We start from the raw sequence: 230,686 nt of genomic DNA on the forward strand, positions 1-230,686 counted from the left end.
TGCTGACGAAGTTGAAGACCTTGATGAGACTTACAACTTCGTCGTCGGTTACAGCTGGTAATTCCGTTGCCTGAGGCGTGTGTCTCAGGCGATCACCTGCGCCTCTCTCCAGGCTGAGATCTGCTCCTCGGAGTAGCCAGCCTGTTGTAGGATTTCCGCAGTATGTTGTCCGTAGCGCGGAGGATGTCGGCGCAATGTCGCTGGCGTATTCTCATAGACGCTGGGGTGGCTGATATAGCGGGTAGTGCCCCCGAGAGGGTCCTCAGCATCAAATACCGTGCGGTTGTGTTGCACCTGAGGATCATTCATAAACTGCTCAACGTCGTAAACCGGCGCCAGAGGGACCTCGTGCTCGCGGCATTTAGCCAAGAGATCTGCAACCGGCCAGTGCAAAAATTCCTCAGCTAGAATTTCGTTGAGCGCGTGATTGTTCTCCATGCGCCCGGCCATGCCTGCAAAGCGTTCGTCGTTGGCGAGATCGTCTCGGGCCAGCGCCTTGCACAATCCCTGGTATTGTTTGTCCAGAATCATCATGCCTACCATGTGGCCGTCGGCGCACTGCCATACGCGGTACATATCCGGGATCGTGCCCTCTACTTCAGGCTTGGGTCGAAAGCTCTCCACAGTCATGTTGTCAGGCATCGCCAGCTGCGCATAGGCATTGATCATGGGTACCTGAACATGCTGACCCTGGCCACCATTGCGCTCGCGAGCCAGCAGTGCTGCCAGCGCCGCGGAGGCTGCGGTAATGGCAGCATTCTTGTCGGCGATTACACTCTTGAGCATTTGCGGTTCGCCGTCGCCACCCTGAATAGGCATCAACCCGGACATACCCTGAATCATAAGATCGTAAACTGGTTGGTCGGCATAGGGGCCGTCCGGTCCGAAACCGGAAACCGAGACGTACACCAGGCCGGGGTTAGCGGCGCTGAGTTGCTGGTAGCCGATACCCAGGCGATCGGCGACACCGGGGCGAAAGTTTTCCAGTACCACGTCTGCGCTCGCGGCTAGTTGGCGGGCAATCTCCTGTCCGGCGGGTTGCTTCAGATCAATCGATATTGCGCGCTTGTTGCGGTTGAGCTGTGTAAAGAAACCATTGAGGCCAGCGCGTTCGGGTGGGCCTAGCCAGCGCGCGGTATCGCCCATCAGCGTTTCTACCTTGATAACGTCGGCACCCAGGTCGCCCAGGTTCTGGCCGGCCAAAGGACCGGACACCATGGTGGAGAAGTCGATTACGGTAAAGCCGGCACAGGGGCCGATTTGGGCATCGGGGTTGGCGATTTGCATAGTGCTCTCTAAGTTTCAAAGGACCAGGGTTCAGAAATATAGCATGCACATACAGGTGCGTCCTCCCTCCTGAGGAGGCGTGCTCCGGTCTGGCTGTGTTTACCCTTGGGCACTGGCAGAATTGCTGGCACCTTGCGTCAGGTTTCGACTATGCTTGCCGCTTCAGTTTTTGCCGTGGAAGTGTCAACTTGAGTATAGAAGCCGTTATTTTTGACCTTGGGGGTGTGGTGATCGCCTCGCCCATGCAGACCTTTGCCGACCACGAGAGCCGCCACGGGCTGCCCTCTAACTTTATCAATCGCATGATAGTTGATAACGGTTCCGCTAGCGCCTGGGGCAGGCTGGAGCGCGGTGAAGTACCGATGGGTGCGGCATTTTTTGCGGATTTTGACACTGAATTGCGAGCCGCAGGAGCTCCTGAGACGCTTAGCTCAGCGGCAATATTTGCCGATGTCGCAGGAGCGGCAGGTATTCATCAGAATATGGTGGCGGCCATCGGGAAACTGCGAGAGGCAGGTTATAAGTTGGCCGCACTGACTAACAACTGGCATAACGAAGATCGGCCAGACGCTAATACTCAGGTCAAGGGTCTGTTTGATGTCTTCGTAGAGTCGGCGGTAGAAGGTGTGCGTAAACCCGATCCACGGATTTACCAGATTGCGCTGCAGCGTCTGGGTATTGAGCCTGGCGCCGCTTTGTTTCTGGACGATATCGGACAAAACCTGAAGTCAGCGCGGGCACTGGGGCTGACGACAATCAAAGTGACGGACCCTGCATTGGCCATCAGTGAGATGGAAACGCTGTTAGGACTCGACCTGCACTAAAGCCCCCGGGCTGGTGAGCCCGGGTTTCACCCCTGAACTACTCAGGGGTGACAATCATCGCCACCACCTCGGCAAATGCTCGCTCGGCAATCAGGGCCATTTCGGCGTCGGTACGGTCCTGTATCGGATGTTCCACGAATACTTTGTTGGCGCTAAAGCCTAGTGCTCTGGCCTGGGCCAGGTCAGCCTCGCGAAATTCTTCGGTCAGTATATAGCCACCGGGTATGCCGCGGCTTTCGAGATCCATAATGTCATGCAGACTGCACGACGTACAGGAACCTCAGTCGGCAAGGGCTTCAATAACCGCGTCGCATTCACTGGCAATGGCCTGCTTGACCTCCAGCGGTGCAACCCGGGTCATGGTCGGCTTGTTATAACGCCGTACCTGCGCGCCCTCGTTATTCAGCAGGGTTTCCAGCCGATCCAGTAGTTTGTCGCCGCGAGGCTTGTTGATGTCTAGCAGGCCAATGGTCTTGCCACCTAGCTGGTTGAGTCGCGGCAGTACCGCTCGATTTGCGGGGTTGAGCTCCGCAGTGGGGTCAAGAACTACTTGATTCATTAAACTATCTCCTTGGTGACAGGTGAACTTCCCATGTCGCCACTGGCCAGCCAGCCAGGGACGATTGCGGAAAACAGGCCGGCGGTACCGCCCGCGCATACAATATTAAGGCCGTTTGGTTTGAATTTCGCCAGTTGCATGTCTTTGACAAACTCCGGCATGCCCTCGGCAATGCCATCGACGCCGTTGATCAGCTCCGCACCAGAGCGGGTAGTCAGCTCAAAGAGGCGGTCCAGTACCTGCTGTTTGCTCCATCCGGCGTTGGTAAAAACGCGCAGGTGCTCAGGGCAGAGTACGATAAACGCATCGCTCAGCATAGCGAACTTGCGATGGCCGACGCCAAGCAGGCTGGCCGCCAGGCTGCGACACAGGGATTCCGGCTCGCGTGATTTCTGGTCAGCAATTCCCTGCACACCGTCGGCGGCAAATAGGGTTACAGTGGACTGCTGCGACTCGAAACCGCGTTGCTGTGCAACCGATTGCCAGCGCTGTTCGGACTCATCTTCCGCGAAGCAGAACGTATACTTGCCAGGATTTCCCAGCGTGGCGCGATCGACACCGCCGGGCTTACCACCACCAACATTGCGAATGACCAGCTGCAGTGCGCGGCCAATGGTGGCGTTGGCGCGGTTACCCTGCCCCAGGGCATTGCCGCCACTGTTCATGCCGATGGCCTTGGTAATAGGGCCATTCACAATGATCATGGGACTGGAAAACCAGGTGGTCGCCAGTAGGCCATGCATGCAAAATTCATCGATCAGGGCGGCTTCCACGGCAGCAATGACCACTGGCAGGTATTCCGGTTTACAGCCTGCCATGACCGCGTTGATGGCTATTTTTTCGATGCTACAGGGCTGCAGGTCGGGCGGTATCAGACCCACGATTTCCGCGGGCTCACGATGAGTGCCGGCGAGCATGCGGATAACGCGCAATTCCGTGGGTGGTACGACGGGCAGACCATCGCTCCAACCGCGCGCGTAGCAGGCCTCCAGCGGGTCCTCAAGCTCCGCAATCTCAATCCGCCGAGCTTGCAGCGAACTTGTGCCGTACCGCAGTGCCAGTTCCTCTGCTACCCCGGGCTGCACGCTTAGCGAACCGCAGCCGGGGCGAAAGCCAGGTAGATCTTCAGCTAATTGTTGCGTGCCAAAGAGATTGAGCCAAGCGGCGCGATCCCAACCTTCAGTGCGCTCGACCTCTTTGTCGCCGCGCAGACGAATTACCGTTGGCACGGTCTCGACCTGCCAGTGATAGGACTGTTCCAGCTCGCGGTCATCGCCGACTGCAGTCAGACTGCCGGGGAACTCGGGATCGTCCTGACTCCACACTTGTAAAATTTTGCCAGCGCTTTCGAGTTCACGCAGGGCGGGTTCCACCAATACGCAGGTTGGACAATCACGTTTAAGAAAAACCAGATAGCTGTCGTGCTGCTCAGTCATTTTGAGTGCTCATCATTTCAAGCCTTGAGTCTAGGCAAGGCTGTATTGTTTGGCAATGTCACAGTGAAACAGTAGCGCTATGAATTGATCAAGCACAATTTCGATGTTACCGCTAACATAGTGGCACGTTAATCAAGATGGGAGTAGCGGTAGTGAAACGTACAGCTGTGATTGCAGGGGTAGGTCCTCTGCAAGGTTTAGGTGGTGCTCTTTGTTTGGGCGCCGGGCAGGAAGGCTTGCACGTTGTGGTGGCCGGACGCACTTTGGAGAAGTTAAATAAAGTGGTTGCTGCCATTACGGCTGCAGGTGGTGAGGCCACCGCGATGGTCTGTGATGTTACTGAGGAAACTCAGGTAGTTGAGTTAATTGCCACGGCGGAGTCGATTGCCCCAGTGCATCTGGCGATTTTCAATGCCGGTAATAATATGCCCGGGAGTTTCCTCGAGGTTGAGGCCCGGCATTTTGAAAAGTGCTGGAAAATTGCCTGCTACGGTGGCTTTTTGTTCGCCCGCGAAGCATTGCGGGCGATGGCTGCGCGGCAATCAGGCTGCCTGTTGTTTACTGGAGCCAGCGCCTCCATGCGCGGGCGCCCAGGCTATGCCGCATTTACCGCAGCAAAAGGTGGCTTGCGTAACCTGGCGCAAAGTCTTGCGCGTGAATTTCAACCACAGGGCGTACATGTCGGCCACGTCGTTATTGATGGCGGTATCTATGGCGAAAAGATAGAGAAGTTGGTCCCCGACTGGTACGCCGAACAGGGCGAAGAGGGACTGATTGGTTTACAGGGTATTGTTGATGCCTATATGCATCTATATCGGCAGCCCCGCAATGCCTGGACTCACGAACTGGATTTACGAACCCACCAGGAAAGCTTTTAGTGGCCGCTCTGGAATTGATAAACGTGTGGATGCTAGAGTGAGCGAAGGATTCGAATAGGTGGTGGACTGCGTTGAAAATGATGTCGATAGATAACTTGCGTGCTACCGGGCTGGGATTAGCCCTATTACTGGTGAGCGCCTGTACCTCGGTGCCATTTGACGCGCCACGTATGGAGTCATTCCAGCACCTGCCAACAACCTCTGGAGGGTTGGCCGAACTCAGTGCGCATTACATTGCCGATGCGAGTGAGGATACGGGCGTTTATGAAATTGAAGATGGCGCGGAGGCGCTGGACATACGTCTTGAACTGGCGGAGCGAGCGCAATCTACCATTGATGCCCAATACTTTCTGATTAAACCCGATGCTGCCGGTATTGCTTTTACTGCGTCCCTGCTTCGCGCGGCGGATCGGGGCGTGCGCGTGCGCTTACTGCTGGATGACGTGTTTACCACCGCCCGAGACGAGGGCTTGGCCATGCTTAATGCGCATCCGAATGTCCATATTAGACTTTTTAACCCGGTGGCCCGCGGCGGTATTTCGTCACTCAACTTCCTGCTGGACTTCAGTCGCGCCAATCGGCGTATGCATAACAAGTCTTTCACTGTTGATGGGCATGCCACGATTATTGGTGGACGCAATATCGCCGCTGAGTATTTTGATATGAACGAAGACGTTGTTTTTTGGGACTTCGAATTGCTCTGTTTTGGCGGACTGATAGCCGAGGTCGGCGACAGTTTTGATGACTTCTGGAATCATCAGTTGAGCGTGCCCATGGAAGCGCTTGATGACCGTACCAGTGCGGAAGAGCTGGAAGCCTTTCGGTCTGAGGTTCAGGAATACCAGCGCGCTCACCCCGGCAGTGAATATACCGACTCCGACGGTCTGATCACGCGTCTGATGGATGGCCGTGAGACAGCTTACTTGGCAGAGGCGCACGTGATCTCCGATGATCCCGATAAGCTGCTTAATCCAGTTTCGCCTGAATTCAGGAAGCTGGCATCGTCGCTTGGCGATATGCTGCGCGCGGCCGAAACAGAAGTGATGGTATTTTCACCGTACTTTATTCCCCATGACGGGCTGGCCGAGAGCCTTGCTGCACTGCAGCAGTCCGGCATCAGTGTGAACATTCTGACGAACTCGCTGGCCGCCACCAATCATGTAGCAGTGCATTCTGGCTATCGCCGCTATCGTAAGCAACTGGTCGCTGCAGGTGTCAATGTGATGGAGGTCAGTGCCAGTGGTGGCGGACGCGTAACCGATAGGAAAACCACCTTACATACCAAAGCGATTATGGTAGATCGACGCTGGTTGTTTGTAGGTTCACTCAATGTCGACCCGCGCTCCATCGATATTAATACAGAAATGGGCATCATCATTGATTCCGCGGAATTGTCCGAAGAATTGGCCACAGAAATTCAAGACTCACTGAAAGTGAATGCCTATAAGGTCGTTATCAATGAGCAGGGGAATCTACGCTGGGGTGCGCTGCGTGATGGGGAGGAGGTCTATTTTAGCAAGGAGCCGGAGAGCAGTTGGTGGCGACGTTTCCAGGTGGGTTTGTATAGTTTGCTGCCGTTGGAAAGACAGCTCTAGTCACCATCTCTGATTTTTGCCAGTCGAATTCCGATAAGACTGGCGACCAAAATCGCAATATAAAATTGACCGGTGAGCGCCTCCATGTAAGCCAGGAAGCGCGCTAGCGGCTGCACCGGGGTGATTTCGCCATAGCCCAGTGTGGTGAGCGTGACAAAGCTATAATAAACGGCATCTTGTAGATTGGCATGCCAGTCGGCTTCGGTAAAACCGAGCATGGAACCAGGGAATATTTCTTCTACCAGCAAGTAACTAAAGGCCCAAGTCAGTCCCATCATAATATAAATACAGATGGCGCCAATAATTTTGTTCAGGTCAACCGAACCCTGGAACAAGATCTGCCGACAGGCGAGTAACGTGGTAAAACTGAAAAAGCTGAAAATAAAAATCAGCTGTAGCAGGCTCAGGCCAGCGCTATTCAGAAAGTAGTCTCCGATGCCGATTGCAGCAATAAATACTGTCAGGCCAATGCGAGACTGGTACCAGGCTTTGCGGCGCTCCATCGACCATACCGCCACCAGCAGCGTGAAGCTGATACTTATATTGATAAGGCTGGCGCCATCTTCGAGTTCCAGTTGTTGCATAAGGGCGCCACTAAATAGCAGCGTCACCAGAGCAATCAATAGCCAAATGAAATTATCGCGTTCTGTGGGGCTGGTAGCAGACATGTTCTATCCTTGTTTCGGTGCGGCTTCGATGGCTTCGATGGCCTCATCTGTCTCGCCCGCCGTCAGCCAGATCATAAACAGGTCATAGCCCATCACCATCACCACGGCACCCACAAACAGTCCGACAAAGCCGGTGGTAATGAAGCCTCCGATTGCGCCGAGGAATATGACAGCCATGGGCACCGGCACTCCCCGGCCCAGTAAAATAGGCTTGAGTATATTGTCTACCAGACCGACAGCGATGCCCCAGATCAGGTAAGCGATGGCGACCGGGGTAGAAGCCGTGGTGAAGACGTAGATGACGGTGGGAATAATGATCAAACCGGGTGACAGCTGCACGATGCCCAGAATTAGCACCAACAATGTCCACAGCCCGGCGCCGGGAATGTCCATGACGACGAAACCTATGCCCGCCAGCAATGCCTGTATGAAGGCGACGCCTAACACCCCCTGAGCAACACTGGTCACGGTAGTGCTGGCCAGTGCGGCATATTTTTCTCCGGTTTCGCCCGCTAAGCGTCGCCCGAGTCGGCGCGCGAAGTCGGCACTATTCTTTGAGTAAGCCAGGAAAAACCCGGCAACGATAATCGAAATAGCGAACTGTAGCAGGCCAAGGCCAGCGCCTGCCGCCGTGCTCAGCGTCCAGCTTGCTGCCTTGCGCAGCTGCGGCGAGTACTGTTGCAACGCGGCCTGCAGATTGTTGCTGGCAAGGCTCCACCCCGTGTGTACCTGATCGCCAATGAAGGGCCATTCACGCACACTGTCGGGTGCGGGCGGGACCTCGTAGCTGCCGTCGCGAATGCTCTCGGTAAGGTTGCTCGCAGACTGCACCATGGCGGTAGAGAGTTCGATGGCAGGAGTGAGCAAAGCTGCCATCGCAATAACCGTCAAGATGGCGGCGGTCAGCCCATAGCGGTAACCCATGCGTGCCAGCAGCCAGTTGAAAGGTGGTTGTAGGGCTATAGCAATAATCATGCCCCATACAATAGTCGTGATAAAAGGCTGAAGAATCTGAAAGCACCAGATAACCAAGGCAATAATAAGCCCCAGGCGGATAAATATTTCTATCGAGCGGGTAACGTGGTCTTCGGTGGACTGCTTCACGGTGGGTTCCTGTACAGATCTGCCTTGATCATAGACAATTGCGCGGCACTGGGACACTGTTAAAGCGGTTGGTGTGCGGGGTAGGGTCAGGCACCTGACTGCAGATGCGAGCTGTAGCGGCACAGAGTAGATTGCGATGACAAGACAATTATGGGCACCCTCGGAGCAGAGCGTTGCGGCAGCGCGGGTTACCCACTTCCGTGAGTGGGTGAATGAGCATCAGCACTTAGCGCTTGGCGACTTTAACGCATTGTATCAGTGGTCTATTGCGGACTCGTCGAATTTTTGGCGTGAGGTCTGGGATTATTGCGCAGTGATCAGCTCCGCGCGCGGTGAACAGGTGCTGGCTAATGCCGACCAGTTTCCCGGTGCGAAATGGTTTCCACAGGCACGGCTGAATTTCGCTGAGAATCTGTTGCGTTATCGCGACGACAGGCCTGCGCTCATATCGTTGCTCGAATCCGGTGCCAGACGTGAGCTAAGCTATGCCGAGCTGTACGCGCAGGTAGAGCAGTTGGCCTCCAGTCTGCGAGCCAGCGGCGTGCGCCAGGGCGATCGTGTGGCGGGGTTCATGCCCAATATTGTGGAGACCGTGGTCGCCATGCTGGCAGCTACCAGTATTGGTGCCATCTGGTCATCCTGTTCCCCTGATTTTGGCCTTAGCGGGGTACTTGACCGATTCGGCCAGATCGCGCCTCGGGTACTGCTCGGTGGCGACGGCTATTTCTATAACGGTAAAGCCTGCGATTCACTGGAGCGGCTGGCCAACATCGCGCAACAGATTGACAGTATCGAATGTGTTGTCGTAGTGCCCGTGCTGTCCGCCGCCCCCGATCTGGGAACTATTCGTGACGCTATTTGCTATGCGGATTATTTGGACCCCGCGCCTGCGCCGCTGGTTTTCGAACAGTTGCCCTTTGACCACCCGCTCTATGTTATGTATTCATCCGGCACCACCGGGGTGCCCAAGTGCATTGTCCACGGTGCTGGCGGAACCCTTCTACAGCATCTGAAGGAGCACCAACTGCTGGTTGATCTGCGTCGTGAGGACGTATTTTTCTACTTCAGTACCTGTGGTTGGATGATGTGGAATTGGCTGGTATCGGGACTGGCTAGCGGTGCCACAGTGCTACTTTATGATGGTTCACCGTTTGCCGCTGAAGGTCAGTTTTTGCTGGATGCAATCGACAGCGAGAAAATCAGCATCTTTGGCACCAGTGCCAAGTATCTGGCGGCGCTGGAAAAGGCCGAGCTTAAACCTGCGCAGTCACATGATCTCTCCAGCTTACGGACGATATTGTCTACTGGCTCGCCGCTGTCTCACGAGAGCTTTGAGTTTGTTTATCGTGACTTCAAGTCGGACGTGTGCCTGTCCTCTATATCGGGTGGTACGGATATAGTGTCTTGTTTTGTTGGCGGTTGTCCGGTGCTGCCCGTGCATCTTGGCGAAATTCAGGCGCCGGGTCTGGGCATGGCGGTAGAAATTTGGGACGAGCAGGGTCGTTCAGTCCGCGAGCAGAAGGGTGAGTTAGTGTGCACCGCCCCCTTTCCCTGCGCACCGGTTATGTTTTGGAATGACCCGGAAGGTGATAAATATCGCAGTGCTTACTTTGAGCGCTTTCCCGGAATCTGGGCTCAAGGAGATTACGGAGAGATAACGGTCAGCGGTGGTCTAGTGATTCATGGGCGCTCTGATGCTGTACTAAATCCCGGCGGCGTGCGCATTGGTACTGCAGAAATATACCGTCAGGTGGAGCGACTCAGGGAAATCCAGGAGAGTATCGTTATCGGTCAGCAGTGGCGCGATGATGTCAGAGTCGTACTGTTTGTCGTGATGGCTGTCGGACAGGCCCTGGATGAGGCCCTTGAGGCGCGCATCAGGCAGTCTGTCCGCGAGCATACGACGCCCCGCCATGTACCGGCAAAAATTATTGCAGTGACGGATATCCCGCGCACGATCAGTGGCAAAATTGTGGAGCTGGCGGTCCGTAACGTTGTGCACGGGCTGCCAGTGAACAACACGGATGCTCTGGCTAATCCAGAGGCGCTTGCGCTGTACCGTGATTTACCCGGTCTACAGCAGGACTAATCGACCCATCCCAGCACGTCTCTGATGACCGACCAGCGCGGCTGACGCGGCGCGGCGGCACCGCCTTTCATCCAGTATTGATAGAGATCGTCAACGGTGCCGTCCTTGCGCTTCAGGTCGACCCAGTTATCCACAAACCGAGTCCATTCGCTATTATTGCGCGGCAGGGCATAGGCGGCGGGAATACCTACCGGAGTAGTTGGCAGTATTGTGGTGTACCCCGGGTAGCGGAAGCTATAAGCAGAGCCTTCTTCGGCCGTGAGCAGCAGCGCATCGGCGGGAGGCTGTTCACTGCTGAAAAATTCCTCTGCGCTCTCCAGCTGAATCACCTCAACCCTTGGCAAAATTTTCTTTAGCCTTGGCAAGAAATACTGACTGCTGACCAGAGCGACACGAATTTCCTTCTCGGCCAGCTCCTCGGAACTGAGCTTGAAGAGGCCGCGCTCGTGGTCGGGAATCACGAAAGCGAGTTTGAGGTCCAGGTAGGAGGCTGAGTAGGTGGCATCCAGATAGCGGTCCGGCAGGCTTGCAATACAGGACATTGCGATATCTATCTGACTGGTATCGAGCTGCCATCCCAGCTGATCAAAGCGGAACGGCACGAACTCGATGTCCACACCCAGGTCGATGGCCATGGCGCGCGCCATATCCGCATCAAAACCCACCACTTCGCGATTGGCGTTGAGGTAGGTGCAGGGCAGGTTTGCTTCGCGATAACCTACCCGCAATACGGCCCGATCAATGATGTCGTTGAGACGCTGATTCTCGCTTTCTGACACCCGCAGCGGGCTGGTTGCATATTCATAGACGGTAGCTTCAACGTCGGTCTCCGGTATGGTCAACTCTGCCAGAACCGCGCCATGCGCAGGCGGTGCCGGTACAAACAATTCAAAATAGCCGCGCAGGCCCAGCACCATGGCAAACACTGCTGCAGCGCTGATGCCCAAATAGCGCAGCATGGCGCTCCAACTCAGCTGCAGCCTGCCACAAATGGCGAGCGTGCCGATAACGCTGAGCACGATAATATGCAGTGCAGCCAGCATCGCACCAAAGCGACCTACCACAACCCCGGTCACCATAAATAGCTGAAACATGTCGATGGGAACGTGCAGCATATCCAGCATGTAGGGAACCGCCACATTGATACTCCCAAACAGGCTGAACAGCCCGTTGAAAGCCAGGGTCAGGCGCTGCTGGGCGTCTATGTCGGTATCGGTAAACCATGCTGCAAACAGAACGAACAGTAAGACCAGCATTTTTCCCAGAGAAGGGAAATTGAAGGATACCGGTACAATCACATCGATAGCTGCTGCCGATTCTTCTTCTGGCACCTGGTGGCGTGCCAGCAGTTGCTTACAGTTTTGGGCTATGAGGGGTAACACGACAAACTGATTGCCGGTTGCAAAGGCGGTGACCAGTGCGTCCTTGAAGGTATCTAATACCTCGCGGTAAGGAATTCCGGATACCGCGCTCACCAGGCCGGGAAATATCCAAAAGGTCACCAGCATTGATAACGCAATATAGGTTATTAGGTAAACCTGCACCCGGCCGAGCTCTTCTACGGTCATTGTGCCCGCAGCTGCGGCTGCGATAGCGAAGATGCCGATCGGAGTAAGCTGCACGATCATCCCATTGATGCGTCCGATGGCTTCGCTAAGGCCGTCGAAAATGCCTATGACCAGGTCCTTGTCTTTCACGGAAATCAGGGACACGCCCAGCAATATGCTGAACAGAACCACAGCGGGTATCAGGTTGTTGGTCAGTGAGTAAAAGATATTGGCCGGTACGTAGCGACTGAGCAAATCGTTGGTTGCCGCTTCTGGGTAATTAGGGCTGCTGAAAAAACTGGCGGATTTTAGCTCTGGGAATGCCAGCGCGGCGACGAAGATGAGTATCAGGGCCAGTACCCAGATCAGCGCTAGCACGGCGGAGCCGCGAATAACCAGAGTGCGGGTCTGGGCCATATCCATACGTCCAAAGCCCGCTATCAGAGACACCACAATATAGGGCAGCACGGTCATTTGTAGCAGTTGTATAAAAACGTCGCCCACAATCTTCAGTTTTGCGACGGATTCGCCAAAGAACAGACCGGTCAAAATGCCGGCGCCCAAGCCAATGAAAATGCGAGTAGAGAGACCCATAGCGATACTGTGATCAGGAAAAGCCACATGATAGAACGGGCTGGGTAAATAAACCAACGCGCGCTAGGGGACATTGTTTACTCTGTGCTCTCACCTATGGAGTTATAATCTGCGATCAGGGGGAACTACTATGCATAATAAGACGGCTCGAAGCCTATTTCTGTTGCTGCTGCTGACAACCAAGGGGTGGGCGGCACCACCCAATGTCATCGTTATCGTGGCAGACGACCTGGGTTGGTCGGACGTGGGTTATCACGGCAACGAGGTGATTCAGACACCATCGCTGGATCGGCTGGCGGCAGAAGGGGTGCAGCTGGACCGTTTCTATACCACCCCCATCTGCTCGCCGACGCGAGCGGGTTTGATGACCGGCCGCGACCCGATGCGGCTGGGTATTGTCTATGGCGTGATCATGGCGTGGCATACCACGGGCGTGCATCCGCAGGAGACTTTCCTGCCCGAGCTATTCCTGGATGCGGGTTATCAGACAGCGATGGTAGGCAAATGGCATCTAGGCCATGCGCAGCAGACCTATCATCCCAATGAGCGTGGTTTCCAGCACTTTTATGGTCATCTGCATACCGAGGTTGGGTTTTTTCCGCCCTTCGCCAATCAGGGCGGCAAGGACTTTCAGCGCAATGGTGTTTCTATCGATGCGGAGGGTTATGAAACTTTCCTGCTCGGCGATGAAGTTAGCCGCTATATACGTGAGCGTGATCAAGGTAAGCCATTCTTTGTCTATATGCCGTTTATTGCCCCGCATACACCGCTGGATGCGCCACAGGATCTGAAGGACAAGTACGCCGATATGGCGGATGACCGTGAGCCCGCCCGCAGCCTCAATACGGATCAAAGCCGCATGATCAGTCGACTCTCGGGGCGGCCTAGTGCGCGGCCCATGTATGCCGCTGTGGTTGATGGTATGGATCAGGCGATAGGACAGGTATTGGATACCCTGGATGCAGAAGGTATTGCCGACAATACTATTGTGCTGTTCTTCTCGGACAATGGCGGTGCTGCTTACGCAACCGGTGGTGCTGACAACGTGCCGCTGCGGGGCGGTAAAGGGGACACGTTTGAGGGAGGCATTCGTGTTGTGTCTGTGATGCGTTGGCCGGAGCAGCTCAAGGCCGGGCAAAAAATGACCTCAATTATGTCAATGATGGACGTGTTGCCGACCTTGGCAAGTGCGGCGGGTATCGACGCCAAGACTGAATTCCCGCTCGATGGTCGCGATATGTTACCGGCGATCCGTGATGGTGTAGCCATGCCGCGTCAGGATTATCTGTTTTTTGGCTCCGAGACGCCGATAAAGGGCCGCTTCAATCTGACCGCATTTAACGACGAGTGGAAATTGGTGCAGGAAATGGTGCACGGCCTTTCCAGCGTGCAGATCACTAATCATCTGTTTCGGATCAAGGATGATCCCTTTGAGTACAATAATCTGGCGACTCAGTATCCTGAAGTGGTTGCCGAGCTGGCGCGGGAGATTCATCACTGGCGCAGTTTATATCCGGTAGCGGGTACGCGGGCAGAGTTAGTGCCGCCGCCTGGCTGGCGCGGGCCGCTGGACTGGGCGACCTATCCCATTGGGCTGGATAAATTGCAGGCGCAGCCTGCTCCGGGTATGCCTCCGCCTTACGCTCTGGTGCCTCTGGATTGGCAGCACGGCGAAGCAGGTCGGCTCATTTATAATTGTGAGCCGTACCGAGTGCTTGGCGGAGGAATCTGTAAGTAGCAGCTGGGGTTTGTGGCCACCGGGGGTGGCCACAGGGAGCCGCACTAGCCAGGTCGCTTGCCGGTAATCAGGCCGCGAAACTTGTCGAGCAAGGTTTCGTATTTGTAGTCGGTAAATTCTCCGGCATCAAAAAACATGCCGTGCTTGTTGCAGACCTCATACCAGATGTGAATTTGGTTGGGATCGGAGGCTTTTTCCATGCAGTCACCGCAGCGTGGGCACTCTACGTCTTCAATCTCATTCCACTTCTTGCCGACTTCACGATCGCCAGTATCCAGCGCCTCGCCCATCCAGCGATCTTTAAGAGCTTCAGCTTCTCCACTATCAAACCACAGCCCCTGACATTCTGTGCAGCGGTCGACGGTGAGGTTGCCATAGGTTACTTCATGCATGCCATGGCGGCACTTGGGGCACTGCAGCGCATGAGTATCAGGATTGTATTCCATTGTTATTCCTATTAGTCGTTTACCGGAGCCTTGTATTTTAGGCGAGTCAGGGGAAAAGTATAGCCGAAAAATGCCATACTCGCTCGACCTTGGATGGCACCGGTGGCTGGCGGTGCTGTGACCTCATGCTAGAATCGACAAACGCCCTGAACTGAAGAAAAACAATGCTCAAACAGTTAGCTGATATCCATCCCCTGTTGCCTGATGCCGGGCTGTTATTGCTATTGATAGCAGTGGCTCTGATTGCTTACTGGGTGGCGGCCAATATATTTGTAGCGGCCTTGCATGTGGTTGCCAAAAAGACGGCACATACCTGGGATGATTCGTTCATTGTGTTCGGCGTCGGACGGCGTCTGGCGCAGATGGTGCCTGCGTTCATCATTTATATTGGCGTTAATTGGATGCCTATACTGGAGCCGGGCGTTACGGAGGTGCTGCTGAACGTCACTTCCGCGTATATGATTCTTGTGGTTTGTTTCACGTTGACGGCGATACTCAGCGCCTTGAATCATATTTATGAGTCAAGTCCGGTTTCGCGGCAGCGTCCCATGAAGGGCTTCGTTCAGCTGTTACAGATCGTTATCATCATCGTTTCCATGCTGTTGTTTATCTCTGCGTTGATGGATCGCTCGCCGGTTATCCTTTTGAGTGGCTTTGGCGCCATGACGGCGGTGTTACTGTTGGTGTTCAAGGACACCATTTTGTCGTTGGTCGCGAGCGTACAGCTATCCGCCCAGGATATGGTGCGTGTGGGTGACTGGATTGAGGTTCCGCAGTTTGGTGCTGACGGCGATGTTGTGGATGTTGAGTTGCATACGGTTAAAGTTCAAAACTTTGACAAAACCATCACCACCGTACCAACACATCGCCTGATTTCCGACTCTTTCAAAAATTGGCGCGGTATGTCGGAGTCTGGCGGACGGCGTATCAAACGCAGCTTGAGCCTGGATGCGACCAGCGTGCATTTTCTCAGCGCAGATGAGGCCGCCAGCTGCCGCCGTTTCGAGTTGCTGACAGATTATCTCGACGGTAAAACCAACGAGTTGGACCGTTACAATGACGCTCGCAATCAGACGGTCGACCAGCGCCGCTTAACTAATATCGGTACCTTTCGCGCTTACATCTATTGCTATCTGAAGAGCCACGAGCAGGTGCGCAAGGATATGACGCTGCTGGTGCGGCAGCTTCCCTCCGGACCCGAAGGTATCCCTATTGAGCTCTATTGCTTCACTAGCACCACGGCCTGGTCCGAGTATGAGGGTATTCAGGCCGACATCTTTGATCACTTGCTGGCGATCATCCCTGAGTTTGGGCTGCGTATTTATCAGCACCCTGCCGGCTCAGACCTGGCGCGGTTATACCCCGGGTAGTGCGGCCAGAATACGATTAGCTGCCTGGTCGTAGGTTGCCTGCTCCTGAGAAGCATTGTCCTTCAGTTTGCTCTCGATGACGCTGCGCCAGACCGATTGCTGCAGCTCGGGATCGATCAGGTCTACAATAAAGGTGCCCTGTGTGTACTGGCGTACGGTAGTTTCCGTGCCGCCGCAGCTCCAGCATGAGTACATGGAATGACGGTTGTAAGCACCATAGCGTCCGTAGGAAGCACCGTAACTACTGCCAGTATTAGTCGTGCGGACATCGGTCTTGTCCTGACCCACCAAATGCCAGGTTAGCAGTACATCAGCCTGTTGCGCGTCATCGACAAATTGGTAGCCCTTGGCTTCTGCAACCTGCCGAATAGCCAGGTCGATGCGATCACGCGTGATGTCGCTGATGTAACGACCGGAGAGATCACCGGAAACCTGTCCGGAGTTGGGCATAAAACTAATGGTCTTGTTAGGCGAAAAATCGTAGTCAGATTTAAAGTCGACGGTGGGCTCGGGTGGCGCACTGGCGCACGCTGTGATGAATGTTCCAAGCAGCGCTAGCAAGGCGAGGCGCAACGGATATTTAGCTATGTTCATGTAGATTTCTCCAAAATAGGTGCGAATTTTGTATTGGCGAGGCGGCAGTGAAAGAGACTGTCGGGCTCTGGGTACGATTAATTCAACCACGCCCCTGCATGGCGGTCAGAATATCATGGATACAACGCTGACGTGCTATCTTTGGGACTTGCGGCAGTTGCAGCTGTGGTCCCGAAATAGCGGCGGAGCTGGAGTGTTATCAATTAGCCGACGGCGTCGGCGGAGGTAGTAGTGAAGACGTATCAAGCACAATTCCCCCTGGCGCTGCGCGCTTTGAACCGGCTGGGAGCTTTGGCTAGTGGAATGGGAGTGGAGCTGATCGGGCTCGACCGCGACACCCTGCTGAAAAGAGCAACTACGGCTGCCGGTAGCAGCGATTTCGGTACAGAAGAGTTTATTGCGAATCTGGACAGACTGCTTGCAAGCCTTAGTAGCGAGGGTAAGTTGACGACATTCGGTCGTTTGATAGCGCGCACTGACCTGCAGCGAACCTTGCAAAACCGTCTGCAGATCACGGCCCTGTGTGCGGAGCATCCGGAAATTGAGGCAGCGCCAGTAATCCAGCCGATATTTGTGGTCGGTCCGCCGCGTACCGGCACCACCATATTTCACGATCTGTTGGCGCTGGACCCCGCTAATCGTGTACCGATGGCTTGGGAAACGGCGTACCCGATGCCGCCGCCAGAGACTGCAACCTATAACAGCGATCCTCGTATCGCTCGCGTCGATGCTGACTTGGCGCGTGTTGATCAGTTCATTCCCGAATTCAAGAAAATGCATCCGATGGGGGCGCAGCGAGCGCAGGAGTGCGTGAGCATTACTTCGCACGAGTTTGCCTCGATGATATTCAATACGCAGTTTCGTGTTCCCAGTTATGAGGACTGGGTTATGGAGGCTGATATGAGTGCGGCGTTGCGTCAGCACCGGCGTTTTCTGCAGGTGCTGCAGTGGAAAGCTCCGGGTCAGCGCTGGGCCCTGAAATCGCCGCAGCATATTTGGCATATGGACCAGCTGCTGAAGGAGTATCCGGACGCGCGAATTGTGCAGACACATCGTGATCCGGCGCGGATTCTGGTTTCTATTTCCAGTCTGGTGGCCACGCTGCGCGGTCTTGCCAGTGATGCGGTGGACGTCGCGGAAATAGCGCGGGGGTACAGTGCCGGGCTGGAACTTGGGTATCGTAAGATGATTGAGGTGCGAGAGCAGGGTTTGTTGCAGGATGCGCAAGTGATCGATCTGCACTTTCGCGATTTTGTTAGCGATCAGGTGGGCACGGTGCGCAGAGCCTACCAACATTTTGGTTTGCAGCTTGATGCCGTGGCGGAACAGCGAATGCGGCAATTTCTTGATGATAATCCGGCTGACAAGCATGGCAAACACAGTTACAACCTTGAGGATATCGGTATGAATGAAAACGATATTCGTCAGCAGTTCGCGTTTTACACCGATTATTTTAAGGTGGCCCAGGAGCCCTTAAAACAGTAGTACTGTTTCTTTTTTGTTAGATCTGACACTTCTTCCTGCGCACGCAGTAGCTCTGGGTTTACCGCCTATGTTTTAATGGCAGCTGCCGTGACCAGCTTTTAAAAGACTACTCTGGGTGAAAGATTGATCCTTCAAGCGCTGATTTTTTCTTTGCTGCTGACCTACTGCAGTATCACTGTCTGTCGTCGATTGGGTCTGATGGATGTGCCTGGTGGCCGTAAGGATCACGCCGGTGACATTCCGCTGGCCGGTGGCATCGCCATTTTCCTGACCGTGGTGCTAATCAGCGTTACGCAGCAGGTCACCGTTTTCTCCGAACAGCTGCTCTGGGTGGCAGCTTTGCTATTCCTTATAGGTGTGATCGATGATGCGCTGCATATTAATCCATGGCTGCGGTTGGGGGTGCATTACTTCTGCGGAATACTGATGGCCACCGCTGCGGGCATCGCGATTATCCAGGTGGGCGATCTACTGACTTTCGGTACTATTGAGTTATTGCTGCTCTGTGTGCCCCTGACCGCGCTAGCGGCGGCGGGTTTGTGCAATGCTTTTAATATGATTGATGGTCTCGACGGACTGGCGGCGGGACTGGTATTGATCCCATTGCTGTTACTGGCGTTTCTGGCCTGGCAGGCGGGTCACCCCATGTTGCCTGCGCTGCTTATTATCGCGGTGCCGGTGATGGTATTTCTGCTATTTAACCTAGGCCCTAACAGGGTCTGGCTACCGCAGATATTTCTGGGTGATGCCGGCAGCGTCACATTGGGCTTTTTGCTCACTGCAGCATTGGTCACCCTGTCTCAGGGGCAGGCGGCGTTGATTGCCCCGGTGACGGCGTTATGGTTGGTGACCGTGCCGCTGATGGATATGCTGGCAACCATGCTGCGCCGCATGCGTCAGGGGCGGAGTCCGTTGCACCCTGATCGCCTGCACCTACACTATGCGCTGCTGGACGCAGGGTTTTCACCGCGTCAGGTTCTGCTGCTATTGCTAGCTTACGCGCTCTGCTGCGCCGGATTGGGACTGGTCTTAGAGGCATTGCCGGCCAGTGTCAGCCTGCTGCTTTATCATCTGATGTTTCTGTTGCACTGCCTGTTTGTTACCCGTGGCCTGGAGCGCATTTGTGCCACGCATGAGCCTGCCTGATGCTATTCCTGTCAGATTGCCTGGTTGTCTTCAGCCAGTGCCGCGGTGATGGCCGCGAGGTATTCTGTCACCACTAACTGTTGACTGTAGTTTTCCGCTACATGCTGCCTGGCAGCTATTCCCATTTGTTGGCGTTGGTTAGCGTCGGTGGTGCTCATTTCGAGTAATGCCTGGTGCAGACTGTCGCTGTCTGCAGGAGCACACAGTAGCCCGGTGCGGCCGTGTTCTACTACCTGACGGGAGCCGGGTACGTTACAGGCGATGACCGGAATCTGCATAGCGCCAGCCTCTAGCAGTGAGCGCGGTAAGCCTTCGCGATAGGATGGCAGCACCAAACAGTCGGATTGCGCCAGGAATTCCTCGGGCTGGTCTGTAGCGTCAAACCAGGTGATGCCAGGCAGACTGTCCCATTGCTTCAGTTGCTGCGCACCGATAGCGCTGTTGTTGGCTGCGTCACTGAAGCCAACCAGCCAGAGTTCGGCGGGCTGACTTTGCTGTAGACGCGTAAAGGCTTCGATCAACTCATAGACACCCTTATCCTTTAGCATGCGGCCCAAAAATAGAAAGCGAAACGGTCGTGCTTCTGGTTTGCTAATCGGACGTGGGCTGAAGCGCTCTATGTCGACCCCTGAACCGGGTATGCGGCGCAGTTTTTGAGCCGGTACCAGATCTTCGCGAATGAGAAAATCATGGTCCTCACTGTTCTGGCAGAAAACCGCGAAGGCGCGTGGTTGGCTGACTCTGTATAGCAGACGCACTATTTGCTGGGTTATACCCGCGTGCATAAAGGCGGTCCCTAGCCCCGACACATTATTGACTGCAGGAATACCCAGTAGCGATGCGGCAAGCGTGCCATACAGATTGTTTTTGATAGTGAAATGGAGCACCACCGAAGGGCGTAGCTTGCGATAGAGCCGCCAGAGACGCAGCATCAGCAACGCATCGCTGAGCGGATGGCTGCCCTGGTTGTCCATTTTGAGCTCATGGTAATCAGCGCCAGTGGCCTCCTGCAGGCGCTGGCTGTAGGCATCACTGGGAGCTACGCAGATGACTTGGTAGCCCTGTTGTTGAAGTGCGGCGATAGTCGCCTGGCGATAGTTGTACAGATACCAGGAGGTGTTGGCGCATAGAACGATGCAGGGTTTCATCAGCCAGGGCTAACGGCTGGCTGCTGCACCGCCTCGCCACATTCCTGCATATTGGCGCTGTGCCAGCCATAGTGCTCTGATAGTGAACGCTGATGCTGCAACAGCTGTTCCAGATTGTGCAGCTGGCGTTGGCGGTGGAGTCCAAAATTGTGTGGGTGCCACCACAGATGATAGTCACTATTCTGTCGCGCTGCCGCCGTCATTTCGCGTCTGATGCGGCGCAGGTGCAGCGGGTAGATAGCAGCCCAGCTGGGGCTCCAGGGACGCAGAAAACGGCTGCCGGGCAGGTTGAGTGGTGTAGCAGCAGGTTCATCATTGGCGTCCGCCGGACCGGTCAGAGGCAGTAGCGAGTCGGCCAGTCGCAGCGCTCGAATGCCGCGGTTGAGTGTTCCGCTGGGTCGCTCTCGATAAAGCGGGTGAGAAGGGTTGCCGCGAAAGTTATAGATTCCCAGCGCCGGCAGCGCTGCGAGATGTTCTTCGGCGAGCTGGTTGCGTGCAAACACCAGGCTGCGCGCATTCAGGTTTCGTTGGGCGAACAAAGTGATGGCCGCGGTCATGTCGCCGACAAAGCCTGCGGCACTGGCGCCTGGTTCAAGACAGCAGTAATGGCTAAGGGTATGGCTGGCCAGCTCCTGGCGTTCAACGCTAATGATCTGTTGGACGAGGTCACCCCCAAAATGCAGAGGATCGTTGCGCGCATCGTCGCCGACCTGACGTGCCACGTAGCTGACTAGCGCGTGATGATGCGGATCCTGCCCCTCGGTGGCCTCGCTGGCGCTGGCTATGGCTGCCTGCATCTCGGTTTTGTTCTGGGCCAAGAGTAAACCGACTGTGGCCCAGGTGGCGGCAATTTTGTACCGCTCAAATAGTTGCAGCAAGCACGGTATTGCCTGATGCGCGCCGACAATATTGGGGCGGTAGTCACCGCTGCGCTGGCTGTCACGCATGCCCCACATCAGTTCGAAGTCCAGAGAGATGATAAAGCGTCCTGACATGGCTAGCGTACCTTGATCCGGCCCAGTGAACGCTCCACAGCCTTGCGAGAGTAGTTCACCATTTCACCGAGCAAGGGTCCTGGATCGTTAGCGTCCCAGAGGGGGCCTGCCCGACGCGCGCGCGCAGAGTGTTGCAACTCTGCCGGTCTGGGTGACGGTAAAATCCAGCGATCGCCATGCCAGGCATAAAAGCAGCGTGACCAGGTGTGCTTGATTAAGAAGCGCGAGAGCCCGAGGACGATGGTTAGTGCTTTGCTCATAGGTCACGGCCCGTTAATTGACAAGCTATGCGATAGACGAAACCGCGTCGCAACCAGAAAATACCGATGACAATGGCGATAATCAGCAGGGGCATGACCTGCATGCGCCAGCGAAACAGGGCACCGATGTTAGTGGTGGCTGACACCAGCATTAGCATCACGCCTAATGCAAATACCAGTAACGGAAAGGCATTGTGGCGGTCTAGCCATAACCAGTGTAAACCCTTGGCCAGATGCGGGAGCAGGAGGATACCGACGATGGCCTCCGGCAACGCCATCAGCTGTCGCACACTGCCAATGTCGGTCGGGTTCATGGTGATGAAAAAGAACATGACTCCCTTTAAAAAACCGAAGATATCGGCGAACAGGTCGGCCCCACCCCAAGTGGCAATGGCCTCGGGCTCGAACAGCGCGCCAGAGCCATGGTCGCCCATGCTGACTCGTATATGATTGATATACTCGAGGTCGGTGTAAATAGAGTTAGAAAAATAGTCCACACCAAACCAGCCGAACCCGTATAGCATCGGCACCACCGCCAGTGTCGCCAGACCTATCCAGCTGCCAGCACGTGGCACTCTATAGGGGGTGAAAAATATGAAGCTGATGGCGATAAACCCGATTCCCACAAAGAACATATATTCCCGAATACCCAGAAAAACCGTAAGTGCCAATATTACTAATGCCAACCATAACGGCGTGAAATGTTGGCGCAGACGAATGGTTCCCAATACCAGCGTCGACATCATCAGAATGGCCACTGGATCCTTCAGCATCAGGCATGACCAATAGATAAAGGAAGGGAATAGCGCGACCATTAATGCTGACAATCGCGCGACGCGGGAACTGTTTGATACGGTAAGTGCCAGCTTGAAAACGACGATGACTGTGAGGCAGCTGAAACCGACATTAAGCAGTTGAATCAGTATCGGATGTGGCCCAAATAGGTAGTAAACCAAACCGGTAAATTGAAACCAGCCGTTGTCTACCCAATTGGCTCCGTTGAAATAGCCGGCTTCCATTTCCTGCATAATGACCAGACCGAACCGATGGTAACGCTCTGAATCGGGTGACAAGCGCAGCAGTCGAATGGCATCTGTTGCCCACATCAGGCCTACCGCGCCTAACCGCACTAGCAATGCGGCGACCACCAGACGTTGCAGGTATAGCAGATCTGCACGCTTTTTTTGGTAGTCGGCGGGAGGCAAGCTCAAACTCTAGGCCTCAGCAGTTTGCCCGGGTCCCGCAATAGATTCCGCATTTGCTGATGCCGGTAGCCGACGCGGTCGATCAGCGCGGCTAAGCTTGGTCGTCTGTGTTTAAGATCCATCATGTACAGGAAGCGTCGCGTTGCGCTATCGGGTTGCGATAATTGCGCCTCCGGTGCCATCAGTTGGTCCAGCAACTGCTGGAAAAGGCGATAATGACTGCCGCAAAGAGATTCTATTAGTGTCACGTCAAGTGCGGCGCCGCCGGCATTCAGCTGGGCTCGGCAGTCCAGTGCCTGAGGTAGCGGAAAGTGGTAGCGGCTGCGGCCACCATCACTGGCGAACTTGCCGAGTATCGCGATAACGATAGCCAGCTCCGGTGTGGGTACTGTGAAACGGGCACCGTGACTATCGTGTTGCTCCAGCAGACTTGCAATCAGTTGCCTGGTCAGCCGGTGCTGCCAGCGTCGCGGCAGCGGGTGGCGATGTAATTCCAGACTGAAGCCCTGACCAGTGCAGGTCAGGGGCGGGTAGTGGTGATGGTGCCGAAATTGATGCAGTAAAGCCCGCTGAAGGTCCGGGTTGCTGGTCCCGCGTAGCTCTATGCCGTTGTCAGTGTTAACCGACTCACAGAATTGGTAGCCCTGTGCTTGCAGCACCCCCAGCGCCTCGAACTCTTGGTCCGGGGCTACCATAAGATCTATATCCAGCTGTCTGCGAAAACCCGTCGAGGGGTGTAGTTGGGTCAGAAGGCCGGCTGTCCCCTTAAAGAAAACAGGTGTAATAGCGGCGTCATTCAAGGCGCGGCTGATTTTGATGGCGGCGGCTTTGATACTGAGATTTCTGACCACATTGTCGCGCAATGCCGCTTCCAATGTCTGCAGGGTAGAGCCGGGCACTGCATGGCGGAGCGGGCCTTGCTCGAGCATGTGTCCTAGAGCGGGGTCGACGTTATATTTCTGGCTCAATGCGGCGATAGCACCCCAATCGAGTCTTCTGGTTCCTTCGATTGTCGCGGGCCGCCTGAGGTCGGGAGACAGTAAATGGCACAGATCGCGAAAGGCCGTTGCAGAGGGAAACAGGTTTTGCGAGGCAGCAATCACAGCGAACGATCCAACATCTGCAGTTGTTGTCTTGATCGTTGCCAGCGGGCGTCATAATCGCTCAGTCTGGCTTTCTCTCTCAAGTAACGACTCCAGTCTCGGCGATGGCCAGGGCGCGCCGTGAGTGCTCGCCACTGCAGCTCGAAACTGCGCTGTAAATAGTCGCTGCTTAGCTGCGGGTCGGTCGCCCACAGTGCCTGCCAGCGTAATAGTTCAGCGGCGGCCTGCAGATAGTCTGGATGGCTCGCATCGAGTCGTCTGGCCAGTGTTAGCTGCTGCCTCACTCGGTTTACTCTGACCGGCTGTGGCTGGTAGGACTGGCGCCGCCAGAAACTCAATTCAGTGCTGATGGCGCTGTACTGAAGCTCTGCCCAGCCCATGCGCACTGTCTGCGAGAGCGCGAACAGCAGGAGCAGTGTGAGCGGCAGGAGTACTAGCAGGCGCAGCTTTAGACTAATCATGCGGCGTTGGTTGCGGCAATAGATGCTGCAGGGCTTGCGGTCCTCCGGCAACCCGGGGAGGAAGTTCGCAGCGGCGCCCCTTAGCTTTGCTTTTCAGACTGACTCGAGTAGTAATCATCATACAGATAGTTGTTACCGCCCTGCGCCTGCTGTGCTTTGCGGGGATCATACTGGTTGAGTATGGCACCCACCAGCGGCAGGTTGGAAGCCCGCATGCGCGCCACGTGCCGTTTTGCGTTGCTGGCCGGCGTAGAATTCGCCTTGATGATGAAGATTGCGGCATCGGCAAGTGATGACAAGATCAGTGCATCGCTGACAGCCCCCAATGGTGCTGAGTCAATAATAATTCGGTCGAACTTGTCGCGCAGTGTCGCCAGGGCCTGGGCAAAGCGATCAGAGCTTACCATTTCCAGCGGATTGGCCGGTATTAGTCCCGCAGGCATAACATGTAGGGAGCTGGCGTCGAGAAACTCGATACACTCCTCAAGTTCAGCTGCGCCGGAAACAAAGTGCGACAATCCCTTATGGTTGGGCCGCAATCCGCAGCGTGTGGCGAGACTGGGTCGGCGCAGGTCAGCACCGATAATCAGCGTTTTTTCCATCTGCGCCAGTGCCGCACCAAGGTTCAAGGCGATGGCCGACTTGCCCTCCCCCTCGACTGAAGACGTCAGCACAATAATCTTGGCAGGGCGATCCAGACTACTTAACACCAGCGCGGTGCGAATAGACCGCAGTGCCTCTGCATAAGCGTTCTGCGTATTTTCCCAGTACTGCTCGAAACTGCCTTTGGCATCGGCCGGCATTATGGGCACTACCCCAAGGCTTGGAATACCAATTTTTTGCAGCAGGTCATCCGGATTTTTGACGGTGTCGTCGAGGTGTCCCAACAGCAGAGCAGCTCCAGTACCCAGCATGAGTCCCAACATAAAGGCGAGAACAACAGTGCGCTGTTTGTCGGGCGTGATAGCCGCGGTTGGTACCAGCGCTGGATCGAGAATGCGCGCATTGGGTCGCTCGAAACTGCTGGTTTCGCCGGTTTCCTTGAGCCGCGTAAAGAAGACGTCGTATAGCTGTCGGTTGGTATCTACTTCACGTTGTAGTTCAAGCAGCTCAAACTCCTTCCGATTAAAGTCCTGCACCGCGGTGCGTTGCTCCTCCCATCGCGACGTCAGTAGCTGTTCATTGCGCCTGGCCAGCTCAAACTCTCTGGAAATACCGGAAACGACTCTGGCGACGCCGCTTTTGAGCGTGCGATTGGCAGCATCAAGTTCGGATTGGGCGGCGATCATGGTCGGGTGCTTTCTGCCATAGCGCTTGCCCAGCTCCTCGGTCCGACTTTCCGCCGCCGCCTGTTTCTGTTTGAGCCCGCGAATCAGCTCGTGTTGGAGAATAGACGGAATAGTAAGCATCTCTTCTACAGAAAGCTTACCGGCATTGTTGACCTCCTGCTTTACGTTCTGGGCCTCGATCCGCGCTTTGCGCGCTTCCTCCAGACGCGTCGATAAGTACGTGAGCTCATTGCCGCCCAGGCTGGTAATACCGTCGACAGCCACCAATTGCTCACGATCCCGGAAGTCTTGCAGCGCCTGCTCGGATACTCTCAGCTTGTCGCGAATCTGCAATAATCGTTCATTTAGCCAACTGGTGGCTTTGACGGTGCCCGAGGTTCGGGTTTCAAGTTCGCTTTCTATATACTCACTGGCCAGCGTGTTAACAATGTCTGCTGCAATTTGTGGATTTCCAGATTCGTACTGCAGATAGACCATGTAACTGTAGTCTACCGGGCGCACCGTAAGCCCGCCGACAATGCTACCAGTCACCCCGGCGATGGCTCTGGCTTCCGCTTCGGCAGCACTAACCAGCTCTGGCGGCTGTTGCTGTTCTGCGGGTTTTAGTGAGTTAAGGTCATAGTCCGCCGCTTCCGGCTCGGCTGAGGCGTAGCCGAAGTAGGGGTGCTTGTGGAGTTGCAGTCGACGCACCACCCGTTCTGCCAGGTTCCGCGACTTGAGGATTTCATACTGCGTCTGGTAATAATCGTATTGAGATGAGTTGGAGCTATAGACATCCTCAATCCCCACCAGTTTGGCCTGAGCTGTCTCCAGTAGCAAAGAGGCCTGCGCCCGATAGGCCGGCGGCTGAGAAAACACCCAGAACCCCGCCACTATTGCCATAGCACAGGCTAACGCCAGTATGCCCCACTTATATTGCAGTACCGTAGCCAACAGGGCGCGCAAGTCCAAGGGTTGTTCCGGAGCAAGTGGTGCTACCTGCACGGAATCATTCAGTGGTGGGGCGGCCATGGGTCAGTAAGAGCTCCGGGCTGTCAAAAAAAGCGTTGGTTAACGGTGATGATATCGCCGGGCTGGACGCGGTAATCGAGGCCCACTTCAACTTCTTCGCGCTGCGGATCAGCATCCGCTATCAGCATTATCTGCTTTTTGTTGGCGCGTTCGGTAAAGCCGCCGGCCAGTGCTATGGCCTTGCGGAGAGTTAGTCCGGGCTGAAAATCTACACCGCCTGGTCGATTGACTTGACCGTTCACAAAAAAGGGTCGGTACTTGACGATGCTCACTGAAATACGGGGGTCTATCAGAAAATCTGGTTTGAGCCCCGCTATGAGAGTGTCTCTCAGGGCACTTACCGTGGTTCCTACAAGGTTGATCTCGCCCAAAAATGGGTAGGCGATTATCCCGTCCTGGCCGATGAGAATTTCAGAAAAGCTGAGGTCGGCTTCTCCGTAGACGTGGATGCGGATGCTATCGCCCGCGTTCAACGGATAACCGCTGTCGGCCAGCGTTGGTAAACACGTGCAGCACAGCATCAACAGTAGGGTCCAGACTCTGGCAGGGATTCGGAAAGCTCGATTAGTCGTTATTGAGAGCGTCATAAGCTCAGGTTCAGGTCAATAAAGAAAACATTGCGCGTATAACCAAAGGTGCTGGTGTTTGAGGAGCGTTTCTCGTAGCGGTAACCGGTGCCAAACTCCAGCCAGCGCCTCATGTTGTAGTCAATGCTGGCGGAGAAATGAGTTCGGTTGTCGTTACGACTACTGCCCTTGTAATCGTCTTTGGCCTTGAGAAAATTAATCTTGGTTTGATACTGGCTGGACCAGGCATGGGTCCACCATAGGGTGGCCTCCCCCGTGTCGATGTATTCGCCGACACCATTTGTCTCACGCGCCAGTCGGCGGGTCGTGAAGCCAAGATTGGAATAAGTACGAGGTTGCCATCTGGCAGCAACCTGCCAGTGAATGCCATCGGTATCCTGAGCGGTGCCGCTTTTATACTGGCGATCAAAAGTGCCGACTTTGATTTCGCCGCTGGTCTTGGCGCTGGCTTCCCAAGCCAAACCCAGTAAATAAAGCGATTCGACATTATCGAGATTGGTCACGCTACCGTCGCTCTCTATGAACTTGCCCTGGTAGTCCTGCTCTGCCCGTCGCCACTCCGCTAATAGCTGGGTGCGTGGCCCGGTCCGATAGAAGAAGGTGCTACGCAGGGTATCCGCTTCGCGATCGCGATACTGGGTAGCCTCGCGAAAATTGGTGTATTCCAGAGACTCTACCTTGGCTTCTAATTGCAGCATGCCAGTGGAGGTGGCATGCCCCACGGTGTATTCGCCACCGAACATTTCGTAATCGAATTCCACCGGCTTGTCGATTAATTCTGCAGCATCGCCCTCGGTGAGTCCGGTGCCCCGCATCTCATGCGCGTCGAAGTATTTGGCATACAGGTTCAGAGTATTGCTTTGATTAAACACCTGGTGAACATCGAGCGACAAGCGCTGATCTGTCGCGTTGTCATCGCTGCTGCTTTGGTAACGAAAATCCTGTACTTCGTAGGTAAGCGAGTATGTGCTCAAGTCGTTCTGCAGCCAAGCCTGCAGCCGGGGAGTAATCACGGTGCCCCAGGTAGATTTGCTGCTATTTTGGGTGCGGAACAAGTTGTCGGTGTAATTTAGCTCAGTGTCCAGCGTAGGCGTCAGGTTCAGCCAACCCCACTGGGCATGAGCGGGTTCAGCGGCCTGAGCGACAGGCAGAGCCCATCCGCAGGCAATTGCACCCATCCAGCCGGCTAGCTTCATTAAGCTGCCGCCAATTTTCACGTATTACTTTGCAACGCAGTAATCTCGGTAGTGGCCTTGTTATTCTGACTCGAGCCGATGACGTTTCGAATTCTCGGCGCGTAGTGTAACTCATTGTTGTAAAAGGAAAAAGACCCGATACCCCTGCATAGATTAGTGATTGAGTACTATTTTTTTGAGGTGGTGGCTCCCAGTACTGCCGGTATTACACCTAGCAGGCTGATCAAGGTCAGACTGATGGCGGGTATCTGCAGGTTAAAATCCACCAGCGCATGTAGGCCGCCCCAGAGGCATGCCATCGTAATGCCAAAGCCGACTCCGCGCTGCAGTCGGTCGCTCGTGTGTGACTGCATGCGTAAGGCCTGCCGCATGGCCCATCCGACGAAGAGCAACAGCAGGCCCAGAGCGGGTAGCCCTAGCTCGATGCCAAATTCCAGATAATCGTTATGCGCATGGCGATGAAAACTGTCGACCTCCGGGCCCTGATAATTAGGGAAAAGCCCATAGAAGCTGCCTCCACCTGATCCAGTCCAGCGAAAGTCTAGTAGCATCTGATAGGCATACTGAAACGACCAGTAGCGGGCCTCCGTCGCCACGTCGGGCATTTGCAGCGGTAGCAAGTGGCCGCGGGCGAACCAGAGAGCCAGCGCCAGGCCAACAGCGCTAAGCGCGCCTGCTACCAATACTCGCCGTGGCTGCAGCTTGCCCCAGACACAGGTTGCGACCAACGCCGCAGCGCAAAGAGCAGCAAGAAAAGCGGCGTTACCCATGCGTGAACGTGACAGCAGTAAGCCGATAAACATGGCTAGCAGGCAAACCCTCAGCAACAACTCCGGGCCGAGTATTTGCTGCAGCAGCTGGCGGGTGCGTTCGCGCCAGGAGCGGATGCCGGTATTTTGTTGCAGGCTAATCAGCAGCGCGCCACCTGCGCTAAGACACAGTGCCATGTAGCCGGCGAAATGGTTGCGGTTGATAAAAGTTCCGGTGGCCTGCCCTTCGTTAACATACTTCTCCACGAAGAACCCCCATTCGATGCCGCTGAGCACCATAAATGAGCCATAAATCGCTTGCAGAGTGCCGCTGAATACAAGGGTCGCCAACAGTAATCGGACTCGCCGTCTGCTGTGTACCAGCGCTACTGTGAGCGTGAAGCCAAGTACCACGATAGTCGATTCAATTAGGAACCAGCGGGTCGCAGCAGGGTCCAGACTGAGGGTTTGGTAAGCCGCGGGTAGGTGCCACAGCGCTGCTTGAGGTGACAGCCATTGCAACCATTCGCTGGGTAACGGTATCAGTTGGATGCAGGCCCAAATTTGTACCGGCAGCAGTAGCAGCAGCGGTATGCGGCAGCGTCGCCACCTGGAGCGTGCGACTGGCAACATCGCGCTCATAGTGGCTAACAGATACGCTAGCGCAATCAACACCAGTAGTGCCGCCAGTAGTGCTGTTGCCCATGGACGGTTGGAGGCGAACGGCAGTGGTGCCCAAACCAGAGTCAGCATGAAGGCGGCAAACAGAGCCGTTTCCAGCCGCTTGCCTGGAGCTTGCTTCACGCTAGCGCGATGGGCTGGTGTCTAGGGCGGGCCGAGATTCGCCGCCCGACTGAGTCAGAGGTGGCCGCTCCAGAATAGAGTCTTCATTACAGGTACTGCGGCTGAATTTAACCTGCTCATTAACGAACAAGGCCACTGTCTGTTCATCGCTGCCTGGCATAGCTGCCACTGCGCGAGTTATCTGCTCTGCCTCAGCGAGATCCCGTGACATGCACAGGACGCTGCGCGCCAGCGTCTGCTGTTGATCGGCGTCGGTTAGCCGCTGCGCCGTCAGGGCTGTCGCTTCTGCCAGACTGAAGCGGTACTCCAGCAGGTTGACTATAACTTCAGGCAGCGTTAATTCTGCGGCCAGCATATTATCAATCTCTTGCTGGGCTTCTGCATTGGACATTGCTATCGCGTTGCTGGCTGCGAGCAAGCCAATGATGAAGGCGAATGCTGGTGTCAGAAGTGCAGTTGTAACGGTTGTTTTCATGATTAAGGTGCCGGGCTCTATCGCCTGTGGTTGTTGGCACGGTAGTTTTTTTCCATAGACCTGTCAATTATGCTGGCTTGGGTACAGCATACCGCTAAGATTGAAGGTTGAGCGCAGGCAGGTGAAATTTACCAGCGGCGGGTTACCAGAGTGTCGATTCGCATCGTTCGATGCTGTTTGATGAAGTGCGCAATTGCGCCTATCTAGAATCTGCTGGTGCAGGTCGCTTTGCTCAGCCTTGCATTGGGCCAGTTCGGGCAGCGGCCGGTCAGATTGGATAACGAGGTCAAATAAGCGGTATTGTATGACGGGTTGCGTGCTCGAGTCGTTGTCGCTCAGGGCGCTGTTAAAGTGGCCAAGCCTGCCTGCTGGAGTTCACGCAGCAGCTTCTCGAGATCCTCGGACAGCGTGGTGGCGGTTACATCGTATTCTTGCTGAAGTGTATCGAAAACCGACTGCAGGCTGTGCTCAGTCTGCAGTAATTCCCAGATGCGCGTGCCTACCGGGTCCAGTCCGAAATAAGTCTCGCTGGCCAGATCCATGATCACGGTTTCACCCGAGACTTGCTGGGATAGCGCCTCGCTGGAGAGGGTAACTTTCTGATTTAAATTCATGTGCCTATAATGCACGGCAATACTGGCGCATGGTAGTCCTTTGCGTTTCGCCAGTCCGTGTCTGCGGGCAATTCCCCGGCGGTGGGTTGAGCAGACTGAACGCACAACATTGAGCCTACAAGAATGAGTCTGCAACAATGAACTTTTGGCAGCTGCAACAGCTGCAGTGGCAGGTTATTGGGTTGACCCCATTGGTTGCCTTGCTGGTTCGCTGTTTGGGCTGGCGGCGCTGCCAGCGATTTTTATTGGCGCGGCCGCAGCGCAGCCGCTGTCTGGCAGTTGCGCCGCTGTCTGCCGTTATGCCTAAACTTGAGCCCACTCGTTGGTATCGTGGTCCCCTGCGGCCGCGGTGTCTGACCCGGTCGCTGACTTTACAGGCCATTCTGGCCCGCCATGGGGTGCTGGCAGAGATGCGAGTGGGTGTGGCGCGTAAGGGTAGTCAGTTGTTTGCGCATGCCTGGCTAGAGCGCGAAGGCACAGTTCTCAATGAGTCGCAGCTGCACACCGGTGGGTTTACCGTGATGGCTGGGCTTGACGTTGATGGCGCGGGTAGCTGAGCGGTGTGTTCGAGTCTATAGTCTTGCCCGGCTGAGCAGTATGTTGCGCGACTGTGGATTAGCCCGGTTAGCTCTGGCTGAGTGGACCAGATGCCTTCCGGGTGCTGCTCGTCAGCCGCCAGCCTAGTATCGGTGCCACCAGGGCCAGGCTATAGCAGATGGCAGCCAACTGCGGCTCAGCGTGGTAGCCGAGCCAGACCAGACTGCCGCTAAGCGCACCGCGCCGGAACAGGCTATACCAGCGTTTTGAATTGTTCTCCAGCGCCGCGCCGGCCTCCATGAGAGTAGTCAGAATCAATGCAAACCCGGCCAGTCTGGCGGCATAGTTCTGATCCGCGAAGCCGACCAGGTAGTAACTGCCCCAGACGAACATGGCCAATATCAGCAGCAGTGCATAGGTGCGTGCAGCGGGACCGCAATCGGGATCATACTTGGGCAACGGACCAGTCTGGATTGGCGCCGCCTGACCTGGCACCTGCCAGGCCGGTGGTGCCACCCATAAATACAGTTTGTCGCGCCAGCGCGGTGTATTCCAGCTGCTTGCCAGCATATCGCGGTAAAGGTGTAGATTGGCCCACAGCGGATTCCAACTGTGTAATGGCTTGGATATTCCAAATTCTACGGGCTCTTCGTCCAACTCTTCCTGAAAACTGCCGAACAGTCGGTCCCAGAGGATAAACACCCCGCCGTAGTTGCGGTCCAGATAGCGTGGGTTGCGGGCGTGGTGCACGCGATGATTGGAGGGGCTCACGAACACCCATTCAAACCAGCCCAGCTTGGGGACGAACCGGGTATGTACCCAGTACTGGTAAAGCAGGTTGACCGAGGCGACGGTAATAAACATTTCTGGCGGCACCCCCAGCAAAAAACTGGGTACGTAAAATATCCAGCCGAGCAGGAAACCGGTGCTGGTTTGACGCAGCGCTGTGGTCAGGTTGTATTCCTCGCTCTGGTGATGGGCGACGTGGGATGCCCACAGTACCTGCCGTTCGTGGCTGACGCGGTGAAACCAGTAGTACAGAAAGTCATAGCCGATAAAGGCCAATACCCAGGCCAGCGCACTATCTGTTGAAATATCAAACAGACGGTATTGTTCGCCCAATTGCAGCAGTAGCACTGTACCAAAGCCAAAGATCACCAGCGCGGAGCTGGTTCTGAGGATCCCCATGCTAAGGCTGTTAATAGCGTCATTGAGGCGATAGTAGCCGCTTCCCTTACGCTTGTCCCAAGCCATCTCAAGCAGTATTGATAAGGCGAAAAAAGGTATAGCGTAAGGTACCAGATCCACGTGTGCAGCCTCAGGTAGTTAGCTTTCGTCGGATGTGAACAAAGCGTCCAGATCAGCATCTTCGGTGCTCAGAATGCGGTCTAGCCAGCGGTGGAAATTCTGGCCGCCGCCTTCGTTACGTCCGAACATAACGGTCTTCCTGGCCCCGGTCATCAGTGCCTGCTGTTGTAACAGGCCTGTCGCGTAGTCCTCGGTTTCCACCACGTACTTGAGTAGCTCGAATTGCTCGGTGGCGGCCGCCTCCTGTTCTTCAGAGGGAGGCTTTTCCATCATATAATTCTGGATCGTATAGGATTCCTGTGGCGTCTCGCCGGGGAACAGCTGCGAAAGCATAACGCCGCGTCCACCGCCGTCGAAGGAAGCGATAGACACATGCGGGAATATGGTCCAGACGCCGGTCAGGAGTGAGCTGTCTGGCCATTCCTCTTCAGACTTTTGCATCAACGGCACCAGTGATGGGTCCGGTGATGAGGCGCGCTGATGAGGTCCCCAGCTGTGGTACATAGCGCGGTGAGGAAAATCGCTGCCAAAAGTATCCTTGTGGAGAATGGGCAGGTGGTACAAATCGAGATAGCCGTCATAGGCTATTTTCCAGTTGGGCCCGTCGACCCGGCGCTGCGAGAACATGTGCCAACCGGCGAAATTGAATTGATCCAGCACGGCGTCGTAGCCACTGAGGAAATTGGCAATATCCAGCTCGGCGTCGGGATTGGGAATAACCCAGATCAGGCCACTGCGCTCCAGCACCGGTAGCGGACGCAGGCCGAGCTTGCTCTTATCGAGATCACCAAAATCTTTGGCGGAAAATACGCCGGTCAACTCTCCTTCAGGATTATAGGACCACGCATGATAGGGGCATGTGAAGCGGTGAGTGTTACCGCAACCTTCAGGCATAACAACGGCGCCACGATGAGCACAGATATTGGCAAAGGCGCGCACGCTACCATCTTCCGTTCTGGAGATGATGATGGGGAGGCCAACCGCAGTGGTGGATTTGTAGTCGCCGGGGTTGGGTAATTCACAGGTGGCGGCAAGCATCAATGGAATACGGCGAAACACACGATCCATCTCCAGTTTCCAGCGCTGCTCGTCGTAGTAGTGCTCGGAGGCGATCTCCACAATACTGTCTGCCAGTGGCAGTGTTCCCGCCTCGGCGTGGGCCGCGCTCTCTCGTGCCATGCTGCGCAGCTGCGCGATGCCTGATTCGGTGTTACTCATGATCTGTCCCCAATCAAAAAAACCGGATGAATTGTTTTAATTCTGAGTGGCAGCGGCGCATTAGGCAAGCTCTTTATCGGTGGCTTTCAGCACCTGCTGATAAAGATCAAGGTAGCGGGCACTGCCGCGGGCAAGCTGCATAAACACATCATCCAGCAGGTGTAGGAATTTTTCGGTGCTGGGGGAGCCGAACCAGCCAATGACCACGGGCGCTCTCGCCGGCTGGGAATAGGGCTTGGGACGCAACACCTCCAGATCCTCTGGCAGGGCCAGATATTCTGCTCGCCGCGTCTAGTCTGCGGCGTAGTCACGCAGTCCACCTGTCGAAAAACGCTGAGAATATAGTGTGGGAGTTTCAGTAGTCGCAACAGCGGGTTATGGATGTTGTCCTTGCGGATAAACAGGGCGTCGTCACAAATGGATACCAAAGGCGTGTCCAGTTTCCACCGCTTGAAAATCCCTAGCCCGCTGCATCTGAAGGTGCTTTGGTTGTAACCACTTCGGTAGCCGTTTATCCTGCGGGTCTAGAGCATCTGTTTGCAACAGTTGCACGATTAAATTATCAGTTGGTCCCATAGTTACGATGAATCCCCGAGTCTGGGCGCAAGCCCTTATTACCATGCCACAGCTGTCTTTGCAGGAATGGCAGCGGCTGGACATTGTGGCGCGCTGGCTCGTTGCCACTCGCGCCTCCGTTCTGTTTATGACGTTGATGTCGGCTGCGCTGGGCGGTCTGTTGGCGGGCTTTGATGGTCACTTCAACTTTGCGGTGTGGTGTCTGTGCGCGCTCGGTTTGGTGATGGCCCATGCCACCAATAACTTGCTCAACGACTATACCGATTCCCGACGCGGCATTGATAAAGACAACTACTACCGCAACCAGTACGGTGTGCATGTGCTCGAAGATGAGCTGCTGACGCCACGCCAATTCTGGGGTTATGTGGCAGTCACTGCGATGCTGGCTCTGGTTCCGGGTCTATATCTGGTCTGGCAGTCTGGAGGAGTGACCCTGAGTCTGCTGCTTGCAGGCGCGTTCTTTGTGCTGTTTTATACTTGGCCGCTCAAGTACTTTGGCCTCGGTGAGCCCGCGGTATTGTTGGTTTGGGGCCCGTTGATGGTGGGCGGCACTTATTACGTGTTGGCGGGTGAGTGGAGCTGGCCAGTGACCTGGTTGAGTCTACTGTACGCCTTAGGTCCGACCTCGGTACTGTTCGGCAAGCATATCGACAAGCTGGAGCTTGATGCCGCCAAGCGTGTGCATACGTTGCCGGTTATTTTGGGTGAGGTAAGTGCCCGTTATTGGGTCTGCGCCATGTTGATGCTGCAATACCTGGGTACGGTAGCGCTGGTGCTATTGGGCGTGTGGCACTGGGGCTTACTGTTGGTGCTGCTGAATTTGGCGGACTTTAAAAAGCTGCTGCAGGTGTTCAGCGAACCCAAGCCTGCAGAGGCGCCAGCGGAGTTGCCAGCGGGGGTTTGGCCGCTGTGGTTCTCTGCTTTTGCCTTCTCACACACCCGTCGCTTCACCGGGCTGTTCCTGGTGGGTCTACTGCTGCAGGGTGTGTTCTGAGCCAGGCTCTACTCAGGCCGCTTTGGTATTCCTCTCAGCCGGACTGCTGAATACAAGTGCACCGTCTTCCAGTGGTCCAGTACGAAACATTTTTTTGTCTTTGCCGTAGTCTTGCGGGTTCACCCAGGGTTCGTGATCGCCCTGGCGTGGAAACCGATGCATTTCCCGCTGCATGTAGCCGGCGCTGAAGTCATCAATCCAGGGTCTCGCAGACATGGACTCTTCTCCATCACGCAAAGTGGGCACTACCTGCTGAGCCCCAATGCTACTCATGTGATTGAGTAGGCGACAGCACCATTCGGCGGTGAGGTCGGCGCGCAGGGTCCAGGAGGCGTTAATATAGCCGAAGGTTGAAACCAGGTTGGGGACTGCCGTTGTCATCAGGCCCTTGTAGCTCCAGGTCTTGGCTAAATCGACGGGTTCACCATCGACGCTCAGCTCCAGTTCCCCCATTACCACCATGTTGAGGCCGGTGGCGCAGACAATAATGTCCGCGGGTAGAAACTCCCCCGAACGCAGCTGGATGCCCTGAGCGGTAATCTGCTCAATATGATCGGTGACCACGTCGGCCTTGCCGGATTTGACCGTAGTAAACAGGTCGTTGTCCGGTACCAGGCACAGGCGCTGGTCCCAGGGGTTATAGTCGGGGGTAAAGTGGGTGTCGATGTCGTAATCCGGGCCCATTTGTTCACGCACGCGATCCAGTATTAGCTTCTTGACCTGCTCCGGCTTGGTGCGGGTACGGTGATACAGAATCTGTTGCATACTGGTATTTTTGAAGCGGGTGAGGGCATAAGCCCACTTTTCCGGCAGGATTTTGCGCAGCAGGTTGGCGAGTTTGTCTACCGCGGGTTTAGAGGCCATGTAGGTCGGTGTACGCTGGAGCATGGTGACGTGACTGGCCTGCTCCGCCATAGCCGGTAGCAAGGTTACCGCAGTGGCTCCGGAACCGATAATCACCACTTTTTTGCCGCTGTAATCGAGTGCTTCGGGCCATTCCTGCGGGTAAATCCAGTCACCCGCAAAGGTATCACGACCTGGTATGTCGGGCTTGTAGCCGCCTTCATAGCTGTAATAGCCGGCGCACATCATTAGAAAATTACAGCTGTATTCTTCCTCGCTGTTGCCGTCACTGTGTTGTGTTTGCAAAAGCCAGCGGGCGCTGGGGCTATCCCAGTGGGCACCGCTGACTTTGCGGTTATAGTGGATACGCTGCTCGATCCGGTTCTCCGCGGCGGTCTCGCGAATATAGTCTCGAATGGAGGGGCCGTCCGCGATGGCTTTGGCATTCAGCCAGGGTTTGAAATTATAGCCTAGCGTATGCATATCGCTGTCAGAGCGAATGCCCGGGTAGCGAAACAGATCCCAGGTGCCGCCCATGGTAGCTCTGCCTTCGAGGATGGCATAGCTTTTGTCAGGACACTGGTTCTGCAGATGCCAGGCGGCGCCAATGCCCGAGAGGCCGGCGCCAACAATGATGACGTCGTAGTGTTGAGTTGTCACGGCTGTCTCCTTTGGTTTCACCCGGTGGTTGCCGTGTCAGTTTACTAATTTTTCAGGCTTTTGTTTGGTCCTATGTGGCCAAATCCGCCGCCCGGTCGGGCATTTCTGCATCCGGTTCCTGCACGATATAGCCGAGTACATAGTCAATGCCGATGGAGCACAGCACGGCCAGTTCACGGCCATTTTCGACTTGGCTGGCGATCACAGGAATACCATGCTCGTGGGCATTGCCGACGATGATTTCAAGTTGTTTGAGGCGTTCCTCGTCATTGAGGTTACCGAGGAACAAGCCATCGATAATGACATAGCTTAGTGGTATCAGCTCCAGTATCTGCATGCAGTTAGGCGCAACTCCAAAGTGGGAAATGGCAATCCCCATGCCTAGCGCTTGGCATAGATCGGATAGCGAGCGCAGGCGCCCGACATTGCGGGCAGCATCATCTTCATTGACCTGCAAAATGATGGCGTTATCCACGAGTCTGCAGTCACCGTAGTGGTGGGCCAGCCAGGCTTCAAACTGGTCATCCAGCAGAGTAGCTTCGGAAAGGCGCAGAAATAATTGGGCGGGTTTGCTTTCGTTTTCACGCTGCGCTGATTTGGCAAAAGCTGCGCTGATTACCCAGCGATCAATCTCTGGCATCAGGCCGCCACGTTCGGCCGCGGGCAAAAACTCGCCCGGGGCTATGGCTTCATCACTGTCGCCTTGTAGGCGCAGGAGCACGTCCTGACAGTTATTGGCATCCTCGCCAAGACAGGCTATGGGTTGGTATACCAATTGGAACTGGTCATGCTGGATGGCGCGACGTATTCGCTTTAGCCAGACTCCATCCTGATCATTGGCGGCCGCGGCATCGTCCGCTTCCGCCTGATCGATGCAAACCTGATTGCCGCCATTGGCGCGAGCCTTTTGATTAGCGGCCTGAGCCAGCAAGAAAGCGCGATTGCTATTGTCGATGCCCGAGCGCAGCTCTACTACGCCCAGACTGAGTGTGACCAGAGTTGCCTGCCCACCCGGGCTAAAAACTTTCTTGCCGATGTTGTCGATGAGTTGCTGGCAGCGAGTGATCACATCGTCCATGGTGCTGCTGAGTACCAGCAGGGTAAACACATTGCCTCCGAAGCGTGCCGCCACGGAGTTGCGGTCGCAGGATTTTTCGATCTCTTCCGCCAGTCGCTTCAGCAGGGCATCACTGTCTTCTGGTCCGTAACGCGCATCAATCGAGCTAAATTGGTCGGGTCGTATGTAAATGAGGGCTTTGACCAGCGCGGGGCGCTCGGTTTCCAGTTCGGCCTTGAGCAGCCGCATGAAGTGTTGGCGGTTGTAGAGGCCAGTCAGTGGATCGCGGGCTCGCAAATGCGCCATTTGGGTCTTTAGGGCGCGATTTTCTTGTTCACAGCATGCTTTCACGAAGTTTCCTGAACGTGAGTTTCGAAGTACTAACTTTATGCAGGTGCTCAAGTCGCCGCAAAGTACTATCTATGAAACTGTGGACTCTGTCGCAAAAATCTGTGAGCTTCTGTGCGAGACTACTAGAGCGGAGCTTATATGGCGGTTTTTACGCTGAGTAGTAGCGTTGGCTCAGGTGCCACAAAAAGTCTGCTGAACTGCCTGCTCCGGACGCGCCGGGGTGGCAAAATGGACCAGCTCCGGGCTGTAGCTGAAAGGTCTTGCGAGGGCGGCTAGTAATTGCTGAAAGGGCTTCAAGTCAGCGTTGTGCTGGGCAGCGTGGATAACCTCGGCAATCAAGTGGTTGCGCGGGATAAACACTGGGTTCGCTGCCAGCATCATTTGTTCGCTTTGCTGTTCACTGGCGCTATCTTCACGCTGGCGCTGCTGCCAGCGCTGCAGCCAGGGCTCGCACTCATCGCCCAGTTGCAGTAGTTCGGTAACGGCAAGCGTGGAATCTGCTGGTGCCGCCAATTCGGTGAGCCGGCGAAAGCACAGCGTAAAATCCAGTTCCTGTTTGGTCATCATCGCCAGCAGGTCGGCAAACAGTTCGTCATCGCCGTCACGGCTATCCTGTAGTCCCAGCTTCTGGCGCATGCCACTGTTGTAGGCGTCCTGAAACACAACCGGAAACCGATCCAGAGCAGCTTGCGCAAGCTGTACCGCGGTCTCCGCCTGCGGATCGAGCAGCGGTAACAGAGTTTGTACCAGGCAGCTGAGGTTCCAGTGGGCGATACCCGGTTGCGCGCCATAAGCGTAGCGGCCCTGCCTATCGATAGAGCTGAATACCGTGTTGATATCAAACTGTTCCATGAAAGCGCAGGGGCCATAGTCTATGGTTTCTCCGCAGAGCAACATGTTATCGGTATTCATCACGCCGTGAATGAAGCCGAACAGTTGCCATTTGGCCACTAATTTGGCGACCCGCTCCAGCACTGCTTCAAACATAGCCAGAGCCAGGTTCTCGTTGCCGGCGATCTCTGGAAAGTGGCGAGCACTGACATGTTTTACCAATAATTCCAGCGCCGCCGTATCGCCGCGCCCGGCGAAGTACTGAAAGGTGCCAAAACGAATATGGCTGGAGGCGACTCTGGCGAGGATGGCACCGGGCTCTGATTGCTCGCGCCATACCTGCTCGCCAGTGCTCACGGCAGCCAGTGCACGGGTGGTAGGTACGCCCAGAGTGGCCATCGCTTCGCTGACAAGATACTCCCGCAGTACGGGGCCCAGCGGCGAGCGTCCATCGCCACCGCGTGACCAGGGGGTTGGTCCTGAGCCTTTGAGTTGCAAATCAAAGCGGGCGCCATCGCTGGCAAGCAATTCGCCGATAAGCAGAGCGCGTCCGTCACCCAACTGCGGGTTCCAGCCGCCAAATTGGTGTCCGGCATAAGCTGTGGCGATAGGCTCTGCGCCCTGCGGGAAGTGATTGCCGGCAATGGTCGCAATGCCATCCGCAGATTCCAGCCAGTGTGGGTCAATACCCAGGTATTCGGCCAGTGGGCGGTTGCTGGCTATAAGTTCTGGGGCGGAGACCGGTTGCGGTTGCAGGCGCGCGTAAAAATGCTCTGGCAAACGCGCGTAGCTATTATCAAAAGGTAGCGCCACTGCGCTGTCTGAAGCGATAGTCATGAAAAACTCCTAGGGCCCGGCTCACTGCGGGTTTGATACCACCAGACCGGGGCGATTGTACAGTCCACTGGCGACCCAACATAGCGCCAGACCCAGGGTCAGGCTGCCAAGCCAGCTAGTGGCTAACCAGAGCAGCGGCACGCTATCACCGCGCACCGTGCTATTGAGCAGCACGACTTGTGATAGCAGTGGTACAGCCGTCATCCAGAATTGCTCCTTGACCGGGCTCAGGCTGAGCCACAATGAAGGTGCCATGGGCACGAAAGTCAGAATCGAGGCATACGCCTGGGCTTCCCGGAAGCCGCGCGCGAAGGCAGCGAGAATGCACTGTCCACAGCTGGCTATAAGGGTGAGCGGCCAGGCGATTAAAAAGCACTGCGCGATGACAGCCCAGCCCAGGTTGATCTGAAACCCCATGGCCGCCGCGGGGATCGTTTGCATGGCGAAGTGAAAAGCCACCAGTCCGATGGCCAGACTGGTGCTGCTAAACAACGCGGCTGCCAGAACCTTGCCCAGCATGATTTGCCAGCGTGGTACGGGATTAATGAGCAGCGGCTCCAGAGATTGCCGCTCCTTTTCCCCGGAAGTGGCGTCAATAGCCAGATAGAGCCCGCCGGTGAAAACGGTCATGAGCAGAAAGAAAGGCAGTGTCCCCACCAGCACCGCGCCGCGGCTCTGGGGTGTTGAAACATCAACCTGACGGGTCGCTACGGCTTGTGCCAACAGCGGATCGATACCGCGTAGCTGCAGGCGCTGAGCGCCCACTGTTTGACTGTAGCGTGCCAGTAGTGCGCGCACCCGTTGCAGGTTGGTGGCGGCCTGCCGCCGGGTGGTATCGGCAATCAGCTCCACCACCGCTGGATCTCCGGCGCGCCAGTTGGTGCCGTAGTCCGGGCCGATGCGCAGAGCAAAGTCGATCTCGCGTGCTGCTACCAGTTCCTCCGCGGCGGCAGGAGCCTCGGTTATCTCCACGCCCGCTCGGCGCAGGTAGGCGATCAGGTTGGGCGCGTGCTCAGCACCCGCAATGGGCAGTACCAATTGGGCTTCCGCCTGGCTCACCTGTTGTTCGATCATCAGATTAAAAATAACGGCGAATATCAGCGGTCCCAGCAGGGCGCCGAATAGCAGGGTGCTAAGCACCGTGCGCCGATCCCTTAGGTTGTCGCGCACCTCTTTGGCGAACACCACGCCGACGATATTCATGCCATCAGTCCTTCTGCGGCAGCCCCGACCAGAGTGACAAAGGCATCCTCCAGCGTGCTCTCGCCGCTTTGCGCCAGAATTTCTTCCGGCGCGCCGCTGGTGATTACACGGCCTGCAGCGATCACTACAATACGATCACAGAGCGCGGCGACCTCTTGCATGATGTGCGTCGACAGTACGATGCAGTCCCCGGCAGCGCGTCTATCGAGAATGAATTGGCGTAGAGCACGATTGCTCATGACATCAAGGCCATTGCTGGGCTCGTCGAGCAGAATGTTGCGTGGCTGGTGAATCAGTGCACGGGCAATGGCAACTTTGACCCGCTGCCCTTGCGAGAAGCCATCGCAGCGTCGTTCGAGTAAATCCTCCATGCCCAGCACGCTGCTGAGTTGCTCAATGCGTTGCGCTATAAAATCTTTCTCCAGCCCCTGCATGCGACCAAAATAGGTAATATTCTCGCGCGCGGTCAGACGCGGGTAGAGCCCTTTGGCATCGGGCACCACACCCAGTCGTGAGCGCAACGCGTGGTTGTCCGCGTCCAATTCTTCACCGTCAACCAGAATCTGTCCGCTGTCTGCCGGCAGCAAGCTATACAGCATGCGCAGCGTGGTGGTCTTGCCTGCACCATTGGGGCCCAGCAGCCCGGTAACTTCGCCATCGGCGGCGCTGAAGGTGACGCCATCAACTGCTTGTACCGTGCCGAAGCGTTTACATAAGTTGTGTACGCTGATCATGGCTCCGCCCCCGTCAGCGTAGTGAAAAATGGCGTTGCGCCCATGTTTTCAAGGCAGGAGGTATCGAGTTCGCCAGCCACTGCTGTGCTGATAAAGTCAGCGATCAGTTCGGGTACGCAGCCGCGTCCGCTGACGTTGTGACCTTCTCCGGGCACGACCAGGTGGAGACCGGAAGCATATTGTTGGACAGCCAGTTCGCCATAGCGCGGCGGTGTCACCGGGTCGTATTGGCCGGATAACAGGAGCACAGGTGTTGTGCTGGTGAAACGGCTGTGAAAATCTTCAGCGACGGTTCCATGTGGCCACAATGCACATTGTTGACGTGCCAGAGTGATTAACGAGTCTCCCATCAGCGTATCTCTGGGCGCAATCTCCGTCGGATAAAAAGGGACTTCTTCCGCACACATCACGGAGGTCTCCAAACCAGCGTAAATGCTCTGATTCAGCTCCTGTAATATCATTAGGGCCAGTGCGCCCAGCCGCTCATAATCTTTACTATGCGCCGCCTCGTGCACCAATAATGGCAGCAGCGCGCGGTTTTCCGAGGAATAGGCGAGGATGCGCAGTGCCAGTGTCAGCAGCTGGCGATTGAAAATCAGCTCTTGGCTGGTCCCACTGGCTGGCAGCGGCACGGTAATCGTTACAGGGTGCTCTGCCACCTGCTGGCGTAAGTTTTGATAGCTGGCGCTCAGATCGGGAAAGCGTTGCGTGCAGTCCGAATCCTGGTGGCAGGCGGAAAACGTTTCATTGAGGGCCTGTTCCAGGTTGGTATCGTGCTCTAGTCCCAAAATTAGTTCGCTGGGGACTACCCCGTCAAGAATCACACTGCGAACGTGCTGCGGATACTGGCGCAGGTATTGTTGGGCAACGCGCGTGCCGTAGGAAACTCCTAGCAGATTGATCTGCTGGTAACCCAGGCTGGCGCGCACCTGGTCAAAGTCAGATACGGCAATGGCGGTCGTGTAAAAGCGGGGGTCGGCGTCCAGTTGTGCCAGGCACTCTGCGGTGAAGCGTTCGAGCTCGCCGGGCGCGGGTGTTTGCAGCATGGCGTTAATGTCTTCAGGTGGCGGGCAGCGCAATGGGTTAGAGCCGCCAGTGCCGCGCTGGTCGATCAGTATTACATCGCGATCCGCTGCTGCCTGCTGCAGCGCCTGCATGGCGGCGGGGAACGCGGTGATCGCCGCCTGGCCAGGACCCCCGGCGAAAAAGAACACCGGATCGGCCGCGGGTTCGTTGCTACGTGATCGGATAATAGCCACGTTAAGAGGTATCTGGCGGCCTTCAGGCAGTGCGGGATTCTCAGCGACCAGCAGCGTGCCGCACTGTGCACGCTGTGCGATCAGTCCTTTGGCGGCGCTGAGTTGACAGGCTTCCAGTGGCAGTGTGGCTGCAGTGGAGAGCGTGGCGGTACCGGTGAGCAGTAATGCCACAATGGCAGCAACGCTTTGCACATAGCGCGCCCCGTTAACGCGCGTTAGCAGCTTGGACAAGGCAGTAGTAGAGGAGCGGAGCAGGGTGCTCTTGAAGGATTTCAGACGGTTAGTAGTCTGCGCAGCAGACCGTCCTCGCGCTTATGGCGTTCGCGATAACGTAGCAGATCGCCCAGCATTTCTTCGATATCATCAGCAACCTGCTGGCGCAGGGTGTGCAGCTGCTTCTTGCCGAGTTTTTTACCGCGGTAGGCGCTTAGATCAACCGCTTCGCCAAACTGGATGTAACAGCGCTGCGGTTTGGGGAAGAGCGAGCCGAGGGCACCCAATGGCACGGGGGGCAGCATGTCTGGACGGGTGTTTTCATTGAAGACACCGAGCTGCGTTAAGAGTTTCCCGAGCGCTGTATCGGGCAGGTCCTCGCCCTCTACCAGATGGCTGTAAAATTCGTCAGGTCCCACCATGGCAAACGGCATAATGCGGTAGCCGTGGTAGGCCGCCATTCTGACGAAGCCCAGACGTTGCTTCCAGAGCAGGGTGTAGCGCTCGGCTTCAGTTTTGGTGGCCTCATGTGCTCCGCCCGGGAATACCAGTAGGTCTTCGCCAGCATCCATTAACGCCGCGCAGACATCGGGGTGCCCAATCACGGCACCGCGGCGCAGAAGAAACTCTTCACTGGCAGAGTTCCAGAGGAATTTGTCACCCAGCGGACGCAGAAAGCGGCCCATTTGACGCAGCATAGTCGGTGCCAGAATGGCGCCATCAAACGCAAACAGCGCATGGTTACCGATAAACAGACAGGGCTGCTCAGGCACATTCTCTGTGTTTACCAGAGTGGGTTTGAACAGGCGTTGCACAATCCGGTAGATAACCGCGTCCAGCCTGTCATCGGGGGCGGCAATGGCCAGCGCCCTCTCGATATGCAGTGCGAGATTGGCATCATCGAAGGGCTGATTGTCCTGATCAAATATACTCATGCGGATCCCGTCAGTAGAGGGGCATGATTATAGCGTTTATTGGGCGCCTGCGTAGCGGCAATCGCCCAGTTCAGCGGTTACAGGACTTTTTCGATCGCTGCCTGAAGCGACTCGCTTTCGGGTTTGGTATTGCTGCCAAAATGCTCGACGACCTGACCCTGGGCATTAATCAGATATTTGTTAAAATTCCAGCTCGGTGCACGAGTTTGGCGGGCCAGTTCCTGAAACACCGGGTTGGCGTTCTCTCCGCGCACGTGACTGGGTGCCAGCATGGTAAAGGTCACGCCAAAATTGACGAAGCAGATATCAGCAGCCTTGGCTTCATCATCGTCTTCCTGCTTGAAATCGTCGCTGGCGAAGCCAACCACTACCAGTCCTTGCTCTTTATACTTTTGGTAGACGGCTTCCAGCCCCTTGAACTGAGGCGTGTAGCCACAGTGGCTGGCGGTATTGATCACCAGCATGGGCTTACCCTCAAAGGCGCTGCACAAATTAACTTCGGCTTTGGAATGCAGTTGGCGCATAGAGTGATCGAGGTAGTCAGGACAGGCAGCCTGGACAGACAGGCTACCGATAAAAAGGACAAGGGCTAGGGGAATTCTCATGACTGTGGGCTCCGCGGTTGAATCGACAAATTATTTGATCGCTATTTGCTAGTATACGCGGCTGATACAGTTTGGATTGCCCTCCCTTCAGGCATGTGAACTCGTTGCAAATCTTGATTGGTGTTTTTGGCTGCTCCAATTTGCTCTGGTTTGCGTACAAAGGGGCTTAGCCGCAGCAGGAATGATCATGAAAGATAACAGCTCCACTACCGTCGAGCAGGCCGGTTCTTTGCAGCCCGGCCAAAATGGCGTAGCCCACGACGTGGCAATACCGGCCGGTTTGCCCTGCAGAGGCTGTACCTCGGACTGTGCCTTGCGCGCTGTCTGTCAGGGCAAACCCTGGCGTACCTGCTGATGAGTGACGCACAAGCGCCGCTCATCGTATGGTTTCGCGATGACTTGAGGCTGATGGATCTGCCCGCTTTGGCCGCTGCCGCCGCCAGCGATCAGCCGCTGATATGTTGTTACATTTATGACACTGAGAGTGCTGGTTTACGAGCGCCCGGGGGTGCCAGTTGCTGGTGGCTGCATCACAGTCTGCTAGCGTTGCGCGCGCAGTTGCAGGGTCTTGGCGGTGAGTTGATATTGCGGCAGGGCAAGAGCGTCGACGTGTTGATGGAAATCGCGGCGCAGACTGGCGCTAATGGAATCGTGTGCACGCGGGCCTACGAGCCGGCGCAAATAGGTTTGGAGGTTGAGCTAGCGCGTCGTGCGGATGATGAGGGTTTGACGTGTCGGCGTTATCCCGGTCAGTTGTTGTTTGAGCCGGAGGCTGTGGCCACCGGCCAGGGCACGCCATTCCGCGTATTTACCCCGTTTTGGAAAGCTTGTCGGCGTCTGGTGGAGCCAGCATTTCCGGTGCCGGCACCGACGACTTTGAGATTCTACGCGGGAGACTGCACCACTGAGCCTTTGTCCAGTTTGCAGTTGGCGCCCCAGGCGCCCGATTGGGCGCAGGGCTGGGAAAGTCTGTGGCAGCCAGGTACCGCTGGCGCACAGCAGCGTCTGGGAGAGTTTTTACGTGAGACGGTCGAGGACTATGCCGCCGGCAGGGATTTTCCAGGTCTGGGGGCGACATCACGACTGTCTGCGCATTTGCACTTCGGTGAAATCTCAGCGCGCAGTGTTTGGCATGCGGCACAGCAACAGGCACGGGAGAGGCCGGAATTAGGTCCCCAGATAGACAAATTTCTGGCCGAGCTGGGTTGGCGTGAGTTTAATCGCCACCTGTTGTTCCACTACCCGCAAATTGTCTCGCAGCCATTCAGTCCGCGTTTTTCTGCGTTTCCCTGGCAGTCACATCCGCAGGCGTTGCTGGCCTGGCAGCGTGGTCAAACCGGTTATCCGATAGTCGATGCGGGTATGCGCGAGTTGTGGCAGACCGGGGTCATGCACAACCGGGTCAGAATGATCGTGGCATCCTTTCTCAGTAAACACTTGCTGATCGATTGGCGCGACGGCGAAGCGTGGTTCTGGGATACGCTGGTTGACGCTGATCTTGCCAACAACGTTGGCGGCTGGCAGTGGGTGGCGGGCAGTGGTGCAGATGCCTCACCTTACTTCAGGGTCTTTAACCCGACTCTGCAGAGCGCCAAATTTGATAAGGCCGGGGACTACGTACGGCGCTGGGTCCCCGAGTTGGCAGAATTACCCGCCAAGTACCTGCATGAGCCTGCGGAGGCGCCTCCTGAGGTGCTGGAGGCAGCCGGCGTAGAACTGGGGGCGACCTATCCGAAGCCGCTGGTAGAGCACCGCTTTGCGCGGCAGCGGGCGCTGGATGCCTATGCCGCGCTGACCTGATTGCCAATGACAGTTAGATCCACTGCATCAGCGTCACCGCCAAGATCAGGCCAATGGTCGGCACCACCACAGTCAGAGCGGCGATCGGCCAGTAGGCGCTTTGATGGGTTTCGCCACAAATAGCCCGCACGGTGGTGACGACATAGCCATTGTGGGGCAGTGAATCGAGCGCGCCGGAAGCAATGGATGAAATGCGATGCAACTGGTCAGGGTTGACGCCGACGTCAGTGTAATAGGGCGCCAGTACCGGTAGTGCTATAGACAGTCCGCCGGATGCTGAACCGGTCAAGCCCGCGATTACGGTGACGGCTATGGCGGCGCCGATCAGCTCGTTGCCGGGAATGCCTGTCATCGCCTCAACAGCGACCGCAAATGCGGGCGAGGCCTTGGCGACGGTGCCAAAGCCAACCACGGCGGCGGTGTTACCAATGGCAATTAATGCGCCACTGGTGCCCTCATTGACGGCGCCAGACAGGTCGTGGAAATGACGCCAGTTGATCACCATGATACTGATGCAGCCGCCACCCAGTGCGAGAATTAGCGCGTACTGGGCATAGGCCTCATGAAAGAAAAATGAAACCAGCAGCACCACCAACAGCGGCAGTAATCCGCTGGCGGGATGCGGGTAGTCGCGCTCGGGTATTTCGGGATCACTCAGGCGGTGCTCAAAATGCTCCCCATTGGCCACTGCCCGTCCAATCATGCGGCGCAGCCACCAAAAGCCGAATGCCGCCATAAAGGCGGCAACAATAAAGCTGACTTCCCAGGCGGCATAGGGTGAAGTCCCGAGATATTTGATGGGAATCCAGTTCTGGATCTCTGGCGATCCTGCGGTCGTCATCGTAAATGTCACCGAGCCGAATGCCAGCGCCGCAGGAATGAAGCGACGTGGGAGATTGGCATCCTTGAACAGACTCAAAGCCATGGGAAAAACCGAGAAGGCGACGATAAAAACGCTGACGCCGCCATAAGTAAGAATCGCGCACGCCATGACCACCGCCGCGACCGCGTGTTGCATTCCCAGTTTATTGACGATCCAGCGCGCCAGACTATCGGCTGAGCCGGTGTCTTCCATGAACTTGCCGAACAGGCTGCCGAGCAGAAACATCAAGAACCAGGCGCCGACGAAACCGGCAAAGCCGTCCATGTAGGTGGTTACAAAGGCGATGCCGTCGCCGCTGGGCAGGACTGGAATGTTGCCACTAAAAGCAATCAGTAGCGCACACAGTGGTGCCGCTATAAACAGGTTCCAGCCACGCAGGGCCAGTACCGTTAGCAGCGCGAGGCTGCCAACCAGTCCAATCATGCTGATCATTATGTTCTCCGCAGTGTTTGATGACGGTGTCCAATGTCTGTGTCAGCTGTGTCGCTATTGATGACTTAAGGTCTAGCTACGGTCTAGTTATTGTGTATTCAGCTGGCAGACTGTTGCCGGCTGTGAATATAACAACGAAGAACGCGGTATAGCCACTGTTTATGTTGTGTCACGTATTCTTGATCTAAGCGATTGCTTGAATTGATACTAACGCTTTATTCTAGCGATTTAAGATAGCGAAATCGGTGGCAGATGGGCGACGCGATATACAAGGATTCTTTCAGCCCCAGCGAGCGAGCAGAGTTTGCGCGGCGCTTGCAGGTGCAGTTGACGTCCCTGCGAGAGCTGCTAAAGAGCCCGCCGCTTAACGTCAGGGCTCCGAGCTTTGGTGCTGAGCTGGAGCTGTATCTGGTCGATAGTGATTATGCCCCAGCGGCGATCAGTGAAACTTTGCTAAAGCAGATGGCCAATCCGCAGCTGACGCCAGAGCTGAACCGTTACAATCTCGAATTCAATATGACGCCGGTGTCGGCGCAGGGTCACCCATTCGCAGCCATGGAACGGGAGTTGCGCCAGCTCATGCAGCGATTGCAGGAAGAGGCGCGCGCGCTGGACTGTAATATTTTGCCGATTGGTATATTGCCGACACTGCAGCAGGCGCACTTGAGTCAGGATTATATGTCTGACCGACCGCGTTATCACGCTCTTAATCGTGGCATCAATGCGCTACGTGGCGCCGACTACGACATTCATATAGACGGAGAAGACCCACTCTCGTTGCGCGGCGAGGGCGTCACAGTAGAGGGCGCCAATACCTCTTTTCAGGTGCATCTACGGGTGCCGGCTGCGGACTTTGCCAAATGGTTCAACGCGGCGCAGCTGACCGCACCACTGGTGCTGGCGTTGGGGGCCAACTCTCCGCTGATTGCCGGGCACCGGCTCTGGCAGGAGTCGCGTATTGCCCTGTTCAAGCAGAGTGTCGATTACCGTCAGCACGATAACCCCGGCTGGCGTGAGCCGGCGCGGGTGTCTTTTGGTCATGGCTGGGTTCGCGAGGGCGCTTGGGAACTGTTCGCCGAGAACGTCGCCTTGTATCCGCCGTTGATCCCGGCCTTGTTTCCGGAGCAGCAGCAACAGCAATCCGGCCCCATGTTCTCTGAGTTGCGCTTACACCACGGCACAATTTGGCCCTGGAACCGTCCGGTATATGATCACCATGATGGCGGCCATTTACGCATCGAATTTCGATCCTTGCCGGCGGGGCCGACTATTACCGATATGTTGGCCAATGCGGCGTTATCAATTGGTTGGGCAGTGGGCCTGCAAGATCGTATTGACAGTTATATGGCCGGCCTGCCGTTTCGCTTTGCTGAATACAATTTCTACCGTGCGGCTCAGTTTGGACTAGACGCGGAGTTGATTTGGCCGCGAGCGGGTGGTGTGGGCCTGGAGCTGCGTCCGATCACCGAATTGATTCGGGAATTACTGCCGCTGGCCGCTGTTGGTACCGCCGAGCTGGGTGTTACTAGTGGCGATACGGAACATCTCTGGGAGGTTCTGCAGCAACGTTTGGCGATGAAGAGTAACGGTGCAAGTTGGCAGTTGCGGCGTTTTGCCGCGCATCGGCAGACGCTACCGGTCGCAGAATCCTGTGCCGCCATGCTGGCTGAATACGTTGAAAACGTGATGGTGGGTGCACCGGTGGCAACCTGGTGCTGACGGTATGGGAACAGCCTTCAGCGGCAGCGGTAGCACCACGGGTCAGCGATTTCTTGTGCGACCTGCCGGGCCCTGTCGCTATTCATCTGCACGGTCATGACCGAAGCCGCTGCAGGGTTCTGGTTACACTGTTGCATGGTAATGAGCCCTCTGGATTGGAGGCGGTGCACCAGTGGTTGCGCAGCGGTAAGCAGCCCGCTGTCGATACAGTCTTCATCATTGCTTCCGTTGCCGCTGCGCGCACCGAACCTTTATTTTATTTCCGCCAGTTGCCAGGCAAGCGTGATCTGAATCGCTGCTTCTCCCCGCCCTATACCGACAACGAAGGCTTGTTGGCGCAAGCCATCTTGCAGCATATCGATCAGTGTCAGCCGGAGGCAGTGATTGATATACATAATACCTCTGGCTCCAGTCATGGCTTTGCCGTGGCAACCAGTGATACTCCCGCAGCGCGCTGTTTGGTGGGGTTGTTCGTGGATTACCTGATTATCACTGACTTGCAGTTGGGCTCGTTGATGGAGCAGCCGTTGGCATGCCCGGTAGTGACCATCGAAGCGGGCGGGGCGCTTGATGATGCGGCAGATTTTGTTGCCAGTGCCGGGCTGGGTCGGTACTTGATGGCGCCACATGTGTTTGCAGAGGAGCGTCCGCTGACCTTGTTCCAGCATCCCTACCGGCTGGAATTGTTGCAACATTCGCGTATTGATTATGCCGATCATGGCTTGCGCGATCGTGATGTGACGATACGCAAAGACATAGAGCGCTATAACTTTGCCGCCCTCGAAGCTGGCGCGGCCCTGGGCTGGCTGGGCGAAGAGGGTCTGACGCATCTGCAAGTGGTGGCAGGGGATTGCAGCCACCCGGTAGAGGAGTTCTTCCAGGTGCGCGATGGTATACTCTCTGCACGCAGTCGCCTGCACCTGTTTATGGCGACCACGCGCGCCGATATCGCCGCATCAGATTGTCTGTTTTATTTTGTCACGGAGCCCGTTCCCGTCAGTGAAAGTTAATGCCGTCTAAATCTAAACGCTGGAAATTGCCGGCCCTGCAGCGCAGTGTTACGGCTTCTCTGGCGGGTCTGCGCGCTGGTTCTGCTTTAGCAGCAGACGGGGTTGTGCAGAGTATTCGGCAACGTGGCGCCGGATCTGAGCAGACGGCGTCGAGTTCAGACTTTGCGCGTCGCGAAGCGCGGCGGTTTGTCGACGAATTAGGGCGCCTGAAAGGCACTTACATCAAAATCGGGCAGATGCTGGCGATGTTCGGCGAGCATTTTCTACCGCCAGCCCTGACGGAGGCGCTGCATGAGTTGGAGTCTCAAACTGAGCCGCTAGCTTGGGAACAGATGCAGAAGGTACTACAGGCTGATCTGGGCGCGTCTGTGGCTGCGCTGGACATCGAACCCATCGCGCTCGCGGCGGCTTCTATCGGGCAGGTGCATCGTGCCACCATAACAGCCACGGGTGAGCAGATTTGTCTGAAAGTGCAGTACCCGGGTCTGGCGGAGGTGATCGATCAGGACTTTGATGCGGTGGTGCGGATGTTGCGTCTCGCCCGCTGGATTAAAGGTGGGCGTGAGCTGGATGCCTGGCTGGAGTCCATGCGTGAGCATTTGCACACCGAGATCGATTATCTTCGCGAAGCCAGCTTTTGTCGTCAGATGGGGCAGTGGGTAGCGGCGCTCAACAGCGATGTTGCCTATCATGTGCCGCGGGTAATCGATGAGTACTCCGGTCCACAGGTTCTGGCCATGGAGTATATCGAGGGTAGTCTGGTTAATGGGGAGGCAGTATTAGGCCTGTCGCAAAGGCGACGTACGCGTCTCGGCAAGGCGATGTTGGAATTATTTTTTCTGGAGTTGTTTGAGTGGGGGGTGCTGCAGAGCGATCCTAACTTCGGCAACTACCTGATAGAGATTGATCCACGCAAACGCGGTGCTGCCGATAAACTCGCTTTGCTTGATTTTGGCTCGATGCTCGAATGTCCCGAGTATTTTCTGGTGCATCTGCGCAATACCATCGCCTTTGGTTTCACCGGCGATCGTGCAGGCATTGCGGGGGCGCTGACCGGGCTGGGTTGTTTGCCTGCAGATGCCAGTGACGAGGCACGGGAATTGTTTGTAGATTTTTGCCTACACCTGCTAGAACCACTGCAGGACCCAAAACATTTGCCTGCTGAGCGCCTTAATGCAGCCGGTGAATATTGCTGGGGCAAGTCAGCGCTGCTGCGCCGGGCTGGCAAGCAGGCTGCAAAAAATGCCGCCAGTTCGCATTTTACCGTACCGTCGCGGGAGTTCGCCCTGATCGCACGCAAACTCAGTGGCGTGTTTACTTTTATTTCTGTGCTGGGTGCCGAGTTTAATGGCTATGCGGTGGCACTCCCTTACATACAACCGTGGCTGGAACAGCGCTCTGGAGAATCTATTGGCAGATAAAAAATCTCGTGCAGTACCCGCGTCCCGCGTGGGTCGGCTGGGCCGAATGGCCAAGTTGGCCGGCGGCCTGGCCGGCGGTTTTATTGCCGAGGGCTCAAGGCGTTTGGCACAAGGTGAGCGTCCGCGCGCCCGGGATATGTTGCTAACGCCTGGCAATGCGCGCCGGCTCACCGATGAGCTGGCCCATATGCGCGGTGCCGCCATGAAGATGGGGCAGATGCTGTCCATGGAAACCGGCGAGTTTTTGCCGCCTGAACTGACTGATATTTTGGCGCGATTGCGCTCTGATGGGTTTTCCATGCCGCCCAAACAGTTGCAGCAAACCATGACCGAGGCGTATGGCGAAGACTGGGAAGAGCTGTTTTACGGTTTTGATGCCAAGCCCATCGCCGCCGCTTCTATCGGCCAGGTACATCGTGCCTATGCGCCGGATGGTCGTGAGATAGTACTTAAAATCCAGTATCCCGGTGTCGCCCGCAGCATTGATAGCGATGTAGATAATATCAGTGGCTTGTTGCGGGTCTCTGGCCTGCTTCCGGAGGGTATAGATATCAAACCGCTGCTCGCAGATGCCAAGGAGCAATTGCGTGACGAAGCCGATTACCTGCTAGAAGCGGAGCACTTGAAAACTTACGGCGAAGCGCTCGCCGATGATGATCGCTTTTTGGTTCCCGAGGTCATCGAGGACTTGGTGCGTGAACAGGTATTGCCGATGACCTATTTGGCCAGTGAGCCTATAGAAACCATTGCTGATCTGCCGCAGGAAGATCGAGACCGCTTGTGCAGTGCTTTGATGGAATTGATGTTGCTGGAGTTCTTCGGCTGGCGCATGGTGCAAACCGACCCCAACTTTGCCAATTACCGCTATAAATCTGAGACGGGGCAATTGGTGTTGTTAGACTTTGGTGCCACGCGCTATTTCAAGGCAGGGTTTGTAAACGGCTACAAGGCGCTGGTGCGCGCTGCTATCAAACAGGATGGCAAGAAGCTGATCAAGGCTACAGAAAAATTGGGCTATGTGGTTGCTGGTGCGAATGACGAATACACGCAGCTGGTGGAGCAAGTACTGTTGATGGCGCTAGAGTCGCTGGCTTATGACGGTGCCTACGATTTTGGCGCAACTGATCTGCCTGCGCGGCTGGCCGCATACACAGAGTCTATTCAGGACTTTAAAGAATTCTGGCAGGCGCCGCCCACGGATGCGGTGTTCTTTCATCGCAAAATTGGCGGCATCTTTATGTTGGCCAGTCGTATGAAAGCGCGCGTTAATATTCGTGAGCTGGCCCAGCGCTGGGTCTAGCTGCAGGGGGAACATCTGATGCTGAGCGTTTTTTTGGTTAACGCCGTGGTAGTCGGAATTGTGGTGGTCATTCATTACGAATTTCTCTATCGGCTGACCCTGGTCATACCACGCATCCAAGTTGCCCATCGTTACCGCATTGTGTTGGGTGTGGTCGGTGCACTGATTGCTCACGCGATAGAGGTGTGGATTTTCGCGATCGTGTATTACTGGATGCACAGGGCCGAGGGCTGGGGTGAACTGACCGGTAACTTCAGTGGCACGCTGATGGACTGCGCCTATTTTTCCTTTACGACGTTCACCACACTGGGATTCGGGGATATTGTTCCGCTTGGCGACGTGCGCTATTTGACGGGTCTGGAAGCCCTGACCGGGCTGGTTTTGATTACCTGGTCCGCCTCGTTTCTATATCTTGAAATGCAGAAAGATTGGGTGCCTGAGCAACGCTAGTTTTTGCGTAATCCGTCCTGCTCGAGGCGCCAGCGCAAAGAGTCGAGACGGTCCTGTCCGAAGAAGGGCTCGTCAGCGTATACGAAGGTAGGTACGCCCCAGTGACCGGAATTTTCCAGCGCGTGCTGATTCTCAGCCACCTCTGCAAGATGGTCTGCAGGATCTTCGATAGCAGCTTCCATAGCGTCCAGGTCCAGTCCTGCCGCTGCCGCTGCAGCAGTGAGATGATCGCCCTGATCCCAGTCGCGGGTGCCGCCAAAGATCATGCGCGAAACGCTGGCGGCAAACTCAATGCCGCGACCGCGCCGCTGTGCTTCCACGCCCAAATACGTGAGCCTGTGGATGTAAGGTTGGTCCTCTGCAATTTTAAAAGTTTGCATGTCTTGCACGATAGGATCTGGCGACGGCCAGCGCTGAGGTAGCCCCAGCATGGCCGCGCGGCGGGGGTAATCGATGCGAATGTAGCGGGCTCTTTTCTGGTTTTCGGGACTGAAAAAATCAGGTTGCCTGAGTGCCAGTGGCAGTACCGGGCGAAACTGTATTTCAGCATCAAAGTCTTTCACCAACTGCAGTGCACCCGGGGTTGCCAAGTACGAGTAGGGGCTGCGGAAAGACCAATAGAGGTTGATTTGGGCCGGCATAGTAAACTCTCCGTTAGTATTCCCAGCCCACGCCAGTGGAAAGGCCATAGTCGATACTACTGTCGCCTTCGTTCTGGTTGTCGTAGGTAGCCCATGCGGTAAAGTCCAGATAGAGGTCCGCTACAATTTCCCAGCGCAGGCGGGCATTGGTATCGCCACGCATCCGGCCACTCTCGGTGAGACTGGGGTAGAGGCTGCCTTCTAGCGCCAGGTCAAGCTCGGGGGTGCTGAATCGCCACAGGTTATAGCTGGCGGTTAAAAATCCTTCCACACTCTGCTGTTCAGCACCTGAAGTTGAGCGTTCCGTCAGGACCTGCAATCCGGCCTCGGACGATAGTCGGTGACGGTTGGTATCTTTAAAGTAGCGACCCCAGCCGATACCGGTGGTAACCCGGTAGTCCAGTTGCAATTCGTCGGAGCTTTCATAGTTGGCGTGCAGTGTTCGATAGAGCTGGGATCGATCTGTCCAAACCCGCCGCGAGAGGTCTACTTTGGCACTCTGCTTGAGATCGCCCCCGGTATTGGTGTTAGTCGAGCGGCCCGTCAGCTGGTTGCGACTTTTCTCGTCCTCGTAACCAATAGTGGTGTTGAACTCCCAGGTAGTGATATCACTGGCCTTGTTGTAGGCCGCAGTAGTGGAGAGGTAGATATCAATCCGGTCCTTGAACTCTTTGGCTACCGGACGCAGCTCGACAATGTCCAGCGGCGCCAGTTCGCGGGTGCCGCCGTAGTGGCGCACGGTGAGAATACTGGCCATATCTGATTCCATCGCTACCGTGCCATAAAAGCGCGAGCCATCGCTGGACCTCACCTCATAGCGATAGGCGCTTTCCACAGCAACCACGTCTTCCCATTCAATAGACAGCGTGCCCATCGAATCGGTGCCGAGCTTGAGAATGCCGCTGAACAGCTCTTTGATCTCGCCAGTGATGTGATCCCCGTTTATTAGGGTGATGACATCGGTTTTTGGATGCGCTTGCGCGGGGTTGGCAATTAACGCGGCGACGAGCGTCAAAACGAATATTGAGGCAAACCTTATCACTGGCAATCTCCTGCTTCTTGGAGGTTAAGCGGTAGAGCGGGCATGATAGCTGAGGATGCCGGCGGCGGCGAGTCTAGGCAGGCATATTCATGGGGATGACTGTTTTCCAGCGCCCGCGCTTGAAGCGCCAACTGAGCATGGCGGCCTTGACCAGATAGTCTCCGGTTAGTGCGGCGTAGACCCACTCCACAGAAAGCCCCAGCCATGTCGCCAAAACTGCCAGTCCCAGCCGTACCCCAATCAGGCTAAAGATGGTGGCGACCAACGGAAAGCGGGTATCTCCGGCGCCGCGTAGGCTGCCACCGAGAGCGAAATCAATGGCCATAAAAGGCATCATGACACCCAGCAAGTAGACGAAGTTGATGGCCAGGCCGACCGTTACTGGTTCTGTAATAAAGAACAAAACCAGAGGCTCTGCAAAGGTCATTACCAGTACCCCGATGCCGCCCATTGCCACAATCGCCAGCGCCATACAGCGCCAACCACTGCGCGCTGCGCCAGCATGATCATTGGCACCCAGATGTTGCCCCACCAGCGTGGAAGCCGCGACCGAAAAGCCAAAACCTATAGTGATAGCGGCCAGCAGAACGTTGACGCCAACGCTGTAGGCGGCAAATGCCTCTGTGCCATAGAAATTGCCGATCAGCATTAGAAAGCCAATGAAGCCAGCCTGAATGATAAGTTGCTCTACCGCTGCCGGATAGCCGATATCAACCAGCCGGCGCAGCCTGTCCCGGCGCATCCAGCCCTTGATAGAGCCTTGAAGTTGTACCTTCTGACTGAGCCACAGCCACATCAACACTGCCGCACCCGCCGTGAAAGCCAGACCTGAGGCTATTGCCACGCCGACCACTCCCAGCTTCGGTAGGCCCATGTTGCCAAATACCAGCAGATACAGCAGTGGGACATTGATGATATTGATACCGGCAGAGACCCACAGTGGCGTCCAGGCGTCGCCCGAGGCGCGCAGGGCGGCAGAAAGAATGGCGGTAATAGCATAGGCAAAGTTGAACAAACTGAGCCAGCGTATATTAGCGGCTGCCAGCGCATGCGCCTGTTCATCCAGTCCGAAGGCTCCAGCGAGTACGGAGGCCAGAAAAAAACCGGTGCAGGTTATCGGTATTGCCAACCCTAACGCGAGTGCTAGCGAGGCCACAGTAATCCGGTTTGCTTCGACACGATCATTAGCGCCCCAGGCGCGAGCAACCAGAGCTGTGGTGCCGATGCTGACAGCCATCATGATGGCTTGCATGAGGAAGAAAATCCGTTGTCCGGCGCCGACCGCTGCCAGCGCCTCAGCGCCCAGCGAGCCGACCATTTTGGTCTGCGTCAGCCCCACTATTGTGAACGAAAGATTGCCTAATATAGAAGGTATGGCCAGCTGCCATATGCCTGGTCTTTGGTTGGTTTGCAGGTCATCCGTGGCCTTGTTCAAGCTCATTGACCGGCGGTATCAGGAGCGCAAGGCAAAGCGTGCGGGAATATTGCCGGGTATCCGGAACAGAGAGGGCGCCCAGCGAAAGTTGTCCTCGTCCAATTCAATATCGCGAATACGGCGGGCGATGCTGGCAAATGCGACCTCAGCGTTCATGCGTGCCAGATGCGAACCAAGGCAGAAGTGAATGCCGCCGCCGAATGAACAATGCCGGGCCTCGTTGCGGGTAATATCGAATCTATCAGGGTCGCTGAATACGGCCGGGTCGCGGTTGGCGGCAATCAGGTGGGCGCTGATGACACTGTCAGCGGGTATGGTGACACCACCGAAGTCAGTATCCTCCCAAAGCACGCGCACGGTCATTGGCACCGAAGGTTCAAAGCGCAGACATTCCTGCGCGGCTGAGCCAGCCAGTTCCGGGTTTGCGGCCAGCAGCTCAAACTGATCCGGATAGTGGGCGAAACAGCGCATGCCATTGCCGATAAGACCAATAGTGGTTTCCAGTCCGGCGATCAGCAGCCCTATACCCTGCTGCAATAACTCTTCGGTCGAGAGTTTGTCTCCAGTTTCTTCAGCCATGACCATAGCGCTAAGAATATCCGTACCGGGATTGGCGCGACGTTCCTCTATCAGGTCCAGCATATAACCGGCCAGTTCTTCCAGAGCAGCGTGGGCTTTGCCCTGTAGTTCAGGGAATGCTTTAACAGCCAGAATATAGGTGGCGTGTGACACCAGCCGCGATAGCCGCTGTCTGTCGCTGAAATTAATACCCAGCATGGCGCACATGGAGGCGGCTGGAACCAATAGTGCAAAGTCCTCCGCCAGATCCATTTCACCCGCCCTGACGCTCTGGTCCAGTTCGCCATCAACTACCGCCTGTACCTGCGGTCGCAGTGCCGCCAGTGCAGCTGGAGTGAAGGCTTTGCTGACCAGCTTGCGCAAGCGATCGTGGTCAGGAGGGTCCATGCGCAGCATGAATTTGGAATTTTCACTGTCCTCGCGCGAGTGGTCAGGTATCAGCCCATTGCGATGACGCATACCTACACTGCTGTGCTTGAGAAGTTGCTGGATGTCAGCGTAACGCGATAAACGCCAGCGTCCTTCAGGAGTGAGATTAATCGGTGCCGTCTCGCGCAAATGTGCAAAACGAGCGTGTGGATCTGTCTTCAGGTCATCGGTAGCAGGGTTGATGCCGTACCAGCCCGGCGTAACCGTGTCGGAAGTGTCGGAGCTTTGCCGCGCGGTCATATCAGATCCTCAACTGGTAGAGCTGTAGCATAACAGAATCTTGCTACTTCTGATTTCGTTGGCGTAGCGCCTCGCCAACGCCGCGCTCTACATCGCCCAGGGTTTTATCTACCGTATAGTGCTCAGCTGCCTGGTGTTGCTCGAACAGATTAATGATTTCGTCAGAGCGCTGACCCAGTTGCATAAGGCGCAAATAGTAACTCTTTTCCGCCGCCGGTCGGATGACCAGGTCCAGCAGGAAAGCGATAATGCTGATTGGGCTAAGAGCAAAATCCCGCGCCGCGTCCAGTGCTAATTTGACCTGAAAAAACAGCAGGTTACGCAACGCCGGTCGAGCGTTGGTGAGTGGATCTGCAGGTGCTTCCTGTTTACTTGCCATGTTGCTTGCCTCCAGCGCGATACTCCACAATGTTACGCCGATACTGCTACTGCCGTCACCAGAGGTTAAGCAAGCGCTGCCGCTTATTCAGGCGCCGGCAGCACTAACATCTGACCACTAGAGGCTGGGGTTTATGAGGTACTTATGTCCGGTGCTCTGTGTGCCGTACTCCGCGATGGCATCCAGGGTCAAGACTTGCTCCAGTGATACCTCGGCGCTGTAATGGCTGGCAAAGGTACTGTTGATCTCTGCGGCCACCCGCGCCTGCATTTCAAGCATCTTCTCGATACCGATTTTTTGCAGAAACGGCGTCAGTAGCCAGCCGCCCAGCCCCCATGTCAGGCCGAAATTGCGCTTTAGTACGGTGGGAGAGATATCCAGCCCACCATAAATGTAAACCTGCTTATAGGTGTCGGAGCCATAGCGGCTGTATTCTGCGGCATTGGCGCTGGCTGCAGCTTCCATTGCCCCCAATATTTGCCCGGCTAGTTCGCCGCCGCCAATGGCGTCAAAAGCCAGCGTGGCGCCAGTGTCTGTCAGTGCCTTAACCAGATCAGCACGAAAAGTGTCGCTGCTGCTGTTGCAGATATACTGTGCACCAATATCCTGCAATATCTTTTCCTGCTCCGGTTTACGCACGATGTTCACCAGCTGTACGCCGTCGGCGATGCAGATTCGATTAAGCATCTGGCCCAGGTTGGAGGCGGCAGCGGTGTGCACCAGCGCTGTATGGTTCTCCATGCGCATGGTCTCGACCATACCCAAAGCGGTTAGTGGATTAACGAAACAGGAAGCGCCCTGACGCGGTGTGGTGCCAGTTTCCAGTGCCATACACATCATTGCCGGCATGAGTCGGTATTGCGTGTACATATCGCCGCCGACAACGCCGACGGTTTTGCCCATCAGGGCCTGTGCTTCTGGTGCAGAACCGGCCGCTACAACAACACCGGCGCCTTCGTTACCAACTGCCATTGATTGTCCCAGTCGTGCCTTTTGCATGGCGAGGGCGGCTTTGCCCACCGGCGCCGTGATCACTGGTGCCTCAGCCGTGCCAGAGGACTCAGCTTTGCTCATATCTGCCAGACCGAATAACAGCCCGAGGTCAGACGGGTTGATGGGGCTTGCCTCAATACGCACAAGAACGTCGTTGGGGCCACATTCAGGGACATCCACTTCTGTCAGCGATAATTCAAGGATGCCGTCGCTGGTGACCATGGAACGCAGCTGTCGGGACTGGGCAGGTATAGACATTATGATTACTCGATTGGTGAGGGGGTTAGCACTATAAGGCAATTTGTCAGGTGCCGACAGCTTGAGTCATTCTCCGCGGGTAAATCCTCTACCCGGTCGCCGCTTGAGGTGTCGCAAGCGTTATTGGCAGTCTCCCGCAACGGTCAAATTACAAATTGCGCTGTCCCCGGCCGCTACAGTAATTTCATAAAGCTGCGCAGCTGGAGCCGGCAGCGCAAAACCATCGTAGTTGATGGGGTCGTCATCCTCTGCCGCACAGCTGAGCGCTAACGTATAGTCTCCGGCTGGGAGGTAGGCAATGATGTAATCCCAACGTGCGAAGGAATCGTTGAACCGGGGCTGCGTCAGCGCCAGCGGCGCTATGGCAGCCGTTGGCACGGTAGTAGAGCTGTCTGTGGTGTGTACGTCAGCCAGATCCTCTGCCACCAGATTGTGTCCGTTATAAAGGTAGACACGATTGCCGACCAGCGGATCAAGCTTCGCTGAGCAGACCTCACCCTCGCTGAACAGGTCCGTACTGATGCTACCGCCGACGCTCGCGCTGACAGTGGTATCGATGACACGTACACCCTGGGCGCTCAGTTGGTAGCTACTTCCATCCGCGTTTGAGCTTAGTGATTGGCCCAGCTCAAACTCCAAGGTGTAACTGTGTTCGGTGCCGCTGCCGATGCTGATGCCTGGCAGTAGGAGTCTCGATGAATCCGCCTCTAGAGGCTTTTGCCCTTCAATATCAACAACATAGGAGAAGTTCACGTCGCCGTCGAGGATGACCAGTTCGACTGCGGTATAGGTTCCTGCGACTAATTCAAGAGCGTCAATAATGATCAGCTGGCTGAGACCCGGATACTGCATAAGATCGACACTAATGGTGTCTGTTTCGGCGGCATTCTGGGTGAAAACGTCAATGATAACGTCGTTTATCCCACTGCCGCGCAGAACCACCTGATCGATCACCACTACCACCTCGCTCACCTCATCCAGTGGGGCATCGGAAATGCCCAGCGTCAGTGCCCCAGTGGGCGTGCTACCAGAGTCTTCACTGCTGCAGTCAAACCCGCAGCCGCAGCCTGCCAGTTGAACCATGGACAGAGCAGCCGTCAGAGCGATAGCGGCGATATAGGGCCGCTTATTGGTGGTCGATGAAAGCGCTTTCATAGAAGGCCTGATGCAGGTTTCCTTAATGGGCTAGTTTAACTGCATTGGGCCCCATTGTTATGTTAAGTTTTGTGATGATTTCAAGGCAACAATCTGGTGCAGAGCGTTAGCCAAAATAATCAAACTAGCACCCCACCGGAAGCCACATTGATGCAGCTTTTAAAAGCAAGAGTAAGTGCACACTACCGCATTTTGGTCAGTATATGATTGCGCTAAGAGTTGCGCGATTGAGTATTCGTGGCGTTATTATGCTGCTGCTGGGAGCGGTTTCCGGACCGGCTACTGCGGATCATTTCATTGGGCTCGCGGGAGATCCCGGGTTGCGTTCTGCCTCGGTTTTGGTCATTGATGGCGGCGGCAGGCAAATTTATGCCAGGGACGCCGATAGCGTGCGCCCGATAGCGTCGATTACCAAGTTGATGACTGCCATGGTTGTTATCGATTCAAAACCGGATTTCTCTGAGCCGATCTCGATTACCCGAGACGATCGGGACCTTGTGCAACTTACCGGGTCGAGGCTGCACTATGGTGCCACTCTCACGCGCGGCCAATTATTGAGGCTGGCTCTCATGGCTTCTGAAAATCGCGCCGCTATGGCGCTGGGGAGAACCTGGCCTGGAGGCATCGCTGCTTTTGTTGCTGCGATGAATAGGAAAGCGCAGGCTTTAGGAATGCGAGCTACGCATTTTGTAGATCCGGCCGGGTTAAGGGTAGAAAACGTATCTACTGCGCGTGATCTGGCGCTGATGTTGGTTGCTGCCAGTCGTTATCCCATGATTACGGAGGCCAGTACTACGCTGCGTAGCGAGGTGAGTCCCTGGTCCGACCGTGGACCCCTCGTATATGGCAATACCAATCGATTGCTGCGGAACCAAAATTGGGATATTTCGATGGGTAAAACCGGCTACATCAATGAAGCCGGACGGTGTCTGGTAATGCGCGTAACCATCGAGGGTGAGCCGGTTTCGATTGTCCTGCTGAACTCCTTCGGCAAGCTGACGCCCTTCGGTGATTCCAACCGTTTGCGGCACTGGATGCTTGGCAATAGTTAGCCAAGCGTCGCATTTTTGTTAACTCGGTCACACCCAGCGCAGTTAAGTTGCGCCGCAGGCTGATTTTTGTGACACGCGTTCATTCACTTTTGGTCGCGATGGCGTTGAAATAGCGGTCACGGTTTCAGAAAGACAGTCCTGATGGGGGAAGCGCTAAAGTGAACATGTCCCGAGCTAATAACGATAATGTAGAAAAGCTGAAAAAATACGCGATTATTGCCGGCGAACGTATTGCCTTGCCGGTAGACGCAAAATTCTATTTTCAGGATAAACGCGGACTTTGGTTCTGGTCTGCGCGCAAACCTAGAGTGATGGAAGAAGATTGGACTCCCAACAAGTCACCGGTTCAGATTGAGACTAAAGAGGGGTTTCGTCGCTGTTTGATCACTAATCCGGATAACACGGCGAAAGGCGCCTGGAAGCGCACTGTAGCGGCTGCTGTGAATCTGGATAACCGTCCCCGGGCTATGGCGAATAATGTCATGCCGCTTGCTGCTGGTGCAGGTCGCTAGCTAGCTCAGATATTCCCTATCTTTTTTCGGGCTGCCGCTACGCGGGAGCCACTGCGTCTGCTTCCTGGGCGCGCAACCATTCAGCTACAGCCTTACGTTCTTTGATAAGCGTCTTGGTCACCCGCAGATAAAATGTACGGTACAGCGTATCCCATTCGCCTCGCTCCAGATAAAGAGCGACCGCGCGTTTGGCATCAATATTTTCTGGTAGACCGGCCGGGTCACAGATTTTGCCTTTGAGCCCGCAGGCCAGCAACTCCTGAATCATGGTATTGCTGGAGTTTTCCTTGATATTTTGTTCCATCGTCTCCAAAGCACCTGCCAGCTTCTTGCGCAGCGGGAAGTCCTGTGCCCGCAGCAAGTTATGCAGCAATACCGGGAAAAGAAATAAAATCACCCGCTGAGCCTGTTCGGTAGACGCCGCTTCGAGATCCATCTTCAATGGAGGAAGTATGGGGCCTGCGCTGCTCAGTGCATTGACGTCCCTGAACTCTTTGAACATGTCCATGCGAGTGCAGACCAAGGCGCGGTGTGTCAGTGGATAAGTTGATGTTGCCATTTGCTAAAACCTGCTCCGAAAGTCGATGGTAAGTTATTGAAGTCTGAACGTTACTGGAATCATTACCACGTAATTGCTGCCATCCTCAGTGAGGAACTCCTCGCGAGCAACATCCGTCAGCTCCGGGAAGGGGGCTGCATTCTCAATGGCTTTGGCCGCCGCTTTATCGAGAATATCAAAACCTGAAGTGTTCTCTAGCGCCAGGCCGGCCAGTTCGCCCTCGGCTGTCAGAGTTGCCAGCAGCTCAACCTTGCCTTCACGCTGTCTCTTCACGGCGCGGCGCGGGTACTTGACGTTGGCGAATACGGAAGTCATTACTTCAGAAATATAGGTCGCCAGTTGACGTTGGTAGTCACGATCATCAATAACCAGAACCGACGCGTCACTGGCGAGTGCAAGCTGCACTGGCTCGCTTTGATCGTTGCTCAGTGTTGTCGGTTCAAATTCTGTGCTTTCAGCTATAGCGGGTGCGCTCGCTGTGGTGTTTGTTATCGTTTCTGTTGCTGTGGCAGCGACGATTGCTGGTGTATTCACCTCTTGATCGGCGGCGTCACTGGCTGCTGGAGCGAGTGTGGATGCCGGCTCGGTCAACGGGCTGGTGACAGCGGGAATTGCGACAGCTGCCTCCGTGGCGGCCACTGTTTTAGTTGCCGCAGCTACTGTTACCGTAGCCACTGCAGCGATTGGCACTGCGGCCACCTCTGCGATTTCCACTGTGGGTGCCGGTTGCGTCCATTGAGCCGTTGTTGCGACGCGCTTTTCAGCGGGGACCAAGGCGCGATAGCGCGCCATAGTGCCCGTATCTATGCTGCCAGACAGCAGGCTGTCGCGCAGCAGTGAAGAGCTTGTCGCTCCCACCCAGCCGGCGAAAAAGAAGTCAAAGACTGAACCATCGTCGACGCTTAGCAGTTCCGTGCCATTTAAGTAAAAGCTGGTCGCATCATCAGCAGACAGCGAAATAACAAATTGGTCACCCTGCATCAGGGCGCCCTTCATATGGCTTTTCAAGTTATTGATAACGCCGATGACATGTTCGGGAGCGCGTTGTCCGGACCCCATTTCAGCCTGCAGTAGCAGCGTACCAGAAAACCCGCGACTGCTGATGCGACGCGTTGCAATCCGATATTCCATTTCCTTGGGGCCTGGTGCCAAGTAAATATTGTCCAGTCCTGTTCCAGGCGCCAATAGTAGGCCGGCCACATAAATGTCTCTAGCGGTCTCCGTGTAGGCCGCTAATCCAGCGGGCTCCAGGGCGGGTCGGGCTTCCAGTGTGGCACTGAAAAGCAGTGCCACCAAGGCGAATTTTCGTAATCTTAGCGAGCTATTAAGCAACATTTTGCTTTCCCGTATTTTGCTTTTGTCTAGTTGTCGAGGGCTAAAAGGTGCAACAGAGGCAAGCCCTAAACAAGAAAAAACAGTGGGAAAACACAGAAAAACCGTTTTTTTGTCGATCACCGCAGCTTAGTTGCGCTGGCAATATGCGCACTGCAAATTACTTGCGCTGAGGGCGTTGTTTCTCACGAAAAGTAGAGTTTTTTGTATTCAAGGGGGTTGTTAGTAGTGAATATTTGTGTCGTGGTCACATACGTAATGGTTATATCTGTTGCGGAAGTTGAAAGCCTGCTTGCACAGGAGAATTGGAAAAAATGCCTCAGGAACATAACAGTATGAAAGGTCGAGTATTACTTGTAGACGATGACAAGATCATCCGAATTAAGGCTACCAGAATGCTTGAGGAATGCGGTTGCGATGTAGCGACCGCCGAGAATGGTTGGGATGCTGTCACGCAGTTAGATGACGTGAAGCCTAACCTCATCCTCTTGGATATCACGATGGAGCCGTTGGACGGATTCAAAACGCTGACGCTGATACGCGCCAGTAGGGGAGAGTTCAAAGACGTCCCTGTGGTGATGCTTAGCTCCCACGATGACGTCTTTACGATGGGCAAGTCGAAAGACAGAGGCTGCTCTGCGTATCTGGAAAAGCCGCTCGAGATGGAAGCTCTGCGGCAAATTCTGGGTGAGTTTCTGGCGGTGAGAGAGGCTTCCTGATGGATCAGGTGAACTTCGACCGACTACGCGCCATGGCGCAACACATCGGGCAGAACGCTGCACCGGTGCCGTTGGCGAATCGCTATGTCGAATACTGGTACGGCGCTGCTTTTGAGGTGCTCGGTGTCCGGTGCGCTGTCAGTCTTGAGGAAATTCGCAAGATCGTTGATGTGACCCCCACAGTACCCATTCCAGGCGTGAAGCGCTGGGTGCGTGGATTAGCGAATATCGGCGGTCGCTTATTGTCTATCGCAGACTTCAGCAGTTTTCTTTCCGGCGGCGAGCAGACTTCCAATGGCAAGCAGGCGTTTATTGTTAGCGGACGTGGCATTCACACGGGACTGCTTATCGACGCGAATTTTGGCGGCGTACGGTTTCCCAAAAACGAATTACGGACTGATGTAGCGGTGGCACAGCAATTGCAGCCTTACGTCAGTGGAGTATATACAGCGGAAGATGGCGATTACGCCGTATTCAGCATTGAACGATTATTGAACGATACCGACTTCTCACAGGCTGGTATAGCAGTTAATAACTAAGGGTAGGAGAAAGGCAATGAGTCCTTCGATTTTGAAACAACGTGGGCGCGTAGATTCCATCATGCTGCTGTCAGCAGTGGGGCTCGCGGGTGCATTGACAGCGTTTGCTTACAATATTTGGCAAATGTCTATCAGCAGCGGCTGGGATGAACAGTATCGGGGTGTTGCCTCGGAAATGCGCGTAACTACCCAAGATATAAACGTCAGTTCCAGAGAGGCTTTTGCTGGACAAGTGGACGCGTTTGCCGAGCTAGACGCCTCGCGCGCCCAGTTCCCGCGCAATCTGAATGTTCTGCAGAACGGCGCTCAAGGCGTACCTCGACCCGGATTATCAATGACTGCGCCCGTTAATCGGATTGTCACTGATTGGGATAAGGTTAGCGAAAGCGTTGAGGCTATATTAGCTGCGCAGGACCGCATTCTGTTTATTCGTGAAGTATCTGAAAACTTGAACACCAACATTAAGACTATTCAGGCCTATTACGCCGATCTGGTAGATATCCTGGGTGATACCAACGTCTCCAATCCAACCCTGCTCGCGGCACAGCAACAGCTATGGCTGATTGAGCGTATTGGTAGAAACATTGATCGTATTCTTGAAGGTAGTGCCAATGCACAGGCTGCCGCAGAGGAATTCAAGCAGGATGCTTTGATGTTTCAGCGCAACATGGAAGGCCTCAGGGCTGGAGATGATCTGCGTGATATCGATAAGATTACGGATGTAGATGGCATTGAAACGCTGAACCAGGCCGTCGAACTTTATGCGCTGGTTAGCTCTTCAGTAAACGACATTTACGATGCACACCCGGAGCTTATTCGATCTGCTCAGGCTGCGGCACTGATCGCTAACACCACGCCTTCATTGAGTGAAAGCGTAGGTGATGCGCTGGCTAATGTCGACCAGCTGGCAGACGATCGTGCTTGGTCTGGCACCACTGCTACCTACCTTGCTGGGTTAAGTATGCTGCTGTTTGCTCTTATAGCGCTGCGGCTTAATGGTGCGCGTAATCAGGAACGTCAGTCACAGGCCCAGGCCCAAACCACTCAGGCCGAGGTGCAGCAAAAAGTATATGAAATACAGCCCCTCGCTGAGGGAAATCTGACTCGAGATCTTACCGAGACCGACGGTATTACCCAGCCGATTGCTGTTGCTATAAACCAGCTGATTGCCTGGATCCGGGAAGTTGTCACCTCGGTGAATAACTCCAGCTTGCAGGTCACCGAAGCGGTAGAGGCATCCGCAGAGGCCTCGGCTGAAGTTAAGAGCAGCTTGGAAGAAGTCGGTAGTATTGTTGCCGACACAGCGTCCACCAGTAGTGAGTTGGCGTTGATCAATAACCACATGACTGAGCTGGCGGAGACGACTGATCAGGCTTCGGATGAGGCCGTGGAGGCTGCCCGGCAGGGTGATGACGGTATTCAACACCTGATGGTTTCGGTTGAAGATATTCGCGAATCACAGCAAACAGTAGCCAAGACTAGTAAACGTCTGGGCGACGACATAGAAATTGTTGCTGACCTGTTGTTCAAGATTCGTGAGGTTGCGAACTCGATTTCTACGCTGGCGATGAACACTAGAATTGAGGCTGCCTCATACTCTGGTGAGGGTGGTCAACGCTTCGCAGGTATTGCCGATGAGACGGGTAAGCTGGCGAACCAGACTAACGACATTGTTCAGGAAGCTGACCGCGCGATTCGATCAGTGAGTAACCGCATGGCGGAATCTAACCGCAACATGGAAGGTGCTACGCAATCGCTGGTCAAGCTGACCGGTATTGCCTCTGATGTACGTGAACGCTTTGGTCATATTCTCTCTCTGAGCGAGAACACCCGCAACTATATGGGTGACATGCGCCAACAGATTCAGCAGTCCGGTCAGTCGTCTGGTCACGTTACGGAATCTGTCAGTGACATTCTGGAAAAGATTCTGGGAACGCAGCAAGCGGCCAACCGAATGGATGCCGCTACCAATGACATGCGCTCGCTGTTTGTGCGTTTGAGAGAGGATACGCAGCGGTTCAAGCTGGAGGAAGAGGACGGCGTTGCTGAGGTGCCGCGTGATGCAGAGCTAGCTGCTGCTGGGGTTGCTGATGAACCTCTTGCCGAGCTTGAAAGCGCGCAGGACCAACTCAATGACCTGGAGATGGAGATCGACATGGAGTTGGCCGAAGAAGGTGATTACGACGCCTTCGCGAATTCAGAGTTGGAGCAGAAGGCTAGCTAATGAACGCCACGTTCGAATATCCGCGAATATCTAAGGAAGAGCTCCCCCGTTGGGAAAGCTGGATCGAAGGTGTTACGGGAATTACCCTGCGAGGCCACAAGCGAGTGCTAGAACGTTGTATCTATCCTCGTCTGTTGGCCTGCGGAGTTCCCACACTGGAGGAGTATCAGCGCCTGGTTGAGAGTGGCGAGCAGGGCAGTTTGGAAAAGGCCGCGCTGATTGATGAACTGACGGTCAAGGATTCTCGATTTTTTCGCAACATTGCAGCGATGAACGCAGTGGGTGACTTTCTTCGGGAAGAAAATCGACAGTCCTATGCAGCCGCTCGTCGTTTCAAAATTTGGTCAGTCGGCTGTTCGCTGGGTCAGGAAACATGGTCACTGGCAATGATCGCTTCTGAGCAGTTGGGCGGTAGTCGTGCTCATTGGGAGGTACTGGGAACGGATATCAGTCCCAGTGCAGTCACCTTTGCAGCGCGCGGAAGCTATAGCGAGAAACAGGTGGCAGCGGTATCAGATACGCGCCTGAGTCGCTTTATGAAGCTAGAAGAGGCTGATTGGAAAATAAGAAGCCAGTTACGCGAAAGAGTGGCCTTCGGTAGTTCGAATTTGATTAACCTGGAAAGCTGCCCTTATACGGATATGGACGTGATCTATTGCCAAAACGTTCTGATCTACTTCCGGGAAGACACGGCAAATCGCATCCTTGAACAGTTGGTTCGCAGGTTGCAACCAGGTGGCCTGTTAGTTCTGGGCGCCGGAGAGGCACCAAATTGGGGCTCGTCAGATGTTACGCGCTGGCGCCCTGAAACTGTAAACGCATATCGCAAATGCACACGGAAATGAAAGCTATGACTCAATACTTTGACTTTGTTGCACTCGGTTGGATTGAAAAGTATCTGCGCGATGAGATGGACGCTGCTCAGAAATGCCTGAAATCCTACGAGCGTGAGCCCGCAGAGAATCAACATTTGCAAGACGCATTGCGCAGTGTTCACTCGGCTACCGGCGTCTTGCGCTTATGTGCACTGGAACCCGCGGCGCTGCTCACCGGCGAGATTGAGCGTGTGCTGGGACAGTTGATAAAAGGTCATATCAGCGGCGACGCCAGAAAGCTGGCAATGACAGAGCTGGTGGCTGCAATCGAGGCGTTGCCAGCTTACCTGGCCAATGTGCGAGCCATGCGAGAAGTATCGGCGGGGGTGATAGCGAATGTCATTAATGATTTGCGTCATTTTGGTAATCGTCCACCGTTGCCAGACTCCTTGTTTTTCAACCCAGCGCTGGACGTAACAGCGGGTATAACCGCAGGCCAGGCTGAAGTAGATGAGGTTAAACTTAAGCAATTTTCGGCGCGAGCTTTACGCGTCTGTTATGAGTTTTCTAAACCAGCCCTGAAGAAAGATCATGAAGCTCTAAAACGGCTCTACGCTGTTGGAAAGCATGCTACTTCGATGTTGGCTGGTACGGTTATGGAACCGTACTTTCGCTGTTATATGGGTTTGATCGAAGCGATCTCTCAAACCAGCACTACCGTAGATGAAGTTATTACCGACATATTTAAAACCACATTCTTGATGCTTAAAGCAATGGCAGCAAGCGGGCTTGGAGCGGTGGAGGAGAACAACCCTGCAGCTGACATCAAGAAGATGATGTACTACGTGGCTAAGGCGCCGTCTCCCACAGCTCTGCAGCAGACTTTGAAAGACAGTTTTGGCCTTCAAAACGTCGATGACGTTCGTATCGAAAGTGCCGGGCGTTTGATTCAGGAAGATGATTTGTTGGAGGCGCTGCGTGACACGCTAAAGTATCTGCTTGAGGTGATGGAGTTTATTACCGCTGAGCATCGCAACATTTGTTCGTCTAACGCGAAGCTGGTTAATACCATGGTCCCGCGGATGCGGCAGATCGCTTTGCAGCTGAAAGCGATTGGTCTGGATACACATTCTGATACTGTTATGGGTCAACACCATACCCTTGCAGGAATGGCAAAGAGTGACAAGCCAGCTCCCCACGCGGAGCTGGTAGATTTTGGCGGCGCGCTGGTTGCTGTTAAGGAGAACCTGGAGCATAAGCTGAAGCATGGCCTTAGCGCTGAAGGCGATAGCATGGGACACGATCTTGACGTGGCCATTATGGATCAGACCATTCGCTGTCTCGCAGATATGAAAAACAGTATTAATCGAGAGTTCGCGCGTAAAGATTTGCTTTCGTTCAAGCACAACCTTGATGCTGAAATAGCGCCTTCGCGCGATTTGGTAAGGCCCTTCTTCAGAGCGGCAGCGCTGGTTAACGATCGGGAACTGCAACGCTCCATTGCCGGTTGGGAAGATCAGGATTTACCGCCCGCCGAGGAGTTGGCAGAGCTGGCAGACAAACTGTTGGCAGAAATTCCCGAGCACGCCTACGCTGAAAGTGCAGCGTCTGATATGGAGCAGGTGGTATCGGTATTAGGGCTGATGGAAGACAAGCAACGTGAGTCAGAGGTTCTTACCAGCTGCGTCAGCTATATTCGTGAGTCCGTTAATCAAGGTGGTCTTGAAAACGATGCAGGCATGGTTTGTTTTGCCGAATCTGTTGCGGCGCTGGAGCAGTATATGGAACGCTGCACAGAGGATCCTCTCGGGAACTCTGATGAGCACCTGCAACGGGCCGAAGCCAGAGCGGCCATGCTGTCTTCATTCATTGTGAAGCGCGATAATGCGGCGTCCGACGGTGACAATATATTTGAATTCGAATCCGCTCAAATGTCTGCAGCAGTGCCAGATTCGCTGGACCTTGGCGACGCGGATGCGCTGGTGGATGAACTTGTAGACACCGCGGGTACTGCTGAAACTGAGGAGCCAGCCACAGACGAGATTACAGATGCCGCAGAGCATGTCGCTGCATTTGTAGAAGCCGAGGCCGAAGCCGAAGCTGGGTCAGAAATTGAACAGAAAGTTGCCGTCGAAGAGGAAGCGCTACGCCAGGTATTCTGGCGCCACGCCCTGGAATGGTGGCAGCGGGCTGAGGTGAGCCGCGAGCCTGGTGCTCCGCAGCAAGATCCAGATGTAGAGCTGGATGAAGAACTCATTGAGTGCTTTGTCGAAGAGTCCCGTAAATATATGCGCCGTTTGGATGAGGCGACGCCTTTGTTTGCCGCTGATCTTGGCAACGAAAAGGTAGTCCTGGAAATTCGCGCCATCTTCCATACGATGAAAGGCAGTGCCCGCACTATTGAACTCAATGCGGTAGGTGAGTTCATGTACTCTATAGAGAAAATATTCAACGCAATACGCGATGGCTACATTCCGGGTACGCCAGAAGTAGCCGAACTGGTTGCGGCTGTCTCCGCTCGCTTTCCCTCTATTGTGGAAAACATTAATCGCAACATTCCGCTCTATGATGTTGATTTCAATATCCCGGTGCGAATCGCAGGAGCAATAGCTGACAAGCGCTTTAACCCGATTTCGGAAATGATCGCTTGTAATGCTGTAGATGAAATCGAGGAGATGATTGCTAATGCCGCCGTTGAAGAAGAGGTGGCAGAAGAGGTAGCAGAAGAGGAGGTAAGCGAGGCAGTCGGCGTAGAAGGTAATACTGATCTTGACTTGGTCGCCAGCGCCGAAGAACTGCTCGATATTGAGCTGCTGGAAGATACCTCAAGTGATTTTGATGCGGCCACGGCTGCAGTCCTGGAAGAGGCTGATGAGGCCCCAGCAGATTATCAGCTGGAAGATGTCGTTCTGGAAGATGTCAGTGCTGTAGTGATGGTCAGCGATGACGCGATACCGCAGTCAATATCGGATGTCGCTGAAATCCAGACTAAGTCGGACAGCGATGTTGCCAGCCTGTGGCAAGCCGGAGACGCTGATTCGATACTGGATCACGTTGCTCATCTGATGGATGTGAATACACCGGATCATGCGAGCTCGCAGACGGCGTCAAGAGCAATCATGTTGCTAGGTTCACTGGTGCCGGCAGTGGTTGAGTTGCGCGAGGGCGGATTTGTACAGCTTGATCAGCCCAGCCTCGGATACTTCCTGCACCTGCCGGTCATTGAGCAGTTAGCCAGTAATGCGGTCTTTGGATTGGTTGATAACGGTCGCGGTGAATTCTTTAAGTTTCCGCTTTCTAAATCAATTACCGTCGGTTTGCAGGAGTATCTGGCGACCTTGCTTGATGAGGAGAGTGATTCAGATGAAACTGATAAGGTTCACGAATCTGTTGTCGGCTTTGTGCGCGCTGCACTGGCGTTACCGGAGGTAGATTTGGAGTCTAACGCGGTTATCGACGATCGCGCGATGCAGCAGTTTGAGGTTGAAATACCCATGGGCAGTGAAGATCTGTCGGTGGAAGATGGCTATGAGCTCAGAGATATTGAGCTGGGCTCTGACGTAGTTGTGCCTCTTGGCGAGGTCATGGCCCAGCGTGAAAGTCAGCAGCGTCCGCAACGTGACCTGGAAGCTGGAGCAACGGCTCAGGTTTTCAGCATGGACAGTCAAACTGCAGAGACACAAGCAGAAGGGCTCAAGGAGGAAACCGCCTATCGTCCCAAGTTTGGTCTTGGCCAAGGCGAGCCTACAATCGAGCCGGCAACCCCGGCTGCAGATATTGAAGAAGATATTGATGAAGAACTTCTGGACCTATTTATTGAGACTCTCAGTGAGTACCTCGATTCGATAGATAGCGCGCTTTCACTGCTCGGCGAAGGTGATGCCAAAGGGGCGCAGCGGCTGAAGAATACGCTACATACAATTAAGGGTGGAGCAAACTCTGTAGGCGTGAAGAAGTTTGGCAGTCTGGTGCATGAATTCGAAAGCCGGATTGTAGATATTGAACACGACGGTGATATTACCTCTGCCGACTCGCTCGCTCAGATCTATCCGCAGGCTCAGCTGCTGCAGGAGGCCTCGGCCTTCATTCGCAAGCGTCGGGTGGACTGGGATGCGGAACTTGCAAGCCTTGATGTCGTCGCAGAGGAATCAGCCGAGGTAGTTGATGACTTCACCAATGCTGAGGTACGTCAGGAAGCGCCTGAACTCGCGACACGCAAGGCCGATACCCTTCGGGTTACCACGGCGAAGGTAGATGCCTTGCTGGATGTTGGTGCTGAGATCAGCATGAGTAATGTGCGAACTCGACGTGCGCTTGATGTGGCGATGCAGAATCACCTGGAAGTTGAGGGTCTTGCGCGACGAGTAGAAGGGCTGGTCGACAAGCTCTCACTGCAACTGGATACTGAAATTCAGGCCAAGACCGAGACGGCTAGTGGTGGACAATTTGATCCTCTGGAAATGGACAGAATTACCGAGAAGCAGAACCTGGCGGCGATCCTCCGGGAAGCAGCCTTCGACTTGCATGAGGAAGCGCAGGAGATAGGCGTACAGATCAGCACCGCTGTGCGAGAGTCCACGGCAATTGGTCGCCTCATCCAGAACAGCCAGGCCGACCTGCGCTTGCTGCGTCTGGTTAGCTTCTCCAAACTTGGGCCTGGCTTCCGCCGCCTGGTGCATCAGGTCAGCCATCAGTTGCACAAGCAAGTCGAGTTTGAAATTATGTTCGACGAGGGTGGGCTCGATGTTGGGGTGTTTGATCACATTCGCGCCGCATTAGAGCACATGCTTCGTAACGCGATAGATCATGGTATTGATACCCCGGAGATGAGAGCCAAGCGCGGTAAGAGCGAGACTGGCAAGGTTGACCTTACAATCAAGCGTCAGGGTTCTGAATTTCTTATCCAGTTACTCGATGACGGTAATGGTCTGGACCCGGACAAGCTGCGCGATAAAGCGCGGGCTCAGGGAATTCTGGGTAGCAATCAGTCGCTGTCTGATGAGAGCGCCTTGCGCCTGATCTTTGAAAGTGGCTTGAGTACTGCCGATTCAGTGTCAGATATATCTGGGCGCGGAGTTGGAATGGATGCTGTTCATCAATCTATAACCCAGGTTGGTGGGCGCATAGATGTGCAGTCAAAAGTCGGTTTCTTTACCCAGTTTGATATTAGAGTGCCCGCCAGCATCATGGTTAACGGTGCGCTGCTGGTTAACATCGGCGAAGAGCAGGTTGCGGTACCGCTGAACTCTCTGGATGGTTCGGATTTCTGCCATCGTGATGAAGCGCTGCGTCAATTGAAACAGAAACATCCGACACTGAAGTTCCGTGATGCAGATTATGAATTGCGATATCTCGGTACTGTTCGCGGTGGACTACCCGTACCCAAACTTGAGGATATGCCGGAATTTTTGCCGGTGCTCTTTGCTCATTATGAAAGGCGTCGTGTGGCATACATTGTAGACTCCATGACTCCGGCCGAAGAATTGGTTATTCGTAGTCTCGGGGCTCAGTATTCAGGAGTTCATGGTGTCGCGGGCGGATCAGTCAAATCAGATGGGCAACCGGTGTTGGCACTAGACCTGAATGAGCTTATCCGTCAGTCGGAACTGATAGATGCGGACAGCGAAAACACTAAAGAGGAAGCGGACACTGATACGGTTGTGCTCTGCGTAGATGACTCGGTAATGATGCGGCGTACTTACGAGAAGCGATTGCAGAGTCTGGGCTATGTTGTAGTTACGGCGGTCGATGGCGAAGACGCACTCGATTACTTGTCCGAGGCCACGCGTCTTCCGGACTTCATTTTCAGTGATCTGGAAATGCCGAATATGAATGGCTTTGACTTCATTGCGAACTTGCGCCGGGCTCCAGTGCTGGAAGCCATTCCGGTGGTGGTGGTGTCTAGTCGCGATGGCGAGAAACACCGTACCGAAGCGCAGCGGGTTGGTGCCACCGACTTTATGGCCAAGGGTTCTAACAGTGCTGAAGGGATGCGCGCCATGATACAGCGCTACGTAGCCCCAGCGGCTTTGGCCAGCTAGGGTCAGATTGAATCAGGAGAATAGGATGACGGCTCAAGAAATGAATGAGAGTACCCTGGAAGTTGCCCTACTGCCGCTGGGCGATGGTCGCTGCATTGTAGTACCACTGGACGCTATCTCTGAGGTCAAACAGATGGCACCGGAGGCCAAATCAGGTCGCGATTTGGGTGAACTCGACTGGCGTGAAATGATGCTACCGATAGCATCTCTTGACGCTGTCTGTGGGCTGGATACGCCGCAAAAGGAGCAGCTGGAGAGCGTGGCAGTGTTCAAGGCTAGTGCCGCATCTAAGCAGCCCTTCCGAGCGCTGGCGTTTGCCGGTACCGCAGCTCATCGCAGGGTGTCTGCGAGCTTGATGGAAGAGGCTGAAATTCCTGCTAGTGGCCAATTCTTGGGCGCAACGAAAATCGGGGACCAGGTATTTCTGATCCCCGATCTACAGGGCTTGCTATTTGCCGCCTGAAGAATCAGTTGGTAGCGTTTTTCTCAGCCCTTGTTTTACGGGCAATGTCTTTGATATACGCCAAGCGCTCCGGATAGCGGTCTTGCATTAGTTCGGCAACGCGAGGTAGATCCAGAACACCGGATTTGAGCACTTCATAGCGCCCGGCGCTGCGGTCATACTTTAGTACCACACCATCTTCTTCACTGAGTCGCTTTTTCACATAGTGGAAGGTGCGTTCGCTGCAGTCAGCGGCGTCGCTTAGCAGCAAAGAGTTATCGGTTTCCATTAAGTGCATGGCTAATAGCACCAGATATTTTCGGTGCGTGCTCTTCGCGGGAATAGATTCCAACCCAGAGCGATTGAGCTGGTTGTAGGTCAGTGTATTTTGCGTATTTATGCAGGTTGCCGAACTTGCCACGGTCATTTTGCTCCTTACTGCTTTGATGCGGGAAGCTAAGGCTTTACCGTATCGCAGTGGGTTATCTTGAAAATACATTAACCCACGCACCAGTCGTGCAGAAGTACATTGGAGCAGCAGTTGCAGCTTTAGTGACACGTGTCGCAAAAAGCGTGGGGTTCACCCACAACTTGAAGCGGAAAGTACTACCGCAAAGGTTTACAGGGCTCAGGATAGAGCGACATAAAATCTGCAGCGAGCTCTTCCGGGGTGCCCTGATGTTGGACTATATTTGCTGCGATGGCCGACTCTGGCATTGACGGTGCGACCGCGCTGGCTGGCGATTGCACCCAAACACGGCTGCCTACGGCGTGCAGGGAATGTAGTCCGCGGCAGCCATCCTTGCCGGTTCCGCTGAGTAGTAAAGCGCCTGCTGGAGCAGGGCGCAGCCCTGACATCGTTAGCAGCAGTTCATCAATATTGGGGGTCTCTGCCGTGCCCCATTCATCACGTACGCTGAACACTTCGCCATGACTGGAAAATCTTAGTTTGCAGGCGGCAGGAGCAATCAGTATATGACCGGGGTTAAACCAGTTTCTGCCGCGCGCCATGCTGCAGCGCAGGTCCTGATTGGCATGTGCTACGGCGGTCAGGTAGCGCTCTTGATCGGCGTGAATATGTTGAGCATAGATGAAGGCTACTGGCGGTACATGCGTGAAACTGGCAAAAAATCTAGCGGCTGCCGGAACCCCTCCGGTTGAGCCCGCAATGACCCATACAGCCTCTACTTCAGGAAAGCGGCCGGGGTCGGTAGTGACGCTGTCGTTGCTAGCGTGCCAAAAATCAGCGGTCCAACGCTCCAGTGTGTTGGCGATACGTCGGCACCAGTGCAGGTAATCCGCGCTGGGTCCAGGCTTGGGGCGGTTGCTTAACGCGAGTACCTGCGGCTCTATCCATTGCATAGCGTCGGAGACTTGGTTGGACTCTCCGCAATCGATTACCCAGGCTGCGACAGTAGGGAGCTTCCCAGCTACCAGCTGTCTCGGGAGTATCTCAGTCACCCCATAACCGGCTTTGCACAGCAGCTCGCTAAGCTGGTTGGTGCTGTGATCGCGAATGATCCCGATCTGCGGTTGTGGAGATCGGGTTGGTAGGGTTTGATCCATCCTGCCAGCAAATCACTACAGGCCGCGCAGGGCAACGGGGAAAGAGGAAATCTGTTAACTGAATCCCACAATGAGTACCCGCAGCCATGGCGTTGCGTGGCTTTAGGAAATATGAGTACAGTAGCTGATTAAGCCGCTGTGGTTATTGTCCGTAGGTACACAGGTAAGCAGTTTCAACCTCTACCTTGAGGTCAAAAACTTTGCCCGCATCCACCTCAAAACTCTCACCTGCGGAATAGGTAGCCCAGCTGTCGCTGCCGGGCAGTTTGACTGTTAATGCACCGCTGACTACGGTCATGGTTTCGTACTGGCTAGTATCAAAGCTGTATTCGCCTATTGCCATGACACCTACCGTGGCAGGCAGGGTAGCCGATTGAAAAGCAATAGAGGCAACCTGCCCGTCAAAGTACTGGTTAATGCTGAACATGTTCTGACTCCGTAAAAAAGCGCGTTAGTCTAGCAGGCTTTTGCGCTACTGTCGGTGGCGCTTTATGCCGAGCGTCTTTGTCACTGCTCTAGTATGCGGACCTCGCGCTGCGGGAACGGAATGCTGACGCTCATATCCTGCAGCAGCTTGTAGATCATCGCATTGGCACGGTATTTATGGCTGAAGTAGCCCTTGGAGGGCACCCAGTAGCGGACTCCGATGTTAATGGAGCTATCGCCGAAGTTGTCAATGCCTACCTGTAATTCTGGACTCTCGGCAATGCAGTCCAGCGCCGCCAAACCTTCTTGCAGCGCTTGAATGATCGCATCAGTATCACTGCCATAGGCAATGCCAACGGTATCTTCAATAATCTTGCTCTCAAATGAGTTGTACAGCACCTCACCGATCAAGTGCCTGTTGGGAACGACGATAACTTCGTCGTCTTCAGTGCGCATCAGAGTCATACCTAGCCTGACCTCCTCGACGACCCCGGAAATTCCGCTGACAGAAATGGTATTGCCGACCACGAAAGGGCGCGTGAGTATGATGATAAAGCCGGCACCGTAGTTTGATACAGGGCCTTGCAGAGCGAGTCCTGCGCCTAGAGTCAGGGCACCCAGTGCGGCGACAAAGGGTGCTACTGAGATGCCAAACTTGCCCAACGCAATAATGACAAAGCATGCCAATACCAGCAGATAGATGATCGAACCAATGAACTTGGCGAGGGTGACGTCGACATTTTTACTGTCGCAAAAGCGCACCACAAAGGCGCTAAACCAGCGCGCTACCAGCCAGCCAATAATGAGAATAATAATGGCGCCAAGCACTTGAAAGCTGTATCTGACCAGGAATTCGGCCACCATACCGTAGATGTTTTCCAGCATTTCAATATCAACGTCCAGTGCTTCTTCCATAGTGCCCTCGAAAATTTCGGTGGTGGTGATTCAGCGTAAAGCGGCCGCCTAAAGGTGTTTACCGCTGTAGATTGTTATACGCGTATAATCGGTTTTTTTACAGCGTTTGTGTAGTGCCGAATATGCGTCTCATCCTGGCCCCAATGGAGGGCGTTATCGACCACACCATGCGTCATCTGCTAACGCAGTTGGGAGGCTATGATCGTTGTGTAACCGAATTTGTTCGGGTTACGGGTTTGTTGTTGCCGCCGCGAGTTTTCTACCGCTATTGCCCGGAACTTCGCAGCGGTGGTAAAACCCCTTTTGGAACGCCAGTATACCTCCAATTGCTGGGTGGGCGCCCGGAAGTGCTGGCTGAAAATGCGGCGCGAGCGGCGGAGCTGGGTGCTCCTGGTATCGACCTGAATTTTGGCTGCCCGGCGCGATTAGTGAACAAAAATGACGGTGGTTCTATACTGTTGCGCGAGCCTGATCGCATTTATCGTATCGTTGACGCTGTGCGAGCGGCTGTGCCGCCGCAGATACCGGTGACGGTCAAAATGCGTCTGGGCTATGAAAACCGCGAGCTACTGCAGGACAATTGTCAGGCGGTTGCAGCGGGCGGTGCGGATGAGCTTGCGGTACACGCCCGTACCAAGGTCGATGGCTATCGCGCGCCGGCCTGGTGGGATGAGATAGCGCGTGTGCGTGAATGGATTGATATCCCGGTGGTTGCGAACGGCGAAATTTGGAGCCCGCAGGACGCCCGGGGCTGTCGTGAAAGCAGTGGCTGCACTGACCTGATGTTGGGTCGGGGAGCTTTGGCGCGTCCCGATTTGGCGCGCTTGCTGCAAGCAGACTGGAACGGCAATGTGGATGCCCACCCGGCACTGGACTGGGGTCAGGTTTTGCGACTGTTGCAAGATTATTTCGAGCTCCTGCAGGTGCACTATGCACCGCGCTATCAGGGCAACCCCATCAAACAATGGCTGGTCTATCTGCGCCAGTATTTTCCGCAGGCCGCCGCGCTGTTTGAGCAGGTTAAGCGGCTGCGCGATCCGCAATTGATACGCGCGGCATTGATATAGTTAAGAGACGCTTAAAAATTGTTCAGCAACAACTAACTGAGGTAATACAGCATGGCCGCCATCGAAGACTTGAGCCAGCAACCGCTGCCCACCGACCAGGTCGGTTTGCTGGAGGGTTTGTGCAATACACGCGCGATCAGGCGTTATCGGGACGAACCCGTGCCGGATGCGGTGCTCCGGGATATTCTGTTTGCCGCTAGCCGCGCTCCCAGTGGCAGTAACCGCCAACCTTTTCGTTTTCTGGTGTTACGTGACGGCGAGAAGGCGGCGCGCGCCAAGGCACTGATCGCCGGCGGCGCACAGGACATCTGGGGCCACAAGAGCCAGCAGGACTCCTACGAAAAAGGGTCCGGTAGTGACCCCAATTCACCCAAGTCACGCATGGCGAGGACCATGAGTGAATACGTTGACAATTTTGCCAGTGTCCCCTGCCTGATACTGCCCTGTTTGATCCGTTACCGTGAGCCCAATCCGGCGGAAGGCGGTTCGGTTTACCCGGCCGTTCAGAACCTGTTGCTGGCTGCACGTGGACTTGGCTATGGCGGGGTGATTACCGGCTTTCATTGGCCGGTGGAGGCCGAGCTGAGGGAACTGCTGGGAATACCCGAAGAAGTATTCATCAGCTGCACGGTGACGATTGGTAAACCGCAGGGCAGCCATGGTCCGGTGCGTCGTCGCCCGCTCTCGGAGCTGGTTTACAACGAACAATGGGAACAGCCCGCAGATTGGGCGCAGGATCCGCCGGGAACTCGTCACACACGGGCTGGCCCGCCGCCACGGCGTTAGCTATGTGCGTTTAAACGACGTTTTCCAGCAACATCTCGATAAGCGCGGCACCGGCCCAAGTCAGCGGCACGATGATAATATAAAGCACCAGTCGAGTGATGGCGCCGGCGTCAAATGGCCATACCGGGGCCAGCAGCACTTCGCGCCTGAGCATCAGTAATTGATTAATCTGTGTCATTACCGCAACGCTTTCATCACCGAGAGTAGCGCCGTCGCGGCACTGCTCTATACGCTGATTGAGTTGTGCGAGAGCATGGGTCTTGGTAGCGCTGAGACGTTTGTGCACCGGCCAAATGGGCACCGCAAATAACGCCAGCAGCGGTATTCCCATGCCGATCAACCCTGGCAGTGCCGATTTCATGGAAATTGAGCTGTCGATAGACATCAATGAAAACAAAGCCTGTGCGCCGATGATCGCCAGACTGGAAATAATTGCGACGCGCGCGAATCCTATGAGAGGCTGTGTATTGAGTAAATCTACGCGACAAGTCTCCGCACCCAGGCGCGCGAATCGAATCGCAGTATCAATCAGCGACGCCATCACGGTGGTAATCGTCAGCCATACCAGTAGGGTTCCGATCCAGCCGATCAATGCGCCGGGGCTTTGCTGCAGGTAGGGCAGAATGCCGTCAGTCGCAGATTGCAGCAGTAGGATCAGATGGGCAGTGCCTCCCGCCAGACCCAGTAAAGCAAAAAACGCAGTGTGCTTGAGGCTGGATCCGCCAATCTCATCGTGCAACTGCTCGAAATCAGCGTCGCTTATATCAAGCTGCGGGCGCAGTTCAGTTAATGCCTGTCGGCAATGTTCAGTGATAAGACTGAATACCGGGATGATATAGGCCAGGACGGCACTGAAAAATAGTGAAGGTGTGGTGAATCCGCTGGCTGTGGTTGGTGCTCGGCTAAAGAACGCATATGCCACAACAAAGATAACTAGGGCGGTAACGAGTCTGCCGTACTTGAACGGAAGTACCAAGTATAGCGGCCATATGGGTCGTGTCATTGGTGTCTGCCGTTAATCGCCTTAGTCTGCAAATTAGCAGCTTTGCAGCGTTGTTGCTACTGATGACGTTTGGGGTGAGCTGTTGGGTCGAATTTATTCGGCCCCACAGAACTCAGTCAACGAAGTACCCCGGCACCCCGGCACCCCGGCATTATTAAGGACGATGCGGTTGCTAGCGGCACCCGTTAGGTGTGAGTATGGCAAGTGTTAGCCGACATAATAATAAGGATAGAGTCATGCGCTTTTTATGGGTTCTGGGTACTGTGATTGCCGTCAGTCTGTCTGCCTGTGGCACTGAGCCGGACCTCGCGGCCTATGCTCATCTGGATCAGCACTACTCCGTCTATATTGAAAGAGATGTGCGAGGTGTTCCGCATGTGTTAGGCGAGCGCGATACCGACGTCGCTTTTGGTTTTGCCTATGCGCAGGCGGAGGATAACTGGGAGCTGATTGAAGATTCCGTTCTGCTGTATCGGGGACAGCGCGCTGCTCATGTTGGCAGCGACGCGGCGGTAGTTGATTATCTGGTAGCCTGGCTCGGAATATGGGATGACATAGACCGTGGTTATGACAGCCAGCTAACCGCTGAAACACGCGCGTACCTGGAGGCGTTCGCAGACGGCATTAACTTTTATGCCGCCAAAAATCCACAGCAGGTCAACGCTGACATCTATCCGGTGACTGGTAAGGACATTGTGGCAGGCAATGTCTTGCGACATTTACTGTTCTATGGCTTTGACGCAGTTGTGCGTGAATTAAATGGGCCAGAACGAGTGCGCGGGGTTAGTAGCTTTGCGGCGCCAGTAGCTGGGGTGTTCCGAGACGGCTTACCTGTTGGCTCAAACGCCTTTGCGATCTCGCCTCTGCGCAGTAGCGATGGCGCTACCCGTTTGGCGATTAACTCGCATCAGCCCACCACGGGGCCGGTGGCCTGGTATGAGGCGCATTTGAAAAGTGAGGAAGGCACTAACGTAATGGGAGGTCTGTTTCCTGGCAGTCCCAGCATCAGTGTCGGTTTTACCGCGACTACAGGTTGGGCGGCTACTGTGAATAAACCCGACTTAACCGATGTGTTTGTGTTGGACATTGATCCCGAGGACTCCATGCGCTATCGGCTTGATGGTAAGTGGCATCAACTCGAAGTCACCGATGTGGCGATTCGGGTCAAGCTTTGGGGACCCCTTTTCTGGACCGTACACCGGCCCGCGCTGCGTTCTGTGCATGGGCCGGTATTGCAGACTGAGCATGGTAGCTATGGCTTACGCTACGCCGGCCGCGGAGAAATTCGCCAAGCGGAGCAGTGGTTGCAAATGAACAAGGCGCGCAACCTGGCCGAGTGGCGCGACGCGATGCGCTGGCATCGTTTTGCCAGCTTCAATTTTGTATTTGCTGATAGTGGCGGCAACATTATGTTTGTACACAATTCCATGACTCCGCGTCGAGTGGCAGGCTATGACTGGCGGCAATATTTGCCCGGTGATGACAGCAGTCTGTTATGGGATAAATACCTGGCGTTTGATGACCTGCCGCAGGTGATCAACCCGGCCTCCGGATTTGTGCTGAGCGCCAACCAGAGCCCGTTTCAGGTTAGTGCTCCTGCAGACAATCCGCGGGCAGAAAACTATCAGCCCGAGGACGGGTTTCCGACCCGCATGACCAATCGCGCGGTGCGGGGGCTGGAGCTTTTTGCTGCGCTGCCAAAGCTTTCAGCAGAAGATTTTTCGGCCATCAAGCATGACAAGGTTTACTCGCGTAACTCACGCGCGGGTAAGTTCATCGGCGCCGTGCTGGAGCTGGCGCCGGGTCTGGAGCCTCCCTACGAGCAGGCGCGGCAATTGCTGGCAGAGTGGGACTACAGCGCGGATGAGGACAATCGAGGCGCGGCGCTCGGCACTTGTATTATCGGTGCAGAATGGCTTGCCGAGCAGGGCGGCGAGCCGGCCCCGGAACCTCGGGCTGAACTGATACGCTGTACTGACGCGTTGTTGGTGGCGACCGGACGCATCGACCCGCGCTGGGGCGATATCAATCGCCACGTGCGTGGCGCGCAAAGCTGGCCTCTGGGTGGTGGTCCGGATACTTTGCGTGCGGTCTATGGTCGTGGTTTGGAGCAGGATGGCTATCACACCAATGTGGCTGGCGATGGGCTTTACTACCTGGTTTCCTGGGACAGTAAGGGTCGGCAGCAGGTGCGCGGTGTGCATCAATACGGGTCGGCCACGCTGGATGAGAACTCGCCACATTACGCCGATCAGGCCGCGGACTACGCCAATGAAGTGCTACACGATCCGCTGTTTGATGATGAGTTGCGGGAATCTCAAGGCGTGCGACGCTATCGTCCTGGCGATTAAAGCGGGAGCGTCACCGGTGCGGGCTAACCGCCATCAAACTTCGGGTCACGCTTGTTGAGAAAGGCATCCACGGCTTCTGGGAAGTCGCTACTGGATGAAGACAACATAAACTGGTCGCGATCCATGAAGGTGGTGGCCTGGTTCAGGGCGTTGGCCGCCATGTTGATAGACTCCTTGGACATGCGTACCGAAATAGGCGGCAGCGCCGCGACCTTGACCGCCAGCTCAATGGCTTTGTCCAGGCTGCCGCCATCGGCGGTCATAAAATCGATCATGCCCCAGTCCAGAGCCTGCGGTGCAGTGAGTTTTTCGCCCAGCACTGTGTAAAGCTTGGCCCGCGATGGGCCTACCGCCCTGACCAGGCGCGGTATCGAATGCCAACTCATATTCATCGCCAGCGGTATCTCCGGTAAGCGCATATAAGCTGACGCGCCGGCAACCCGCCAGTCGCAGGCCAGTGACAGCGCTGATCCGCCGCCGATACAAAAGCCTTCGATAGCGCATATGGTAATTTGCTCCATGCGTTCCCAGGTATCGCAGAGGTCGGGGCCTATCTTCAGCGCATGGCGGCGTTCTATGAGCTTGCCCTTGCTACTGGTGTTGCCCTCGGGGTCACGCAGGTCTGCCCCGGCGGAAAACACGCGGTCGGTACCGCGCAAAATAACGGCTGTGGTATCCAGGTCATCCGCAAAACTTTCGGCAGCGGCAATCAGCTCGCGCATTAGCTGGCGCGACAGCGCGTTAATGCCGTCGCCGCGATCAATGCTGACTATCGCATAGCCATCGAATTTGTCGATGGTCAGGTATTGGTAGCTCATCGGTCAGGGCTCCGAGCGTGAAAGGTGCATGTTTGCACAGGGTCGCGGCACCGACAAGTGCGTGCCATCGGCAGCCTGTGAGCAGGCTCGGCCAGCGCGCTAAAGGTTAAAGCGTTCGCGCAGAAAGCGCGCCACGCCATCGTCATCATGGTCTCCGATAACAGCAGTGGCTGCCGCCTTCACTTCGACCTTGCCGTTCTCGGGGGCATAACATTCGTCGGCTTCGTCGAACATGCTCAGGTCGTTGTCACTATCGCCAAAACAGATCAGGGTTTGCATCCCCAGATCCTTCTTTAACCGTGCCACAGCGGCGCCCTTGCTGCCATCGCTGTGATGCACATCGAGCCAAAACATGCTGCGGTCTTCTATGCCTGGGCCCATGTAGGCTACCAGGTGGTCTTCTGCTTCTACCATGACACCAATGGCCTTGGCAGCGGCCTGCTCGCCGAGCGCACTGACATTGGTAATGCCGGCATCGCCAGGTAGTTCATCTGCGGGCAGTACCGGAAGATGCCTGTGTTCGCGTATGTCCTGCGCCAGCCGATGATCGAGTTCGGTCACCAGCGGCGTGTGATACACGGCGTGCTCGCCATGCTGGTCCAAAGTGAAAATAAAGGGGGTCAGCCCCTGGGCCAGGAAGGCGTGCAAAATGCGATCAGTTTCGCCGCTACTGAGCAAAAATTGATGGCTGTAATTCTCGGTAACCGGGTCCCAGGTAACCACCCCGTTCTTGTATATCTGCGGCAACAGAAAATGATCAGCGGTGACCAGGTCGCGGGCAGCGTGCAGGGTGCGACCGGTGGCCACCGTATAGGCGATATCGCGCTCGCGCAACAGACGCAGGGTATCGCGGGTAAAGTCAGAGAGCTGGGATTGCTTGTTCAGCAGGGTCCCATCCAGGTCGAAAACGATCAGTGTCATGGGCTCGATTATACACCGGTTATAGCCCAGTGCCGGTAAAGCGCGTGCTCGACCGGCAAAAATTTATGCGCCGTCGCCCGGGCTTACCATAACGCCGGGGAAGGCGCCGGTAGGCGCGCCCTCGGCAAAGGTGCTAACCCCATTTACCAGGGTCAGGCGCATGGGCGCCGCATCGCGGGTCCAGCGCCAGGTATAGCCACCCTGGCCGTCGGGCACATCATAGACCTTGTACTTCTCCCGGCGCTCAATTTCATCGAGAGCAAATACGGTGATATCTGCGCGTTTGCCGACCTTGATTTCACCGCGGTCGCCAAAGCCGAAGTGGTCAGCCAGCTTGCCGGTTTGTGAATGTACCGCCTCTTCCATGCTCAGCAGGCCGCTGCGAACATAGTCGGTATACAGCAGCAGGTTGTCACCGGCGCCGCAGAACAACTGCCCGTGGGCACCGCTGTCGTTGATATTGCCAACCGCGTAGGGGTCACGGGTTAGATTGACCACGGTGTCATTGTCTTTTTCCCAGGGCGGCATGGTAATAGTGGAGGAGAGTCCGTTGAGGATAAACCATTCGGCCAGCGCATCCGACGGGTGCACGCCGAGTTGGTCGGCGTATTCACCGAGGGTGATGCCCATTGGACCGACCTCGTTTTCTGAGTTGTCCAGCATCATCGGCCGCGGGTTGCGGAAAAACGCAGTTTCCAGTGACTCGTGGTCCCAGGAATGGCGAGCGCGTTCGCGCCAGTCGGGGTCCGCCAGCAGCGCCAGCTTGGCTGCATCTGTTTCGGCACTGACCACCTCGTGCCACACATAGTCGTTGGACTGGGCGAATAATAGTGACTGCCGAATGCTGGCCGTGACCGTGATCGGTACGTGCGCATAGCCGGTCCAGAAATCGCGACCCTCCGCGGCAAAGCGCTCATGCAGATCCAGTAATGGCTGCTGCAGGCCATAGTCCTTCTGCCACTTAAGGGTGGGCACGCCAGCCCATTGCAGGCGCACCGCCTTGCCCTCGGTCAGTTGTGCCAGGCGCTCCATGGCCTGGGGGGCGGTCATCCGCATCAGGCTGTCAATGACCACCTGCACGCTGGTGCCGGGGTACTTTTCCATCACATCAAAGATGGCGCTGAACTCAGCGTCGTCAGCTTGTAGTGAGGGCACTGGCCGATCGTCGCCGTCGTGATCCATCAGGTTGGTAGACATACCCAGGGCACCGGCTTCCAGTGCGTCTACCAGCAGCTCGCAAATTTCCGCAATTTCATCCGCCGTGGCCGCCCGCTCCCAGGCCTCCATGCCCATAACCGCCAGACGCAGGGCAATATGGCCGACGAAGGTTCCGTAGTTGGTGGGCACCCTGACATTCTTGACCATGGAGTCCTTGTACTCCGACCAGCGTCGCCAGTCCCACGGCAGGTTGGTCATAAAAGGCTCTTCTGGAATATCTTCGAAGAAAGAAAAAATCTTGACCACCTGCTCACGTACTGCCGCGTCATCGTGCAACGGCGCCAGTGCAAAACCACAGTTACCCATGACCACTGTGGTTACGCCACAGCCGGGCAGCGGATCAAGCCCGGGTTGCCACCACATGGTGCCATCAAAATGGGTGTGGCTTTCTATAAGTCCCGGGGTAACGTAACAGCCGGCGGCGTCAACCACGGTTTCGTTTTCTGCAGGCTGTAGTCCAGGTGCGACTTCGGTAATCAAACCATTTCGCACCCTGACATCGGCGGCAAAGGCGGCGGCGCCGCTGCCGTCGACGACGGTACCGCCGCAGATCAGGTAATTGTGCTGTGGGGTCATTGTGAGCCTCCTCTCATAACTTTTGCTAACGCTAGAATCGCAGCGCCAGAGTGGCGCCAATGGTGCGCGGTGCCAACAGGTTCTCCAGCCGGGTATAGCCAGTGTTGATAGTGGCAGTAGCGGAATCAGCTGGCTGCCCGGCGAGCGCATAGTCGGGTACCGGGATGGTTGGCGACAGATTCAGGCGCGCCTCCTCGTCCAGCAGGTTCTTGGCCCACAGGCTGACATCCCAGGCACCGTCGTTGCTGCGCAGGCCGGTGAAAACATCAACAAAGGCGTAGCCACTGATAGTGCGGTCTACGTCGACATCCTCGCGTTCCCCCTCGGCCTTGAACAGTCCGCGCAGGTACCACTCCATGTCGCGGTCGCCGACATCCGTATAATATTCGCTAGTGATAACGCCGGACCACTCGGGCTGCGTACCCGCCGGTTCACCCTTGAGATCGCAGGTTGCGTAGTCGCCGGGAGTCGTCAGGTCCTGGCTGGGGTCATTGCAGGGAGCGTCATCGAACTGCTCGAATTTGGTTTTGTTGTAGCTCATGGACGCTGAGAAAGACCAGTTTTGCATGATCAGGTAGGAAACCTCGGCCTCCACTCCGGTGGAGCTGACCTCGTCGGCGTTGACCACCGGGCTGCCCTGGGCAAAGCTGTCATCGATCAGTACGTAAAGTACATTATTGGCACCGTAGTGGAAGTCTTCATAGGTCTGGTAGTAACCAGTCAGGTTGAACAGTCCGCGACCCTCCATGAAACTCCACTTCATGCCCAGCTCAAAGTTGTCACTGGATTCTTCTTCGAAAGCTGCCCAGTCAGCAGGCAGTGGCTGGCCGCCGATATTGGCGCTACCGCTGCGCCAGCCGCGGTCATAGGAGCCATAGACCATGAGTCCGTCAGCAAATGAGTGCTGATACTTCAGGGTGCCGGTAAAAGCATCGTAGTCCAGATTCTGCACATCCTCCGGAACCCCCTCGACAATAGTGGTATCCAGCGGGCCAACCCGTTCATCTCCTGCCAGTAGAAAAGCAAGCTGTTCAAAAGTTTGCTGATTGTAACGCTCCAGGTTGTTGTAGCGGAGACCCAACGTCAAAGTGCCGTTCTCAGTGATGTGAAAAGCATTATGCAAAAACAGTGCGTACTCCTCTGAGTCATTAAATGCCGGGCCAGTAACCTCGGCTACAAAGGGCAAATAAACCCCCAGGCCAACCAACACAAAATTGTCTACATACACCGGTGTTTCTGCTTCAGAGTCCTGGTAGAAAATGCCAGCGGTCCAGTCCCAGAAGTCATTGCCAACCGACTGTAGGCGCAGTTCCTGATTAACGGCGCCCTTGATATCAGAAGTCACTGACTGATTCTGGCCTTTGACATCAGTCTGGTCACTGTCAAACTCGCGCTGCATCAGTGAGCGCTGGTGACTGGTAACAGAGGTTAGCAGCCATTCATTGGGCAGTTCCCAGTTCACTTCCAACACCGCCTGGCTGTGGCGTTCATAGGATGTGGCTGCAAACTCATTCACCGCCTTGCGGTCGGTGTATTGGAGGCCGTTGCCTTCGACAATACTATTGATGTCTTTGTCGGCTTTGACATAGTTGTAGCTAAAACGCACATCAATGTTGTCACTGGCCTGCCAGAGAGCGACTACGCGGCCGCCTTTGGTCTCAGCCTGATTGTTAATGCCCAGGGTAATGTTTTCGATATCCTGGTTACGATTCTGGTCGTAAACGCCGGCCAGGCGAATACCAAAAGTGTCTTTGACGATGGGCAGTGACACGGCTAGTTGGCTGTTGATGCCATCACGCTCGCTGAATGCCTGTTGGAAGAAACCGTCCACGTTTTCGAGGTTGGGACTTCGGGTTTGCATGGTCAGTGCCCCGGCCGGCGATGATTTGCCATATAGAGTGCCCTGCGGTCCGCGCAGCAGTTCAAAACGCTCCAGATCAAACTGGCTGACGAAGTTGGCGATCTGGCGCACGGAATAGGCGTTATCCCAATAGAATGTGACACGTGGGTCCAGGGCCGCATCCAGATTGCTGCCCAAACCGCGGACCGCCATATCGACGTCAAAATCCAGCCCGGTGACAGCTATGCCCGCAGTAAACCGGTCCAGGTCGCGGATGTCGAAGCCTGCGTACTCAGAGAAGGTCTCGCCGGTAATAACGTTAACCGTCATGGGTGTTTCAGACAGGTTCTCAGCTTTTTTCTGTGCCGTTACCACGATTTCTTCAAGCACCAGGTTTGAGCCTTGAGCCATGCTCATCGGGGCTGAAAAAGCAGCGATCGCTGCAACCAGAGCCGGTGTTAGTGAGTGCTTCAACTGCATGAGAACCTCTTTATTACTTTTATATTGATACCTGTTATACCGCTATAAGCGATGCGGGTGAAGCGTGTTCCGCCATTTTTTGACCGTCCAGGCTAATCACTGCGCCTGGCTTAGATAATCGAACTTATAAAGCCATACGCAGCGTAGGGTTTTTAGGGGCGGCAGAGTGGTCAGTGGTCTGGTTTTTCGTCTAAACTAGGCGCCAACATTTGGAGGACATCGTATGAAAAATCTATTTGCAATCGCAAGCGCTCTATTTTTGCTTACCACAGGTGGTCAAGTGGTCGCCCAAGACTATGGCAAATTGCTTGAATCTGTCGATAAAGAAAAGGCCGCTGATTCCGTAGACACTGAGAAACTTCAGGGTTCCTATAAAGAGGGTGAAGTTGATTACAAAGAGGCGTATGACGCGGTCGATAAGGACAAAGCCAAAGAATCTGTGGATGTGGAAAAAGCCAAAGAAGCCCTTTGGAAAAAATAGTTGGTGCTTTTACTCAACTTTGGGTAACCCGAATATGAGCGGCAGGGTGATTCTATATCCGTAAAATATCACCCGGGTAGTGTAGTTCAATGCCCCGCAACTGCGCAGGCGAATAGTGAAGGGCACGGCTGGCTTTGTTGATGGTTCCAAGTGGTAATTGGCTGATGCAGATCATGGCTGTCGTTAATAGCTCGGCTATGCTGAACTACTCTAGCAACCTAAGCCCTCCAGGAGCCGACTATGTCCGTAGAGCACCATGATCTCGTCAATGAATTTCCGACTATGCGCGACAAGATTCACGAACTTAAACTCAGTGATACCCACTTTCGTAAGTTGTTTGATCAGTACCACGAATTGACTCGCGCCGTTGAAAATATGGAAAATGAAGTCACACCGGTGGCTAGTGTGACGGAGGAAGAGGCTAAGCTGAAGCGGCTGCATCTGAAGGATGAACTGTATCGGATGTTAACCAGCACCGCATAGCTACCCTGTTTTAGCCTGGGTGCTCCCGCCTCGAAATTAGCGCGCTGCTGTTATGGTTTGAGGAACGGAGCGTGGCGACCAAATATCCGGTAAGCTCTAGCTCGGTTTCCAAAGTATAAGCGTCGCTATGTTTGATTTTTACATTCGCCATGAATACTGGTTTGCGGCCGTACAGTTGAGTCTGGCGATGTTAGGCATGGGCGCTACGCTGCGTATTCGTGACTTTGCCGCGGTATTTCTAAAACCCCGGCCGCTACTTGTCGGGCTACTGGTACAAATGATACTCGTGCCGCTGTCAATCTGGGCACTGATCAGTTGGGCTGTGCCAGAGCCCGGTTTGGCCATTGGACTGGCACTTTGTGCCGCGATCCCCGGCGGTACCATGTCTAATGTATTTACTTTTTTGGCCCGCGGGCATGTGCCACTCTCGATAGCCATGACCGCGGTCACCACGCTGGCATGTCTGGTGACTACGCCCATCGTTCTCGGTCTGCTAATTGCTCAACACATGCCTGCTGATTTTGATATGCCAGCAGCGCAGATGGCATTGGAAATTGCGTTGATTTTGTTACTACCACTGTTGTTAGGCATGCTTGTTCTGCACTTTGTTGCTGAGATAGCTCCGCGTTTTTCACGTTACTGTATTCGCGGATCCATATTTTGCATTGCGCTGATTATTATCGGCGCAACCGGTGCTGATCGCATTGATATGGTGGCATTTGGTACCGACAATCTGCAGCTGGTGTTTGTCATGCTGGTTATCTTGATAGTCATTTCATGGTTGGTACCGCTGTTCCTGAAGCTGAAGTCAGAAGAATGCACGGCAATTAATATTGAGGTCACCGTGCGTAATGGCAACCTGGGTCTGTTGATCAAGGCATCGCTGTTCCCTGCGGTCGTCGGCATGGCCGATCCTGTTGGTGATATGGTGCTCACCACCGTGTTGGCCTACGGAGGCATGGCCATAATGGCGGGCCTGGGACAGATATTCCTGCATGGGCTGATCAACAAGCGCCGAGCTGCTGCGTGATCCGCAGAGCTGGCAATTTACAGTCACAGTATCGGCTCAATTTTTTGTCGAAAGTGGCAAAAAAGTTGCTCAAATCACCGCTATAGTGTGATGATTTTTAGTTTTTCTGCTCCTCCCGCGCACGTAATTGCGCCTGTATGTGGGCCAGTTTCTGAGGGCTCATTGAAATAGCGTAGGTGAAGCGCCAGGCGAGTAACAGCAGTGGTATGACTCCGACCAGTAGTGACAGGGCCAGGCCGTCCAGAGTCTGCTGGGCTATAGCGCCCGGCAGCATACCCTCCTGCAGATTAATGACGTCCAGTACTATACCGGCGTAAAGCGGGCCCGCTGCGCCCGCCAGTTTAGTGGTAAACCCCATGGCCGCAAAAAAACCACCCTCCTGGCGGGTGCCGTGCTCAAGTTCGTGCTCATCGGTGACATCGGCAATGATAGAAAAGGCGCATATCACCCGAATGACGAACAGAAACATCCATGCCAGCATCTGCAGCAATAACGCCACGAAAACCAACGGGTGGTCATTGGCGGGAAGCCAGTCCAGCCAGCGTAACAAGTAGACTGACATAGCAACCGCGATCATCAAGCCAATGGTGAGTTGCAGTATCCGGTGCTTGCTCCAGCGTTTACCCAGCGGTCCCATTGCCCAGACTGCAAGTGGTACACCGATAATGGAGGGCAGGGCCAGCACGACGGAAAGCTGAGTGGTGGAGAGCTCCCAGTAGTAGGTCCAGGCCAGCACATTGAGACTGATCAGAATGCCATAAGATGCCGATGCGGCGGCATCGTAGAACAGAATATTGCGAAAGTTCAGGTTCCGTAATATCAGAGCAAAATCTTTGAATAGTGCGGTAACAGTGGTTGGGGAGGCGTTTTTTTTGGCGGCCACCTTACGCTCTCCTGGGTGGCGGGGGGTGCCGCCTATGGCCAGTCCGGCCACTAGCCACACCAGCAGACACGACCACAGCCCGTACATAGGATAGTTGCCGGCAACAAAGCGGCCATCGATCTCATTGATGGTGGGAAACAGCACTAGCAAGGCCAGCGCCGGCAGGGCGACTGCACAGATGAAACCGAAGAAGGTGCGCGCTCCCAGGAGTCTGCTACGCTCGTAATAGTCAGTGGTGAGTTCAGCAGCCATGGCCAGATGGGGTATCGAAAAGAAGCTCAGGAAAGTGCGTATCCACAGTGACCAGAACAGCAGCCAGGCGGCCAGCAACCAGGTGTCTTCAGTGATTGCTGCTGGAGGGTAGAACAGGCCGATGAAGCCAATACCCATGGGGATCGCACCGGCCAGCATAAACGGGTGCCGGCGTCCCCAACGAGACTGAAAGCGGTCTGACCAGCCGCCGATTAGCGGATCATTAACGGCGTCCCAGAGTATTGCCAGTAGCATGACCAGGCCGGCTATGCTGCCCGCCAGCCCCAGCACCTGAGTATAGAAAATAAGTACAAAGATAGAGTAGGCCGCTTCTTTGACAGAAAAAACGGCGCCACCGACTCCATAAAGTGCGCGCTGGCGGAGAGTTAACAACGGTGTGTATGTCTCAGTTTGATTGTAATCCCCGCAGTAGGGCTTCGCACTCGCTGTTTTCAATAAAGCGAGGTACCGGGTAACCATTGCCTTCTTTCATGGCGGCGGCAACGATCACTGGTATATCTTTATCCTGGATCAGCTCAGTCTGGCGCGGAATACCCAGCTTGTCGTTAAGCTCCCAGATGCGGCCAATAAAGCGATCGGCGAGTTGCTCAGGCGCCTCGTCACCGTTGCCCAGGCCAACATGCACGGCCAATTCAGCTAACTCGGTGGTGGCAGCTCCTTTGAGCATTTCCATAACGGGTGGCAGCGCCATGGCATTGCCTACGCCGTGGGCAATCCCATAGTGAGCGCCCAGCTGATGCGAAATAGCATGTACGTAGCCGACCATTGCCTGGGTGAACGCCAGCCCGGCGTAATAGGAGGCCAGCGCCATTGCTTCGCGAGCCGCAATATTCTGGCCATCACTGTAAGCGGTTTCAATATTCTCGAAGATCAGTTTGGTGGCGGCCAAACAGTAGTGGTCGGTCTCTGGTGTGCTCCATACCCCAGTGTAGGACTCTACCGCGTGGGTGAGTGCATCCATGCCGGTGGCGGCGGTAATATGCGGTGGTAGGCCCAGCATCAGTGATGGGTCCAACGCGGCAGCTGATGGCACGAGTTTGAAATCGGCTACGGCATTTTTGGCATGGGTCTCGTCATCGGAGACGATCGCGGCCATGGTGGCCTCAGAGCCGGTGCCCGCCGTAGTGGGAATGGCAAACAGGGGCAGGGTTGGCAGCTTGGCTTTGCCAAAGCCCATGCATTCCGGCACTGTTAAATTATTGCCCGCTGCCATGGCAATGACTTTGGCGCTGTCCATGGAGGAGCCGCCACCAAAAGCCAGTACCGCGTCACATTGATTCTCTTTCAGGCATTTAATGCCCGCCTCAATCACGCTGACCGTCGGGTCAGGTTTGACCTCATCATAAATGCAGACCTCTACGCCCAGGCTATTGAGCTTGGCGACGGCCGCCACATGCAAGCCAAGTTCAATGATCGGTCGATCAGTAACCAGCAGGATTTTTTTGACACCGAAATGAGCGATGGTGCCGCACAACTGCAGGCTCGAGTCGGGCCCAACAAACATGGCGGGTTTGGGTTGTGGCTTATTGATGACTTTCTTCATCAGACTGCGCAGCAGCTTATAACGTATTACTTTATGGAAAGCCGGCATTAAAAGGAGTCCTTGTTATTTTTAGCGATCACGCAGTCTCGCAGCCTGTGGGCGGCCTGTAAACAGGTTGCAGCGGCTTGCGACAATTCAATTCGTCACCGGGCGTGATAATATGCGCGCCGCTTACACACTAAATGAAACCAGAAAAGGAGCATTAGCATGTCTGAGGAATACACAACAGTAGAGCAGCGGGTCAGTTATGGTATTGGCCGTCAGATGGGGGACCAGCTGAGCCAGAACAGTTTTGAAGGAGTCGACGTCGATGCGGTAGCCGCTGGGGTTAAGGCAGCTCTGTTGGGTCAGCCAAGCACGGTTGAAGAGCCTCTGATGCGTGCGGCTTTTGAGGAGATACAGAAGCGTATGGAGTTGCAGCAGGCCGCGCAGGCCGCTCAGGGAGCTGCCGAAGGTGAGGCTTTTCTGGAAGACAATGCCGAGCGTGCCGAGGTGACTGTAACCGCCTCTGGCTTGCAGTACGAAGTGCTGGCTACCGGTGCAGGCGACAAGCCAACGGCCAGCTCCACGGTACGTACCCACTATCACGGCACCTTGATTGACGGCACGGTCTTTGACAGCTCTGTTGAACGCGGTGAGCCAGCTGAATTTCCGGTTAATGGCGTGATCGCTGGCTGGACCGAGGCACTGCAGGAAATGTCTATCGGTTCAAAGTGGAGACTTTATGTTCCCTACCAACTGGCCTACGGTGAGCGCGGCGCAGGTGGTGCAATAGGGCCTTACACAGCGTTAATCTTTGAAGTTGAACTGCTGGAAATTGTTGGCTAAGCAAGTTTGGCGGCGACATCTAGTCGCCGCCAAAGCGTTTAGGGGTTGTACCAGATAGGTGAGCTGTAGACCCGTTCCTGAGTCTGCATGGGAATCTCTTCATTGTCCGGTTGACCAAAGTAGCTGGCATCATAGGCGGTCCAGCGCGGTGTCGGTATCTCGATTACCCGCACGTAATAGAAGGCACGCTGGTCAGGGTCAAACTCAGGATCTTGCCAGAAGCTCGCCAGACTGACAGCGCCGCTAGCGTTGGTATACGAATTACCAGCAGCGGTTATCGTATTCTCAACGGGTGGCGCTTTGCCTGTTCTCCGGTTTTGCTTGCGCCCGTCCGACAGCGCCACATCGTAAACTTTTTCCAGGGTCTTGCCGCGCTTATCGAGCCAGCCCTTAACTACCTGAACTCGGTCCAGGTTCGCGCCATCCGGATCTTTCAGGGCCTGAATCAGAAAGCCCGGTGTGTTCCCTTTTGCCGCGGAGGTCAATTCGCCACCCATGGGTACGCCGTCGCTATATCCCCGTTGCGCCAGGTCTGCGTTATGAATGTCCTCTTCATTGAAATCCCAGCCACCGAATACCCGCAGTGCGATGCGGGGGCCGGTAGTGGCATAGACTTCCTTGCGTTCGAGGGCATCAAACAAGGCGGCGCGTGTGTTTTCCTGTGCCCACACACCGACATAGCCAGAGGCGGCCAGCTTCCAGTTGAACCACAGAGAGCCACCCATTTTGTTGTGGGCGCGTTCAGGTCCCGGTTCTGAGTCGAGGAATTTACCCCAGAAATTATTGTCGTCGGCGGTGGCCAGCGAGGTATGGGCATCGGTGCTGCCAATCAATCCAAACTGATAGGGGTTCACGCCCAGTTTGGAGTGCATCTCCAAACCCAGCTTCAGGGCGGAGCGGGCATATTCATGAGGCAGCATAGAGTTTTGCTTGGCCACCGTGCGGCCAATGTTGTCATCATCCCAGGTCTCAAAATCGGCGAACTCATCATCGGGAGATAAGAACGGATGAGTTTCGCTGTCGCCCTTTACTTGTGTCACCTCATAGAGCGGCTCAAAGCGTGCGCGAGTGGTGGCGTAGTCGCGGTCAAAAGGCTTTCCGGCCAGAGTTTCCTCGGCGAACATGAGGCCGTTGCTGACGTTACCGTTGTGGGGGATTGCCATAACACGCCCCTGCGTCAGTTCTTCGTAGTGCGCCAGCGCCGCCCAGAGATCTTCGGGGTTCTGACTGTCGAGGGCCGAGAAGGGCAATTTGCGTGTAGCGGTAGCGGCATCGTCCCGGTAAACCACTACTCGGTGCAGGTTATTGCCAGCGACCATAGCCGTCCATTCGTAGCCGACAAAGGCGGTGAAGACGCCGGGTTGGTTATTGCGTTCTGCGGCTGCCGCTACTTCCTGCCAGATCTGGCTGCGATAGTCCTCGGACAGCTCCTGCTCGTAGTTGGGGTCTTGAATGCGCTTCAGCCACTCGCCAATGACCGCGCCAATATTGCCGGTCTTGTCGAATAAGCTGCGCCATTCGGCGCCGAGTTCGGTCGCCAGTAAGTCAGGGTCGTTGTCGACGAGTTTGGGGAATACGCCAATAAACTCAGCATGATCCGCGACCAGCAGGAAATCCAGCGGCCGGCGCAGTTGCACCGGCATGCCATTGTTGGCCGTTACCTGATCCCCTCGCGCGAACCTCAGCGCGGCATCCGGTGACAGTTTTGAATTGCCGAACGCGAAGGCGTCCGGTGAATAATTGCTATGAACATGTAAGTCGCCCCAGTAAAGATTGTCGGCTCCGGCTGTGTTCAGGGCGGGGGAATATTCCTGCCCTAAGGCTGGCATGGCGACCAGTAACAAACCCGCTATTATTTTTTTCATTATTATGGCTCTCTGCTGTGACTGATTGTTAGCGATAAAAAAACCCCGCCTCCTGTTCAGGGGGCGGGGTTGTCTTAAGTTGGGGCCACCAGGGCCCCACATTGGCTTGCGCCTTTTGGTTTAGAACGAGGCTGCAAACTCTACACCGTAGTTGGCGCCCTGGTTCCAGCTTGCCCAGCTGGTAAGTCCAGGAATACGGCTTACAACGCGCTCCCTTTCATCCGTTACGTTGCGGCCATAGCCGGTCACACGGTAGCGCCCGTCAGCCCAGATGTAGTTAATAGTGAGATCCAGGTTTTGAATAGAGCCAAGGTGACCTAAAGGATCGTTGCCTACTGCCCCGGGTGATGGGTCTCTGAAGGAAAGAACTTCAATCTCATCGCGCCAGCGATAGGAAGCGGCTCCAACCAGCTCACCAGGTCCGATATCCATAGTATACGTGGTGTTAAGACCAATCGTATTCTCAGGCGTGTTACGGGGCGTAATGTCACTGTTGTCCGTCTCTATGCCATCACCATTGATGTCTGCAACATAGTCGTCATAACTGGCATCCAGATAACCGTAGGAAGCACGGATATTCCATGCCTCGGTCACCTGAAATTGAAGCTCCAGCTCAGCGCCCCAGATTTCCAGCGTTGATGCGTTACGGATAACGGTTGCAACGTTGGTGGGATCGATGAATATCAGGACATCTTCCTGTTTGTCTTCATAGTCATTGAAGAAGATCGTTGGGTTGAAAATCATGCGTCCATCCATCCAGGTGCTCTTCATGCCGAGTTCCCAGTTGGTTACGTACTCAGGCTCATACGTAGGATTGATATCAAAGTTTGCCTGACGCCCGAAGAAGCCACCACTCTTGAAACCCTCGGACCAGGATCCAAAGACCATGAGATCATCAGTGTGCTGGTAAGTGAAGCCCAACTTGCCGGTAAACTCTTCCCAGTCGTCATCGAAGTCTCGTGTAGGGACATCGGGACGCGGTGCAGGCAAGAAGTAAACCGAGCCATCACCACCGGTGAAATCTTTCTCTTCGTAGGTATAACGACCGCCAACGGTTATTGTCCATTGGTCAGTGATGTGCCAGTCAGCCTGACCGAAGGCAGCATAAGAAGTGGCGTCCTGGCTCTGTCCATTGGCACTAACAGCGCTCGGGGGTAATGCGGCGACCGCACTGAGAAGCTCATAGACATTCCAATCCTGCGCGTACTCGACCTCCCAGTAGAACAGGCCGGCAACAATATCTATGGAGTCAGAAAAATCAGAGGTCACGCGCAGCTCTTGGCTGAACTGATCCCACTCGTTGGTATAGTCAAACGACAGAAATTCCTGCGAACCGCCATCAAACTCAAATCGGTAGGCTTCATCCATAGTTCGATAGCCAGTGATCGAGGTCAGGAGGAACTTGTCGAAATCCCAGTTGATAGTGCCAATATAGGTGTCGTATTCACTATCGTTGTGATTTCTATCGTTAGCGGTGGTGCGGTCTTCGTCACCCAAGTCCTGAGCATCACAAGAGACCGGATAGAGAGCACCCTGGAGATTACAGTCTGTATCCTGACCTACACCCGGTATACTGGCGTTAACATTGGCGCCCGTGTCGGTTTTATCTATATTGCGCTCGTAATGGAATTTGATGTCCAAATTTTCTGTGGCTTGCCATAGAGCTGCAAAGCCATAAGTATTTTTGTCATCACCAAATACGTCTTCGCCGATGGTAACGTTCCTGACCCAACCATCACTCTTAATCTGATTGGCGAACACCTTGACGCCAAGCTTGTCTTCGATGATTGGGATATTGAGCACGCCCTTTATATCTTCACGTCCATCATCGCCTAAAGTAACGCTAACATCGCCACCCCATTCCATAGTGATATCGCCGCGAACAACGTTGACGACACCACCGGTGGTGTTCTTACCGTGCAGGGTGCCCTGAGGGCCACGCAGTACTTCTATGCGCTTGGTGTCAAAGTTGTTCAGTAGAGAACCACTTGACGTGCCGAGATACAGGCCGTCCATAATGACGCCGATTGAAGGGTCAAGGGTCTTGTCAGTCTCCTGATAGGAGACACCACGAATACTAATGGCCGCGCCACCCGGAATACCGGCAGTAGTTCGGATATAGACGTTTGGCGTGAATGATTGGATGTCGTCTAGCCGACGCAAGCTGGCTTCTTGCAGCTCCTTACCCAATGAGGTTACTGAAACAGGTACTTTCTGTATGGACTCCTCACGCTTTCGGGCGGTAACGATAACCTCCTCCAACGCTACTCTATTTTCTTGCGCCAGTACCTGCGGTACTGAAGTGGCGGCAACGGCCAGTGCTATTGCGGAAAGCGGGAACGCCTTCCTTGTGCCTGTGAATCTTGCTGCAGCGGTGCTTTTTGTCATGTGATCAGAGCCCTAAGGTGTATTACAAAAAATGAGCTTAACGAAGCTAGTTCATGCCTTTGATGAGCCACCCAGTGCTGATGACTTCAGAAGGGAAGCCCAAATAAAGGAGCGGCATTATCGTCCCTTACAAAAAAACAGTCAAGAATGATTGTATTTACACCTAGAAACCGCTTGTTGAGCAAGGTGTGGTGTTTCTGGATTAGACCAAAATGACCCGAGACACACCTGTGCCAATTCCATTTGTCCCGGAAACCGAACGGACCTGGTCTGGAAAAGCGCGCCGAGCTAGCCTGTGTGCTCGACACACGGCCTTTGTGACGCCTATACTCCTGCGCCTAAACGTCAGCAGGGCGGCTTACCGAGACACTATTGATATAGAGGGGCTGGAAAACCTCCAGCGTTTCCTGGCCGAAATCCGTCAGTGGGGGCCATTTGCTGAGACCGCTCCTGACTTGTGAGTGATGCCATTTGAGCTTACTTCAGTCTTAGTAGTCGCTAATGTTACTACGCGCAACTGTGCACTGCAGCGTCTTCCGTCGAGCCAATGCCAGCATCAGGCTGGCAGCGGTTCTGGGGGGCTGACCAGGGAGCCCTCGGAGAGGTAGCCAGGTTCACCAGCCTATTTGACGAGTACGGCTCCGAATTCAAATAGAATACCGTCGGGTCCCTCAGCAAACATAATAGTGGCCATATCTCCGAGCACATAGGGCTCAGTATGTATTTTGCCTCCGCGCTCTACGATAATATCGCGAGCAGCGTGCACATCTGAGACGACAAATTGGACCATCGCGATGCCCAGCATTTCATGGGGTCTTCCCACCCAGGCTGGCTTGGAGTCGGGCACTTGCCAGAGCTTGATCTGGGTCTTACCCATCTCATAGCGATGCATAGCACCCTCAGTTTCGACCGGTTCGAATGCAAGCACCTGCTGCAAAAATTCACCCATCGCCGCCATATCTGATACGCCCAGGCCAATCTGTACCTGATCAAAGGCAAGCTTGGGCACATTAGCGCTCAAAAACACAATCTCTACCTGATTGCCGTCATAGTCTTGAGTGATGCCGCTGCTGAAGCTAACGGCGCCCATGGTACCGTCAGTGAATTCCGGGACGGTTATTCCGGCTGCCTGCATCCGCTCGACAATGCCGGCGCGCTCTTCAGCCGGCAACAACAGCGCCAACAACCTGATTCCGCGGGCATTGCGCATCCCGCCATCCATGCGAGGTCGCTCTTGCCCTCCCGCGATAAACTTTAGTTCTGACTCCCCGCCAAGATAGCGAAGCATATAGAGGTCACCGGGAAGATCGACATCCTGTATTCGCTCCAGACCGAGGATTTCCCCATAAAACCGCTCTGTCGCCCCGATGTCAGATACTGAATATACCAGGTTGAGATGATCTTCCAATGAGCCAAATGGCAGCGGACGATCTGAGCTAAAACCACTGCTCGCGCCAGCTAAAAAACCTAGCACTAGTAACGTACGACTAACTTCTTTCACTACATCTACCTCATGATATTTTTGGATAAACTCGACCAATGCAGGGGCTCTGAGCTTCTTAAGCAGTAAGACTTTGAAATGAATCGTCTGGATAGGTCTTTTTTAAATCAAAAAAAGGGGGCTTGCGCCCCCTGTATCAAGTTATTGCTTAAGCTTTAGAACGATGCGGCAAACTCTACGCCATAAGTTCTAGGCTCATTCCAATATCCGCGCGTTGAAATCGGTGTAATCAGCTGTACGCGCTTTTCCCGCTCGTCAGTCAGATTCTTACCATAGGCCGTTATGCGGAAGCGGTCTTCAGAAAAGCTATAGCTGAGTTGTGCACTGACATCGTCGATTGCGTCCATAGTGCCTAGAGGGTTGTTACTGGCCTCTGCCTCAATCTCATCCCGATAGCGATAAGCCAAAACTCCCGACAAATTACCCGGACCCACTTCCATGGTGTAACTGGTGCTCAAGCCGAAGGTGTTTTCGGGCGTGTTACGAGGTGTTAAGTCTGAGTTATCAGTGATCATCTGATCACCATTAATGTCAGCCAGATACTCGTCATAAGACGCGTCGAGGTAGCCATAGTTGGCGCGCATGAACCAGTTTGCTGTGATCTGATAATTAAGATCAAATTCCAGGCCGAAGATCTCTTCAGTTGAAGCGTTCCGGACGACGGTAGCAACATTGGTTGAATCAACAGGGATCAAAATAGACTCTTGCTTGTCTTGATAATCGCTGAAGAAAATAGTCGAGTTGAAGGTCATCGCGCCGTCCATGAATGTGCTCTTTAGGCCCAGCTCATAGTTGTCCACGTACTCTGGCTCAAAGCTGGCATCAAGATCGAAGTTTGCCTGCCGACCGAAGAATCCGCCACTCTTGAAACCCTCAGCGTAAGAAGCCCACACCATGTGATCGTCATTGATCTGGTAGCGGCCAGAAACACTTGGGGTGAATTCTTCCCATTTGTCGTCATAATTTACAGGTTCGAACAACGCGGGAATTGGATCACCGGCTGCTGGATCGTAGAACACGCCACCATTACCACCGACGAAATCTTTCTCCTCTTCGGTATAGCGACCACCAACTGTCAAGGTAAACTTCTCAGTGATATCCCAGTCTGCGGAGATAAATGCTGCGATAGATTCTGTCTGCTGACTTTGACCGTTGCTGCTAAGCGTGGTTGGGGTGAGCCCCGGCACCAGCGTATAGTGCAGGTGGGCAACATCCCAGCGTTGCTCATAGTCGACATCAAACATATAGAGTCCAGCCACAAACTGGAACGGGCCGTCCAGTTGACTGGTCAATCGCAGTTCGTGACTTTCCTGTTCCCAGATGTTGAAGAAGTTCATCTCCAGCATGTCCGCTGGGCCTGCATCAAAATGCTGCATATTCTGCTCATCCATATCCCGCTTTGACCCAATATAGGTCAGCAGCATACTATCGAAGTCATAGTTTGCCGTCAGGATGTAGGTGTCGTACTCGTTGTCGCTGAAGTTAGTACCGTTAGCAGAGTTCTGGTCTTTGTTGTCAGTCGTGGTTGAGGCGCAGTCACCGTAAATGCTGCAGGAAAAGTCGCCAGGCTGGTTCTCATTGACATAAGCCCCCTGATCGCTCTCGTCCATGGTTTTTTCATAATGGAATTTGATGTCAAAGGCATCGGTTGCCTGCCATTCTGCTGCAAACCCGTAGTTCTTAACATCGTCGCCGCCTACGTCCCTATTGAGCGTGGTGTTTTTGACATAGCCATCGTGCTTGATTTGAGCGCCAAACAGTTTAACGCCCAGCTTCTCTTCGATAATGGGTACGTTGACAACACCCTTGATATCTTCGCGGCCGAACTCATCCAGTGCCACGCTGAAATCGCCGCCCCACTCTTTGGTGACGTCGCCACGGATGATATTGATCAAGCCACCTGTGGTATTTTTACCAAATAATGTGCCCTGTGGCCCGCGCAATACTTCGACACGCTTAATGTCGAAGTTCTGCATGAGTACGCCACTGGCCGTGCCCAAAAATACACCGTCCATCATGACGCCAATTGCTGGGTCGAGGCTCTTGTCTGTGTCGAGGGTGCCGACACCACGGATAGAAATAGTCGCGGCGCTGCCGCCGCCTGCCTCACGTCGAATGTAGAGATTGGGAGAATAGGTTTGAATATCTTCCAGTCTGCGCACGGTGGCCTGATTCAGCTCCGCACCAATTGCAGAAACAGATACGGCTACGTCCTGCAGTGATTCATCACGCTTGCGGGCTGTTACGATAACTTCCTCCAATGTGACGGCGCCTTCCTGTGTCAGGGCCGGCAAGCTGATAAAGGTGGATGCGATTGCTGCAGAGCAAGCCAGCGCCAAAGCCTTTCTGGGAGAGTGCACGATACCGTGCGTGTTGCGGTTTTTCATGAGATCAGATTCCTTTATATATTTTTAGAATTTGCTGATTGACGCCCGCTCATTGTGGTCAATCGGCTCGTGCATGACACGTGGCGGTTAACAATCCTACATTGAGATTAGGCGGCGGTATTATCAACCGTTAAAAAAAAACAGTCAACAGTGATTGTAATAGCCCAAACTACTGTTTAACCGTGATGCAGCCCTACCATGCTACGCTTGGGCGCATCGACAAGCCTCACAAGAGTGTGAATGTGATGATTAAGTGGGTGGTATTAGTATTGTTGCTTGTATTGACTCCTTACTGGTGGGCCGGTGCTGGATTGCGTGATTTGGATGAGGCAGCGCGGGTTTCACTGGGTGGTCAGTATCTCGCGACACCATCGGGAGCAATAGCCTACTCGCAAAAGGGGCCTGAAGATGCGCCTGTGGTTATTCTTGTGCACGGCTTCAGTACGCCCAAGTTTGTTTGGGACCAGGTGGCTCCGGAGCTCGTCGGCGCTGGGTATCGCGTGGTTAGCTATGACCATCTGGGGCGGGGGTACTCTGAGCGTCCTTCAGGACCTTATGATTCGAGCCTGTATCAGGCGGAACTTACGACCATTATTGATGAGCTAGAGCTGGAGACACCCTTGGCGCTGGTAGGCTACTCGATGGGAGGGGCTAATGTAGTTGATTTTGCCGCATCTCACCCGGCCCTGGTCAAACAGCTAATACTAATAGCCCCGGCAGGTTATATGGGTGAGTCCTCGTTTGCTGCATTACTGAAGCTGCCGCTGCTAGGAGAGTGGCTTACCCGAGTGTTTGGCAAAGCCTACGCCTTGGCCAGCATTCGTGATGAGGTAGCCGCAGGCAAGGCGCCGCAGCAGATGCTGGGTCAATTCCAGCAACAACTCCAATTCAAGGGGTATACAGATTCCCTGTTGTCGACCCTGCGTCATTTCCCGATGGGAAATTTACAGCATCGGTATCGCCTGGTGGGTGAGAGTAATATTCCGGTGACCGCGATCTGGGGTACCAAGGATAAAGTTGTGCCCTACGCTGGTGCGAATGCCATGGGCTCGGATGTCCCGCAGTTGCAGTTGGTGACGCTGGATGGGGGCAGCCACAGTATTACCTACTCCCAGCCCGCAGAGGTCGCCGCGGAGCTGATTATGGCGCTGGAACGAGAGCGTTAGCTGACCGGATGCCTAAAGTAGTTGACGGGCGCCAGCATAAGCAATAGTTTTGCTTTCTAAGAGTAGGATTTCTGAACCGTTAGACGTCGCAGAGCGTACAAAACGAAAATTCTTTCTAAAAAGGGGTAGGTTCAACATGAACAAGAAACTGGTAACCAAAGACTCTATGTCACTGACACCGCTAGCTGCGGTCATCGCCGTGCTTGCCGCGGGGGCGCCTGTTTCTTCTGCCGTGGCCGCAGATGGCTATGCCGGTTTGGAAGAGGTCATGGTGACGGCTCGCCGAATGGAGGAAAGCCTGCAAGATGTCCCAGCCAGTATCTCGGTGTTGACCGAGGATGACTTGCGACGCTCCGGTGTCGATTCTGTCGAGCGCGTGATTGGTCTGACTCCTGGCGTCTCTATTGTGACCAATACCGCCGAGGTAGGTGATACCCAGATTAATATTCGCGGCATTAACGGTGCCCGCGACGCAGAAAACAGCGTGGCATTGGTAGTAGACGGTATTCTCAAGACCAATACCGCTCAGGTCGCGCAAATGCACGGCCAGTTGACCCAGACCGAAATTCTGAAAGGTCCACAGGGCGCCTATTACGGACGAAACGCTGCAGCCGGCGCCATTGTAATGACCACCAAGAAGCCGGGCGACGAGTTTACCGGTGACGTTAAGGTGCAGGCGGGTGAAGAGAGTACCTTCGGCGCTACCGCGGTATTTGATGGCCCACTTGGTGATAAGGCGGGTTTCGTGCTGTTCGGCGATTATTTTGAAACCGATGGCCATTTCAGGAATAAGGGACCGACGCCGGGATCCCAGGGTGCCACTGTTGATGCCGTGGAAAATACCACCGTTGGGGGGCGTCTTTTGTTTACCCCGAGTGACACATCCGAGATCGACATCAAGGCGCGCTACGCCAAATTTGAGGGCTCCGCTCTCAAGTTTAACCCCGTCTTTCATTTGCCGACCTTCGCCTTGCCGCCAGGTAGCCCGCTGTTTGACGAAGACGTTAATGATCACAACTACGATTTCATCGGCAATATCAAGCCAGAGAATACTCAGGACAGCGCCGAGGTCTCGATCAAGGGCACCTGGGAGCTCAGCGACTACACTCTGACCGCCTGGGGCCTTTATTCTGATGTCGATCAGGAATGGCTGGCAGACAGCACCGCGGCGACCTTTTACCGCTTCGAGCTGCAGGACTCCTGTACTGAAACCCGCGAAGCTCTGGCGGGTGAAGGCTATCAGTTGCCCGCACCACAGTTTCTGGCAGCAGACCCATTCGTTTCCGTATTTGGCCCGTTTGGACCCAGCACTTGTGACGGCACCCAGTACCAAGCACGTTCGCAGACAGACTTTAGCGCAGAAATACGGTTGGCTTCTAACCTGGACGGCGCATTCAACTGGTCTGCGGGCGCCTACTTCCTGGAAATGGAGCGGGATACTTCAGTATCGATTGCCGAAGACCAGGGCCAGGGCGGCATTATGAACGCCTACAATGCGCCGGACACTACTAACCCGACCTCGCTGATGTTCGCGGACTCCTTTGATACCAGCGTTTATGCGGTGTTTGGCTCCATTGATTACGACATCACCGACGCCCTGCTGTTATCGGTGGCCTTGCGATATGACCGTGAAGAGCGGGAAGTGAGCAGTAATGTGCCCAATGTGAACGATCCTGCTACAGGCAACCCGATAAACCCGGGCTTGCCGGCGGTTGGCATGATCCCGGATGCCGACAACACCTATGAAGAGTGGCAGCCCAAGATCAGCGTGGCCTATGCGCTGAGCGATGACTGGAACCTCTACGGAAACTGGGGAGTGGGTTTTAAGGCTGGTGGGTTCAATAACCAGGGCAGCGAAGCGTTGCTAGATGCGAACTTCAATGCGCTGCTGGGTTCGGGTCTGAACATTGGCGATGAGTATGATAAGGAGACCTCCAGCGCGTTTGAAGTGGGTGCCAAGGGCACGTTGGCTGACGGAGCGGTCAGCTTTGAAATAGCCGCTTACTATACCGAAGTCACCGACATGCAATTCTTTGAATTCTTTACCGGTCAGTTCGGCCTTCTGCGTGTGGTCTCCAACATTGACGAGGTTGAGATTCTCGGTGCCGAGACATCCTTGGCCTGGAGTGTCAGCGATGCCTGGACCCTGTTTGGCAGTGCCGCTTTCAATGATAGTGAAATCATAGATAACAGCTCCCGACCGGGCACTGAGGGCAATAAGTCGCCCTATACCGCGGAGTACACTGTGAACCTGGGCGTGCAGTACGTGGCACCTCTGGCCAATGACCTGGAGTTATCCTTCCGCGCTGACCTGCGCACCACCGGACCGACCTGGTTCCATACCGTGCAGGAGAACCAAGTCCGTACCACCTTTGACCTGTTCTTTCCCGGAGCAGGTACGGCGGATTATTCCCAGACTCGTCGCGATACCTACAGCACCCTGGATATGCGTTTGGAGCTGGCAACCTATGACTCCTGGCGCGTAGCGCTTTACGGTTTGAACGTGACCGATGAAGATATCCTGTCTGAGGTGATTCCCTCGGCCGAATTTGGTGGCTCGTTTGTGGCTCCCGGTTCGGGTCGCGTACTGGGTGTGGAACTCGGTTACCGATTCTAGGGTACCCAGTGGGTCAGTGCACTGCGGGAGAGCGGGATGGCTGATTCACCAGACGGCGACCTGAAGTATGTGGGGCGCTCGATACGTACCAAGGAAGGTCGTGCACCACTGATCGGCAAGGCGAAGTACACCAGTGATTACGCCTTTGCCGGGCAATTGCATGCCTGCATTGTCCGTAGCCCCCATGCGGCAGCGAGAATCAATCGGGTGGACCTGTCGGCAGCAACGCGAGTGGCGGGGGTGCGCCTGGCAATGCACGGTGCTGATGTCGCCGCGCTCACCGATCCTATTCCAGATTATCTTGAGCCCGCGCTGTTCGGCGGTAAGGCGGCGGCGCATCGCTGTCTGGCTATCGATGAAGTGTGGTGCTACGGACAGCCCGTTGCGGTAGTCGTGGCAGAGGACATGCGCACCGCGCGCTACGCAGCCGCGCGAGTGCAGGTGGACTATACGCCGCTGGAAGCGGTGGTAGATGCCGAGGCAGCGTTGGCGGTGGGTGCCAGAACTATTGTGCCTGGCTGGGATGATAATCTGTTGATGCACGTGCCGTTTATGCACGGCGATACTGTCGCGGCTTTCGAGTCTGCCGATCAGGTAGTCAGTACTGAAGTCAAAATCCATCGCTTTTCAACCCAACCGATGGAAACCCGCTGCTATAACGCCGTGTGGGAGCACAATACCGAGAGTATTACCCTTTACGGAACATCACAAAACCCGCACCCGCTGCGGCTGGTATTGGCGCAAACCCTGCGCATGCCTGAGAACAAAATTCGCATTATTGCATCCACCATTGGTGGGGCTTTCGGGCTGAAGATGCACGGTCATCCGGAAGAAGGGCTGATATGCCTGCTGGCGAAATTGACGGGGCAACCGGTGAAGTGGTTGGAAAGTCGTGAAGAGTGTCTGTTGATTGGCGCGCGCGAGCAGAAACACTACATCGAGATGGCAGTGAACAACGACGGCACTGTGCTGGGCTTACGTGATCGCTTCTACGCTAACACGGGTGCTCCGTCTGCCTGTCCTGGCTGGGGCATGGCGTTCCTGACCGGTTTAACAATGCCCGGGCCCTATAAAGTGCGTGATATCGACGTACAGATGCATGCGGTCAGCACCAACAAGCCGTCCTGGAATGCGGCGCGAGGTTACGGCAAAGAGTCGACCGCGATTGCGCTGGAGCTGGCTATGGACAATGTCGCCCGCCAGTTGGGCGTGTCGCCAGTAACGGTGCGTCTGAAGAATTTTATTGGCAAAGATGAGTTCCCTTACGATAGCCCTACTGGCCTGTTGTACGACTCTGGCGACTACGCTGGCGCAGTGGAAAAAACGCTGCAGGCGATCGACTATGATGACTGTCTGGAGGAGCAGGCCAGCGCGCGCGAGTCTGGCCGTTATATTGGCATCGGAGTGGCCTTTGAGTTGACCCCAGAAGGCGGCGCGATACCGGGTTCTATGGTGGTTGGCTACGACACCAGCAGCGTGCGAGTAGGCCCCGACGGCACGGTGCGCCTGTTAACCGGCGTGACCAGTCCTGGTACCGGCAATGCCACGGGTATTGCACAGATTGTTGCCGATGAACTGGGTGTCGATATTGATGCCATTGAAGTGTTGCAGGGCGACACCAATGCCTCGCCCTATGGCTTTGGCAACTACTCAGGACGCAGCACGATTGTAGGTGGTGGTTCTGCCGCGCTGGCTGCGCAAGATGTGCGGCTCATGATCGATAAAGTTGCGGCGGCTCTGCTGGAAGTTGAACGCAGCAGTCTGGTTTTACAGCGGGGTGTGTATACCAGCACGGCAGACAGCAGCGCCTCGGTGACATTTGCGGAGGTGTGTTACGCGGCGTATACGCGTGCTTATGACGTTGCCCTGTGTATTGATCCACCTCTGGAAGCCACGCGCACCTTTCGGCCACCTTCGATTCGGCATACTCCAGATGCCAATGGCAATATCAATCCCTATCCCAGCTACTCGAACGCTGCCTATGCCACTGTTTGCGAGGTCGATGTGCAAACCGGGCAGGTCAAATTGCTGAAGTTTGCTGTCACCCACGATTGCGGCAAAGTCATCAACCCGATACTGGTCGAAGGTCAGGCTTGCGGGGCGATTGGTTTTGGTATTGGTGGTGCCCTGACAGAAGATGTGCGCTATGACGCGAGTGGGCGGCAGCTGACCCGTTCGTTTATGGATTACGTGATGCCGCGCATGAGCGATATGCCACCGATTGCCGTAGAGCATCATGACATGCCCAACCCGGGTAATTATTTGGGCCTCAAAGGTGCGGGTGAGGCCGGCGTAGGCGGGTCGGCAGCAGCTGTGGTCAATGCCGTTAATAACGCGCTGCAACCACTGGGTGTGGTGATGAATGAGTTGCCGCTGACCGCGCCCAGAGTTTGGGCGGCGATCCAGCAAGCGAGCGTAGCGCCGACGCCAGGTGGTGATCAATGAGTCTGTACCCCAGCTACGCCAGACCGCGCAGCTTGCAGCAGGCCGTCGACCTGTTGAGCGGGTTGCAGGGCGGCGTAGTGGTGATCGCGGGCGGGCAGGAGATTTTACCGTCGGTGAATTACGGGGTACTGATGCCAGATGTATACGTAGACATTGGCGGTATTGAAGAACTGATTGGTATCAGCAGCGTCGGTGACGAGCTGGTGATGGGTGCTCTGACCGTGCATCGAGACATTCAAGGACATGCTGATGTGCAGCGCCTGGCACCGTTGCTAGCGCAATCGGTAAGCGCAATGGGTGGTGGTTGGCAGGTACACAACCGCGGCACCATCGGTGGCAATATCGTTGCCATGCACCCACTTTACGATATTGCACCCTCTCTGTTGGCGTTGCAGGCAGATATTGAATTGATAGATGCCGCGGGCACTCGGCGTCTGAGTTTTGCCGACTTGCTGGCAGATAGTAGTCATGGTCTTGGCACCAAGGCGATATTGACCCGCGTGTTTGTTACAGCGTCGCCGCAGTCGAGCTGGGGCTATTACAAGTTAAAGAACACCAGCGGTGCCTACGGTTCTGCCAACGCTGCTGCGGTGCTGGAAACAGAGGGCGAAATACTGACCGCCATTCGGGTCGTTATTGGTGCTGCTGCCGATCAATTGACGCTGGTCAGTGACGCCTTGGCGGGATTGACCGGAGCTGCTTATGACGCGGCGGCGGGTGCTGAAATTGAACGCATCTGCGCACAGGCTATCGGTACACCGTTGTCAGATCATCAGGGTGATGGCACCTGGCGTCGCGCCATGGCCGGTGTGGTCGCTCGCAGAGCCGTTGAGGCAGCGCTGTTGCCTGCAACTGGGCCGGATTCATAGGGAGTTCGTGATGGAAGACTTACTGGAACAGAGCGCGCTGGTGCAATGGCGTATTGACGGAGAGCTGCATGAGCTTGAGGTGGTGCCAGGCGCATCACTGTTAGATGTGCTGCGCGAGCAGGTCGGTAAAACGGGTACCCATATGGGCTGTCGCACCGGCCACTGCGGTGCCTGTACGGTGATGATTGATGGCGCAGTGGCGAAATCTTGCATAGCGATGGCCGCGACACTGCCGCGTGCAACTATCACCACTATTGAAGGTTTAACGGCGGCAGACGGGACGATGCATCCGATTCAGCAGGCATTTTGGGATGCTGCAGGCTTACAGTGTGGCTTTTGTGCGCCGGGTATTCTGTTATCTACCGCCGAACTGCTGCAGACTAATCCGGCGCCGAACGATGCCGAAATCGACGCGGCACTGGCAGGAACACTGTGCCGCTGCACAGGTTACCAGAGTATTAGACGGGCAGTCGGCGAGGCATGCGTGCGCATGTATCCGGACGCCGCCGGTGAGTAGCATTAGGAGAGCATGATGACAGAGGTACAGATCAGAACGCTGAAAGTTGAAACCGCGACAGCGGCAGCGTTGGCGCCGTTCGGCGTGGTACTGGGTCGCGATGAGAATGTAGAGCCGCTGCCGATTGATCTCTATGGCGGCGCGGTAAAGGTGCGTCGTATTGGCGAGTTTATCTCCGATGAAAAAACTGAAATGCCGGTGTGTACCTTGCAGCGGAGGCCCTTTGAGGTGGAGTACATGGAGCGTCACACGGAACACACGCAGACGTTTATTTCATTGGGTGCCAAGCCCTTCATCGCCATGTTTGCTCCGCCCAGTGACAGTGAATTACCGGACCTTGATCAGGCGCGGGCATTCCTGTTCGATGGCTCCGCCGGGTTTATGATGCATTTGGGTACCTGGCACGAGTTCCCCTTTGCCTTGGTAGACGATACGGATCTGCTGGTGATACTGCGCAGCGTGGCTACCGAGGGACTCAAGAGTGACAATGTCATTGGCAATGAGGCGGTAGGTCCAGATCTTGAGAAGCGGGATATGGCGGCTCGTTTCGGCGTCAAAATTCAGCTCGAGCTCTAGCTAGCCGTGACCCATAGCGCCAACGATACCTTCCGTACAATCGAGCAAGAGTGAGAGAGAATGATTACCCTGCACGGCTTTGCCGCCAGCAACTATTACAATGTCGTCAAACATGTACTGCTATACAAGCAGATACCTTTTGAAGAGCATCTTATCTTCAGTGGCGGTGATGAGTGGCTGGAAATCAGCCCGGTCGGCAAAGTGCCGGCGCTAACCACTTCCGATGGCCGCCATCTGTCGGAGACCACGGTGATCTGCGACTATCTTGAAGAGACTTACCCCGAGCGCCCGCTTTACCCTACTGATGCCGGAGAGCGAGCCGCGGTCCGGCAGATCATGAAGATTTCCGAGCTCTATCTTGAATTGCCTGCACGCCGCTTTCTGGCCTATGCGTTTTCCGGCAAGGGAGCTCCAGAGCCGGTCAAAGCCGAAGTCAGGCACGTGGTTAATCGGGGTGTTGGTGCGCTGTCGCGGCTATGCCAGTTCTCGCCGTGGATTGCCGGTGAAGAAATGACGATGGCAGATATCTATGTGCATTACGTTAACAAGATTGTCGGCTCAGTGGGTTCCGAACAGCTCGACTGGGATATCCTGGCACAGATACCGGGTATGAAAGAGTGGAATCGAACCCTGCGTGATGCAGCGATCACGCGCGAGGTAGAAGCGGGTCGAGTTGCCAATGAGCCTGCTTTTCAGGCCTATATTCAAGCTTTTATCGCGTCTGGAAAGTCAGCCGTCAAATAGCTGATTTTTGCTGGCGGGTGTTTGTCTGGCGGGCTTAAAACAGCGCCAGATTTTCGCCTTCAGGTCGTACCTCGACCACGTCGCCAACGGCTATTTCGCCACTGGTGAGGATGCGTGCACAGAGCCCGCCGTGACCAATCATTGCGGCTACGCCGCCTTTTCCGAGCGCTGTTTCCATGCGCGAACAGGGGTGGCAGAGAGCTGTGGCCTCAAACAATGCATCGCCAATCTGAAAGCGCTGATGCCGCAGTGCATTCAGATTAATGCCGCGCACGACGAGGTTGCGCCGCAGAAGCGCCGGGTCGATAGCTTCATGCCCGGTAAAGTGCTCGATCTGGTCGATAAATTCTTCCGATATCAGCGTCACCTGACGGGCTGAACCGGGTGTCTTCTCCATGCGGTGGTCGCCACGCAAGCCGTGGCTGGCGATGGCGCGCACTTGCTTTACCGAAATGACTTCGCCACGGCGTTCGCTGCGCACCCCTATCCAACTCAGTGTGCCCGGAGCGAGGTCGCGCGCAAAACGATCAAGAGGGCTGGCGCGTTTAGTCATGGCTTTACTGTCCTGAAGCTTGAAAGCGCATGGTGTCAAGCTGGCACAGAACTGTCTATAGTTGTTGCCAATCTTAGAGCACTGCTGGACATGAATATAATTTTTGACCTCGACGGTACGCTGATAGACAGCGCGCCTGACATTCAGTTTGTGGCACAGGAAGTGCTTGCGGGCTGGCATAAACAGGCGTTGACGTTGGCCGAGACGCGTAGCTTTATTGGCGAAGGTGCTGGCGTTTTTGTGACTCGCATGATGGCGGCGCGCGATATTGAAGCCAGCACTGACAATTATGCGGCTGTGCATGCTGAGTTTCTGCGCCGCTATGAGTTTGCGGTCGACAAAGCGGTTTTTTATCCCGGTGTTGAGCGCGTGTTGGCGGCGCTCAAGGCGGATGGGCACAGGCTGGGCCTGTGCACCAATAAACCTGAGCTTCCTGCGCGTGCGGTGATTGAGAAGATGGGCCTGAACGGCATCTTCGACGCGTTTATAGCCGGCGGAATGCTGCCTAGCCGTAAGCCAGAACCCGCCATGTTGCTGGCGGTGCTGCAGGATCTTGGCGATGGTGCGCCGCTGTATGTTGGCGATAGCGAAGTTGATTCGCTGACGGCTGTGCAGGGGCGAGTTCCGTTTGCGTTGTTTACTGCGGGTTATCGCAAAACCGCAATCAGCGAAATCCCCCATGACTGGAGCTTTGAAAATTTTGTAGCGTTGCCAGATATTGTGCGTGCTGCCGCCAGTGGTCGCAGGCGGCCCGCCGTATGACAAATTTACTTCTGCCCACCGGGTTTAGCATGGACAAAACGCGATGACCGAGCATGACGATTTCTTAAGCAATTTTCCGCCTGAACCCTCAGGCTACCGCCTGCCACCGGCAGGCTTTACGCCACACCTGAGTGCTGGGGGATTTTCCCGTCATAACGGGCCTTTCTACCAGAAACTGGTGGGGCAGGAGAACTACAGAGGCTTCTACGTGCTGGAGCGACACTGTAACAGTATGGGTATCGCCCACGGAGGGCTGCTGGTTTCATTCGTTGATGCCTTGCTGGGCTTGGCGGTATACCGGGTTACGCGCCAGGCGCCGATTACGGTGCGCTTGACCACTGACTTTACGGCCAGCGCAAAACTGGGTGAGTGGGTGGAGGGCAAGGCTCACGTGATAGAAGTGGCGGATGACGTGATCTTTGTCAGTGCGCTGGTCTATTCAGGGGACACTAGCGTGCTCGCGGCGCAGGGCGTATTCAAGGCACAGTCAAGAAATATGCAGGGTTGAGATAGGGCGTTATATGCCTAACGGCCGTGCCTAAGGGGCAGCGGCCGTTAGCCGAGGATTAATCGCCGCTGTTGATCTGGGAAACCTGTTCATTAAGCGTCAAAAAATCCCATAGCCAGCCCACCAGAAACAGGCCGCCGGTGAATAACCAGAGAATGCCGGTCAGCCATTTACCCATGTACATACGATGAACGCCAAATATGCCGAGGAAGGTTTGCAGTATCCAGGCGATGTTGTAATCGACTGGACCTTCAACAAAGCGACGCTCTGCCTCGCGCTCCATCGAGGGGATCAGGAACAAGTCAATAATCCAGCCGATAAAAAACAAACCCAAAGTGAAGAACCAGATGACGCCGCTGATTTGTTTACCGTAATAGAATCGGTGGGCGCCCATAAAGCCCAAAATCCAAAGCAGGTAGCCCATCAGTACGGAATGTGTATTGGAACGGTCTTCCATGTTACTGCCTCCAGCATTTGCGAGTCCCTATCTTCATCCTCCTTTTTCAGCAGGTCAAGCCAAAGTCCAGATGTTCGCTCCTGCGATTTTTTATCCTGACCTCGAGTGTGCCGCGCGTCGGCACATAGCGGAATAAAGTGCTGGCAGTTCGGCAGAGCTTCGGTATAAATTGTGGGGATGCTAACAAGCGCTTCAGCGAGGAATCATGAGCAGAGTACGGATTAAGCCCGACGCGGAATTGGCGCCGGAAGTTTTAGCACAGGTCAAAGCGATCGAGGGCATGGGCGGCGACAGCTCAACTATGCGTGGTCTGGCTCATCGACAGTCATTGTTTGATGGATTTTTTCAGTGGTATGGCAGCGCGCGCAAGGGCGAAGCAGTAGAGGAGGAGTTGATTGAATTGGTGCGTCTGAAAATCGCCCGTCTCAATGACTGCTTTACCTGACTAAACACCAGATTTCTGTCGGGTACAGAAAAAGAAGCCAATTTAACAGAAGAAAAAATAGCTGAGCTGGACGCAGAAGTGAACAGCTTTAGTTCTCGTGAACAGCTAGCCGTAGACTATGCAGAGCTGATGGCCGTGAATCATCATGCAATCGATGATGCCTTTTTTGAGCGATTACATAGCGAGTTCAGCGATCCTGAGATCGTTGAGCTGGGAATGATGATCGGTCAGTTTATCGGCGTCGGTCGTTTGCTGATGGCGCTGGACCTGGAGCCCAAGACCTGCGCACTTTAGCGCCGCGTGACGCTAAAGTATCGATTACCGTCTGGCGCGCTTTTCTCGATACGCTTCCAGTATCGGAGCAAACTCTGATGGCGTGGAGCCATGAATGACGATACCGTCGGCGCCATTTTCCAGCTGATTTAACCAGGCGTCGGCACATTCTTCCGCTGACCCGGTCGCGGCTGGTAACCATTCCTGCGGAATCAACTCGCTGATTTCCTCCAGTTGTTCCAGAGTCGCGACGCTGTCGATACCGCCTGGCATTGAACTGACAACTTCACTGGCCTTGAAAGCTTCGTGTACCGCAGGATCCCACTCGTTCAATGCGATTAGCATTTCGGCATAGCCGGGCGCCTGCATATAGGTCGCCATGCGAGCTACCAGCTTCTTCAGGGTATCCTCGCGGCTGGGATTCAGCGCAGTGGCATAGACTGACCACACCTTAACATCGTCAGGGTTTCTGCCAGCTTTGTTGGCACCCTGCTGAATTAGCGACTTGGCGCGACGTAAGCCGGCATCTGTAATGAAGGTATGTAGATGAACGCCGTCGAAATGCTCGCCGCCAAACCCCAGACTCTTCTTGCCGAAGCCGACGAAGTGCAGAGGAATCTCGGCGTCCATCCAGTCACCCATGCTGAGGTAAGGTAGATTGCCCATGGCGCCCTCATGGCCCATGACTTTTTCGCCGCGCCACAGTGCGCGCAGCAACTCGATGCCTTCTGCGAGCTGGGCATTGGTGACCGACTTGAGTCCCATCAGCTGATCGCGGATGGCGACACCGCGTGCCAGGCCCAGCTCAAAGCGGCCACCGGACAGGTGGTGCAGGCTGCTGGCCATAGTTGCCAATACCAGTGGATGACGGGTGTGAATGTTGGTGGCAGCAGTGGCAACACGAAGAGTGCTGGTGGCGGTCAGCGCTGCCGCGCAAATGACACCTGCATCCTTGACGTCAAAGCGCTCCGAAAGCCAGACTTTGCCCAGCCCCATGGCTTCTGCTTGTCTGGCCTCCTCAATCGCGTCTGCCGGGGTGGTGGTGTGCCCGGGGAGTAGATAGCAACTGAGTTCTGGAAATTCTGCGATTTGTGTCATAGCGATACCGATGTGTTATTCGTTCTGTATGGGACTATCGAGTGTAGGTGAGCCCTGAGTCGATGAGCTCGCAGCGTGAATGCTAGCAAGAAACAGTTGTCGGTTGCGAATGTTGCGAGGCTAAAAGGTGAATTGCAGCCCGACAAATAATTCGTAATCCAGTTTTTCAGCCGGGTCTGTCTCGCGCAAACCGGTGGCGACGGCAACCAACAGGTGAAAATCCGGTGCTAATGCGTAGTCGAAACCGGCGCGGACATCTAGCGCATCTTTACCAGTGTCATCGTTACGAGCACCCGCCAGCTCTGCCAGCAGCTCCCAGCGTTCATTAAAAGTATGGGCGAGAGCAGCGTTGTAGCTCCAGAGGTCGTCGGCAGACTCAACCCGCTCATAGCCAACGGAAGTATTGACGCGCCAGCTTGCGTTGATTTGATATTCGGCGACCAGTGGCAGAGTCGCGATATCACCGACGCTGCCGATACCCTGATCTGCTGTCCTGCGAGTAACGCCAAAAGCGTAAATTGGAGCCAGCGCCAACTGCCATCTCTCGTTTTGCCAAAAGCGCCAGGTAGCGCCCAGCTCCAGATTATCAAATTCCCAGTTAGCATCGTTGTCTTTGGTATCCGCGTACACATGCGGGTACGTGACGGCAATTTGCAGGCGCTCACTAATCAGTCCCAGGGATACATCGAGCAGCGGCACCGTGTAAAACTGATCTTCGCCAATAGCTGCGCTAGAAACAGCAGTAATGACTTCCCACTGGCCTGGCTCCAACACGCCGGGGTCTAGAATAATCAGTGGCGGACCGGCGTAAGTTTTGCTGGTATAGGCTGCGACTGACAAAATGAGTAGCGCTGCCAGGCTTGGCGCGGTGGGCAATCTCGCCCCATTGAAAGTCACAGTGGTAGTGCCTCAAATGTTATTATCAATACCGCGTAGCGTGCACCTTTGCCGATGGCAACCAGCACCAGAAACAACGCAAACCGAACGCGCATTATACCGCTGAAAAAAGTCAGCGCATCTCCCACCACAGGCAGCCAACTTAACAACAGCGACCAAACGCCATAGCGATTGAACCAGTGACTGGCGCGCTCGACGCTGGCGCTGGACACCGGTACCCAGCGAGAGTCAGCATGGTCAGAAATTTTGGTGCCGATAAACCAGTTGATAACGGCTCCCAGCGTATTGCCCAAGGTGGCAGTTAACCACAGTGACATTGGATTAAGACCCGTACCTAGCAAGGCCAGTAGCAGGATTTCAGAGGAAACCGGTATTACGCTCGCGGCTGCCAGCGCTGTCAAGAACAGCAGCAGGTACTCAGTCATGTAAGAATACCGATACCTGATGCTGAAACTTTGCTACCTTTGCAATCCTAACGTTTGAATCAGGGTGTCCTCGATGCACAAGTTTTTTCAATTGCGATCGCTCTCTTTGCTGTTCCGGTTGCCGCTGCTTTGTTTGCTGGTACTGCTGCCGTTGGGCTGTAGTGACAACAATGACGATCCATCGTCGCCCGTTTCCGCGCGGGTCGCGGTCGAGGGTGACCTGTTGTCGGGGCCGCTGGCACGCGGGGTGCCGGGCGATTTTGTGTTGGAGAATGAACATCTACGCGTGATTATCCAGCAGTCCGGGCGCCAGTGGCTGAGTATTGGCACTTTTGGGGGCAATATTATCGATGTCAGTGCCCGTGATGATAGCGGAGAATTTTTCCCCGATCATCTGGAGGAGTTTGTCACGGGTTTGAATATCGAGAATACGCCCAATTACACCGAGGTGCGAATCGACAATGATGGCAGCAATGGTCAACCGGCAATCATCTGTGCCACCGGTCCGGATGATTTACTGGAATTAGCTAACGCCAGTTCTGCGATTCGAGAATTCGGCGTCGAGTTGCCCGCCAGTGCCGATGATCGCGATCTGCCGGTTGATATTGAAACCTGTTATAGCCTCGCCTCGGGTGACCGCTATATTGAGATGCTGACGACCATTTCCAATCAAACCAGCGAAGAGCTCCCCACTTACCTAACCGAGTATCTGAATGGGTCGGGGCAGGTTGAGTTCTTTCAACCCTATGCAGGTTTTGGTGAGCCGGCTTATACACCATCGTGTCCGGTTGAAACTTACGTACCCTGTGATGAGGGAGAAGAAGGTCTATGCGACCAGTGTAATTTTGTTGCCTACACCGGTATTGATGGCGCGCGCGGAGTTTCCTACGGTTTGATCCACAGCGAGCAGCGTTCTTCGAGCTTTTCCACAGCGGGTATCAATATTCTGGTTTATGGGGAGGCGGTACTAAACCTGATTCTGGGAATTGTACCCGCCAATTACACTATACCCGCTGATGGCGAGCTGACGCTGCTGCGCTATTTTGCAGTGGGTGACGGCACTGTGAGCAGTATTGCAGCTATCCGTAATGAGCTGTTTGGTTTCACCACGGGAGAGGTCAGTGGCATGGTTTCCAGTGCTGAACAGCCGCTTGTGGACGCTCAGGTGGTGGCGTATCAGGTGCTGAATGCGAATACCAATCCACCTTCCTTGTTTTTGGTTGACCACAGTCGAACCGATGCTGACGGTAATTACAGTTTTGAACTGCCACCTGGAGACTATGAGATACGTGCCAACAAAGAGGGTTATCTGTACCCGCTAGCGGGACCGGCCGCTCTGGTCGTTGAAGCTGAGGCGATGACAACTCAGGATTTTCAGTTGCCGGAGCCGGGTTCTCTAGAGGTCACCGTGATAGACCAAGTGGGCCCCGGGCCGGCCAAAGTGCAGCTGGTTGGGTTTGACCCCAGTCCACCCCTGGTCAATGTGGTTGGCGGGCAAGGCGCCGGCGTGTTTGGTGATTTTGCTGCAGATGCATTACCTTTTGGCATCGCTCAGGCATTTTTCATTGACCGCAATGGTGCCAGTGAACGGATATTGGTTGAACCCGGCGATTATCAGGTCGTTGTCTCCAGAGGGCCGCGCTACTCCGCCTATAAGCAGACTATTACTGTGGCTGCCGGACAGCTGACGTCGGTGGCGGCGTCGCTGGTGAAGGTTATCGATGACAGCGGCTTTGTGCATGGTGACTTCCATGTGCACTCGATTGATAGCCCGGATGCCGAGGTGACGCGCGAGGAGCGGGTAGCAGTGATGCTGGCTGAAGGTATGGATTTCTTTACCCCTTCTGATCACGGTGTACGTTCTGACTTTGCACCGACACTGGCAGCTATGGGCGTTGAGGATTTAATCGCGGTAGCACCGAGTAGCGAAACCACCACGTTTGACTATGGACACTTCAACAGCTGGCCGGTGACGATTGACCCGAACAGTATCAGCGGGGGGTCGTTTGATTGGGCCGGGGCAGCACCCGATGGCATGGACTTTCCAGCCTATGGTAACTATAACCTGAGCCCTGCGGAGATTATTGCAGGTCTGAAGGATGACCCAAAAGATAATCTGGTGCAGGTCAATCATATTGCCTCCTATTTTGGCGCCGGCGGCTTGGCCGTCGATACCGGGCAGACACCACCGGTCTCCTCCACCGATCCGGCCACGCGCCGATTGGATCCCGAGCTCGACAACGCCTTTGATACCGGGTTTGACGCGCTTGAAGTCTGGATTGGCACTAACGGGCGCAGTGGCATTCTCTCGGGCTTTTTGGGACAGAATGCCGGTGACTGGTTCAACCTGATTAATCAGGATCTGGTGCGCATTGGTATTGCCAACTCGGATACTCACGATCGCCGCTTTACGCGTACGTCTGCGCGTACTTTGATCGCCAGTAACTTGAGTGCGCCTGAGGATTTTAGCGTGCAGGCCGAATTGCTGGCTGAGACGGTATTGGCGGGCAAAGCCATCGGCACCAACGCACCATTCTTGTTGTTGCAGGCAGAGGGCGACTTCAATGGTCAGACGCAAGAGGCGGGTTTGCGCATTGATCAGGACGTGCTGATACCGATTACCGCGGGCAGCGACGTAGTGCTGACGGCGACAGTTAGCACGCCGCAGTGGGCGCAGGTAGACATGTTGGAGTTCTATATCAATAACCAGCCGGTGCGCGTGCCAGGCTCGGCGGCCCGCTACAGCGTAACCCCGGATCAGGTTATTGCTGATGGTGATATTGGCTGGATCAGCGCTGAAGTTGTGGTAGATGCAACGCTACCGGGAGCTTCGCGAACGGATATTACTGTTACCCTGACGTTAGATGCGGTTACTGAAGATACCTGGATTGTCGCCGTAGCACGCGGTAATGATGGTATCTCTGAGCCAGTGTTTCCGGTGTTGCCAGCGAGCCTCCGCAGAAGTAGCAATGCAACCTTAGAGGATTTGATCGATGGCAATCTGGGTGAAGACGGCACGCCGGCATTCGCATTTACCAATCCGCTGTTTCTGGATGTGGGTGGAGACGGCTGGGTGGCGCCGGGTGTACTGCAACTATAGAGGGGCCGATGAGCGCTGGCATGTGCCGCAAGCTATTGTCAGGCTTGCCGCTGCCGCGCCACCCAGCTGAAGTGGCGGATTAAAGAGGGCTCTGAGAGTAATTTTGCAGGGTCACTGTAGGATTTTGCCAGCGTGGTTTCATCAAATTGGTCGTGAATGCCATCGTGGCACATTCGGCAAAGGTATATGCCGAGGCTCAGCTGGGCGCGGCTAAAGTGTTTTCGAAAAAACGTTCGCCGGTGTACCTTGCGCGGAATCAGGTGATGAAAGCTGAGCCGTGTATGTCGGTTGCAAGCGGGACAGCTACCTTCGCTGACGGTGCGCGATGCTGGTCGCGGTGTTGGTCCGGCTGACATCATTACGGTTCGGGTTGGCAGTTATGGCAGAGGTAGAGGCGGCGTGTACCGAACTCAATACGATCAATAACGCCGCTGCAGCGATAGCAGTCAAGGTCAGCGCGACCAAAAGCCGCAAAGCGCATTTGCTCGCCGCGTAAACCCTTGCCCTGCAACTTGCGAACGCGGCTGCTTGGGTTGGTGATGCCGCGCGTGTGGTAGCTGCGCCAGCACAATTCAAGGGTGATGCGTGACAACTGGCCAATTTGACCACGGCTGAGTGCAGCCGGCTTCAGGTTAGGATGCAGCCCAGCCTGAAACAGAATTTCACTGCGCAGATAGTTACCCAGGCCAGCCAGAAAAGTCTGGTCCAGATATAAGGCCCCAAGCTGGCGATTGGCAAAGCGTGGTTCGCGCAGGCGCGTAGCGATGTCCTGCCAGCGCAGATCGCGGTTGAGGATATCAGGTCCTATTCTAGCCAGGAACGGATGCTGTCCAAGGTCTGCAGTGGGCCAGACGCTGATATCGGATGCACTGTAGAGAAGAGCTTCGTGGGTCGCGGTGGTTATGCGCAGGCGCAAACTGCGCCCGGTTGGCGGTATCTGGCCGCGTTCTGCCACAGTCCAGACCCCGTAGAGCTGGTTGTGAGAGTAAATTGTCCAGCCATGTGCGAAATGAGTCAGCATGGCTTTACCGCGGGTTTCAATCTCCAGTACCTCGATGCCAGTGAGGCGTTTGCCGAAGTGGCGCATTGGTGCTTGGCTGAAACTGACTCGCTCGGCTATCTTTTGCTCTAACACTTGCGCTATGGCATCAGCGGCAAGCCGGATCTCTGGGCCCTCTGGCACTTCGCATTCTCCTTGGTTTCTGAGTGAATACGCTGAGCAGAGATAGTCAGACCACGTTGTTTAATGATCCGACGCGCTGCCAGCCGCGTAAGGTAATAAGGTCAGTCTAACTGGTGACACAGATTAGATGCAGTGGGGCTTGAAAACACAGAATTGGAGAGAGTTACTATGACAGCGATTGAAACCGTAGATAAGAAAACAGGAATCGCCCAGGACATGTACCAGCAAGTTGTCGGATTACAGAATCAGTTTCGTGACTTGGCGGGACAGGCGCGACAGGAGAGGCGGGTGCCTCAAGCGAATATAGACGCTTTGCAGGATGCTGGATTTTTCCTCGCGCTGCAGCCAGAGCAGTACGGTGGCTACGAACTCGACCCGCAGGAATTTTTCCGTATGCAGAGCGCGATTGCCGAGGGATGTATGTCTACAGCCTGGGCTAGTGGCATTATTGCGGTGCATGCATTCCAGCTCGCGTTAATGGACCCTCGCGCGCAGGAAGACGTTTGGGGCGAAGACATTCATACCCGGGTATCGTCTTCCTATGCACCACTGGGCAAGGTTGAGGTGGTTGAGGGCGGCTTTAAGCTGAGCGGGCGCTGGGGTTGGAGTTCGGGATGTAATCACTGCAGCTGGGTGTTGCTGGGAGCCATTGTGCCGGGAGAAGGGTTTCGGACCTTCCTACTGCCCAATACTGATTATGACATTATCGATACCTGGCACTCTATGGGGCTGCAGGGTACCGGGTCGAACGATATCCTGGTGGACGGTGTGTTTGTGCCGGACTATCGCACCCACAAGCAGTCGGATGGTTTCAGTGGCAACAATCCTGGCGTGTCGGTAAATGATGCTCCGCTATATCGGCTGCCCTGGGCCCAGACCTTTATTCGTGTGGTATCGACGCCCGCCATCGGCGCGGCAAAAGAGGGCCTGCGTCTATATTGTGAAACGGTAGTTGGCAAGGCCAGCGGTGATGTCACTAAACTGGCCGGTGATGTGAGTACGGTAGAGCGAGTTGCTGCCGCCAAAAACGCCATTGATGAAATGGAAGCGCTACTCTATCGCAACTTCGACAGTATGATGGCATTGGCGAGAAGCGGTGTCAGCTCTGCCATCGAGGATAGAGCGCTGTATCGGTATCAGGCATCACTGGTGATTGAAAAGTCCATGGGGATTATCGACTCGTTATTTTCGTCGGCGGGAGGCTCCTCAGTATTCACCGATAGTCAGATACAGCAACGGTTTCTGGATATACACACGGCACGGGCTCACGTGGCCAACAATCCGACGACATTCTCACGCAATTTGGGCGGTATCAGTCTGGGCGCTGAAAATGGTGACTTCTTTATCTGATAGTCCCTCTGTCGGCCCTGGCAGGCGGTTGATGGTAGGACTCGGCTTTGCGGGTCTGGCGCCATTTTATGGTTTCGCGGCGCTCGCCTGTTTGCAGGATCTGAGCATGCAGCAGCTGGCGCGTCAGGGCTTTACCCTCTACGCGCTGGCCATACTGAGTTTCCTTGCTGGTTCTTTGTGGGGCAGCGCTAATGTACGTGTCGGACCGGAGAAAACTAGCCGTTTGCTGATCAGCAATGCTGTCACCGTCATCGGGGTGGCGGTGTTGATCGTCCTTAGTCCAATGTTGGCAGCGGCACTTTTGGCGCTGCTTCACCTGTTCCTGCTCTACTACGAAATCGCGCACTCAACCGCCGGCTGGTACCTGCGTCTGCGCCGCCAGCTGACATGGTGTTCCATGCCTGCGTATGGGGTTTTTCTGGCGAGCCAACTGCTTATGTGACGCTTGCCATCTATCGCGCTTGCATCAGGTTGCCGGTATCAAAATTCACCTTGAGGCTGAACTGGATGCGATAGTCGGTGCCGCGGGCGCCGCTAACATCCTCGCGTTCTCCCCACAGGAACTCTGTACCCAGCATGACGTTATCAGTCGGGTGGTGCAGCACATTTACCTGGGCTATCTGGCCGCGCTTGAACTCACCAGGAGCTTGCCCGGCAGTGGTATCCAGGTCGGTCATGGACCAACCGATGGAGGTAGACCATTGTTGGTTCCAATAATGGTCGTAGTACGCGCTAATACCCAGTAGGGGAATGGTTTCAGCGGACGCCGTGCTGATGTCGGCTGAATCCGGTGCGATATCGAGGCCGCCGTCGTTCATATAGTTGCCGATTCCTTCGCCGTAGGCCACTTGTAGCTTGAGCCGGTCCTGGCCGAAGGTTTTCAGCGAGGCGCTGGTATTAATGCCCCAGCCAATTTCATCCCCCTTGGCGCCGGTGTCAAGCCGTTCATAACCCAGGTGACGGACAATGCCGGCGACCTGAAAATGCCCAAAGTCACCGTTCTTGCGGTAGCGGCCGGTCAGGTCGGGTAGTTCATTGTAAGATTGAAATAAGTCCTCAGCGGTGGAGCCTGACGACTCGCAATCTTCCGGTGGGTTGGGCAGATTACATACGGTGGTGTCGCGGAAACGCCCGACACTGAGCGCCGTAGAAGGGTCTTCGATGCTGATCGCGAACTCGTCTGCACCCGTTGCAAAGGTATACCGAGCCTGCTGGTTGCGGTAGAACACCATCCCGGTAGGGCCCCAGTAGTCGATAGTATTAGGGAAGATGTCGATGTCCATGAAATTGGACCAGGTCTGGCCCATGCCCAGATTGCGGTAAGTGGCCCAGGCATGGCGTACGCGCAGCGTGGTTTGACCTTCATCGGCACCCACGCCAAAAAGCTCTCCCTCCAATAGAAAAGTTACATCGTCGCCATAGTCACCTTTGATCCCCAGGCGCGACTGCCGTACGCTGAAAACAAAGTCACCATCATTGCCGTAGGTGCCACTTTGGGTTGGAATGGTTGAAACGCGCAGCGTATCAGTCCAATTGGGGTCGACTTGCTTAAAATCATAGATGGCATCGGCCTGAGCGAAGCCGTAGACCTGCGCCGATAATCGCGGAGTTTTGCTGGCTTCAGGTTTGGTCGCGGCAGCCACGCTCATAGCCGGCTCTGCCGTGCCGGGCACGGGGGTGTTAGACAGCACGTGGCCGGACTCGGACTGGCCAGCCTCCACCTTGGTGGGCGGTGACGCTGCAGTTCGATTAGCCTTAAGCAATTCCAGTTCCGCACTCATTTTTTCCAACATGCGTTGCTGCTGTTCCATTAACGCGCGTTGCGCCTGCAGTTGGGCTTCCATCTCGTCGATACGCTGGGCATCACTGGCAGCGCTGACGCCTAGGGAGTAGCCGAACGTGGCCAGGAAGAGAATGGCTATCTGCCACTTGGAGTTGGTCACTGGGAAATCCTCAGTATTTTAGTATCTCGGCTTATTGTGCTGGTGCGACGGCATAAGGGTTGCCGCCAAGAGCGTTAGAGATGTCGGTGATCGCGCGCTGGGCGCGAATGCTGTTGCCGGCAGCATCCAGAGGCGGCGAGATTACTGCAATACCAAAGCGGCCGGGCGATACGGCGATGATGCCGCCGCCGACGCCACTCTTACCGGGCAGTCCGGTGCGGTACAGCCATTTACCAGTGTCGTCATATAACCCTGCTGTTGCCATAACAGCCAGCACGCGTGGTACATGCTCGTTGCCTAATACCTGCTTGCGGGTCACCGGGTTTTTGCCACCGTTGGCGAGTGTTGCGGCCATAGTTGCCAGATCTCGAGTATTCACATTGACCGAACACTGCTCCGTGTAGATATCGGTGGCGCGGTCGGGATTGTCTTTGATGCGGCCGTAGGCATACATCAGTTTGGCGATGGCCTGGTTACGTTGATTGGTGGCCGCTTCTGACTCAAACACCTCCTGGTTTACGGACAGCTTGCGGCCCGCGAAGTCACCGTAATAAGACAGAATTTTGCCCCAGATTTCATCTCTGGATTTTCCTGAGATCATGCTGGTTGCGGTAATGGCGCCAGCGTTGACCATGGCATTCATCTCTGCGCCCTGATATTGCTCAACCGCGACAATGGAATTGAAAACCTGGCCGGTTGCATCCACGCCCATGTTGCCAAAAATGGCATCCTCGCCTTTTTCTTCAATCACCTTAGCCATGGTAAAGACTTTTGAAATGGATTGAATAGAGACCTCGGAGCTGACGTCCCCAGCGCTATAGACCTTACCGTCAACGGTCACCAGGACGATGCCAAACAGATTCGAATCTACTTTTGCCAGCGCGGGAATGTAGTCCGCGTTGGCACCTTCCTGCAGGTCTTTGTATTTGGCGTAGGCGCTGTTGAGCGCGGCTTTGACCTCGGCTGCTGCCAGCGGCTGTGCAGCGTGCAATGTGGAAGACAGCAGGAAGACCCCGCTAACAATGGCGAGGCATTTGCTTATCAAGAGTTTCATGGTGTTTCCTTTGCCGGTGAAATTTTTAGAATTGTTTTTGTCGCTCGGCCTGTCGGGGCTTGGCGTCGGTTGGTGGATATCCTTAAAGCTCATTATCGCTGCGAATACCTGCTTCTGCCAGCAACGGTTTCATCTCCCGGTAGGCCGCGGGATGACGATTAAGCGGAATCGAGGGGAACAGGTGATGCATAAAGTGATATTCCATGCCCGAAGACAGCAGCGTACCCACCGGTGATTTCCAGATTCGCGTGTCGCGATAGCGACCCTGCTCCAGCATCGGGTGGTGGGGCGCCCATGACAGTGTGATTTGGGTATAGATCATGGCTATTTGCATAGGCAGCCACCACAGCAACAGTGCTTCCAGCGCAAAGCCGGTCCAGCACAGCAGCGCTAACAGCAGCCACCAGAGACGGGTGACCAGAAAACCTTGCCACACTAATTGGTCTTTCTCGCTGCTGTCTTCCAGAACATCTGGCGTTAGGCCACCCAGGCTATCGGGTTGCCGGATGCGCCATGATTGGTAAGCAGCGCTCCAGATTGAGGTCGCGCGCATACCGATGTCAGGGTCCTTCTCATCATTGTTGGTATAGGCATGATGCTTGAGGTGAATCGCGCGATGCAGCTGAAAGGGAATGCGCAGCGGGAACATGGAGGTGTGGCCAATGAATTCGTTGAGCCAGCGCCAGCGGGTGTTAGGTCGACCTATATTGCCGTGTTCGGCCTCGTGGCTGGGCAGGTAGCAATATGACAGGATGACTAGCGATATCGCAAAGCCAGCCCACAGTGGCAGATACTGCAGGTGCACCAGAGGGAACAGTGCCACCCAGAGGCTGAAGCCGGCCACACCCCAAACGGCCATGAACAGTGGGAAACGACCGATGTACTTCTTGGCGATAGCGCGCTCCTGCTCAATGCTCATAGCCAGCGACCCCGCTTCATCGCGATGAAGCCCCAAACCAGGCCAATGGCCATAGTCAGTGGCAAACTGATCCCCAGCGCAGCAGACCACATCTGCGAAAATATCAGCAATCCAAAAAACACCGGGCCCCAGGTGAGCAGCTTTCCAATCATGTCTTGCACAGGCTTCTCCATCCGCTTAAGCAGGCCTGCTATTGTAGTAGAAAACGCGGGTTCTAGGCGATTTTTGGAATATATTCGGCGTAGCGATCCATCAAGGCCTGAATTTCGGCCTGCTTGCCCCACAGTTGCATATCGACGCCTACGATCACTCGTTCAACACCCATGTCGCGATAGCGCTTCAAGCCATCCAGATCAGGAGTATGTAGCGCCTGCACACTGACTGGCGCGGCGCTGGGATCGCGCCCGTGTTCGCTAACCTGCCGACGGAAGCTGGCTAGCTGCTCTGAAAAATTAGCCATACCTATATCTGCTGGCATCCAGCCATCGGACCAGGCAGCAGCCTGTTGCACGCCCAGCGGGCCCATCACGCCCAGCATAACCGGTGGGCCCTCTGGTCGCTCCTGCCACGGCTTGGCGCCGCTCCATACCGCATCAAAATTAACCATAGTGCCGTGGTATTCGGCCTCTTCGTCTTGCCACAGTCGTCGCGTGGCGGCCACGGTCTCTTGCAGTAAGGTATAGCGCTTCTTCCAGGGGTGCCGAGATGAATTCTCGAACTCTTCGCGATTCCAGCCGATGCCGGCGCCGACAATTACCCGACCTTTGGAGACGCGGTCCAGAGTGCTAATAGTCTTAGCCTGGGAGAAGATGTCACGCTGGTTTAGCAGCGCAATGCCGGTGCCGATTTTCAAGTTTGTAGTGACTGCCGCTGCTGCCATTAACGATATATAGGGGTCGGATAGCTGCTTATAGGGTTCTGGCAGCTCTTCGCCGGCGGGCCATGGGGTTTCCCTGGATACGGGTATATGGCTGTGTTCGCCGGTCCACAGTGATTCGTAGCCGCGCTCTTCCAGGGCGACGGCAAGCTCCATCGGACAGGGGTCCTGCGGGGTGTTCATAAAGCTAAAGCCAATTTTCATCGCACAACCCTCGTATTGTTTTACTTTATCCTAATACGGGCCCGGTCACGGGTACAATCGCTGCTCTGACTGCCGTCGGTGGTAGCGGGCTAGCTTTGCGCCGCACGTAGGTCGTCGACAACAGTGCCACCGGCTAGATGAAAGTGCACTGCAGCCCAGAGGTAGGCACCGGAGGCAATAAGGATGGCATAGCGTAATGAGCCTTCAGAGAACGGGCCGCTCAGCAGGTCACTCATAACGCCGATCATAAAAGGCCCATTCGCGCGCTCAGTCGTGCCAAAGGAATCCGCAGTACCGAATAAAACAAGGCAAGGGGAGCCCGGTCATCTGCTGTTGCTAGCCGCAGCCCAATCGCTGCTGCATACTGGGCTGAAAGGTTTCAAAGCCTTTCGCAACATCACAAATAAGGAGGGGATTATGTCAGTACCCAGAGACCTGACCGGTAAGGTCGCATTGGTGACAGGCGCTGCGCGCTATCGTGGCATTGGGCGCGCGATTGCATTGCGGCTGGCGGACGACGGCGCTGATGTTGTGGTCAGTGGGCGGCCGCGTACTGGGCCTTCGCTACTACAACATGAGCAGGATATGAACTGGCTTGGGGCGGAGTCGCTGGCTGAGGAGATCAGGGGTAAAGGCCGTAGAGCGCTGGCGGTGGACTGTGACGTGACCAAGAAGGACCAGGTTGTTGCTATGACGGCGGCTATCGAGGCAGAGTTTGGGCGTCTGGATGTTATCGTCAACAATGCTGGAGTGCCCAGTAATGCAGGGGCCTCTCCGATTCTCGATACGGAAGAAGATGTCTGGTACGAAACCATGGATGTAAACGTCAATGGGGTGTTTTTGGTGACCAAGTACGGTGGTCGACTGATGCGCGACAGTGGCAACGGTGGCTCAATCGTTATGATTGCATCGCTTGCCGGGCGCGTTGGTCTGGTCGACTACGGCGCCTATTGTGCCTCTAAATTTGGCGTGGTCGGTTTTACCCAACAGCTGGCGCTGGAACTGGCGACCACCGGTATCCGGGTTAACTGTGTCAGTCCAGGGTCACACAGCACCGATATGATGGACGGAACGATTGCTCGTGCCTCTGAGAAATACTCGTTGCCCGATGGCGCTTTCAAGGAGCAATTGGAAAACTTCATTCCGATGGGGCGGCAGGGTAAGGTGTCGGAGCTGGCGGCGGTGGTTTCGTTTGTGTGCTCGTCAGATGCGAGCTATGTGACCGGGCAAACCATCAATGTGGACGGCGGCGCACGCCTTGACTAACAATGTGTGATCACTGTGGCGCTGGTAGTGATGGTCTTACTCCGCCGTCACTGGCTCTCCAGGAGCCGCCTCAACGACAACAATGCTGCCAATTTCACTGAGTAAATAGAGCGCTCCGTCCGGACCGGTTTCAACACCACGCGTGCGCATCTTCAGGTTTTCAAACAACAGCTCTTCAGCGACCATCTGCTGGCCTGCCAGCGCCAGACGACTGACGTGGGCTCGGAGGCCTGTCACAAACAAGTTATTTTGCCACTGGGGGATCTGGTTGCCGGTATAAAAGCCGATACCCGCGGTGGCGATAGAGGGCACGTAATAGTGTACGGGCTGCTCCATCCCCGCTTTAACTCCACCTTCACCGATGGCACCGCCACCATATTCCTCGCCATAGGTAATCACAGGCCAGCCGTAGTTGGCGCCGCCACGAATCAGGTTGATTTCGTCCCCGCCCTGGGGGCCGTGCTCGGCGGCCCATAGCTCACGGCTTTGCGGATGGATCGCCAGTCCCTGTGGATTGCGGTGTCCCCAGCTAAATATTGTCTGACGCGCTTTGTTCTGGCCGATCAGGGGATTGTCGGACGGTATGCCGCCGGTGTCTGTGAGCCGATGTATCTTGCCCAGATCGGTGCTCAGGTCCTGCGCGTTCTCGCGGCGGCCGCGATCACCCACGCTGAGGTAAAGGTGTCCGTTATCATCAAAGACCATCGCGCCGCCAAAATGCCGGGTGGTCTTTAGCGCTGGCGCTGCGGTAAACACTACTTGGGAATCGTGTAATTGATTGTCAGCCAGTCTGGCGCGTAGCAGGCGGGTGCTGTAGGTGTCATCGGGTAAGGCTATCGAGTAGCTCAGGTAGAGTAACCCGTTGTCAGGGAACCGTGGATGCAGGGTCACACCTAACAGCCCGCCTTGACCCTCAAACGCTACTTCAGGAATATTGCCGATGACGGTGCTGGAGCCGCTAGTCAGGTTGATGCGGGTTAGGCGCCCGACTTTCTCAGTGACCAGAAATTCAACATCACTGATAAACACCATGTCCCATGGAAACTCCAGATCCTGCGCGACTGTGCGAAGACTGACCGTTACGTCACGAGCCTGGTAGGGAGTTTTGGTATCGCTCGCCATGGATGGCACCGAAGAGTGCCCCTGCATTGCGTCGCAGCCGATCAGCAACAAGAAACAGGTCAAACCCAATATTTTCATCATCATTGAAAAAGTCTCCGCGGTTTTGTGAGCAAGTCTCGTAGGTATTTCAGTTACGCGCTGGAGCGATCTTCAGAGCATATCGTTGGGCGTATCTAGTCTCCTGTCTCGGTAAGCAACCCGTGGCACTGCTCACATGGGCTGTAGAAAATAGACCCCGAAGTTTTTCTGTTCATCCTGCCAACTGGTTTGAATCTTGAGGTCAGCGGCAGCAGCCAGAGCGGCGAAGTCTTCGTAGCTGTACTTATAAGAATTTTCAGTATGAATTGTCTCGCCGCGTGCAAACTCCAGCGTCTGACCACTACACTCGACATTCTGCTGCATCTGGCTGACCAGATGCATCTCGATACGGCGAGCGTCGGTATTATAAAAAGCGTGATGCTGGAACTGTGACTCATCGAAGTCGGTATCAAGCAGCTGGTTCATGCGACGCAGAACGTTCAGGTTAAAGGCTGCGGTGATACCCTCGACATCGTTGTATGCGGCGTTCAGCTGCGCTGTGGCTTTGTGTGTATCAACACCCAGTAGTGCGCCGCCAGATTCCCCGATCAGGTCTCTCACGCGCGCCAGAAATCGAATGGCAGCCTCAGGCTCAAGATTGCCCAAGGTCGAGCCTGGGTAGAAGACGACGCGTCTGGCATCAGGTAGATCATTCACAAAAGACCAGCCTTGATTGAAATCGGCACACACCGCATGGATGTCCAGCCATGGATACTCATCGCCAAGCTGTAAAGCTGCTGACTGCAGGAAATCGGCTGATATATCCATGGGCACGTAGGCGGCTGGGCGGAGATGCTGCAGCAGAGTCCTGACTTTTTCGCTGGAGCCACTGCCGGGCTCAATTAGCAGACAGCCGTCGCCGCAGTGCTCGCTGATCTCCGCGCAATTTTCCTGCAGGATAGCCAGCTCGGTCCGCGTGGGGTAATACTCCGGTAGGCGGGTTATTTGATCGAATAGCTGTGAGCCGCGCTCGTCATAAAACCATTTGGGATTGACGGTTTTCTGGCGCGCGGTTAAGCCCTGCATGATTTCATGCTGACTGACACCCAGTTCCGGATGCTCGTCACGGAAGGTCACATTATTGGCTTTTTTCAGAGCTTGCTTCATCTATGTCTGGCCTTGTTTGCCCGCTAGCGTGCGAGGCGGATACCGCTGAACTGCCAGCGGTCCTGAGGATAAAAGAAATTACGGTAAGACGAGCGAGCCTGGCTGTCCTTGGTAACGCAGCTACTGCCGCGTAACACCCACTGGTTGCTCATAAACTTACCGTTGTATTCGCCTATGGCACCGGCAGATGCCTGATAGCCAGGGTAGGGTGTGTAAGCGCTGCGGGTCCATTGCCAGCAGTCACCGTAGAGTTGGTTAATACCTGCGTCGGCTGGGGCTGGCCGTGGGTGATAGTGTGCATCATCCAGACCGCGGGTGGCGGGTTGTCCTTGCGCAGCCGTTTCCCATTCCTGTTCGGTGGGCAAACGCGCGCCAATCCAGCGCGCGTAGGCTTCAGCTTCATAGCCGCTAACATGGCACACCGGGTTCTCCGGAAGCCGTTGTTTGAGCCCGTACAGGCTGTATTCCAAGGCCTGTCCGTCGCGCTCTAGCCAATACAGGGGGGCGCGCCACTTCTCGGTCTGCAGCGTACTCCAGCCATCAGCCAACCACAGCTCGGCGTTTTGATAACCCCCGGCATCGACAAATTCCTGATATTCGGCATTGGTGACCAAGCGACTGCACAATTCATAGGGCTGAAGGTAAGACTGGTGACGCGGCAGTTCATTGTCAAAATTGAAGCCTTGGCCTTGATGCCCGATTTCGACCAGGCCGCCCGGGTATTTCAGCCAGGAAGCGGGCGCGCCCTGTGCTGCCGGCTCAGGGTGCACTGAGCTATAGGCGGGATACAGAGGGTTGGCATTCAGAGAGTACTTGATGTCGGTAAAAAACAACTCTTGGTGCTGTCGTTCGTGTTCAACGCCCAAGACCAGTCGCTCTTCTATAGTTTCTTGAGATGTCGCGTCAGCGTCCTTGATAAGTTGGAGCAGGGCTTGGTCAACTCGCTCGCGGTAGGCGAGTACTTCATCCAGTGTTGGTCGCGACAGTAGGCCGCGTTGGTCGCGCGGATGCTGAGCGCCAATGCCGTTGTAATAGGAATTGAACAGCACTGAGAAAGCCGGATTCTGGGGCGTATAGTGACTCGCGAATGGGATCAAAATAAACGTTTCGAAAAACCAGGTGGTATGGGCCAAATGCCATTTTGGGGGGCTGGCGAAGGCCGCTCCCTGCAGGCAATAGTCCTCCACCAGTAGGGGTTCACACAGGGCTATGGATTGCTGGCGTGTTTCGATGAAAGCGGCGATGTGCTCAGGATTCTTCATCTGCGCCCTCGCCGTTCTCACACAACATGTGGCCACCCACCCAGGTGATTTCAGGTTCTCTGCGGCTTAACAGTTCGCCACCCTGGGGTGAGCACTGCCAGGCACGCAGCGAATCGCCTCGCTGCGGTTGCCAATAATCGGCCAGCACTCGCATAGCCGAACCGGTGGCGGCATCCTCGACAGAGCTGTATTGCGGCGCGAAATAGCGAAAGTGAATATCAAAGCCAGAGGGGGTGGTGTCCAGGCAGGTGGCGATGACCGCTCTTTGAGTATGCCGTCCCAGATGGGTAGGGAAGGCAAGTTCCTGCAGGGGGAAGTCAGCTGGCCAGGCCAGGATTAAATAGTCATCACTTTGTCCTGCTGTGGCGGCACTTGCAGGCTGTTGCTGAAATAGCTCCTGTACCCAGTCAGGTACACCGCAATGGAAGATTTCCAGTGGCGGTAGCCCGACCCAGCTGATGCTGTTGCTGTGTTCAAACTGCGCAGTAGTGTCGTTCATGTTGAGGGTCTGTACCGGCACTCCCGATCTTGAAAGCACTGTGCCGCAGCTCATTAGCCCGTGTCCACATAGCTTGATAGGCAAACCGTTTGGCCCCCAACAACTGACACTTGCAGCTCCAGCTGCCGTAGGCCAGGTATAACACTGGGTAACTTCACCAGCTTCTGGAACGGCGTCAGTGGCTTCTGCCCACGCGGTAACGCAGCAGGGGTTACCCAGCAGCGAAAATTCCGCGCCGTTGTTAGCAGTGCCCGCGAATGCTCTAACGGTCATAGCTGCAATATGATGTGAAATGCTGTTACCCACCGACGAATCTGGTTGAAATTGAAACTGGCGATAGCCTACCAGTTTTTTGCAGCGGGTTCACAGTGTGTTAGCTGACCCGCAAGTGCGCTGGTATGACGAAACGTTCTATGGCTTCAAATATCAGTTCAACGGTTATGGCCAGCAAGGCAGCCGGAATCGCACCTTCAAGAATCAGGCTGTGGTCATTGAGTGTAAGGCCGGTAATGATCGGCTCACCCAAGCCACCGGCGCCTACGAAGGCCGCCAGCGTAGCGGTGCCGATACTGATAATTGCTGCGGTTTTTACGCCTGCCAGAATGGTCGGTGCAGCCAAAGGTAGTTCTATTTTAAGCAGTTGTTGGGTAGGGCTAAGCCCCAGCCCCGCCGCAACTTGTTTTAGCAACGGGTCAATATTGAACAAGGCAGTGAGCGTATTGCGTACGATAGGCAATAGCGAATACAGAAATAACGCGATGATTGCAGGCAGCTCACCCAGACCCACCAAAGGAATTAACAGCGCCAGTAGTGCCAGAGCAGGAATGGTTTGAAGAAGACCGGTGACGTAGAGCAATGCGCTGGCAGCGCGCTGCCGCCGAGCCAGCGTCAGAGTCAGTGGAATCGCAACCAAACAGCCAAGCGCCAGTGCTAAAGAGGTTAGCTTTAGATGCACCAGCGTATTGTTCAGTATGCGACTGGCTTGGGTTGGTGCGGTTGAAGTGGCGTTAGCGATTAAACCCTGCGTATGGAGAAAGTCAGCTGCGACGCTGGTAATAGCTTCGCCGTCATTCGCCACCCGCTGGTTCAGCGCGCGCATATTGGTTTCGTCAAAGGCATTTGCTAATTCCTCCAGCACTTGATTTAGGGCTGGGCTGCTATCCTGACGAGTGAGTAAGCCGGCGTCGTAGGTAGGGAAAAAATTGCGATCGTCGCTCAATAACCTGAGTTGGTAGCGGCTTAGTTCACCATCCGTGGTATAGGCGTCAGTCACATCTAGCTGGCCGTTGTCCAGTGCCGGATATGCCAGAGCGTGTTCTATGCCGGTGGGCTGTTGCGGCAATCCATATCGCGACTGCAGGGCGGGCCAGCCGTCACCGCGGTTCAGAAATTCGTGCGAGAACGCGAGTAACAAATCTGGTTGCCGCGATAAGTCACTAATGGCCTTCAGTCCGCGCGCCCGGGCCGTAGCCTCCGTGACCGCGATGGCATAACTATTGTTGAAGCCCAGCTCGACCCGAAATACCAGGCCGCGCTCAGCTAGTGCCGCGTTCAAGTCGGCTCTGGATAGCTCTGGTTGTTTGAGAATAGCTTCGGTCAACGTCCCGGTGTACTCCGGGTAGACATCAAGCTCACCCTGGCGCAGGCCCTCGAAGGCAATCATTGAGCCACCAAGACCCAGCTTGCGTTCTACTTCAAAGCCCCGTGCCTCAAGCAACTGCGCCGTTATCTCGGCGAGTATGTGGCTTTCAGTGAAAGCTTTAGATGCGACTACCGCTTTCTCTTTTGCCGCCATTTGGCTCGCGCCTAGCGCCAGCCAAATGCTCAGGCTCATTACGATCAGCGCCTTCATCTCTGAGTCTCTGACATGATCGACTTTAATAGCGCTTCAGGTTCCAGGCCCGGTTTTGTATTGATCAGATTTTGTGTCGATTCATTCAGCGCAATCCGCCCTGCCTCCATTACGACGATGTGATCAGCCAACAGCATTGCCTCACGCATATCGTGGGTGACTAGCACCACTGTGGTGGGTTCGTTGCGTAGCAGGTCTTGCAACTGCTGGTGGATATCGAAGCGGGTGATGGGGTCGATGGCAGCGAATGGTTCGTCCAATAACAGCACCTCTGGCCGCAGCAGCATGGCGCGGCATAGGCCGGCACGCTGCTGCTGACCCCCGCTAAGTTGGTGGGGATAGGCGTTGAGCAAATCGGTGGACAGTTGCGTTAGTGATAATAACTCGTCGATACGCGGGGAGATGGAATCTGGTGACCAGCCCGCAGCTACAGCAGGTAGGGCGATATTGTCCCGAGTGTTCAAGTGAGGGAATAAACCGGTCCCCTGAACCGCGTAGCCCATGCGGCGGCGCAGTGTCGGCAGAGCGAGGTAGTTCAAGCTTTCGCCGAACACTTCAATGCTGCCAGAATCTGGTTGAGTCAGCCCATTACAGAGCTTAAGTAGCGTTGACTTGCCGCAACCGCTGCGGCCGATAATAGCAGTCAGCTTTCCGGTTTCGAAGGCCAGGTTGATGTCCTGTAATACCGGGCGCGAATCATAGGACTTGGTCACGGCGGAGAATGTTATTGCGTGCATGGGACTATACTTGCATAGACTGGTCACGTGCTGCCAGCTGGGCTCGAATTTCCGCGTGTTTTTGTTCGGTAATTGGGTACTTCCAGACGATGAGTGCCCCGCAGATGAAAAATAGTGAGGGCAGCGTCGAGAAAAGGAAGCGCAGGCCAAACAGCTCTTCGTCGCCGTTGACCGCATCGGGAGCCGCATCAAAGCCCCATAGCGCCAGACCAAACATGGCGATGGCGCCACCGATCGAAGCCGTAGCCTTGGTCGCAAACGACCACGCTGCAAAAAATAGCGCCGCTCTATTTTCCCCGCTTTGCAGATTATCCAGGTCGATGACATCGGCTTTCATTGAGTTGGGTAATGCCTGGCTAAAGCCCCCGGCCGCGAAGCCGGTGATGACAGTTATAGGTAGCATCCACCAGAAATCTCCCTCTCCCAGAAACATATACAGGGGGTGTATCACCGCAATGGAGCAGTAGGCAAAAATGTAAGCGCGATGTTTGCCGATTTTTGAGCCCAGTCTTACCCAAAATGGGATGGCGATGATGTTGCTGAGATAGAAACAGCTGAGCATGTAGATCGATTCGTTCTCTGCGCCCAACACATCGGCAACAAAGAAAATGTATAAAGGAGTGGAAATGTTAAGGCCTATGTAGCCAATCATGAAGGCCATGATCAGGCGCAGAAAGGGACCGTTGCTGAACATCAACTTGATGCCCGGAAGCAGAGGTTTAGTCGAGCGGATTTCGGTTTGTGTTTCCGGCGTAAGCGTTACGGTCAGAATCACTGCAATTGGAAATATAATCAGCATGGTTGTGCCAACCATCTCCAGCACTGCGCTGGTTCCGCCAATGGCAAAGAAAAATAGCGCAGCGGCGGGAACTGCCTGTGCGGTAAGTTGACCGAGAGAGCCCAGTGCCGCGCGCCAGCCAGTAATCCGTGAGCGTTCATGATAATCGGTGGAGAGTTCTGCTCCCCAGGCATAATAAGGAATTAACATCATGGTTGTGCCGATTGAAAGTACTGCCATCCAGCCGAACATATACCAGCCATCTATTTCTTCTGGTGGCATGAACAGACGGGCAATGGCCAGCATGATAATCGGCGTGGACAAAACCACCCAGGGGCGTCGCCGGCCAAAGCGGGTAACCGTGCGGTCGCTGATATAGCCCATCAGCGGGTCCGTGATGACGTCGAGCATGCGCACCGCAAAGATGATGGTGCCAACCAGTGCCAGTGATAGACCCATGTCGCTGGTGTAAAAACGGGGAATAAATACCACGACGGGGAAGATCGACATCATCACTGGCATGTCGGTCAAACCATAGAAAAACAACCGCGAGTTGGTCAACTTTTGTTGCACGCATGTTCCTTATTATTATCGCGGCATCAAAAAACTGGCCTTGATGATCCCGTATTCGATGATCACACTCTGCGCAATAAGCCAGGGGAAAGCCAGTGTTTTTGATTTTTGTGGAGTCGTCTGACCTATTGATGGGTGAAATAGGCGATGTTTGCCTATAGTCTGTCAGGGACTTTGGAAAGAGATAATAGTTGTGATTACAGATGCGATTCAGATACAGACCGACCCGGATCCGTATGCGGCCTTTAACATTGCGCAGGCCTATCGGGTGGGAGATTTGGTTTTTCTTTCCGGCCAGGCGGCGCTCGATCTTGAGGGTAATCTGGTGGGGGTCGGCGATTTTGATGCGCAGGCCGAGCAGGCTTTCGAGAACCTCAGAGCAGTGCTGGATGCCGCCGGCTCATCGATGGATAAATTGGTCAAGGTCACCATTTACCTGACCGATATGTCGAATTTCGGAAAAATTGTGGCCTTGCGCGAACGTTATTTTTCGCCGCCCTGGCCGGCAGATACGCTAGTGGAAGTCTCGGCTTTGGCACTGCCGGAATTGATGATTGAAATTGAAGGCATTGCGCTGATAGAAGGGCAGGTAACAGCCGGCTGAGCGCTACCTGTATATATCTCAGCCGCGGTTACGCTTGGGTATGCAGGGCTCTACTTTTTCCATTTCTGCAGGGTTTCCTGCACTAGTTTCTGGCCTTCCGGGTCAACCGGGATTCCATCATGCACAACCCGGGCATGGGTGTGGCCCAGCTGCTGTAAGGCGAAGGCGGCTTCTTGCGCGTTGCGAAACCCCATTGCATCTTGCGCCTGATTAACCGACTGTTTTGCCAGTTTAAGCCCGATCATCGGTCGCTTGGCAATGCGCTGGGCCATATCCAGAGTAAACGCATCCAGCTCGGCGTTGGCAACAACGTGATTGACCATGCCCAGCTGTTTGGCTTCCTCGGCAGTCATGACCTCACCCGTGAACAACATCTCTTTGGCTTTGCGCACGCCCATTTCCCAGGGGTGGCCAAAGTATTCAACTCCATTGACGCCAAAGGCGACCACTGGATCAGTGAACAGAGTGTCCTCGGCGGCGATAATGATGTCACAGGGCCAGCATAGCATTAGCCCGCCGGCGATTACCCAGCCCTTGACGGCGGCAATGGTCGGCTTGGGAATGTCACGCCAACGCATACAAAAACCTTTAAAAAACTCTTGCTCAAAACCCCACTGACCTTCGGCACCGGGCGCACCGAAGTCGGCCCAGGTGCCTACCGGCTGATAGGATTTAAAATCAAGGTCGCCGGGACCGGCATGACCGCTGGAGAAGTCGCGACCCTCGGCATCCAGAATAATGACTTTGACAGCTTTGTCATGGGCGGCAAGATCAAAGGCGGTATTGAGTTCAGACAACATTTCAAAAGTCTGCGCGTTGCGCTTCTCGGGGCGCGCGAGTGTAATGCGTGCTACCGCATCGTCGGTCGCGCAGTATTTGATGGTTTTGAATTCTGCAGTCATGAATGCAAGCTCCTGATTGGCCTGTCGGTTTTCGCGGTCGGATAGGTTAGGGGTGTCTAAGTAGGGGGTGGAGACTTTTCGTCAGGGGTGTCGCTATCTGATTCGGTTTCGCTTCGCGCCAGGGTGGCTGCGGGCACAGTGTAAGTTTCTTCGACCAGCCCCTGCGCCTTGGCGCGCCGCTCCCAGTCCCGGCGTGCTTGTACCCGCAAATCGGTTTCACAATCTGACTCGTCGACGATCTCACGGCCTAACAGTGTTTCAATGGCATCTTCCATGGTAACGATACCTGCCATGCCACCAAACTTGTCGACAACCAGGGCTATGTGCTCCTTTTTTGCCATCAGGCGATTGAACAGCTCTGGCAACGGAAAATTCTCTTGCACGATCATAATGTCACGGCGCAGGTCTGCTATCTTTTGCTCGCCGTGGCCCTCAATCATTGAATGCAGCAGGTCGTCCTTGAGCACGTAACCGGTGACATCGTCTTTGGAACCGTTCTGGTAGATGGGTATACGCGATACCTGCAGCGGCTGATGTGCGTTCAGTGACTCCGCAATGGTGCAGTCTTCGGCCAACGCCTTGACCACCGTACGTGGGGTCATAATATCGACCACGCAAACGGACTCAAATTGAAGCAGATTGGAAATCATGGCTGACTCACTGGCTTCAAACACACCGTCTCTGGCGCCGATTTCAGCCATTGCCATAAAATCTGACCGGGAAAAAATGCTGCCTTCAGAGTTGTGGGTTAGCAGTCGGGTAACCAACTGACATGCCCAAATGATCGGTGTCAGCAGGGTCATGATGAATAACAGTGAAGTGACGGTAAAACCGGCCAGTTGTTTCCAATACAGTGCACCTAGAGTCTTGGGGATAATCTCAGACAACATCAAGATGGCCAGAGTCATTACCGCCGGCACCAGGAGACCGGTTACCAGAGGGTTTGCATCCGCCCAGATAATTGAAGCCTGCGCACCGACACCAATAGCGCCCACCGTATGGGCGATAGTGTTCAGGGTGAGTATGGCCGCCAGCGGTCGGTCGATGTTGGCCTTGAATTCGGTGAGATGGCGTCCGACCGAGGAGCCTTCCTGCAGTTGTATCTGGGCGAAGGCCGGGGTGATACTGAGCAGCGCAGCCTCCCATAGCGAACACAAAAATGAGAACACAATCGAGACCAGGAAAAACGCAATGAGTAATGACACCATGATGTCAGCATATCCGAAAATGGGTGGAAAGTCGGCTTGTCTTGCGTTGTTTGGAGCAGGAATTTTGCCAGCAGTTCATGCCGGCAGGACATTTGAGCTCTGGTTTTGTTAGTTGCTAGCGGCCAACCAGGAGAGCAGCTGCAATGCGTTGCCGCGCAGGATGTCATGGCGCAGCGTGGCACGCTTAGCAGTGTCTGTGACGATGAGCACTTTGGCCAGTGATGCCGCGATGTGGTAAAACGGCCAGTCGGTCCCAAATAGCACACGTTGTCCGCCGGTGCGTTGAATAATGGTTTCAAGAAACGTCAGACTTTGTCCATGGATTCCCAGCCAGGCGTTGTCGTAGCGTATAGCCAGTTCCAGCATGGCAGCACTGTCGCGTGCACCAGCATGACCCAGTATAAATTGCAGCCGCGGGAACTCCGCCAAGGGCGCTTCGTAATGGCGCGGCATGGCAAAGGGGTGGGATGATTCTGGCTCTATACCGGCGCGACCGCCGTGATAGAAAATCACTAGCCCTAATGTTTCTGCTTCGGCGTAAATGTCCATGACGGCGGGGTCATCAGGATAAAAGCGCTGGACCGTGGGGTGCAATTTCATAATTCTACCACCGGCTGCCGCATGGGCGCGCATCTCCTGCACGGCGGTGGCTGAGCCGGGTTCGACCGAGAGTCCAACGTGCAGGCGGTTGCCGACACCGGCGCGGCTTACAGCGGTGCGCCAGTCTTCGGTGAGGCTGTCGCCAAAAGGCAGTCCAAGTTTGATCGGTAACAGCATCGCATGCTGTACTCGCATCGCTTCCATTTCGCGCAGCAAATTGGGTATGGTTTGGGTCGCTGCAAAGCGACTCCCCCATATTCCCTGAGCGATGGTGTGATTACGCAAGCCGCTGAGGGCGTCTGGCGTAAAATTGCCGTTGACGTAAATATCCAGATCGAGCTCGCAGCCAGGATTCGTGGAATCGCAGTCGAGAAGGTGCATAACGCGCTCTGTGCTGGCCTGCAGATCCAGCGCGGGACGCATTAATACGGACATCCCCAAATGACTGTGTACATCGATCGCCAGCGGCACGCTTACATCGGTGCAGATTAGGCTGCCGCCGGGGTCAAGCTCAAACCAGGGTAGCTCAGCCAGGCCGCGATAACCGGCATAGACCTGACGGCCATAGAGGCCTTGACCGGCGTTCGCCTCTTCTTCTAGCCGCTGCGTCGCAAGGTTGTCAATATCCGCCTGGTTGTAACGCTCCGATGGCGGAGAATCACAGGAGGTGACAGCAATGGCGCCAGCAGAGACCCCCGCGGCGGTCAGGAATTTGCGTCGATTCAGCTTCACGATGTGCCTCTTCTTATGTCTCAGCTATTGTCCATACGACCCATGATCCAGGGTAGGTCGAGTAAGGTCTTGATGCCCGCTCCAGCCGCCAATACATAGGGTACAGCGTTCAGAGCATGCATGCCGGTAGCTAACAAGCCGTCGTCAATCCAGACCGGGTCAAAGGTGATATGCATGCGCGGTTTGCCTTCGATAGTGACGGAGTGGTCACCGTCGGGCCAGTCTGGAGCTACCGAGCGATGCATGCGCCAAACGGTTTCATGGACTATCACTTTTTTACCGTTGCTTATGCCTGCCCACTCCCAGTGTTGACCGGCAATGGTGCCCTCACGAACAGTGCCCGCTGCCGGTTGCAGATCGTTATCGGCGTAGGCGAGCTCGCGGCTGTCGGTGATCGTATCCAGCTCGACCCCGAGGCCGTCTGCAATCATCTGGATATTTTCGCGAAATAAGTTGGTCAGCCAGTGCTCATAACGTTCTATGGTCTGGGCGAATTCAGCATCTGTTTTACCAAACCCCATCATGCCGAACATAACTTCAGGGGAGGGATAGAACTCGAAATTAGTGATTTCGCGCACGTACACTTGATCGATGCGGCTGGACAGGCTGCTCATGGTCAGCGGCATTACGTCACCAAGCCAGCCTGGATTGAGGCCTGTTGAATGGAAGCTGCTGTTACCTGCGTTACAAGCGTCCTCAAATCTGGCAACCAGTTCTGCGCCGTAGACTTTGGGGTACATATATCCCACGGTCGTTATGACATCTTTGCCGGAGGCAAGCAGTTGGCAAATCGTGGCGACGTCAGCGTCGGGGTCATCGCCATAGACCAGTGAGGGAAGCGGCGTGTGTATTACAATGTCAGCGTCTATGGCTAGTAGGTCCTCGACCGAGTCGGTTGCCAGGATTCCCAATGGCGCAATGCCCGCGATCTCTCCTGCATCGGTACCTGATTTTTCCTGGGAGTAGACGTAAAGCCCTACCAATTCGATTTCTTGGCGGCGTGCAATACTGCGAATGATGGCTTTGCCAACGTTACCGCTGGACCACTGAATCACGCGTGTTGTCATCGGTGATTAACCTCTGTTTATTATGTGCTGCCCGCTTTCGTGGTCTATTGGGGCAATATTTATTGGCAGCAGTATGGCACAAAAACCATCTTTCGCAGGTGAGGACAGATGAGGTGGTTGCTTTAAGCGAGGTTGCGATTGAGTTCCAGGCGGGCTGATCGGAGGTTCACTGTAGGTGAACCTCCGGGGTCTCAAACAGCGAATCTTCAGACTTTGCTTTGGCGTTTGCCGCGTGCTGCTCCCGCTAAACCGAGCAGTGCAGAACCAAACAACCAGACGGCTGCGGGCAGTGGCACAACCTGCACATTCGTCAGGGATAATTCAAGCTCGGCAACGCCGCCAAGTTCTCCCAGCAAGAACCTGAAGTCACTGACCAGGTCGAAGGTGATTGGGTCGGCCAGGCCTTCTGCAGCAGTAAGTATGAGGGGCTGGCTGAAATCGATCACGCCAGGTACGGCATCACAAATTTGAGCGCCTAGCAGCCCGAGCGGAGTACAGGGATTATTCTCGCTGAAAGTGACGGTAGCGATGTTGCCGGATAGTTGTTGAGTCAGCGGATCGTAAACCCCGTTCACCTCACCGATAACCGCCAGGTCAAGAGTGGCGCCGCCGAGTAGTGGGTCTGCATTCAGGTTGAGCAACAAATTATCCAGACCTACGACCGAGAAGCTGCCATCACTGTCGAGTGTCGCGGTGCCTCCGCTGTCGCTGCCGCTAATAGTGGCAGGTACCGGGTCGGTTATGGTGCCAAAGATACTTGCAGAGACGTCCCAGGTGGCCAGTACAGCAGCTTGTGCTGGTACTGCTGTAGCAGCCAATGTCAGTGCCGCGATCATCGATAATTTCTTAATCATTGTGTCAATCCCTTAAAGTGAAACTACTGACTGCTCTAGTAGTGCTCGAGAGCTGGTCAGGGCTAATTCCTTTACCTGTGAGAGTTTTGCATTACAGATGTTGGAATGTACTAGGCAATATTCGGGCCAGACATGAAAACTCCATATAAAACAATGGCTTGATGATTGTCAGCGATTTTCGGCTCAGGCGATGTAAAGTTTTCTGACAGCAGATAGAGCCGCTATGTCAGGCAGCGGCTGGGGGAGAGGGGGATAGGTTCAACGTTTGCTGTCAGTCGGTGACAGGGTGAAATCCTTCATATCCGAGTAAGCCTGCAGAAACGCCGGGCGCTGTGCCAGCCGCTTGATATAGTCAGTGAAAACGGGGTCTTGGCACAGCTCATACGCTTTTGCCCATTGCACGTTCTGGCCCATAACGCAGTCGACCGCGCAAAAGCTGTCGCCGCAAATATAGCTGTGTTGTTGTAGACGGGTGATCAACTGAGGCTCGACCTCCGCAACGAATTTAGTGCGGTAGCGCTCTATAGTGCGGGCATCGCTTTCGTCTCCCAACAGGTGAGTGTGAATACGAATCTGCCACAACATCATGTCCATCCAAGAGGTACCGAAGTGCAGCATTTGCAGATAATCCGCCCGTTCGGTCGAGAATACATCCGCTCTGGGTGCCAGTGCCTGTTGCGGGAATATGTCTGCGAGTAAAGAAATCATCGCGCCGCTCTCGAGCATCACTTGCTGCTCGCCATTCTCAAGAGTGATCTCCAGTGCAGGCACATTGTGGTTGGGGTTTTTCTTCAGAAACTCTGCGCTGTACTGAGCCCCGTCATAAAGCGCGACGACCTCCAGGTCAAAGTCTTGATCGAGCAACTCATGAAGTAACCAGCGCACCCGCGCACTGCGAGTCGCTGGAAAGTGGTATAACTTTAGTCGTTTGAACTGCATGAGATTTCCCCGTTTTTGGTCTGGTGTGAGAATGCGCTTAGCGGCTGGCCTCGTAGGCCAAATTAAAGAATCTCCAGATTTCCTGAGCGCCGACAATATCGTTGTTGGTGCCGCCCAGTAGTCGCGGTAGCTTTAGCTGCGGATGCGGTACATTGTGGCCGCCACCAATAATGGTATACAGCTGCACCGGTTTGCGGCCCGGAGCCTCCCAGCTGGATACTTCGACGGTGCTGTTATCGTCGCTTACTGTATTGGCTAGTGTGCGTCGTTCTGGCGGCGTTGTATGACCGGCGAGCTGAGCCCAGTACTTGATAGTGTCCTGCGATGATAATACCTCACCGCGATCACCCACTAATCCGTACAGAGCTACGATGCCGCCGGCATAAGGGTTCATAGGGTCGTCGGTGCCATTCATCAGTAACACCGCTGCAGGTTCGCCGCTGGCAACGCAATCCATATTCGCGGGAGCGGGCAGGCTGGCTGCAACCGATGCTACAGCGGTTACCAGGTCAGGCGCCTCCAGCGCCAGTCGCATGGCCATCTGACCGCCATTGGAAATACCGGTGGCGAAGATGGCAGCGGGATTGGCGTTGTTCTGTTCCACCAGGCGCGCAACCAGCGCGCGCAGAAAACCCACATCATCGATTTGTTGTTGCTTGGCGCTGTAAGGTCCCTGCAAGCGGCAGCCATTAAAATGATCTTCAAAACCATGTGGGTAAACAACCAGGAACCCGTGCTCGTCAGCCAACTGGTCAAACGCGTAAGCGTAGGCTGAGCGGGCTTGTTCAGGGTTGCCCATAGAGCCGTGCATTACGATTACCAGAGCTGGTTTGGCAGCAAGCTTCGCTGGTTCATACACAGCGTAGTCTCGGGTGATACCGTCCCAGTTCAGGCTTTGCTGTCGCAGACTGCCGGCCAACTCCGGTTGCGGCGGAATACTCATTCCGAGCCCGTAAAACCCGGCGCTTACTAGCGCAAGTAATAGCAGGACCACGACAATAAACTTTTTCATTGGCTGAGGGTTCTTTTACTAAAACCTGAGTTTAGCATGAGCTTGTTGGTGGCACGGGCTTAGCACGTTGGTCTGACCTATACTGGGGCCTAGCTAATATTTTTGTGGTCTCATTTACGTCAAGGCGCAGTGATGAATTCAACGGCAAGTACAGGGCTAGCTCCCTCAGGACGAGCGACAACGCTCGAATCTTTTGGCCGGCTGATGCAGGCGATGGCTCCCGGTGGCCCTGCACCGGGTGAGTTGGCGGTCGAGTTGCAGGCCACCGATGTGGTTATCACCCCATTTGGAAAAAGCGGTACCACCTGGTTGCAGCAGATGGCGCATGCATTGCGGACCCGTGGTGATATGGATTTTGACGATATCAGTCGGGTTGTACCTTGGCTGGAGACGGCCGCTGGCCTGGGCCTTGATCTTAATGCTGCGCAAAAAGCCCGGCCCAGATTGTTCAAGAGTCATCTTGACGCCGACCGTATACCGGCCGGTGGTCGCTACATAAACGCCTGTCGCGATCCGCAGGATGCGCTGTACTCCATGTACAAGTTTATGGAAGGCTGGTTTATTGAACCCGGCTCGGTGTCGCTGGATGACTTCGCTCGCGGTACCTTTCTTGCGGCGGGTGGTCCGGGCAACCGCGGCGGTGACTATTGGACACATTTGCGTTCGTGGTGGATTCGGCGTGAAGACTCCGATGTGTTGTTTATGGCCTATGAGCACATGAAGGATGATCTGGAGGGTACGATCCGTAAAGTCGCTGACTTTATAGGTGTTGAACTGGATGCTGAGTTGCTCGCTATTACGATGGAGCATAGTTCGCTGCCGTTTATGCAGCGGCATAAGGATCGTTTTGATGACAAGCTGATGCGTGAACTGAGTGTAAAAGCCTCTGGTTTGCCTGCAAACAGTGATTCCTCGAAAGTGCGCAGCGGTAATGTGGGTGAGGCGCGTCAGCAGTTAAGCCCGGAGGTAGTGGCTGAGCTCGACGCTCTCTGGCAACTACATATAACCGCAGAGCTGGGTTTTGAAAATTATGCAGCGTTGATAGCGGCTCTGGACTGACAGGTTCAGAAGTCTTTGCTTGTGTTAGCAGAGTGCGACTGCACTCGCAGCCTGGAGCGCAGCAGTTCAATAAGCTGCTGGGCATCGTCTTTACTTAGAAATTCGCCGAGGCAGACTGTTTCGCCACGGTGGCTCAAGCTGATACCAGGCGCGTCCCAAGGGTGCGGTTTGGTGCTGATGATAATGCGCGTATTACGTCGCTCGAAAGACCAGCTTTGACGCGGATGGTAGTGGCCTTTCTGGATCCGAACTTCTTGTTCGTCGAAGGTGACTACGTGACGGTAGCGAAGCTTCCAGCAGACGTAGTAGAGAGCGGTGCCTAGCGCCGCCATCTCAAGGCCGGCAAACGGTAATATCGGCCAGGCGCCCACGAAAGCAAAACCAGAGGCGATAGTGCCCGACAGCATACACATGGCTACCAGTGCCCATTTGTTGGCCTGCCAGCTGGCTGACCGATTGGGCTCGGCAATTAGGACTTCATGTTCCTGGTGTTGTTGTTGGTAGACCAAGATCACTCCTGTTCGACATTTTCTGCGGGTAAGCGGCTGGCGCCTGTCCGGGGCTAAGACCGCATTGCTCAAGCACCGGCAGTAAGGATTGTACGTGGCGGCGAGGTGCTCCTGAGGCTATTTCTAAAAGCTCGTCGCGTTTCAATCTCCAGCTCTGGAACGCTTCTGGTTCGCCCAAGGCCAGCAAGGCTTCCAATTGTTGCGCAGCCTGCAGTTGAGCAATGCCTTTCTGTAATTGTACTGACCAGGGCTGTAGTTCGCCCACAAAATATTTGCGCACCACGTTGTCGATTACTGGCGCGGGTGCGCCGCCGGCGCTGAAGCATATCGGACGCTCGGCTAGCCGTACCTTAGTCGCTACATCAAGACTGCTGAGGTAGTTATGTTGCAATATCAGCGACTTCTGCAAAACGCCGGCGTTACCGAAACGCATTTTTTTCAAGTGTGTTTCTACCGCTGCCCGGTCAACCCGGTAGTCATTCTTGAGCCACGCCTGCGCCAGTATAATGAGTGCCTGAGCCGCCTGCTGAGCTGGTGCGCCCGCTGCGGCATCATAGTCGGGTACTTGCTGTGGTAGGTTCCAGTAGTCACGGTATTCCTGTCCGCCCAGCAGAGCCTGCCAGATGAAGCTGGGCAAGCGCTCGCGTTTGGCGTTGCCGACTTGTTCTAATGCGGTGGACAGCTCGTCTCTGCCACTAATCTCGAGCTGCTTCAGGCAGGCCGGTAGCAAGCGCAGGAAGTCCAGTTCGTGGAACAACTTTGTCGAACTTAGGGAAACTCGACCCAGGGAGCTGTTTTTGTTGGCAATCAATCCGTGCAGAGCGCAGTCACGTAATGACCACAACTCGATCAAGTCGATGGTCGCCGTGACCGGCTTTGCCACCAGGTCTCTTGGCCTTGGAAAGCGAGCGAGTTCTGACTCGGACTGGATTGGCAACTCCAGCTGCAAGGTTCGCGCCAATCGCGCTTGGTAGTCCTGCAACCTGCTTTCTGCCGGACCTGCTCCGCAGGCTGCTACTAGCAACGGTGCCATGAGGTAAGTCACATAGCGCAGCGCTTGTGCGATCGAATAGCGCTTCCTGCCCACCATTCTCACTAGCCGCCTCCTCCATTTGTTGGTTCGTCAGTGTAGTTACGTGCGGGCGCTGTCAGTGGGTGGCGGCAAGTAGGTAGCGTCCAGCTTTTGTCCAATTCTATAGGTGCCGGTTCTCGCCGCCAACGCGTATACCGTTCTTTATCACTTTATTGAGAAGCCGCTATGAACGCGAGTACCATCAGTCTGATTTTCTTTGCCTGCTTTGCCGTGGGTTTTCCTTCTTACATGATGCTTACCAACGAGCACGATGTTGACCGTGTGCATCGCTGTGATGGAGAGTGCTATGAAGCCTGGCAAGCTAAAACCGGTGGAGTGGTAGCTGTTGCCGCCGCCGCTCAGGCGGCGAAGGCGGCGGCCTCCCCTGCAGAGTTGGGTAAAGCTGCTTATCAGGGCTGTATTGCGTGCCATGGCGCGGGCGGTGAGGGCGGAGTGGGACCGCAACTGGCGGGGCAGTCTGCAGAGAGCATTGCGGGCATGTTGCGGCAGTACAAAAACGGCGAAACGCGCGGCGCCCAAAGTAGCCTGATGTGGGCTAACGCAGGAATGCTGAGCCAGGCCGATATCGATAATCTTGCGGCATTTGTAGAGACGCTCTAAGGACTCTCTGATGTTTCCGGGCGCAGCTTGCTGGCTGAGGTGTTCAGCGCGCTACTCGACAAGCGCCAGTCGACCACCGGGTTTCAGGGCCCGAAACATGGACTGCCCCAGCTCTCTGGGATGACAGAATTCGTGGTAGGCATCGGCCAGAAGGATGAGCGTACTCTGTCAGTGGACAGGGTGGCGCTGGGGCACTCGACCCTTAAGCTAAGGATTATCAGCAATGTCTGAAATTTATTGGTTCCAGCACGACCTGCGGCTGCAGGACAATCCCGGCCTGTTGGAGCATGCGAACGCGGATACGCTGCTTTTGGTGTATGTGTGGTCGGAGTCGCGACCCTGGTGCAACCTGACGGGAATGGGCGCGCAGCGGCGCCGCTTCTTGTTAGAAAGCCTGTCAGCCTTGCGCGATGATTTGCGTGAATTGGGCCAGGATCTGATGGTGCTGTCAGGTGTGGCGCAGGTGCACCTGCCGGCATTGGCGGATCGCATAGGGGCGACGCGCGTCGGCACCTCACTTTCCCCGGGATACTATGAGCGGCAGGCCAGGGAACAAGTGGCACGAGCACTATCAGTACCGCTAGACCTCCACCTTGGCAACACGTTGTTTAAGTCTTCTCAATTGCCGTTTGGATCACGCCAGATGCCGGCGCAATTCACACCCTTCAAGCAAGCGGTGGAGGAGATAGCGCCGCTGGAGCCGGTGGCAGCTCCGACGGTCCTGCCGCCTCCGCCTGTGGGACTGCAGTATCCTGAACTGGCCAGCGGCGACATCAAACCGCCGCTGGCGTTTCCGGTGCGCGGCGGAGCCGCCGCGGGACAACAGCGGATTCAACGTTGGATGTTTGAAGAAGAGTCCATCTTGCAATACAAGCAGACGCGCAATGGCCTCGATGGATTGGATGGCTCGAGTTCACTGTCGCCGTGGTTGGCTGTGGGCTGTCTGTCCGCGCGTGAGGTGGCGGCTGCAGTGCAGTTATTTGAGCAAGATAAAGGGAGCAACGAGTCGACCGGGTGGGTGTTGTTCGAACTGCTCTGGCGCGAGTTTTTTCACTGGCGCGCGTTGGACGATGATATCGGTTTGTTCAGGGTCGGCGGTAGCGTTGGCAAGCTGAGACGTTGCACTTTTGAGCCGAGAAACTTCGCCCGTTGGTGTCAAGGCGACACCAATTTTCCGTTGGTCAATGCCCTCATGCGTCAGCTGTTAGAAACGGGCTGGATGAGCAATCGCGGTCGGCAGATTGCTGCCAGTTGTTTGGTCAATGATCTGGGCATTGAATGGCGTTACGGCGCAGCCTTCTTTGAGAAACACCTGCTGGACTACGATGTGGCGAGCAATTATGGCAATTGGCAGTATCTGGCAGGTGTGGGCGCTGATCCGCGCGGCGGGCGCTATTTCAACCTGGAAAAACAAACCAGATTGTATGATCCCCAGCAGGAGTTTATTAGCAAGTGGGGGGGTGTAAGGCCGCCGCAGCCTGACCACGTGGTAGATGCGGCGGACTGGCCCATAGTCAGCTGAGATTTTATCCAGTGTTCCCATTTGGCAGACGTCAAGAGTTAGAGGCTGGGGCCCAAACAGTTTGGTGTGACCGATAACCAGTCCGCGTATTGTCTGTTTTATTCGATGATTGAATCAGTGAAAACCAGATTGTTCGGAGTGTCATTCTGCCTAGAATGTGCGTCGTACATTGAGCTTTCAGTCATTACCAAGCAGTCAACGAGGCAGTACCTATGAGCAGTAACCAGAACCAGCAACCCAGTGTATTCGCACAAGTAATGCCGCTGACCCCTCTGCAACGTTTTGGTCGCTTCATTCAGGACCCAATGGGTTCCGTGATTGCCGCGTCTATCGCTACTATGAGCACGCTGGGTTTTGTACTCTCAGGTATGTGGTTTATCAACTTTGCTTTGAATTGATCCAGCCCCCCCTTCCTGCTTCTGGTGTTGCCTCTGGCTGCATCAGATGCAGGGTTTCTTTGTTCTTTCTCATCGCTTTTTTTACCCCCTTCCTGTTGCACCCATTGCTCTGATTAGTCCATGGCGGTCTATCGTCGTTGATGGTTTGCGGCCAACGAGGCTGTGAGTAGGTTCACTCTGAATAGTTGAAGTGTTTTACGCTTACTGGCGCATCCAGCGCTGATTTTGCTGATTGCAGGGCGATGGCCGCAGCGTAACCACGCGATACCTCGACGTCTTGCAGGCGATAGTGTCTTTTGCCGTTAGCCGGACTGCTTAGCTTGCACACCCGCCACGTCGGTATGGGTTCACTGGGCACATCGAAGGAGTCCAGAGCAATGCCTAAACCCAGACCATTGGCCTTGATGATGGCTTCTTTCCGCGTCCATAGCCGAAAAAAGGCCTGATCTTTATCTACAGATTTTTCCGCGTACTGTGGTGCAGCCAATTGCTCCTGCTCGGACACTGAAAAGTAGCGCCTGATCATAGCTTCGCGGTCCTTAAGCTGCCGCTGCTGTTCGATATCAATCCCGACGGGGGCGGCACGGGTAACCGCAAGTAGGGCGCGGGATGCAGTGTGGCTCAGGTTGAAATGCAGTTCTGGAAAATCCAGCAGAACCGGTTTGTCTTGCTCAATGGTGCCGAAACGTAACGGCTGTGATGCGCAGTCTGTATAGCGCGCCAGCACCTGGCGCAGCGCACAGTGAAAATAGCGCCATTGCCGACCTTGCTGGGGATCGTGAAAACGCTTCGCGCGCGCCAATTCTTCGGGTGTCAGATGTAGTTCGGGTGTCAGGTGCTCGCCGACTGCATGTATATGCCAAACGTGAATGGCTGAGGTGTGAAGGGGGTTTGTCAAAGCCGTTTTGCGCCTGCGCCGCTGAGTATAGATGCGTTTGAGCAGTGTGCTCCGAGGCATTATAAAGCATTTCAGGGCTGCTCCGCTGACGCTGGAAAGGCGAACAGCTTGGGTAGGCCGCGGCGTTGTTAGTGGCCGGGATATATCAGGACGCCTTCTCCCTCGACCTACCGAGAGGTAGGTCTGGAAGGGACTCTGCCACCGAAGAGCGTGGCAGAAACGAGGCTACTGGCGTCTTAGCCGTTGGAGGCCATGAGTGTCGAAGAGCAGGCTTTGACGGCAGCATTTTCACGGTCGCTGAAGCAGTCAAGCTGTGACGCTTCCGCTACGCACCAGCGGGTGCCGCGATTCATGGCGGCAATAGCCGCAGTCGATTCATCGGAGCAGCTAACGCTATAGATACTGTAAGTTTCAGTGGCGGACAGCAGGCCAGTCTTGACCTTGTCGATGGCTACAGGCTCAGCGCTGAATGCGATCGCACTGAAGGCTAATAGGGCGGTTGTTACTGCTGTTTTTAAGACGGTCATAGCATCTCTCCTGTTTGTGTAGAGAGTGGTACGCGAGCAAAGGCGAAGTGGAGCGCACCAATGCCAAGCCCAATATGGACAAAACATGGACAGTTTTACTTTCACCAGTGCCCGGTGCCAGGATCACCTTTCATGGGCCCCACAATATTCTTGGTAACCCAGCCGCCATAGAATCCGCCGGCCTGGGCTTTGACCTGTTCACCGTCGATATAACAGGCTATACGGCCTGGGTAGAATGACATAAAGCCATCGATAGCTGCGAAGGTATGGTGCGGCGCATGGTAGCTCCAGCCCACCGCACCTGCGGCCTTGTCAGTGGCTAGCCCCCAGTAGGTCGCTTCGCCTTTCCATTCACACCAGGAATGCTGATCCAGTTTCTCAAGCAGGTTCCAGTCAACGGCGTCAGGCGGCAGATAGTAGGTTGGGGGGCTGGCGGTTTCCAGCACTCGCAGTGCTTGTGTGGTATGCGCCACGACCTGCCCGGCATCTCCAACGAGTATGTCGTTGGTGCAGGTAACCAGGGCCGGTGGTCGCGGATAGTCCCACACTGACTCCTGGCCAGGCTTGGGTTCTTCAGCGAACGCTGGACGCTCTGAGCCGGTATATTTCCACATGTGATAACTCTCCTGTGTCGGAGAGTTACGCGGTTGCGCCCGGCAATGGATCACCTGTCGCTGCAATCACCGCCTGCGCCGCTGCGATTATTTTTGCCCGGTCAGGCGGCGGCGGATAACGCTATCGAGCATATCGACCTGTTCCTTGGTCAGTTCATTCTTGATCGCTACCAAGAGTTCAAAGTGCGCTTGCTTGAAACGCGACTCCATCTCCAGAACCTTGGCAGACTGCGCCAGAGCCTCCTCGGCAGGGACCGGGTGCGAGCGCAGCAGCTGCTGCAGCTTCTGCTGCTCATTGGGCATCGACCACTGCAATTCCGTCACACCATTCTGGAACGTCTTGACCAGGGCGGCAATCGATTGCCGTTGGTTGTCGGTGATGCCAAGGCGCTGTTGCTGGCGCATAAGGATATCAGGCGGATACAAGCCCATCTTAAGTACTTCGCGCTGGTCTTTCCGGTCCACAGTAGCGTCCTGGGCGGTCACCCCCAGGCTGGCACTGCACAGAAGGGTAACGAGCAGGAGTTTGGCAAAACGCATGATAAGCGCTCCTTTATAAGTGTTAGTTGGCATAGCTGTCGAGGTCAAAATTGATGTCTATCTGGTAAAAATCCGGTTCCGGTGCCAGTGCTGGCAATAGCGCCTCAGACACATCAAGCAGGGCATCGCTGCTCCAGGACTGTTGATCAAGAATGCTAAGGTATATCGTTGCCGGGTCCTCAGCTGCGGGCTGCCACAGCAGCACCAGCACGGTTGCTGCGATCGCGGTGGCCGCCGCTGCGCGCGGCAGGCTGGGCAGGCGCCATTGCCGCACTGCTGCGGTCTCGGTTACGGCCAGGCGGCGCGTGATAGCCGGCGCGGTTAATTGCTCGGACTCGCGCAGGCGCGCGAAGTGCGCCGCCAGTACTGGATTACCAGTATCCATATCGTGTTTATCGTGCGCAGGGCTCATGGTTGTTCATCCAATAGTTGCTGTAACCGCTGCTTGCCGCGGTGATAGTGAGTGCGCGCCGATCCTACCGATATACCGGCGGCTGTGGCAGCCTCTGCCAACGACAGGTCGCTGTAAAATACCAGGTGCAAGATTTCGCGCTGGCGCGCTGGCAGTTCCATCAGCGCCTGGCGCAGTGCCTGACTGGACTGGTCCAGCTCCAGATCCGGCGCTGCTTCCACCGCGGGTTCGTTGGCGGCGCGATGCCGATAGAAAACTTGCAGCAGGCCTTGACGGGCATGCTTGCGCCTCTGCTCTGCGGCCACATGTTTGATGACGCCAAAGAACCAGGTTTTCTCACTGGACCGCCCGCCAAAGCGCGCCCGTCCATCAAGCACTCGCAGGTAAGCCTCCTGCAGTGCGTCCTCAGCGAGCGCGTGCTGCCAGTCGCAACATGCCAGTGACCAACCCCAGCTTTGCGTGTGATGGCGTTCCAGTAGCTGTATAAGAGTGGGTGCCATGACGACCCGGGTTGCCGGTGATGGTTCATTGTACGCCCACTGTTCAGCGTTGAAGTACAAAACTTGCCGCTACTGGAACAGCGGCAGGGCGCCGTCAGGAAATGCGCCCAGTCCAGGCAGCGCAGCTGCCACTTCGTCGCCATTGAGTCCGTACCAGCCGCCCAGTGCGGCAGCCAGTTGCTCAACGGCCACTGAGGGTATGAGTCTGCCATTGCCGGCATCCTGCGCGTGTCCGAGCTCGGCGACTGGAATATCGCCATAAATATCGCCGCCATTGACGGCACCGCCCACTACAAAGTGATGTCCGCCCCAGCCGTGGTCGGTGCCGTCACCGTTGGTGGTCAGAGTGCGGCCAAAGTCCGCCATGGTAAACGTGGTGACCTCTGAAGCTATGCCCATTTCCTCGGTGGTGGCATAAAAGGCGGCCATCGATTCTGAGATATCCTGTTGCAGTGCCGGCAGGGTAGATGCCTGTGCAGAATGAGTGTCAAAACCGCCTGCAGCGACAAAAAAGACCTGTCTTGAGGCGCCTAAAGTAGTGCGTACCTCGATGGTGCGCGCTACCGCAGCCAGTTGCGCACCAAGAGGGCTGGCGGGAAACTCGGTAGTGAATCCGGGGGCGGACTCCAAGGCAGCGCTCAGCAATTCATTAGCGTCAAATGAAACCTGGCTGAGATCAATGAAGTCGCGCTGCAGCAGATTGCTGCGGTTGGCTCCGGCGGAGGTAAAGTGGTCACGCAGTATATCTGCCAGCGACTGCGGAATGACGTTTTCAGGCTGCTCCAGCAGTGCGACCGAGGGTACGCCGGAGGAGTTAACCTGGTAGGGTCCCACACTATCTCCTGACAGGAACACGGTGTTCCCTGCCAGTGAGATCTGCGAGAAGATGTTGTTGAGATTGGCTCCGACGCCAGCGGCAAAATCGCCGAAGCGTCCGCCCCAGCCTAACTGTGAGCCCTCCGTGGCAAAAGACATCCAGGTCGACTGTTGATCGTTGTGTGAGAACAATCGATCGGGTAACTGCCATGGATTACTTTGGAACAGGGCCCGATCGGTAGGCTGCAGTAACGGGCCGACGTTGCCGACGATAGCCGCCTTACCCTGCTCGAACAAGCCATGCAGGGCCGACATCTCAGGTGGCAGGGCAAATTGACGCCCGCCGAATTGAGCCGCCGCCGGCTGCAGCGGCAGCAGCGTTTCCCGCCCTCGCGTCGAGCCACCGGGAAGCGCTGCATAGGACTGCAGCAGTGACGACCTGATCTGTGCGTAGCTGTTGTAGGAGGCGACATCATAAGGCAGCACCGTGTCGTGGCAGTCCATGCCGCCAAACAGGAATACGCATACCAGAGCGCGGTAGTCATCACCGCTGGCCGCCATGGTATTCATGCTGCTCAGTGCATTAAGCAGTGGCACGCCGCCGGTTAGCAGCGGGGTGGCAGCGGACAGTTTCAGGAAATCTCTTCGGGACTGCATGGGGTTTCTCCTTAGGTTCATTAACGCTGCACCAGATAGTCGGGGGCGCTCATGAGCATAACGCTGGCCAGGCGTGCTCTGGCTAACAGCCCGTCATCGTTGCTAGCCGGAATTTGCTCGAGTGCAGCGATGACACGGGCGCGGGTCTCAGGTTCCAGGCGACCCTGGGTTAGTAGAATATCCAGGTGATCCAGTAAGCCTTCCGGATCATTGGCCAGGCCTACCTCAACGCTATAGTCGGCAACAAAAGCAGGCGCAGCTCTGCGGTCAAACTTGGGTGTCACTCCCAGTGCGAACAAGGTGATCACATTGGGATAGCCCACGATGGTGGTGGCGTTGGAAATCTGTAGCTCCGGGGCATTTAAGCCGGCGGCGCCGGTCTCCGTCCCAGGAGCTATGTAACCGGGTCGGTAGAAGTTAAAAACCGAGGGTGAACCATAGGGTTGTTGGCCAAGCAGTGCGGAATCGCTGGTATTACTCAGGATGCGCTCGTTCCTGGCATTGGCGCTGTTGACCTTGAATGCGCGCGCCCAGTGTGTGAGGCGAATAACCGGTTCGCGCAGCTTACCGTGCTGTGGATCGCCAATGGACTCAGGGTTACGGGCGACCGGGTCAAACAGGACCGCCGCCAGCGTTGCGCTGAGATCTCCGCGCTCACCTGTGCCTACTGCTTCGCCAGAGGGCAGCTGGTAGCTGCCAGTGTCGAACGCCGCAGACACTCTGGCTACATACTCGACGGGTGGATGACTGGTAACAAAGCGCTGGATCAGCTGTCTGCCCAGGAACGGGCCCACGTTGGGATGATTGAAAATGGTGTCCAGCGCCATCTGCAAAGTGTTGCCACCGTCGGTACCGGCGGGAATGGTGGTGCCCAGAAACGCTTTCGGCTCGGCGGAGTGATAGCTGTCGAACATTTCCAGTCGTTGGTAGAAGGCGGGCAGCGGTATTAAGCTCGGCCGGGTTTCAAACGCAGCGCCGGCAAAACTGAGTCCGGTAAACACTTTGGCCAGACCAGTGATATCTGAATTATCGAACAGCTCCTGTGGTTCGCCCTGCGCGTCAACGGCGCTGCTGCCGTCCTGATTCAGCGCCACCAGCCCAAGGCTGAAAAGCTGCAACAGCTCGCGGGCGTAGTTTTCATCAGGAACACGTCCGGTGTCTGGGTTGGCTTTTTCGTTACGCAGGTAAGTCAGGTAGATTGCCATCGCTGGCGAGTAAGTCACCTCCTCCAGTAGATCGCGATAATTCCCGAACGCGCCCTCGGTAAGCACATCCATATATGCGGCCATGGTCTGGGGCAGTCGCCGCAAATCGCTCTGACTGGATACCACCATAATCTGTGACAATGCGAAGGCCATGCGCTGGCGCAACTGGTCCTCCCCCTCGATGGCGGTTTGCCAGAATGAATTGGAAGCGGTGAATACCAGCTCTGGCAGTGTGTTGCCCTGCTCGTCGAAGAACTTGCCATCTTCGGGAAATTGCGCAAGAACACCCTGCAGATGGAGTGAGGGTGGCAGTTCCAGCTGCGTGTTGAACCAGGATTCGAAACCAACGCTGGATACATCCTCAATCGCTGGTGTATTCGGTCCAAAAGTGGCCTGGCTCAGAAACCGTGAAGCCTCGAGAGCTGTCGGTAGTAGCTCCGGCTCCGGTTCCGGTTCCGGCTCTGGCTCTGGAGTCGGCCCGGGGGACGTGGCTACAGAGCCGTTAGAGCCGCCACCGCCGCAGGAGACCAGGGCGGTGCCAAGGATGGCCAGGAGTAACGCCTGGAGGAGAATTTTCATAAGTCATTCCGCTTGGGGTTCGTAATTGAGTGACGTCAACTGTCCGCTTGTATGACAAGGCTGCAATTTTTTTTCGACAGGGGGTAAAGGTGACAGATAGCGTGGCAGCCGGGGGCGGGGGAAGACTGGCGGTGTCCGGGTTGTTCTCAGAAGGTTTTTTCAATCTCCAACACTGCTAACGCCTGCGTAATCTCGTCCATGCGAGGCTGCATGTCCTCTAGCAGATGCGCCTGGGTGGGTATGTAAAACAGGCCATGATCGATACCTTGCAAGGCTACCTGGGCGCAGCGTTCGGCTGAGATCAGTTCAAGCTCTGCTGGCGCCAGTGCGGCATCGGGCAGTGCTTTGGCAATCAGCGGTGTATATACCGCTCCGGGTAACAGGACGTGCAGCTCCAGGGGCCCGTCTTGCTGTTCTATGCGCAGCCACTCCAGAGCCACCAGCAGGGCGTGCTTGGTGGCTGCATAAAAGGCCATTTTCCCCTTCTTGACGGCATCGGGGACGCTAAGTGAATTCTCAGAAGCGGTCACCAAGAGGCGACCGTTTGACCCGTTATGCTCCAATAGTCGTGCATAGGACTGGGCGATTTTTAACCCGGCATAAAAGTTGACTTCCCAGAGTGCCTGCAGCGAGTCACTATTGAGCATGTCTTCCTGCACCGGGCTACCCCGATGCCCAATGCCGGCATTAGAGCAAATAAGGTCCAGTCGCCCCGACGTTGCCCAACATTTTTCTATCAGGGTTGCGGCCGCTTCGGGATTTGACAGATCGCATTCTATAGCGCGGGCGGATGGGCCAATTGCGTTGGCGGTAGCTTCGGCGCCAGCCAGGTTGCGGTCGGCGCAGATGACGCTGGCACCGCGAATGGCGAGTTCTCGTGCCAGGGCTTCACCGATACCGGAGGCGGCACCGGTAACCAGCGCAGTGGTTCCTTTGTAGTCAGGCAATGCTCATGTCCCTATAGTCAGTTGGCCAGTCCGCAGTCCAGTAGACACAGACTAAGCCCTGCTATCCAAAGTCAGACCCTGCTGACAAAGTCTGACCTACTCAATCTCACCTGTCTCCAGCCGTTTCTCGTAAATCCCCTCCAGCTTGTAGAGGTCTTGCTGGAGTTCAAAAAAGCCGTGCCAGTGTGCGTAATCCGCCGCGCCCATCATGGCACCCTGGCGTGCGCGCCGACCCTCGTGGTGCCATAAATAATAATAAGTAATCTGAAACTCATCAGTCCAGGGGTTTTCCTTGAGCAAGCCTTTGGCTTTCAAATCCTTGAGCATCTCAGTCGCGGGTTCGTAATAGGCCACGTTGTAGAGCTTGACGGCTTTATCGCCTTGGGTGAAAAAGTTGTTGGTGTGACTTCCGGTATGGCAGTTGTTGCACACCATCTTCATTTTCTTACGGCCTTCTGGTCCATCGCCCAGCAGCGGGCTAAGCACGTCATCTGAGCCGCGTACCTTGGATTCCTTGGCCCACAGGTTCCAATACAGGCGTTCGGTTATATTGTGCGTTACAGACAGCTCTCCAATCCCGCTCATGTGACAAGTGGCGCAGGTGGGTCCGCGATAGTCGCCAGGTTCCCAGGCATCCGGCGCAGTGTCGAACTCCCACTCGTCACCTTCGGTGTTGTAGAGATGTCCGTGTTTGGAGTTGTTAAAAATTTCTATGTTGGGATGATCTGGTCCCAAGTGACAGGAGGCGCAGGCATGCGGGTGGCGGGCCTCACCAATATCAAATTTGTGCCGGCTGTGGCAGGCGGTGCAGCTTCCGGTAGAGCCATCGGGGTAAATATTGCCCATACCATTGTTGGGCCAGGTCTCGGGGGTGGGGCGGTTGTCTTCATCCAATAAAATTTCGGTGCCATGGCATTGCATGCAACCGGTCTCGCCGGGTGCGCCCGACAACTCGGGGTGATTGCGACCTTCATGCACAACTTGCAGAGCATGCAGGCTGTCCTTGGGGATTATCTGGCGATAGGCGCGGAAATGTCCGCTGGCATCAAACTGTTCTTTGGCCGCAACGTGGCAGCGACCACAAACTGCGGGAGAAACCAGAGGCGATACGAATACTGGCGTGTCTTCAACATTGGCATGGCGCATGGCGTGGGGGGCATCTTCCGCCACCTGGTGGCAGTCGATGCACGAAATACCTGCGTGTGCATGGCGACTGTCTTTCCAGTCGGCGACCTGGCCAGGGGTGATTTGCTGGTGGCAGGTGATACAGGCTTTGCCTTCGGTGGACAGGCCGCGGTCAATTTTTAGCGTTTTGACGTTAGCCACGCTCATTCCAGTGGACTCAGCCAGCGTTGACGGGCTGGCCAAAATCAGTAGTAGTGGCAGGATGAAAGCGAAGCCGGTGATGGTTTTCATGGTGTGTCTCCTTGCTGCGTTTGCTTCCAGCCCAGATTTTCCAGGTGGTAACCTAATCTGTTGTGACCAACGTGCTGATGGCAGCTGACGCATTGCTTTTCTGTTTCACCGGCAAAATAGCTGCGATGCGGTCGAAACGCCTTGCTATTGGCCTGGGTGGTTTCTTCCAGATACTTATGGCATCCCAGGCATCCGGAGTCGTAAACGAATCGCTCCCGATGCTCGCGCAGGGCGTGCCAATCGATTTCGTGGGGTTCTTTGATTAGCGCCATGGTCGGATCCACGATTCCGTGGCGTGCTTTGACGACAAAGTAATGTAGGGAGTTACCGTGGGGTAGATGGCAGTCGTTGCAAGCGGCCCTTACGCCTGCGGGGTTGTTGCCCCCATGCACGTCCTCGCGATAGGCTCGCGCAATCGGCTCATAGGCATGACAGCCGGTACAAAATTCGTAGTCACCGGTAACGTGAAAGGCAGTATCAAAAGCCGCCCAGCTGGCTATAGCACCTAACCCGACAATGGCGAGCAATGCCCCGATTTTAGTGACTTTGCTGCTAAGAAAGCTCACATGAACCAAACCCTTTGTAAAGATTCTTTATTATCGGGGTGGCCACTAACGTAGCAAGTGCCTTGACCCTCGTTATGAGCTCAGCATAGCAGAGCTTCAAGCAATGAGCAGAAATTTCATAAAGCTGCTTTCACGACTCAATAGCTTGGCTGTTCATGCGAGATCTTGTCTTTAGTGATGATTCTGGGGGAAGATCACAGTAGTTTGTCCAAATGTTGTCCACCTGCCCACGCCGGCTGCACTGGCTGCTGCAATCTGATGCCAATGTGAGGACGTAACTCTCCGTTTGAGGATGCCACCAATGGAATTGCTAAAGACTGACCTGATTCGAAACGCGCTGCAGCGGCCGCTGGTGGTTGGCGCTCTGCAAAAGACCGTGCCGCGTATGGATCGATTTTTGCTGAGCGTCAGTCGCGGCTGGATCAACACCGGGATGTTATCTGTGGCCCTGGTGGAAACTACGGGTGCCAAAAGCGGATTGCCAAGGGAGATCCCAACGCTGTGCATGCCAGTAGGTAACGCGATCGTGCTGGTCGGTTCTAATTGGGGTAAGGCCTCGGCGCCAGGCTGGATTCATAATCTACGTGCCAGCGGGCAGGCTCAGGTGACTTTTCGCGGTTATAAAGGCCCGATGGCGGCCAAAGAACTTAGCGGCCGCAGCCGTCAGGACATGTGGAAACGCCTGGTGGAGTATAACCCGCAGTATGGGCGTTACCAGGAGCAGGCGGGGCGGCAGTTGCCCGTGATGCTGTTAGAGAGAGTCTCTTAGTCAATGAGGTTGAGTCGCGATGCGCAAGCAAGACCTGCCCTCAAAAATTTGCCCTATTTGTGAGCGCCCCTTCACCTGGCGCGCCCGCTGGCGTAACAACTGGGAGGCGGTAGTGTATTGCTCACGACGCTGCTCCGGGCAACGCAACAGTCGGGGTCGGCAGCGATAAACCGAGCTGCTCTGGTGAAAGGTGCGAGAGGTTGTTTTCTTTCTGGCTCGACTGTCGGTATATTGATCGGCTCAGCGGAAGGGTATGTACATCCTTCTACCGACTTTAAATACTGATGGAATAATAAATGCAATTAGTGAATCAGAAAGTAGTTTTGGCACGGCGACCACAGGGCATGCCCACCGCCGAAGATTTCGAATTTGTTGAAGAACCCGTTGCGGAGCCAGAGCCCGGTCAGGTCGTCATTGAGGTGGATCATCTGGGAATAGATGCCTTTATCGCTACGACATTAGATCACGACGGCCATCACGGCCAGAACGCTCTGCAGTCGGCCATTATTGCATTGGGCACAGGACGTATTGTGGCAAGCCTTAACGACGACTTTGCTGTCGATGATTGGGTTTTTGGCGGCATGGGCGCACAGCGCTACAACGTTTGTGGCACAGAGATGCTGCGTAAGCTGGACCCAAACTTGGCGCCGCCGCGCTCGTATCTTGGGGTGCTGGGAATGACAACCGGTCTCACCGCTTATGCCGGTATGTTGCTGGTGGGTCAGGTGAAAGAGGGTGACACAGTGGCAGTTTCAGCGGCAGCAGGCGCGGTTGGTACCGTGGCCTGCCAGCTCGCTAAAGTGCGCGGCGCTAACGTTATCGGTATTGCGGGCGGCCCGCAGAAATGTGAGTTTTTGGAGTCTATTGGATGCAGCGGCACCATAGATTACAAGAATAGTGATGTGGCCAGCGAGCTCAAGCGCCTGGCACCGGACGGACTGAATGTCTTCTTTGATAATGTCGGTGGCAGTATTCTGGATGCCGCACTGGATAATTTGGCCATGGAAGCACGAGTGGTCATTTGCGGTGCAATTTCGCAGTACGCACACATGGCCGCTGTCGAAGGCCCCTCGCTCTATCTGCGACTGGCGGAGCGTAATTCCAGCATGCGCGGGTTTACTGTCGATCATTTCACTTCACAGTTTCCCAAGATGGAAGCGGACCTGGCCGGCTGGTCGGCGGAAGGTAAGGTTAACTTACCAGAGCATATAGAGCAGGGCCTGGAGCGGTTCCCGGATGCATTGGGAATGTTGTACTCAGGCGGCCATACCGGAAAGCTGCTTCTTAAGCCGTAAGCACTCGTCAACCGGACAGCTTGTCAGCCGAGTTCATGGCGGCAGGCTGACCGGGCTTTGACAACATCATTGGATTCACCGATGCTGCAGACTCTGCGCGCCGCATGAATCCGGTGCCTCAAGTACTGGAGTATTCATGCAGCAAGAATCGGGCGCGCTGAGCTTTCGGGAGAGGGCGGGCTATGGGCTTGGTGATACGGCTTCAAACTTCTTCTTCCAGACCTTCAATATTTTCCTGCTTTATTACTATACCGATGTCTTCGGTATTCCGGCCGCCGCCGTCGGCACCATGTTTTTTGTCTCCAAGCTCTGGGATGCCTTGAACGACCCCTTAATGGGCGCGTTGTCAGATCGCACCCAGACCCGGTTCGGCAAGTTCCGCCCCTATTTGCTGTGGATGGCAGTTCCTTACGGCGTCATGGGTTACCTGATGTTTGCAGGCCCTCAGTTTGATGATACGGGTCGTCTAATTTATGCGTGGGTCACCTACACACTGATGATGATGCTTTATACCGCGATTAACGTACCTTACTCCGCTTTGATGGGCGTTATGAGCCCGCTGTCATCGGAGCGCACGGTCCTCTCCAGCTTCCGTTTTGTGGGTGCCTTTGGTGGTGGTTTGCTGATCTCGATGCTGGTGCGACCCATGGTGCAATATTTTGGTGTAGAGGATGAAGCTCAAGGCTTCAGAATCACCATGGCTCTGTTTGCCGTTGTGTCTATTGCATTGTTCTGGGTCACCTTTGCCACCACCAGAGAGCGTGTTGAGTCGACCACGGAAGAGCACGATACTATTCGTCGCGATCTGAAACTGTTGCTGCGTAACAGACCTTGGTTAGTGTTGTGCGTGGCCGGAGTGTTGACCCTTTCCAGTGTCGCGCTCAAAGGTGCAGTCACTCTGTATTATTTTAAATATTATGTGTTGGACGATGGCAGCGCTTACTTCTGGATTTTTGATCGCACCACGTTTTTTCTAACCATGAATTCCTTGGCGTTGATAATCGGCGTCTGTTGTACCAAGTGGTTGAGCGACCGTTTCGAGAAGAAATTCCTGATGATTGTGCTGTCATTGGGCAGTGCCGCCTGCGCCGCCGGTCTGTTTTTTGTGCCGCCTGACCAGTATTGGTCTATGCTGCTGGTGAGTTGTGCGGGTGCCGTCCTGTCCGGACCCACCGCGCCGCTGGTCTGGGCCATGTATGGTGATGTCGCTGATTACGGCGAGTGGAAGTTTCGCCGGCGTACTACCGGATTGATTTTTTCTGCCTCAATGTTTGCCCAAAAATTTGGTCTCACTATAGGTGCCGGACTTTCGGGCTGGTTATTGGCAGCGTTCGGCTATGTCGCTAATGCGCCGCAGTCCGAGGACTCGCTGCTGGGTATTCGTCTGCTGTTTACCGTGATACCTGCCGCGATCGCGCTGCTGAATGTGCTGGTGCTGATGTTCTATTCTCTGTCCGATACTCAGGTGGCCAGCATAGAACGGGAGCTGGCGCTGAGAAACAGCGCCTGACGGGCAACTTTTGCGGGCATTATGGCGGCGGCACCCTAAAGCGTGTAAAAATGGCGCATGCGTACACCGATCAATCTTTTAAATTTAATGATGGCGAGTCTACTGTGCCTCGGCGTAGTCGCCTGTGTTGGTGAAAAGTCAGCGCCGGCCATCTCCAGTACCCCTGACCCTCAACCAATGGAAGAAAATTACTTGCAAAGTAAAACAGATTTAATGACTGGCGAAGTCATGGCCGTAGCCTATTCCGGGTTTCGTGAGGGTCAGCACCCTGACCGCGGCGACGGGGCGGTTAATCCGTCTGTGGCAGAGATCAGTGAGGATCTCGATATCCTGGTTGCTCATGGTTTCAAGCTGATTCGTTTGTACGACTCGGGGGAAAATTCGCAGACCGTACTTACACTGATTAAAGAACGCGGCCTGCCGCTTAAGGTTTTGCTGGGCATGTGGCTGGAAGCAGAATTCAGTAACCACGAGGGCTGCGCCTGGCTGCATGAACCGATACCAGAGTCCGAGCTGGCGGAAAATACCCTTGGCAATCTGGCCGAAGTTGAGCGCGGTATTGAGCTGGCTAATCGCTATCCGGAGATCATAGTGGCCATCAATGTCGGCAACGAAGCTCTGGTGGATTGGAATGATCACATGGTGACTGTCGATAGCATGGTGCGTTATTTGCGTCTGACCCGGCAGGCGGTTGAGCAGCCCGTAAGCACCGCCGACAACTATGAGTGGTGGATACGTGATGGCGCCAGCTTGATCGATGAAGTGGATTTTTTGGGGGTACATACTTACCCGGTATGGGAGGGCAGGTCGATTGATGATGGCCTGAGTTACACCATTGAGAATATTGAACGGGTGCATGCGGCGCTGCCCGATAAACCTATCGTCATTCTGGAGGCCGGCTGGGCCTCAACCGCCATAGAGTTTGGTGATCGCGCCGGTGAGGTGCAGCAGCAGCGTTACTATAAGGAGTTGGGCGACTGGGCTACAGCGACTAATACAACGGTGTTCTTTTTCGAGGCATTCGATGAGCCTTGGAAAGGCGACCCGGCGCAGGAACTTGGCGCGGAGAAACACTGGGGGCTATTTTTCGTGGACCGGACGCCTAAACAGGTTATGCAAACAGAGCAGGAGAGATAGCCTTGCAACTGAATGAAAAGCAGCTGGCAACACTAAATTCCAATTTTTTGGGTACTCTGAGCACCATCCGTCATAGCGATGGTTTAATTTCCAGTAACCCGGTTGGCTTTACCTGGAACGGAAAAGAAGTCGAGGTTTCAACAATCAAAGGTCGGATCAAATATCACAATGTGCTGGCGGATCCCCGCGCTACCTTTTGCGTTATAGACCCCGATGATCATATGACCTATGTAGAAATACGCGGCAACGTGCGGGTGGAGGATGATATTGACAAGCAGTACCTGCGCGCACAGTTTAAAAAGCATACCGGCGATGAGCTGCCCGATGATCTGGACCCGCCCGATGCCGAGCGGGTGGTGCTCTATTTAACACCGGAGCAGGTTTCCAGCCCGCAGCTATACGGTGGCCGCTTTGATAACAAGTATGACATCAAAGGGCAGGAGGATTAGCGGACGCTGCCCCCCCCCCTGTTGGCCGCGCTGTCGCACGGTTTTTGATACGACTTGGGTTAGCTTAATGAGCCAAGATCGATGACGAAACGGTACTTGACGTCATTGGCCTCGATTCTTTCCCAAGCCTCGTTCACTTTATCAATATCAACCATTTCAATATCGGCAGTGATGTTGTGGTCCGCGCAGAACTGGAGCATTTCAGCAGTTGCCGGCATACCGCCAATCAGAGAGCCCGACATGAGTTTGTCACCCATGATCAGGTTGGGTATGAAGATTGGAGCAGGTGATTGTGGGGCTCCAACAAAACACATATTCCCAGCGCGAGCCAGCAGTGGTAAAAAGCTGTTGACGTCGTGATCGCCCGAAATTGTGTTAATAATAAAATCAAAACTTCCGGCATGCGCTTCGAGTGCCTCAGGATCACGGGTTAGTACCACATCATCCGCGCCCAGTTTTTCAGCGTCGCTAACTTTGCTTGCAGAAGAAGTTAACATGACGGTGTGTGCGCCCATCGCCTTGGAAATTTTGATGGCCAGGTGGCCCAGTCCACCCAGACCCAGTACGCCGACCTTTTTGCCGGGTCCTGCGCCAAATCTTTTCAGCGGCGTGTAAACGGTGATGCCACCGCACAGCAGAGGCGCGGCAGCAGCAGGGTCCAGGCCATCGGGTATTTTTACGGCATAGCGCTGGTTGATCGTATAGTGGCTGCTGTAGCCGCCGTTGGTTTTTTCTCCCTGCTTGTCGAGAGCGTTAAAGCTCAAGGAAAAGCCCGTATCGCAATAGTGTTCGTCGCCAGTATCGCAGGGGTTGCAGCTGCGGCAGGAGTCGGCGATGCAGCCAATACCCACCAGGTCTCCGACAGCCAGTCCGCTAACGTCGGCGCCAACTTCTACAACGCTGCCGACCATCTCATGTCCGGGCACCAACGGGTACATGTCGGTGTTCGATTCGCTATTGGCAATGATTAAATCCGAGTGGCAGATGCCGCAGTATTGCAGTGCAACTAGCACATCTTCCGCGCCGGGCTCACGCCGTTGAATAGTGGTTGGCTCTAACTTCTGGCCTGGGGCCGGTATCGCGTAGGCTTTCACTTCCATTATTATTCTCCAGTAGAATGGGACGCTAGATTCTAGATCAATTTGCAGCAGAGCGCTTGTGTTAGATGGCAGCTTGGCCGTCTTCCTCTGCCGTGACGCGCGCGTGCACCAGCTTATGTTCTATACTATGGATCGAACCAAACTGACTTATTTTTACTGAGGATATTAATGTGGCAAAGATTGAACTACATCCGTTGGGCGTAATGAAAGTGCAGCTGAGTGAGCCCGTGGTAGTCGGCGGCGGTCCCAAGGGAACTCGTATGGTCATCGACGTGCCCTCTGCGGAGTTGCGCGGCGAGCGTATCAACGCCGAGCTGGCAACCGGTGATGCTGCCGACTGGGCCACCGTGAATGAGGAAATGAAGTTGGCGGCACTGGATGTGCGGCTGACGCTGAAAACCGACGATGGTGCTTTCATTTATGTCGAATACAGCGGGCGTATGGATATGGAAACCGGGCTGCTGGCTGTGGCGCCAACCTTTGAAACCGGTGCCCCCCAGTACAGCTGGCTTAATCGCGTGCAGGCAGTTGCCGCTGGTGCGATCGATCCCGAAAGCGGCATGTTGATTTATACGATCTATGAAGCGCGGCCAGTCCACGACTAGCCACCATTGCGACGGTCTGGTCCGCGGTCTGGGCTAGACCGCCCCTATGGTGCCATTTGGCTGGTGAAAGTAGCCAGGTCGAAGTAGTCGCGCCAGGCTTTGATCAGCCCATGTTCAATCTCGAAGGTTCCCATCACTGGCATGGATACGGTTTTTCCGTCTGTCAGGTAGAAGTTGTCAATGCGCTCGGTGAGTACCCTGTTGCCATTTTCGGCGATACTCAATACTTCCCAGTCCACTGATTTCAGGTCCATGCCGGTAGTAATAAAATGGGCCACGTCAGTCTTGCCCTCCAGTACTTCCATGGGAATGTTGTGGTAAACCACATCCTCACTGAAGGCAGCAACGACCGCATCCCAATCCATCTTGTTCCAGGCTTCAATAAAGTCCATCACGATTTTTGTATTGCTCACGGTGTCTCCTGCCATACCAATTAGTCCAACGCGCAAGTCACTACCCGGCTTTAACCAATAGCTTGCCAATGTTGCCGCCGTTAAACATAAACTGCAGCGCTTCGGGGTAGCGCTCGATGCCATCGAGTATGGATTCTGGCAATACTACACTGCCATCCGCCAGCCATTGCGCAAGCTCTGCCTCAGCCTGCGCGAAACTCTCTGGGAAATGAAAGTAGGCAAAACCTTCCATAGTCGATTGCCGCTCAGCCAGGCGCAGATACATGGAGGGGCCGGTGATGTTGTCCATGTCGTCGTACTGGGAAACCGCGCCACAAATTACGACCCGGGCGCGCAGAGCCAGGTTGTCCAGTACCGCATCCAGAATCGGACCGCCTACATTATCGAAAAATACGTTAATGCCATCGGGCGCAAGCTCGCGCAGGCGCGCACTTACATCTTCGTTTTTGTAGTCAATAGCGGCCTCAAAGCCCAAATCATTGAGCAGGTAATCGGTCTTGGCTTTGCCACCGGCGATACCGATAACCCGGGCACCGGCCAGTTTGGCAATCTGTCCAACAATAGAACCCACCGCCCCGGCTGCGGCAGAAACTACGAATATCTCTCCGGCCTGCGGCTTCGCAATATGGTGCATTCCGATCCAGGCGGTAATACCTGTAGAGCCATTGAGTATTCCCATATAGGCGCTCAAGGGTGCGGTAGAGTCATCAATAGGTTCGAGCATATTGGCGGGAACCGTGGCGATCGTTTGTGCGCAGAGTCCTCCGCGAACGGCCTGGCCTGGCTTGAAATCAGCTACCGTTGATTCGATAACGCGACCAACCCCGCTAGCGAGAATTGTATCCCCCAGGCCCACCTGATTATGAAAGCCCTCGCCCTTGAGCATGGTGCGGGTGCCAGCATCGACCGAAATATATTCGACGGCAACTCGGACCATTCCCTCGGTTAAGGGCTGCAGCTCCTCGGTCTCTATTGAGAAACAGTCAGGCGTGGCCTCGCCAACGGGGCGTCTGCCGAGGACTACACGGGTATTTTGATTATTCATTCTTTAGGCCTTCTGGTCAGGATTCACGCTGTTCGCGAAACTCGTAGGTAAAATCGTATTTACTCACCGGTAGTTCGCGGATTCGATTACCGCTGGCAGCAAAAATAGCATTGGTCAGTGCTGGTGCAATTCCGGGAGTGCCGGGTTCCCCGGCGCCGCCCCAGGTTTCATGGCTGTTAATAATATGGGTTTCAATGACCGGTGATTCGCTCATGCGCAGCATAGGGTAATCATTGAAGTTCGTTTGCTTAACACGACCCTCATCAATAGAAACCTCACCGTAGAGTGCGGCTGTGAGGCCGTAAACAACGCCTGATTCCATCTGCGCGGTGAGCCCATCGGGTGACACGGCGAAGCCAGCGTCTACCGCAACCACAACGCGATCGACACTGACGTTACCATCGATAACAGTGACCTCTACCACCTCAGCCACAAGCGAGCCGAAAGATTCCTGCAGTGAGATACCGCGGCCGCGGTTTTCGCCCAGTGGTGTATCCCAATTGGCTTTTTCTGCCGCCATATCAAGTACCTTGCGGTGACGCGGGTGGTCAGCCAGTAAGTTGCGGCGGTATTGGTAAGGGTCCTGTCGTGCTTCGTGTGCCAGCTCGTCTATGAAGGATTCGACAAAAAAGCCGTGCTGCGAGTGGTCAACGCTACGCCAGGCCCCAAACGGGACGTGGGTAGGGCTGTCGACATAATGAATCTTCTGGTGAGGAATCGCGTAGGGTATGTGCGGCGCTTCCGCGGGCTCATGCTTATCTACGTAGAGGTTTTCCCAGGCCTGCGGTTGCCCCGCTGAATTCAGCGTCGCGCGGAAGTTTGAGGCCACTGCCGGTCGATAGTGATCATGCTGCACATCTTCTTCGCGCGACCAGATCAACTTTACGGGCAGCCCCACTGCGCGCGCTATGCGCGCTGCCTGAATCGCTGCGTCAGACTTGGAGCGCCGGCCAAAGCCGCCACCCATAGTGTGTTGCACAATACTGACATTCTCGACATCAAGCTCCAGTGCCTGCGCAACGTCATAGCGGCAGCCCAGAGGGTTTTGCGTGCCGGTCCAAATCTCGCATTGGCCGTTTTCAAAGCGGGCCAGCGCATTCATGGGTTCCATGCAGGTGTGAGCCAGATAAGGTACTTTGTACTGTCGGCTGATGATGCTGTCAGCACCGTCGAACTCGCTGGCGGTATCACCCACCTGCATATCAGAATTAGTTTCTCCAGCTGCGTCTGCGGTCTCCATGTCAGCCTGAAAGGCTTTAAACACATTTTCACTGTCTACATCTTCATTGCCGGTAGCGGTCCACTCGATTTGCACTGCCGCCAGCGCCTGTTTGGCCTGCCAGTAACCTGTCGCCACGACTGCTATGGCATCGTCCAGATTAACCACATCTACAAAGCCGGGCATTGATCGTGCTGCTGTAGCGTCTACAGACGCCACCTGCGCCCCAAATACCGGTGCCGCCTTGACGCTGGCGTAATGCATGCCATCCACGCTGGCATCGATGCCAAACATCGCAGAGCCGTCTACCTTGGAGGGTATATCGTGACGCGGCTTATTCTTGCCCATGATCTTGAATTGATCCGGGGTTTTCAACTGTGGTGAGAGCGGTGGTTTCTCTTTGCCGGCTGCGGCTGCGAAGGTTGCATAGGGCTCACGCTTGCCGCTGGCTTCGTGTATCAGCATGCCATCGATCGTAGTGATATCCGCGATGTCCACAGCCCAATCAGCCGCCGCCGCTTCCATTAGCATTTGGCGCGCCGCTGCCCCGGCAACGCGCATGCCATAAACACCTGTGGTGCGTATGCTGGCGCTGCCGCCGGTAATTTGCAGATGCATGGCCTTGCTGGCCTGCATAAAGAGACCGTCTACGGTGCCCACTAGTAGTTTGGGAACCGCCGTATCGCCGAGTATGAAACCTTTGGCCGCGGCCCAGTTGGCATAAACATCTTCTGCCGGCGCCTCTACAAAGGACACCTGCTCCCAGCTGGCATCCATTTCATCGGCCAACATCTGCGCTAGTGCTGTTTGTGCACCCTGGCCCATCTCCGAGTGCGGGATCACTGCCGTAATGTGATTGTCTGAATCAATTTTTACCCAGGTGCTGATCATTGCTTCGGTGTCACCTGCCATCAGCTTCGCGGCTTCTGGCGTAGTGTGTCCGGGTCGCAGTGCCACCCCAATGACCATGGCGCCGCTGCCGACAACACCGGCTGTTATAAATCCTCTTCGCGTCCACTTACCCATTTTGCATCTCCTGCGGGTCGAACTGTTGCACCCCGGTGCTGGCCACTCGTTGGATACCGCGCTTGATGCGGTCATACATGCCGCAGCGACAGATATTACCCGACATAGCCGCGTCGATAGTGGCCTCATCCGGGTTGGGGTTGTCACGCAGCAGCGCCACCGCCGACATGATTTGGCCTGACTGGCAGTAGCCGCACTGTGGCACCTGGTCATCGATCCAGGCTTGCTGGACCGGGTGTAAAGAACCGGCTTCAGCAATCCCTTCGATGGTGGTGATATTGGCATTGCCTACGGCGGCAACCGGGGTTACGCAGGAGCGTATTGGCACTCCGTCCAAATGCACGGTGCAGGCGCCGCACAAGGCGATACCGCAACCGAACTTTGTGCCTGTGAGGGCGAGATTCTCTCTAATTACCCATAACAGTGGCGTGTCTGGAGCAACATCTACGTTGCGTTCCTGACCATTGATATTAATGGTGATATTCGACATTGGAAGCACGTCCTCTTCAACTGTGACCACTAGGATACCAAATGATGACCGACTACCCCATCATAACTGACGGCCATCCTGCGTTTGCATGTGGGTGATCATATTGCCAGCCAGTGCCGGCAACACCGTAGCGGGTATGTTGTGCCCCATTCCAGCGAAGGTGATGAAGGTGGATCCCTCAATCAGCTCGGCGGTATATTCACCGTGGCGCGGTGGAATCAGGGTATCGTCCTCGCCATGCAACACCAATGTAGGCACGACGATGGTCTTCACTTCTTCGCTGCGGTCACCCGATTTGAATATAGCCATCACCTGACGCGGCATTGCCTCAGGGTATAGTCCGATATGGTGTAAGCGCGCGGTGGCATCACTTTCGCCATCGCTATTGGCCAGATCGGTTAATTGGTTGTTGGCCTCGGTGCTTGGCTGGGGCAAGTGGTCGGCGAACCCGGGCGTAGACATAATCGAGACCAGACTGGTGGTGCGTTGCGGATAACGTGCCGCCACAATCTGAGCAATCATGCCACCCATTGATGCACCAATAACATGCGCCTGCTCGATATTCAACGCGTCCATGAGTGCCACGGTGTCGTTGGCCATGTCGCCCAGGTCATAGGCCGCGTCCACCTCAAAGCCAAATTTGTTTTTGAGTAGCTGCCACCAAATTAGCGGCTCGCCGAACTCTTCGAAGCGCTGAGAGTCGCCGACGTCGCGGTTGTCAAAGAGTATGACCCGGTATCCCGCTGCTACTATCTGAGACGGTAAGCGGTCGCCCCACAGTACATGCGAGCTGCCGAGCCCCATAATCATCATCACCGAAGGATTTGAAGCATCGCCGAGGACGCGGTAGGCAATCTCCACATCGTTGACAGTGGCAAAGTTCAGTTCTATGGCGCGCAGTCGATCTGCCGCTGCTTCCCGCGCTGCAAAGTCGGTTTGCGCGCTGGCGATAAACGGTGCAACGCAGCACAAAGTGGCAATAAGCCAAAGTTTTTTCATACCGAGTTTTTTCATGTTTAGTGGGGACCTTTAATCTGAGCACCATAGGGTGCGGGATAGGTGGGCAGGCGCATGATAGCTGCTGCCTCAGTCGGGGTGGCAGCGGGGCGCTGGTAGTGCTGCGCCAGCGCCACAACTTCTTGAACGAGCTCCACATTGCTTGGGTAGCGATCACCACCATAGGGCTCAAGCCCGACCTGAACGTGTCCGCCGCGCTTTATGGCCTCCTCGGCCAGGCCGCAGCCGACGCAATCGTCTCCGAAGCTGGATACCAGCCAGGGTAGGTCGCAGTCGCCCAGCATGCCCAGGTAGGCCTGCAGACTGGCGACAGTTGGAGGCATGCCAAAAGAAAGTTCGTCGGAGGCAAAGTAGAACTTCAGGATGCCACCAGCGGGCAGTTTTCCAGCTCGATAATAGGCCAGTATAAATTTGAGAAAGCTGGGCTCAAAGATGGAGATGCTAAGGCCGATAGAAAGCTCCCGACAGGTTTCCACGTAGTAGCGAGAATCCTGCATATCATTGCGATAAAGGTAGCGACTGCTGGCAAACAGGCCGTCTTCATCGAGAAGCGACAAATTGAATGTACCGGGGTCGCACAGGCCTTGTGCCAGTAATCCTTCCTGGGCCATTTTCGAGACATGGCTATAGCGGTCTTCTACCGGCACTCCCTCCTGGCCGACTGGCATAGTCGGCGTCAATATTGCATCCGGCCTTAGCTCCAATAATCTGCGCCAGGGTTTGGCGTAGCGTTCGTAATCGAGCTTGCCGCTGCCGCCAAAAATGGGTTCATCGGTATGGTTGTGAATCAGAGCGGCACCTGCGTCCATGCAGGCCACGGCGTCGGCAACTATTTCCTCGTCGGTGTAGGGAACCTGCGGGTTGTTGTGCTTGCTGGCAGCGCCGTTGAGCGAGGCTTCAATAATCAGAGGTTGTGGATTCAAAGGGCTATTTCCAATGGACTGTTGCTAATGTGCGATTCGCAGTACTGCTGGTTAACTGACTACCAGACGTGTCTTTACCTGCAATTCATTGTGCAAAGTGCGATGCACCGGACAGCGATCGGCGATCTGCAGCAGACGCTCGCGCTGTGCCTGGCTAAGGTCCCCCTCTAGCAACACCTGACGATCAATGACGTCGATTTGCCGCGGATTTTCCTCGCAGCCTTCACAATCTTTAGCGTAGTCACGACCATGGGACAGCTCTACTTTTACGTGTGCGAGTGGCAGCTGCTTGCGCTGGGCGTACATGCGCAGCGTCATAGAGGTACAGGCACCCAGTGATGCCAGCAAGTGCTCGTAGGGGTCTGGACCGGAATTCTTGCCGCCTACTTTGGTGGGCTCGTCTGCGAGCCAGTTATGGCTGTCGCTGCGCACGTATTGGGCAAATTTGTGATCTTTTTCCTGTACTCGCACATGACCGGCGGCTGGCGCTGGCTCGTTGCCTACAGGACTCGGGTTCAGGTAGCGACTTGCCCAAGCGGCAATGGTGGCGGCAGCGTATTCAGAGTCCTGTTTGTTGCTGAGTAAGTGGTCAGCGCCATCCAGACTGATAAAGCTCTTGGGATGGCGCGCTTCCAGATAAATTTTCTCTGCTTCCTGAAGTGGCACGGTGGCGTCCAGCGGTGCATGCATGACCAGCAGTGCTTTGCGCAGTCGACCTATTTCACTGGCTTCATAAGCTGCCAGATCATCAAGAAACTGCTTCTTGATGACGAATTCACGACCGCCTAAATCGACCTTGGCGGAGCCTTCGGCAGCAATTTGTTCGAGGGAGGCATTAAAGTTGTGGGCCACGTGATCCGCGCGATGCGGAGCGCCGATGGTTGCCACGGCTTTTACCTCAGGAACCTGTGCAGCCATTGCAAGTACGGCTGCACCACCCAGGCTGTGGCCTATAAGCAGCTCCGGGGCGGCATGTTCGCTGCGCAGGAAATCCGTTGCCGCCATCAGATCTTGTATGTTGGAAGAAAAGTTGGTGTTGGCAAAATCGCCATCGCTGTTGCCCAGCCCGGTAAAATCAAAGCGCAGTACGGCGATCCCGGCGGCGGTCAAAGCTCTGGCGATGCGCGATGCTGCTGCCACGTCTTTGCCGCAGGTAAAGCAGTGGGCGAATAGCGCGTAACAGCGAATGTCGCCATCCGGTGTCTCCAAGGCACCACTAAGCATAAGCCCATCGCTTTCAAATTTAACTTTCTGGCGCACTCTCAAGCTCCTTGCCGCGATTAACTGACTGCACAGTCTACCAGTAGCTACATACTCTTTGCCCTATTGCCTGCGTGTTTAATAATCGGCCATTTGAACTCATTGGTTTCAGCATTCTGCTGCTTACCCCTTGTCGCCTGCACGGCGATGACGATGTTGAAAATGGCTGGGGAGCCTGATTCGAATACTATTGGATGAGATAAGGCTCGACCTTAACTAACCTGAGCTGAGCTTTGATGTCTTGGCGCGTAGCATGGGTGAATTGATTGCGCGCTATCACAGGACCGCCTCTAAATCGTAACTGTCGTAGCTACTTTGTCTCTTTTTGCTGATCCTCTGCGTGCAGCATTTCAAAGTAGCTTCTCAGTGTGGTCTTGCCGAGCGGTGGCCCCACACCATCAATTTCGCCTGCCGTCACGATAAAGTCAGCAAGGTCACCGAATTGGTTTGAGAGTAGGCCGACAAATTTCACTAGCCCGCGGGCCAACCACATTGGTATCACCGTGATCTTGACGGGTTTGCCCACCACCTCAAAGGCCAGCATGGCGGCCTCGCGCTGGGTTAGAATATCGGGGCCTCCTGCTTCAACTTCCAGCGCGCTGCCGGCCAGCGTGTCGACACATACCTCGGCGAGATCCTGGCCGTGAATTGGGCTCATACGATTCTCCCCCGCACCGACTAAGAGCGCACGTCCGCGTTTGGCCATATCGTAGAGGGCGCCCATGTCGGAAAAATAGCCGCAGGGGCGCACGATTCTGTACTCCATGCCGCTGTTTTTTAGATCCTCTACGACGCGCTCGTGAACCTGAGTGATCTCCAGTTGCATGATGTTCTCGGCACCTTGCATTGACACATAAACAAAGCGTTTTACGTTTGCGGCGAGACACAGATCAATGAGATTCCGATTGGCCTGATAGTCCACTTGCTCAAAGCTGAGTCCATCGCGTTGGCGGGATATGCCGATACTGGAGTACACAGTGTCTATGCCATCCATCAGACCGACGAGCGTGTCGGGCTCTGTGACTTTACCTACAAATATATCGTCGATATCTTCCGCTTTCAGAGCAGGCGCGGTAAACGGACCTGGCTCAAAGAGTCTGTTTTTATCACGGGTCAGCGTTCTGACCCAGAAACCGCGTTGTTTGAAAGCCTTTACCGCATACTTGCCCAAATATCCGGTGGCCCCGGCGATGAGTACTTTGTTCGGGCTGGACTGATCCATGATGTTATCCCTATTGCTCTTATTATTGTTAGTGGATGCTGTATGGCTGCGGCAGTTGCTGTCTTGCGGTAAACGAGAGTATCACTTGGGCAGTTGCTGCATCAGAAAACGTTTCACGTTTTCGCCCATTACAGCCATGATTTCGCTCTCGGAAAAACCCTCATCCAGCATGACCTGGGTTAGTACCATTAACTCCGAAGTATCAAATTTTGTTTTTACGCCACCGTCATAATCTGAGCCCAAAGCGACGTGATTAATTCCCATGAGGTCGATGCCGTAGCGTATGGCGCCTACTATTGCCGCCGGGCTGTTATCGCAGATTGCCCCGTCCCAGTAGCCGACACCAATAATCCCGCCCTGTGCTGCAAATTGCTGCATGAGGGTATCTTCCAGGTTGCGGTCAGACTCGCAATAGCCTTTGAATCCACCGTGGGAAAGAACGACTGGTCGTGTGGAAAGTGCCAGCACGTCGCGCACCATCTGCGGTGATGCATGAGCGATGTCTACGGTCATCTCCAGTTCGTTGGCACGCCTGACCACTGCGCGGCCAAAATCAGTTAAGCCCTGTTGACTAACACCGTGCAGTGAGCCTCCCAGTCGATTGTCAAAGAAGTGAGTGAGGCCGACAAAGTGCAAGCCCTGCGCGTGGAGCCTGTCCAGGTTCTGTATGTCTCCCTCCAGCGGATGAGCGCCTTCGATCAAGTACATTGCTCCGACCACAGATGGGTTATCTTCACGCTTCTTGAGAAGTGTCTGTAGATCGCTGCGCGTGCGTACCAGCACCATATCGTTCGAGTTCTCCGCTACCAAATCCCGCAGCTTCTGTGCTTGATACTCAGCGCGAGAAAATAGAGATGACCAGGTCGATAGCGGCCAACCCTGTACCATCGCCAGAGCAGTAATGTTATCCGAGGCATCGCTGCTATTGCTGGCGTAGTTCTGTCCGCGCGGACTCTTGGTCGTGGCCGAGAAAACCTGCAAGCCGACATTACCCCGCTGCAATCGTGGCAGATCTACCTGTCCGCGCTGGGATTCCTGGCTAAGGTCTCTGTCCCATAGCAGTGAGTCTGAGTGCAGGTCCACGACAAAAAGGTCCTGGTGCAACGCTTGTGCGGTCTCTGAAATTTTGTACGGGGCATGTTGTTCTACAACATTAGCTGAGCTTTCGATTATGCCAGGAACAAAAGCTCTCATGGCTATCCAGCCCAGTAGCAGTAAGGTCAGTAGTGTGATTATTGTTTTTTTCATTGTTACTTTCCCTTCTGTTGCTTCAACAGATTCTAGCAGCCATGGAGAAGCCCGTCGTGCACAAGCTCACATGTGCTCATCAGCGCTGGTGCAACTAGTTAACCCAACTCATGGCCGTGCGCTCGCTGCGTTGTGCCTTGATTGTTCTAATGCGATAGAGTGTCAGTCGTTAAGAGTGGCGTTTTTGTTAGCTATCCAATATCGATAATCGGCTAATAGCATGGGAAGTCCAATGATGTCTGAGGGAATAAAATTCCTGTTGATGCTGACCGCTGTGCAGGTCCTGCTTGCTTGCAGTCGCGTCGATGATCCGAGCCTGCTGCCGGCGTATGACGCTTCCACAGCAGCGCCGGTGCCAGCCAAGCAACTTACGGAGTTCAGCTCCAGTCGCAATCTGTATTGGGGAGACCTGCATATACATACGAGCTATTCGACCGACGCCTGGACCATGGGCGTGCGGGCGACACCTGATCATGCCTATACCTTTACTCGGGGAGGTGAGATTGAGCACGCCGGTGGCTACGGTATACAACTGCAGCGGCCGTTGGATTTTGCGGCGGTCACCGACCACTCCGAGTACCTGGGTTTGCTGCGCGCCACCGAGCCATCGTTGCCGCTGAGTCAGCGCAGTTTTAAACAGCGTATGCATTCCGATGGCAAGCTGCGCAATACTATAGCCTTTTTGCGCACCACCCTGGGCTTTAGCCTGGACAACGTCGACTCGGCTGGTTGGCAGGAGTTCGCTAGTGATGCGTGGGAGCAGACTATCGCTGCGGCGGAGCGTCACAATAACCCGGGTCGATTCACCACCTTCTTGGCCTATGAGTGGAGCTCTATGCCGGGCGACAACAACTTGCACCGCAATGTCATTTACCGAAGCACTGCGGCACCCGCGATTCCTTACAGTTCACTAAACTCAGAGGACCCACGAGATCTGTGGGCCGAACTCGAGCGCCAGCGCGAGCTGGGTATGGACAATTTTGCCATTCCCCACAACGGCAATGCGAGCAATGGTCTTATGTATGATTCCGTTGTTTATGATGGAGGGGTTATGAATGGCGCTTATGCGGCCAGGCGAATGATTAACGAGCCCATCAGCGAGATTTATCAAGTTAAAGGCTCCTCTGAGACTCATCCGCAGTTATCGCCAGAAGATACGTTTGCCGGTTTTGAGATCGTTGATACGCGCCTGTCGCAGGACCTTGATCTGTCTCAGCCCAAAGGTAGTTATGCGCGGGATGCGCTACGTCGCGGTATCGAGATGTCGCATAGCGAGGGCTTTAATCCGTATCGGTTTGGGGTAATAGGTAGCTCCGATGGTCATAACGCTTCGTCACCGGTCGAGGAAGACAATTTTCATGGCAAGTTACCGCTGCTGGACGGGAGTGCGGCGACCCGACTGCGCACTAATTCTTACATGCCGGCAGAAATTGCCGGCGGCAAACTTTGGAATGCTGCAGGTCTGGCCGCAGTATGGGCTGAGGAAAATACGCGAGAGGCCCTATTTGACGCTATGCGTCGCAAGGAGACCTATGCCACCTCCGGTCCGCGTATAGGTGTGCGCTTTTTTGGCGGCTGGAATTACCAGCCGGATATGCTGGCACAGCCAGACTGGATAGAGCTTGCAGAGGCCCGCGGGGTGCCCATGGGCGGTAAGCTGCCCCCCGCAGCGCAAGCTGATGTGCCTGGCTTTGCAGTATGGGCGATCAGGGATCCCACCAGTGGCAATCTTGATCGCATCCAAATCGTTAAGGGTTGGGTTGCAGCTGATGGCGCATCGCGGGAGACAGTCTTTGATGTGGTGTGGTCTGATGGGCGTCAGTTGGATGCACGTGGGCAGTTGCCGACAGTCGGTAATACAGTGGATGCGGAGGCGGCCACTTTTGCCAATACTATCGGCGCCGCACAGCTGTCCGGTGTATGGTATGACCGACAGTTTGATGCGGCCGAGGAGGCATTTTACTATGCCCGTGTCATTGAAATACCGACGCCGCGCTGGACTACCTATGATGCTAAAGCGCTGGGTATAGAAGCACCGTTGCCGAACTCATTGCAGGAGCGTGCGGTGACGTCGGCAATTTGGTATCAACCTGCACAAGCTGCCAAATAGTTGAAGAGCTCGAGAACGATATCTATGGTTAGTCAGCAAACTCAGAAAAAGACTTTTTGTCGTATTTGTGAAGCGCAATGTGGCTTGGTCGTAACCACCGCAGATGCGCGTGTCCTCAATATAGAGCCGAACAAGGATCACGTCGCGAGTAAGGGGTATGCCTGCATCAAGGGTCTGCGTATGGCTGACTTTGTGCACAGTTCTGACCGGCTTACGACTCCGCTGAAGAAGGTCGACGGCGAGTTTGTCCCAGTGAGCTGGGAGCAAGCGATAACGGAGATTGGCGCCAAGCTGAAAGCAATTCATGCGCAGCATGGCGGCGAGTCTATTGCCGCTTACATGGGTAATCCGATTGGTTTCAGTATCTGGCCAACCATGATGATGACCCATTTTTTAAAAGCCTTTCAGGCCCATAAACTGTTTACTCCCGGCACACAGGATTGCGCCAATAAATTTGCCGGTGGCGAGCGGTTATTTGGTAGCCCCAATGACCAGGTGTTCCCGGATATTGATCACACCCAATTTTTGATTGCGGTGGGCACAAATCCAGTCATCTCGAAAATGAGCTTTATATCGTTGCCCAACCCGATGCAACGCATTGAAGCTATTGAAGAGCGCGGCGGTAAAGTTTATTGGGTTAACCCGCGCCGCACAGAGTCTGCGAAACGCGTGGGTGAGCACGTGCCAATCCGCGCCGATACTGATGTATTCTTCATGCTGGGGTTCCTGCACGAGGTTATACAGCAAGGCGGCGTTAAGGCCGAAAGGGTCGCCTCGTATATGAATGGGTATGAGTCGCTTGTGGAAGTCTGCAAGCCCTGGCCCATAGAGCGGGTGGCCGAGGTAACACGTATACCGGCTGATACACTGCGTGAAATGGTTAGCGGCTATTTGGCAGCCGATGGAGCGGCTCTGTATTTCTCCACAGGGGTCAATCAGGGCAGTGCTGGCTTGCTGGTGTATTGGTTGCAGGAAGCTATTAATGCGATTACCGGCAATCTTGACCGCCGTGGTGGCGTGCTGGCCGGTAAAGCTGTGATTGCGCTACCCGTCAGTATGGAGGCAGCGCGGGTATCGCGAATCGATGCAGTGCCCTACGTTAATAGCACCATACCCGCAGGTATCATGGCCGATGAAATATTGGAGCCGGGCCAGGGCCAGGTGCGGGCGATGTTTAACATGTCTGGCAATCCATTGTTGACCTGTGCCGATAGTCAACGGCTGGAGCAGGCGCTGGGCAGTCTGGAACTGTTCGTTTGTATTGATATCGTTCGCAATGAAACCGCTGAGCTGGCGGACTACATACTGCCGGGGCTGCACAGTCTGGAGCGGGCGGATATTCCGTTCTACTTTTTTACGCTGATGGGGTTGATGCCGGATCGCAGTTTTTCCTACACGGATGCTGTACTGCCGGCTGCTGGCGACTCCCGAGACGAAGGCCTGATCTTTCGTCAGCTGTGTAAAGCCGCCGGACGTCCTGTTGGCGGTTCGCGACTACTGCAATGGTGCAGTAATCTGGGTGAGTTTTTCGGCAAGCTTCTGCCTGCGAGTGTTTCCACCTCAGCCGACATCCTGTTTATATCAATGCTGGCAAGGTCGGCGGGGCTTGGCGGAGTCCGCGGTTTGCGTCGGCAAGTCGACGGGGTGCTACTGGAACCGAATCAACCGGGAGACTACCTGGGTCAGCGTGTGAAAACGCCATCCGGAAAGATTGAGTTGGCGCCGGCCGATCTGGTTGCCCGGGCCGAGGAACTTGAGGCGCGCTTTGCCCGTGAGTTGGTGGACGCTGACCAACTTAAGCTGATCCAGAAACGGGAAAGGTTTACCCACAATAGTTGGGCGCACAATGCCCGTGCGTTTATTAAGGGTGAGCGCAATACCAACTATCTCTATATTCACCCTGACGACGCCGCGTTCAGAAACCTGAAGGAAGCTGAGATGGCAACGGTTGCGGCTAACGGTCAGTCGATTCAAGTCCCTGTGCGCTTCGACGCAGACCTGCAGCCAGGTACTGTCTCCGTACCCCATGGTTGGGGGCATCAAAAAGCGGCAGGGCTGAGCGTGGCCCGTGAGACCCTGGGCGCCAATGTTAATGTCATAACGCCCAGTGGACCCGATTCAATAGAGCCTGGCTCCGGTATGTCGCATATGAACGGCGTGCCGGTGGAGGTGTCAGCCGCGCTACCAGGGGTTAGCTGACAGTCAGGATTTTAGCAGCTCCAGAACAATGGTAATCAGACCGTAGAGGCTCGCGAAGTAAAATAACGGCCTGATCACCGGCCAACCCAACGCGTAGACAATGGCATGTGCGATACGTGCATACAGAAAAATACTGGCTCCCAGCGCTGTGGTGGTATTGGAAACGCCAGCTGCATTCGCAATCAGGATGACGGCGGCGAACATAATCAGGTTTTCTTGCAGGTTAGCGGTCAGGCGCTGTAATCGCAGCCGCACTACGCTCGGTTCTGGCAGACTGTCGCGACTGCCTGCTTGCGCCATCAATCCGTTTTGCATAATGGCGAGGCCCGCCTGAGCCAGAATAACGACTAACAGTAACAGCGTGCTATACAACAACATCATTAGTTCAACGGACATACTAACTCCTGCCTGGTGGCGTTTTAGTGTGTTGGTTATATCTATAGCGCATAGTAGAGCTATTGTGCGCCCTGATCCATTGCATTTGTGAGGCCGTGTTTCGGCGCCCACCAAACTTGCAGGCCGCCGGGTTCAATTAGCTAAGCCTGGCAGTTCAGGCATTAATCACTGAACTGTCGGAGGGGTGATTTTTTTCAAAAGGCCTGAATGACTAGTGGCGGTGCGGCGGTAACAAGATTCAAGGGTGTCAGCATGCGCATTATTTTGGTGCGAAATGCACTATAATTGTGCGCCAGCTAAAACCGGCTCGCATCAGAATGGTGCGTGTTAGCCCGCCTCGCGTAATTTAGTAAGCAATATCAGTGGCTTACCTAATTCTGAAGTGTTGGCGCGTATTTTGCTTAGAGTTATGCAGTTTCCCAGTTCAACGTTGTCCGATCCCTAGGTGATGATGTTTGCTGGTCCCAATTACTAACAGTCGAGGAAGTCAGAATGAGTGCCAATCCAACCCGCCAAAATGCCATAGCAGAGATTACCAATCGCGAACCGGCTGCGGTGGCAAAAACTGAGCCGCTGGGGAAAATATGGGCCGATGATGTTTTCAGTTTGGGCCGCATGGAGTGGGCTCTGTCAAAGTCGGCTTTTAAGTCCATTAAGAAGACTGTCCAGACTGGCGCGCCTCTTGACCCCGGCACCGCTGAGGTAGTCGCGGCGGCGATGAAGGAGTGGGCTGTATCGAAAGGTGCCAAGTTCTTCTCCCACTTATTCTACCCAATGACCAATATCACTGCGGAGAAGCACGACGGATTTATTATTCCTGATTCTGAAGGTGGTGCTATCACTGAATTTTCCGGGAGCCTGTTGATCAAGGGAGAGCCCGATGGGTCATCTTTCCCGAACGGCAGCCTGCGGATGACCAACGCGGCGCGTGGTTACACTGCCTGGGACCCAACCAGCCCGGCCTTTATTATGCATACAGATAACGGCGCTACGCTGATGATTCCAAGCGTGTTTATGTCTTGGACGGGAGAAGCGCTGGATAAGAAAATCCCACTGCTGCGTTCCAACGCTGCTATGAACGAAGCGGCGCAGAAAGTACTGTCTCTAATGGGCGAAACTGACATTGCAACGCTGAACTCAAGCTGTGGTGCCGAGCAGGAATACTTCCTGGTTGACTCCAACTTTGCCAATAGTCGTCCGGATCTGCTGCTGGCTGGCCGCACCTTGTTTGGTGCACCGCCAGCCAAAGGGCAAGAATTTGACGATCACTATTTTGGTGCTATCCCTGCCCGCGTTCAGGTGTTCATGCAAGACTACGAAGATCAACTCTATAAGCTGGGTATACCGGCCAAGACGCACCACAATGAAGTGGCGCCGGGTCAATTTGAGATCGCCCCATATTATGAAGCTGCCAACGTGGCTGCAGATCATCAGCAGTTGATGATGACGTTGATGAAAGCCACCGCCAAGAAGCACGGTTTTATGTGTCTTCTGCACGAAAAGCCGTTTGCCGGTGTTAATGGCTCAGGTAAACACGTCAACTGGTCTGTCGGTAACTCTACCCAGGGTAACTTGTTGGATCCGGGTAAAACTCCGCACGAAAATTTACTCTTCCTGCTGTTTTGTGGAGCGGTAATACGTGGCGTACATCTACACGGACCTTTGCTGCGCGCAGTGATCGCGTCTGCTTCTAACGATCATCGTTTGGGTGCCAACGAAGCTCCTCCAGCTATTCTGTCCGTTTATCTGGGTGACCAGCTGGAGAAAGTATTCAATGATATAAAAGAAGGCAATTTGATGACTGCGCAGCAGGGTGGTGCTATGGATTCGGGCCTGTCCCAAATTCTGAGCTTTGACCGTGACCCTGGCGACCGTAACCGAACATCTCCCTTCGCGTTTACTGGTAACCGTTTTGAATTCCGTGCCGTTGGCTCCTCGCACTCGGTTTCCGGACCGCTCGTTGCTATGAATACCATGCTGGCTGACTCCCTCAATTGGATAGCGGGCAAGCTTGAGCCGGAACTTGCTAAAGGTACCAGTCAGGCTGAAGCCGTTGCAGCTGTGCTTAAAGAACTTATGAACGAACACGGCAATGTAATTTTTGGTGGTGATGGCTACTCTGAGGAATGGCACAGAATCGCCGTCGAAGAGCGTGGTCTTAAGAACATCCCAACCACAGCAGATGCGTTACCGGCATTGCGTGAGGCGTCAGTGATTGAAATGTTTGAGAGCACTGGCGTGCTTAGTCCCTTAGAGCTGGAAAGCCGCTTTGAAGTGTATGCAGAGCAGTATGTGCTGTCTATTGAGGTTGAAGCCAAACTGGTTATTGATATGGCTAAGACCATCATCTACCCCGCGGCGATTGAATACCTGACTACGCTGGGTGCTACCTCAGAGGGCATGTTGGCAATGGGGGTTGAGCTGGATAATACAGTTGCAAAAGCGGTAGCCGGAAATGCTAACGCCATGATTGCTGCGGTGGCCAAGTTGGCTGACGCGCTGGAGCAACATGATTTTGAGTCCACCGAGGTGCACATGCAGTATTGCGCTACGACTATTAGAGCCCTTATGGACGAAGTTCGAACCGCTGCCGATGCATTGGAGGCAGAGGTTTCAGACGAATTGTGGCCACTGCCGAAGTATCAGGAAATGCTGTTCATCAAGTAGTATGTGAGAATAGCAAAACGGGGGCTCGGCGGAATTCACGATTCTGCCGGGCCCCCTTTTTTCGTTTAGTGCATTGATAATGCCGCGCGTGTTGCTCAATTATTTTCCCCGCTGCCGCTTGGCTCTCCTGAAGCACAGATTAACTAAGTTAAAGTCGCTACCGAAGGTCCTCATCACCGTATTGGACATGCTAACGCTGTTGGTCAGGCAGGAGCCGTCAGCCTATTGCTAGCGCCGCGGTTGACAACAGCGGTTGTGGCTCCGACTATGCGGGTTATAACACTGAGGTTCAATATGTCACCAAACGAGAATGATACCGTTAGCACGCACGGCTCCGTGGCCTCTGGCTTCGAGTCGGTCAAACAGATGTTCGCCAAGAATATGCGCACCATGGCGGAGGCGCAGGCTCAGCTTTGTGTCTATCACAAGGGCGAAAAGGTGATAGATCTGTGGGCGGCGCCCTTACCTGTGGAAGATTTCTCTGCTGACTCCATTATTAATGTCTTCAGCAGCGGAAAAAGTTTGGAGACCATTGCCATTGCATGGTTGGTCGGCAAGGGCTTGCTGAGTTATGACGCTACTATTGCCAGCTATTGGCCGGAGTTTGCGGCGAATGGAAAATCGGAGGTTTTGGTAGCAGACCTTATGCGGCATGAGTCAGGCCTGGCCGGGTTTAATCAGTCGCTGGAGCCTGCCTGGTTGCTTCCAGAGAACATCAAGCAAAACCAGGTTGGCAGCGTGATTGAAGCACAGCCTCAAGTATTTGCCAGTTCAGACACTGCGGCAAAAAGGGAGTATCACGCGATGACCCGTGGTTGGGTTGCCAATGAGTTGTTTCGTCGCGTTGATCCGACTGGTCGCACCATGGGTGAATTTTTGCAGGAAGAGATCAGCGCGCCGCTGCAGGCAGACGCGGTTATTGGTGTGCCCGAGGCTGAACTAGGCGGAATTGCCAAGGTCATTCCTATGGGTATTTGGGCTTACATTCGCTCCAGCTTCAGGCCCAAGCTCTTCGGACGTAAAGTGGTGCACAATATTTTTCAGGTGATCGCCAGAATAGTCCGCATGATTCCAGTAATTCGCAGGGGTTCCTTAGGTGGTGGTCCGCCGCCGTTGAAGGGGATGAGCAGTATAGGCATCTTTAACGAGCCTGCAGTTGAAATGGGAGAGACGCCTTCTGCTAATGCGCATTGCAGCGCTCGTGGCCTGGCCAAAATTGCTGCCATGATGTCAGCCGGTGGCAGCTTCGATGGTAGGGAATACTTGAGTAGTACTGCTTGGGCCGCTTTGCATGACCAGCCAATTCGGGCCGCCATGGGCGGGTTTTTGGACACCAGTTTTACCCAGGGTGGTCTTGCCTATTTTGCAGCGTGCGGCGCAGACAGTAGTGCGATACAGCGAGATTTGAATCAGGGTAGAGAGGGCTTCTACGGCTGGATGGGTTTGGGCGGCTCGGTGTTCCAATGGCACCCTGAGCTGGATATAGGACTCGCCTTTGTGCCCACTGAGTTACACGAAATGGATTTTCTCAACGAGAGAGCCAAAGCCTATCAGGCTGAGGTGCTCAAGTGCGTGCAGGCGCTGCCCGGTTGATGAGACCGTTTGCGGTAATCCCGATGGGGTGCCGTATTCTCCTGCTTCTTGCAGGGCTGCGGCTTTCCCCCGGCACCTATGCCGATAGTGAGCCAACTGATCCTGAAGTTGGCGCGCTGCGCAGCCAGCATGGTTGTGAGTTAAAGTATGAGTACTATCAGCCGCGGAGTTTGGTGCCACTAGCGACGCTAATTCTGGCGCACGGCTTTATGCGCGACCTATCTTCACAGCGTGGCTGGGCCCAGCAATGGCTGGATTACAATATTGCCACGGTGGTGGTGAGCTTTTGCAACTCTACTGTGTTCAATGGTCATCACCAGCGCAATGCAGATGACTTGATTACGGTGCGCGAACATCTGTCTATTGAAAGCACTGTCTACGCCGGGTTTTCTGCGGGCGGGTTGGCGTCCTATCTGGCGGCGCTGCGGGACGAAGCGGCAATAGGCTATCTCGGTTTAGATAGCGTCGATTCGGGGAAGCTCGCAATAAACGAGCCAGCTGAACTGGATGTGCCTGCGCTGTTTATGCTGGCGCCAGCCTCTTCCTGCAATGCAAGAAACAATATCATGCCAACGATTGAGCGGCACGGTTATGCCATTGAGGTTTACCCCAACGCCAGGCACTGTCATTTCGAATCACCCTTTGACCCGCGCTGCGGCTGGATCTGTGGCAAGAGCAAGGCTGACGTAGTGGCCGTGCAGACCCAAATTTTCGATAGCGCCACCGCCTGGATTCTCGCTACTGTTGAGGCAGAGCGGCGAACCTTCAACCAATAGGAGCACACCGAATGGAAGAGCAAATGCTTAAGCAGCTTCAGGAGTTACTGGACGAGAGAGCCTGCGAAGCTGTGTTGATGCGCTATGGTCGCACCCTGGACTGGCTGGATCAGACTGGTCAGGAGCAATGCTTCTGGCCAGACGCGGAAATCGATTATGGTTTCTTCAAGGGCAGCGGTGAAGAGTGGGTGCCTGTGGTGATGGCAGTTGAGGCTGCTTCCGAACGGCGCTGGCATATTTGTACCGGGGTCACAGTGCAGGTGCAGGGTACAAACGCCAAAAGTGAATGTTACGGGCTGACAGTGGCAGCTGCAAAAGATGACACGGGTGTTCTGGTAGACACTGTATTTGGCGGCCGTTATCTGGATGAACTGGAGAAGCGTGACGGCGAATGGCGTATATCCCGGCGCACCTATATCGCCGATTGGACGCAGAGTTTTCCCAATGGTTTGGAGGCATTATCTGCCAGCGGCCTGGATCTAAACTTCCTAAAAATTCTGCAGCCTGGGCACGAGGCTTACCGGCCTTTGGATGGCACCGCCTAAGCTACGCTGTCTTGACTCCGGTGTAGGTTGCCGTCGATGCCAACGCAGAAATTCTGTGCATCAGCCGGCGTCCTTCGTAATCACCTACGGCGTAGTGTTGCACGGCCTCCTGATCCCAGATCAGCAGGTCGCCCACTTGCCAGTGATGACGAAACGCGAATTCTGGTTTCTGCATATGGGCGAATAGAAGCTCCTGAATGTAGCGCGCCTCCAGCGGCGGCAGGCCTTCGACAAAGCGTGTGTAGGTTGGGTTTACCGTCAGCCATTTGCGCCCAGTGACGCGATGGCTGCGCACAATGGGATGCGAATGCAGTAGGCCTTTGGCCAAAGCGTCAGCCACTAACTCGGCCAGCGGAATACCACTGCGCCAGCCAAGCTCGTAAAGATGTCCGTAGTCATGCATTGCCGTGAGGTCGGCAAGCAGTGCTTTCATTTTTTCCGATAGCTCTGAGTATGCAGCGGCAGTACTGCGAAACGCGGTATCGCCACCGTGGTCCGGGAGGATTTTTGCATGCAGTAAGTTCACTAACGGGGGATGCTCGAGAAAAGTCTCATCGGCATGCCAGGAATCTGCGCGGTCGCCATTGTCGGAGTCGATAACAGTGATGAACGGGTGTTCCGGGTCTACAGAGAACTGGTCGGTGGCCTGATGCTCCAGTTCACCAAAGCAACTGGCAATTTGACGATGCTGCTCAGAACTCATATTAGTCGCAGACAGGCTGACGACCTGGTGTTCGTAAAGTGTCTGCGTTATAAAATTCAGTGTTTCCTGACTCAGCTCTGTGCTGAAATCAATGCCTTCTATTCTGGCGCCCAGGTTGCCGCCAATACGCTTCACAGTGTTCATAGTTGCTGCCTTATTGTTGATGCCTTTTAGATTAGCACCGCCAGAGACAGTTGCTCAACCGGAAAGCGTTGCTGCTCAAAACACCTAGATGTTTCAGTCACATCCGATTATTCTCATTGGCCATATTTATAATAATACGGAGATACCAATGAAATTTGGACTGGCCTTTGCAAGCAGTGTTACCCACGACCCCGTCGAATCCCTGGAACTTGTCAGGTGTGCTGAAAGGATTGGCTTTGAATCTGCGTGGGGTGGTGAGCATGTGATTATTCCGGCACAGATTGATTCGCCGTATCCCTATACCGAGGACGGAAAAATTCCTATGGAGCCGGATATGCCGGTTCCTGATCCTTTGATTTGGTTGGCCTATGTTGCAGCCGCAGCGCCTACGCTGCGTCTGGGTACCTGTATTTTGATTCTTCCTCAACGCAATCCGCTGGTGCTTGCCAAGGAGTTATCGACACTTGACCAATTGTCCGGTGGTCGCGTGGAGTTAGGTATCGGCGTTGGCTGGATGCGCGAAGAGTTCGATGCTCTGAGCATCCCCTGGGCAGCCCGTGGCCGCCGCAACGATGAATACATAGCCGCCATGCGGGCATTATGGTCCGGGCCGGAAGTGGAGTATCACGGAGAGTTTGTTGATTTCGACAAGGTGACCAGTTCGCCTAGACCTGTTAACGGCAATATTCCTATTATTGTCGGTGGTGATACGGAGCGGGCGATTAACCGCGCTGGAACGCTTGCAGATGGTTATTTCCCTGGATCTACCGACCCCGAGAAGCTGGCAGGTCTTATCAAGGCTCTGCACGCGAAAGCTGAAGAGAAGGGCCGCAACCCGCAGGATATTGAAGTCAGCGCCATTTTTGGTGAACAAATGGCTGATCCGAAGCGCGGCGTTGAGCAGATGGCAGCAATGGGTGTCGGCCGCCTCATGGTACCGGCCTTCTTTTTTGCTGGCCCCGGCGGACTTGATCGTCTGGAAGAGTTCGGAGAGTCCGTTATAAAAGGGAGCTAACACTTGCCAACGGCGAGCCAGCCAGAGTGATGCGATGCATTAGTCTGGCCTCTCCGTGGTAGTCGTTATTCGCCAGATGCCAGGTACTTCGATTATCCCAGAACGCCACTGAACCTGGCTGCCAATTAAAGCTGCAGGTATATTTGGGATGTTCGGTATGTTGGTATAGGTAATCCAGCAGTGGCCTGCTTTCCTCCGGCGTCCAACCCTCAAAGTGGATGGTATGCACCGGATTCACGTACAGGGCCTTTTTGCCGCTGTCAGGGTGGCTGATTACCACTGGATGAGTTGCGTTGCCGACTCGGTCTGTGCCACCTAAGGTATCGGCAATATCGGATTTGGAAAACAGGCCATCTTTACCGTAAATATGCACGTTGGAATGCACCGCGCGTAAAGACTCTAGTGTTTTCTTTAAACCGTCGGACAAGTCCTGATAAGCGGCATACATATTGGCAAACTGGGTGTTGCCGCCCTTGCTGGGCAGGTTGCGCGCGACCAAAATTGATCCCAGGGCGGGTTCTTCGTCATAAGAATGATCTGTATGCCAGGCGCCACCGATATTGGTTTCATGTTTCTCGCTCTTGCTGACAGTGGCAATACTTGGAAAGTTTTCCACGGGCTTGAAAAACTTATTGAGTACTATTTCTCCAAATCTTCGGGCAAAGCGTTCATGCTCCTGCGGTGGCAAGTCTTGCTCTCTGAAAAATAGTAAGCCGTGCTCGGCCAGCAGTTCGCGCAGCGATTCAATGTCAGCATCACTGGTTTCTGAGAGCTGAATGCCGCTCAAAACAGCACCACAGTTTTCTGAAAAGGGTGTAACTTTCATGACCGTCTACCTTGTTGTTGTAAGTACTCTGTAGCGGCTGCATACCGGCGCACATAGCGCGGAGCAGATCTTACTACTATCCAGCTGCGGAAATTAGTGGAATTTTGTCTGCCGGACTTGGTGGCGTTTTATCAGGCACCTCGATTTAGGGCATGATCCTGCGGCTGTATAATTGTTACCATCGAACAATCTTGGTAAAACTCTACTAAACTTTAGATGTTTCTACTATCCTCACGCCGTCGACGGCACTCTCGGAGAAGGTTATGGCAGCAATTGATCAGGTGTTGAAATTCGCAGCAGGATTCGAAGAGACTTACATCGACGACAACTGGGAGCGACTGCTGCCCTTCTTTACTGAAAATGCGAAATACACGGTGGTGGGCGGCCCCATGGCATGCGAGATTGAAGGTCGCTCCGCAATATTGGCAGGGCTAAAAAAGTCGCTGGATGGGCTCGATAGGCGTTTTAGCGAGCGCCGCATTGAGGTAACCGGTGGTCCAGAAATTTTGCATCTTGATGCGGGTGAAAAGGTGATGCTGAACTGGGAGGCAAGCTATGAGTTGGCGGGTTTGGATTGCCCGGTGCTACCGGGGAGCTCTGTTATAACCGTAGTGGATGGGCTCATCACACACCTACAAGATGAGTACGATGATGTGGAGGTAGAACCCTTCGCTAAGTGGCTAGCCGAGAATGGCGCGGACTTTGACGGACGCTATGTTTAAGCGCTGCAAACGAGAGAGTAACCAAGCATCAAAAAGCAGCTAAGCTCTGATCTTTAGCGCGGCATAACCGCGTGCCCAGTGCGACAGGCGCCAGCGCGACTCTATGATTTCATAGTCCGGGTAGCGTTCCAGCAGCTTTGTAAAATAGGCACGCGCTTCAAGTCGGGCGATGTGCTGGCCGATGCATTTATGCAGGCCAAACCCCAGTCCCAGCTGATCTTTGTTTGAACGCTCAATATCAAACTGCTCTGGCTTAGGGTAGTGAGAGGGGTCGTGGTTGGCCGCCGCAAAAACCAGACTAATCTCTGATCCGCTGGGTACCACCGTACCGTGCAGCTCAAGGTCTTGGGTCAAGCGCCGCGGGAGGCCTTGCACGGGTGGTTCTACCCGCAGAACTTCTTCAATCGCGCCATCAAGTAAAGTCGGTTGCGTAATCAATTTCCTGCGTTGCTCAGGAAAGCGTGCCAGCAACCCCGTGCCATTGCCCAGCAAGTTGATGGTGGTATCTACCCCGGCGAAGCCAAGGCAGTTGGCGAAAATCCGCGTTTCCTCAGGAGTCAGCGCTCCCTCAGCTTCGCGGCCGACCAGCCAGCTAAGGTGATCGTCGCCGGGTTCGCTGCGCTTCTGTTCCAGCACCTGCTCTATCATGGCGGCAAAATCGTCTAGCACTTTCAAGGCCACTTCTGGCGTTGCTTGCTCGTTGCTATCGGGGTCTGTGCCCATAAGGATTTCGCCGATCTCGTACCATTGGTCGGCCTGGGATTCAGGGAAGCCCAAGAAGCGCGTCATAAACAACTGAGGCAGGCGTAGGATGACCTTCTTGTAGATATCGATCTCACCGGTGGCCGGTAGGTCGGCGAATAACTCATCGACGATCGAGTTGACGAGCGGGGTCAGTTTTTCGACCACACCGCGTGAGAACTCCGGGATGATTTCTTTGCGTATGGTGTTATGCAGTTCGCCATCGGTGGTGGCCAGTGAAGGAATATAGCTGTGGCCGGTTTCTGCGTTGAGTGTGCCTTCGGGGTGGCGCAATAAACCCCGCACATCGTCGTAGCGGGTGATCATCCAGATATTTCTGTTGGCATCAAAATATACCGGGTGCTGATCGCGGAGAGTCGTATAGCGATGGTAGATATTGTTGTGATAGTCCGCAGATTGAACATCGACGATGGCGTTCATGGTATGACTCATTCAGAGGATGAATAAGGTACATGGTAATCTTATCGCGGTTTCGATCAAGCCCTTAGTTATTGTTCAGTAACCGTAGCTGAGTCCTGTGTATTTTTATAGGCTCGAGAAGATCCCCGGCGGCGTCCAGAATGCGCGGCTTGGCCGGGCTGATGATGGCGCCGGCCTGTGTTTAATGATTGATGCCTCTGGTGCAGTTTATTAGGTTGCCCTGCTTGCATATTGCGGGCGTCTTTTGTTGAATGCGGCTACGGTATGCGCCGCAAGGTGAGCCTGCTTACAGGCTTTGCGCCATTGATGATCTAGAGAGAAGCAGTATGTCTGACAGCAATACATTACGAATCGCTATTATTGGGGCTGGACCAGCGGGTATAGCCACCGGTCGCGAATTGATTCAGAAAGGCTTCAACGAATTCACTATATTCGATGCCCTGGATGCACCCGGCGGCACTTGGCGTCTGCATACATACCCAGGTCTGGCATGCGACGTCTGGGCACACTCTTATACGTTCTCCTATGCGCCCAATCCGGATTGGACAGCCAGCTTCGTCGATCAGCCAGAAATTCAGGCTTATCTGGCTCGTTGCGCCAGCGAGTTTGGGCTCGACCCGCATATCACTTTGAATACTCGTATTGCCAGCGCCCACTACCAGGAGGGTGGTACCTGGCTGGTGCAAACCAGCACCGGCGAGAGTCACGAGTTTGATGTGGTGATTAATGCAATGGGTAACCAGCACACGCCGCTGTTCCCCAATGTTGAGGGTATGGATAGCTTTCAGGGCGACAGTTTTCACGGTACCCGTTGGAATCATGATGTGGATCTGGCGGGTAAAAAGGTGGTGTTAGTGGGCTCGGCCGCCAGTGCCGTGCAAATTGTTCCCGAGGTAGCCAAGATTGCCGGTCACCTGACTGTACTGCAGCGTTCGGCCAACTGGATTATGCCGCGAGGCAAGAAACCCTATTCCCCAAGGCAGCGTGAACTGGCGCGCCGTTTCCCCGCCATTATCAGCCTGACGCGCTGGTGGCAGCGCTTACTGATGGGTCAGGTCGAACACGCGGTGACCATAGGTCACAAACGCATGGGGCAATTTGAAGATATGGTGCGAAAATTTATCGGGCGTACCATCAGCGACCCTAAAATGCAGGAGGAGCTGGTTCCTGATACACACTATGGTTGCCAGCGCGGTCTGGTGTCTGATGACTTCTATCCGGCCCTGACACGAGACAATGTCGAATTGGTAGCATCCGGTTTGCAGCAGGTTACACCCACGGGCGTTGTAACAGCAGATGGACATAGTATTGACGCTGATGTGATTATCTACTGCACCGGCTACCGCATTATGGATTTTGATCGCATCGATGTTGTGGGTGCCAATGGCAAGGTATTGGCTGAGGTTATGGCGGACGACCCCAGGGCGCATAAGGGTATCGCGGTACCTGATTTTCCCAACTACTTCTTTGCGGTCGGACCCAACGGCCTGGTACTCAATGTGTCGTACTTTATTACGGCGGAAAAGAACGTTGAAACCATTGTCCGCCTATTGGACCAGATGCGTGAAGCAGGTCATCACACCCTGGGTGTGAAGCAGGACGTGTTTGATGAATACAATAGCTGGATGAATGAGCGCTTCGCGCGTTTTTCATGGGGCTCTAGTGATTGCCACAGTTACTATCGCAACGCCGCCGGCCATGCGCCGTTTCTTTTCCCCGGAAATTTCAAGGAATACCGACGCCTGCATGAAGCTAGTGGGCTCGCTGAATATGACGTGAGTTAGGTACTTGAGTGAGGCGAAGTGTGCGCAGCCTGACTAATAAGATAGTAGTGATCACGGGGGCGGCCAGCGGTATCGGGCAGTCTCTGGCGCGGGCTATGGCAGCCCGGGGCGCTGTGCTGGCGTTGGTAGATATTGATGAGCTCGCACTCGAAGCCCTGTGTGCCGAACTGGCGGATGCCGGTAATACCGTTTCATCATATGTCATCGATGTTAGTAACCGCAGCGCCATGGAGCAGTTGCCGGGGGACGTGGTCACTGCGCATGGCGCTGTCGACATACTTATCAACAACGCCGGTGTGAGTGTTGGGGCAATGTTTGACGACCACTCTATTGAAGACGCGGAGTGGTTATTAGATATAAACCTCAAAGGTGTTATCTATGGTTGTAAGTTTTTTCTGCCCCACCTCAAGCAATCTCCAGAGGCAAACATTGTCAATATCTCCAGTATGTTCGGTTTATTTAGCATGCCGGGACAGGCTATGTACTCGGCATCCAAAGCCGGTGTTCGTGGCTTCACCGAGGCATTGTGGACTGAACTGTCGAATACCTCGGTAAGAGTCATGACGGTGCATCCGGGGACGATACGCAGCAACGTTATACGATCTTCACGCATGTTGGACCCCCAGGCCCAGTTGAAGGCGGTGCAGCTGCAGGAGAAGTTCGGGATGTCTACTGATAAGGCGGCGGAGAAAATTGTGCGCGCCATAGAGAAGAATAAGTTACGCGTTTTGGTAGGTGCCGACGCGCATATCGCTGAGTTTTTAAAACGACTATTTCCAGTTTCACTGCAGCGCCTGGTTGGCATGTTCTTTGATTGATTATAATGAGAGTTGTCTTATTGAGGGACTAAGAAATGAGTAAATCACAAGCCCAAATACTACTGGAGCGTTACTGGGAGGAAGCCAGTAATCAGGGCAACTATGAACTGATTCGCGAGCTCTGCGCGGACCCCATCGTGCGCCATGACCCAGAGGGTAAAACCACAGAACTTAGTCACGATGAGCAAATAGCTCGCGTCAAAATGGGTAGGGAGGACTTTGGGGGTATCATTGACCGGATCATTACCCATGCCGATGAAACCTATGTGACCTCTATCTGGGAATTGACCTCAGAGAAGGACGCCAGCATTAAGCTCTGTGGAATAGAGGTGTTTAAGGTTGAGGGTGGCAAGCTGGCGCAGTGTTGGAACGCGCCTTATGGCAATGGAAAATGGGGTTAGCAAGAGCCAGCAGTGAGCAGTGAGAGGTAGTTAAGTATGTCGGCAAGCAATCCACACGCTAATCGCCGCTACAATATAGAAGGCGCAGATCTGGGTTATCCGACTCTCTTTCATGAGGGCAGCACCTCGGTGGCTATGTATGTAGTTTCCAGCAAGGTGGCCAATGAGTTGATTGCGGATAGCGGCTTTACCGTGGCGGAGGTCGCACCCGGGAAGGCCGTTATGAGCTTCGCCGGTGTGCATTACACGGATACAGAATGCGGCCGCTATGAGGAGATTGGCTGCGCCTTTTTTGTGAATAAACATCCCCGGCGCCCTGTGATTCCTTACCTGAGCACCTGGGTTAATATTGTGCGGGGTAGGCAGCCGTCTTTTACCTGGTATTTGCCAGTGACTCAAAAGTCGGCGCTGGAGTGTGGTGTGCAGATGTGGGGCTACCCCAAGACAATTGAAGATATTCGCCACCATCAATCCGCTGGCAGGACGATTACCTGCCTATTCAGGGATGGTGAGCAGGTATTGTCTTTCAGTGTAAGCAACCAGGGTGGCAGAGATTCCAAACCTGTGAATTCACCGGTGTACTCGATTTTTGAGGGCACGCCGCACCTGGGCCACCTAACGCAGAATTTTTCTGATGTTGGGTACGGTCGTGACGCCGAGATGGTGTTGTCCGACCATGCCTTGGTCGAGCCCCTGCTGCGTTTGGGTTTGCCGAAAAAGCCGCTTATCTCCGGACATATGGGCAAGCTGCGCTTTAGTATGAGCGCGCCTGTGCCGCTGCCTTAGTGCGACATTTATTGAAGTCTGTATTAATACTGCTGCTGGCCTGCACGCTATTGGCGGGTTGTTCTTTCTCTGATCACAGATTGCGGACGCTGACAGAGTCGCGCCTGGGTTTCATCGGCGACTATTCCAACTTCGAGGCTTTTGACGCTGCAGATGGCATGACGGCCTACCGCTATGCATCGCCGAAATTGAGATCGGGTTACTATCGAGGCGTGATACTTGAGGCGGTTGATTTTTACCCCGAGAGAACGCAGGTCACCGATCTTGATGCAGACTTACTAAAACAGGTAAAAGACTATATTGATCGTGGTCTTGCCGCGTCGTTTCAGGGGCGAATAAATGCGGTAAATGAGTCGGGGCACGGCGTGTTTGTCATGGTGCCGCGTATAACGTCGGTCAGCAGGACCTTTGGGGATATCAAAGCCAGAGAGCTGGTACCGGTAGGTGCAGCGCTTGCGGCAGCTCGTTCAGCGGCAGGCTTGCGTCATCAGAACATAGAGTTCTATATGGAGCTCAAGATTATTGACAGTCTAACCGGGGAGCTTATTGGCGGTAGTATCAAGCAGGGTAAGGGTCGTGAAATTAGCGGTCGCGCGGTCACGTTTGAGGACATAAAGCCACTATTGGATGTTTGGGTTCTGGACGCGAATGAGGCGTTTGGTAGGCTGCAAGAGGCGTCCCGCCAGCATCTTCCGCCGAGTCCAGTTGTGCTACCTGAAAATTAAGCAAAAAAAAGGGCAAGTCATTACGACCTGCCCGATTTGTCGACCGAGTTAATTATCAAACAGCGACAATATTCTCAGCCTGCGGTCCTTTCTGACCAGCTGTGACAGTGAACTCTACTGCCTGACCTTCTGCGAGAGTCTTGAATCCATCGCCAGAGATTGCACTGAAGTGTGCAAATACGTCTGGACCAGACGCCTGCTCGATGAAACCAAAACCTTTAGATTCGTTGAACCACTTAACGGTTCCCTGTACTCTTTCTGACATATTAATAACCATAAATTGTGAATGTAGTTGAACCCTAAATGGGCCCGAATAGTATGAAGAGTCAACTTGAATTTAGAAACTGCAGGACGAGTAGTACGAAGAAAACAGCGAAGTGTAGGTTTTAAATAGTAGTTTCGATTTCAGACTAGTTGCGGAGACTACAGGTCTTATAGGTTAAAGTCGAGCACTAACTGATTTATATTTTTGGTCATTCTCGACAGCTTAGTTGAAGTTGTTGCACTGATTGGCCCGGAATGGCCAATCGCAAGTAAAACAGATTTCGCAACCGGATGAGCCTATAGTGAAAGTGCATCAAGGCTTCTGGTGAGAGTTCGCACAAAATCGTCTGATCGCTTTCATCGTTGCCATGCACGCCCAGGTTGGGCCGGGAGTAACGATCATGTCAAAGAGTCAACGCAGTAATAAGGAATCCCAGAAGAAATCTATTCTCACCGCTAAAGAAAAAAAGTTGGCCAAACGGGAGAAGAAAAAGTCCGGCGGCCACGCCCCCTTCGTCGTCAAGGACGTCTGACGCAAACCATATCTTGATGAACCCTGCCTGGGGTGACGCGTTATAGTTTCAGGAGCATTGCCTAAATTGCATCTTCAGCTATCGACGGAGAGGTGCTGTTAGCTCCTGCGCGTCAATAGCTGATTCTCAAATGCACGCCACCGGATTAGGCAATTAGCATCAATCAGACATCCAACGTCCCCTATCAACCAACATTGGCGCAATTATTATGTCCGACAATCAAGACGAATATTCATGGGGCCGCAGGGCTCAGAAGTCGAAGGAACAGAATATTTCGCAGCTCATTCAGAAGAGCAGGGAGAAGCAGCCCTGTGATGCGGATCCGGTAGGCCTGAGGAAAGTTCTGATTCAGCGCACTATGGAGCGGCATGGGTTCACGGAGGAGCAAGCTCTAGCACTTCTGCTGGCCTTTGGTCGTTAAGGCCGCTGGCAGAAGAATGAGACTATTCGTCGCGCGATAAACCTGGATAAGGGCGTCGTTCAAAAACCAGATATTCTGGCATTTCAGAATCGGGAACTGGATTACCCGCACATACTCATTTAGCGCAACGAGGCGTTCTGCGGCATTTTAGACTAACCGCAGCTGAAGTTGATCGTCGCGAAATGAAATAACATCCCCGCTGACCATTTTACGGGCGCGCCGTGTCTCGACTTCACCATTGACGGTGACTTGGCCGTCGCCGATGAGCAGCTTGGCTTCACCTCCGCTGCTAACCAGACCCTCGAACTTCAGAATCTTGTACAGCTCTACCGGCTCCCTGGTGATATCAACTATTCTCATGCTGGTGGCCTGATGGAGGAATTTGAAGGTGGGAGAGGATTGGTGCGCCCGGAGAGATTCGAACTCCCGACCAACTGGTTCGAAGCCAGTTACTCTATCCAGCTGAGCTACGGGCGCACAGAGCGCTAAGTATACAGGCTATACACCACCGGAGTATGGAAAATCGGATATATCCGGTATCGCGCTCTTGCTCGGCTAGTTCAGTGCTTGCGTTGCACCAGAAACAGAAATCCGTAAGTGGATAGACCAGCCGAGGCAAAGATCATGCACATCACCATGATCTGGTAGCGTGCGGCGATAAAGGGGGAGACACCGGACAGTATTTGCCCGGTCATCATGCCGGGTAGCGATACTAATCCTACGGCAAACAGTGAGTTAATCACCGGGATCATGCCTGCCTGGAAGGCGATATTGCGCGAATCGATAAAGCTGTGGCCATGCTTCAGTTCTGCGTACAGGCGCTCAGCCGCCAGGCTAACGCTGGTCATGGCATTGGCAAAAGTCATTCCCGCCAGCGGGATCAGGTAGCGCGGTTCGAACCAGGTTTCGAGCTCCAGTACCAGTTGGGTGATCAGCGCCAGCGTCAGGCTGCCACCGATGCCTACCGAAATCAGAGTAATGAAATACAAGGATTTCCGCTGTTCGCTGATGGTGTTGAGCGCTATCCAGGACGAAGCAGAAATCATCACCAATATGACGGCTATTACAATCAGGCTGGATTGCGCTTCGAAGATGAATACCAGTACGTAACCGATCAGCAACAGCTGCACCAGCATGCGCAGCATCGCCCAGCTGGCTTTGCCAGGCTGAAGGCGCCAGTGCCACATGATGCCAATAACCAGCACCACTGGCACAAAGGCTATTAATAATCGACTTAGTTCAATCATGCTGAGGTTCATAGTCCCAGTGTAACCACGAAATCGGCTGGCAGGGCGCCGATTTTAAGAGGCTTTACACAATCCTTGAGTTAGCTCAATTGGGCTCAGAAGACCTACCATTGATGTACCTCAAGGTATTAGGGCAACGCGGCGAAATACTTCAGCTAAACTAGAGTGATGGAGGGTTTTATCAAGTTGGTTAAAAAGATGACATTGCTGCTCTTGTTGTCCGTTTGTATATTCGCGGCGGGCAATGCTTATGCTGACATCTGGCAGATCGATATTGAAGGCGCTATTGGCCCTGCCACAGCCGACCACATGATTCGTGGTCTGGAGCAGGCTGAGGCGGCGGATGCTGAATTGGTTCTAATACGCATTGATACTCCCGGCGGGTTGGACCTTTCCATGCGCGACATGATCAAGGCAATACTTGCAGCGCGAGTGCCTGTGGTCGGCTATGTGTCGCCCGGCGGCGCGCGGGCGGCCAGCGCCGGGACTTATTTGTTATACGCTACCCATATAGCCGCGATGGCACCCGGAACCAATCTGGGTGCCGCCACACCGGTTCAGATAGGCGGCCCCAGTCTTCCGCGGATGCCGTCTGCTGAGGAGGGAGGGCAGCCGGGGCAGGCGACTCCTGCAGTGGGCAAGAGCCCCATGGAGCACAAAATTGTCAACGATGCCGTAGCCTATATACAAAGTTTAAGTCAGCTGCGTGGTCGTAATGCCGAGTGGGCTGAGCGCGCGGTTCGCGAGGGGGCCAGCCTGTCGGCAGAGGACGCGCTGCAAATGGGTGTTATTGACCTGATGGCGGACTCGGTCGCGGAGCTGCTTGATGAGTTGGATGGCCGGGTGGTGGAGGTGGCGGGGAGCGCGGTCACGTTGGTTACCGCTGAGCTTGCCATAGTTCGACACAGTGTCGATTGGCGCAGTGAATTTCTTGGCGTTATCACTAATCCCAATATCGCCTATATGTTGATGCTTGCTGGTATCTACGGCTTGCTGATCGAGTTCTACAATCCCGGGGTCGGGTTACCGGGTGTGATTGGTGCGGTCTGCCTGCTCCTGGCGCTGTACGCGCTGCAATTGCTTCCCGTTAGTTATGCCGGGTTGGGTCTTATTCTGCTTGGGGTTGCGTTGATGACCGCCGAGGCTTTCGCCCCGAGCTTCGGCATTCTGGGTCCGGGCGGAATTGTTGCGTTTGTTTTTGGTTCCATCATGTTGATGGATACCGATCTGCCCGGCTACCAGATCGCCATGCCTATGATTGCGGCATTTACCGTATTTAGTGTCGGTATTCTGGTAGTTGCTTTGGGCTTGATATTGAAGGCGCGTCGGCAGGAGCTAGTGAGCGGTCTCGATCATTTGCTCGGAGTCAGTGCAGAAATTGAGTACGTGCGTGACAACGTCGCTTGGGCTCGCCTTGACGGGGAGCTCTGGGAGGTGTCCTGTGACACTCGGCTGGCTCCACATGACCCTATTGTCGTCGATGCTATTGATGGCGTCACACTGCTTGTTAGCAAGCAAAAAGAGGAGAGCAGCTAATGCTAGTTATAGAGTACTTCGGAGTCTTTATCGTTTTGCTGGTGGTCGGCCTGCTGATCTCCATTTTCCGGGTTCTGCGCGAATACGAGCGCGGCGTCATCTTTATGCTGGGCCGCTTCTACAAGGTCAAGGGCCCGGGTCTGATTATCATTATCCCGGTTCTGCAGCAAATGGTGCGGGTCGATCTGCGTACCATAGTGATGGACGTGCCCACCCAGGACGTGATCTCACGTGATAATGTCTCGGTGCAGGTGAACGCGGTGATCTATTTTCGGGTTATCGATCCCGAGCGCGCGATTATTCAGGTGGAGAACTATCTGGAGGCCACTAGTCAGCTATCGCAAACCACCTTGCGCTCGGTGCTGGGTCAGCATGAACTGGATGATATGCTCGCCGAGCGCGAAAAACTCAATGCCGACGTTCAGGTTATCCTTGATAAGCAAACCGCCGCCTGGGGTATCAAGGTGGCCAACGTCGAAATCAAACACGTGGACCTTAATGAGACCATGGTGCGTGCGCTGGCGAAACAGGCAGAGGCGGAACGCGAGCGGCGCGCCAAAGTTATTCACGCCATGGGCGAGGCGGAGGCGGCAGGAAAGCTGGCAGAAGCGGCCAAGATACTGTCAGGTCAGGATCAGGCGATTCAGTTGCGCTACCTGCAAACCCTGGTCGAGATTGCCGGTGACAAGAGCTCGACGCTGGTTTTCCCGGTGCCTATCGATATGATGGAAAAACTGAGGTCTTCCTGACACCGAAACCAATGTGGGTCCCGCTGGCAAAGTAAGCGGGTTTCAGGTGGCGTCGATGATGCTAGGCCAGTGAATAGATTAGCTTGCGCTGGGAATCATGATGCTGACGGCGCGTGGCAGAATCTCAAGCCTGATCGGCAGACGTCCGACCAGCTCGCCATCACAGTGGAAAAATTGCTCAGCGTGGGCAGCCACTGCAAGCCGCGGGCTTCTCCAGCGTCGCGCCGCAGGATGTTCATCGATTCTACCGTTGTAGATATAGGTCAGGCTGCGGATCAGCTGCGCCGTGCTCAGCTTGTCAATTAACAGCACTTCAAAAAGACCATCATCAGCGCTTGCCCGCGGTGCAAACCGCATGCCTGCCCCCGCTCTGTCACCGATGCATACTTCAAGCAAGGTGGTCAGGTATTCCAGTTCATCCCCGTCTATGTCAATGCGCAGGGGGGTTGCTCGGTAACTGACGAGGCACTTTAGTAGGTACAGTAAGTAGCGCAAGCGTCGGCCACCGCCGCCACCCATCTTCTCAAGCAGGAAGCTATCGAAGCCGGTACCGGCGCAGTTGAGAAAGAAGTGGTTTGCGGGTTGGCCGCTGGCATTGGTGTAGCTGACCTTGCCTATGTCCTGCTTCAAGGTTACACCCGACCGGAGAACATCTATGCAGGCTTCTGGTCGCGCAGAAAAGCCATAATAACTGGCCCAGTCATTGCCGGTGCCCCAGGGAACGACGCTCAGTGTAACTTCTTGCCTGTCGAGCGATATTTCCTTGAAAATGCCATTCAACACCTCATTTGCAGTGCCGTCACCACCAACCGCGACAAAATTTCTTTGCCCACCTTGCAGCGCGTTGCGCGTCAGTTCGGCACAGTGGCCCTTTTGCTGGCTCACGTGATAGCAGTACCTGACCTTGGCGGCGTCTAAAAGCTCTTGCAGTAACGACCAGTGACGATTACCCCCGCCACCGCTGGCAGCAGGGTTGATAATGAAACAGAATTCCGTATCTGGCATCTACAGGCTTGCTACAACATGGTCGATGTCTACAGTCTAGACCGCGCTTAAGCCAGGCGCCAAAGTTTCTGTTAAGCCCATCTTTGCTGCGTTATATAAGCTATACCAATCGCGGCCCAATTAGGTGAAAATTGTCGGCAAATGATGATTATGCTCATCAAACAGATACCCAATATGTTGACAACATTGCGACTGATGTTGGCGCTTCCTATTAGCTGGCTAATACTGGAAGGGAACTACGGGCTGGTATTATGGGTTGCGGCATTTGCCGGTTTTACTGATGGCGTGGATGGGTGGATAGCACGGAAGCTGGATGCCACAAGCCGCTACGGTGGTATCGTTGACCCGCTGGCGGACAAGCTGTTGTTGGGTTGCATCTTTGTCAGTCTGGCTGTCGTCGGCCAATTACCCTGGTGGGTGGCGGCCACTGTTGTGCTGCGAGATCTCGTCATAGTTATCGGCGCAGTGACCTATCACTTTTTGTATGGTGCCTATGAGGCTGAGCCCAGCTTGTTGGGTAAGCTCAGTACGCTGCTGCAGATAGTCTTCGCGATACTGGTATTGATTTCACAACTGACCCCGCTGGTTGCGCAGACTTTTCTTGAATTCGCTCAGTGGTCGGTAATCATTCTGGCTGCTGCCAGTGGTGGGCATTACGTTTTCACCTGGGCGGCGCGCGCGCGTGCCAGTGCTGCAGTGTTAAAGGAGTGAGCCGTTGCCGCTGGAGCTAAAGCTTCTGCTGTTGATTTGTGCTGCAAATATAGCGCCGGTGATCGCTCATAAAGTCATGAGTAATCGATTTAACCGGCCGGTGGATGGCGGGCTTGTGCTTGGCGATGGCTTCCCGCTCTTCGGATCCTCCAAGACCTGGCGTGGTCTGGTGGCGGCTTTGATGCTGTCCGCAGCGGCGGCGCTGCTGTTGGGTTTGCCCCTCCTGGCCGGCCTTGCTCTGGGCGCAGGCTCAATGTGCGGGGATTTATTGTCCAGTTTCATCAAACGCAGGCTGGGGCGCGCCTCAAGCACACAGTTTCTCGGTCTTGACCAGATACCAGAAGCGCTGCTGCCGTTGCTCGTTGGCCTGGTATGGTTTGATTACAGTTGGCTGGCGATGGCACTGATCGTGGCGGCGTTCTTCGTGCTTGAACTCACTACGTCACCGCTTTTTTATATATTGGGTATTCGCCGCAGACCTTTCTAGCCGACTGAATTCGGCCCTGGCAAGGGTATATCTGCATCCCATATAACGTTAGGATAGAGGCAATGAAGCGATTGGAGAGTGAGCATGGCTGAAGCTATGATGGCATACCCCGAACAGCGGCATCCGTTCGAATATAAGCCAGTGCACCCCGAAGGCAGCGCGACAGTGTTGTGCCAGGGTCGAACAGTTACCCTCAGCCATGTGGGTGCAGGCGATGGTCTGTTGATCAGGCCTGAGGATTTGCCCGAAATTAATGGGTTTACGCTCAAGCCTGAGGGCGCGTGCTACGAAGACTTGTGCATTCCTGTGGGTGAATCTCTGGTGGTTGAGCAAGATGGTGCGCGTTGGTTTGATCTGACTGCCTTTGCAGATTTGCTGGGCCAGCCCTATGTTGCCGATACTGCTGCCAGAGTCTGGAGCTTTGCTGACATTCCCGCCAAGCGCGAGGGCATGATGGTCGATGCGATGGCGCCAGACTTTACGGTTACCGATCGCGCAGGGCAGGTGGTGAGCCTGGCTGACCTTAAGGGTAAGAAGGCGCTGATAGTAACCTGGTCATCCTGGTGAGGCTGCTTCCTGGACGTGCCCGTGTGGCAACGTATATATGAAGAGATAAACGATCCGGATTTCGTACTGATTTGTGCTGCCCAGGACACTGGCGGCGAAGCAGTTGCAGGTCCAATTTTTGACGCGGCCAACCCAACCTATATTCAGGTGGTGGATCAGGACCATATCATTAGCAGCGCCTTTAACTTTGTTAACGTGCCCTCGGCTGCGTGGATAGATGAGGAAGGTAAAATCGTTCGCATAGATGAGGGTACCTATTCTCAGTTACATGAGATTGGTGAGGGCGAGCAGAAGATATCTTTTGGCACGGACGTGTATTCGCCGGCGCTGAAGGATTGGATTGCGAAGGGAGCCGCTAGTGTTCACGTGCAATCTGCCGAGGCAGTGACCAGTAATATTCGGCAGCACACTCCCGATCAGCTGCGCGCAGATGCAGCCTTCCGGCTTGCCAATCTGTTCCGCGAGCATGGTCAGAGTGATAAGGCTGAGCACTACTGGGAAATGGCTAGAGCGTTGAACCCGGATAGCGTCAACTTCATTCGACAAAATCTCACCTTGACGGAAGAGGGTTCAGCTGGCGAGAGTTTCATGAACCTGATGGGCGAGTACATGAGTCAGGGTAAAGACTACTATCGACCTATGGATATTGAGCCTGAACCTGCCGAATAGGTTTTCACGTCAGCTGAGGCCCGCCGTTTAGCGGCGGGGATCATCGCAATAGCTGGAGCTGTAGCTGTGAACCTTGTTGGAAGGGTTGCTAACCTATGGTGAACTTGTCTTCACCTTCTTTTGGTGGCTCGTTGAGTTCATCCTTGCAGATAAAGACACCTTCTGCGCTTGCAGTAACTTCCCCATTAACACGAAACTCGGCGCGGCTCACTTGACGGCGGCCTTCGTTGACCTCATTGATGCCCCACAGCTCTATTGGCGTATTGAGTGGTGTCTTACGCCGGTAGCGAATGGTCAGTGTAGCGGTAAAGCCTGCGCGGCCCGTGATTACGTTGGCCATGGCGAGTAGTTCATCGAACACCGCAGCGATTATGCCGCCATGCACTGAATCGGGTGGCCCGGCGTAGGTCGGGGAGAAAATCACCTCACCGGCGACTTCCCTTGCAGCATGCTTCCAAAGGCGCACCGGCGGTGCTACGGGATTGCGCCTACCTGATATCGGGCTGTAGGGCATGCAGGCCGTTAAATCATCGTCTTGCCAGGCAATGCCCGGCACATCGCTGGCGATCGAAATTGTCGACCAACCCTCACCCTGCTGCAGGCTGGGGGCCAGTACTTGCAGCGCCTTTTGTATATGGGCGCTGGCTTCTGCTATGACTTCAACCGGCGCGTGGGAGCTGCGCAGGTGCTCGATCAATTGCGAGGCATCGGTATTGAGTTGCTCGAGTTGGCTGATGTGTGTGGCGTCGCTCATGCTGCGTATACCGGCCGTGTAGAGTTAAGAGATCGTTATGGTCGCGTAATAAACGCTGTAGGGCAAACCCCGCAGGGCCGCACTACTGGTTCGCTTGGGAAGCCCTGCCACATTCTTTCGCGAGAGCATTGGCGGCGAGCTTAGGCCTCAGAGTCTGCTTCAGGGTTAAGCCATTCCTCAAGCTGTCGCATGACTCGCTGGTCTCGGAGCATGGCCAAATGCCCCAGGTCGTAGAAAATCTTTGTATGCCCCTCAGGGAACTGCAGCTGCAATTCTGGTTGTTTATGCCTGCCGGTTGCGCTGGAGGGGTGTACCAGTCCATCGCCTAGCAATTTCCCAATACGGTCGCCGGAGACTTTGGACAACGTCGCCGCGATTGCATAGTGCTTTATGTCATCAGGTAAAGGCGTAGGTCGACGCACGTCGCCATTGTCGGCGTGCTCATCGTGGTGCTGCCAGTCATCATCCTGCACGTTGCCGTGACGAAGGTCGGTGATGCCCTTGCTGCGCACCCGCCCCAGTGCCGCCAGTGGTGCGCTGTAAGGGCTGTAGGTCAAGCTCTTCTGCAGCCAGTAGCCGCCACGCTCCATTACCGCGCCATGATGTGGTGTGCCTACGTAAACTGCTTTATCGACCTTGGCCAGCCAGGGGTGTTCTTCTTCCTGTGCAATATGCATGGCGCTGCGGGTGAGCAGCCCGCCCATGCTAAATCCAATGACGCTGATCGAATTAACCGGTACTGGCCATTTGCTCAGCAGAGCCGTCAGCTGGTCGCATAGCTCGCGTCCATTGGTTGAGATGTTGCGGCCCGAGTTGTAGAGCGCGTAAACCGGCGTGTAGTCGCTGTTTTCAGCCAGTGCCTCGGCATGGTTGTGTTGATGCGAGGTCCATTCGCGTTCATTCATGCTCAAGCCGTGCACCAGTATCAAAAGTTTGCCAGTGGGGTTAAAGGCATCGTCTGTTAGTGCGTTGGGTTGCGGGTGGATCTCTATAGAGCGTTTCTCTACTTCAAAAAGACTGGCTTTGGTCTGCTCCTGCTTCGGCGCTTGCTCGTCGGCCAGGCAGTTGCTGTCCGCGGTTTCTTTTGATTGTTCCAGCGGAGGCAATAGCATCCGAAGCTGCATCGGTATGGCGAGTGGGTTGCCGCTGTTAGCCAGGTGATCTCCACAAACACCGTTCAAGGCTGCAATTATTGCTTCGCGGTGCGGGCCTGCTGGCAGTGTACGATCCAGGTCTGGCGCCAGCCGCTCCAGTATCCAGTCAGCAGTACCGCTGGTGGTACGAATGACCCGTCTGATTGACTCATGTACCAGGCCTGCAATGCCCTGCGCGCGCCCTTCGGGTTCTTCGCCCAGCGGTAACGGTGTTGCTGCGATGTTGCGATACATGCCCTCGGCAATGTTTGTCACGCCATGAGCAAAGTCAAACGCAAGTTTGGTGCTGCCTCTGATCGTTTTTCCAGTTTCCATGGTGCTATCTCCTGAGTCATCGCGGCGGATGGATGCAGCGAAAATGTGTCATGCGCCTTTCTTGCTGCCAGCAGGTGCCGGTTTGGATACTCGCTTCTTTGCAGGTTTCTTGGTTGCTGGTTTAGCGGCGGCTGCGGCTGCAGATGTGAATCTAGTCAGACAACTGGTGCATAGCAGAACGGCGCGTGGGCCGGTTGGCACGCCTATTGCTGCGCGCTCGCCCATAGGAAGAATGGCGTTGCAGTCATCGCATATACCATTCTGGTTGAGTGTTACTTCTTGCCAGCCAATGACGGTCGCTTCTGCGTCAGGTGCAGCTGTTGCCTCACCTCTGCCGGTGAGTGCTCTTGCAATGTGTGTGCTGTCGATGACAACGCCTTCCACCAGTTCAAAGGTGTTCAACAGCACATTACGCACGATGGTGGAAACGGACAGGCCGAGTTCCTCCGCGCGATCCCGCAGCTCTTCATCGAGCTGCTCAGGGATGCGCGCCTGCAATACGCGGTCTTTGGTTTGTTGGCGCTTGCGCTTTGTGGGCTCGGATTCTTTGGCCATGATGTACTCCCCGGTGCATACACCAATCATGTTGGTGTTAAGCGCTAAGTTAATTACAATGTAATACAAAAGTCAATTAATGTATTACACTAATTATCTCTGAAAACACGCGCCGTGGGAGTGTGTGGCCGCTGCTTGCGTTAGTCTGGCGCAGGAAACTCAGCTAGCGGACATAGCCAATGACAGCTACAAAGTGGCAGAGGGAACCGGCCAGTACAAAAAAGTGCCAGATGCCGTGGGCGTGATCGAGCCAATTGGCTTTGTCCAATACATAGAAAACGACACCGGTGGTGTAGGCGATGCCACCAGCGACCAGCCACCAAAAACCCGCCTCGGGGAGGGCGCTCCTCAGGCTGGCGAATTCCAGAGAGCAGGCCCAACCCATGCCAAGGTAGATAATAATTTGGCTGACTTTGACAACGCGCCCGGACAAAAATATCTCAGAACTGATGCCGATAATAGCTAATGTCCATACCAGAGTCAGAATCTTGATGCCATCGCTGTCGTACATGCTCACCAGCATAAAAGGCGTGTAGCTACCTGCTATCAGTAGGTAGATGGAGATATGGTCCAGTAGCTTGAAGACATTTTTTAGTCTGGGTGCTCTGGAGCTGTGGTAGAGCGTCGACATGGTATACAGCAACACCATAGTCAGGCCGAATGTGGTGAATCCGACAATGACCATCGGGTCATTCGTCTGTATTCCCGCTGTCAGCAGAGCGCCAAATGCGATCAGCGCAAAAACAGCTCCTACCAGATGGCTAATACTGTTGAGTCTTTCACCGTAGTACATTGAGGGGTTTACTCCTGCTGCGGACGGCGGCCTCATACGGAATTCTGAGTGCTTCGCCTTTCACTGGCGAGCCTATGTGGCCGAGTACAGGATTATACCCTCAATGCATGGCCTGCATAGCAGCTATGCGTCGTTGCTCAGTAGCAACAAAGTTTAGCCATTGACTGGCCCATTCTGCCACGTTCTCGTGCTCTGCGGCGCGGGCTAGTACTGGCTTTGCCGGCTCCAGGTTTTTCGCATTGACCATTGCCATTCCCAGCAAGAGCAAAGCTTCCCCCAGTTGTTCGCCGCTGCTTATGTCGACTGCTTTTTGCGCAGCGATCTCAGCGCCTTGCCAGTTATAATCATCCATGTATAGTCGCGCCACCCGCATATGCAGCTCCCCTTCTTTTGATATCGCGGCGGCCTGTTCCAACGGTGGAATTGCTCGATCTTTCTCACCCGACATATACCAGGCTTGGGATAGAAGCTCCAGATTGCGTTTGTTGGCTTCTATACGTTCCGAATCGATTTCTTGCTGTAAGAGTTTTGCGGCCTTGTAAGGTAGACCATTAGCAAAGAACAGGTTGACCAGTGACAGCCTGTGCTGACTTCTCTGCAGGCCTTCGTCGTCGAGTAGAGCCTCTACCAGCGCCAGTTGCTTTTCTGAATCACCTAACTCGCCGTGCAACGCGGCAAGATTGATGAGATATTTTTCTTTAGGGTACAGAGCCACTAATTCGTATAGCACGTCGCGCATTGGCTCAAAGCTCTCGTCCATATAGTAAATTGACGAAAGCAGTAGCAGCCACTCTTCACGGGGTTTGTTACCGGCATCGCGCTCTGTGGCAATGGCCGTGAGCATCGGCGACAGTGCTCCGGCATAGTTCTCCTGACCGATACGCGCTTGCGCCAGCACAACCCAGGATGCCGCTTCTGGCGGTAACTCGTATTTCAGCTCTACCAGATCCATGGCGTAGCGTTCAGCAGCGACATAATCTTCTGCCATTAGCGCAACCTGGCTAATCGTTGTCAGCAGCCAGCGGGTTTGCGATACCGGTATGTCCTCCTGTGCCAGAGCGCTACGGTAAGATTCCATAGCGCGGTCCAGGTTATCCAGCTGATACCAGGCGAACCCCAGCATATTGAAGGCGTGTGCCCGCTCGTAGCTGCTGACTCTTCCTGTGGTAATCGCCTCTAGCTTTTCGATCGCTGTGTCCCACTCGTCTTCTTCAAAGAGTTCTTGTACTGCGGCTATTCTGTCGTAGGTTGCCTTGGTCATGCCGGAGGATTTCTCCGCTACCGCGGCTTGCGGAATCAGCCATATCAATACCCAGAGACAGATAGCAGCTGCTTTTGCGACTGGCATGCTATTTCGCCTTGTCAACGACATTGTAGTAGAACATGTTGTAGACACCCCTAACCTCGATGGCGGCACCACCAATCACACGCGGTTTGTATTTGAAGCGTTTGGCTGCCTCGATAGAGGCCCGATGAAACATGGCATCAGTGCATTCGTCCTGCACCACTTCTACATCCTTCACCGTCCCCGAGGTAGTCACGGTATAGCGCACAAGGCATTCGCCGCTCACGCCTTTCATCATTGCCGAACGCGGATAAATTGGTGCGACTTTGACAATCGGTAGATAGTCGCCTTCGCCGGCGCCAAAGCCATTACTGTTGTTGTCTATGCCGATATCTACGTTGGCAGGCATAGCCGATACCTGAAGCGACTGGCCACTGGTATCTGCTGTGCTCGGTTTTAGCGGCGGTATATCAGGCGCTTTGCTGAGTTGGGGGCGGTCGGGGGTGCGCCGTTTACGCTCTACCTGCTCGTCGCGCTTTATGCGCACGAAGTCCAGCATCAGCAAACGATTGGCGCTTTCCATGCGCAGGTCGGATGACTGAATCAGGTACTGCATAAACCAGGCCAGCGCTAGCGCGGCGCCGGTGCCAAACAGAATTTGTAACAACAGTCGTGCGAAATAGCGGGCATCGTGGCGGATGCGCAGTGCAGACTCCATTGCGGCAATACTGTCTGGCTCAGGAGTCATTGGCGGCAAGTGCTATGTCATAGATACCGGCGCGACGCGAGGCATCCATAACCTGTACCAGCGTATCGTTCTTGGACTCTTTGTCGGCCTGGATCACCAGTGTTCCTTTGGGGTTCTCAGCATGCAATCTTTCAACGATAGAGCGCACCGATCGAATATCGACCTGTCGGCGATTTATCCAGACGTTATTATCGGCATCGATTGCCACAAGAATACTGGCCTTTTCCTGTAGCACCGCGGTGGCCGCCGAGGGCTTGTCGACGTCGATCCCAGCTTCTTTGATAAAAGTGGCCGTAACGATGAAAAAAATCAGCATGATAAATACCACGTCGAGCATCGGCGTGATATCGATCGAGCTTTCTTCTTCCTCGATTGGACTCTTTAAAAAATCACGCATCTTCGACTCCCAAGTAGGCTAGTCGCGCCGGTAGCGCGCTGCGTTCAGCTACGGCACGGTTTTCAGTGAATCTGGAACCCAGTAGTCCAAAGATTGCTACCACCATGCCAGCCAAGGTTGAGACTGTTGCTTTGGAGACCCCAGCGGCCATCGAGCGTGGATTGTTGGTGCCGGTGGCTGCCAGCGCGTCAAATACTTCGAGCATACCGGCTACCGTACCCAGTAAGCCCAAGAGGGGGCAGATCTTGATGATGGTCGAGATCAGCCCAAAACTGCGATTTAAGTCTGCGTTGATGCGGTGCCGCAAATGCTCGCGGTATTGCAGCGCGTACCAGCTGACCTTGTCTTCGCGAGCTTCCCATAGCCGGACTGCGCTCCGTAATTGTTCTGGGTAGAGAAAGTAAAGGTAATAGATCCGCTCACACAGAAGCGACCAAATCAGCATCGCCATAATAAGTATCAGTGCGAGGATATTGCCACCCATCGCTAACAGGTCGCCCAGCCATGGCAGCACCGTGTCGATGAATACCATCACTGCTGCTGCGCCTGCTCAGCCTGGTGAGCCACCACAGCCACTGCCTCATGCTGCAAGATATCGGTAATTGAACGGGCCCGGCTTTGCACCACGTTGTGTAGCAATAGAACCGGTATCGCCACACTCAGACCCAATACGGTTGTAATCAGTGCCTGGGATATCCCGCCGGCCATAAGTCTGGGGTCACCAGCACCAAACAGAGTGATCGCCTGAAAGGTGACAATCATGCCAGTGACAGTACCTAACAGCCCCAGTAGCGGTGCTACCGCGGCTATTATTTTCAGCAGCGATAAATAGCGAGTGATGCGCGGGACTTCCTTGAGCACCGACTCTCCCATCTTCAATTCCAGCGTCTCTACGTTAAGCCTGGTCAGTGACTTATAGGCGAGCAATATTCGCCCCAACGCATTGTCGTCACGGGGGCTGGAAAGTTCGCCCAACTGCTTTCGAATGCGCTGCGACTCCAGCATGAGGATGACGAAACGCGATACAGCAAGCAAGACGCCGAAAATTCCTAGACCTATGATGATGTAGCCAATGACCCCGCCCTGACCTATGCGTTCCGAAAGGTTCGGGGCCTGCGTCAGGATTGCCAGAAGCTGTCCTCGCACAGGATCGATCGCAAAAACAAATGCCCCGGAATCGTTGGCGGCCAATGCTTTGGGGCCCTGCAGATAACGAGAATCGGGCTGTCTGGCAAACTCTACCAAGCGGCCGGTTTCAGGGATGTATTGCAGGTACTTGCCGTCAGCAACCACATTGAACAATCCTACGCGGGTGACCTGAGCCTCCACCTCTTGTCCGGAGCGGTCAATAATATTGCGGGTGCTCGTAACAATGCGGCCGGACTCCACCATCTCCTGCTGCAGCTCAAACCAGACTTTTTCAATCTCTGCCAGTGCTGGCAAGCGATTGGCTTGACCCATGCGGCCCGCGAAATCGACCAGGAAGGTATTACGTTCGGGGTAGTCCAGCTGTGTCAAAGAGCCATGGAACTGCGCCTGGCTATCACTTGCAACCTGCTGGAGTACGCCAAACAATTCTTTCAGCGACCCCATGCGTTCGCCAAGCTTTTCTTCCAGCTCGGCAATTTCTTCTTCATTAACGTCAAACTCGGTTTCTTGCTGCTTGCTGAGCGTTTCTTGCCGCGTTTGCTCAGTAATAATATTATCCAACATTTCCTGCCGGCTGCTTTCTTCCTGACGAAAACGCTTGAGCCGTTGAGTGTTCTCCTTTTTCTCAATCACTCTTCCTTCGCGCACTGCTTCCAGTAAGCCGTCCAGTGTTAGAGTTTCTGAAGTTTGCTGAGCTGATGCACCGAACGCCGTTGCTATGAGTAGCAATCCTGTGAAAAAAATTCTCATCGGACTATCTCCTGAGTCGGATCAAGCGCAATGGAAATCATCTCGGGCGCGACTTCTTGACGCGCTACCCTAAGGCCCTGCTCGATATGCCGCAGCCAGGGTGAATTGGCAAGCGGCTCCCATGTATTCTGTTTACTATCCCAGTACCCCACCTCGTCGCTGCCTATGGTGCGGTAGAGCAGGCCTACGCGACCGATGCGGAGAAAATCTGCGTCGAAGCTGGCGTCTTGGAGCTGAAGTTTTGCTTTATAGGCCTCTATGGTACGTCCGTAATCATTTTCTACCTGATAGGCCTCCATAACCCGCCGTACTTTTTCTGCCACAGTCACATCTGCGCGCAACATTAAGCCGCGCAGCTTGGCCACCCGATGGCGTCGCTCTGTTAACAGAAAGGGCACATCCAGTTCTATAAACTGTTCCAGCCCATCGACCATCCTGGCCATCAGTGGAAGAATTTGCCGAGAAACTACCGCCACCTCAGAAATAGAAGACCGCAGTAACTCAATCTCCTCCCGCTGGCTGGTCAGCTGTTTGCCTAGCATTGTGTTGTAAAGCTGCAGGCCTTCAACCAGCTTTAGATGGGTATAGTACTCATCGACCAGATTACGGCTTCTGCCGTGCATGGCATCAACCTGTTGCTGGGTATCGCGACCTTGCTCAGTGCGCTCGATGCCATCGCTTTCAAGCTGCTTTACTTGTTCAGCGCCTTGTTGCTGGGCAACGAGTGTCTGGGGGATAAGTATGAGTAATAAAAAACCCGCAGAATACTTCCTGAACCTGCTCATCATAAAGACCACCTGGCGGGCTTTACGTAACCCACACTTATTGATTAGACACGCCCAGTATCATAAACACACGGATGTAGCCTGCGTTGATGCACATCAAAGCCAGACGAACAGACGGGTGGAATGACTGATAATACGCGTCGGTTAAGTGCGTATTCAAATTTCTTTGATGCGCATCATGGCGGCACCAGCGTTTACTCGGCTACAGTGATCGTTTTTGCACCAAAAGGATGTGGAGATGACTGAACATGAGCGCAGCACAGCGGAATTGAAGGATGTGGAAGAGCTAATCCCGGAAAGCGATGCTCATGGCGCTCAGTTATTGCATGAATTGGCAGAGATGCGGCGTGACCCTGAAGCGATCAAGGCCTTGTTCCAGAGCGGTAAGTATCCTTACAGCAGCAAAATGCCCTCCGCTGAATACGAGAAGAAAAAGAAGAGTCTCCAGGTTGAGTTACTCAAGGTTCAACATTGGGTAAAGGAAACCGGGCAAAAAGTCGTGGTGTTGTTTGAAGGTAGGGATGCGGCCGGTAAGGGTGGCACCATCAAACGCTTCATGGAGCACCTCAACCCGCGGGCCGCCCGTGTGGTCGCATTGGAAAAGCCAACGGACACCGAGAAAGGTCAGTGGTACTACCAGCGCTACATCAAACATTTGCCCACCGAGGGTGAGATGGTGATGTTTGATCGCTCCTGGTACAACCGGGCGGGTGTCGAACGTGTTATGGAGTTTTGTACGCCGGAAGAGTATCTGGAGTTCATGCGAGTGACCCCGGAGCTGGAACGTATGATGGTGCGCAGTGGGGTCAAGCTGTTCAAGTATTGGTTCTCGGTTACGCAGGAGGAGCAGCGCACACGCTTTAGCCGCCGTGAGAACGACCCTCTTAAGCAGTGGAAGCTTTCGCCGATTGATCGGGCTTCACTGGATAGGTGGGAGGCCTACACTGAGGCCAAGGAGGCCATGTTCTTTTACACAGATACCGCAGATGCCCCTTGGACAATCGTCAAGTCATCTGACAAGAAGCGCGGTCGAATTGCCTGTATGCAGCACTTTTTGTCGAGTCTGGATTACCCGAACAAAGATGAAAAGTTGGTGAATAACCCAGATCCACTGATCGTTGGTCACAGCCAGCATGCAATCAGTCGTTCCAGACATATTCTGGGGCCATCATTGAACGAGTGGTAGAGGCGCTTGCATGCGGGCTTTGTAGGATCTATAACTATATAATGGTGCGATAGCCCAAAGGATCACGAGTAACATGGCGTGAGCATTTGGTATAAAGGGTTAAGCAATAATAAAAGACCAATATGGGGAATACATAATGAATGCCGTCGTACTAGCACGTAACTCTATGCTCGCAATGATGTTGTCACTGACTACCTTTTCTGTCCAAGCATCATCAGATGGGCCCTCTGACGCAGCGAAAAAGTATTCCCCCCCGGCAAATACAACGCATGCAACCAATGTCTATTGGGGCGATTCCCATTTGCACACCGGCTTGTCCCTGGATGCGGGTTTGTTCGGGAATATACTCGGCCCGGATGAGGCTTATCGTCTCGCTCGGGGAGAAAAGATAACCGCTTCTTCTGGTATACCGGTGCAGCTGGCTCGACCCCTGGATTGGATGGTGGTCGCAGATCACTCCGACATGATGGGCATAGCGACAGATATTAAGGAAGGTGCGCCTAATATCCTTGCCGAGGCCAAAGGCAGGGAGTGGCACGAAGGCTTTGTAAAAGGTGGGCAAGCAGCTGCAGAGGCTGCTTTTGACCTGATTCAGAATTTTTCCCAGATGACCGTGCCCGAGCCGTTGGTTAAAGATTACAGTCCCGGCTCAGAAGTGTTTACCAGAGTCTGGAAAGAGATTGTCGACAATGCAGAGCACCACAATGAACCTGGGCTGTTTACCGCCTTTATTGGTTATGAGTGGACCTCCGTGCCCAAGGGTTTCAACCTGCACCGTAATGTGATTTTTCGTGACAATGCTGACAAGGCGCTAATGGTCGATCCTGCCACCACGCAACCACCTACCGGCAGCACTAACCCCAAATCCTTGTACAAATGGCTTGAGGATTATGAGAGCAAAACTGGCGGTCGAGTCTTCGCCTTTGCCCACAACGGCAACCTTTCCAACGGCTGGATGTTTCCTACCGAAAAAACCTACCACGGTGGCGTAGTTGATAAGCAATATGTAACACAGCGCGCGCGCTGGGAACCGCACTATGAAATCACCCAGATCAAGGGTGATGGCGAAACGCATCCGAGCCTTTCGCCCGATGATGAGTTTGCCGATTATGAGAATTGGGCGGTTGGCAATCTGGATCTGAGTGAGTTGAAAACCCCCGCGATGCTGAAAGGGGAATACGGCCGTGAAGCCTTGAAGCTGGGCTTACAGCTGGAGAAAAAATTCGGCGTTAATCCCTATAAGTTTGGAGTTGGCGGGGCGACCGATAGTCACACTGCATTGGCCACCGCGGATGAGGATAACTTTTTTGGCAAGTCGACCAGTGTTGAGCCCAGTAAAGACCGTATCAGTCATCCGTTTGTAGAATCTGAGCTGGGGGAAATTCCCGGTTATACCCTGGTGGCATCTGGCTATACGGGCATCTGGGCTCATGAAAACACGCGGACGGCACTGTTTGACGCCATGGAGCGCAAGGAAACCTATGCCACCACAGGGCCGCGGATGACGGTTCGTTTCTTTGGTGGGTGGGACTTCAAGGAGCAAGACATCACTGCCAGTAATTCCGTAGACATCGGCTACGCCAAAGGCGTACCCATGGGCGGAGATCTGCAAAAAACGCGAGGTAAGAAGGCGCCAGTTTTTATGGTTCAGGCCAGCATGGACCCTTTGAGCGGTACCTTGGATAGGGCGCAGGTTATAAAAGGATGGATGGATGCGAAGGGGAAGACCCATGAAAGGGTCTATGACGTTGCGGTGTCTGATGGCCGTAAAATCGATAAGAGCGGCCGCTGCAAGCAGCCGGTGGGTAATACCGTAGACCTGGAAACGGCCACTTGGAGCAATAGCATTGGTGCTGGCCAGCTGAGCGCGGTCTGGACTGACCCGGACTTTGATCCGAAAGAGTCTGCATTCTATTACGTACGTGTACTGGAAATTCCAACTCCGCGCTGGGTTCTGTATGACAAAGTGCGCTTAGGTGCAGAGCTGCCTGAGGCAGCGGAGTTGGTAGCACAGGAGCGTGCTTACACTTCAGCTATCTGGTATTCGCCCAAGTAGCGGTTTAACGCCGTCTTTTAGTCCGGGCCAAGACTATGGCGCCAGGTGATCTCTGGGTTGTCGAACAAACGTCGTGATTTGATGGCGCCCCAGCTACCGGCCTTGTAAGTGTCTATGGTCTCATCGTCCGCGGCCCAGGCCCGGATGACCGGGTCTACTATGCGCCAGGCCCACTCCACTTCGTCCCAGCGCAGGAATAGTGATTGATCGCCCTCAATCACATCCAGCAATAGATCTTCATAGGCGTCCGTGCCCCTTGCGTCGCTATCTGCAAAGCTGGCATCCAGGCTGGTAGCGCGCGTAAGCATTTCCAGCCCGGGCTCTTTGACCGTCATCTCTATTCGCAGGCACTCTTCTGGCTGAATGCCCAGCACCAACCAGTTGCGTTGCAGCGAATCTACGCCAGTACCCTTGAAAAACTGCTGCGGCGGTTGTTTGAAGCAGATTGAAATCATTGAGCGTGCTTCTTTCATTCGCTTGCCGGTGCGCAGGTAAAACGGTACGTCCCGCCAGCGCCAATTATCGATATGCAGTTTGAGTGCGGCATAGGTCTCGGTATTTGAATCGGCCGGAATACCTTCCTCTTCGAGATAGCCAGCCACGGAATCTCCGTCAATCGCCCCGGTGGCGTACTGAGCACGATGGGTGTGGTCGTGGACATCTTCTGGCTGTAGCGGCCGTATCGACTTCAGTACCTTCACTTTCTCGTCGCGCATATCTTCGGCTGCCATCGACACAGGAGATTCCATGGCGATCAGCGTCAACAATTGCATCAGGTGGCTTTGCAGCATGTCTCTGAGCGCGCCTGACTCATTGTAGTAGCTCCCGCGGGAGCCAACGCCCAGTTGTTCGCTGTGAGTAATCTGAATATGGTCGATATAGTTGCGGTTCCACAGTGGTTCCAGCAGCAGGTTGGCGAAACGAAATACCAGTACATTTTGTACCATACCTTTGGCCAGGTAATGGTCAATGCGAAACACCTGACGCTCCTCGAGTCGCTTGGAGATGGTTTGGTGTAATTCCTGCGCGCTTTCCAGATCAGAGCCGAAAGGCTTCTCAATGACGACGCGACGCCAGCCATGAGTTTCATCCAGCAATTTGTTGTTGCTAAGTTGGTCTGTTACCGCGCCAAAGTCCTGGGGCTTGATCGCCATATAGAAAGCCAGATTGGATTGGCCCTGCTGGTGCAGGTGTGCGGCCAGACGTGGGTACATGGCACTCTCTTCAAGGTCTCCCCGGAAGTACTCGATACGCGCGCAAAATTTCTCCAACGTTATCGGATCGATATCGCCTCTAGCCTTGGCCGCAACCCAGCTCCTCGCCTTGTCCAAAAAGCCGTCAGTACCCCAGTCACGTCTGCCGCAGGCCATAATCCGCAGGCCATCGGTAAGCTTTCCGGCTTGATCCAGGTGATACAACGCAGGTATCAGCTTTACCTGGCTAAGGTTTCCGGTGGCGCCAAAAATAATAAACGTACAGTCCTGACTCACAGCACTGTACTTGTTGCCAGAGGTTTTGTGTTCATGCGTCGTAAGCCCCCGAAATAGCGTTTCCATTGAGTCCGGCCCAGTCCGTATGAAAGCGTTCGCCGCGTTCCCTGTCGACCCTTTCATAAGTGTGCGCACCGAAGTAATCGCGCTGTGCCTGAATCAGGTTTGCGGGCAGCGTGCCCGAACAATAGCCGTCGAAGAATGCCAGGGCAGATGACATCGCCGGTACCGGTATGCCAGCGTCGATAGCTAGTTTGACCGCGGCACGCCAGCCCGGCATGGCGCGCTGAATTTGCTCTATGAAGAAGTCATCCAGTAACAGGTTCTCCAGCTCCGGGTCTTTGTCATAGGCTTGTTTAATATTGTCCAGAAAGCGACTCCTGATGATGCAGCCGCCACGCCACATCAGGGCCACACCACCATAGTTCAGCGGCCATTCGAAATCGACGGCGGCCTGTCTCATCAGCATGAATCCCTGCGCATAAGAGATAATTTTGGACGCGTAGAGCGCATCGTGTATGGCGCTGATTGCGCTGTCACGGTCGCCAGCTATTGGGATGGAGTGACTCTTATACGCCGCGTTCGCATCCAATCGCTCGCGCTTGCGAGCGGACAGTGCACGGGCATAGACAGCTTCTGTGATCAGCGTGAGTGGCGTGCCGTTATCCAGGGCATTCATTGCTGTCCATTTGCCGGTGCCCTTTTGGCCGGCGGCATCAAGAATTTTGTCCAGCAGTGGAGCACCGTCTTCGTCTTTGACGGTAAAAATGTCGGCAGTAATCTCAATCAGATAAGAGTCCAGTAAGCCCTGGTTCCACTCACTGAACACCGCGTGTAATTCATCGGCACTCATGCCAAGGCCGCGGTGCAGTAGGTCGTAGGCTTCTGCAATCAATTGCATATCGCCGTATTCAATGCCGTTGTGGACCATTTTTACAAAGTGGCCGCTTCCGGCAGGCCCTACCCACTCACAGCAGGGCTGGTCGTCTACCTGGGCGGCGATGGACTGAAAGATATCTTTGACTGCGGGCCAAGCGCGTTCATCGCCGCCCGGCATAATAGAGGGTCCAAAACGGGCGCCTTCCTCGCCACCGGAAACGCCGCTGCCAATAAAGTAAATGCCTTGTTCTTTAAGCTCTTCAAAGCGGCGGTTGGAGTCGGGGAAATGGGAGTTGCCGCCGTCGATGATAATGTCGCCGGGGTCCAGGTGTGGGGTAATGGCTGCGATGGTTTCATCGACCGCTGCGCCCGCCTTTACCAGCAGCATCACGCGGCGAGGTGCCTTAAGCTGTGCAACAAGATCAGCTATTGAATGGTGGCCGGTAATGGATTTTCCCTGCGCACCGCCGGCGATAAACGCATCCACCTTGTCCGTCGACCGGTTGTAAACTGCTACCTGAATACCATGATCGCTCATATTCAGAACCAGGTTCTGACCCATCACGGCGAGACCAATTAATCCAATATCTGCCTGTTGCATACGAAACTCCCGGTTCGGTTAAGTCGCTAAGACTATCACGCTGGTGGGCAGTCCTCACTAGGGGTTCGTGAGTGATGCGGTCCATGATTGGGGCGGGAAGGGTTGTGTTCTGACTTAAACGAAAGAAGGGTGACTGCGACAGGAGTTGCCGCCGCAGTCACCCTCGGAGCTTTGGTTCTACTTCATCAGGTCAAAGCGATCGAGTTGCATCACTTTGGTCCACGCTGCCACAAAATCGTTAACAAAACGCTCCTGGGCATTGTCATAGGCATACACTTCAGCGATAGCTCGTAGCTCCGAGTTTGAGCCGAAGATAAGGTCTACCGGTGTAGCGGTGTACTTTACTTCGCCTGAAGCACGATCTACGCCCTGGTAAATGCCGTCATCACCAGCCTTCTGCCAACGAGTCGACATATCCAACAGGTTCACGAAGAAATCGTTGGTCAGCATGCCTGGCTGGTCGGTGAAAACCCCGTGCTGGGCTCCATCAGTGTTGGCATCGAGCGTGCGCATGCCGCCTACTAACGCTGTCATTTCAGGTACCGTCAGGTCCAGCTGATCAGCCTTGTCCACCAGCATTTCGGCTGGGGAACGATAGCTGGTTTCCGCATTGAAGTAGTTACGGAAGGCATCAGCTCGTGGCTCCAGCAGTGCAAACGACGCCACGTCGGTCTGAGCCTGCGAGGCATCGCCGCGGCCAGGAGTAAATGGCACAGTTACCTTGGTCCCGGCATCTTTTGCAGCTTGCTCGATAGCGGCCGCGCCACCCAGTACGATCAGATCGGCGAGGGACACTTTGCTACGATGGGAATCGTTAAAGTCTGCCTGAATACCTTCCAGCGTATTCAGGACTCTAGCCAGCTCCTCAGGGTTGTTGGCAGTCCAGTCCTTTTGTGGGGCCAAGGCGATGCGTGCACCGTTTGCCCCACCACGCATATCCGTGCTGCGGAAGCTGGCCGCTGACGCCCAGGCGGTACGAACCAATTCAGGAACGGTTATACCCGAGTCAAGGATGTCCTTTTTCAGAGACTTGATATTACGAGTGCTGATGAGTTTGTGGTCAACCTCGGGAATCGGGTCTTGCCAGATCAACTCTTCGCCTGGGATGTCTTCACCCAGGTAGCGAGCACTGGGGCCCATATCTCGATGGGTGAGCTTGTACCAGGCTTTGGCAAACGCCAGCTGGTACTCAGCCGGGTCAGCAAGGAAGCGCTCTGCAATCGCTTTATACTGAGGGTCAAACTTTAGCGCCAGATCGGCCGTGGTCATGACCGGTGCGTTTAACTTGCCCTCGACATGCGCGTCGGGAACTGAGCTGTGCATCGACTCGTCAGTGGGAGTCCACTGAATAGCGCCGGCAGGGCTGCGGGTTTGTTCCCATTCCAGATTGAGCAGGTTTTGCAGATACAGGCTGGTCCACTGGGTGGGAGCCTGGGTCCAGGCGCCTTCCAGTCCGCTGGTTGTGGTGTCTTCAGAGTGCCCTTTGCCACAGCTGTTTTTCCAACCCAGGCCTTGCTCTTCAATGCCTGCCGCGCCTGGCTCAGGTCCTACGCAATCTGCAGGCTTGTGCGCGCCGTGCATTTTGCCAAAAGTATGGCCGCCGGCTATCAGGGCGACAGTTTCCTCGTCATTCATCGCCATGCGTCCGAAAGCTGTACGGATATTTTTGGCGGATCCTACCGGGTCAGGCTTGCCACGGGGACCTTCAGGGTTGACGTAAATAAGGCCCATGTGAGTTGCGCCCAATGGACGCTGCAGCTTGCCATCTTTCTCATGACGATCACTGGCCAGCATCTCTACTTCAGGGCCCCAGTAAACAAGATCGGGTTCCCAGTCATCGGCACGACCACCGGCAAAGCCGTAGGTCTCAAAGCCCATATTCTCCAGCGCCACGTTGCCTGCCAGAATCATTAAGTCACCCCAGGACAGACTTTCGCCATAGGCTTGCTTAACCGGCCACAGTAAGCGGCGAGCTTTGTCGAGGTTGCCGTTGTCCGGCCAACTGTTGAGAGGATCGAAGCGCTGCTGGCCGCCGTCGCCACCGCCGCGCCCATCCAGTGTGCGGTAGGTGCCCGCGGAGTGCCATGTCATGCGAATGAAGAAAGGGCCATAGTTGCCGAAATCAGCAGGCCACCAGTCTTGCGAGGTGGTGAGCAGCGCATCGATATCCTTTTTGACCGCAGTCATATCCAGCTGGCTGAAGGCCTCGGCGTAGTTGAAGTCTTGACCGAGTGGGTTGGAGCGCGAGTCGTGGTCGCGTAGAGGCGACAGGTCAAGCTGGTCAGGCCACCAGAACTGATTGCTCTTGGGTGCGCCTTCAGCGACCTTACCGCTGCCCATTGCTCCTGCAGGCTTGGATATTGTGGTGGAAACTTCGCCCAGAGCGGTGACAGGGACAACGGAAAGTGCCATCACCCCTGCTATTGCCGCCGACATAATCGCGTTTCTTGTTTTCATGATGTGACTCCCGTGATGAGATGCTGTGTACACAGCATTTTCTTATCGCGCCAGCAGTCATCTGCTGGCGTTATCTAATGTAGTACAGAGGCCAAATGTCTGCCGGAGTTATATGTGTCAGCAGCTGCCAGGTCCTTGTCCTTGTGGTGAAAAGGAGAGGTTAGTTAGGCCATCGTTCAATTCTGATTTCTTACTTTAACTCCAGGGAAAGAATAGATAAAATCGTTTGTTTCAATGATATTGATAGGTATTACCGAATATGGATCGACTTTAGTATGAATATAAAGGATTTACGTTATTTTCTCGCTGTTGCAGAGCTACAGCATTTTGGCCGGGCCGCGGAGCAGTGCTGTGTCAGCCAGCCCACGTTGAGTGGTCAGATTAAAAAGCTCGAAGCCGAGCTGGACGTTACTCTGCTGGAGCGGACCAATCGGCGTGTGATGCTTACCGAAATCGGAGAACAGGTGGCAGTGTCGGCGCGGCGTATTTTGCGTGAAGTCGATACCATTCAAGACGCTGCCAGAAGCAGCCACGACCCGCTTTCCGGCAAATTCAGGCTGGGTGCCTTCCCTACGCTGTCGACCTATATCTTTCCCAGTTTGGTACCTAAAGTGAAACAGTCGCTGCCTGATCTCAGGCTAATCCTGGTCGAGGAAAAGACCGCCGTGCTCATCGAGAAGCTTCGCCACGGCGAGCTTGATGCCGCCCTGCTGGCATTGCCGGTGCGAGATGATTTTCTGGTCAGTCAGGCGTTGTTCGATGATGAGTTTCTGCTGGCCGTGCCGCCAGAGCACGAACTGGCGAGCCAAAAGAGTATTGATCAGAGTGTGCTGAAAAATCACCGATTGCTGCTGCTTGAAGAAGGCCACTGCCTGCGGGATCAGGCGCTGGAGGTGTGTCAGCTTAATGGTATTGCAGAGGAACAGGACTTTCGGGCAACAGGCCTGGAAACGTTGCGGCAGATGGTTAAGGCGGGGTCAGGGATTACCTTTATGCCGCGCATTGCGGTACAGGCTGAGGAGGCCAATATCCGCTATGTCCCTTTCACCCATCCGGCGCCGGTTCGAACGATCGGCCTGGTATGGCGAAAAACAACCGCGCGACAGCCGGTCATTGATAAGCTGGTGGAGCAGTTGGGAGGATAGTTTAGGTGCGAAGTTTGAGTGACTCTCCGCTGGCACATTGTTACCTTTCTTTGATCAATTAGAGGACAGGAGTGCACCATGGAGTTTTGGCTAGCCTGGTTTCATGAAAGTAATCTGGGAGCAGATGTTAAAGCGATAGCCTGCGCAGCTGAGTCATTGGGTTATACCGGTGTTGCCTTGTCCGACCACGTGGCGCTGCCGAAAGAGCAGCAGAGTCGACATCCACTACTGAACATACCCTATGATCCGCTGACGCCCAATATCGAGCCGATGACCACAGCGGCCACTATGGCTGCTGTGACCACTACGCTCCAGTTTATGACCTATTCCTATGTTATGGGCATGCGTGATCCGTTTACGGTAGCCAAACAAGCGGCGGCGCTGGCAGATCTCTCAGATAACCGCTTTTCCCTTGGTATTACGCCGGGCTGGAACGGCGAAGAGATGGCCTTACTGGGCCATGATCCGGCCACCCGCGGTAAGCGCTTTACCGAAGCTATCGATGTGATGCGCGGGCTGTGGTCCAACGACCTGTTTTCTTATCAAGGTCAGCATTACAACTTTGAGAACGTGGGTATGGCCCCGCGGCCAGTGTTTGCACCGCCGATATTTGTGGGTGGCAATTCGGCAGGCTCCATCAAGCGAGCGGCAGCTAATGCAGGGTGGATTGGCATGAACCACTCGGTTGAGGAACTGAAAGTCCTGCTGGCACCGTTGGATGAGTTATCCAATGGCAGCGCTGCCAAATATGTCATTGCCGCCGAACCGTTATCAGATAGTTATATCGACCAGTTGGCAGCTCTGGGTATCCGCGGTGTCGTATTGATGCCCTGGTCGATCATGGACCCTGCTGCGGCATCAGTTGCCAGTAAAGTTACTGCAATGACAGAGGTTGCTCGCACCTGGAAATAAGTGGGTGCAGGCTGGCGGATTTTATTGATGGTGGGTTTATCAAGACAGATCACCGAAGCGTGTCGGAGAACTTTACATTCACGCCCTGGTGACGCGTTTCGCTAAAGCGTGAAAGGGCTGAAGATCGAGTATGCCCTTTGCACCTGTAAAAGGTTTTGAGTTAATAGAGGGAAGGTGCGCGAAAGTGCTACTAGATGCCTCTGTGGTGACAGAAAACCTGGCACGACGCAGCTAACCCTGCAAAATCTCCTTATCGACAAATGCTACGAACTCGGCATCCAGCATATTCCGTCCCTGCGATTTCCACCAAGCTCTGCCGCCAGGCCGACTTAGATAGAACGCGACATTCTTTCTGATCATCGGCCACCAGTAGTCTTTCTGGCGCCGTGATTTGTTGAAGTGATAAGCCTCCTGAAAGTCCAGAAACATGCCGTACATGTAAGATCCAAAGCGCCACCTTTCCTCGCGCGTAACCTGGTCCGGGTCGTCCATCGCACGGATATAGAGTTCCATCAGGCCTGGAGTGCCTGCGATGAATTTGGAATTATCCATATTGCGATCAGTCTGGTTCCGCAGAATGGCTTCTCGAGACACAGCAGTGCCCTGTCTCACCTGAATAGCTAGATAGATCAAAGTGATCAATACAGCTACTACACCAATCATCTCGGCGATTGCGCCTAGTGCCTCCCAGTTCATATCGTCTCTCCTCGAAAACAGGTCACGCTGTCGCAACAGCATAGCCTCTGGTATCCCAAGTGCAAACAACGCTAACGTCGCGGGGGGCCTTTGCACTGATATCATAGAAACCTTGGCTCTTGGCGCGGCCTGTGCCAGCATTGCGTGTAACTAAGAGTAGCAAGGCAGGGACACGGATAAATGAGAGGGGCACAACCCAAACTGGAACGCCTGCAGGCTGGCCAGCCACCGGCGGGCGGTTTGCTGCTGAGGCCAGGAAAGCTCTTTCTGATCGTGTTTCTAGCCATCGCGCTACTCGGCACTGCACTTAACTTTAGCCGCGACACGCGCTATGAAAGCCGAGCCACCCTGTTAACCTCGGCTAAAACCGCGATAGATCAGATCAGCGAGGCAGCTGATATTCAGCATGTGGCCATTCAGCGTCAGCGTCTGCTTAGCGACGTACTACTTGGCGCAGTAACGCAAAAGCTGGCTATCTCTGGCTTACCCGCACTCAATCCGCAGCAGATTCGTGAGTATTTGCAGGTTCAGCCCATCGCGGACACTAATTTGGTAGAGATGGTGGCCCAGGGCGGCGAACCTGAGCTACTGCCAGCACTGATCAATCACTGGGTCAGCAGTTATACAGAGGCGCGAGAGCAGGAGATTCTGAATAACAGGGATACCACAACCGAACAACTCTCAAGTCAGGTTGAGGCAATGCAGGAACGTTTGGACGCCTCGCGCGATGCCCTGACTGAGTTTCGTCGTGAGCACGATATTGTGTCCGCCGAGCGCGAAGAAAATGCGGCATTGTCGCGGCTTGGTGGACTTAACAAATCACTGAACAATGCTTTTGAAGCGGAAACACTCGCTCAATCAGAGCTGGAGAGTTTACGTGAGGCTATAGCCCGGAAAGAACAGTTTGTGCCGGAGCAGCAGCGTGGCAAACTCAGAGCACTGGAAGAAGAGCGCCAGCAATTGCAGGCGCGTCTGGCAGCGCTGGATTTACGTTACACCCGTGAGTATCTGGCCTTACAGCCTACGCTGAGTGTCATACCCGGGCGTATTGAGGAACTAGAGCGCGAAATTGGCGCGTTGAAGGCATCGGGCAGTATTCAGGTGCTGGATGAGGCGAGGCAGCGTTCTGCCGCTGCTAAGCTCACCCGCGCTAGCCTGGAGCAACAGCTGGCGGTGCACAAACAGAAGGTCAGCGAGTTTAGCGCGATCTTTGATCGGCACCGGGCGCTGCAGAGTGACCTGGAGAACCTTGAGCAACTAAACCGTTCAGCACAGTCACGGTTGTTGCAGGTACAGACTTCGCAAGTTGAAAAATACCCTCAGGTCGATGTGGTGGCTTCACCTCATGCACAGGCCCAGCGCATAGGGCCGCCCCATGGGCGTGACACATTGATTGTTCTGGCTTTAGCGCTGCTTGGCGGACTATTTTCAGTCTGGCTGGCCCGCTTTCTGCAACCCGCACCAGCTACGACTACGGTGACCGTCACCGGTGCGCCATTGGGCGAGCACGAACGGCTTGCCTTTCAGGCGGCTGAACGCGAAGCATTGGAGCAGCAGCGACAGTTGGCGTTGGCTCAGGATGCAGAGGCAATTGATTCAGCAGACACAGATATCGATGATAATGAGCCGCCTGAGTCAGGTGCTCCGCGCTAGGCTCGAGAAGCACCCAGGAGCGCAATTCTGCCAATAGACTGGCGGCCAATTATCAACCCTGAGGCTTAATAACTTGGTGGCAACAGGATCTGCTGCTAGTCTCTGCCCTATGCTTGAAACTCCATCAGAAGAAGACTCCATATTTCTTTCACGTGCAGACGTAGACGAGCCTTTGTCCAGCTATTCCGAATATGGTTTTGAGCTGGAAGAAGTGTTCTGGCCATCGGTGGAACACTATTTCCACGGCATGAAATTTGAGAATGAAGACTATCGTGAACGAGTGCGCAGTGCGGCTCATCCCAAGCAAGCGGCCAAGCTGGGTCGCACGCGCTTCAAACGTATTCGTCGTGACTGGTCCAAGGTGCGACGAGTGGTAATGACGCGCGCTGTCTATACCAAGTGCCGTACCCACCCCGAGGTGGCCAGCCGACTGCTTGCCACCGGCGATAAAACATTGGTTGAGAATAGCCAGTACGATTATTTTTGGGGGTGCGGCCGGGATCGCCGTGGTCATAATAACTACGGCATGGTGTTGATGGATGTACGCGAGCGCTTGCGTGAAGAGGCAGCGTCCTTAACCGACTAATTTCACTTTAACCTGACGCGGTGAACGTTTATCCAGAATCCGGAACAGTTCGATTACATTATTGTGGGTGCAGGATCGGCCGGCTGTGTGCTGGCCAATCGCTTGACCGAAGATCGCAATACTCGGGTATTGCTGGTTGAAAGTGGTGGTAGCGACAACAGCATTTTTATAAAAATGCCGACGGCGCTGTCCTATCCGCTGAACACGCCGAAATATAACTGGGATTATGTCAGCGCCGCTGAGCCCTACCTGGATGGGAGGCAGTTGGACTGTCATCGGGGTAAAGTGCTGGGCGGTTCCTCGTCGATTAATGGCATGGTGTATGTACGTGGTCACGCCAAAGATTTTGATGAATGGCAAACACTGGGCGCCAATAACTGGGACTACGCACATTGTCTGCCCTATTTTAAAAAGGCAGAGAGCTGGATCGGCGCCAGCGATGAATACCGCGCTGACGATGGTCCGCTAGCAGTTAACCTGGGCAACGAGATGCGTAATCCACTCTATCAGGCGTTTGTTGATGCCGGTGTGGAGGCGGGTTACAACGCGACAGCAGATTACAATGGGAAAATGCAGGAAGGCTTCGGGCCAATGCAGATGACGGTCAAGAATGGCGTCCGGTGTTCGACGTCTTTGGCTTATCTGAAGCCCGCCAAAAGCAGGCCTAATCTGACCATCAGGACGAAGGTGCTGGTGGAGAAAGTGCTGTTAGAAAACAAGCGCGCCGTTGGTATCCAGTATCAACATAAAGGCAAAATTCATAAGGTCATGGCGCAGCGTGAAGTGATTTTGTCGGCTGGTTCCATCGGCTCGCCGCACCTGCTGCAACTGTCTGGAATAGGACCCGCTGATGTGCTCAAAGAAGCTGGCATAGAGCTTAAGCATGAATTGCCTGGGGTGGGACAAAACTTGCAGGATCATCTGGAGTTTTATTTCCAGTACCGCTGCAAGCAGCCGATCACCCTGAATGGCAAGCTAGATCCAATCAGCAAATTGTTGATCGGTATGCGCTGGTTCTTTTTCAAAACCGGGCTGGGTGCCAGTAACCACTTTGAATCCTGCGGTTTTATTCGCTCCCGAGCGGGGGTGGAATGGCCTGATATGCAATATCACTTTTTGCCGGCAGCGATGCGCTACGATGGCAAATCCGCTTTCGACGGCCACGGATTTCAAGTACATATTGGGCACAACAAGCCCAGCAGTCGCGGTTGGGTGAGAGCATTGTCGGCAGATCCCGGCGAAAAGCCCTGGATTCAGTTTAACTACTTGCAGGAGCAGGCGGATATCGAGGGCTTTAGAGCCTGCGTGCGGCTGACTCGGGAAATTCTCAATCAGCCGGCCATGGACCCCTTCAGAGCGGGAGAAATTCAACCTGGCGAGCACATCGTCAGCAATGCCGAAATTGATGCCTTCGTAAGGTCAAATGCTGAAAGCGCTTATCACCCATCCTGTTCCTGCAAAATGGGAGAGGACGTCATGGCGGTGGTAGACTCCGAGACCAGAGTGCATGGTATACACGCGCTGCGGGTGGTGGACTCCAGTGTGTTCCCGAGCATTACCAATGGCAATTTGAATTCACCGACTATCATGTTGGCAGAACGTGCCTCCGATCTCATTAAAGGCGTTGCGCCGCTGGCTGCTGAGTCTGTTGAGGTTGGTCTGATTGAGGGGTGGCAAAGCGCGCAGCGAAACGGAGTTCCGCGGCGCGTTGTCGACCGCGCGTAGAGTTATTTATGACTGCCTGGTTATCTGTTGGAATTATTCTTACGCTGGCCGCGAACCTCTTTGTACTAATACGTTGGGGTGGTGTCACCTGTGTAGGTGTTACGCCGGTTAGATCCGTAAGTTTCATTGCCATTCTGTTTACATCTGGCCTGGACGTGGGGCTAATCATGTTTCCCCTCACTGAATTTCCGGTTTATGCGGATATAGTGACTAACCCTGAGTACGCCTTTTCAAACCCGTTGGCGATAGAGTTTGGTTTTTGGGGTTTTCTGGTTTGGAGTCTGTATTTTCTTACCTGCTTCTACTTTTGCGTGATTGAACCGAAAGTAAGGTTCTTTGATATTCCGTTCGTAAAGCTGGTAAACAACGTCATTATTGTTGGCACATGCGCCTTTACTGCCAGCTTGTTTTTGAGCAATTTACCCTGGTACCTGCCCCAATTGGGCGATGGTGAAACTATTACCGGTGTCTTCTACCTGATGGCTCTGGCGGTCATTGCCGCTGCCGTCCATTCCAGTTCCAATTTGCGTTATGTGCGTCTGCTGAGCCTCGGGTCAACGGCGCTGTTTCTTGGCCTTATTGCCTTCATGGGAATGCTATTTGTGTTGGGCACAGACAATAGCGTCACCATTTTTTTCTCCAACCTGAACCTGGTCACCCGCTATTTTGAGCAGCTGCATAATTTTGTATTACCGATAAACAGCTATCACGAGTTCTACCTGTACTGGTGGTTTGCCTGGAGCATTATGATTGGCCAGTTCACCGCTCGTTTCGTCGGTGGATTTAAAACCTGGCAGCTGCTGTTTGCCATGCTACTGGTTCCTTCCGTGCTGATCGCCCTGTGGTTTACTGTGCTCTACAGCATTTATACGCAGAACATATCGATTGAGGGGCCCGTATCGGTATTGATGGCCTTCGTTGGCGTCGTGTTTGTCGTTAATTCGCTGGATTCGCTGATTCGTTTATATAGCGACAACCTGTCTCTGGGGCTGCAGCGTCTGGGCTATAGCAGCTACTTTCTTGGCAACGTTGTTACGCTGGCGATACTCACCTTGTTGTTCCAATTAGACTTTTTGAAAATAGAGTGGGTGGGCGCCCTGGTGATTGCGTTGTTTATAAGCTGCCTGGTCTACATCTGTTTGAAGCGGCGCGCACAAGTTCTCGGCATTACGGGGTCGCCACCAGAAAACCTGTTAGATTTCAGCAAGATCCAGTCAGCGCACTAACCCCGCTGCCAGCGTCCGTCCGCTCAACGCCAGCTTCGCGATTCACTGCAATTGCGCACGCAGGGCATTGGATCGCTGATCCGGCTTATCATGGCTCCACCCCGGCGCCAGGAGCAGATATTTCAGTTTGTCTTGCCAGCGGCGGGCGCGAGCAATGTCATGCCACATGTTGGCGTATTCATCAAAAGCCACTCTGAATACATTGCCGGATTTGATGTTGGTGGTAATGCCGTAATTAACCCGCTCGCTTTCCAGCTCTTCGCTGAAGGTACCAAACATTCGGTCCCAGATGATCAATATGGCCGCATGATTCCGGTCGAGATAGATGACGTTGGAGCCGTGGTGAACGCGATGATGAGAGGGAGTGTTGAATAGAAATTCTATCCATCTGGGCAGTTTGTAGATGGCCTGAGTGTGCAGCCAATACTGGTAGATCAAGCTCACACTCATCATGGTTACTATCATCACCGGGTGGAAACCCAAAAAGGCCAGCGGCAGCCAGAAGGGATATTTGATGAGCCGCTCACCGACGCCCTGACGCAATGCTGTGCCCAGGTTGTAGTACTGCGAGTTGTGGTGAGAAACGTGGCCCGCCCACAT

At 54.7% G+C, this 230,686-nt stretch carries 216 protein-coding genes and 1 tRNA gene (2 of these 217 only partly in view); 88 read left to right on the forward strand and 129 right to left on the reverse strand.

The window, feature by feature from the left end; all coding sequences use genetic code 11:
* A protein-coding gene (locus EYC98_RS05665) for a DUF481 domain-containing protein (protein WP_279244339.1) crosses the window boundary here: on the forward strand, positions 1-61 show its 3' portion. It extends 962 nt beyond the left edge of the window; only the last 61 of its 1,023 coding nucleotides appear in the window; its start codon lies off the left edge, out of view; its stop codon occupies positions 59-61.
* A 23-nt stretch (positions 62-84) separates the two neighbouring features.
* Here the strand turns inward: EYC98_RS05665 and EYC98_RS05670 are convergent, their stop codons facing one another.
* A complete protein-coding gene (locus EYC98_RS05670; RefSeq protein WP_279244340.1) occupies positions 85-1,287 on the reverse strand; it encodes a CaiB/BaiF CoA transferase family protein in 1,203 nt (400 codons plus the stop codon).
* 188 nt (positions 1,288-1,475) lie between these two features.
* On the opposite strand from EYC98_RS05670, the gene EYC98_RS05675 reads away from it, so the two are divergent.
* Positions 1,476-2,111: an HAD-IA family hydrolase gene (locus EYC98_RS05675; RefSeq protein ID WP_279244341.1), complete on the forward strand. Its 636-nt coding sequence runs from the start codon at positions 1,476-1,478 to the stop codon at positions 2,109-2,111.
* Positions 2,112-2,148: 37 nt separating this feature from the next.
* Here EYC98_RS05675 and EYC98_RS05680 read toward each other — a convergent pair whose 3' ends face one another.
* Together EYC98_RS05680 and EYC98_RS05685 are read right to left on the reverse strand one after the other, a co-directional pair.
* Entirely contained in the window at positions 2,149-2,769 is a 621-nt protein-coding gene (locus tag EYC98_RS05680; protein ID WP_478219246.1) for a UGSC family (seleno)protein, read from the reverse strand.
* Positions 2,670-4,106, reverse strand: coding sequence for a thioredoxin family protein (locus EYC98_RS05685; protein ID WP_279244343.1), 1,437 nt, complete (start codon positions 4,104-4,106; stop codon positions 2,670-2,672). Before EYC98_RS05685 ends, EYC98_RS05680 begins: the two co-directional genes overlap by 100 nt.
* A gap of 152 nt (positions 4,107-4,258) precedes the next feature.
* Between EYC98_RS05685 and EYC98_RS05690 the strand changes: the two genes are divergently transcribed.
* The gene (locus EYC98_RS05690; protein WP_279244344.1) at positions 4,259-4,984 is read left to right on the forward strand and encodes an SDR family NAD(P)-dependent oxidoreductase; all 726 of its coding nucleotides are present in this window, start codon (positions 4,259-4,261) and stop codon (positions 4,982-4,984) included.
* 77 nt (positions 4,985-5,061) lie between these two features.
* Positions 5,062-6,579, forward strand: a complete 1,518-nt coding sequence (locus EYC98_RS05695) for a phospholipase D family protein (RefSeq protein WP_279244345.1) — start codon at positions 5,062-5,064, stop codon at positions 6,577-6,579.
* On the opposite strand, the gene EYC98_RS05700 is transcribed toward EYC98_RS05695, so the two are convergent.
* Together EYC98_RS05700 and EYC98_RS05705 are read right to left on the reverse strand one after the other, a co-directional pair.
* Positions 6,576-7,247 (reverse strand): potassium channel family protein, encoded by a 672-nt coding sequence (locus EYC98_RS05700; RefSeq protein WP_279244346.1) that lies wholly within the window; start codon positions 7,245-7,247, stop codon positions 6,576-6,578. The genes EYC98_RS05695 and EYC98_RS05700 overlap by 4 nt on opposite strands.
* A gap of 3 nt (positions 7,248-7,250) precedes the next feature.
* Entirely contained in the window at positions 7,251-8,351 is a 1,101-nt protein-coding gene (locus tag EYC98_RS05705) for an AI-2E family transporter (RefSeq protein ID WP_279244347.1), read from the reverse strand.
* A 136-nt stretch (positions 8,352-8,487) separates the two neighbouring features.
* Between EYC98_RS05705 and EYC98_RS05710 the strand changes: the two genes are divergently transcribed.
* Entirely contained in the window at positions 8,488-10,440 is a 1,953-nt protein-coding gene (locus EYC98_RS05710; protein ID WP_279244348.1) for an acetoacetate--CoA ligase, read from the forward strand.
* On the opposite strand, the gene EYC98_RS05715 is transcribed toward EYC98_RS05710, so the two are convergent.
* Positions 10,437-12,581, reverse strand: coding sequence for a cation:dicarboxylate symporter family transporter (locus tag EYC98_RS05715; protein WP_279244349.1), 2,145 nt, complete (start codon positions 12,579-12,581; stop codon positions 10,437-10,439). The genes EYC98_RS05710 and EYC98_RS05715 overlap by 4 nt on opposite strands.
* A gap of 130 nt (positions 12,582-12,711) precedes the next feature.
* Between EYC98_RS05715 and EYC98_RS05720 the strand changes: the two genes are divergently transcribed.
* Positions 12,712-14,319, forward strand: coding sequence for a sulfatase-like hydrolase/transferase (locus tag EYC98_RS05720; protein WP_279244350.1), 1,608 nt, complete (start codon positions 12,712-12,714; stop codon positions 14,317-14,319).
* A gap of 44 nt (positions 14,320-14,363) precedes the next feature.
* On the opposite strand, the gene EYC98_RS05725 is transcribed toward EYC98_RS05720, so the two are convergent.
* Positions 14,364-14,765 carry a zf-TFIIB domain-containing protein gene (locus tag EYC98_RS05725; RefSeq protein WP_279244351.1) on the reverse strand — a complete coding sequence of 134 codons (402 nt, stop codon included), beginning with the start codon at positions 14,763-14,765 and terminating at the stop codon, positions 14,364-14,366.
* 164 nt (positions 14,766-14,929) lie between these two features.
* Between EYC98_RS05725 and EYC98_RS05730 the strand changes: the two genes are divergently transcribed.
* Positions 14,930-16,135 (forward strand): mechanosensitive ion channel family protein, encoded by a 1,206-nt coding sequence (locus EYC98_RS05730; protein WP_279244352.1) that lies wholly within the window; start codon positions 14,930-14,932, stop codon positions 16,133-16,135.
* Here the strand turns inward: EYC98_RS05730 and EYC98_RS05735 are convergent.
* Complete coding sequence (locus tag EYC98_RS05735) at positions 16,121-16,729, reverse strand: DUF4136 domain-containing protein (protein WP_279244353.1); 609 nt, start codon at positions 16,727-16,729, stop codon at positions 16,121-16,123. The two genes, EYC98_RS05730 and EYC98_RS05735, sit on opposite strands and share 15 nt — an antisense overlap.
* A gap of 231 nt (positions 16,730-16,960) precedes the next feature.
* On the opposite strand from EYC98_RS05735, the gene EYC98_RS05740 reads away from it, so the two are divergent.
* Both EYC98_RS05740 and EYC98_RS05745 read left to right on the forward strand, forming a co-directional pair.
* Positions 16,961-18,214, forward strand: coding sequence for a sulfotransferase family protein (locus tag EYC98_RS05740; protein ID WP_279244354.1), 1,254 nt, complete (start codon positions 16,961-16,963; stop codon positions 18,212-18,214).
* 123 nt (positions 18,215-18,337) lie between these two features.
* Positions 18,338-19,360 (forward strand): MraY family glycosyltransferase, encoded by a 1,023-nt coding sequence (locus EYC98_RS05745; protein ID WP_279244355.1) that lies wholly within the window; start codon positions 18,338-18,340, stop codon positions 19,358-19,360.
* Between the two features lie 11 nt (positions 19,361-19,371).
* Here EYC98_RS05745 and EYC98_RS05750 read toward each other — a convergent pair whose 3' ends face one another.
* From EYC98_RS05750 to EYC98_RS05805, 12 genes are all read right to left on the reverse strand, one after another.
* Positions 19,372-20,508 carry a glycosyltransferase family 4 protein gene (locus EYC98_RS05750; protein WP_279244356.1) on the reverse strand — a complete coding sequence of 379 codons (1,137 nt, stop codon included), beginning with the start codon at positions 20,506-20,508 and terminating at the stop codon, positions 19,372-19,374.
* Entirely contained in the window at positions 20,508-21,503 is a 996-nt protein-coding gene (locus EYC98_RS05755; RefSeq protein ID WP_279244357.1) for a polysaccharide deacetylase family protein, read from the reverse strand. The genes EYC98_RS05750 and EYC98_RS05755 overlap by 1 nt, the downstream gene beginning before the upstream one ends.
* Before the next feature lie 2 nt (positions 21,504-21,505).
* Entirely contained in the window at positions 21,506-21,763 is a 258-nt protein-coding gene (locus tag EYC98_RS05760; RefSeq protein WP_279244358.1) for a hypothetical protein, read from the reverse strand.
* A complete protein-coding gene (locus tag EYC98_RS05765) occupies positions 21,760-22,974 on the reverse strand; it encodes a glycosyltransferase family 39 protein (protein WP_279244359.1) in 1,215 nt (404 codons plus the stop codon). Before EYC98_RS05765 ends, EYC98_RS05760 begins: the two co-directional genes overlap by 4 nt.
* Positions 22,971-24,071 carry a nucleotidyltransferase family protein gene (locus tag EYC98_RS05770; RefSeq protein WP_279244360.1) on the reverse strand — a complete coding sequence of 367 codons (1,101 nt, stop codon included), beginning with the start codon at positions 24,069-24,071 and terminating at the stop codon, positions 22,971-22,973. Before EYC98_RS05770 ends, EYC98_RS05765 begins: the two co-directional genes overlap by 4 nt.
* A complete protein-coding gene (locus EYC98_RS05775) occupies positions 24,068-24,532 on the reverse strand; it encodes a hypothetical protein (protein ID WP_279244361.1) in 465 nt (154 codons plus the stop codon). Before EYC98_RS05775 ends, EYC98_RS05770 begins: the two co-directional genes overlap by 4 nt.
* A gap of 80 nt (positions 24,533-24,612) precedes the next feature.
* Complete coding sequence (locus EYC98_RS05780) at positions 24,613-26,832, reverse strand: GumC family protein (protein WP_279244362.1); 2,220 nt, start codon at positions 26,830-26,832, stop codon at positions 24,613-24,615.
* 23 nt (positions 26,833-26,855) lie between these two features.
* Positions 26,856-27,419, reverse strand: a complete 564-nt coding sequence (locus tag EYC98_RS05785) for a polysaccharide biosynthesis/export family protein (protein WP_279244363.1) — start codon at positions 27,417-27,419, stop codon at positions 26,856-26,858.
* Positions 27,416-28,615, reverse strand: coding sequence for an outer membrane beta-barrel protein (locus EYC98_RS05790; RefSeq protein WP_279244364.1), 1,200 nt, complete (start codon positions 28,613-28,615; stop codon positions 27,416-27,418). The genes EYC98_RS05785 and EYC98_RS05790 overlap by 4 nt, the downstream gene beginning before the upstream one ends.
* Before the next feature lie 167 nt (positions 28,616-28,782).
* The gene (locus EYC98_RS05795) at positions 28,783-30,168 is read right to left on the reverse strand and encodes an O-antigen ligase family protein (protein WP_279244365.1); all 1,386 of its coding nucleotides are present in this window, start codon (positions 30,166-30,168) and stop codon (positions 28,783-28,785) included.
* 1 nt (position 30,169) lies between these two features.
* A complete protein-coding gene (locus EYC98_RS05800; RefSeq protein ID WP_279244366.1) occupies positions 30,170-30,643 on the reverse strand; it encodes a hypothetical protein in 474 nt (157 codons plus the stop codon).
* Positions 30,644-30,978: 335 nt separating this feature from the next.
* A complete protein-coding gene (locus EYC98_RS05805; RefSeq protein WP_279244367.1) occupies positions 30,979-31,257 on the reverse strand; it encodes a PqqD family protein in 279 nt (92 codons plus the stop codon).
* Between the two features lie 137 nt (positions 31,258-31,394).
* On the opposite strand from EYC98_RS05805, the gene EYC98_RS05810 reads away from it, so the two are divergent.
* Positions 31,395-31,814, forward strand: coding sequence for a lasso peptide biosynthesis B2 protein (locus EYC98_RS05810; RefSeq protein ID WP_279244368.1), 420 nt, complete (start codon positions 31,395-31,397; stop codon positions 31,812-31,814).
* Between the two features lie 67 nt (positions 31,815-31,881).
* On the opposite strand, the gene EYC98_RS05815 is transcribed toward EYC98_RS05810, so the two are convergent.
* From EYC98_RS05815 to EYC98_RS05825, 3 genes are read right to left on the reverse strand one after another with little or no spacing between them, the layout of a single operon-like run.
* Positions 31,882-33,102 carry a sterol desaturase family protein gene (locus tag EYC98_RS05815; protein WP_279244369.1) on the reverse strand — a complete coding sequence of 407 codons (1,221 nt, stop codon included), beginning with the start codon at positions 33,100-33,102 and terminating at the stop codon, positions 31,882-31,884.
* An 18-nt stretch (positions 33,103-33,120) separates the two neighbouring features.
* Positions 33,121-34,320, reverse strand: coding sequence for an aromatic ring-hydroxylating oxygenase subunit alpha (locus tag EYC98_RS05820; protein ID WP_279244370.1), 1,200 nt, complete (start codon positions 34,318-34,320; stop codon positions 33,121-33,123).
* Positions 34,321-34,380: 60 nt separating this feature from the next.
* Positions 34,381-34,569 (reverse strand): hypothetical protein, encoded by a 189-nt coding sequence (locus tag EYC98_RS05825; protein WP_279244371.1) that lies wholly within the window; start codon positions 34,567-34,569, stop codon positions 34,381-34,383.
* A 370-nt stretch (positions 34,570-34,939) separates the two neighbouring features.
* Between EYC98_RS05825 and EYC98_RS05830 the strand changes: the two genes are divergently transcribed.
* The gene (locus EYC98_RS05830; protein ID WP_279244372.1) at positions 34,940-35,890 is read left to right on the forward strand and encodes a prenyltransferase; all 951 of its coding nucleotides are present in this window, start codon (positions 34,940-34,942) and stop codon (positions 35,888-35,890) included.
* Positions 35,891-35,902: 12 nt separating this feature from the next.
* Here the strand turns inward: EYC98_RS05830 and EYC98_RS05835 are convergent, their stop codons facing one another.
* From EYC98_RS05835 to EYC98_RS05870, 8 genes are all read right to left on the reverse strand, one after another.
* Positions 35,903-37,393, reverse strand: coding sequence for a flavin-containing monooxygenase (locus EYC98_RS05835; RefSeq protein WP_279244373.1), 1,491 nt, complete (start codon positions 37,391-37,393; stop codon positions 35,903-35,905).
* A gap of 70 nt (positions 37,394-37,463) precedes the next feature.
* Positions 37,464-38,801: an EAL domain-containing protein gene (locus tag EYC98_RS05840; protein WP_279244374.1), complete on the reverse strand. Its 1,338-nt coding sequence runs from the start codon at positions 38,799-38,801 to the stop codon at positions 37,464-37,466.
* Between the two features lie 171 nt (positions 38,802-38,972).
* Complete coding sequence (locus EYC98_RS05845) at positions 38,973-40,469, reverse strand: protein adenylyltransferase SelO (RefSeq protein WP_279244375.1); 1,497 nt, start codon at positions 40,467-40,469, stop codon at positions 38,973-38,975.
* A 21-nt stretch (positions 40,470-40,490) separates the two neighbouring features.
* The gene (locus EYC98_RS05850; protein WP_279244376.1) at positions 40,491-41,672 is read right to left on the reverse strand and encodes an ABC transporter permease; all 1,182 of its coding nucleotides are present in this window, start codon (positions 41,670-41,672) and stop codon (positions 40,491-40,493) included.
* Positions 41,669-42,406, reverse strand: a complete 738-nt coding sequence (locus EYC98_RS05855) for an ABC transporter ATP-binding protein (RefSeq protein WP_279244377.1) — start codon at positions 42,404-42,406, stop codon at positions 41,669-41,671. The genes EYC98_RS05850 and EYC98_RS05855 overlap by 4 nt, the downstream gene beginning before the upstream one ends.
* Positions 42,403-43,857 (reverse strand): alpha/beta hydrolase, encoded by a 1,455-nt coding sequence (locus EYC98_RS05860; RefSeq protein ID WP_279244378.1) that lies wholly within the window; start codon positions 43,855-43,857, stop codon positions 42,403-42,405. The genes EYC98_RS05855 and EYC98_RS05860 overlap by 4 nt, the downstream gene beginning before the upstream one ends.
* An 80-nt stretch (positions 43,858-43,937) precedes the next feature.
* The gene (locus EYC98_RS05865; protein WP_279244379.1) at positions 43,938-44,813 is read right to left on the reverse strand and encodes a lysophospholipid acyltransferase family protein; all 876 of its coding nucleotides are present in this window, start codon (positions 44,811-44,813) and stop codon (positions 43,938-43,940) included.
* A gap of 77 nt (positions 44,814-44,890) precedes the next feature.
* A complete protein-coding gene (locus tag EYC98_RS05870; RefSeq protein ID WP_279244380.1) occupies positions 44,891-45,418 on the reverse strand; it encodes a glutathione peroxidase in 528 nt (175 codons plus the stop codon).
* 187 nt (positions 45,419-45,605) lie between these two features.
* Here EYC98_RS05870 and EYC98_RS05875 point away from each other — a divergent pair, with 187 nt between their 5' ends.
* Together EYC98_RS05875 and EYC98_RS05880 are read left to right on the forward strand one after the other, a co-directional pair.
* The gene (locus EYC98_RS05875; RefSeq protein WP_279244381.1) at positions 45,606-45,773 is read left to right on the forward strand and encodes a hypothetical protein; all 168 of its coding nucleotides are present in this window, start codon (positions 45,606-45,608) and stop codon (positions 45,771-45,773) included.
* The gene (locus tag EYC98_RS05880) at positions 45,773-47,218 is read left to right on the forward strand and encodes a cryptochrome/photolyase family protein (protein ID WP_279244382.1); all 1,446 of its coding nucleotides are present in this window, start codon (positions 45,773-45,775) and stop codon (positions 47,216-47,218) included. The genes EYC98_RS05875 and EYC98_RS05880 overlap by 1 nt, the downstream gene beginning before the upstream one ends.
* A 13-nt stretch (positions 47,219-47,231) precedes the next feature.
* Here the strand turns inward: EYC98_RS05880 and EYC98_RS05885 are convergent, their stop codons facing one another.
* Entirely contained in the window at positions 47,232-48,533 is a 1,302-nt protein-coding gene (locus tag EYC98_RS05885; protein WP_279244383.1) for a GntP family permease, read from the reverse strand.
* Between the two features lie 252 nt (positions 48,534-48,785).
* Between EYC98_RS05885 and EYC98_RS05890 the strand changes: the two genes are divergently transcribed.
* Genes EYC98_RS05890 through EYC98_RS05910 form a run of 5 tightly spaced genes read left to right on the forward strand, consistent with a single transcriptional unit; the run spans position 48,786 to position 54,433 of the window.
* Positions 48,786-50,252 carry a glutamate-cysteine ligase family protein gene (locus EYC98_RS05890; RefSeq protein WP_279244384.1) on the forward strand — a complete coding sequence of 489 codons (1,467 nt, stop codon included), beginning with the start codon at positions 48,786-48,788 and terminating at the stop codon, positions 50,250-50,252.
* Positions 50,246-51,262 (forward strand): M14 family metallopeptidase, encoded by a 1,017-nt coding sequence (locus EYC98_RS05895; protein ID WP_279244385.1) that lies wholly within the window; start codon positions 50,246-50,248, stop codon positions 51,260-51,262. The genes EYC98_RS05890 and EYC98_RS05895 overlap by 7 nt, the downstream gene beginning before the upstream one ends.
* Positions 51,262-52,683 carry an ABC1 kinase family protein gene (locus EYC98_RS05900; protein ID WP_279244386.1) on the forward strand — a complete coding sequence of 474 codons (1,422 nt, stop codon included), beginning with the start codon at positions 51,262-51,264 and terminating at the stop codon, positions 52,681-52,683. The genes EYC98_RS05895 and EYC98_RS05900 overlap by 1 nt, the downstream gene beginning before the upstream one ends.
* Positions 52,673-53,983 (forward strand): ABC1 kinase family protein, encoded by a 1,311-nt coding sequence (locus EYC98_RS05905; protein WP_279244387.1) that lies wholly within the window; start codon positions 52,673-52,675, stop codon positions 53,981-53,983. Before EYC98_RS05900 ends, EYC98_RS05905 begins: the two co-directional genes overlap by 11 nt.
* A gap of 18 nt (positions 53,984-54,001) precedes the next feature.
* Complete coding sequence (locus EYC98_RS05910; protein WP_279244388.1) at positions 54,002-54,433, forward strand: potassium channel family protein; 432 nt, start codon at positions 54,002-54,004, stop codon at positions 54,431-54,433.
* Here EYC98_RS05910 and EYC98_RS05915 read toward each other — a convergent pair.
* The 7 genes from EYC98_RS05915 to EYC98_RS05945 form a co-directional block, all read right to left on the reverse strand.
* A complete protein-coding gene (locus EYC98_RS05915; protein WP_279244389.1) occupies positions 54,430-55,074 on the reverse strand; it encodes a 2-hydroxychromene-2-carboxylate isomerase in 645 nt (214 codons plus the stop codon). The genes EYC98_RS05910 and EYC98_RS05915 overlap by 4 nt on opposite strands.
* 13 nt (positions 55,075-55,087) lie before the next feature.
* Positions 55,088-56,116 carry a DUF481 domain-containing protein gene (locus tag EYC98_RS05920; protein WP_279244390.1) on the reverse strand — a complete coding sequence of 343 codons (1,029 nt, stop codon included), beginning with the start codon at positions 56,114-56,116 and terminating at the stop codon, positions 55,088-55,090.
* Between the two features lie 73 nt (positions 56,117-56,189).
* Positions 56,190-57,557: an MATE family efflux transporter gene (locus tag EYC98_RS05925; protein WP_279244391.1), complete on the reverse strand. Its 1,368-nt coding sequence runs from the start codon at positions 57,555-57,557 to the stop codon at positions 56,190-56,192.
* Positions 57,558-57,569: 12 nt separating this feature from the next.
* Positions 57,570-58,799 carry a cytochrome P450 gene (locus EYC98_RS05930; protein WP_279244392.1) on the reverse strand — a complete coding sequence of 410 codons (1,230 nt, stop codon included), beginning with the start codon at positions 58,797-58,799 and terminating at the stop codon, positions 57,570-57,572.
* 43 nt (positions 58,800-58,842) lie between these two features.
* A complete protein-coding gene (locus EYC98_RS05935) occupies positions 58,843-59,178 on the reverse strand; it encodes a hypothetical protein (protein ID WP_279244393.1) in 336 nt (111 codons plus the stop codon).
* A gap of 117 nt (positions 59,179-59,295) precedes the next feature.
* Positions 59,296-60,429, reverse strand: coding sequence for a zinc-binding dehydrogenase (locus EYC98_RS05940; RefSeq protein WP_279244394.1), 1,134 nt, complete (start codon positions 60,427-60,429; stop codon positions 59,296-59,298).
* 120 nt (positions 60,430-60,549) lie between these two features.
* A complete protein-coding gene (locus tag EYC98_RS05945; protein WP_279244395.1) occupies positions 60,550-61,584 on the reverse strand; it encodes a DUF4382 domain-containing protein in 1,035 nt (344 codons plus the stop codon).
* 203 nt (positions 61,585-61,787) lie between these two features.
* Here EYC98_RS05945 and EYC98_RS05950 point away from each other — a divergent pair, with 203 nt between their 5' ends.
* A complete protein-coding gene (locus tag EYC98_RS05950; RefSeq protein WP_279244396.1) occupies positions 61,788-62,636 on the forward strand; it encodes a serine hydrolase in 849 nt (282 codons plus the stop codon).
* A 158-nt stretch (positions 62,637-62,794) separates the two neighbouring features.
* Positions 62,795-63,148, forward strand: coding sequence for a hypothetical protein (locus EYC98_RS05955; RefSeq protein ID WP_279244397.1), 354 nt, complete (start codon positions 62,795-62,797; stop codon positions 63,146-63,148).
* A gap of 37 nt (positions 63,149-63,185) precedes the next feature.
* Here EYC98_RS05955 and EYC98_RS05960 read toward each other — a convergent pair whose 3' ends face one another.
* Together EYC98_RS05960 and EYC98_RS05965 are read right to left on the reverse strand one after the other, a co-directional pair.
* The gene (locus tag EYC98_RS05960) at positions 63,186-63,707 is read right to left on the reverse strand and encodes a hypothetical protein (protein ID WP_279244398.1); all 522 of its coding nucleotides are present in this window, start codon (positions 63,705-63,707) and stop codon (positions 63,186-63,188) included.
* A gap of 33 nt (positions 63,708-63,740) precedes the next feature.
* Positions 63,741-65,042, reverse strand: a complete 1,302-nt coding sequence (locus EYC98_RS05965; protein ID WP_279244399.1) for a TonB family protein — start codon at positions 65,040-65,042, stop codon at positions 63,741-63,743.
* A 332-nt stretch (positions 65,043-65,374) separates the two neighbouring features.
* Between EYC98_RS05965 and EYC98_RS05970 the strand changes: the two genes are divergently transcribed.
* Genes EYC98_RS05970 through EYC98_RS05995 form a run of 6 tightly spaced genes read left to right on the forward strand, consistent with a single transcriptional unit; the run spans position 65,375 to position 75,840 of the window.
* On the forward strand, positions 65,375-65,758 hold the full coding sequence (locus tag EYC98_RS05970) for a response regulator (RefSeq protein ID WP_279244400.1): 384 nt from the start codon (positions 65,375-65,377) through the stop codon (positions 65,756-65,758).
* Positions 65,758-66,297 carry a chemotaxis protein CheW gene (locus EYC98_RS05975; RefSeq protein ID WP_279244401.1) on the forward strand — a complete coding sequence of 180 codons (540 nt, stop codon included), beginning with the start codon at positions 65,758-65,760 and terminating at the stop codon, positions 66,295-66,297. Before EYC98_RS05970 ends, EYC98_RS05975 begins: the two co-directional genes overlap by 1 nt.
* Positions 66,298-66,313: 16 nt before the next feature.
* Complete coding sequence (locus EYC98_RS05980; RefSeq protein WP_279244402.1) at positions 66,314-68,521, forward strand: methyl-accepting chemotaxis protein; 2,208 nt, start codon at positions 66,314-66,316, stop codon at positions 68,519-68,521.
* The gene (locus EYC98_RS05985) at positions 68,521-69,366 is read left to right on the forward strand and encodes a CheR family methyltransferase (protein ID WP_279244403.1); all 846 of its coding nucleotides are present in this window, start codon (positions 68,521-68,523) and stop codon (positions 69,364-69,366) included. Before EYC98_RS05980 ends, EYC98_RS05985 begins: the two co-directional genes overlap by 1 nt.
* 5 nt (positions 69,367-69,371) lie before the next feature.
* Complete coding sequence (locus tag EYC98_RS05990; RefSeq protein WP_279244404.1) at positions 69,372-75,377, forward strand: hybrid sensor histidine kinase/response regulator; 6,006 nt, start codon at positions 69,372-69,374, stop codon at positions 75,375-75,377.
* Positions 75,378-75,402: 25 nt separating this feature from the next.
* Positions 75,403-75,840 (forward strand): chemotaxis protein CheW, encoded by a 438-nt coding sequence (locus EYC98_RS05995; RefSeq protein ID WP_279244405.1) that lies wholly within the window; start codon positions 75,403-75,405, stop codon positions 75,838-75,840.
* A gap of 4 nt (positions 75,841-75,844) precedes the next feature.
* On the opposite strand, the gene EYC98_RS06000 is transcribed toward EYC98_RS05995, so the two are convergent.
* From EYC98_RS06000 to EYC98_RS06015, 4 genes are all read right to left on the reverse strand, one after another.
* Positions 75,845-76,246 carry a hypothetical protein gene (locus EYC98_RS06000; RefSeq protein WP_279244406.1) on the reverse strand — a complete coding sequence of 134 codons (402 nt, stop codon included), beginning with the start codon at positions 76,244-76,246 and terminating at the stop codon, positions 75,845-75,847.
* 179 nt (positions 76,247-76,425) lie between these two features.
* Complete coding sequence (locus EYC98_RS06005; protein WP_279244407.1) at positions 76,426-77,280, reverse strand: chemotaxis protein CheB; 855 nt, start codon at positions 77,278-77,280, stop codon at positions 76,426-76,428.
* Positions 77,281-77,527: 247 nt separating this feature from the next.
* Positions 77,528-77,812, reverse strand: coding sequence for a pyrimidine/purine nucleoside phosphorylase (gene ppnP / locus EYC98_RS06010; protein WP_279244408.1), 285 nt, complete (start codon positions 77,810-77,812; stop codon positions 77,528-77,530).
* An 80-nt stretch (positions 77,813-77,892) separates the two neighbouring features.
* Positions 77,893-78,726: a mechanosensitive ion channel family protein gene (locus EYC98_RS06015; protein ID WP_279244409.1), complete on the reverse strand. Its 834-nt coding sequence runs from the start codon at positions 78,724-78,726 to the stop codon at positions 77,893-77,895.
* Between the two features lie 122 nt (positions 78,727-78,848).
* Between EYC98_RS06015 and EYC98_RS06020 the strand changes: the two genes are divergently transcribed.
* On the forward strand, positions 78,849-79,793 hold the full coding sequence (locus tag EYC98_RS06020; RefSeq protein ID WP_279244410.1) for a tRNA dihydrouridine synthase: 945 nt from the start codon (positions 78,849-78,851) through the stop codon (positions 79,791-79,793).
* A gap of 51 nt (positions 79,794-79,844) precedes the next feature.
* Entirely contained in the window at positions 79,845-80,579 is a 735-nt protein-coding gene (locus tag EYC98_RS06025; RefSeq protein WP_279244411.1) for a nitroreductase family protein, read from the forward strand.
* 10 nt (positions 80,580-80,589) lie between these two features.
* On the opposite strand, the gene EYC98_RS06030 is transcribed toward EYC98_RS06025, so the two are convergent.
* Positions 80,590-81,582 carry a hypothetical protein gene (locus EYC98_RS06030; protein ID WP_279244412.1) on the reverse strand — a complete coding sequence of 331 codons (993 nt, stop codon included), beginning with the start codon at positions 81,580-81,582 and terminating at the stop codon, positions 80,590-80,592.
* A 236-nt stretch (positions 81,583-81,818) separates the two neighbouring features.
* On the opposite strand from EYC98_RS06030, the gene EYC98_RS06035 reads away from it, so the two are divergent.
* Positions 81,819-83,933: an acylase gene (locus EYC98_RS06035; RefSeq protein ID WP_279244413.1), complete on the forward strand. Its 2,115-nt coding sequence runs from the start codon at positions 81,819-81,821 to the stop codon at positions 83,931-83,933.
* 23 nt (positions 83,934-83,956) lie between these two features.
* On the opposite strand, the gene EYC98_RS06040 is transcribed toward EYC98_RS06035, so the two are convergent.
* From EYC98_RS06040 to EYC98_RS06055, 4 genes are all read right to left on the reverse strand, one after another.
* A complete protein-coding gene (locus EYC98_RS06040) occupies positions 83,957-84,751 on the reverse strand; it encodes an enoyl-CoA hydratase/isomerase family protein (protein ID WP_279244414.1) in 795 nt (264 codons plus the stop codon).
* A 99-nt stretch (positions 84,752-84,850) separates the two neighbouring features.
* Positions 84,851-85,672 carry an HAD hydrolase family protein gene (locus tag EYC98_RS06045; RefSeq protein ID WP_279244415.1) on the reverse strand — a complete coding sequence of 274 codons (822 nt, stop codon included), beginning with the start codon at positions 85,670-85,672 and terminating at the stop codon, positions 84,851-84,853.
* A gap of 63 nt (positions 85,673-85,735) precedes the next feature.
* Positions 85,736-87,466 (reverse strand): N-acyl-D-amino-acid deacylase family protein, encoded by a 1,731-nt coding sequence (locus EYC98_RS06050; RefSeq protein WP_279244416.1) that lies wholly within the window; start codon positions 87,464-87,466, stop codon positions 85,736-85,738.
* 31 nt (positions 87,467-87,497) lie between these two features.
* Complete coding sequence (locus EYC98_RS06055) at positions 87,498-89,786, reverse strand: TonB-dependent receptor (protein WP_279244417.1); 2,289 nt, start codon at positions 89,784-89,786, stop codon at positions 87,498-87,500.
* Positions 89,787-90,009: 223 nt separating this feature from the next.
* Here EYC98_RS06055 and EYC98_RS06060 point away from each other — a divergent pair, with 223 nt between their 5' ends.
* The 3 genes from EYC98_RS06060 to EYC98_RS06070 all read left to right on the forward strand — a co-directional run bounded on the left by EYC98_RS06060 (position 90,010) and on the right by EYC98_RS06070 (position 91,780).
* Positions 90,010-90,267, forward strand: coding sequence for a hypothetical protein (locus EYC98_RS06060; protein ID WP_279244418.1), 258 nt, complete (start codon positions 90,010-90,012; stop codon positions 90,265-90,267).
* 240 nt (positions 90,268-90,507) lie between these two features.
* A complete protein-coding gene (locus EYC98_RS06065) occupies positions 90,508-90,750 on the forward strand; it encodes an HP1242/YdcH family protein (protein WP_279244419.1) in 243 nt (80 codons plus the stop codon).
* A 127-nt stretch (positions 90,751-90,877) separates the two neighbouring features.
* Positions 90,878-91,780, forward strand: a complete 903-nt coding sequence (locus EYC98_RS06070) for a bile acid:sodium symporter family protein (protein WP_279244420.1) — start codon at positions 90,878-90,880, stop codon at positions 91,778-91,780.
* A gap of 97 nt (positions 91,781-91,877) precedes the next feature.
* Here the strand turns inward: EYC98_RS06070 and EYC98_RS06075 are convergent, their stop codons facing one another.
* Together EYC98_RS06075 and EYC98_RS06080 are read right to left on the reverse strand one after the other, a co-directional pair.
* Positions 91,878-93,371: an MFS transporter gene (locus tag EYC98_RS06075; protein ID WP_279244421.1), complete on the reverse strand. Its 1,494-nt coding sequence runs from the start codon at positions 93,369-93,371 to the stop codon at positions 91,878-91,880.
* Positions 93,322-94,527, reverse strand: coding sequence for an iron-containing alcohol dehydrogenase (locus EYC98_RS06080; RefSeq protein ID WP_279244422.1), 1,206 nt, complete (start codon positions 94,525-94,527; stop codon positions 93,322-93,324). Before EYC98_RS06080 ends, EYC98_RS06075 begins: the two co-directional genes overlap by 50 nt.
* Positions 94,528-94,686: 159 nt before the next feature.
* Here EYC98_RS06080 and EYC98_RS06085 point away from each other — a divergent pair, with 159 nt between their 5' ends.
* A complete protein-coding gene (locus EYC98_RS06085; RefSeq protein WP_279244423.1) occupies positions 94,687-95,307 on the forward strand; it encodes a BamJ family beta-barrel-assembly machinery protein in 621 nt (206 codons plus the stop codon).
* A 38-nt stretch (positions 95,308-95,345) separates the two neighbouring features.
* Here the strand turns inward: EYC98_RS06085 and EYC98_RS06090 are convergent, their stop codons facing one another.
* From EYC98_RS06090 to EYC98_RS06105, 4 genes are all read right to left on the reverse strand, one after another.
* A complete protein-coding gene (locus tag EYC98_RS06090; protein ID WP_279244424.1) occupies positions 95,346-97,172 on the reverse strand; it encodes a DUF3604 domain-containing protein in 1,827 nt (608 codons plus the stop codon).
* 120 nt (positions 97,173-97,292) lie between these two features.
* Positions 97,293-99,560 carry a TonB-dependent receptor gene (locus EYC98_RS06095; protein WP_279244425.1) on the reverse strand — a complete coding sequence of 756 codons (2,268 nt, stop codon included), beginning with the start codon at positions 99,558-99,560 and terminating at the stop codon, positions 97,293-97,295.
* 622 nt (positions 99,561-100,182) lie between these two features.
* On the reverse strand, positions 100,183-101,061 hold the full coding sequence (locus EYC98_RS06100) for a VOC family protein (RefSeq protein ID WP_279244426.1): 879 nt from the start codon (positions 101,059-101,061) through the stop codon (positions 100,183-100,185).
* A 155-nt stretch (positions 101,062-101,216) separates the two neighbouring features.
* Positions 101,217-103,448, reverse strand: coding sequence for a TonB-dependent receptor (locus EYC98_RS06105; RefSeq protein ID WP_279244427.1), 2,232 nt, complete (start codon positions 103,446-103,448; stop codon positions 101,217-101,219).
* Positions 103,449-103,693: 245 nt separating this feature from the next.
* On the opposite strand from EYC98_RS06105, the gene EYC98_RS06110 reads away from it, so the two are divergent.
* The 7 genes from EYC98_RS06110 (at position 103,694) to EYC98_RS06140 (ending at position 112,382) form a co-directional block, all read left to right on the forward strand.
* The gene (locus tag EYC98_RS06110; RefSeq protein ID WP_279244428.1) at positions 103,694-104,614 is read left to right on the forward strand and encodes an alpha/beta fold hydrolase; all 921 of its coding nucleotides are present in this window, start codon (positions 103,694-103,696) and stop codon (positions 104,612-104,614) included.
* A gap of 136 nt (positions 104,615-104,750) precedes the next feature.
* Positions 104,751-107,231: a TonB-dependent receptor gene (locus EYC98_RS06115; protein WP_279244429.1), complete on the forward strand. Its 2,481-nt coding sequence runs from the start codon at positions 104,751-104,753 to the stop codon at positions 107,229-107,231.
* A gap of 36 nt (positions 107,232-107,267) precedes the next feature.
* Complete coding sequence (locus EYC98_RS06120; protein WP_279244430.1) at positions 107,268-109,676, forward strand: xanthine dehydrogenase family protein molybdopterin-binding subunit; 2,409 nt, start codon at positions 107,268-107,270, stop codon at positions 109,674-109,676.
* On the forward strand, positions 109,673-110,545 hold the full coding sequence (locus EYC98_RS06125) for an FAD binding domain-containing protein (protein WP_279244431.1): 873 nt from the start codon (positions 109,673-109,675) through the stop codon (positions 110,543-110,545). The genes EYC98_RS06120 and EYC98_RS06125 overlap by 4 nt, the downstream gene beginning before the upstream one ends.
* 10 nt (positions 110,546-110,555) lie before the next feature.
* Positions 110,556-111,062: a (2Fe-2S)-binding protein gene (locus EYC98_RS06130; protein ID WP_279244432.1), complete on the forward strand. Its 507-nt coding sequence runs from the start codon at positions 110,556-110,558 to the stop codon at positions 111,060-111,062.
* Positions 111,063-111,077: 15 nt separating this feature from the next.
* Complete coding sequence (locus EYC98_RS06135) at positions 111,078-111,638, forward strand: ureidoglycolate lyase (RefSeq protein WP_279244433.1); 561 nt, start codon at positions 111,078-111,080, stop codon at positions 111,636-111,638.
* 60 nt (positions 111,639-111,698) lie between these two features.
* Positions 111,699-112,382 carry a glutathione S-transferase family protein gene (locus EYC98_RS06140; protein ID WP_279244434.1) on the forward strand — a complete coding sequence of 228 codons (684 nt, stop codon included), beginning with the start codon at positions 111,699-111,701 and terminating at the stop codon, positions 112,380-112,382.
* A gap of 34 nt (positions 112,383-112,416) precedes the next feature.
* On the opposite strand, the gene EYC98_RS06145 is transcribed toward EYC98_RS06140, so the two are convergent.
* A complete protein-coding gene (locus EYC98_RS06145) occupies positions 112,417-112,935 on the reverse strand; it encodes an MOSC domain-containing protein (RefSeq protein WP_279244435.1) in 519 nt (172 codons plus the stop codon).
* 90 nt (positions 112,936-113,025) lie between these two features.
* Between EYC98_RS06145 and EYC98_RS06150 the strand changes: the two genes are divergently transcribed.
* Complete coding sequence (locus EYC98_RS06150; protein ID WP_279244436.1) at positions 113,026-113,697, forward strand: HAD-IA family hydrolase; 672 nt, start codon at positions 113,026-113,028, stop codon at positions 113,695-113,697.
* A gap of 43 nt (positions 113,698-113,740) precedes the next feature.
* The gene (locus tag EYC98_RS06155) at positions 113,741-114,205 is read left to right on the forward strand and encodes a PaaI family thioesterase (protein ID WP_279244437.1); all 465 of its coding nucleotides are present in this window, start codon (positions 113,741-113,743) and stop codon (positions 114,203-114,205) included.
* Between the two features lie 58 nt (positions 114,206-114,263).
* On the opposite strand, the gene EYC98_RS06160 is transcribed toward EYC98_RS06155, so the two are convergent.
* The gene (locus EYC98_RS06160) at positions 114,264-114,662 is read right to left on the reverse strand and encodes an NINE protein (protein WP_279244438.1); all 399 of its coding nucleotides are present in this window, start codon (positions 114,660-114,662) and stop codon (positions 114,264-114,266) included.
* Between the two features lie 205 nt (positions 114,663-114,867).
* Here EYC98_RS06160 and EYC98_RS06165 point away from each other — a divergent pair, with 205 nt between their 5' ends.
* Both EYC98_RS06165 and EYC98_RS06170 read left to right on the forward strand, forming a co-directional pair.
* Positions 114,868-115,107, forward strand: coding sequence for a hypothetical protein (locus EYC98_RS06165; protein WP_279244439.1), 240 nt, complete (start codon positions 114,868-114,870; stop codon positions 115,105-115,107).
* Between the two features lie 78 nt (positions 115,108-115,185).
* Positions 115,186-115,401, forward strand: coding sequence for a carboxymuconolactone decarboxylase family protein (locus EYC98_RS06170; protein ID WP_279244440.1), 216 nt, complete (start codon positions 115,186-115,188; stop codon positions 115,399-115,401).
* Positions 115,402-115,425: 24 nt separating this feature from the next.
* Here the strand turns inward: EYC98_RS06170 and EYC98_RS06175 are convergent, their stop codons facing one another.
* The 3 genes from EYC98_RS06175 to EYC98_RS06185 all read right to left on the reverse strand — a co-directional run bounded on the left by EYC98_RS06175 (position 115,426) and on the right by EYC98_RS06185 (position 117,800).
* Entirely contained in the window at positions 115,426-116,478 is a 1,053-nt protein-coding gene (locus EYC98_RS06175; protein WP_279244441.1) for a TIGR03857 family LLM class F420-dependent oxidoreductase, read from the reverse strand.
* A 120-nt stretch (positions 116,479-116,598) separates the two neighbouring features.
* Positions 116,599-117,375, reverse strand: coding sequence for a hypothetical protein (locus EYC98_RS06180; protein ID WP_279244442.1), 777 nt, complete (start codon positions 117,373-117,375; stop codon positions 116,599-116,601).
* Positions 117,372-117,800, reverse strand: a complete 429-nt coding sequence (locus tag EYC98_RS06185; protein ID WP_279244443.1) for a YqaA family protein — start codon at positions 117,798-117,800, stop codon at positions 117,372-117,374. Before EYC98_RS06185 ends, EYC98_RS06180 begins: the two co-directional genes overlap by 4 nt.
* Before the next feature lie 73 nt (positions 117,801-117,873).
* Here EYC98_RS06185 and EYC98_RS06190 point away from each other — a divergent pair, with 73 nt between their 5' ends.
* A complete protein-coding gene (locus EYC98_RS06190; protein WP_279244444.1) occupies positions 117,874-120,900 on the forward strand; it encodes a carboxypeptidase regulatory-like domain-containing protein in 3,027 nt (1,008 codons plus the stop codon).
* A 358-nt stretch (positions 120,901-121,258) separates the two neighbouring features.
* Here the strand turns inward: EYC98_RS06190 and nei are convergent, their stop codons facing one another.
* Entirely contained in the window at positions 121,259-122,083 is an 825-nt protein-coding gene (gene nei / locus EYC98_RS06195; RefSeq protein WP_279244445.1) for an endonuclease VIII, read from the reverse strand.
* A 168-nt stretch (positions 122,084-122,251) separates the two neighbouring features.
* Between nei and EYC98_RS06200 the strand changes: the two genes are divergently transcribed.
* Together EYC98_RS06200 and EYC98_RS06205 are read left to right on the forward strand one after the other, a co-directional pair.
* Entirely contained in the window at positions 122,252-123,433 is a 1,182-nt protein-coding gene (locus EYC98_RS06200; protein ID WP_279244446.1) for an acyl-CoA dehydrogenase family protein, read from the forward strand.
* Positions 123,434-123,464: 31 nt separating this feature from the next.
* Positions 123,465-123,875, forward strand: a complete 411-nt coding sequence (locus tag EYC98_RS06205) for a DUF3429 domain-containing protein (protein ID WP_279244447.1) — start codon at positions 123,465-123,467, stop codon at positions 123,873-123,875.
* Between the two features lie 10 nt (positions 123,876-123,885).
* Here EYC98_RS06205 and EYC98_RS06210 read toward each other — a convergent pair whose 3' ends face one another.
* The 6 genes from EYC98_RS06210 to EYC98_RS06235 form a co-directional block, all read right to left on the reverse strand.
* The gene (locus tag EYC98_RS06210) at positions 123,886-125,376 is read right to left on the reverse strand and encodes a DcaP family trimeric outer membrane transporter (protein WP_279244448.1); all 1,491 of its coding nucleotides are present in this window, start codon (positions 125,374-125,376) and stop codon (positions 123,886-123,888) included.
* Between the two features lie 31 nt (positions 125,377-125,407).
* Positions 125,408-126,430 carry a glutaminase A gene (gene glsA / locus EYC98_RS06215; RefSeq protein WP_279244449.1) on the reverse strand — a complete coding sequence of 341 codons (1,023 nt, stop codon included), beginning with the start codon at positions 126,428-126,430 and terminating at the stop codon, positions 125,408-125,410.
* An 82-nt stretch (positions 126,431-126,512) separates the two neighbouring features.
* Positions 126,513-127,349 (reverse strand): fatty acid desaturase, encoded by an 837-nt coding sequence (locus EYC98_RS06220; RefSeq protein WP_279244450.1) that lies wholly within the window; start codon positions 127,347-127,349, stop codon positions 126,513-126,515.
* The gene (locus EYC98_RS06225; RefSeq protein WP_279244451.1) at positions 127,346-127,510 is read right to left on the reverse strand and encodes a hypothetical protein; all 165 of its coding nucleotides are present in this window, start codon (positions 127,508-127,510) and stop codon (positions 127,346-127,348) included. The genes EYC98_RS06220 and EYC98_RS06225 overlap by 4 nt, the downstream gene beginning before the upstream one ends.
* A 53-nt stretch (positions 127,511-127,563) precedes the next feature.
* Complete coding sequence (locus tag EYC98_RS06230) at positions 127,564-128,430, reverse strand: LLM class F420-dependent oxidoreductase (protein WP_279244452.1); 867 nt, start codon at positions 128,428-128,430, stop codon at positions 127,564-127,566.
* Positions 128,431-128,519: 89 nt separating this feature from the next.
* Positions 128,520-128,666: a hypothetical protein gene (locus EYC98_RS06235; RefSeq protein WP_279244453.1), complete on the reverse strand. Its 147-nt coding sequence runs from the start codon at positions 128,664-128,666 to the stop codon at positions 128,520-128,522.
* 181 nt (positions 128,667-128,847) lie between these two features.
* Between EYC98_RS06235 and EYC98_RS06240 the strand changes: the two genes are divergently transcribed.
* Positions 128,848-129,696, forward strand: a complete 849-nt coding sequence (locus EYC98_RS06240; protein ID WP_279244454.1) for an SDR family NAD(P)-dependent oxidoreductase — start codon at positions 128,848-128,850, stop codon at positions 129,694-129,696.
* A 36-nt stretch (positions 129,697-129,732) separates the two neighbouring features.
* Here EYC98_RS06240 and EYC98_RS06245 read toward each other — a convergent pair whose 3' ends face one another.
* The 7 genes from EYC98_RS06245 to EYC98_RS06275 form a co-directional block, all read right to left on the reverse strand.
* Positions 129,733-130,902 carry a PQQ-dependent sugar dehydrogenase gene (locus tag EYC98_RS06245; RefSeq protein ID WP_279244455.1) on the reverse strand — a complete coding sequence of 390 codons (1,170 nt, stop codon included), beginning with the start codon at positions 130,900-130,902 and terminating at the stop codon, positions 129,733-129,735.
* Positions 130,903-131,028: 126 nt separating this feature from the next.
* The gene (gene egtD / locus EYC98_RS06250) at positions 131,029-132,003 is read right to left on the reverse strand and encodes an L-histidine N(alpha)-methyltransferase (protein ID WP_279244456.1); all 975 of its coding nucleotides are present in this window, start codon (positions 132,001-132,003) and stop codon (positions 131,029-131,031) included.
* Positions 132,004-132,026: 23 nt separating this feature from the next.
* Complete coding sequence (gene egtB, locus EYC98_RS06255; RefSeq protein WP_279244457.1) at positions 132,027-133,265, reverse strand: ergothioneine biosynthesis protein EgtB; 1,239 nt, start codon at positions 133,263-133,265, stop codon at positions 132,027-132,029.
* Positions 133,252-133,764, reverse strand: a complete 513-nt coding sequence (locus EYC98_RS06260) for a PhzF family phenazine biosynthesis protein (protein ID WP_279244458.1) — start codon at positions 133,762-133,764, stop codon at positions 133,252-133,254. The genes egtB and EYC98_RS06260 overlap by 14 nt, the downstream gene beginning before the upstream one ends.
* Before the next feature lie 373 nt (positions 133,765-134,137).
* Positions 134,138-135,598, reverse strand: a complete 1,461-nt coding sequence (locus tag EYC98_RS06265; RefSeq protein WP_279244459.1) for a glycine betaine ABC transporter substrate-binding protein — start codon at positions 135,596-135,598, stop codon at positions 134,138-134,140.
* Between the two features lie 14 nt (positions 135,599-135,612).
* On the reverse strand, positions 135,613-136,353 hold the full coding sequence (locus EYC98_RS06270) for an ATP-binding cassette domain-containing protein (RefSeq protein WP_279244460.1): 741 nt from the start codon (positions 136,351-136,353) through the stop codon (positions 135,613-135,615).
* A gap of 4 nt (positions 136,354-136,357) precedes the next feature.
* Complete coding sequence (locus tag EYC98_RS06275; RefSeq protein WP_279244461.1) at positions 136,358-137,704, reverse strand: MFS transporter; 1,347 nt, start codon at positions 137,702-137,704, stop codon at positions 136,358-136,360.
* Between the two features lie 193 nt (positions 137,705-137,897).
* Between EYC98_RS06275 and EYC98_RS06280 the strand changes: the two genes are divergently transcribed.
* The gene (locus EYC98_RS06280) at positions 137,898-138,308 is read left to right on the forward strand and encodes a RidA family protein (protein WP_279244462.1); all 411 of its coding nucleotides are present in this window, start codon (positions 137,898-137,900) and stop codon (positions 138,306-138,308) included.
* A gap of 50 nt (positions 138,309-138,358) precedes the next feature.
* On the opposite strand, the gene EYC98_RS06285 is transcribed toward EYC98_RS06280, so the two are convergent.
* The 7 genes from EYC98_RS06285 to EYC98_RS06315 form a co-directional block, all read right to left on the reverse strand.
* Positions 138,359-139,210: an enoyl-CoA hydratase gene (locus EYC98_RS06285; RefSeq protein ID WP_279244463.1), complete on the reverse strand. Its 852-nt coding sequence runs from the start codon at positions 139,208-139,210 to the stop codon at positions 138,359-138,361.
* Positions 139,211-139,266: 56 nt separating this feature from the next.
* A complete protein-coding gene (locus EYC98_RS06290; RefSeq protein WP_279244464.1) occupies positions 139,267-140,418 on the reverse strand; it encodes a CNNM domain-containing protein in 1,152 nt (383 codons plus the stop codon).
* Positions 140,419-140,526: 108 nt separating this feature from the next.
* Positions 140,527-141,750 (reverse strand): amidohydrolase family protein, encoded by a 1,224-nt coding sequence (locus EYC98_RS06295; RefSeq protein ID WP_279244465.1) that lies wholly within the window; start codon positions 141,748-141,750, stop codon positions 140,527-140,529.
* Between the two features lie 20 nt (positions 141,751-141,770).
* Positions 141,771-142,817 carry an NAD(P)H-dependent amine dehydrogenase family protein gene (locus EYC98_RS06300; protein ID WP_279244466.1) on the reverse strand — a complete coding sequence of 349 codons (1,047 nt, stop codon included), beginning with the start codon at positions 142,815-142,817 and terminating at the stop codon, positions 141,771-141,773.
* Between the two features lie 206 nt (positions 142,818-143,023).
* The gene (locus EYC98_RS06305; protein ID WP_279244467.1) at positions 143,024-143,671 is read right to left on the reverse strand and encodes a VPLPA-CTERM sorting domain-containing protein; all 648 of its coding nucleotides are present in this window, start codon (positions 143,669-143,671) and stop codon (positions 143,024-143,026) included.
* A 258-nt stretch (positions 143,672-143,929) separates the two neighbouring features.
* Positions 143,930-144,610: a glutathione S-transferase family protein gene (locus tag EYC98_RS06310; protein ID WP_279244468.1), complete on the reverse strand. Its 681-nt coding sequence runs from the start codon at positions 144,608-144,610 to the stop codon at positions 143,930-143,932.
* Positions 144,611-144,647: 37 nt separating this feature from the next.
* Positions 144,648-145,622, reverse strand: coding sequence for a CE1 family esterase (locus tag EYC98_RS06315; RefSeq protein ID WP_279244469.1), 975 nt, complete (start codon positions 145,620-145,622; stop codon positions 144,648-144,650).
* A 132-nt stretch (positions 145,623-145,754) separates the two neighbouring features.
* Here EYC98_RS06315 and EYC98_RS06320 point away from each other — a divergent pair, with 132 nt between their 5' ends.
* Entirely contained in the window at positions 145,755-146,681 is a 927-nt protein-coding gene (locus tag EYC98_RS06320) for a sulfotransferase domain-containing protein (protein WP_279244470.1), read from the forward strand.
* 5 nt (positions 146,682-146,686) lie between these two features.
* Here EYC98_RS06320 and EYC98_RS06325 read toward each other — a convergent pair whose 3' ends face one another.
* Together EYC98_RS06325 and EYC98_RS06330 are read right to left on the reverse strand one after the other, a co-directional pair.
* Positions 146,687-147,190, reverse strand: a complete 504-nt coding sequence (locus EYC98_RS06325) for a DUF2244 domain-containing protein (protein ID WP_279244471.1) — start codon at positions 147,188-147,190, stop codon at positions 146,687-146,689.
* Complete coding sequence (locus EYC98_RS06330; RefSeq protein ID WP_279244890.1) at positions 147,159-148,280, reverse strand: DUF3080 family protein; 1,122 nt, start codon at positions 148,278-148,280, stop codon at positions 147,159-147,161. Before EYC98_RS06330 ends, EYC98_RS06325 begins: the two co-directional genes overlap by 32 nt.
* A 168-nt stretch (positions 148,281-148,448) precedes the next feature.
* Here EYC98_RS06330 and EYC98_RS06335 point away from each other — a divergent pair, with 168 nt between their 5' ends.
* From EYC98_RS06335 to EYC98_RS06345, 3 genes are all read left to right on the forward strand, one after another.
* Positions 148,449-148,883, forward strand: coding sequence for a c-type cytochrome (locus tag EYC98_RS06335; RefSeq protein ID WP_279244472.1), 435 nt, complete (start codon positions 148,449-148,451; stop codon positions 148,881-148,883).
* A 223-nt stretch (positions 148,884-149,106) separates the two neighbouring features.
* Positions 149,107-150,405 (forward strand): DASH family cryptochrome, encoded by a 1,299-nt coding sequence (locus EYC98_RS06340; RefSeq protein ID WP_279244473.1) that lies wholly within the window; start codon positions 149,107-149,109, stop codon positions 150,403-150,405.
* 212 nt (positions 150,406-150,617) lie between these two features.
* Entirely contained in the window at positions 150,618-150,803 is a 186-nt protein-coding gene (locus EYC98_RS06345) for a hypothetical protein (protein WP_279244474.1), read from the forward strand.
* Positions 150,804-150,975: 172 nt separating this feature from the next.
* Here EYC98_RS06345 and EYC98_RS06350 read toward each other — a convergent pair whose 3' ends face one another.
* The 11 genes from EYC98_RS06350 to EYC98_RS06400 form a co-directional block, all read right to left on the reverse strand.
* Complete coding sequence (locus tag EYC98_RS06350) at positions 150,976-151,701, reverse strand: 4'-phosphopantetheinyl transferase family protein (protein WP_279244475.1); 726 nt, start codon at positions 151,699-151,701, stop codon at positions 150,976-150,978.
* Positions 151,702-151,937: 236 nt separating this feature from the next.
* Positions 151,938-152,228: a hypothetical protein gene (locus EYC98_RS06355; protein WP_279244476.1), complete on the reverse strand. Its 291-nt coding sequence runs from the start codon at positions 152,226-152,228 to the stop codon at positions 151,938-151,940.
* A 101-nt stretch (positions 152,229-152,329) separates the two neighbouring features.
* Positions 152,330-152,842: a DUF427 domain-containing protein gene (locus EYC98_RS06360; RefSeq protein ID WP_279244477.1), complete on the reverse strand. Its 513-nt coding sequence runs from the start codon at positions 152,840-152,842 to the stop codon at positions 152,330-152,332.
* An 87-nt stretch (positions 152,843-152,929) separates the two neighbouring features.
* The gene (locus EYC98_RS06365; protein ID WP_279244478.1) at positions 152,930-153,382 is read right to left on the reverse strand and encodes a hypothetical protein; all 453 of its coding nucleotides are present in this window, start codon (positions 153,380-153,382) and stop codon (positions 152,930-152,932) included.
* A 22-nt stretch (positions 153,383-153,404) separates the two neighbouring features.
* Positions 153,405-153,794 (reverse strand): hypothetical protein, encoded by a 390-nt coding sequence (locus EYC98_RS06370; protein WP_279244479.1) that lies wholly within the window; start codon positions 153,792-153,794, stop codon positions 153,405-153,407.
* A complete protein-coding gene (locus EYC98_RS06375; protein ID WP_279244480.1) occupies positions 153,791-154,294 on the reverse strand; it encodes an RNA polymerase sigma factor in 504 nt (167 codons plus the stop codon). Before EYC98_RS06375 ends, EYC98_RS06370 begins: the two co-directional genes overlap by 4 nt.
* A 69-nt stretch (positions 154,295-154,363) precedes the next feature.
* Positions 154,364-155,767 (reverse strand): DUF1501 domain-containing protein, encoded by a 1,404-nt coding sequence (locus EYC98_RS06380; RefSeq protein WP_279244481.1) that lies wholly within the window; start codon positions 155,765-155,767, stop codon positions 154,364-154,366.
* Between the two features lie 20 nt (positions 155,768-155,787).
* Complete coding sequence (locus tag EYC98_RS06385) at positions 155,788-157,551, reverse strand: DUF1800 domain-containing protein (RefSeq protein ID WP_279244482.1); 1,764 nt, start codon at positions 157,549-157,551, stop codon at positions 155,788-155,790.
* A gap of 146 nt (positions 157,552-157,697) precedes the next feature.
* Positions 157,698-158,498, reverse strand: a complete 801-nt coding sequence (locus EYC98_RS06390; RefSeq protein WP_279244483.1) for an SDR family NAD(P)-dependent oxidoreductase — start codon at positions 158,496-158,498, stop codon at positions 157,698-157,700.
* A 96-nt stretch (positions 158,499-158,594) separates the two neighbouring features.
* Complete coding sequence (locus EYC98_RS06395; protein ID WP_279244484.1) at positions 158,595-159,914, reverse strand: multiheme c-type cytochrome; 1,320 nt, start codon at positions 159,912-159,914, stop codon at positions 158,595-158,597.
* Complete coding sequence (locus tag EYC98_RS06400) at positions 159,911-160,480, reverse strand: cytochrome c3 family protein (RefSeq protein WP_279244485.1); 570 nt, start codon at positions 160,478-160,480, stop codon at positions 159,911-159,913. The genes EYC98_RS06395 and EYC98_RS06400 overlap by 4 nt, the downstream gene beginning before the upstream one ends.
* Before the next feature lie 301 nt (positions 160,481-160,781).
* Here EYC98_RS06400 and EYC98_RS06405 point away from each other — a divergent pair, with 301 nt between their 5' ends.
* The 6 genes from EYC98_RS06405 to EYC98_RS06430 all read left to right on the forward strand — a co-directional run bounded on the left by EYC98_RS06405 (position 160,782) and on the right by EYC98_RS06430 (position 165,640).
* Positions 160,782-161,249, forward strand: coding sequence for a nitroreductase family deazaflavin-dependent oxidoreductase (locus tag EYC98_RS06405; RefSeq protein WP_279244486.1), 468 nt, complete (start codon positions 160,782-160,784; stop codon positions 161,247-161,249).
* A 19-nt stretch (positions 161,250-161,268) separates the two neighbouring features.
* Positions 161,269-161,418: a DUF2256 domain-containing protein gene (locus EYC98_RS06410; RefSeq protein WP_279244487.1), complete on the forward strand. Its 150-nt coding sequence runs from the start codon at positions 161,269-161,271 to the stop codon at positions 161,416-161,418.
* 127 nt (positions 161,419-161,545) lie between these two features.
* Complete coding sequence (locus tag EYC98_RS06415) at positions 161,546-162,544, forward strand: zinc-binding dehydrogenase (protein ID WP_279244488.1); 999 nt, start codon at positions 161,546-161,548, stop codon at positions 162,542-162,544.
* Between the two features lie 136 nt (positions 162,545-162,680).
* A complete protein-coding gene (locus tag EYC98_RS06420; protein WP_279244489.1) occupies positions 162,681-164,054 on the forward strand; it encodes an MFS transporter in 1,374 nt (457 codons plus the stop codon).
* A gap of 192 nt (positions 164,055-164,246) precedes the next feature.
* Positions 164,247-165,191, forward strand: coding sequence for a glycoside hydrolase family 17 protein (locus EYC98_RS06425; RefSeq protein WP_279244490.1), 945 nt, complete (start codon positions 164,247-164,249; stop codon positions 165,189-165,191).
* Between the two features lie 2 nt (positions 165,192-165,193).
* Positions 165,194-165,640, forward strand: coding sequence for a PPOX class F420-dependent oxidoreductase (locus EYC98_RS06430; RefSeq protein ID WP_279244491.1), 447 nt, complete (start codon positions 165,194-165,196; stop codon positions 165,638-165,640).
* A gap of 59 nt (positions 165,641-165,699) precedes the next feature.
* Here the strand turns inward: EYC98_RS06430 and EYC98_RS06435 are convergent, their stop codons facing one another.
* The gene (locus tag EYC98_RS06435; protein WP_279244492.1) at positions 165,700-166,740 is read right to left on the reverse strand and encodes an NAD(P)-dependent alcohol dehydrogenase; all 1,041 of its coding nucleotides are present in this window, start codon (positions 166,738-166,740) and stop codon (positions 165,700-165,702) included.
* Between the two features lie 170 nt (positions 166,741-166,910).
* On the opposite strand from EYC98_RS06435, the gene EYC98_RS06440 reads away from it, so the two are divergent.
* A complete protein-coding gene (locus tag EYC98_RS06440; RefSeq protein WP_279244493.1) occupies positions 166,911-167,345 on the forward strand; it encodes a DUF3237 domain-containing protein in 435 nt (144 codons plus the stop codon).
* 44 nt (positions 167,346-167,389) lie between these two features.
* On the opposite strand, the gene EYC98_RS06445 is transcribed toward EYC98_RS06440, so the two are convergent.
* The 9 genes from EYC98_RS06445 to EYC98_RS06485 form a co-directional block, all read right to left on the reverse strand.
* On the reverse strand, positions 167,390-167,758 hold the full coding sequence (locus tag EYC98_RS06445; RefSeq protein ID WP_279244494.1) for a limonene-1,2-epoxide hydrolase family protein: 369 nt from the start codon (positions 167,756-167,758) through the stop codon (positions 167,390-167,392).
* Between the two features lie 40 nt (positions 167,759-167,798).
* Positions 167,799-168,803 (reverse strand): NADP-dependent oxidoreductase, encoded by a 1,005-nt coding sequence (locus tag EYC98_RS06450; RefSeq protein ID WP_279244495.1) that lies wholly within the window; start codon positions 168,801-168,803, stop codon positions 167,799-167,801.
* Between the two features lie 16 nt (positions 168,804-168,819).
* Positions 168,820-171,048 carry a xanthine dehydrogenase family protein molybdopterin-binding subunit gene (locus EYC98_RS06455; protein WP_279244496.1) on the reverse strand — a complete coding sequence of 743 codons (2,229 nt, stop codon included), beginning with the start codon at positions 171,046-171,048 and terminating at the stop codon, positions 168,820-168,822.
* The gene (locus tag EYC98_RS06460; protein ID WP_279244497.1) at positions 171,041-171,538 is read right to left on the reverse strand and encodes a (2Fe-2S)-binding protein; all 498 of its coding nucleotides are present in this window, start codon (positions 171,536-171,538) and stop codon (positions 171,041-171,043) included. The genes EYC98_RS06455 and EYC98_RS06460 overlap by 8 nt, the downstream gene beginning before the upstream one ends.
* 60 nt (positions 171,539-171,598) lie before the next feature.
* Positions 171,599-172,552: an alpha/beta fold hydrolase gene (locus EYC98_RS06465; RefSeq protein ID WP_279244498.1), complete on the reverse strand. Its 954-nt coding sequence runs from the start codon at positions 172,550-172,552 to the stop codon at positions 171,599-171,601.
* 2 nt (positions 172,553-172,554) lie between these two features.
* Complete coding sequence (locus EYC98_RS06470; RefSeq protein WP_279244499.1) at positions 172,555-173,478, reverse strand: beta-keto acid cleavage family enzyme; 924 nt, start codon at positions 173,476-173,478, stop codon at positions 172,555-172,557.
* Positions 173,479-173,529: 51 nt separating this feature from the next.
* Positions 173,530-174,738 (reverse strand): bifunctional alpha/beta hydrolase/OsmC family protein, encoded by a 1,209-nt coding sequence (locus EYC98_RS06475; RefSeq protein ID WP_279244500.1) that lies wholly within the window; start codon positions 174,736-174,738, stop codon positions 173,530-173,532.
* A 310-nt stretch (positions 174,739-175,048) separates the two neighbouring features.
* A complete protein-coding gene (locus EYC98_RS06480; RefSeq protein WP_279244501.1) occupies positions 175,049-175,960 on the reverse strand; it encodes an SDR family oxidoreductase in 912 nt (303 codons plus the stop codon).
* An 81-nt stretch (positions 175,961-176,041) separates the two neighbouring features.
* Complete coding sequence (locus EYC98_RS06485) at positions 176,042-177,208, reverse strand: dipeptidase (RefSeq protein WP_279244502.1); 1,167 nt, start codon at positions 177,206-177,208, stop codon at positions 176,042-176,044.
* Between the two features lie 232 nt (positions 177,209-177,440).
* On the opposite strand from EYC98_RS06485, the gene EYC98_RS06490 reads away from it, so the two are divergent.
* Together EYC98_RS06490 and EYC98_RS06495 are read left to right on the forward strand one after the other, a co-directional pair.
* On the forward strand, positions 177,441-179,318 hold the full coding sequence (locus tag EYC98_RS06490) for a DUF3604 domain-containing protein (protein WP_279244503.1): 1,878 nt from the start codon (positions 177,441-177,443) through the stop codon (positions 179,316-179,318).
* Between the two features lie 24 nt (positions 179,319-179,342).
* On the forward strand, positions 179,343-181,517 hold the full coding sequence (locus tag EYC98_RS06495; protein WP_279244504.1) for a molybdopterin-containing oxidoreductase family protein: 2,175 nt from the start codon (positions 179,343-179,345) through the stop codon (positions 181,515-181,517).
* Between the two features lie 3 nt (positions 181,518-181,520).
* Here the strand turns inward: EYC98_RS06495 and EYC98_RS06500 are convergent, their stop codons facing one another.
* Complete coding sequence (locus tag EYC98_RS06500) at positions 181,521-181,913, reverse strand: MAPEG family protein (protein WP_279244505.1); 393 nt, start codon at positions 181,911-181,913, stop codon at positions 181,521-181,523.
* 492 nt (positions 181,914-182,405) lie between these two features.
* On the opposite strand from EYC98_RS06500, the gene EYC98_RS06505 reads away from it, so the two are divergent.
* The 4 genes from EYC98_RS06505 (at position 182,406) to EYC98_RS06520 (ending at position 187,494) form a co-directional block, all read left to right on the forward strand.
* A complete protein-coding gene (locus tag EYC98_RS06505; protein WP_279244506.1) occupies positions 182,406-184,580 on the forward strand; it encodes a glutamine synthetase III family protein in 2,175 nt (724 codons plus the stop codon).
* A 294-nt stretch (positions 184,581-184,874) separates the two neighbouring features.
* Entirely contained in the window at positions 184,875-186,173 is a 1,299-nt protein-coding gene (locus tag EYC98_RS06510; protein ID WP_279244507.1) for a serine hydrolase domain-containing protein, read from the forward strand.
* Positions 186,170-186,949 (forward strand): dienelactone hydrolase family protein, encoded by a 780-nt coding sequence (locus EYC98_RS06515; protein WP_279244508.1) that lies wholly within the window; start codon positions 186,170-186,172, stop codon positions 186,947-186,949. The genes EYC98_RS06510 and EYC98_RS06515 overlap by 4 nt, the downstream gene beginning before the upstream one ends.
* An 11-nt stretch (positions 186,950-186,960) precedes the next feature.
* Positions 186,961-187,494, forward strand: a complete 534-nt coding sequence (locus EYC98_RS06520; protein WP_279244509.1) for a nuclear transport factor 2 family protein — start codon at positions 186,961-186,963, stop codon at positions 187,492-187,494.
* 1 nt (position 187,495) lies between these two features.
* Here EYC98_RS06520 and EYC98_RS06525 read toward each other — a convergent pair whose 3' ends face one another.
* Positions 187,496-188,341, reverse strand: coding sequence for a TauD/TfdA dioxygenase family protein (locus EYC98_RS06525; protein WP_279244510.1), 846 nt, complete (start codon positions 188,339-188,341; stop codon positions 187,496-187,498).
* A 148-nt stretch (positions 188,342-188,489) separates the two neighbouring features.
* On the opposite strand from EYC98_RS06525, the gene EYC98_RS06530 reads away from it, so the two are divergent.
* A complete protein-coding gene (locus EYC98_RS06530; RefSeq protein ID WP_279244511.1) occupies positions 188,490-189,356 on the forward strand; it encodes an LLM class F420-dependent oxidoreductase in 867 nt (288 codons plus the stop codon).
* Here the strand turns inward: EYC98_RS06530 and EYC98_RS06535 are convergent.
* The gene (locus EYC98_RS06535) at positions 189,340-190,182 is read right to left on the reverse strand and encodes a TauD/TfdA dioxygenase family protein (RefSeq protein ID WP_279244512.1); all 843 of its coding nucleotides are present in this window, start codon (positions 190,180-190,182) and stop codon (positions 189,340-189,342) included. The two genes, EYC98_RS06530 and EYC98_RS06535, sit on opposite strands and share 17 nt — an antisense overlap.
* Before the next feature lie 263 nt (positions 190,183-190,445).
* Here EYC98_RS06535 and EYC98_RS06540 point away from each other — a divergent pair, with 263 nt between their 5' ends.
* Entirely contained in the window at positions 190,446-190,904 is a 459-nt protein-coding gene (locus EYC98_RS06540) for a nuclear transport factor 2 family protein (RefSeq protein ID WP_279244513.1), read from the forward strand.
* Positions 190,905-190,943: 39 nt separating this feature from the next.
* Here the strand turns inward: EYC98_RS06540 and EYC98_RS06545 are convergent, their stop codons facing one another.
* Positions 190,944-192,086, reverse strand: a complete 1,143-nt coding sequence (locus tag EYC98_RS06545) for a cytochrome P450 (RefSeq protein ID WP_279244514.1) — start codon at positions 192,084-192,086, stop codon at positions 190,944-190,946.
* Positions 192,087-192,412: 326 nt separating this feature from the next.
* Here EYC98_RS06545 and EYC98_RS06550 point away from each other — a divergent pair, with 326 nt between their 5' ends.
* Genes EYC98_RS06550 through EYC98_RS06570 form a run of 5 tightly spaced genes read left to right on the forward strand, consistent with a single transcriptional unit; the run spans position 192,413 to position 196,600 of the window.
* Positions 192,413-193,870: a flavin-containing monooxygenase gene (locus EYC98_RS06550; RefSeq protein WP_279244515.1), complete on the forward strand. Its 1,458-nt coding sequence runs from the start codon at positions 192,413-192,415 to the stop codon at positions 193,868-193,870.
* A gap of 20 nt (positions 193,871-193,890) precedes the next feature.
* Entirely contained in the window at positions 193,891-194,688 is a 798-nt protein-coding gene (locus EYC98_RS06555) for an SDR family NAD(P)-dependent oxidoreductase (protein ID WP_279244516.1), read from the forward strand.
* Positions 194,689-194,723: 35 nt separating this feature from the next.
* Positions 194,724-195,089, forward strand: coding sequence for a nuclear transport factor 2 family protein (locus EYC98_RS06560; RefSeq protein ID WP_279244517.1), 366 nt, complete (start codon positions 194,724-194,726; stop codon positions 195,087-195,089).
* A gap of 36 nt (positions 195,090-195,125) precedes the next feature.
* A complete protein-coding gene (locus EYC98_RS06565; RefSeq protein ID WP_279244518.1) occupies positions 195,126-195,875 on the forward strand; it encodes an acetoacetate decarboxylase family protein in 750 nt (249 codons plus the stop codon).
* An 11-nt stretch (positions 195,876-195,886) separates the two neighbouring features.
* Positions 195,887-196,600: a DUF3313 domain-containing protein gene (locus EYC98_RS06570; RefSeq protein WP_279244519.1), complete on the forward strand. Its 714-nt coding sequence runs from the start codon at positions 195,887-195,889 to the stop codon at positions 196,598-196,600.
* A gap of 55 nt (positions 196,601-196,655) precedes the next feature.
* Here the strand turns inward: EYC98_RS06570 and EYC98_RS06575 are convergent, their stop codons facing one another.
* Positions 196,656-196,865, reverse strand: coding sequence for a cold-shock protein (locus EYC98_RS06575; protein ID WP_279244520.1), 210 nt, complete (start codon positions 196,863-196,865; stop codon positions 196,656-196,658).
* A 400-nt stretch (positions 196,866-197,265) separates the two neighbouring features.
* On the opposite strand from EYC98_RS06575, the gene EYC98_RS06580 reads away from it, so the two are divergent.
* Complete coding sequence (locus EYC98_RS06580; RefSeq protein WP_279244521.1) at positions 197,266-197,397, forward strand: hypothetical protein; 132 nt, start codon at positions 197,266-197,268, stop codon at positions 197,395-197,397.
* 208 nt (positions 197,398-197,605) lie between these two features.
* The gene (locus tag EYC98_RS06585; protein ID WP_279244522.1) at positions 197,606-197,818 is read left to right on the forward strand and encodes a hypothetical protein; all 213 of its coding nucleotides are present in this window, start codon (positions 197,606-197,608) and stop codon (positions 197,816-197,818) included.
* 147 nt (positions 197,819-197,965) lie between these two features.
* Here EYC98_RS06585 and EYC98_RS06590 read toward each other — a convergent pair whose 3' ends face one another.
* From EYC98_RS06590 to EYC98_RS06600, 3 genes are all read right to left on the reverse strand, one after another.
* Complete coding sequence (locus EYC98_RS06590; RefSeq protein WP_279244523.1) at positions 197,966-198,178, reverse strand: RNA-binding S4 domain-containing protein; 213 nt, start codon at positions 198,176-198,178, stop codon at positions 197,966-197,968.
* 40 nt (positions 198,179-198,218) lie between these two features.
* Positions 198,219-198,295, reverse strand: a tRNA-Arg gene (locus EYC98_RS06595).
* 83 nt (positions 198,296-198,378) lie between these two features.
* Complete coding sequence (locus tag EYC98_RS06600) at positions 198,379-199,065, reverse strand: ABC transporter permease (protein WP_279244524.1); 687 nt, start codon at positions 199,063-199,065, stop codon at positions 198,379-198,381.
* Between the two features lie 198 nt (positions 199,066-199,263).
* On the opposite strand from EYC98_RS06600, the gene EYC98_RS06605 reads away from it, so the two are divergent.
* A complete protein-coding gene (locus EYC98_RS06605; RefSeq protein WP_279244525.1) occupies positions 199,264-200,601 on the forward strand; it encodes an NfeD family protein in 1,338 nt (445 codons plus the stop codon).
* Positions 200,601-201,350: a slipin family protein gene (locus tag EYC98_RS06610; protein WP_279244526.1), complete on the forward strand. Its 750-nt coding sequence runs from the start codon at positions 200,601-200,603 to the stop codon at positions 201,348-201,350. Before EYC98_RS06605 ends, EYC98_RS06610 begins: the two co-directional genes overlap by 1 nt.
* Positions 201,351-201,428: 78 nt before the next feature.
* Here EYC98_RS06610 and EYC98_RS06615 read toward each other — a convergent pair whose 3' ends face one another.
* Positions 201,429-202,355, reverse strand: coding sequence for a diacylglycerol/lipid kinase family protein (locus EYC98_RS06615; RefSeq protein WP_279244527.1), 927 nt, complete (start codon positions 202,353-202,355; stop codon positions 201,429-201,431).
* 174 nt (positions 202,356-202,529) lie between these two features.
* Between EYC98_RS06615 and EYC98_RS06620 the strand changes: the two genes are divergently transcribed.
* The 3 genes from EYC98_RS06620 (at position 202,530) to EYC98_RS06630 (ending at position 204,789) form a co-directional block, all read left to right on the forward strand.
* Positions 202,530-203,066, forward strand: a complete 537-nt coding sequence (locus tag EYC98_RS06620) for a CDP-alcohol phosphatidyltransferase family protein (protein WP_279244528.1) — start codon at positions 202,530-202,532, stop codon at positions 203,064-203,066.
* Between the two features lie 4 nt (positions 203,067-203,070).
* Entirely contained in the window at positions 203,071-203,553 is a 483-nt protein-coding gene (locus EYC98_RS06625) for a CDP-archaeol synthase (protein ID WP_279244529.1), read from the forward strand.
* Positions 203,554-203,637: 84 nt separating this feature from the next.
* Complete coding sequence (locus EYC98_RS06630) at positions 203,638-204,789, forward strand: redoxin family protein (RefSeq protein ID WP_279244530.1); 1,152 nt, start codon at positions 203,638-203,640, stop codon at positions 204,787-204,789.
* 88 nt (positions 204,790-204,877) lie between these two features.
* Here EYC98_RS06630 and EYC98_RS06635 read toward each other — a convergent pair whose 3' ends face one another.
* The 10 genes from EYC98_RS06635 to EYC98_RS06680 form a co-directional block, all read right to left on the reverse strand.
* Positions 204,878-205,543, reverse strand: a complete 666-nt coding sequence (locus tag EYC98_RS06635) for a PaaI family thioesterase (RefSeq protein ID WP_279244531.1) — start codon at positions 205,541-205,543, stop codon at positions 204,878-204,880.
* 140 nt (positions 205,544-205,683) lie between these two features.
* The gene (locus tag EYC98_RS06640; RefSeq protein ID WP_279244532.1) at positions 205,684-207,012 is read right to left on the reverse strand and encodes an esterase/lipase family protein; all 1,329 of its coding nucleotides are present in this window, start codon (positions 207,010-207,012) and stop codon (positions 205,684-205,686) included.
* A 48-nt stretch (positions 207,013-207,060) separates the two neighbouring features.
* Positions 207,061-207,567, reverse strand: a complete 507-nt coding sequence (locus tag EYC98_RS06645; protein WP_279244533.1) for a hypothetical protein — start codon at positions 207,565-207,567, stop codon at positions 207,061-207,063.
* 163 nt (positions 207,568-207,730) lie between these two features.
* The gene (gene trhA, locus EYC98_RS06650; protein ID WP_279244534.1) at positions 207,731-208,360 is read right to left on the reverse strand and encodes a PAQR family membrane homeostasis protein TrhA; all 630 of its coding nucleotides are present in this window, start codon (positions 208,358-208,360) and stop codon (positions 207,731-207,733) included.
* Between the two features lie 100 nt (positions 208,361-208,460).
* Entirely contained in the window at positions 208,461-209,708 is a 1,248-nt protein-coding gene (locus EYC98_RS06655; protein ID WP_279244535.1) for a tetratricopeptide repeat protein, read from the reverse strand.
* 1 nt (position 209,709) lies between these two features.
* Positions 209,710-210,393, reverse strand: a complete 684-nt coding sequence (locus EYC98_RS06660; RefSeq protein ID WP_279244536.1) for an energy transducer TonB — start codon at positions 210,391-210,393, stop codon at positions 209,710-209,712.
* On the reverse strand, positions 210,383-210,790 hold the full coding sequence (locus tag EYC98_RS06665; RefSeq protein ID WP_279244537.1) for an ExbD/TolR family protein: 408 nt from the start codon (positions 210,788-210,790) through the stop codon (positions 210,383-210,385). Before EYC98_RS06665 ends, EYC98_RS06660 begins: the two co-directional genes overlap by 11 nt.
* Complete coding sequence (locus tag EYC98_RS06670; RefSeq protein WP_279244891.1) at positions 210,783-211,322, reverse strand: MotA/TolQ/ExbB proton channel family protein; 540 nt, start codon at positions 211,320-211,322, stop codon at positions 210,783-210,785. Before EYC98_RS06670 ends, EYC98_RS06665 begins: the two co-directional genes overlap by 8 nt.
* The gene (locus EYC98_RS06675) at positions 211,322-212,689 is read right to left on the reverse strand and encodes a MotA/TolQ/ExbB proton channel family protein (protein ID WP_279244538.1); all 1,368 of its coding nucleotides are present in this window, start codon (positions 212,687-212,689) and stop codon (positions 211,322-211,324) included. Before EYC98_RS06675 ends, EYC98_RS06670 begins: the two co-directional genes overlap by 1 nt.
* Positions 212,686-213,477 (reverse strand): DUF3450 domain-containing protein, encoded by a 792-nt coding sequence (locus EYC98_RS06680; RefSeq protein ID WP_279244539.1) that lies wholly within the window; start codon positions 213,475-213,477, stop codon positions 212,686-212,688. Before EYC98_RS06680 ends, EYC98_RS06675 begins: the two co-directional genes overlap by 4 nt.
* Before the next feature lie 235 nt (positions 213,478-213,712).
* On the opposite strand from EYC98_RS06680, the gene ppk2 reads away from it, so the two are divergent.
* Together ppk2 and EYC98_RS06690 are read left to right on the forward strand one after the other, a co-directional pair.
* Positions 213,713-214,660: a polyphosphate kinase 2 gene (ppk2, locus tag EYC98_RS06685; RefSeq protein WP_279244540.1), complete on the forward strand. Its 948-nt coding sequence runs from the start codon at positions 213,713-213,715 to the stop codon at positions 214,658-214,660.
* Positions 214,661-214,796: 136 nt separating this feature from the next.
* Positions 214,797-216,716, forward strand: coding sequence for a DUF3604 domain-containing protein (locus EYC98_RS06690; RefSeq protein ID WP_279244541.1), 1,920 nt, complete (start codon positions 214,797-214,799; stop codon positions 216,714-216,716).
* Between the two features lie 17 nt (positions 216,717-216,733).
* Here EYC98_RS06690 and zwf read toward each other — a convergent pair whose 3' ends face one another.
* The 3 genes from zwf to katG form a co-directional block, all read right to left on the reverse strand.
* The gene (gene zwf / locus EYC98_RS06695; RefSeq protein WP_279244542.1) at positions 216,734-218,272 is read right to left on the reverse strand and encodes a glucose-6-phosphate dehydrogenase; all 1,539 of its coding nucleotides are present in this window, start codon (positions 218,270-218,272) and stop codon (positions 216,734-216,736) included.
* Positions 218,238-219,686 carry a decarboxylating NADP(+)-dependent phosphogluconate dehydrogenase gene (gnd, locus tag EYC98_RS06700; RefSeq protein WP_279244543.1) on the reverse strand — a complete coding sequence of 483 codons (1,449 nt, stop codon included), beginning with the start codon at positions 219,684-219,686 and terminating at the stop codon, positions 218,238-218,240. The genes zwf and gnd overlap by 35 nt, the downstream gene beginning before the upstream one ends.
* Before the next feature lie 177 nt (positions 219,687-219,863).
* Positions 219,864-222,026, reverse strand: a complete 2,163-nt coding sequence (katG, locus tag EYC98_RS06705) for a catalase/peroxidase HPI (RefSeq protein ID WP_279244892.1) — start codon at positions 222,024-222,026, stop codon at positions 219,864-219,866.
* A gap of 392 nt (positions 222,027-222,418) precedes the next feature.
* Between katG and EYC98_RS06710 the strand changes: the two genes are divergently transcribed.
* Both EYC98_RS06710 and EYC98_RS06715 read left to right on the forward strand, forming a co-directional pair.
* Entirely contained in the window at positions 222,419-223,288 is an 870-nt protein-coding gene (locus EYC98_RS06710) for a LysR substrate-binding domain-containing protein (protein ID WP_279244544.1), read from the forward strand.
* Positions 223,289-223,366: 78 nt separating this feature from the next.
* On the forward strand, positions 223,367-224,200 hold the full coding sequence (locus EYC98_RS06715) for a TIGR03619 family F420-dependent LLM class oxidoreductase (RefSeq protein ID WP_279244545.1): 834 nt from the start codon (positions 223,367-223,369) through the stop codon (positions 224,198-224,200).
* 231 nt (positions 224,201-224,431) lie between these two features.
* Here EYC98_RS06715 and EYC98_RS06720 read toward each other — a convergent pair whose 3' ends face one another.
* Complete coding sequence (locus tag EYC98_RS06720) at positions 224,432-224,896, reverse strand: hypothetical protein (protein WP_279244546.1); 465 nt, start codon at positions 224,894-224,896, stop codon at positions 224,432-224,434.
* A 180-nt stretch (positions 224,897-225,076) separates the two neighbouring features.
* On the opposite strand from EYC98_RS06720, the gene EYC98_RS06725 reads away from it, so the two are divergent.
* The 4 genes from EYC98_RS06725 to EYC98_RS06740 all read left to right on the forward strand — a co-directional run bounded on the left by EYC98_RS06725 (position 225,077) and on the right by EYC98_RS06740 (position 230,086).
* Positions 225,077-226,549 carry a GumC family protein gene (locus EYC98_RS06725; RefSeq protein ID WP_279244547.1) on the forward strand — a complete coding sequence of 491 codons (1,473 nt, stop codon included), beginning with the start codon at positions 225,077-225,079 and terminating at the stop codon, positions 226,547-226,549.
* A gap of 109 nt (positions 226,550-226,658) precedes the next feature.
* A complete protein-coding gene (locus EYC98_RS06730; protein WP_279244548.1) occupies positions 226,659-227,135 on the forward strand; it encodes an NADAR family protein in 477 nt (158 codons plus the stop codon).
* Positions 227,136-227,165: 30 nt separating this feature from the next.
* Entirely contained in the window at positions 227,166-228,860 is a 1,695-nt protein-coding gene (gene betA / locus EYC98_RS06735) for a choline dehydrogenase (protein WP_279244893.1), read from the forward strand.
* Positions 228,861-228,868: 8 nt separating this feature from the next.
* On the forward strand, positions 228,869-230,086 hold the full coding sequence (locus EYC98_RS06740) for a BCCT family transporter (RefSeq protein ID WP_279244549.1): 1,218 nt from the start codon (positions 228,869-228,871) through the stop codon (positions 230,084-230,086).
* Positions 230,087-230,128: 42 nt separating this feature from the next.
* Here EYC98_RS06740 and EYC98_RS06745 read toward each other — a convergent pair whose 3' ends face one another.
* On the reverse strand, positions 230,129-230,686 hold the 3' portion of the coding sequence (locus tag EYC98_RS06745; protein WP_279244550.1) for a sterol desaturase family protein. It continues 339 nt past the right edge of the window; 558 of the gene's 897 nt are visible here — the last part of the coding sequence; the start codon falls outside the window, past its right edge; it ends in the stop codon at positions 230,129-230,131.

It is taken from the genome of Candidatus Litorirhabdus singularis (assembly GCF_026262625.1).
GTDB classification, from domain to species: Bacteria; Pseudomonadota; Gammaproteobacteria; order Pseudomonadales; family Halieaceae; genus Litorirhabdus; species Litorirhabdus singularis.

Bases quoted from the DNA above. Each gene is read 5' to 3' on its own strand.
- EYC98_RS05670 (WP_279244340.1), bottom strand. From the start codon at position 1,287: ATGCAAATCGCCAACCCCGATGCCCAAATCGGCCCCTGTGCCGGCTTT.
- EYC98_RS05685 (WP_279244343.1), bottom strand. From the start codon at position 4,106: ATGACTGAGCAGCACGACAGCTATCTGGTTTTTCTTAAACGTGATTGT.
- EYC98_RS05695 (WP_279244345.1), top strand. From the start codon at position 5,062: ATGATGTCGATAGATAACTTGCGTGCTACCGGGCTGGGATTAGCCCTA.
- EYC98_RS05700 (WP_279244346.1), bottom strand. From the start codon at position 7,247: ATGTCTGCTACCAGCCCCACAGAACGCGATAATTTCATTTGGCTATTG.
- EYC98_RS05710 (WP_279244348.1), top strand. From the start codon at position 8,488: ATGACAAGACAATTATGGGCACCCTCGGAGCAGAGCGTTGCGGCAGCG.
- EYC98_RS05715 (WP_279244349.1), bottom strand. From the start codon at position 12,581: ATGGGTCTCTCTACTCGCATTTTCATTGGCTTGGGCGCCGGCATTTTG.
- EYC98_RS05720 (WP_279244350.1), top strand. From the start codon at position 12,712: ATGCATAATAAGACGGCTCGAAGCCTATTTCTGTTGCTGCTGCTGACA.
- EYC98_RS05725 (WP_279244351.1), bottom strand. From the start codon at position 14,765: ATGGAATACAATCCTGATACTCATGCGCTGCAGTGCCCCAAGTGCCGC.
- EYC98_RS05730 (WP_279244352.1), top strand. From the start codon at position 14,930: ATGCTCAAACAGTTAGCTGATATCCATCCCCTGTTGCCTGATGCCGGG.
- EYC98_RS05735 (WP_279244353.1), bottom strand. From the start codon at position 16,729: ATGAACATAGCTAAATATCCGTTGCGCCTCGCCTTGCTAGCGCTGCTT.
- EYC98_RS05750 (WP_279244356.1), bottom strand. From the start codon at position 20,508: ATGAAACCCTGCATCGTTCTATGCGCCAACACCTCCTGGTATCTGTAC.
- EYC98_RS05755 (WP_279244357.1), bottom strand. From the start codon at position 21,503: ATGTCAGGACGCTTTATCATCTCTCTGGACTTCGAACTGATGTGGGGC.
- EYC98_RS05760 (WP_279244358.1), bottom strand. From the start codon at position 21,763: ATGAGCAAAGCACTAACCATCGTCCTCGGGCTCTCGCGCTTCTTAATC.
- EYC98_RS05775 (WP_279244361.1), bottom strand. From the start codon at position 24,532: ATGATTAGTCTAAAGCTGCGCCTGCTAGTACTCCTGCCGCTCACACTG.
- EYC98_RS05780 (WP_279244362.1), bottom strand. From the start codon at position 26,832: ATGGCCGCCCCACCACTGAATGATTCCGTGCAGGTAGCACCACTTGCT.
- EYC98_RS05785 (WP_279244363.1), bottom strand. From the start codon at position 27,419: ATGACGCTCTCAATAACGACTAATCGAGCTTTCCGAATCCCTGCCAGA.
- EYC98_RS05790 (WP_279244364.1), bottom strand. From the start codon at position 28,615: ATGAAGCTAGCCGGCTGGATGGGTGCAATTGCCTGCGGATGGGCTCTG.
- EYC98_RS05800 (WP_279244366.1), bottom strand. From the start codon at position 30,643: ATGAAAACAACCGTTACAACTGCACTTCTGACACCAGCATTCGCCTTC.
- EYC98_RS05805 (WP_279244367.1), bottom strand. From the start codon at position 31,257: ATGAATTTAAATCAGAAAGTTACCCTCTCCAGCGAGGCGCTATCCCAG.
- EYC98_RS05810 (WP_279244368.1), top strand. From the start codon at position 31,395: ATGAACTTTTGGCAGCTGCAACAGCTGCAGTGGCAGGTTATTGGGTTG.
- EYC98_RS05820 (WP_279244370.1), bottom strand. From the start codon at position 34,320: ATGAGTAACACCGAATCAGGCATCGCGCAGCTGCGCAGCATGGCACGA.
- EYC98_RS05830 (WP_279244372.1), top strand. From the start codon at position 34,940: ATGCCACAGCTGTCTTTGCAGGAATGGCAGCGGCTGGACATTGTGGCG.
- EYC98_RS05845 (WP_279244375.1), bottom strand. From the start codon at position 40,469: ATGACTATCGCTTCAGACAGCGCAGTGGCGCTACCTTTTGATAATAGC.
- EYC98_RS05850 (WP_279244376.1), bottom strand. From the start codon at position 41,672: ATGAATATCGTCGGCGTGGTGTTCGCCAAAGAGGTGCGCGACAACCTA.
- EYC98_RS05855 (WP_279244377.1), bottom strand. From the start codon at position 42,406: ATGATCAGCGTACACAACTTATGTAAACGCTTCGGCACGGTACAAGCA.
- EYC98_RS05865 (WP_279244379.1), bottom strand. From the start codon at position 44,813: ATGAGTATATTTGATCAGGACAATCAGCCCTTCGATGATGCCAATCTC.
- EYC98_RS05870 (WP_279244380.1), bottom strand. From the start codon at position 45,418: ATGAGAATTCCCCTAGCCCTTGTCCTTTTTATCGGTAGCCTGTCTGTC.
- EYC98_RS05875 (WP_279244381.1), top strand. From the start codon at position 45,606: ATGAAAGATAACAGCTCCACTACCGTCGAGCAGGCCGGTTCTTTGCAG.
- EYC98_RS05880 (WP_279244382.1), top strand. From the start codon at position 45,773: ATGAGTGACGCACAAGCGCCGCTCATCGTATGGTTTCGCGATGACTTG.
- EYC98_RS05885 (WP_279244383.1), bottom strand. From the start codon at position 48,533: ATGATCAGCATGATTGGACTGGTTGGCAGCCTCGCGCTGCTAACGGTA.
- EYC98_RS05890 (WP_279244384.1), top strand. From the start codon at position 48,786: ATGGGCGACGCGATATACAAGGATTCTTTCAGCCCCAGCGAGCGAGCA.
- EYC98_RS05900 (WP_279244386.1), top strand. From the start codon at position 51,262: ATGCCGTCTAAATCTAAACGCTGGAAATTGCCGGCCCTGCAGCGCAGT.
- EYC98_RS05910 (WP_279244388.1), top strand. From the start codon at position 54,002: ATGCTGAGCGTTTTTTTGGTTAACGCCGTGGTAGTCGGAATTGTGGTG.
- EYC98_RS05915 (WP_279244389.1), bottom strand. From the start codon at position 55,074: ATGCCGGCCCAAATCAACCTCTATTGGTCTTTCCGCAGCCCCTACTCG.
- EYC98_RS05925 (WP_279244391.1), bottom strand. From the start codon at position 57,557: ATGAGCTTGAACAAGGCCACGGATGACCTGCAAACCAACCAAAGACCA.
- EYC98_RS05930 (WP_279244392.1), bottom strand. From the start codon at position 58,799: ATGACCGCGCGGCAAAGCTCCGACACTTCCGACACGGTTACGCCGGGC.
- EYC98_RS05935 (WP_279244393.1), bottom strand. From the start codon at position 59,178: ATGGCAAGTAAACAGGAAGCACCTGCAGATCCACTCACCAACGCTCGA.
- EYC98_RS05940 (WP_279244394.1), bottom strand. From the start codon at position 60,429: ATGTCTATACCTGCCCAGTCCCGACAGCTGCGTTCCATGGTCACCAGC.
- EYC98_RS05945 (WP_279244395.1), bottom strand. From the start codon at position 61,584: ATGAAAGCGCTTTCATCGACCACCAATAAGCGGCCCTATATCGCCGCT.
- EYC98_RS05950 (WP_279244396.1), top strand. From the start codon at position 61,788: ATGATTGCGCTAAGAGTTGCGCGATTGAGTATTCGTGGCGTTATTATG.
- EYC98_RS05960 (WP_279244398.1), bottom strand. From the start codon at position 63,707: ATGGCAACATCAACTTATCCACTGACACACCGCGCCTTGGTCTGCACT.
- EYC98_RS05965 (WP_279244399.1), bottom strand. From the start codon at position 65,042: ATGTTGCTTAATAGCTCGCTAAGATTACGAAAATTCGCCTTGGTGGCA.
- EYC98_RS05970 (WP_279244400.1), top strand. From the start codon at position 65,375: ATGAAAGGTCGAGTATTACTTGTAGACGATGACAAGATCATCCGAATT.
- EYC98_RS05975 (WP_279244401.1), top strand. From the start codon at position 65,758: ATGGATCAGGTGAACTTCGACCGACTACGCGCCATGGCGCAACACATC.
- EYC98_RS05980 (WP_279244402.1), top strand. From the start codon at position 66,314: ATGAGTCCTTCGATTTTGAAACAACGTGGGCGCGTAGATTCCATCATG.
- EYC98_RS05985 (WP_279244403.1), top strand. From the start codon at position 68,521: ATGAACGCCACGTTCGAATATCCGCGAATATCTAAGGAAGAGCTCCCC.
- EYC98_RS05990 (WP_279244404.1), top strand. From the start codon at position 69,372: ATGACTCAATACTTTGACTTTGTTGCACTCGGTTGGATTGAAAAGTAT.
- EYC98_RS05995 (WP_279244405.1), top strand. From the start codon at position 75,403: ATGACGGCTCAAGAAATGAATGAGAGTACCCTGGAAGTTGCCCTACTG.
- EYC98_RS06000 (WP_279244406.1), bottom strand. From the start codon at position 76,246: ATGACCGTGGCAAGTTCGGCAACCTGCATAAATACGCAAAATACACTG.
- ppnP (WP_279244408.1), bottom strand. From the start codon at position 77,812: ATGTTCAGCATTAACCAGTACTTTGACGGGCAGGTTGCCTCTATTGCT.
- EYC98_RS06015 (WP_279244409.1), bottom strand. From the start codon at position 78,726: ATGGAAGAAGCACTGGACGTTGATATTGAAATGCTGGAAAACATCTAC.
- EYC98_RS06020 (WP_279244410.1), top strand. From the start codon at position 78,849: ATGCGTCTCATCCTGGCCCCAATGGAGGGCGTTATCGACCACACCATG.
- EYC98_RS06025 (WP_279244411.1), top strand. From the start codon at position 79,845: ATGGCCGCCATCGAAGACTTGAGCCAGCAACCGCTGCCCACCGACCAG.
- EYC98_RS06030 (WP_279244412.1), bottom strand. From the start codon at position 81,582: ATGACACGACCCATATGGCCGCTATACTTGGTACTTCCGTTCAAGTAC.
- EYC98_RS06035 (WP_279244413.1), top strand. From the start codon at position 81,819: ATGCGCTTTTTATGGGTTCTGGGTACTGTGATTGCCGTCAGTCTGTCT.
- EYC98_RS06040 (WP_279244414.1), bottom strand. From the start codon at position 84,751: ATGAGCTACCAATACCTGACCATCGACAAATTCGATGGCTATGCGATA.
- EYC98_RS06045 (WP_279244415.1), bottom strand. From the start codon at position 85,672: ATGACACTGATCGTTTTCGACCTGGATGGGACCCTGCTGAACAAGCAA.
- EYC98_RS06050 (WP_279244416.1), bottom strand. From the start codon at position 87,466: ATGACCCCACAGCACAATTACCTGATCTGCGGCGGTACCGTCGTCGAC.
- EYC98_RS06055 (WP_279244417.1), bottom strand. From the start codon at position 89,786: ATGCAGTTGAAGCACTCACTAACACCGGCTCTGGTTGCAGCGATCGCT.
- EYC98_RS06060 (WP_279244418.1), top strand. From the start codon at position 90,010: ATGAAAAATCTATTTGCAATCGCAAGCGCTCTATTTTTGCTTACCACA.
- EYC98_RS06065 (WP_279244419.1), top strand. From the start codon at position 90,508: ATGTCCGTAGAGCACCATGATCTCGTCAATGAATTTCCGACTATGCGC.
- EYC98_RS06070 (WP_279244420.1), top strand. From the start codon at position 90,878: ATGTTTGATTTTTACATTCGCCATGAATACTGGTTTGCGGCCGTACAG.
- EYC98_RS06080 (WP_279244422.1), bottom strand. From the start codon at position 94,527: ATGCCGGCTTTCCATAAAGTAATACGTTATAAGCTGCTGCGCAGTCTG.
- EYC98_RS06085 (WP_279244423.1), top strand. From the start codon at position 94,687: ATGTCTGAGGAATACACAACAGTAGAGCAGCGGGTCAGTTATGGTATT.
- EYC98_RS06090 (WP_279244424.1), bottom strand. From the start codon at position 97,172: ATGAAAAAAATAATAGCGGGTTTGTTACTGGTCGCCATGCCAGCCTTA.
- EYC98_RS06095 (WP_279244425.1), bottom strand. From the start codon at position 99,560: ATGACAAAAAGCACCGCTGCAGCAAGATTCACAGGCACAAGGAAGGCG.
- EYC98_RS06105 (WP_279244427.1), bottom strand. From the start codon at position 103,448: ATGAAAAACCGCAACACGCACGGTATCGTGCACTCTCCCAGAAAGGCT.
- EYC98_RS06110 (WP_279244428.1), top strand. From the start codon at position 103,694: ATGATTAAGTGGGTGGTATTAGTATTGTTGCTTGTATTGACTCCTTAC.
- EYC98_RS06115 (WP_279244429.1), top strand. From the start codon at position 104,751: ATGAACAAGAAACTGGTAACCAAAGACTCTATGTCACTGACACCGCTA.
- EYC98_RS06120 (WP_279244430.1), top strand. From the start codon at position 107,268: ATGGCTGATTCACCAGACGGCGACCTGAAGTATGTGGGGCGCTCGATA.
- EYC98_RS06125 (WP_279244431.1), top strand. From the start codon at position 109,673: ATGAGTCTGTACCCCAGCTACGCCAGACCGCGCAGCTTGCAGCAGGCC.
- EYC98_RS06130 (WP_279244432.1), top strand. From the start codon at position 110,556: ATGGAAGACTTACTGGAACAGAGCGCGCTGGTGCAATGGCGTATTGAC.
- EYC98_RS06135 (WP_279244433.1), top strand. From the start codon at position 111,078: ATGACAGAGGTACAGATCAGAACGCTGAAAGTTGAAACCGCGACAGCG.
- EYC98_RS06140 (WP_279244434.1), top strand. From the start codon at position 111,699: ATGATTACCCTGCACGGCTTTGCCGCCAGCAACTATTACAATGTCGTC.
- EYC98_RS06145 (WP_279244435.1), bottom strand. From the start codon at position 112,935: ATGACTAAACGCGCCAGCCCTCTTGATCGTTTTGCGCGCGACCTCGCT.
- EYC98_RS06150 (WP_279244436.1), top strand. From the start codon at position 113,026: ATGAATATAATTTTTGACCTCGACGGTACGCTGATAGACAGCGCGCCT.
- EYC98_RS06155 (WP_279244437.1), top strand. From the start codon at position 113,741: ATGACCGAGCATGACGATTTCTTAAGCAATTTTCCGCCTGAACCCTCA.
- EYC98_RS06160 (WP_279244438.1), bottom strand. From the start codon at position 114,662: ATGGAAGACCGTTCCAATACACATTCCGTACTGATGGGCTACCTGCTT.
- EYC98_RS06165 (WP_279244439.1), top strand. From the start codon at position 114,868: ATGAGCAGAGTACGGATTAAGCCCGACGCGGAATTGGCGCCGGAAGTT.
- EYC98_RS06175 (WP_279244441.1), bottom strand. From the start codon at position 116,478: ATGACACAAATCGCAGAATTTCCAGAACTCAGTTGCTATCTACTCCCC.
- EYC98_RS06185 (WP_279244443.1), bottom strand. From the start codon at position 117,800: ATGACTGAGTACCTGCTGCTGTTCTTGACAGCGCTGGCAGCCGCGAGC.
- EYC98_RS06190 (WP_279244444.1), top strand. From the start codon at position 117,874: ATGCACAAGTTTTTTCAATTGCGATCGCTCTCTTTGCTGTTCCGGTTG.
- EYC98_RS06200 (WP_279244446.1), top strand. From the start codon at position 122,252: ATGACAGCGATTGAAACCGTAGATAAGAAAACAGGAATCGCCCAGGAC.
- EYC98_RS06205 (WP_279244447.1), top strand. From the start codon at position 123,465: ATGGTAGGACTCGGCTTTGCGGGTCTGGCGCCATTTTATGGTTTCGCG.
- glsA (WP_279244449.1), bottom strand. From the start codon at position 126,430: ATGAAACTCTTGATAAGCAAATGCCTCGCCATTGTTAGCGGGGTCTTC.
- EYC98_RS06220 (WP_279244450.1), bottom strand. From the start codon at position 127,349: ATGAGCATTGAGCAGGAGCGCGCTATCGCCAAGAAGTACATCGGTCGT.
- EYC98_RS06230 (WP_279244452.1), bottom strand. From the start codon at position 128,430: ATGAAAATTGGCTTTAGCTTTATGAACACCCCGCAGGACCCCTGTCCG.
- EYC98_RS06235 (WP_279244453.1), bottom strand. From the start codon at position 128,666: ATGAGTGACCTGCTGAGCGGCCCGTTCTCTGAAGGCTCATTACGCTAT.
- EYC98_RS06240 (WP_279244454.1), top strand. From the start codon at position 128,848: ATGTCAGTACCCAGAGACCTGACCGGTAAGGTCGCATTGGTGACAGGC.
- EYC98_RS06245 (WP_279244455.1), bottom strand. From the start codon at position 130,902: ATGATGATGAAAATATTGGGTTTGACCTGTTTCTTGTTGCTGATCGGC.
- egtD (WP_279244456.1), bottom strand. From the start codon at position 132,003: ATGAAGCAAGCTCTGAAAAAAGCCAATAATGTGACCTTCCGTGACGAG.
- egtB (WP_279244457.1), bottom strand. From the start codon at position 133,265: ATGAAGAATCCTGAGCACATCGCCGCTTTCATCGAAACACGCCAGCAA.
- EYC98_RS06260 (WP_279244458.1), bottom strand. From the start codon at position 133,764: ATGAACGACACTACTGCGCAGTTTGAACACAGCAACAGCATCAGCTGG.
- EYC98_RS06265 (WP_279244459.1), bottom strand. From the start codon at position 135,598: ATGAGCCTGAGCATTTGGCTGGCGCTAGGCGCGAGCCAAATGGCGGCA.
- EYC98_RS06270 (WP_279244460.1), bottom strand. From the start codon at position 136,353: ATGCACGCAATAACATTCTCCGCCGTGACCAAGTCCTATGATTCGCGC.
- EYC98_RS06285 (WP_279244463.1), bottom strand. From the start codon at position 139,210: ATGACTGCAGAATTCAAAACCATCAAATACTGCGCGACCGACGATGCG.
- EYC98_RS06290 (WP_279244464.1), bottom strand. From the start codon at position 140,418: ATGGTGTCATTACTCATTGCGTTTTTCCTGGTCTCGATTGTGTTCTCA.
- EYC98_RS06300 (WP_279244466.1), bottom strand. From the start codon at position 142,817: ATGACAACACGCGTGATTCAGTGGTCCAGCGGTAACGTTGGCAAAGCC.
- EYC98_RS06305 (WP_279244467.1), bottom strand. From the start codon at position 143,671: ATGATTAAGAAATTATCGATGATCGCGGCACTGACATTGGCTGCTACA.
- EYC98_RS06310 (WP_279244468.1), bottom strand. From the start codon at position 144,610: ATGCAGTTCAAACGACTAAAGTTATACCACTTTCCAGCGACTCGCAGT.
- EYC98_RS06315 (WP_279244469.1), bottom strand. From the start codon at position 145,622: ATGAAAAAGTTTATTGTCGTGGTCCTGCTATTACTTGCGCTAGTAAGC.
- EYC98_RS06320 (WP_279244470.1), top strand. From the start codon at position 145,755: ATGAATTCAACGGCAAGTACAGGGCTAGCTCCCTCAGGACGAGCGACA.
- EYC98_RS06330 (WP_279244890.1), bottom strand. From the start codon at position 148,280: ATGGTGGGCAGGAAGCGCTATTCGATCGCACAAGCGCTGCGCTATGTG.
- EYC98_RS06335 (WP_279244472.1), top strand. From the start codon at position 148,449: ATGAACGCGAGTACCATCAGTCTGATTTTCTTTGCCTGCTTTGCCGTG.
- EYC98_RS06340 (WP_279244473.1), top strand. From the start codon at position 149,107: ATGTCTGAAATTTATTGGTTCCAGCACGACCTGCGGCTGCAGGACAAT.
- EYC98_RS06345 (WP_279244474.1), top strand. From the start codon at position 150,618: ATGAGCAGTAACCAGAACCAGCAACCCAGTGTATTCGCACAAGTAATG.
- EYC98_RS06355 (WP_279244476.1), bottom strand. From the start codon at position 152,228: ATGACCGTCTTAAAAACAGCAGTAACAACCGCCCTATTAGCCTTCAGT.
- EYC98_RS06360 (WP_279244477.1), bottom strand. From the start codon at position 152,842: ATGTGGAAATATACCGGCTCAGAGCGTCCAGCGTTCGCTGAAGAACCC.
- EYC98_RS06365 (WP_279244478.1), bottom strand. From the start codon at position 153,382: ATGCGTTTTGCCAAACTCCTGCTCGTTACCCTTCTGTGCAGTGCCAGC.
- EYC98_RS06370 (WP_279244479.1), bottom strand. From the start codon at position 153,794: ATGAGCCCTGCGCACGATAAACACGATATGGATACTGGTAATCCAGTA.
- EYC98_RS06375 (WP_279244480.1), bottom strand. From the start codon at position 154,294: ATGGCACCCACTCTTATACAGCTACTGGAACGCCATCACACGCAAAGC.
- EYC98_RS06380 (WP_279244481.1), bottom strand. From the start codon at position 155,767: ATGCAGTCCCGAAGAGATTTCCTGAAACTGTCCGCTGCCACCCCGCTG.
- EYC98_RS06385 (WP_279244482.1), bottom strand. From the start codon at position 157,551: ATGAAAATTCTCCTCCAGGCGTTACTCCTGGCCATCCTTGGCACCGCC.
- EYC98_RS06395 (WP_279244484.1), bottom strand. From the start codon at position 159,914: ATGAAAACCATCACCGGCTTCGCTTTCATCCTGCCACTACTACTGATT.
- EYC98_RS06405 (WP_279244486.1), top strand. From the start codon at position 160,782: ATGGAATTGCTAAAGACTGACCTGATTCGAAACGCGCTGCAGCGGCCG.
- EYC98_RS06410 (WP_279244487.1), top strand. From the start codon at position 161,269: ATGCGCAAGCAAGACCTGCCCTCAAAAATTTGCCCTATTTGTGAGCGC.
- EYC98_RS06415 (WP_279244488.1), top strand. From the start codon at position 161,546: ATGCAATTAGTGAATCAGAAAGTAGTTTTGGCACGGCGACCACAGGGC.
- EYC98_RS06420 (WP_279244489.1), top strand. From the start codon at position 162,681: ATGCAGCAAGAATCGGGCGCGCTGAGCTTTCGGGAGAGGGCGGGCTAT.
- EYC98_RS06435 (WP_279244492.1), bottom strand. From the start codon at position 166,740: ATGGAAGTGAAAGCCTACGCGATACCGGCCCCAGGCCAGAAGTTAGAG.
- EYC98_RS06450 (WP_279244495.1), bottom strand. From the start codon at position 168,803: ATGAATAATCAAAATACCCGTGTAGTCCTCGGCAGACGCCCCGTTGGC.
- EYC98_RS06455 (WP_279244496.1), bottom strand. From the start codon at position 171,048: ATGGGTAAGTGGACGCGAAGAGGATTTATAACAGCCGGTGTTGTCGGC.
- EYC98_RS06460 (WP_279244497.1), bottom strand. From the start codon at position 171,538: ATGTCGAATATCACCATTAATATCAATGGTCAGGAACGCAACGTAGAT.
- EYC98_RS06465 (WP_279244498.1), bottom strand. From the start codon at position 172,552: ATGAAAAAACTCGGTATGAAAAAACTTTGGCTTATTGCCACTTTGTGC.
- EYC98_RS06480 (WP_279244501.1), bottom strand. From the start codon at position 175,960: ATGGATCAGTCCAGCCCGAACAAAGTACTCATCGCCGGGGCCACCGGA.
- EYC98_RS06485 (WP_279244502.1), bottom strand. From the start codon at position 177,208: ATGAAAAAAACAATAATCACACTACTGACCTTACTGCTACTGGGCTGG.
- EYC98_RS06490 (WP_279244503.1), top strand. From the start codon at position 177,441: ATGATGTCTGAGGGAATAAAATTCCTGTTGATGCTGACCGCTGTGCAG.
- EYC98_RS06495 (WP_279244504.1), top strand. From the start codon at position 179,343: ATGGTTAGTCAGCAAACTCAGAAAAAGACTTTTTGTCGTATTTGTGAA.
- EYC98_RS06500 (WP_279244505.1), bottom strand. From the start codon at position 181,913: ATGTCCGTTGAACTAATGATGTTGTTGTATAGCACGCTGTTACTGTTA.
- EYC98_RS06505 (WP_279244506.1), top strand. From the start codon at position 182,406: ATGAGTGCCAATCCAACCCGCCAAAATGCCATAGCAGAGATTACCAAT.
- EYC98_RS06510 (WP_279244507.1), top strand. From the start codon at position 184,875: ATGTCACCAAACGAGAATGATACCGTTAGCACGCACGGCTCCGTGGCC.
- EYC98_RS06520 (WP_279244509.1), top strand. From the start codon at position 186,961: ATGGAAGAGCAAATGCTTAAGCAGCTTCAGGAGTTACTGGACGAGAGA.
- EYC98_RS06525 (WP_279244510.1), bottom strand. From the start codon at position 188,341: ATGAACACTGTGAAGCGTATTGGCGGCAACCTGGGCGCCAGAATAGAA.
- EYC98_RS06530 (WP_279244511.1), top strand. From the start codon at position 188,490: ATGAAATTTGGACTGGCCTTTGCAAGCAGTGTTACCCACGACCCCGTC.
- EYC98_RS06535 (WP_279244512.1), bottom strand. From the start codon at position 190,182: ATGAAAGTTACACCCTTTTCAGAAAACTGTGGTGCTGTTTTGAGCGGC.
- EYC98_RS06540 (WP_279244513.1), top strand. From the start codon at position 190,446: ATGGCAGCAATTGATCAGGTGTTGAAATTCGCAGCAGGATTCGAAGAG.
- EYC98_RS06545 (WP_279244514.1), bottom strand. From the start codon at position 192,086: ATGAACGCCATCGTCGATGTTCAATCTGCGGACTATCACAACAATATC.
- EYC98_RS06550 (WP_279244515.1), top strand. From the start codon at position 192,413: ATGTCTGACAGCAATACATTACGAATCGCTATTATTGGGGCTGGACCA.
- EYC98_RS06560 (WP_279244517.1), top strand. From the start codon at position 194,724: ATGAGTAAATCACAAGCCCAAATACTACTGGAGCGTTACTGGGAGGAA.
- EYC98_RS06565 (WP_279244518.1), top strand. From the start codon at position 195,126: ATGTCGGCAAGCAATCCACACGCTAATCGCCGCTACAATATAGAAGGC.
- EYC98_RS06575 (WP_279244520.1), bottom strand. From the start codon at position 196,865: ATGTCAGAAAGAGTACAGGGAACCGTTAAGTGGTTCAACGAATCTAAA.
- EYC98_RS06580 (WP_279244521.1), top strand. From the start codon at position 197,266: ATGTCAAAGAGTCAACGCAGTAATAAGGAATCCCAGAAGAAATCTATT.
- EYC98_RS06585 (WP_279244522.1), top strand. From the start codon at position 197,606: ATGTCCGACAATCAAGACGAATATTCATGGGGCCGCAGGGCTCAGAAG.
- EYC98_RS06590 (WP_279244523.1), bottom strand. From the start codon at position 198,178: ATGAGAATAGTTGATATCACCAGGGAGCCGGTAGAGCTGTACAAGATT.
- EYC98_RS06600 (WP_279244524.1), bottom strand. From the start codon at position 199,065: ATGATTGAACTAAGTCGATTATTAATAGCCTTTGTGCCAGTGGTGCTG.
- EYC98_RS06605 (WP_279244525.1), top strand. From the start codon at position 199,264: ATGACATTGCTGCTCTTGTTGTCCGTTTGTATATTCGCGGCGGGCAAT.
- EYC98_RS06610 (WP_279244526.1), top strand. From the start codon at position 200,601: ATGCTAGTTATAGAGTACTTCGGAGTCTTTATCGTTTTGCTGGTGGTC.
- EYC98_RS06615 (WP_279244527.1), bottom strand. From the start codon at position 202,355: ATGCCAGATACGGAATTCTGTTTCATTATCAACCCTGCTGCCAGCGGT.
- EYC98_RS06620 (WP_279244528.1), top strand. From the start codon at position 202,530: ATGTTGACAACATTGCGACTGATGTTGGCGCTTCCTATTAGCTGGCTA.
- EYC98_RS06635 (WP_279244531.1), bottom strand. From the start codon at position 205,543: ATGAGCGACGCCACACACATCAGCCAACTCGAGCAACTCAATACCGAT.
- EYC98_RS06640 (WP_279244532.1), bottom strand. From the start codon at position 207,012: ATGGAAACTGGAAAAACGATCAGAGGCAGCACCAAACTTGCGTTTGAC.
- EYC98_RS06645 (WP_279244533.1), bottom strand. From the start codon at position 207,567: ATGGCCAAAGAATCCGAGCCCACAAAGCGCAAGCGCCAACAAACCAAA.
- trhA (WP_279244534.1), bottom strand. From the start codon at position 208,360: ATGTACTACGGTGAAAGACTCAACAGTATTAGCCATCTGGTAGGAGCT.
- EYC98_RS06655 (WP_279244535.1), bottom strand. From the start codon at position 209,708: ATGCCAGTCGCAAAAGCAGCTGCTATCTGTCTCTGGGTATTGATATGG.
- EYC98_RS06660 (WP_279244536.1), bottom strand. From the start codon at position 210,393: ATGACTCCTGAGCCAGACAGTATTGCCGCAATGGAGTCTGCACTGCGC.
- EYC98_RS06665 (WP_279244537.1), bottom strand. From the start codon at position 210,790: ATGCGTGATTTTTTAAAGAGTCCAATCGAGGAAGAAGAAAGCTCGATC.
- EYC98_RS06670 (WP_279244891.1), bottom strand. From the start codon at position 211,322: ATGGTATTCATCGACACGGTGCTGCCATGGCTGGGCGACCTGTTAGCG.
- EYC98_RS06675 (WP_279244538.1), bottom strand. From the start codon at position 212,689: ATGAGAATTTTTTTCACAGGATTGCTACTCATAGCAACGGCGTTCGGT.
- EYC98_RS06680 (WP_279244539.1), bottom strand. From the start codon at position 213,477: ATGATGAGCAGGTTCAGGAAGTATTCTGCGGGTTTTTTATTACTCATA.
- ppk2 (WP_279244540.1), top strand. From the start codon at position 213,713: ATGACTGAACATGAGCGCAGCACAGCGGAATTGAAGGATGTGGAAGAG.
- EYC98_RS06690 (WP_279244541.1), top strand. From the start codon at position 214,797: ATGAATGCCGTCGTACTAGCACGTAACTCTATGCTCGCAATGATGTTG.
- zwf (WP_279244542.1), bottom strand. From the start codon at position 218,272: ATGGAAACGCTATTTCGGGGGCTTACGACGCATGAACACAAAACCTCT.
- gnd (WP_279244543.1), bottom strand. From the start codon at position 219,686: ATGCAACAGGCAGATATTGGATTAATTGGTCTCGCCGTGATGGGTCAG.
- katG (WP_279244892.1), bottom strand. From the start codon at position 222,026: ATGGGCAGCGGTAAGGTCGCTGAAGGCGCACCCAAGAGCAATCAGTTC.
- EYC98_RS06710 (WP_279244544.1), top strand. From the start codon at position 222,419: ATGAATATAAAGGATTTACGTTATTTTCTCGCTGTTGCAGAGCTACAG.
- EYC98_RS06715 (WP_279244545.1), top strand. From the start codon at position 223,367: ATGGAGTTTTGGCTAGCCTGGTTTCATGAAAGTAATCTGGGAGCAGAT.
- EYC98_RS06720 (WP_279244546.1), bottom strand. From the start codon at position 224,896: ATGAACTGGGAGGCACTAGGCGCAATCGCCGAGATGATTGGTGTAGTA.
- EYC98_RS06725 (WP_279244547.1), top strand. From the start codon at position 225,077: ATGAGAGGGGCACAACCCAAACTGGAACGCCTGCAGGCTGGCCAGCCA.
- EYC98_RS06730 (WP_279244548.1), top strand. From the start codon at position 226,659: ATGCTTGAAACTCCATCAGAAGAAGACTCCATATTTCTTTCACGTGCA.
- EYC98_RS06740 (WP_279244549.1), top strand. From the start codon at position 228,869: ATGACTGCCTGGTTATCTGTTGGAATTATTCTTACGCTGGCCGCGAAC.